Annotated in this window: 207 protein-coding genes, 2 tRNA genes, 1 other RNA gene and 1 pseudogene (2 of these 211 only partly in view); 72 read left to right on the top strand and 139 right to left on the bottom strand. The window is 71.5% G+C overall.

The genetic code is table 11. The features are described from left to right. From AB0C03_RS19880 to AB0C03_RS19855, 6 genes are all read right to left on the bottom strand, one after another. A protein-coding gene (locus tag AB0C03_RS19880) for a putative bifunctional diguanylate cyclase/phosphodiesterase (protein WP_357638263.1) crosses the window boundary here: on the bottom strand, positions 1-1,755 show its 5' portion. It extends 501 nt beyond the left edge of the window; 1,755 of the gene's 2,256 nt are visible here — the first part of the coding sequence; it begins with the start codon at positions 1,753-1,755; its stop codon lies off the left edge, out of view. Between the two features lie 318 nt (positions 1,756-2,073). Then, complete coding sequence (locus AB0C03_RS19875; RefSeq protein WP_030331435.1) at positions 2,074-2,307, bottom strand: zinc-ribbon domain-containing protein; 234 nt, start codon at positions 2,305-2,307, stop codon at positions 2,074-2,076. Between the two features lie 174 nt (positions 2,308-2,481). Continuing rightward, positions 2,482-3,351, bottom strand: coding sequence for an SRPBCC family protein (locus tag AB0C03_RS19870; protein WP_357638262.1), 870 nt, complete (start codon positions 3,349-3,351; stop codon positions 2,482-2,484). After that, the gene (locus tag AB0C03_RS19865) at positions 3,344-3,901 is read right to left on the bottom strand and encodes an ArsR/SmtB family transcription factor (RefSeq protein WP_030331438.1); all 558 of its coding nucleotides are present in this window, start codon (positions 3,899-3,901) and stop codon (positions 3,344-3,346) included. The genes AB0C03_RS19870 and AB0C03_RS19865 overlap by 8 nt, the downstream gene beginning before the upstream one ends. A 101-nt stretch (positions 3,902-4,002) precedes the next feature. Next, positions 4,003-5,346: a class I SAM-dependent methyltransferase gene (locus AB0C03_RS19860; RefSeq protein ID WP_030331439.1), complete on the bottom strand. Its 1,344-nt coding sequence runs from the start codon at positions 5,344-5,346 to the stop codon at positions 4,003-4,005. Continuing rightward, on the bottom strand, positions 5,343-6,740 hold the full coding sequence (locus tag AB0C03_RS19855) for an FAD-binding oxidoreductase (RefSeq protein ID WP_357638260.1): 1,398 nt from the start codon (positions 6,738-6,740) through the stop codon (positions 5,343-5,345). The genes AB0C03_RS19860 and AB0C03_RS19855 overlap by 4 nt, the downstream gene beginning before the upstream one ends. Before the next feature lie 93 nt (positions 6,741-6,833). Here AB0C03_RS19855 and AB0C03_RS19850 point away from each other — a divergent pair, with 93 nt between their 5' ends. The 3 genes from AB0C03_RS19850 to AB0C03_RS19840 are packed head-to-tail and all read left to right on the top strand — an operon-like array spanning position 6,834 to position 8,379. Beyond that, complete coding sequence (locus AB0C03_RS19850; protein WP_030331443.1) at positions 6,834-7,304, top strand: aminoacyl-tRNA deacylase; 471 nt, start codon at positions 6,834-6,836, stop codon at positions 7,302-7,304. A gap of 38 nt (positions 7,305-7,342) precedes the next feature. Further along, on the top strand, positions 7,343-7,627 hold the full coding sequence (locus AB0C03_RS19845; protein WP_030331445.1) for a DUF427 domain-containing protein: 285 nt from the start codon (positions 7,343-7,345) through the stop codon (positions 7,625-7,627). 47 nt (positions 7,628-7,674) lie between these two features. Beyond that, on the top strand, positions 7,675-8,379 hold the full coding sequence (locus AB0C03_RS19840; protein WP_357638257.1) for an RICIN domain-containing protein: 705 nt from the start codon (positions 7,675-7,677) through the stop codon (positions 8,377-8,379). A 13-nt stretch (positions 8,380-8,392) separates the two neighbouring features. Here AB0C03_RS19840 and AB0C03_RS19835 read toward each other — a convergent pair whose 3' ends face one another. Next, positions 8,393-9,748 (bottom strand): MFS transporter, encoded by a 1,356-nt coding sequence (locus tag AB0C03_RS19835; protein ID WP_247680385.1) that lies wholly within the window; start codon positions 9,746-9,748, stop codon positions 8,393-8,395. A gap of 1 nt (position 9,749) precedes the next feature. Between AB0C03_RS19835 and AB0C03_RS19830 the strand changes: the two genes are divergently transcribed. Beyond that, positions 9,750-10,757, top strand: a complete 1,008-nt coding sequence (locus AB0C03_RS19830) for a GlxA family transcriptional regulator (RefSeq protein ID WP_357638255.1) — start codon at positions 9,750-9,752, stop codon at positions 10,755-10,757. Between the two features lie 304 nt (positions 10,758-11,061). Here the strand turns inward: AB0C03_RS19830 and AB0C03_RS19825 are convergent, their stop codons facing one another. The 7 genes from AB0C03_RS19825 to AB0C03_RS19795 are packed head-to-tail and all read right to left on the bottom strand — an operon-like array spanning position 11,062 to position 18,438. Then, positions 11,062-11,526 carry a hypothetical protein gene (locus tag AB0C03_RS19825; RefSeq protein ID WP_357638253.1) on the bottom strand — a complete coding sequence of 155 codons (465 nt, stop codon included), beginning with the start codon at positions 11,524-11,526 and terminating at the stop codon, positions 11,062-11,064. Positions 11,527-11,554: 28 nt separating this feature from the next. Continuing rightward, positions 11,555-13,507: a vWA domain-containing protein gene (locus tag AB0C03_RS19820; protein WP_357638251.1), complete on the bottom strand. Its 1,953-nt coding sequence runs from the start codon at positions 13,505-13,507 to the stop codon at positions 11,555-11,557. Between the two features lie 2 nt (positions 13,508-13,509). Further along, entirely contained in the window at positions 13,510-14,970 is a 1,461-nt protein-coding gene (locus AB0C03_RS19815) for a sigma 54-interacting transcriptional regulator (protein ID WP_357638249.1), read from the bottom strand. A 31-nt stretch (positions 14,971-15,001) separates the two neighbouring features. Next, positions 15,002-15,658: a response regulator transcription factor gene (locus AB0C03_RS19810; protein WP_357638247.1), complete on the bottom strand. Its 657-nt coding sequence runs from the start codon at positions 15,656-15,658 to the stop codon at positions 15,002-15,004. Beyond that, positions 15,655-16,899, bottom strand: coding sequence for a sensor histidine kinase (locus AB0C03_RS19805; protein ID WP_030331461.1), 1,245 nt, complete (start codon positions 16,897-16,899; stop codon positions 15,655-15,657). The genes AB0C03_RS19810 and AB0C03_RS19805 overlap by 4 nt, the downstream gene beginning before the upstream one ends. 55 nt (positions 16,900-16,954) lie before the next feature. Continuing rightward, on the bottom strand, positions 16,955-17,461 hold the full coding sequence (locus tag AB0C03_RS19800) for a hemerythrin domain-containing protein (protein WP_091393913.1): 507 nt from the start codon (positions 17,459-17,461) through the stop codon (positions 16,955-16,957). Next, on the bottom strand, positions 17,458-18,438 hold the full coding sequence (locus tag AB0C03_RS19795; protein WP_210865088.1) for an aldo/keto reductase: 981 nt from the start codon (positions 18,436-18,438) through the stop codon (positions 17,458-17,460). Before AB0C03_RS19795 ends, AB0C03_RS19800 begins: the two co-directional genes overlap by 4 nt. Before the next feature lie 70 nt (positions 18,439-18,508). On the opposite strand from AB0C03_RS19795, the gene mgrA reads away from it, so the two are divergent. Further along, positions 18,509-19,504, top strand: a complete 996-nt coding sequence (gene mgrA, locus AB0C03_RS19790; protein ID WP_357638245.1) for an L-glyceraldehyde 3-phosphate reductase — start codon at positions 18,509-18,511, stop codon at positions 19,502-19,504. Between the two features lie 27 nt (positions 19,505-19,531). Here mgrA and AB0C03_RS19785 read toward each other — a convergent pair whose 3' ends face one another. Both AB0C03_RS19785 and AB0C03_RS19780 read right to left on the bottom strand, forming a co-directional pair. Next, a complete protein-coding gene (locus AB0C03_RS19785) occupies positions 19,532-20,452 on the bottom strand; it encodes a lytic polysaccharide monooxygenase auxiliary activity family 9 protein (RefSeq protein WP_357638243.1) in 921 nt (306 codons plus the stop codon). 58 nt (positions 20,453-20,510) lie between these two features. Next, positions 20,511-20,855 (bottom strand): SdpI family protein, encoded by a 345-nt coding sequence (locus tag AB0C03_RS19780; protein ID WP_051708405.1) that lies wholly within the window; start codon positions 20,853-20,855, stop codon positions 20,511-20,513. Between the two features lie 124 nt (positions 20,856-20,979). On the opposite strand from AB0C03_RS19780, the gene AB0C03_RS19775 reads away from it, so the two are divergent. The 4 genes from AB0C03_RS19775 to AB0C03_RS19760 all read left to right on the top strand — a co-directional run bounded on the left by AB0C03_RS19775 (position 20,980) and on the right by AB0C03_RS19760 (position 23,773). Then, positions 20,980-21,102: a 50S ribosomal protein L36 gene (locus tag AB0C03_RS19775; RefSeq protein ID WP_030331473.1), complete on the top strand. Its 123-nt coding sequence runs from the start codon at positions 20,980-20,982 to the stop codon at positions 21,100-21,102. Positions 21,103-21,714: 612 nt separating this feature from the next. After that, positions 21,715-22,059, top strand: a complete 345-nt coding sequence (locus tag AB0C03_RS19770) for a hypothetical protein (protein WP_156057512.1) — start codon at positions 21,715-21,717, stop codon at positions 22,057-22,059. Positions 22,060-22,771: 712 nt separating this feature from the next. Continuing rightward, positions 22,772-23,044: a hypothetical protein gene (locus tag AB0C03_RS19765; protein ID WP_210859898.1), complete on the top strand. Its 273-nt coding sequence runs from the start codon at positions 22,772-22,774 to the stop codon at positions 23,042-23,044. 468 nt (positions 23,045-23,512) lie between these two features. Further along, positions 23,513-23,773 (top strand): YciI family protein, encoded by a 261-nt coding sequence (locus AB0C03_RS19760; RefSeq protein ID WP_210859900.1) that lies wholly within the window; start codon positions 23,513-23,515, stop codon positions 23,771-23,773. A gap of 529 nt (positions 23,774-24,302) precedes the next feature. Here the strand turns inward: AB0C03_RS19760 and AB0C03_RS19755 are convergent. Further along, positions 24,303-24,375 (bottom strand) — tRNA-Ala (locus AB0C03_RS19755). An 89-nt stretch (positions 24,376-24,464) separates the two neighbouring features. After that, positions 24,465-25,055: a YqgE/AlgH family protein gene (locus AB0C03_RS19750; RefSeq protein ID WP_030331478.1), complete on the bottom strand. Its 591-nt coding sequence runs from the start codon at positions 25,053-25,055 to the stop codon at positions 24,465-24,467. A 322-nt stretch (positions 25,056-25,377) separates the two neighbouring features. Here AB0C03_RS19750 and mdlC point away from each other — a divergent pair, with 322 nt between their 5' ends. Further along, positions 25,378-26,973: a benzoylformate decarboxylase gene (gene mdlC / locus AB0C03_RS19745; protein ID WP_030331480.1), complete on the top strand. Its 1,596-nt coding sequence runs from the start codon at positions 25,378-25,380 to the stop codon at positions 26,971-26,973. Between the two features lie 10 nt (positions 26,974-26,983). On the opposite strand, the gene AB0C03_RS19740 is transcribed toward mdlC, so the two are convergent. From AB0C03_RS19740 to pruA, 10 genes are all read right to left on the bottom strand, one after another. Further along, positions 26,984-27,937 carry a hypothetical protein gene (locus AB0C03_RS19740; RefSeq protein ID WP_357638239.1) on the bottom strand — a complete coding sequence of 318 codons (954 nt, stop codon included), beginning with the start codon at positions 27,935-27,937 and terminating at the stop codon, positions 26,984-26,986. A 36-nt stretch (positions 27,938-27,973) separates the two neighbouring features. Then, entirely contained in the window at positions 27,974-28,483 is a 510-nt protein-coding gene (locus AB0C03_RS19735; RefSeq protein ID WP_081883810.1) for a hypothetical protein, read from the bottom strand. Between the two features lie 167 nt (positions 28,484-28,650). Beyond that, positions 28,651-29,328 (bottom strand): hypothetical protein, encoded by a 678-nt coding sequence (locus tag AB0C03_RS19730; RefSeq protein ID WP_030331485.1) that lies wholly within the window; start codon positions 29,326-29,328, stop codon positions 28,651-28,653. Positions 29,329-29,398: 70 nt separating this feature from the next. Further along, positions 29,399-29,774, bottom strand: a transfer-messenger RNA (tmRNA) gene (gene ssrA / locus AB0C03_RS19725). Positions 29,775-29,878: 104 nt separating this feature from the next. Beyond that, entirely contained in the window at positions 29,879-30,358 is a 480-nt protein-coding gene (gene smpB / locus AB0C03_RS19720; protein WP_357638237.1) for an SsrA-binding protein SmpB, read from the bottom strand. Between the two features lie 145 nt (positions 30,359-30,503). Next, on the bottom strand, positions 30,504-31,379 hold the full coding sequence (gene ftsX / locus AB0C03_RS19715; RefSeq protein WP_210861586.1) for a permease-like cell division protein FtsX: 876 nt from the start codon (positions 31,377-31,379) through the stop codon (positions 30,504-30,506). A 67-nt stretch (positions 31,380-31,446) separates the two neighbouring features. Further along, the gene (gene ftsE, locus AB0C03_RS19710) at positions 31,447-32,127 is read right to left on the bottom strand and encodes a cell division ATP-binding protein FtsE (RefSeq protein WP_030331491.1); all 681 of its coding nucleotides are present in this window, start codon (positions 32,125-32,127) and stop codon (positions 31,447-31,449) included. Positions 32,128-32,245: 118 nt separating this feature from the next. After that, positions 32,246-33,367, bottom strand: a complete 1,122-nt coding sequence (prfB, locus tag AB0C03_RS19705) for a peptide chain release factor 2 (RefSeq protein WP_030331493.1) — start codon at positions 33,365-33,367, stop codon at positions 32,246-32,248. A 121-nt stretch (positions 33,368-33,488) separates the two neighbouring features. Continuing rightward, complete coding sequence (locus AB0C03_RS19700; protein ID WP_030331495.1) at positions 33,489-34,004, bottom strand: PadR family transcriptional regulator; 516 nt, start codon at positions 34,002-34,004, stop codon at positions 33,489-33,491. A 176-nt stretch (positions 34,005-34,180) separates the two neighbouring features. After that, positions 34,181-35,809, bottom strand: coding sequence for an L-glutamate gamma-semialdehyde dehydrogenase (gene pruA, locus AB0C03_RS19695; protein WP_357638234.1), 1,629 nt, complete (start codon positions 35,807-35,809; stop codon positions 34,181-34,183). 291 nt (positions 35,810-36,100) lie between these two features. Between pruA and AB0C03_RS19690 the strand changes: the two genes are divergently transcribed. Next, on the top strand, positions 36,101-37,219 hold the full coding sequence (locus tag AB0C03_RS19690) for a hypothetical protein (RefSeq protein WP_357638232.1): 1,119 nt from the start codon (positions 36,101-36,103) through the stop codon (positions 37,217-37,219). A gap of 166 nt (positions 37,220-37,385) precedes the next feature. Here the strand turns inward: AB0C03_RS19690 and AB0C03_RS19685 are convergent, their stop codons facing one another. Next, positions 37,386-37,895: a DUF6912 family protein gene (locus tag AB0C03_RS19685; protein WP_357638230.1), complete on the bottom strand. Its 510-nt coding sequence runs from the start codon at positions 37,893-37,895 to the stop codon at positions 37,386-37,388. A 215-nt stretch (positions 37,896-38,110) separates the two neighbouring features. Between AB0C03_RS19685 and AB0C03_RS19680 the strand changes: the two genes are divergently transcribed. Together AB0C03_RS19680 and AB0C03_RS19675 are read left to right on the top strand one after the other, a co-directional pair. Then, a complete protein-coding gene (locus AB0C03_RS19680) occupies positions 38,111-38,338 on the top strand; it encodes a helix-turn-helix domain-containing protein (protein ID WP_124775311.1) in 228 nt (75 codons plus the stop codon). A gap of 602 nt (positions 38,339-38,940) precedes the next feature. Then, positions 38,941-39,534, top strand: coding sequence for an Rv3235 family protein (locus AB0C03_RS19675; protein WP_357638228.1), 594 nt, complete (start codon positions 38,941-38,943; stop codon positions 39,532-39,534). Between the two features lie 586 nt (positions 39,535-40,120). On the opposite strand, the gene secA is transcribed toward AB0C03_RS19675, so the two are convergent. Continuing rightward, a complete protein-coding gene (gene secA / locus AB0C03_RS19670; protein WP_030331506.1) occupies positions 40,121-43,048 on the bottom strand; it encodes a preprotein translocase subunit SecA in 2,928 nt (975 codons plus the stop codon). Positions 43,049-43,216: 168 nt separating this feature from the next. Here secA and AB0C03_RS19665 point away from each other — a divergent pair, with 168 nt between their 5' ends. Further along, complete coding sequence (locus tag AB0C03_RS19665) at positions 43,217-44,368, top strand: GNAT family N-acetyltransferase (RefSeq protein WP_357638226.1); 1,152 nt, start codon at positions 43,217-43,219, stop codon at positions 44,366-44,368. Then, the gene (locus AB0C03_RS19660) at positions 44,365-45,477 is read left to right on the top strand and encodes a GNAT family N-acetyltransferase (protein WP_357638224.1); all 1,113 of its coding nucleotides are present in this window, start codon (positions 44,365-44,367) and stop codon (positions 45,475-45,477) included. The genes AB0C03_RS19665 and AB0C03_RS19660 overlap by 4 nt, the downstream gene beginning before the upstream one ends. 66 nt (positions 45,478-45,543) lie before the next feature. On the opposite strand, the gene hpf is transcribed toward AB0C03_RS19660, so the two are convergent. From hpf to efeU, 8 genes are all read right to left on the bottom strand, one after another. Beyond that, positions 45,544-46,173, bottom strand: a complete 630-nt coding sequence (hpf, locus tag AB0C03_RS19655) for a ribosome hibernation-promoting factor, HPF/YfiA family (protein ID WP_030331512.1) — start codon at positions 46,171-46,173, stop codon at positions 45,544-45,546. Between the two features lie 244 nt (positions 46,174-46,417). Beyond that, positions 46,418-47,125 (bottom strand): ComF family protein, encoded by a 708-nt coding sequence (locus tag AB0C03_RS19650; protein ID WP_357638222.1) that lies wholly within the window; start codon positions 47,123-47,125, stop codon positions 46,418-46,420. Positions 47,126-47,129: 4 nt separating this feature from the next. Continuing rightward, on the bottom strand, positions 47,130-48,905 hold the full coding sequence (locus AB0C03_RS19645) for an LpqB family beta-propeller domain-containing protein (protein WP_357638381.1): 1,776 nt from the start codon (positions 48,903-48,905) through the stop codon (positions 47,130-47,132). Between the two features lie 32 nt (positions 48,906-48,937). After that, the gene (gene mtrB / locus AB0C03_RS19640; RefSeq protein ID WP_051708407.1) at positions 48,938-50,725 is read right to left on the bottom strand and encodes an MtrAB system histidine kinase MtrB; all 1,788 of its coding nucleotides are present in this window, start codon (positions 50,723-50,725) and stop codon (positions 48,938-48,940) included. Positions 50,726-50,737: 12 nt separating this feature from the next. Continuing rightward, positions 50,738-51,427, bottom strand: coding sequence for an MtrAB system response regulator MtrA (gene mtrA / locus AB0C03_RS19635; RefSeq protein WP_030331519.1), 690 nt, complete (start codon positions 51,425-51,427; stop codon positions 50,738-50,740). 224 nt (positions 51,428-51,651) lie between these two features. Continuing rightward, complete coding sequence (efeB, locus tag AB0C03_RS19630) at positions 51,652-52,929, bottom strand: iron uptake transporter deferrochelatase/peroxidase subunit (protein WP_357638219.1); 1,278 nt, start codon at positions 52,927-52,929, stop codon at positions 51,652-51,654. Between the two features lie 25 nt (positions 52,930-52,954). Beyond that, positions 52,955-54,088, bottom strand: coding sequence for an iron uptake system protein EfeO (efeO, locus tag AB0C03_RS19625; protein ID WP_030331523.1), 1,134 nt, complete (start codon positions 54,086-54,088; stop codon positions 52,955-52,957). 22 nt (positions 54,089-54,110) lie between these two features. Next, the gene (gene efeU / locus AB0C03_RS19620) at positions 54,111-55,010 is read right to left on the bottom strand and encodes an iron uptake transporter permease EfeU (protein ID WP_357638217.1); all 900 of its coding nucleotides are present in this window, start codon (positions 55,008-55,010) and stop codon (positions 54,111-54,113) included. A 166-nt stretch (positions 55,011-55,176) separates the two neighbouring features. Here efeU and AB0C03_RS19615 point away from each other — a divergent pair, with 166 nt between their 5' ends. Continuing rightward, positions 55,177-55,335 carry a hypothetical protein gene (locus AB0C03_RS19615; protein WP_167337298.1) on the top strand — a complete coding sequence of 53 codons (159 nt, stop codon included), beginning with the start codon at positions 55,177-55,179 and terminating at the stop codon, positions 55,333-55,335. A 130-nt stretch (positions 55,336-55,465) separates the two neighbouring features. Here AB0C03_RS19615 and ahcY read toward each other — a convergent pair whose 3' ends face one another. The 13 genes from ahcY to AB0C03_RS19550 all read right to left on the bottom strand — a co-directional run bounded on the left by ahcY (position 55,466) and on the right by AB0C03_RS19550 (position 70,107). Next, entirely contained in the window at positions 55,466-56,965 is a 1,500-nt protein-coding gene (gene ahcY / locus AB0C03_RS19610) for an adenosylhomocysteinase (protein ID WP_210860776.1), read from the bottom strand. Positions 56,966-57,243: 278 nt separating this feature from the next. Then, positions 57,244-58,407 carry a mannose-6-phosphate isomerase, class I gene (gene manA, locus AB0C03_RS19605; protein WP_030331528.1) on the bottom strand — a complete coding sequence of 388 codons (1,164 nt, stop codon included), beginning with the start codon at positions 58,405-58,407 and terminating at the stop codon, positions 57,244-57,246. A gap of 3 nt (positions 58,408-58,410) precedes the next feature. Continuing rightward, the gene (locus tag AB0C03_RS19600; RefSeq protein ID WP_030331530.1) at positions 58,411-59,418 is read right to left on the bottom strand and encodes a cation diffusion facilitator family transporter; all 1,008 of its coding nucleotides are present in this window, start codon (positions 59,416-59,418) and stop codon (positions 58,411-58,413) included. A 67-nt stretch (positions 59,419-59,485) separates the two neighbouring features. Next, positions 59,486-60,682 (bottom strand): SIS domain-containing protein, encoded by a 1,197-nt coding sequence (locus AB0C03_RS19595; protein WP_030331537.1) that lies wholly within the window; start codon positions 60,680-60,682, stop codon positions 59,486-59,488. Next, positions 60,679-60,864 (bottom strand): Trm112 family protein, encoded by a 186-nt coding sequence (locus tag AB0C03_RS19590; RefSeq protein WP_030331539.1) that lies wholly within the window; start codon positions 60,862-60,864, stop codon positions 60,679-60,681. Before AB0C03_RS19590 ends, AB0C03_RS19595 begins: the two co-directional genes overlap by 4 nt. A 61-nt stretch (positions 60,865-60,925) precedes the next feature. Then, entirely contained in the window at positions 60,926-62,311 is a 1,386-nt protein-coding gene (locus tag AB0C03_RS19585; RefSeq protein WP_357638213.1) for a phosphomannomutase/phosphoglucomutase, read from the bottom strand. A gap of 70 nt (positions 62,312-62,381) precedes the next feature. Next, on the bottom strand, positions 62,382-63,437 hold the full coding sequence (locus tag AB0C03_RS19580; protein WP_245233618.1) for a hypothetical protein: 1,056 nt from the start codon (positions 63,435-63,437) through the stop codon (positions 62,382-62,384). A 241-nt stretch (positions 63,438-63,678) separates the two neighbouring features. Continuing rightward, positions 63,679-64,383 carry a deoxyribonuclease V gene (gene nfi, locus AB0C03_RS19575; RefSeq protein WP_357638210.1) on the bottom strand — a complete coding sequence of 235 codons (705 nt, stop codon included), beginning with the start codon at positions 64,381-64,383 and terminating at the stop codon, positions 63,679-63,681. Positions 64,384-64,499: 116 nt separating this feature from the next. Continuing rightward, the gene (locus tag AB0C03_RS19570; RefSeq protein ID WP_156057518.1) at positions 64,500-64,748 is read right to left on the bottom strand and encodes a hypothetical protein; all 249 of its coding nucleotides are present in this window, start codon (positions 64,746-64,748) and stop codon (positions 64,500-64,502) included. 288 nt (positions 64,749-65,036) lie between these two features. After that, complete coding sequence (locus tag AB0C03_RS19565) at positions 65,037-65,327, bottom strand: hypothetical protein (RefSeq protein ID WP_210865075.1); 291 nt, start codon at positions 65,325-65,327, stop codon at positions 65,037-65,039. After that, a complete protein-coding gene (locus AB0C03_RS19560; protein ID WP_357638208.1) occupies positions 65,296-69,339 on the bottom strand; it encodes a toxin glutamine deamidase domain-containing protein in 4,044 nt (1,347 codons plus the stop codon). Before AB0C03_RS19560 ends, AB0C03_RS19565 begins: the two co-directional genes overlap by 32 nt. Before the next feature lie 16 nt (positions 69,340-69,355). Next, positions 69,356-69,688, bottom strand: coding sequence for a hypothetical protein (locus tag AB0C03_RS19555; protein ID WP_210863234.1), 333 nt, complete (start codon positions 69,686-69,688; stop codon positions 69,356-69,358). After that, positions 69,685-70,107 (bottom strand): YbaB/EbfC family nucleoid-associated protein, encoded by a 423-nt coding sequence (locus AB0C03_RS19550; RefSeq protein ID WP_210863236.1) that lies wholly within the window; start codon positions 70,105-70,107, stop codon positions 69,685-69,687. Before AB0C03_RS19550 ends, AB0C03_RS19555 begins: the two co-directional genes overlap by 4 nt. Positions 70,108-70,186: 79 nt before the next feature. Between AB0C03_RS19550 and AB0C03_RS19545 the strand changes: the two genes are divergently transcribed. Next, a complete protein-coding gene (locus AB0C03_RS19545) occupies positions 70,187-71,428 on the top strand; it encodes an SUKH-3 domain-containing protein (RefSeq protein ID WP_357638205.1) in 1,242 nt (413 codons plus the stop codon). A 19-nt stretch (positions 71,429-71,447) separates the two neighbouring features. Here the strand turns inward: AB0C03_RS19545 and AB0C03_RS19540 are convergent, their stop codons facing one another. Continuing rightward, positions 71,448-72,887: an aldehyde dehydrogenase family protein gene (locus tag AB0C03_RS19540; RefSeq protein ID WP_357638203.1), complete on the bottom strand. Its 1,440-nt coding sequence runs from the start codon at positions 72,885-72,887 to the stop codon at positions 71,448-71,450. Between the two features lie 142 nt (positions 72,888-73,029). On the opposite strand from AB0C03_RS19540, the gene AB0C03_RS19535 reads away from it, so the two are divergent. Then, positions 73,030-74,466, top strand: coding sequence for a gamma-aminobutyraldehyde dehydrogenase (locus AB0C03_RS19535; protein ID WP_357638201.1), 1,437 nt, complete (start codon positions 73,030-73,032; stop codon positions 74,464-74,466). 4 nt (positions 74,467-74,470) lie between these two features. Beyond that, a complete protein-coding gene (gene gabT, locus AB0C03_RS19530) occupies positions 74,471-75,742 on the top strand; it encodes a 4-aminobutyrate--2-oxoglutarate transaminase (protein ID WP_357638199.1) in 1,272 nt (423 codons plus the stop codon). Positions 75,743-75,797: 55 nt separating this feature from the next. On the opposite strand, the gene AB0C03_RS19525 is transcribed toward gabT, so the two are convergent. The 6 genes from AB0C03_RS19525 to AB0C03_RS19500 form a co-directional block, all read right to left on the bottom strand. Continuing rightward, positions 75,798-76,472 (bottom strand): RlpA-like double-psi beta-barrel domain-containing protein, encoded by a 675-nt coding sequence (locus AB0C03_RS19525; protein ID WP_030331563.1) that lies wholly within the window; start codon positions 76,470-76,472, stop codon positions 75,798-75,800. 57 nt (positions 76,473-76,529) lie between these two features. Then, positions 76,530-77,207 carry a M15 family metallopeptidase gene (locus tag AB0C03_RS19520; protein WP_210865067.1) on the bottom strand — a complete coding sequence of 226 codons (678 nt, stop codon included), beginning with the start codon at positions 77,205-77,207 and terminating at the stop codon, positions 76,530-76,532. Continuing rightward, positions 77,204-78,334: a D-alanine--D-alanine ligase family protein gene (locus tag AB0C03_RS19515; RefSeq protein WP_030331568.1), complete on the bottom strand. Its 1,131-nt coding sequence runs from the start codon at positions 78,332-78,334 to the stop codon at positions 77,204-77,206. The genes AB0C03_RS19520 and AB0C03_RS19515 overlap by 4 nt, the downstream gene beginning before the upstream one ends. Then, a complete protein-coding gene (locus tag AB0C03_RS19510; protein WP_357638196.1) occupies positions 78,331-79,341 on the bottom strand; it encodes a threonine ammonia-lyase in 1,011 nt (336 codons plus the stop codon). Before AB0C03_RS19510 ends, AB0C03_RS19515 begins: the two co-directional genes overlap by 4 nt. A gap of 73 nt (positions 79,342-79,414) precedes the next feature. Continuing rightward, the gene (locus tag AB0C03_RS19505; protein ID WP_357638194.1) at positions 79,415-80,479 is read right to left on the bottom strand and encodes a sensor histidine kinase; all 1,065 of its coding nucleotides are present in this window, start codon (positions 80,477-80,479) and stop codon (positions 79,415-79,417) included. Beyond that, a complete protein-coding gene (locus AB0C03_RS19500) occupies positions 80,476-81,141 on the bottom strand; it encodes a response regulator transcription factor (RefSeq protein ID WP_030331573.1) in 666 nt (221 codons plus the stop codon). The genes AB0C03_RS19505 and AB0C03_RS19500 overlap by 4 nt, the downstream gene beginning before the upstream one ends. Positions 81,142-81,378: 237 nt before the next feature. Between AB0C03_RS19500 and AB0C03_RS19495 the strand changes: the two genes are divergently transcribed. The 3 genes from AB0C03_RS19495 to AB0C03_RS19485 are packed head-to-tail and all read left to right on the top strand — an operon-like array spanning position 81,379 to position 84,554. Next, positions 81,379-82,656, top strand: coding sequence for a GAF domain-containing protein (locus AB0C03_RS19495; protein WP_030331574.1), 1,278 nt, complete (start codon positions 81,379-81,381; stop codon positions 82,654-82,656). 48 nt (positions 82,657-82,704) lie between these two features. Further along, a complete protein-coding gene (gene adh / locus AB0C03_RS19490; RefSeq protein ID WP_357638191.1) occupies positions 82,705-84,210 on the top strand; it encodes an aldehyde dehydrogenase in 1,506 nt (501 codons plus the stop codon). After that, a complete protein-coding gene (locus tag AB0C03_RS19485; protein ID WP_030331578.1) occupies positions 84,210-84,554 on the top strand; it encodes a DUF779 domain-containing protein in 345 nt (114 codons plus the stop codon). Before adh ends, AB0C03_RS19485 begins: the two co-directional genes overlap by 1 nt. A gap of 127 nt (positions 84,555-84,681) precedes the next feature. Here AB0C03_RS19485 and AB0C03_RS19480 read toward each other — a convergent pair whose 3' ends face one another. The 8 genes from AB0C03_RS19480 to AB0C03_RS19440 form a co-directional block, all read right to left on the bottom strand. Then, a complete protein-coding gene (locus tag AB0C03_RS19480; protein ID WP_357638378.1) occupies positions 84,682-85,449 on the bottom strand; it encodes a G5 domain-containing protein in 768 nt (255 codons plus the stop codon). A 466-nt stretch (positions 85,450-85,915) separates the two neighbouring features. After that, positions 85,916-86,647: a LamG-like jellyroll fold domain-containing protein gene (locus AB0C03_RS19470; RefSeq protein ID WP_357638189.1), complete on the bottom strand. Its 732-nt coding sequence runs from the start codon at positions 86,645-86,647 to the stop codon at positions 85,916-85,918. Between the two features lie 114 nt (positions 86,648-86,761). After that, positions 86,762-87,943, bottom strand: a complete 1,182-nt coding sequence (locus AB0C03_RS19465) for a saccharopine dehydrogenase family protein (RefSeq protein WP_357638187.1) — start codon at positions 87,941-87,943, stop codon at positions 86,762-86,764. Continuing rightward, the gene (locus AB0C03_RS19460; protein ID WP_357638185.1) at positions 87,943-89,394 is read right to left on the bottom strand and encodes an NAD(P)/FAD-dependent oxidoreductase; all 1,452 of its coding nucleotides are present in this window, start codon (positions 89,392-89,394) and stop codon (positions 87,943-87,945) included. The genes AB0C03_RS19465 and AB0C03_RS19460 overlap by 1 nt, the downstream gene beginning before the upstream one ends. 37 nt (positions 89,395-89,431) lie before the next feature. Then, complete coding sequence (locus AB0C03_RS19455) at positions 89,432-90,268, bottom strand: ABC transporter permease (RefSeq protein ID WP_036412865.1); 837 nt, start codon at positions 90,266-90,268, stop codon at positions 89,432-89,434. Beyond that, positions 90,268-91,170, bottom strand: coding sequence for an ABC transporter permease (locus tag AB0C03_RS19450; protein ID WP_030338300.1), 903 nt, complete (start codon positions 91,168-91,170; stop codon positions 90,268-90,270). The genes AB0C03_RS19455 and AB0C03_RS19450 overlap by 1 nt, the downstream gene beginning before the upstream one ends. Further along, complete coding sequence (locus AB0C03_RS19445; protein WP_210867103.1) at positions 91,167-92,318, bottom strand: ABC transporter ATP-binding protein; 1,152 nt, start codon at positions 92,316-92,318, stop codon at positions 91,167-91,169. The genes AB0C03_RS19450 and AB0C03_RS19445 overlap by 4 nt, the downstream gene beginning before the upstream one ends. Positions 92,319-92,323: 5 nt before the next feature. After that, entirely contained in the window at positions 92,324-93,508 is a 1,185-nt protein-coding gene (locus tag AB0C03_RS19440; protein ID WP_357638182.1) for a polyamine ABC transporter substrate-binding protein, read from the bottom strand. Between the two features lie 214 nt (positions 93,509-93,722). Here AB0C03_RS19440 and AB0C03_RS19435 point away from each other — a divergent pair, with 214 nt between their 5' ends. After that, on the top strand, positions 93,723-94,235 hold the full coding sequence (locus tag AB0C03_RS19435) for an Lrp/AsnC family transcriptional regulator (protein WP_030338307.1): 513 nt from the start codon (positions 93,723-93,725) through the stop codon (positions 94,233-94,235). A 530-nt stretch (positions 94,236-94,765) separates the two neighbouring features. Continuing rightward, positions 94,766-96,112: an aspartate aminotransferase family protein gene (locus AB0C03_RS19430; RefSeq protein WP_030338309.1), complete on the top strand. Its 1,347-nt coding sequence runs from the start codon at positions 94,766-94,768 to the stop codon at positions 96,110-96,112. A 152-nt stretch (positions 96,113-96,264) separates the two neighbouring features. Here the strand turns inward: AB0C03_RS19430 and AB0C03_RS19425 are convergent, their stop codons facing one another. After that, on the bottom strand, positions 96,265-96,633 hold the full coding sequence (locus AB0C03_RS19425) for a DUF3499 domain-containing protein (RefSeq protein ID WP_030338263.1): 369 nt from the start codon (positions 96,631-96,633) through the stop codon (positions 96,265-96,267). A gap of 153 nt (positions 96,634-96,786) precedes the next feature. On the opposite strand from AB0C03_RS19425, the gene AB0C03_RS19420 reads away from it, so the two are divergent. Beyond that, entirely contained in the window at positions 96,787-97,236 is a 450-nt protein-coding gene (locus tag AB0C03_RS19420; protein ID WP_030338265.1) for a metallopeptidase family protein, read from the top strand. Between the two features lie 70 nt (positions 97,237-97,306). Here the strand turns inward: AB0C03_RS19420 and AB0C03_RS19415 are convergent, their stop codons facing one another. From AB0C03_RS19415 to AB0C03_RS19400, 4 genes are all read right to left on the bottom strand, one after another. Then, positions 97,307-97,564 carry a WhiB family transcriptional regulator gene (locus tag AB0C03_RS19415; RefSeq protein WP_007455784.1) on the bottom strand — a complete coding sequence of 86 codons (258 nt, stop codon included), beginning with the start codon at positions 97,562-97,564 and terminating at the stop codon, positions 97,307-97,309. A gap of 552 nt (positions 97,565-98,116) precedes the next feature. Beyond that, a complete protein-coding gene (locus AB0C03_RS19410; RefSeq protein ID WP_247675714.1) occupies positions 98,117-98,353 on the bottom strand; it encodes a phospholipase in 237 nt (78 codons plus the stop codon). Between the two features lie 270 nt (positions 98,354-98,623). Beyond that, positions 98,624-101,167: a bifunctional FO biosynthesis protein CofGH gene (locus AB0C03_RS19405; protein WP_030338270.1), complete on the bottom strand. Its 2,544-nt coding sequence runs from the start codon at positions 101,165-101,167 to the stop codon at positions 98,624-98,626. A 443-nt stretch (positions 101,168-101,610) separates the two neighbouring features. Beyond that, a complete protein-coding gene (locus AB0C03_RS19400; RefSeq protein WP_357638179.1) occupies positions 101,611-102,603 on the bottom strand; it encodes a hypothetical protein in 993 nt (330 codons plus the stop codon). Positions 102,604-102,701: 98 nt separating this feature from the next. Between AB0C03_RS19400 and cofD the strand changes: the two genes are divergently transcribed. Beyond that, positions 102,702-103,649 (top strand): 2-phospho-L-lactate transferase, encoded by a 948-nt coding sequence (gene cofD / locus AB0C03_RS19395; RefSeq protein WP_030338274.1) that lies wholly within the window; start codon positions 102,702-102,704, stop codon positions 103,647-103,649. Continuing rightward, on the top strand, positions 103,646-104,731 hold the full coding sequence (locus AB0C03_RS19390) for a coenzyme F420-0:L-glutamate ligase (protein ID WP_357638177.1): 1,086 nt from the start codon (positions 103,646-103,648) through the stop codon (positions 104,729-104,731). The genes cofD and AB0C03_RS19390 overlap by 4 nt, the downstream gene beginning before the upstream one ends. A gap of 180 nt (positions 104,732-104,911) precedes the next feature. On the opposite strand, the gene AB0C03_RS19385 is transcribed toward AB0C03_RS19390, so the two are convergent. Then, positions 104,912-105,910, bottom strand: a complete 999-nt coding sequence (locus tag AB0C03_RS19385) for an ArsR/SmtB family transcription factor (protein WP_357638175.1) — start codon at positions 105,908-105,910, stop codon at positions 104,912-104,914. A gap of 403 nt (positions 105,911-106,313) precedes the next feature. Here AB0C03_RS19385 and AB0C03_RS19380 point away from each other — a divergent pair, with 403 nt between their 5' ends. Continuing rightward, positions 106,314-106,931 (top strand): NUDIX hydrolase, encoded by a 618-nt coding sequence (locus AB0C03_RS19380; RefSeq protein WP_357638172.1) that lies wholly within the window; start codon positions 106,314-106,316, stop codon positions 106,929-106,931. On the opposite strand, the gene AB0C03_RS19375 is transcribed toward AB0C03_RS19380, so the two are convergent. Next, positions 106,900-107,991, bottom strand: coding sequence for a mannose-1-phosphate guanylyltransferase (locus AB0C03_RS19375; RefSeq protein WP_030338283.1), 1,092 nt, complete (start codon positions 107,989-107,991; stop codon positions 106,900-106,902). The two genes, AB0C03_RS19380 and AB0C03_RS19375, sit on opposite strands and share 32 nt — an antisense overlap. Positions 107,992-108,054: 63 nt before the next feature. Further along, entirely contained in the window at positions 108,055-109,200 is a 1,146-nt protein-coding gene (locus AB0C03_RS19370) for a glycosyltransferase family 4 protein (RefSeq protein WP_030338285.1), read from the bottom strand. Positions 109,201-109,354: 154 nt separating this feature from the next. On the opposite strand from AB0C03_RS19370, the gene AB0C03_RS19365 reads away from it, so the two are divergent. Further along, complete coding sequence (locus AB0C03_RS19365) at positions 109,355-110,047, top strand: TIGR03089 family protein (protein ID WP_210867090.1); 693 nt, start codon at positions 109,355-109,357, stop codon at positions 110,045-110,047. A 148-nt stretch (positions 110,048-110,195) separates the two neighbouring features. Here the strand turns inward: AB0C03_RS19365 and AB0C03_RS19360 are convergent, their stop codons facing one another. Further along, positions 110,196-112,193 carry an acetoacetate--CoA ligase gene (locus AB0C03_RS19360; protein ID WP_357638169.1) on the bottom strand — a complete coding sequence of 666 codons (1,998 nt, stop codon included), beginning with the start codon at positions 112,191-112,193 and terminating at the stop codon, positions 110,196-110,198. Positions 112,194-112,336: 143 nt separating this feature from the next. Next, complete coding sequence (locus AB0C03_RS19355) at positions 112,337-112,855, bottom strand: acyl-CoA thioesterase (protein WP_030337966.1); 519 nt, start codon at positions 112,853-112,855, stop codon at positions 112,337-112,339. 23 nt (positions 112,856-112,878) lie between these two features. Here AB0C03_RS19355 and AB0C03_RS19350 point away from each other — a divergent pair, with 23 nt between their 5' ends. Beyond that, entirely contained in the window at positions 112,879-113,550 is a 672-nt protein-coding gene (locus tag AB0C03_RS19350) for a hypothetical protein (protein WP_357638167.1), read from the top strand. A gap of 87 nt (positions 113,551-113,637) precedes the next feature. On the opposite strand, the gene AB0C03_RS19345 is transcribed toward AB0C03_RS19350, so the two are convergent. Further along, positions 113,638-114,930, bottom strand: a complete 1,293-nt coding sequence (locus tag AB0C03_RS19345) for a multidrug effflux MFS transporter (protein WP_245233792.1) — start codon at positions 114,928-114,930, stop codon at positions 113,638-113,640. 313 nt (positions 114,931-115,243) lie between these two features. On the opposite strand from AB0C03_RS19345, the gene AB0C03_RS19340 reads away from it, so the two are divergent. The 5 genes from AB0C03_RS19340 to AB0C03_RS19320 are packed head-to-tail and all read left to right on the top strand — an operon-like array spanning position 115,244 to position 119,417. Next, a complete protein-coding gene (locus AB0C03_RS19340; protein WP_051708902.1) occupies positions 115,244-115,792 on the top strand; it encodes an RNA polymerase sigma factor in 549 nt (182 codons plus the stop codon). Next, a complete protein-coding gene (locus AB0C03_RS19335) occupies positions 115,789-116,586 on the top strand; it encodes a hypothetical protein (protein ID WP_357638165.1) in 798 nt (265 codons plus the stop codon). Before AB0C03_RS19340 ends, AB0C03_RS19335 begins: the two co-directional genes overlap by 4 nt. A 34-nt stretch (positions 116,587-116,620) precedes the next feature. Beyond that, positions 116,621-117,421, top strand: coding sequence for an ABC transporter ATP-binding protein (locus tag AB0C03_RS19330; RefSeq protein WP_156058026.1), 801 nt, complete (start codon positions 116,621-116,623; stop codon positions 117,419-117,421). Continuing rightward, the gene (locus AB0C03_RS19325; protein WP_051708901.1) at positions 117,418-118,806 is read left to right on the top strand and encodes a hypothetical protein; all 1,389 of its coding nucleotides are present in this window, start codon (positions 117,418-117,420) and stop codon (positions 118,804-118,806) included. The genes AB0C03_RS19330 and AB0C03_RS19325 overlap by 4 nt, the downstream gene beginning before the upstream one ends. Beyond that, positions 118,803-119,417, top strand: coding sequence for a hypothetical protein (locus AB0C03_RS19320; protein ID WP_357638162.1), 615 nt, complete (start codon positions 118,803-118,805; stop codon positions 119,415-119,417). Before AB0C03_RS19325 ends, AB0C03_RS19320 begins: the two co-directional genes overlap by 4 nt. Positions 119,418-119,462: 45 nt before the next feature. Here AB0C03_RS19320 and AB0C03_RS19315 read toward each other — a convergent pair whose 3' ends face one another. Further along, positions 119,463-120,632, bottom strand: coding sequence for an acyl-CoA dehydrogenase family protein (locus tag AB0C03_RS19315; RefSeq protein ID WP_030337958.1), 1,170 nt, complete (start codon positions 120,630-120,632; stop codon positions 119,463-119,465). 197 nt (positions 120,633-120,829) lie between these two features. Between AB0C03_RS19315 and AB0C03_RS19310 the strand changes: the two genes are divergently transcribed. Both AB0C03_RS19310 and AB0C03_RS19305 read left to right on the top strand, forming a co-directional pair. Beyond that, positions 120,830-122,257 (top strand): UDP-glucose dehydrogenase family protein, encoded by a 1,428-nt coding sequence (locus AB0C03_RS19310; RefSeq protein ID WP_030337957.1) that lies wholly within the window; start codon positions 120,830-120,832, stop codon positions 122,255-122,257. A gap of 150 nt (positions 122,258-122,407) precedes the next feature. Continuing rightward, on the top strand, positions 122,408-127,300 hold the full coding sequence (locus AB0C03_RS19305; RefSeq protein ID WP_030337956.1) for an SCO7613 C-terminal domain-containing membrane protein: 4,893 nt from the start codon (positions 122,408-122,410) through the stop codon (positions 127,298-127,300). Between the two features lie 194 nt (positions 127,301-127,494). On the opposite strand, the gene purE is transcribed toward AB0C03_RS19305, so the two are convergent. The 6 genes from purE to mca all read right to left on the bottom strand — a co-directional run bounded on the left by purE (position 127,495) and on the right by mca (position 135,397). Further along, positions 127,495-127,986 (bottom strand): 5-(carboxyamino)imidazole ribonucleotide mutase, encoded by a 492-nt coding sequence (purE, locus tag AB0C03_RS19300; protein WP_357638159.1) that lies wholly within the window; start codon positions 127,984-127,986, stop codon positions 127,495-127,497. Between the two features lie 32 nt (positions 127,987-128,018). Beyond that, positions 128,019-129,194, bottom strand: a complete 1,176-nt coding sequence (locus tag AB0C03_RS19295) for a 5-(carboxyamino)imidazole ribonucleotide synthase (RefSeq protein WP_210863297.1) — start codon at positions 129,192-129,194, stop codon at positions 128,019-128,021. A gap of 101 nt (positions 129,195-129,295) precedes the next feature. Beyond that, positions 129,296-131,353, bottom strand: a complete 2,058-nt coding sequence (locus AB0C03_RS19290) for a thioredoxin domain-containing protein (protein ID WP_357638157.1) — start codon at positions 131,351-131,353, stop codon at positions 129,296-129,298. Between the two features lie 109 nt (positions 131,354-131,462). Beyond that, positions 131,463-133,994, bottom strand: coding sequence for a putative bifunctional diguanylate cyclase/phosphodiesterase (locus AB0C03_RS19285; protein WP_210867053.1), 2,532 nt, complete (start codon positions 133,992-133,994; stop codon positions 131,463-131,465). 179 nt (positions 133,995-134,173) lie between these two features. Beyond that, positions 134,174-134,467, bottom strand: a complete 294-nt coding sequence (locus AB0C03_RS19280) for a hypothetical protein (RefSeq protein WP_030337951.1) — start codon at positions 134,465-134,467, stop codon at positions 134,174-134,176. Between the two features lie 48 nt (positions 134,468-134,515). Then, positions 134,516-135,397, bottom strand: a complete 882-nt coding sequence (gene mca / locus AB0C03_RS19275) for a mycothiol conjugate amidase Mca (protein ID WP_357638155.1) — start codon at positions 135,395-135,397, stop codon at positions 134,516-134,518. Positions 135,398-135,598: 201 nt separating this feature from the next. On the opposite strand from mca, the gene AB0C03_RS19270 reads away from it, so the two are divergent. Both AB0C03_RS19270 and greA read left to right on the top strand, forming a co-directional pair. Then, on the top strand, positions 135,599-136,039 hold the full coding sequence (locus AB0C03_RS19270) for a DUF4307 domain-containing protein (protein WP_357638154.1): 441 nt from the start codon (positions 135,599-135,601) through the stop codon (positions 136,037-136,039). 156 nt (positions 136,040-136,195) lie between these two features. Continuing rightward, positions 136,196-136,693, top strand: a complete 498-nt coding sequence (gene greA, locus AB0C03_RS19265; protein ID WP_030337948.1) for a transcription elongation factor GreA — start codon at positions 136,196-136,198, stop codon at positions 136,691-136,693. Positions 136,694-136,774: 81 nt separating this feature from the next. Here the strand turns inward: greA and ilvA are convergent, their stop codons facing one another. The 4 genes from ilvA to AB0C03_RS19245 all read right to left on the bottom strand — a co-directional run bounded on the left by ilvA (position 136,775) and on the right by AB0C03_RS19245 (position 141,756). Next, positions 136,775-137,995 carry a threonine ammonia-lyase gene (ilvA, locus tag AB0C03_RS19260; protein WP_030337947.1) on the bottom strand — a complete coding sequence of 407 codons (1,221 nt, stop codon included), beginning with the start codon at positions 137,993-137,995 and terminating at the stop codon, positions 136,775-136,777. Positions 137,996-138,173: 178 nt separating this feature from the next. Further along, entirely contained in the window at positions 138,174-139,046 is an 873-nt protein-coding gene (locus AB0C03_RS19255; RefSeq protein WP_357638151.1) for a DUF4328 domain-containing protein, read from the bottom strand. 144 nt (positions 139,047-139,190) lie between these two features. Next, entirely contained in the window at positions 139,191-140,600 is a 1,410-nt protein-coding gene (locus tag AB0C03_RS19250) for an amidase (protein WP_030337945.1), read from the bottom strand. A 13-nt stretch (positions 140,601-140,613) separates the two neighbouring features. After that, positions 140,614-141,756 (bottom strand): cystathionine gamma-synthase, encoded by a 1,143-nt coding sequence (locus tag AB0C03_RS19245; protein ID WP_210862618.1) that lies wholly within the window; start codon positions 141,754-141,756, stop codon positions 140,614-140,616. A gap of 96 nt (positions 141,757-141,852) precedes the next feature. On the opposite strand from AB0C03_RS19245, the gene AB0C03_RS19240 reads away from it, so the two are divergent. From AB0C03_RS19240 to AB0C03_RS19225, 4 genes are all read left to right on the top strand, one after another. After that, on the top strand, positions 141,853-142,275 hold the full coding sequence (locus AB0C03_RS19240; protein WP_030337943.1) for an HIT family protein: 423 nt from the start codon (positions 141,853-141,855) through the stop codon (positions 142,273-142,275). 76 nt (positions 142,276-142,351) lie between these two features. Beyond that, positions 142,352-143,014 carry a peptide-methionine (S)-S-oxide reductase MsrA gene (gene msrA / locus AB0C03_RS19235; RefSeq protein ID WP_030337942.1) on the top strand — a complete coding sequence of 221 codons (663 nt, stop codon included), beginning with the start codon at positions 142,352-142,354 and terminating at the stop codon, positions 143,012-143,014. Positions 143,015-143,339: 325 nt separating this feature from the next. After that, positions 143,340-144,269, top strand: coding sequence for a ribonuclease Z (locus AB0C03_RS19230; protein WP_357638148.1), 930 nt, complete (start codon positions 143,340-143,342; stop codon positions 144,267-144,269). After that, on the top strand, positions 144,266-144,775 hold the full coding sequence (locus AB0C03_RS19225; RefSeq protein WP_357638146.1) for a GNAT family N-acetyltransferase: 510 nt from the start codon (positions 144,266-144,268) through the stop codon (positions 144,773-144,775). Before AB0C03_RS19230 ends, AB0C03_RS19225 begins: the two co-directional genes overlap by 4 nt. 184 nt (positions 144,776-144,959) lie before the next feature. On the opposite strand, the gene AB0C03_RS19220 is transcribed toward AB0C03_RS19225, so the two are convergent. After that, positions 144,960-146,330 (bottom strand): cystathionine beta-synthase, encoded by a 1,371-nt coding sequence (locus AB0C03_RS19220; protein ID WP_030328739.1) that lies wholly within the window; start codon positions 146,328-146,330, stop codon positions 144,960-144,962. 72 nt (positions 146,331-146,402) lie between these two features. Next, entirely contained in the window at positions 146,403-146,759 is a 357-nt protein-coding gene (locus AB0C03_RS19215) for a YkvA family protein (protein WP_030328742.1), read from the bottom strand. 150 nt (positions 146,760-146,909) lie between these two features. Here AB0C03_RS19215 and AB0C03_RS19210 point away from each other — a divergent pair. From AB0C03_RS19210 to AB0C03_RS19200, 3 genes and pseudogenes are all read left to right on the top strand, one after another. After that, positions 146,910-147,973 (top strand): annotated as a pseudogene (locus AB0C03_RS19210) (SGNH/GDSL hydrolase family protein); the annotation flags it as partial. Further along, positions 147,959-148,771 carry an SGNH/GDSL hydrolase family protein gene (locus AB0C03_RS19205; RefSeq protein WP_030328747.1) on the top strand — a complete coding sequence of 271 codons (813 nt, stop codon included), beginning with the start codon at positions 147,959-147,961 and terminating at the stop codon, positions 148,769-148,771. The pseudogene AB0C03_RS19210 and the gene AB0C03_RS19205, both read left to right, overlap by 15 nt. 78 nt (positions 148,772-148,849) lie before the next feature. Then, complete coding sequence (locus AB0C03_RS19200) at positions 148,850-150,112, top strand: acetyl-CoA C-acetyltransferase (protein WP_357638141.1); 1,263 nt, start codon at positions 148,850-148,852, stop codon at positions 150,110-150,112. 7 nt (positions 150,113-150,119) lie between these two features. Here the strand turns inward: AB0C03_RS19200 and AB0C03_RS19195 are convergent, their stop codons facing one another. The 4 genes from AB0C03_RS19195 to AB0C03_RS19180 form a co-directional block, all read right to left on the bottom strand. Beyond that, positions 150,120-150,440, bottom strand: coding sequence for a hypothetical protein (locus tag AB0C03_RS19195; RefSeq protein ID WP_279515229.1), 321 nt, complete (start codon positions 150,438-150,440; stop codon positions 150,120-150,122). A 46-nt stretch (positions 150,441-150,486) separates the two neighbouring features. Beyond that, a complete protein-coding gene (locus AB0C03_RS19190) occupies positions 150,487-151,245 on the bottom strand; it encodes a Bax inhibitor-1/YccA family protein (RefSeq protein WP_030328753.1) in 759 nt (252 codons plus the stop codon). A gap of 154 nt (positions 151,246-151,399) precedes the next feature. Then, positions 151,400-152,215: a Bax inhibitor-1/YccA family protein gene (locus tag AB0C03_RS19185; protein ID WP_030328756.1), complete on the bottom strand. Its 816-nt coding sequence runs from the start codon at positions 152,213-152,215 to the stop codon at positions 151,400-151,402. Between the two features lie 107 nt (positions 152,216-152,322). Continuing rightward, positions 152,323-152,403 (bottom strand) — tRNA-Leu (locus tag AB0C03_RS19180). Between the two features lie 101 nt (positions 152,404-152,504). Here AB0C03_RS19180 and AB0C03_RS19175 point away from each other — a divergent pair. Continuing rightward, positions 152,505-154,355, top strand: a complete 1,851-nt coding sequence (locus AB0C03_RS19175) for a hypothetical protein (protein WP_357638138.1) — start codon at positions 152,505-152,507, stop codon at positions 154,353-154,355. A 133-nt stretch (positions 154,356-154,488) separates the two neighbouring features. Here AB0C03_RS19175 and AB0C03_RS19170 read toward each other — a convergent pair whose 3' ends face one another. The 13 genes from AB0C03_RS19170 to AB0C03_RS19110 all read right to left on the bottom strand — a co-directional run bounded on the left by AB0C03_RS19170 (position 154,489) and on the right by AB0C03_RS19110 (position 166,119). Then, positions 154,489-155,820: an NAD(P)/FAD-dependent oxidoreductase gene (locus AB0C03_RS19170; protein WP_030328762.1), complete on the bottom strand. Its 1,332-nt coding sequence runs from the start codon at positions 155,818-155,820 to the stop codon at positions 154,489-154,491. Between the two features lie 102 nt (positions 155,821-155,922). Then, on the bottom strand, positions 155,923-156,483 hold the full coding sequence (locus AB0C03_RS19165) for a hypothetical protein (protein WP_357638136.1): 561 nt from the start codon (positions 156,481-156,483) through the stop codon (positions 155,923-155,925). Positions 156,484-156,499: 16 nt separating this feature from the next. Further along, positions 156,500-157,942 (bottom strand): DUF58 domain-containing protein, encoded by a 1,443-nt coding sequence (locus AB0C03_RS19160; protein ID WP_030328766.1) that lies wholly within the window; start codon positions 157,940-157,942, stop codon positions 156,500-156,502. Next, positions 157,942-158,949, bottom strand: coding sequence for an AAA family ATPase (locus AB0C03_RS19155; protein WP_030328768.1), 1,008 nt, complete (start codon positions 158,947-158,949; stop codon positions 157,942-157,944). The genes AB0C03_RS19160 and AB0C03_RS19155 overlap by 1 nt, the downstream gene beginning before the upstream one ends. Continuing rightward, positions 158,949-159,533: a hypothetical protein gene (locus AB0C03_RS19150; RefSeq protein ID WP_030328770.1), complete on the bottom strand. Its 585-nt coding sequence runs from the start codon at positions 159,531-159,533 to the stop codon at positions 158,949-158,951. The genes AB0C03_RS19155 and AB0C03_RS19150 overlap by 1 nt, the downstream gene beginning before the upstream one ends. After that, entirely contained in the window at positions 159,530-160,306 is a 777-nt protein-coding gene (locus tag AB0C03_RS19145) for a DUF4129 domain-containing protein (protein ID WP_210866244.1), read from the bottom strand. The genes AB0C03_RS19150 and AB0C03_RS19145 overlap by 4 nt, the downstream gene beginning before the upstream one ends. Before the next feature lie 22 nt (positions 160,307-160,328). After that, a complete protein-coding gene (locus tag AB0C03_RS19140) occupies positions 160,329-161,069 on the bottom strand; it encodes a uracil-DNA glycosylase (protein ID WP_030328775.1) in 741 nt (246 codons plus the stop codon). Then, complete coding sequence (locus AB0C03_RS19135; RefSeq protein ID WP_030328776.1) at positions 161,062-161,748, bottom strand: dienelactone hydrolase family protein; 687 nt, start codon at positions 161,746-161,748, stop codon at positions 161,062-161,064. The genes AB0C03_RS19140 and AB0C03_RS19135 overlap by 8 nt, the downstream gene beginning before the upstream one ends. Positions 161,749-161,946: 198 nt before the next feature. Next, complete coding sequence (locus tag AB0C03_RS19130; protein ID WP_357638134.1) at positions 161,947-162,483, bottom strand: LppU/SCO3897 family protein; 537 nt, start codon at positions 162,481-162,483, stop codon at positions 161,947-161,949. Between the two features lie 130 nt (positions 162,484-162,613). Beyond that, entirely contained in the window at positions 162,614-163,621 is a 1,008-nt protein-coding gene (locus AB0C03_RS19125; protein WP_210866245.1) for an HAAS signaling domain-containing protein, read from the bottom strand. After that, positions 163,618-163,950: a PadR family transcriptional regulator gene (locus AB0C03_RS19120; protein ID WP_030328782.1), complete on the bottom strand. Its 333-nt coding sequence runs from the start codon at positions 163,948-163,950 to the stop codon at positions 163,618-163,620. Before AB0C03_RS19120 ends, AB0C03_RS19125 begins: the two co-directional genes overlap by 4 nt. 164 nt (positions 163,951-164,114) lie before the next feature. Next, complete coding sequence (locus AB0C03_RS19115) at positions 164,115-165,056, bottom strand: Ppx/GppA phosphatase family protein (protein ID WP_036410843.1); 942 nt, start codon at positions 165,054-165,056, stop codon at positions 164,115-164,117. Between the two features lie 22 nt (positions 165,057-165,078). Then, positions 165,079-166,119, bottom strand: coding sequence for an ArsR/SmtB family transcription factor (locus tag AB0C03_RS19110; RefSeq protein WP_357638131.1), 1,041 nt, complete (start codon positions 166,117-166,119; stop codon positions 165,079-165,081). Positions 166,120-166,261: 142 nt separating this feature from the next. Between AB0C03_RS19110 and AB0C03_RS19105 the strand changes: the two genes are divergently transcribed. Next, positions 166,262-167,107 carry a CE1 family esterase gene (locus AB0C03_RS19105; RefSeq protein ID WP_245233527.1) on the top strand — a complete coding sequence of 282 codons (846 nt, stop codon included), beginning with the start codon at positions 166,262-166,264 and terminating at the stop codon, positions 167,105-167,107. Here the strand turns inward: AB0C03_RS19105 and AB0C03_RS19100 are convergent, their stop codons facing one another. From AB0C03_RS19100 to eno, 4 genes are read right to left on the bottom strand one after another with little or no spacing between them, the layout of a single operon-like run. Next, positions 167,108-167,629 (bottom strand): amino-acid N-acetyltransferase, encoded by a 522-nt coding sequence (locus AB0C03_RS19100; RefSeq protein ID WP_030328789.1) that lies wholly within the window; start codon positions 167,627-167,629, stop codon positions 167,108-167,110. Continuing rightward, positions 167,626-168,183, bottom strand: a complete 558-nt coding sequence (locus tag AB0C03_RS19095) for a DUF501 domain-containing protein (protein ID WP_030328791.1) — start codon at positions 168,181-168,183, stop codon at positions 167,626-167,628. The genes AB0C03_RS19100 and AB0C03_RS19095 overlap by 4 nt, the downstream gene beginning before the upstream one ends. A 44-nt stretch (positions 168,184-168,227) precedes the next feature. Further along, positions 168,228-168,866 (bottom strand): FtsB family cell division protein, encoded by a 639-nt coding sequence (locus tag AB0C03_RS19090; RefSeq protein WP_030328793.1) that lies wholly within the window; start codon positions 168,864-168,866, stop codon positions 168,228-168,230. A gap of 32 nt (positions 168,867-168,898) precedes the next feature. After that, positions 168,899-170,182, bottom strand: coding sequence for a phosphopyruvate hydratase (gene eno, locus AB0C03_RS19085; protein WP_030328795.1), 1,284 nt, complete (start codon positions 170,180-170,182; stop codon positions 168,899-168,901). 213 nt (positions 170,183-170,395) lie between these two features. On the opposite strand from eno, the gene AB0C03_RS19080 reads away from it, so the two are divergent. Then, on the top strand, positions 170,396-171,088 hold the full coding sequence (locus AB0C03_RS19080) for a hypothetical protein (RefSeq protein WP_030328797.1): 693 nt from the start codon (positions 170,396-170,398) through the stop codon (positions 171,086-171,088). 143 nt (positions 171,089-171,231) lie between these two features. Here AB0C03_RS19080 and AB0C03_RS19075 read toward each other — a convergent pair whose 3' ends face one another. The 4 genes from AB0C03_RS19075 to mfd form a co-directional block, all read right to left on the bottom strand. After that, positions 171,232-172,851, bottom strand: a complete 1,620-nt coding sequence (locus tag AB0C03_RS19075) for a DUF885 domain-containing protein (RefSeq protein ID WP_030328800.1) — start codon at positions 172,849-172,851, stop codon at positions 171,232-171,234. Between the two features lie 108 nt (positions 172,852-172,959). Beyond that, positions 172,960-173,946, bottom strand: coding sequence for a nucleoside triphosphate pyrophosphohydrolase (locus AB0C03_RS19070; protein ID WP_030328802.1), 987 nt, complete (start codon positions 173,944-173,946; stop codon positions 172,960-172,962). A 2-nt stretch (positions 173,947-173,948) separates the two neighbouring features. Next, positions 173,949-174,755, bottom strand: a complete 807-nt coding sequence (locus AB0C03_RS19065; RefSeq protein ID WP_030328805.1) for a hypothetical protein — start codon at positions 174,753-174,755, stop codon at positions 173,949-173,951. 63 nt (positions 174,756-174,818) lie between these two features. Continuing rightward, positions 174,819-178,448 (bottom strand): transcription-repair coupling factor, encoded by a 3,630-nt coding sequence (gene mfd, locus AB0C03_RS19060; protein ID WP_030328807.1) that lies wholly within the window; start codon positions 178,446-178,448, stop codon positions 174,819-174,821. Positions 178,449-178,745: 297 nt separating this feature from the next. On the opposite strand from mfd, the gene AB0C03_RS19055 reads away from it, so the two are divergent. The 3 genes from AB0C03_RS19055 to ppc all read left to right on the top strand — a co-directional run bounded on the left by AB0C03_RS19055 (position 178,746) and on the right by ppc (position 183,803). Continuing rightward, a complete protein-coding gene (locus tag AB0C03_RS19055; protein ID WP_030328810.1) occupies positions 178,746-179,666 on the top strand; it encodes a cyclase family protein in 921 nt (306 codons plus the stop codon). A gap of 53 nt (positions 179,667-179,719) precedes the next feature. Further along, positions 179,720-180,631 (top strand): helix-turn-helix domain-containing protein, encoded by a 912-nt coding sequence (locus tag AB0C03_RS19050; RefSeq protein ID WP_357638123.1) that lies wholly within the window; start codon positions 179,720-179,722, stop codon positions 180,629-180,631. A gap of 385 nt (positions 180,632-181,016) precedes the next feature. Further along, on the top strand, positions 181,017-183,803 hold the full coding sequence (gene ppc, locus AB0C03_RS19045) for a phosphoenolpyruvate carboxylase (RefSeq protein WP_357638122.1): 2,787 nt from the start codon (positions 181,017-181,019) through the stop codon (positions 183,801-183,803). A gap of 68 nt (positions 183,804-183,871) precedes the next feature. Here the strand turns inward: ppc and AB0C03_RS19040 are convergent, their stop codons facing one another. Continuing rightward, positions 183,872-184,669 carry a hypothetical protein gene (locus tag AB0C03_RS19040; protein ID WP_357638120.1) on the bottom strand — a complete coding sequence of 266 codons (798 nt, stop codon included), beginning with the start codon at positions 184,667-184,669 and terminating at the stop codon, positions 183,872-183,874. A gap of 54 nt (positions 184,670-184,723) precedes the next feature. On the opposite strand from AB0C03_RS19040, the gene AB0C03_RS19035 reads away from it, so the two are divergent. Beyond that, positions 184,724-185,899 (top strand): DNA recombination protein RmuC, encoded by a 1,176-nt coding sequence (locus AB0C03_RS19035; protein ID WP_357638118.1) that lies wholly within the window; start codon positions 184,724-184,726, stop codon positions 185,897-185,899. Positions 185,900-186,036: 137 nt separating this feature from the next. Further along, positions 186,037-189,333 carry a S8 family serine peptidase gene (locus AB0C03_RS19030; RefSeq protein ID WP_357638116.1) on the top strand — a complete coding sequence of 1,099 codons (3,297 nt, stop codon included), beginning with the start codon at positions 186,037-186,039 and terminating at the stop codon, positions 189,331-189,333. 69 nt (positions 189,334-189,402) lie between these two features. Here AB0C03_RS19030 and AB0C03_RS19025 read toward each other — a convergent pair whose 3' ends face one another. Together AB0C03_RS19025 and AB0C03_RS19020 are read right to left on the bottom strand one after the other, a co-directional pair. Beyond that, the gene (locus tag AB0C03_RS19025; RefSeq protein WP_357638114.1) at positions 189,403-189,843 is read right to left on the bottom strand and encodes a hypothetical protein; all 441 of its coding nucleotides are present in this window, start codon (positions 189,841-189,843) and stop codon (positions 189,403-189,405) included. Between the two features lie 40 nt (positions 189,844-189,883). Next, positions 189,884-190,870 carry a 4-hydroxy-3-methylbut-2-enyl diphosphate reductase gene (locus AB0C03_RS19020; protein WP_124770510.1) on the bottom strand — a complete coding sequence of 329 codons (987 nt, stop codon included), beginning with the start codon at positions 190,868-190,870 and terminating at the stop codon, positions 189,884-189,886. A 143-nt stretch (positions 190,871-191,013) separates the two neighbouring features. On the opposite strand from AB0C03_RS19020, the gene xseA reads away from it, so the two are divergent. Continuing rightward, the gene (gene xseA, locus AB0C03_RS19015; RefSeq protein WP_245233528.1) at positions 191,014-192,246 is read left to right on the top strand and encodes an exodeoxyribonuclease VII large subunit; all 1,233 of its coding nucleotides are present in this window, start codon (positions 191,014-191,016) and stop codon (positions 192,244-192,246) included. Between the two features lie 45 nt (positions 192,247-192,291). Then, positions 192,292-192,513 carry an exodeoxyribonuclease VII small subunit gene (locus AB0C03_RS19010; protein WP_030328827.1) on the top strand — a complete coding sequence of 74 codons (222 nt, stop codon included), beginning with the start codon at positions 192,292-192,294 and terminating at the stop codon, positions 192,511-192,513. A 39-nt stretch (positions 192,514-192,552) separates the two neighbouring features. On the opposite strand, the gene AB0C03_RS19005 is transcribed toward AB0C03_RS19010, so the two are convergent. Then, on the bottom strand, positions 192,553-193,398 hold the full coding sequence (locus AB0C03_RS19005; protein ID WP_030328829.1) for a hypothetical protein: 846 nt from the start codon (positions 193,396-193,398) through the stop codon (positions 192,553-192,555). Positions 193,399-193,606: 208 nt separating this feature from the next. Continuing rightward, positions 193,607-194,254, bottom strand: coding sequence for a DUF4245 domain-containing protein (locus AB0C03_RS19000; RefSeq protein WP_030328831.1), 648 nt, complete (start codon positions 194,252-194,254; stop codon positions 193,607-193,609). 159 nt (positions 194,255-194,413) lie between these two features. Here AB0C03_RS19000 and glpX point away from each other — a divergent pair, with 159 nt between their 5' ends. After that, the gene (gene glpX, locus AB0C03_RS18995; protein WP_030328833.1) at positions 194,414-195,445 is read left to right on the top strand and encodes a class II fructose-bisphosphatase; all 1,032 of its coding nucleotides are present in this window, start codon (positions 194,414-194,416) and stop codon (positions 195,443-195,445) included. After that, on the top strand, positions 195,442-196,413 hold the full coding sequence (locus tag AB0C03_RS18990; protein WP_307857874.1) for a DMT family transporter: 972 nt from the start codon (positions 195,442-195,444) through the stop codon (positions 196,411-196,413). The genes glpX and AB0C03_RS18990 overlap by 4 nt, the downstream gene beginning before the upstream one ends. A 163-nt stretch (positions 196,414-196,576) precedes the next feature. Here AB0C03_RS18990 and AB0C03_RS18985 read toward each other — a convergent pair whose 3' ends face one another. From AB0C03_RS18985 to AB0C03_RS18955, 7 genes are all read right to left on the bottom strand, one after another. Beyond that, positions 196,577-198,400, bottom strand: a complete 1,824-nt coding sequence (locus AB0C03_RS18985; RefSeq protein ID WP_357638110.1) for a hypothetical protein — start codon at positions 198,398-198,400, stop codon at positions 196,577-196,579. Between the two features lie 65 nt (positions 198,401-198,465). Continuing rightward, complete coding sequence (locus AB0C03_RS18980; RefSeq protein WP_030328840.1) at positions 198,466-199,434, bottom strand: NAD(P)/FAD-dependent oxidoreductase; 969 nt, start codon at positions 199,432-199,434, stop codon at positions 198,466-198,468. 106 nt (positions 199,435-199,540) lie between these two features. Further along, a complete protein-coding gene (locus AB0C03_RS18975) occupies positions 199,541-200,194 on the bottom strand; it encodes a rhomboid family intramembrane serine protease (RefSeq protein ID WP_030328841.1) in 654 nt (217 codons plus the stop codon). A gap of 105 nt (positions 200,195-200,299) precedes the next feature. Continuing rightward, on the bottom strand, positions 200,300-200,977 hold the full coding sequence (locus AB0C03_RS18970; protein WP_030328842.1) for an aggregation-promoting factor C-terminal-like domain-containing protein: 678 nt from the start codon (positions 200,975-200,977) through the stop codon (positions 200,300-200,302). A 277-nt stretch (positions 200,978-201,254) separates the two neighbouring features. Beyond that, complete coding sequence (phoH2, locus tag AB0C03_RS18965) at positions 201,255-202,670, bottom strand: RNA 5'-3' helicase PhoH2 (RefSeq protein WP_030328848.1); 1,416 nt, start codon at positions 202,668-202,670, stop codon at positions 201,255-201,257. A gap of 415 nt (positions 202,671-203,085) precedes the next feature. Continuing rightward, the gene (locus tag AB0C03_RS18960) at positions 203,086-203,421 is read right to left on the bottom strand and encodes a hypothetical protein (RefSeq protein ID WP_030328854.1); all 336 of its coding nucleotides are present in this window, start codon (positions 203,419-203,421) and stop codon (positions 203,086-203,088) included. A gap of 31 nt (positions 203,422-203,452) precedes the next feature. Continuing rightward, complete coding sequence (locus AB0C03_RS18955) at positions 203,453-203,797, bottom strand: hypothetical protein (protein ID WP_030328857.1); 345 nt, start codon at positions 203,795-203,797, stop codon at positions 203,453-203,455. Between the two features lie 264 nt (positions 203,798-204,061). Between AB0C03_RS18955 and AB0C03_RS18950 the strand changes: the two genes are divergently transcribed. The 3 genes from AB0C03_RS18950 (at position 204,062) to otsB (ending at position 205,913) form a co-directional block, all read left to right on the top strand. After that, entirely contained in the window at positions 204,062-204,505 is a 444-nt protein-coding gene (locus AB0C03_RS18950; protein ID WP_030328859.1) for an XRE family transcriptional regulator, read from the top strand. 162 nt (positions 204,506-204,667) lie between these two features. Then, a complete protein-coding gene (locus AB0C03_RS18945) occupies positions 204,668-205,021 on the top strand; it encodes a hypothetical protein (RefSeq protein ID WP_030328864.1) in 354 nt (117 codons plus the stop codon). Between the two features lie 67 nt (positions 205,022-205,088). Continuing rightward, positions 205,089-205,913 carry a trehalose-phosphatase gene (otsB, locus tag AB0C03_RS18940; RefSeq protein ID WP_357638106.1) on the top strand — a complete coding sequence of 275 codons (825 nt, stop codon included), beginning with the start codon at positions 205,089-205,091 and terminating at the stop codon, positions 205,911-205,913. Between the two features lie 60 nt (positions 205,914-205,973). Here the strand turns inward: otsB and AB0C03_RS18935 are convergent, their stop codons facing one another. The 4 genes from AB0C03_RS18935 to AB0C03_RS18920 all read right to left on the bottom strand — a co-directional run bounded on the left by AB0C03_RS18935 (position 205,974) and on the right by AB0C03_RS18920 (position 211,090). Then, a complete protein-coding gene (locus AB0C03_RS18935; RefSeq protein ID WP_030328867.1) occupies positions 205,974-206,744 on the bottom strand; it encodes an isoprenyl transferase in 771 nt (256 codons plus the stop codon). Positions 206,745-206,775: 31 nt separating this feature from the next. Beyond that, complete coding sequence (locus AB0C03_RS18930; protein WP_030328869.1) at positions 206,776-207,918, bottom strand: geranylgeranyl reductase family protein; 1,143 nt, start codon at positions 207,916-207,918, stop codon at positions 206,776-206,778. A gap of 420 nt (positions 207,919-208,338) precedes the next feature. Then, a complete protein-coding gene (locus AB0C03_RS18925; protein ID WP_357638103.1) occupies positions 208,339-209,208 on the bottom strand; it encodes a hypothetical protein in 870 nt (289 codons plus the stop codon). Positions 209,209-209,245: 37 nt separating this feature from the next. Continuing rightward, complete coding sequence (locus AB0C03_RS18920; protein ID WP_030328874.1) at positions 209,246-211,090, bottom strand: phosphoenolpyruvate carboxykinase (GTP); 1,845 nt, start codon at positions 211,088-211,090, stop codon at positions 209,246-209,248. A 440-nt stretch (positions 211,091-211,530) separates the two neighbouring features. On the opposite strand from AB0C03_RS18920, the gene AB0C03_RS32350 reads away from it, so the two are divergent. The 3 genes from AB0C03_RS32350 (at position 211,531) to AB0C03_RS18905 (ending at position 213,596) form a co-directional block, all read left to right on the top strand. Beyond that, positions 211,531-212,067 carry a GtrA family protein gene (locus AB0C03_RS32350; RefSeq protein WP_030328876.1) on the top strand — a complete coding sequence of 179 codons (537 nt, stop codon included), beginning with the start codon at positions 211,531-211,533 and terminating at the stop codon, positions 212,065-212,067. A gap of 63 nt (positions 212,068-212,130) precedes the next feature. Then, entirely contained in the window at positions 212,131-212,838 is a 708-nt protein-coding gene (locus AB0C03_RS18910) for a GtrA family protein (RefSeq protein WP_030328879.1), read from the top strand. After that, entirely contained in the window at positions 212,835-213,596 is a 762-nt protein-coding gene (locus tag AB0C03_RS18905; RefSeq protein ID WP_357638101.1) for a MaoC/PaaZ C-terminal domain-containing protein, read from the top strand. Before AB0C03_RS18910 ends, AB0C03_RS18905 begins: the two co-directional genes overlap by 4 nt. A 45-nt stretch (positions 213,597-213,641) precedes the next feature. Here AB0C03_RS18905 and AB0C03_RS18900 read toward each other — a convergent pair whose 3' ends face one another. Both AB0C03_RS18900 and AB0C03_RS18895 read right to left on the bottom strand, forming a co-directional pair. After that, positions 213,642-214,214: a PH domain-containing protein gene (locus tag AB0C03_RS18900; RefSeq protein WP_030328888.1), complete on the bottom strand. Its 573-nt coding sequence runs from the start codon at positions 214,212-214,214 to the stop codon at positions 213,642-213,644. A 189-nt stretch (positions 214,215-214,403) separates the two neighbouring features. Then, a complete protein-coding gene (locus tag AB0C03_RS18895; protein ID WP_030328890.1) occupies positions 214,404-215,279 on the bottom strand; it encodes a biotin--[acetyl-CoA-carboxylase] ligase in 876 nt (291 codons plus the stop codon). Between the two features lie 84 nt (positions 215,280-215,363). On the opposite strand from AB0C03_RS18895, the gene AB0C03_RS18890 reads away from it, so the two are divergent. Then, positions 215,364-216,947 (top strand): acyl-CoA carboxylase subunit beta, encoded by a 1,584-nt coding sequence (locus AB0C03_RS18890; protein WP_030328892.1) that lies wholly within the window; start codon positions 215,364-215,366, stop codon positions 216,945-216,947. A gap of 30 nt (positions 216,948-216,977) precedes the next feature. Here the strand turns inward: AB0C03_RS18890 and AB0C03_RS18885 are convergent, their stop codons facing one another. From AB0C03_RS18885 to AB0C03_RS18870, 4 genes are all read right to left on the bottom strand, one after another. Continuing rightward, on the bottom strand, positions 216,978-217,859 hold the full coding sequence (locus AB0C03_RS18885; RefSeq protein ID WP_210866258.1) for a hypothetical protein: 882 nt from the start codon (positions 217,857-217,859) through the stop codon (positions 216,978-216,980). Continuing rightward, a complete protein-coding gene (locus AB0C03_RS18880) occupies positions 217,852-218,352 on the bottom strand; it encodes a SigE family RNA polymerase sigma factor (protein ID WP_357638098.1) in 501 nt (166 codons plus the stop codon). Before AB0C03_RS18880 ends, AB0C03_RS18885 begins: the two co-directional genes overlap by 8 nt. Before the next feature lie 62 nt (positions 218,353-218,414). Beyond that, a complete protein-coding gene (locus AB0C03_RS18875; RefSeq protein WP_210860073.1) occupies positions 218,415-219,398 on the bottom strand; it encodes a ketopantoate reductase family protein in 984 nt (327 codons plus the stop codon). A 61-nt stretch (positions 219,399-219,459) separates the two neighbouring features. After that, on the bottom strand, positions 219,460-220,203 hold the full coding sequence (locus AB0C03_RS18870) for a M50 family metallopeptidase (protein WP_357638096.1): 744 nt from the start codon (positions 220,201-220,203) through the stop codon (positions 219,460-219,462). Between the two features lie 222 nt (positions 220,204-220,425). Between AB0C03_RS18870 and AB0C03_RS18865 the strand changes: the two genes are divergently transcribed. Both AB0C03_RS18865 and AB0C03_RS18860 read left to right on the top strand, forming a co-directional pair. Then, positions 220,426-220,614: a PDDEXK family nuclease gene (locus AB0C03_RS18865; RefSeq protein ID WP_247675686.1), complete on the top strand. Its 189-nt coding sequence runs from the start codon at positions 220,426-220,428 to the stop codon at positions 220,612-220,614. 124 nt (positions 220,615-220,738) lie between these two features. Next, a complete protein-coding gene (locus AB0C03_RS18860; protein WP_030328902.1) occupies positions 220,739-221,491 on the top strand; it encodes a GH25 family lysozyme in 753 nt (250 codons plus the stop codon). A gap of 83 nt (positions 221,492-221,574) precedes the next feature. Here AB0C03_RS18860 and AB0C03_RS18855 read toward each other — a convergent pair whose 3' ends face one another. Beyond that, positions 221,575-221,802 carry a hypothetical protein gene (locus AB0C03_RS18855; protein ID WP_030328904.1) on the bottom strand — a complete coding sequence of 76 codons (228 nt, stop codon included), beginning with the start codon at positions 221,800-221,802 and terminating at the stop codon, positions 221,575-221,577. 65 nt (positions 221,803-221,867) lie between these two features. Further along, positions 221,868-223,910 carry a serine/threonine-protein kinase gene (locus AB0C03_RS18850; protein WP_357638094.1) on the bottom strand — a complete coding sequence of 681 codons (2,043 nt, stop codon included), beginning with the start codon at positions 223,908-223,910 and terminating at the stop codon, positions 221,868-221,870. 90 nt (positions 223,911-224,000) lie between these two features. Here AB0C03_RS18850 and AB0C03_RS18845 point away from each other — a divergent pair, with 90 nt between their 5' ends. The 5 genes from AB0C03_RS18845 to AB0C03_RS18825 form a co-directional block, all read left to right on the top strand. Beyond that, entirely contained in the window at positions 224,001-224,195 is a 195-nt protein-coding gene (locus AB0C03_RS18845; protein ID WP_030328908.1) for an acyl-CoA carboxylase subunit epsilon, read from the top strand. 91 nt (positions 224,196-224,286) lie between these two features. Continuing rightward, on the top strand, positions 224,287-224,745 hold the full coding sequence (locus tag AB0C03_RS18840) for a hypothetical protein (protein ID WP_279515179.1): 459 nt from the start codon (positions 224,287-224,289) through the stop codon (positions 224,743-224,745). Between the two features lie 1,372 nt (positions 224,746-226,117). Then, complete coding sequence (mycP, locus tag AB0C03_RS18835) at positions 226,118-227,275, top strand: type VII secretion-associated serine protease mycosin (RefSeq protein WP_435823375.1); 1,158 nt, start codon at positions 226,118-226,120, stop codon at positions 227,273-227,275. 218 nt (positions 227,276-227,493) lie between these two features. Further along, the gene (locus tag AB0C03_RS18830) at positions 227,494-228,267 is read left to right on the top strand and encodes a Maf family protein (protein ID WP_357638091.1); all 774 of its coding nucleotides are present in this window, start codon (positions 227,494-227,496) and stop codon (positions 228,265-228,267) included. Beyond that, positions 228,264-228,502: the 5' end (the start) of an O-methyltransferase gene (locus AB0C03_RS18825; protein ID WP_210866264.1), read on the top strand. Its footprint extends 415 nt past the window's final position; 239 of the gene's 654 nt are visible here — the first part of the coding sequence; its start codon is at positions 228,264-228,266; its stop codon lies off the right edge, out of view. Before AB0C03_RS18830 ends, AB0C03_RS18825 begins: the two co-directional genes overlap by 4 nt.

Here is a 228,502-nt window from a genome sequence, read left to right as displayed (position 1 = left end):
CCGCCCCCGCCAGGTGGCGGCGGCCCGGCACGCCTCGTGGATCACCCAGCGGTCGATCGGCAGGATCAGCCCGGTCTCCTCGGCCAGCGGCAGGAACTTCGCCGGCGCCAACATCCCCAGCCGGGGGTGCCGCCAGCGCACCAGCGCCTCGGCGCTGCGTACCGCACCGGTGCTCAGGTCGACGATGGGTTGGAACTCCAGGCGCAGTTGATCCTCGTCGACAGCGCGGCGCAGGTCGGCGATCAGCTCGGCGCGGGAGACGGCCGACTCGCGCAGCGCCGGTGTGCACGTCCGGTACGCGGACTTCCCGGCCGCCTTGGCCGCGTACATGGCGATGTCGGCGTCGCGCAGCAGGTCGGTGTGGGAGGCGTGCTGCGGGCCGAACTCGGCGATACCGATGCTCGCCGACGGGTGCACCCCGACGTCCTCCTCGTCGTCGGACGGCCGCAGCGCGTCGAGCAGCCGCTCGGCGAGCCGTTCGGGTGACACCGGCCGGTCGCCGTCGACCAGCACGGCGAACTCGTCACCGCCGAGCCGGGCGATGGTGCCGTCGCCGTTGACGGCAGTGCGCATCCGGGCCGCGAGCCCGGTCAGCAGGGTGTCACCGGTGGCATGCCCGAACCGGTCGTTGACCTGCTTGAACCCGTCCAGGTCGAGCAGCAGCACGGCCACCGGCCGCCCGTCGCGCAGGGCCAGCCGCAGTCGCCGGTTGAACAACAGCCGGTTGGGCAGCCCGGTGAGCTGGTCGCCGTACGCGAGCCGACGCAACCGGACCACCAGCCGGAGGTTCTCGTTGGCGGCCAACCCCTGCCGGACGGCGAGAGTCGCCAGCAACACCATCATGGTCACGAACACCAGCTGCGGGGTCTGCCCGGTGGGCCGACGAGCCAGCACCACCGCGACGATCGCCCCACCCACCGGCAGGTACGGCAGCGCCACCCGCCACCAGGGCGGCAGTGGCGACTCGGCGGTGTCGTCGGTGCCGTCGCAGTCCGGTGGTGGCGGATTCCGGGTGGCCAGGCCGATCAACAGGTAACTCAACGGCCAGCACAGGTCGATCGGGTGACCGGCGGCGTAGTCGGCGCGGGCGACCAGCGACACGTAGACGACGTCGGCGACGACCCGCAGGCTGAGGCTCGCCGCGAGGATGCTCATCGGCCGCCACATCGGCCGGGCCGGCCCGGAGACCGCGACCAGGATGGTGAGCTGCATCAGGTCGAACATCGGGAAGAGCAGCCCGAGCGTGCGCGCCGGGTCGGCCAGCTCGGCCGCGGCGACCCCGCGGAAGACCAGCACCCAACCGATCGGCACCAGGGCCAGGGCGACGATCACCCCGTCCAGCAGCGTACGGGCCCGACCGACCGCGGTCCGTGGTGCGGACGGCGAGCTGAGCAACGCGGCCGTGCCGGTGAGGATGCCGGCGGTGAAGACCACCCCGACCACCGGCGTGTGCGGCAGGTCGCCGCCGACGAGCCGCTGCACCGTCCAGATCGCCCGGCCGATCGCGGCGAGCGCCATGGTGACGGCGAGCAGGGTCCAGAAGCGACGCAGCGGCGTCGGATGCCGACGGGCCACCCCGACGCACGCGAGTGTCGCCCAGCCGGCGACCAGCATCGCGCCGACATCACTGACCAGTGCGGCGCCGGGCAACGCGGCGACCAGCCAGCCCGCCTCCAGCAGGATGACCGCAGCCGCGACGAACGCACCGGCGGGGTTGAGCGCCCCCGCAGCCTGCGTTCCGTCCTGTCGGGACACGGTCGCTCCGGCCCTTTCGTCGTGCGTGCACCCTCGGCAGGACCGGTCCACGGCAAACCCCGAAAGCCTAACCAGCGCTCAGAAACCCCGCCAGAGCCGAACGTGCACGCCGTCGCGGACGCCCGGACCTGCGGTCAGCGGCCGCCGGAGCGGTTCCAGGGTGAGCGGGGCAGCGTCGTGCCGGCCGACGGACGGCGTGCGCGGCGGCGTCTGCGCCGACCGGGAGTGCAGGGCGGGCGGGCAACGGTGTGCACCGCCACGTCGACCGGGGGCGTTGGTCGACCGATCAGCCAGCAGAGGAAGCGTTCCATCGTCGGGTCAGCCGACCGGGAGGCGTTCGGCGTCGGACCTGGAGATCTCGTACTCCGCCCCGCAGAACGTGCACTGCTGCGCGTACCGGGTACGGATCGGAATGAGGGGGATGAAGAAGAGGGTGAATTTCGTCGAGCGGCGGGTGATCACCTGTGCGGCCTGGTTGCCGCAGTGGCGGCAGACCTGCTGCACGACACCGGACCGGTCGACCTTGGTACGCAGACCAAAGATGAAGAACATCGCCCGCCAGTACCCACTCGACAGCGAAAAGTCACCACATCCCGCCACCTGATCAGAACAACCACCGCCCCGGTACGCACAAGATCGTGCTCGATCCAGGATGTGGGGGCCTCCGGGGGTGAACGAGGCCACTACATCCCTGATCGAGCACGATCAAGGCGAGACGATCACACGTCAGCTGGTCGGGGCGGGCTCCAGGCCGGGGATCTCCTCGGAGATCCAGATCGGCTGCCAGTTCGGCACCTCGTGGAAGCGGCGCAGCTCGTACAGCCCGGCAACCGACCCGCTCCAGGCCCCGTACGGCGGGTTGGCCTCGTCGAAGCCGCTCTGCACGAAGGTCAGCGTGGTCTTGCCACCGGATTCGGCCAGCTCCCAGTTCGTCACGCCGGTCGGTCCCCAGTCCACGGACATCCGCCGGCCGGGCTCCAGGTCGACGACCTTGGCCGCGTAGCCGGTCTCGAAGCCGCCCATGGCGTACCGGCCGCCGACCCAGGGCTCGATGCCGATCGGGTAGCCGAACCAGGCGCTGGCCTGCTCGGAGTCGGTCAGCGACTCCCACACCTTGTCGGCGGGGGCGGCGATGACCAGCTCACCCCGCAGGTCGGCGGAGGTGAAGTCGGTGCGGGGCAGCAGTGGCTTGCCCTCCAGGTGGGCGGCCAGGTTGGCGATGGCAAGCGCCCAGAACGTCTGGAGCACGCCCCGGATGCTGGAGCCGCTCATCGCCTCGGCGAAGTCGAAGTGGCTCTGGATCAGCGTCAGCACGGTGCTGTCGGTGCCCTCGGCGGCCAGCTGGAACTCGGTGGTGGTCTCCACCCCGTCGAGCAGCCAGCCGAAGCGCAACGTGTCGTCGTCGACGTGCAGCAACCGCTGGTGCGGGGCGTCGCCCTCGGGCGTGAAGCGGCCCCAGAACTCGTACCGCTGGGGCAGCTCGACCTCGGCGTGTTCGGCCAGCCAGAGACGCAGCTCGGCCGGGTCGGTGAGGGCCTGGCGGACCCGCCCGACGGGCGCGGAGAGGCGGGCCTGAACCTTCATCGGTTCACTCATTGTCATTTCCTTTCGGGTAGCAGGCGACGGCCAGCTTGAAGGCGTCGCCTTCGCTGCCGCCGTAGCGGGTGAACAGGTCCTGAAGTGCGGTTTGCAGGTCGTGCAGGAACTGCTGGCGCTGCTCGGGGGGCACCCGGATCTCGCCGGAGACCCCGATCGAGGGCAGCTCGGGCGCCGCCCGGTCCAGGCCGGCGATGTCGGCCTGGACCTCCTCCATCAGGTCGAGCAGGTAGCCGAGGCTCAGCTCGTCGCGGGCCCGGCGCAGGCCGATCCGGCCGACGAGCCGTGGGGAGAGCCAGTAGGACCGGGCGGCGGCCTGGTAGATGCCTTCGGTGATGCCACGGACCTTGCGTTCGTTGACCAGCTCGACGAGGCCGGCCGCGACGAGCTGCTTGACGTGGTAGTAGACGCGCTGTGGCGTCTGGTCGAGTCGGGCCGCGACCTCCGTGCAGGTGCGCGGCTCGGCCAGTTGCCGCAGCACCTCGACGCGATGCGGCTTGAGCAGGACTTCGGCCTGCTCGATCTGCTCCAGGTACAGGACGTCTCTCATGGCAAAACCAGTTTGTACGTACAAAACTTCTTTGTCAATCGCTTCGCGAGAAGCCGCGCCGACTTTTTCCGGCGCGGCTTCAGGCGACACTCAGCAGATGGTCAGGGCAACCAGTCCGGTCGCAACGGATAGCCACTCACACCGTTCGGGCCGTTGTGGGTGGCCAGCACCTGGTGCAGCTGGATGCCGTTGCGCTCGAACGCCATCCGCGACCCGGCCATGTACAACCCCCACACCCGGGCGGTGCCCGCGCCCACCTCCGAGACGCAGAAGTCCCAGTGCTCGACCAGGTTGCGGCACCAGGCAGCCAGCGTCAGCGCGTAGTGCTGGCGCAGGTTCTCCTCGTGGTGCACCTCGAACCCGGCGTCGTGCACCTCGCTGATCAACCGACCCGGACCGGCCAGCTCACCGTCCGGGAAGACGTACCGGTCGATGAACGCGCCCGACCGGTGCGGAGCCCGGTTGTCCGCGCGGGTGATGCAGTGGTTGAGCAGCCGCCCGCCCTGCCGCAGCCGGCTGCGCAGCGCCCCGAAGTAGGCCGGATAGTTGCGCACCCCGATGTGCTCGGTCAGCCCGATCGAGGAGATGGCGTCGAACTGCTCGGCCGGTGCGTCCCGGTAGTCCAGGTGCCGCACCTCCGCCAACTCGGTCAACCCCTCCCGCTCGATCGCCGCCTGCGCCCACTGCGCCTGCGCCTTCGACAGGGTCACCCCGAGGGCCTTGACGCCGTACTCGCGCGCGGCGTGGCGCACCATGCCACCCCAGCCGCACCCGACATCCAGCAGCCGCATCCCCTTCTTCAGCGCCAGCTTGCCGGCGACCAGGTCGTACTTCGCCGCCTGGGCCTGCTCCAGCGTGTCGTCCGGAGACCGGAAAACCGCGCAGGTGTACGTCATCGACGGGCCGAGCACCTTCTCGTAGAAGGCGTTGGAGACGTCGTAGTGGTGCGAGATGGCGGTGCTGTCCCGCACCCGCGAGTGCCGCAGCCCGTTCACCACCCGCTTCCAGCGGGGCTGCGCCTCCTGCGGCGGCGCCGGCGGCGGCATCAGCCGCTCCCAGCCCAGCCCACGGACCAACGCCAGCCCCTCGGCCAGCGCCGGTGGGCGCAACCGCAGCTCGTCCTTGAGCACCCGCAACGCCTCGTACGGGTCACCCGGGTGCACCCCCTGCAACGCCAGGTCACCACTGACGTACGCCCGGGCCATGCCCAGGTCGCCGGGTGCGGTGAGCAGGTACGACAGCCCACGCTCGGAACGGATCGCCAGGGTGATGCCGGCGTCGGACGGGCCGACGGCGCTGCCGTCGTACCCGGTGATCCGCACCGGAAGCGGCCCGGCGGTGACCGCGCGGACGACGTCAGCGACGGTCGGACCCGTGCGCCGGCCTCCCGCCGGCGGGGTGGCGGGGACGCTCGCCGCCCCCTGATCTCGGTCGGTCAGGCTCATGCTCGTGCTACCGCCTTTTCGTACAGTCCCGTCAGCCGGTGGTCCGGGTCGTAGCGGTCTTTCACCGCCCGCCACGTGTCGCCGCCGTACAGGCGATCGAAGGCGTCCCGGTCGTAGTACGCGTCGGAGTAGAGCGACTTGTGCCCGCCCGACTCCGACACCCTGCGTTCGATCGTGCGGTTGACGTCGCCGTCGGCGGCGCCCGGCGCGATCGGCACGCTCCCCCAGAACCCAATGTTGACGTAGTCCTGGCCCGGCTGGAGTGGATACAGCGGCCAGGACCGCGCCGAACCGGGACCCGCCGGCTCCCGCAGCCGCAACGGGCACAGCCACACCGGGTTCATCCCCACCGCGCTGGCGAACCAGCGCAGGAAGTCAGCAGTACGGTCCAGCGGGATCTCCACGTCCTGCACGACCCGCTCCCGGGCCGGTTGCCCGCGCAGCCGGTCGATCCGGGCCGCCACCTGGTGACGGTGCTCCAACCGGACCAGTCGGTGGTAGAAGTCGCTGCGCCGGTAACGCGCCGGCCAGAGCCTGCGCACGACCGGGTGCTGCGCACCGAACGCCGCGGAACACCAGAACCAGTCGGTGTCCCAGCGCCACAGATAGTCGTACGCGGTGAGCACGTCGCGGGTGCGCTGGCGCAGCGACCGGTAGTAGATCGCCTGACCGGTGTAGTCACTGGGCGGGTCGGCCGCGTCGGTGAAGGTGCCCAGGATCAGGTACGCCTCACCGGGGCTGAACATCACGCCGTCCATCACATCGACCGGCTCGCCGGCCCAGGAGCGGGTGGCGGTCACCTCGGCGATCGCGTCGGTGAGCGCCTCCAGCTGGGTGAACCGGATGTTGCGCAACGCCACGTACCGGCCGACTGGTTGCAGCTCGATGCGCAGCCGGGTGGCGTACCCGAGGCTGCCCAGCGAGTTGGGGAACGCGGTGAACAGGTCGGCGTACTCCCCGTCCGGCCGGGCGGTGACGATCTCGCCGGAGCCGGTGAGGATGTCCATCTCGCGTACCGACTCGTGCGGCAGGCCGTTGCGGAACGAGGTCGACTCGATCCCGAGGCCGGTCACCGCTCCGCCCAGCGTGATGGTGCGCAACTGTGGCACCACCAACGGCATCAGCCCGTGCGGGAGGGTCGCGTCGACCAGGTCCTCGTAGGTGCACATGCCCTGCACATCGGCGGTGCGGGCGGCCCTGTCGACCGACAGCACACCGTTCAGGCCACTCACGTCGAGCCCCGGAGTCCGGGGAGCGGACCGGGGGCGGAACAGGTTGGAGGTGCGTTTGGCCAGCCGGACAGGCTCGCCCGTGGGCACCGCGGCGTACGACCGCCGCAGCGTGTCCACCGCTTGATCATGGTCAATCGGATGATCCACACGCTCAGCGCGCATGTGATCACCTTACGCTCGCCGTTCGGAAACCGTGGGATGTCGGCAGGGGCAGTTTCCCGTCCGGTAGCAGGCGCGACGGCTACCGTGGCGGGCATGCCATCGCCAGCGATCGCCGCCCTGGACGCCGCCCAACTGCCGTATCGGCTGGTCAGGCATGGTGCGGTCGGCAGTCTCGCGGAGGCCGCCGCCGTCCGGGGCGTGGCCGTCCCGGACGTGGTCAAAACGATCGTGGTGCGTCGTGGTGAAGCTGATCACCTGTTCGTGCTCACCCCCGGCGACCGGGTCATCTCCTGGCCCAAGCTGCGCGCCCTGCTCGGGGTGCACCGGCTCTCCATGCCGGACGCGGCCGGCGCCCTCGCCGCCACCGGCTACGAACGCGGCACCATCACCCCGTTCGGCGCGAGCACGGCCTGGCCGGTGGTCGCCGACGAGCGACTGCGCGGCCGGGAGATCACCCTGGGCGCCGGCGAGCGTGGCCTGGCCGTCGCGATCGCCGCCGACGTCGCGATCGCCGCCCTCGACGCCACAGTGGCCGACGTCACCGACCCCCAGCCCACCCGCTGAGCACAGCCCCGGTGGGCGGCGCGGAATAGTGTTGGGGCATGCCAAAAGCCATGTGGAAAGACCTGGTCGTCGCCGAGAGCGACGACACCGTGCTGGTGGAGGGCAACCACTACTTCCCTCGCTCCGCCCTGCGTGACGACCTGATCCGCGAGTCCACGACGCACACCGTCTGCCCCTGGAAGGGCACCGCCTCCTACTACTCCCTTGAGCACGAGGGCAGCACCAGCAAGGACGCGGTCTGGTATTACCCGGAGCCCAAACCGGACGCCGAGATGGTGCGTGACCGGGTGGCGTTCTGGAAGGACGTCCGGGTCGTCGACTGACGGCACCGACTGGCCGTGGCCGACGGCGGTGGGTGAGGATGGCCCGTATGCCCGCGCCCGAGGAACGCCCCGACCCCGCCGGCACCGTCTACGGCGGCCGCCGACGGGCCGCGCGTTCCGGCCCGCTCACCGACCCGCTGCTGCGGGTGGCGCTCGGCGTCGGCCTGGTGGGCGTACTCCTCGGGGTGGTCTTCGCGACCGGGCTGCTCGGCGGCGACGACGAACCGGCGGTGCCGGCCCCGGTGGGTGCGACGTCCAGCGCGGCGGAGGCCACCACCGGGGCGGCCGGGCCGAGCCCGACCCCGTCGGTCGAGCCGTCGCCGACGCCCTCGACGGCACCGACCACCGGCCCCCGGGTGCTGCGGGTCGCGTCCGGGCTCTGCCTGGGGCTCGACGGCGACGACAAGGAAGCGGGGGCCGAGCTGGCCGTCTGCACCGGCGGTCCGGAACAGAAGTGGGTCGTCAACCCGGCCGGCGCGGGCCTGGTGACGCTGACCAACGCCGCCCACGGGCAGTGCCTGGACGTCGAGGGCGGCAGTACCGACGACGGCGCGCGGTTGCTCCAGTTCCCCTGCCACGGTGGGGCCAACCAGCAGTGGCGGCTGTCCGCCACCGGAACCGGCCCGGTGCTGCTGGTGGCCGCGCACAGCGGCAGGTGCGCGCAGGCCGACGACGACGGCGACGAGCCCGACGACGAGATCCGCCAGCGCGCCTGCGACGGCCGATCCGCCCAGCAGTGGACGATCGGCTGACCAGCCAACCCGCTCAGCCCCGGTAGCTCCAGGCCCGGGGCGCGGTCGCGGCGAGCAGCACGGCCTCCGGCACCGCTCGGCCCGGTCGTCGACGCAGCAGCAACGACAGTCCGGCGGCACCGATCGACAAAGCGCCCGCCACGTACCAGGCCATCGCGTAGTCGCCCAGCCGGTCCCGGACCAGCCCCGCGCCGGTGGCGGCGACCGCCGCGCCGAGTTGGTGCGCGGCGAACACCCAGCCGAACACCACCGCCCCGGCCCCGCCGAAGTACTCCCGGCACAGCGCCACGGTCGGCGGCACGGTGGCCACCCAGTCCAGGCCGTAGAAGACGATGAACACCAGCATGCTCGGCTCAGCGCTGCCGGAGAACAGGCTCGGCAGCACCAGCAGGGACAACCCCCGCAGCGCGTAGTACATGCCGAGCAGCAGCCGGCTGTCCACCCGGTCGGTGAGCCAGCCGGAGGCGACAGTGCCGACGATGTCGAAGAGCCCCACCAGGGCGAGCAACCCGGCCGCTGTGGTCTGGGCCATGCCGTGGTCGTGCGCGGCCGGCACGAAGTGCGTACCGACCAGGCCGTTGGTGGTCGCGCCGCAGATCGCGAACCCTCCGGCCAGCAGCCAGAACGGTCGGGTCCGGGCCGCCGTCGCCAGCGCGCCGAGCGCCCGGGTCGCGGCACCACCGGTCGCCGGTGGTGCCGCGACGACCTCGGTCGCCCCGTAGGCGGGCAGGCCGAGATCCGCCGGGTGCTCGCGCAGAAGCCACACCACCAGGGGTACGACCGCCAGCGCCGCTGCGGCGACGACGAGCGCCGCCGTCCGCCAGCCGTGGTCGCGTACCAGGATGGCGATCAGTGGCAAAAACACGAGTTGCCCGGCCGCCCCGCCGGCGGTCAGCACTCCGGTCACCAGACCCCGCCTGCGGACGAACCAGCGGCCGGTGACGGTGGCCACGAACGCCAGCGCCATCGAGCCGGTGCCCAGCCCGACCAGCACACCCCAGCAGAGCAGGAGCTGCCAGCTGGCGGTCATGAAGACCGTCAACCCGCTGCCCGCAGCGACCAGCAGCAGCGCCACCGAGACCACCCGGCGGATGCCGAACCGGTCCATCAGGGCTGCCGCGAACGGCGCGGTGAGCCCGTAGAGCAACAGGTTGACGGAGACGGCCGCGGAGATGGTGGCCAGCGGCCAGCCGAACTCCTCGTGCAGCGGGTGCAGCAGCACCGACGGGGTGGCGCGGAAGCCCGCCGCGCCGACCAGCGCCACGAAGGCGACGGCGGCGACCAGCCAGGCGGGATGCAGACGACGGTTCTTGGTCACGGAGCAAGTCTGGGCCGGGCCGGGCACCGCGACGAGTGGCCGGAAAGCCATCATGCGCAATAATCGGGCCATGACCGCTGGCCCGCATCGAATCGCCGTCCTCGCTCTGCACCAGGTGGTTGGCCTGGACCTCGGCACCCCGTCCCAGGTGTTCAGCACCGCCCGGGCCGCCGACGGGACACCCTTCTACGACGTGCGGGTGTGCACCCCGGGCGGGCAGCCGGTGCGCAGCACCGCCGGCTTCCAGGTGGTCCCCGACCACGGCCTGGAACTGCTCGACACCGCCGACACGGTGATCGTCCCCGGCATCCACGACGGCACCGTGCTGACGTCGGGCACCATCGCGTCGGAGGTGACCGGGGCGCTGCGCGCGGCGTACGAGCGGGGGGCCCGGATCATGTCGATCTGCACCGGGGCGTTCGTGCTCGCCGCCGCCGGGCTCCTCGACGGGCGGCGGGCGACCACCCACTGGGCGTACGCCGAGCGCTTCCGCCACCTGCACGGCCGGGTGGACCTCGACCCGGGCGTGCTCTTCATCGCCGACGACCGGGTGCTCACCTCGGCCGGGGTCGCCGCCGGCATCGACCTCTGCCTGCACGTCATCCGCCTCGACCACGGCAGCGAGGTGGCCAACCGGGCGGCCCGCCGCTGCGTGATGCCACCGTGGCGCGACGGCGGCCAGGCGCAGTACATCGAACAGCCGGTGCCGAAGGCGACCGACTCCAGCACGGCGGGCGCCCGGGAGTGGGCGCGGCAGCGGCTGCACGAGCCGATCGCGCTGCGCGACCTGGCCGAGCAGGCCCGGATGAGCGTGCGCACCTTCACCCGGCGCTTCCGGTCAGAAACCGGTCTGAGCCCGGCCCAGTGGCTGCTGCAACAGCGCACCGACCACGCGCGGCTGCTGCTGGAGACAACCGACCTCACCGTCGACCAGATCGCCCACCGCTCGGGTTTCGGCACCACCGCCGCCCTACGCCAGCAACTGCACCAGCGCATCGGGGTGGCCCCCTCCACCTACCGCCGCACCTTCCACCCCCGCCCCGAGTTGGTCGACACCTGAGTTGGTCGACACCTGAGTCGGTCGGCAGCACCTCCCGGCCCAGCGCGGAACCGATCGTCGCGCTGCCCCAACGCCAGCAGGCACCTTCAGCCGGCCACGCCTCCCGGCGCCGGCACGAGCGCCGGTGAAACGCGCCCGCCCGGGCCGGTAACTCGGGAGAGCGTGATGTCTGTGAGACATCACGATGTCTCACAGACATCACGCTAAGCAGAACGGCCTGCCCCTGCCCGCGCCACACCCGGACGCTGCCGCCCCTGCCCACGCCTCGCCCGGGCAACCGGCGCCCCGGCGCCGGTGACGCGTCTCAGGCGCGGAGGAGTCGGAGTTGGGCCTGGTGTTTGGGGAGATGGACCCGGGTGTGCAGGTCCAGGGTCCGGGACCAGGGCAGCGACTCGTCGACGATGAGGTCGAAGCCCTCGCGAAGGTGCGTCTCGACCGGAGTCTCCGCAGCCAGCCCGAGCTGGTCGACCAGCCCGCACAGCCGATCACTGGTGCCGTGCAGCAGCGCCGTCAGTCCACGCAGACCACCCTGTTCGGCGGCGAGCGCGTCGAGCTGCGGACGGTGCATGTCCTCTTCCAACTCGTAGTACGCGAACGGCGACCCGGCCAGCAGCGCCTCGGTGGCCTGGATCATCAGCTCGTCGTTGGCGACCAGATGCGCGACGATCTGCTCGGCGCTGAGCTGTCCCTGCGGAGCCGGACCGAACCCGCCGGCGTCGACCTCCGCGAACACCGCACCGTAGGCCTGTCGCAACCCCCCGCTCTCCATCCCCCCAGTCAACCCGCCCCGGCGGGACTTAGCGGCGGGATTGGCGGGAGCGGAGGTAGTCGCTGACCACGTACTCGCCCAGGTCGTCGGTGTCCGGGGTGAACATGCGGCCCCGGCTACGGCGGGCCACCGCGTCGACGAAACGCCGCAGACCCGGGTCGTCGCCGAGCATGAACAGGTTGAGCGTGGCGCCGTAGCGGCTCAGCCGGTCCACCTCGCGGACCGTCGCCTCGATCGTCTCCGGCAGCGGCGGCCAGTGGAACAGCGCCTCCCCGTCGTCCGGGTCCAGGTGGGCGGTCGGCTCGCCGTCGGTGACCACCAGCACCACCGGCTCGGCGTCCGGGTGCCGGCGCAGGTGCCGGCCCGCCAACCGCAGCGCGTGCTGCAGGTTGGTGCCCTGCTCCATGTCCGGCTCCACGGCCGCCAACTCCTGCTGGGTGAGCGTCATCGCCTCCCGCCCGAAGCCGACGATCTGCAGGGCGTCCTGCGGAAAGCGCGTCTCCATCAGGTGAGCCAGCGCCAGCGCCGTCTGCTTCATCGGCCCCCAACGACCCTGCGAGATCATCGAGTACGACAGGTCGACGCAGAGCACCACAGCGGCCGAGGCCCGCTTCTCGGTCTCCACCACCTCGAAGTCGTCCACCGCGAGCTGCACCGGGACCGTCGGCCCGGCCCGGCTGACCGCCCGGGTCAACGTCCGGACCACGTCCAACGGCTGCTCATCGCCGTACTCCCAGGGCCTGGACGCGCCGCTGACCTCGCCCGCCGCACCGGCCGAGCGCAGGTCGTGCTGGCCGCGCGGCCCGGCGGTCAGGTCGGCGAAGACCCGCCGCAGCGCGGTCCCACCGAGCCGGCGCAGCGCCTTCGGGCTCAGCGTGAGCCCTTCCGCGTCCCGGCTCACCCACCCCTGGCGGCGCAGCTCCCGCTCCAGATCGCGCAGCCGCCGAACGTCGTCGGCCGCGTCCCGGCCCAGCGTGCGGGCCACCGCGTCGACGTCCACGTCATCGAGCGTCGCCCCCGGGTGTTCCTGGTCGAGCTGGTCCAGCAGGTCGTCCAGCTCGCCGATCTCACCCAGCGCGCCGGCCGCGTCGGCGTAGTCCAACGGCTGGTCGCCGCGGACCCGCTCGCCCCGCCCCCAGCGCAGATCGGGTCGCAGCGCCCGCAGGTTCGCGTCGAGAGCTGACATCTCCCCCGCGAGGCGATCGCCGAGCGACTGCTGCATCAGCCCGGCCAGCTCGGCGCGCTGCCGCTCCGACAGCGAGTTCATCAGCCGCTCACCCGCCGCCGAGCGGCGGGCCAGCACGTCGATCAGCTCGTCGACGGTCTCCGGCTGCTCCGGGAAGAAGTCGCCGTGCCGGCGCATGAACTCGGCGAACGCGTCGGTGGTGTCCTCCGCGCGACCGTGCCGGGCGAGCAGGTCGTTCAGGTCGCCCATCATCTCGGCGAGCCGCTGCTGGGCGGCCGGGTCGGCGGAGGCGCGCACGGCGTCGCGCAGCCCGGCGAACCGCTGACCGAGCACGTCGTCGCGAAGCTGGTCGAGGATCTGCTGGTACGAGCGGCGGGCGTCGTCGCTGGCCCACTGGTAGCCGGACAGCTCCTGCACCGCCCGCGCGGTCGAGCGGGGAAGATTGTCCAGCACCGCCTCGGCAAACCGCGCCGCGTCGTCGTCACGACCTCGCAGCTCGTCCCGTTCGGCGGCGAGGGCCTGGTCGAGCAGGGCCTGCGCCCTGGTCACCGCGCCGTCCAGGTCACCCCGGCGCATCGCCTCGCGGCGCAGTCGTCGCGCCCGGGCGGCCAGGTCGTCCAGGCCACCCCGCCCCTGCGGGCCACGGCGCAGCAGGTCGCGCAGCGCCTCCCGCAGGCTGCCACCGGCCAGCACCTCCGTACCGACCGCGTCCACCGCCTCGCGCACGTCGTACGGGGGTGCGAGCGGGTCGGGCCCGCCGTTCCACTGCCCGTAACGGAACCGGTTACCGGCCACCGTCAGCCCCGACCGCCGTAGACGGTGCGCCCCGAGTCGGTGACGTCCTTGCCGAGCCGGCGGGTCAGGTGCAGCCCTTCCAGTACGAACTCGACGCCGGCGGCGGCCTCCTCCGAGGTGGGCGCGTCACCCAGGCCGAGCCGGTCCAGGACCTTCGCCAACCCGGGCACGGTGCCGACCTGGCGCAACAGCTCAGCGGCGCTGACCAGCTCGCCGGTCTCGATCGCGGCGCCGTCCTCGACCAGGGCGGTGAACCCGGACAGGTCCAACCCGGCGAGGTGGGCCCGGAACGTCTCGGCGGTCGCGGTACGCAGCAGGTGCGCGAGGACCTCGATCTCCCGGCCCTCCTCACCGCTCTCGAACTCGACCTTGCCGCGCAGCGTGCTGGTCACCGACACCGCGTCACCGACGCGGGCGACGGCGGCCTCGGGACGCCCGTCCGGGGTGCTGGAGGCGGCGAGCAGACCGGCGCGCCGCAGCGCGGCGCCGGCCACCGTCTCGGCGGCGGCGATGGCGAACCGGGCGGAGACACCGGAGCGCGGGTCCACCGACGGCGACTCCCGCACGGCGCGGGCGAAGCGGGCCAGCACCTCCAGCACGTGCTCCGGCACCTCGGCGACCAGGTCCGCCTCCTGACGGATCAGCGCCAGCTCCAACTCCAGGTCGACCGGGTAGTGGGTGCGGATCTCCGCGCCGAACCGGTCCTTGAGGGGGGTGATGATCCGGCCCCGGTTGGTGTAGTCCTCCGGGTTGGCGCTGGCCACCAGGAGCAGGTCCAGTGGCAGCCGCAGCTGGTAGCCGCGAACCTGGATGTCCCGCTCCTCCAGCACGTTGAGCAGCGCCACCTGGATGCGCTCGGCCAGGTCGGGCAGCTCGTTGACGGCGAAGATGCCCCGGTTGGTGCGCGGCACCAACCCGAAGTGGATGGTTTCCGGGTCGCCGAGGGTACGACCCTGGGCGATGCGGATCGGGTCGACGTCACCGATCAGGTCGCCGACGCTGGTGTCCGGGGTGGCCAGCTTCTCGCCGTACCGCATCGAACGGTGCAGCCAGCCGATCGGCAGCTCGTCGCCGGCCTCGGCGACCTGGGCGCGGGACGCCGGGGTGAGCGGGTGCATCGGGTGCTCGTTGAGCACCGAGCCGGGCAGCACCGGGGTCCACTCGTCGAGCAAAGCGCCCAGCGAGCGGATCAGCCGGGTCTTGCCCTGGCCGCGCTCGCCGAGCAGCACCATGTCGTGCCCGGCGAGCAACGCCCGCTCGACCTCGGGCAGCACTGTGTCGTCATAGCCGACGATGCCGGGGAAACGGGTCTCGCCGGAGCGCATCCGGGCGAGGAGGTTGTCACGGAGTTCCTGCTTGACGGTGCGGTAGTGGTGACCGGCCGCCCGCAGCGCGCCGAGCGTGCCGGGCAGGTCGGCCGGTGGAACCGGGATTACCGGGGTAGGCGCAGTCACCCGACCCACGCTAGCTCACATTTTCCGCGGCAACGCTCGGCTAGGCAGGGCCGGACGGGGTGACGAAGCCGGACTCGTAGGCGGCGATGACCGCCTGCGTGCGGTCGCGGACGCCCAGCTTGGCCAGCACGTTGCCGACGTGCGTCTTGATCGTCTCCACCCCGACCACCAGGTGCGCGGCGATCTCCGGGTTGGACCGGCCGGTGCTCATCAACCGCAGCACCTCGGCCTCCCGGTCGGTGAGCCGGGCCCCGCGCAACCGGTCGCCGCCCGCCGGCCCGTACGCCCCGACCAGCTGACGGATCGCGGCCGGGAAGAGCAGCGACTCGCCCGCGGCGACCACCCGGACCGCCTCCACCACCTCGGCGGGCCGGGCCCGTTTGAGCAGGAACCCCGAGGCCCCGGCGCGCAGCGCCTCGTAGACGTACTCGTCGTTGGCGAACGTGGTGACCACCAGCACCCGTGGCGGGTCGGCGGAGGTGGCCAGCAGGTGCCGGGTGGCCTGGATGCCGTCGATGCCGGGCATCCGCACGTCCATCAGCACCACGTCGGGCCGGTGCCGGGCGACCAGCGGCGGCACCTCGGCCCCGTCGGCGGCTTCGGCGACCACCCGCAGGTCGGGTTGGGCGTCGATGATGGCCCGCAGCCCGATCCGGATCAGCTCGTCGTCGTCGACGACGAGGACGCCAGTGCTCATCGCGTCTCCTCGTAGGGCAGCCGGGCCCGGATCAGCCACCGGTCGCCGTCCGGGCCCACGGTGAGCCGGCCGCCGAGCAGCAGCACCCGCTCCCGCATGCCGTCCAGACCTCGACCGCCCCGCCCCAGCTGCGCCCGGACGGTGTGGCGCAGCGCGTTGACCAGCTCCAGCTCCAGCGCGTCCGAGTGCAGGTCCAGGCGGACAGTCACCGGCCCGTGGCCGTGCCGCGCGGCGTTCGTCAGTCCCTCCTGGACGATCCGGTAACCCTCCCGGGAGACCACCGCGGGCACCCGGGTCGGGTCGCCGGCGCGATGCGCGTGCACGGCCAGGCCGGCTGCGCGGGCGTCGGTGACCAACCGGTCCAGGTCGGCGAGGGTACGCTGCGGCGCCACCACGGGCCGGTCGCGTCCGCCCTCCCGGAGCAGGCCGAGCACGTGGTCGAGGTCGTCCATCGCGTTGCGCCCGACGTCCTCGATGGCGGTGAGCGCCCGCCGGACGAACTCCGGGTCGGTGTCGAGGACCTCGCGGGCGGCCCCGGCCTGGAGGGTGGCCACCGTCAGCGCGTGACCGACCGAGTCGTGCAGCTCCCGGGCCAGCCGGTTGCGTTCGGCGAGCCGGCTGGCCTGCGCTTCGAGGGCGGCGATCCGCTCGGCCTGGGCCGGGCCGAGCAGCACCGGCGCCATGGATCCGGCGAGCGCGCCGAGCCCGGCGACGGCGTAGCCGAGGCCGACCAGCAGCAGCACCCCGGTCACTGTCAGCCAGCCGCTGTCCTGCCCGTCCAGCGGCCCGAACCGTTCCCGGCTGGTCAACTCTTCGCCGATGCCGAACTGCTGGGCGATGAACGCCAGCGCCATCGGCAGGGCGCTGAACAGCGCGATCCCCACCAGCGCGCCGACGATGAGATGGGTGGCGATCCAGAGTGCGCTCCGCAGCCGGGTCTCCCGGTCACCGTGGTGCCCGGGCGCGGGTTCGGGCAGGTCGACGCCGAGCAGCGCCCGGACGGCGGCGATCTCCAACGCCCGGCTGCCGTCCAGCAACAACGGCACCACGGCGATCAACACCGCGATGACCAGCAGGACGTACACCAGCGGGCGCGGGATCGTCGTATCGGCGAGCAGTTGGGCGAAGGTCACCGCGAGCAGCCCGTACGGCAGTGCCAGCACCCCGCCGAGCAGCAGGAACACGCCGCGTCGCCAGGTGGTGCCGGCGACCAGCGGGGCCAGCGCGGCTCGGATCGTCACCTCGCCATTCTGCGACCGGGGCCGGTCCCGGCGACTCCCCCGCGTCGGGGAGATGTCAGCGGTGGTCGGCGACGTACTGCTGCGGGTCCTTGTCGCGGAACGGGAGGTTGCGACCGTTCTTGTGCTCGCCGTAGAAGGTCAGCCAGCGTTGGCCCAGCTCGGCGCGGAGTTCGGTGCTGGCGTGCCGGCGGAAGTCGGGCAGCGCCTCGTCCTCCTCCTCGGCCAGGTGCTCGCTGTTCTCCCGGCGGGCCGTGCCGACCGCCTCCCACCACTGATCCGAGCCGACCGGGTGCAGCTTCGCGTCGGCGATGGCGTCGCGGATCTTGTTGTGGTCGCCGATCGCGTCGGCCGTCTCGTCCTCGCCGTCGTCGCCGTGCTTGACCAGGTGCGGGTAGAGGATCGCCTCCTCCGCTTCGGCGTGGATGTCCAGGTGCAGGGCGAGGGCGTCCCAGATGGCGAGCATCTCCTGCTCGTCGCGGGCGTCGTCGAGGCGGGCGAAGCCGCGCCGGAACGCGGCGTGGTCGTCCAGGATCAGTGCGGTGATGTCGTCCACTGTGCTCACTTCTCGGTTGGTTTGGCGAACCGGGCGCGCAGCATCGCCGGCATCGCGGCGAGGCCGGTGATCGGCCGGAAGCGTTTCGCCGCCTCGGCCAGCGCCGTGTACTCGTCGTCGGCAAGGTCGATGTCGGCCGCGGCGGCGTTGCGTTCCATCTGCTCGACGCCGGACGCGCCGGGGATGGCGAGCACGTTCGGGTGGCGCAGCAGGTAGGCCAGCGCGATCTGGCTGGGAGTGGCGTCATGGGCGTCGGCGACCTGACGCACCGTGTCGATCAGCGCCGCGCCGCGTTCCAGGTTTTCCGGGAGGAAGTACGGGTTCGCCCGCCGGACCGCCCCGGTCGGTGGGTTCTTCGCGTCGTACCGGCCGGAGAGGAAGCCCTGTGCCAGCGGGCTGTACGCGATGACCACCCGGCCGGCCTGCCGCGCGTACGGCAGCAGGTCCTGTTCGGGCGCGCGGTCCAGCATGCTGTAGCGGACCTGGTTGGTGAGCACCCGACGGCCGAGCGCCGCCTCGGCGACCTGCCAGCGGCGCAGCCCGTAGTTGCTGACGCCGACCTCGCCGACCAGTCCGACGTCCTGCAGGACGCGCATGCCACGCATGGTGGTGTGGTCGCCGACGACCGGGTTGGGCTGGTGCACCTGGTAGAGGTCGATGCTGGTGACGCCGAGGCGGGCCGCCGAGGCGACCGCCCGCTGCTGCACCACCGCGGCCACCGGCAGCACGGGCAGGATCTTGCTGGCCACCACCACCCTCGGCCGGTCGTCGCCGAGGGCCGCGCCGAGGATGCGCTCGCTGCGCCCGAACCCGTAGATCTCGGCGCTGTCGAAGACCGTCACGCCCAACTCGACGGCCCGCCGGACGATCTGCGCCGCCTGCCGCTCGAAGTCCGGGCCGTACCCCCACTCCCGGGAGCCGAACTGCCAGGTGCCCAACCCGATCTTGGACAACGGTTTGGGGGTGTCGAGCGCAATGAAACGCATGGCGTCGAAACTACCCCGATGTCCCGGTTCACACGCCCGATCCCCGGCACCGTGCTCCGGAGTTAGGCTCATGATCGTGACCTATCTCGCCGCGGAAGACCGCTACGACACCATGACCTACCGACGCAGCGGACGCAGTGGGCTGCGGCTGCCCGCCGTCTCGCTCGGCCTGTGGCACAACTTCGGCCCGGACCGCCCGTTCGAACGGCAGCGCGACATCGTGCGCCGCGCCTTCGACCTGGGCGTCACCCACTTCGACCTGGCCAACAACTACGGCCCGCCGCCCGGCTCGGCGGAGGAGAACTTCGGCCGGATGCTCGCCACCGACCTGAAGTCGTACCGGGACGAGCTGGTCATCTCCAGCAAGGCCGGGTACCTGATGTGGCCCGGCCCGTACGGCGAGTGGGGCTCGCGCAAGAACCTCATCTCGTCGCTGGACCAGTCGCTGGGCCGGATGGGGCTGGACTACGTCGACATCTTCTACTCGCACCGGTTCGACCCGGACACCCCGCTCGAGGAGACGATGGGGGCGCTCGACGCGATCGTCCGCTCCGGCAAGGCGCTCTACGTCGGCATCTCGAACTACAACTCGGAGCAGACCGCGCGGGCCGCCGCGATCCTGGGCGAACTGGGTACGCCGCTGCTGATCAACCAGCCGTCGTACTCGATGCTCAACCGCTGGACCGAGTCCGACGGCCTGCTCGACACGCTGGAGCGGGTCGGCGCTGGCTGCATCGCGTACAGCCCGTTGGCGCAGGGCCTGCTGACCGACCGTTACCTGGGTGGCATCCCGGCCGACTCGCGGGTGCGCACCAGCGTCTTCCTCAACGAGAGCGACCTCAGCGAGGAGAAGATGGCCACCATCCGTGCCCTCGGCGCGATCGCCGAGCGGCGCGGCCAGTCCCTCGCGCAGCTCGCGTTGGCCTGGGCGCTGCGTGACCCGCGGATGACCAGCCTGATCATCGGGGCGAGCAGCGTCGAGCAGTTGGAGACGAACATCGCCGCGCTGGACAACCTCGATTTCACCGCCGACGAGTTGGCCGAGATCGAACAGCACCTGGGCTGAGCACCGCCGAGCTTCGGGCGGGTCGGGTCACCAGATCCGACGCCGCCCGGCCCGGTGGTTGCGTACCTCGCACTGCCGGCCCACAGGTGCTGCGGCGCTGCGGCGACGCCGTCCGGCGCCGATCAGCAACGCCAGGACCAGCACGGCGGCGGCACCGGCCAGCATCGGCCACCGGCGGCCGAGGTTGGTCACCGACGCCACCGGCACGCCCGGGTCGGCCGCCGCCGCCACCGCGGACTCGGCGGCGGCCGGTCCACTGGCAGCGGTACGCGGCGCCGCCGGCGCGCTCTTCTTCGCGGCGGCCTTCGACGGGGCGGCGGCGGCCTTGGCACCCCGGAACACCACGTCCGAGCAGGAGTAGTAGGTGTCCGGGGTGTTGGAGTTCTGCCAGATCGTGTAGATCAGGTGTCGGCCGCTGCGGCCTGCCGGCAGCCGACCCGCCAACTGGTACGCCCCGGCCCGCACCGGCGGGTCGGTCCGGGTCAGAAACGGGCGCGACTCCAGATCCGCCCAGGTGAGCTTCTTGCGCGGGTCGTAGTCGGGTGTGGTGACGTAGAGCCGGAAGGTGCCCCGGTGCTCGATGGTGGTCCGGTACCGGAAGGTGAACTTCGCTCCGGCGGTCAGTTCGGTGCTCGGCCAGTCGGTGCGGGGCAGGTCCAACCCTCGGTACGCGGACAGTCCGCCGCTGCACAACTCACCGTCCGGGATCCGTTCCCGGTCTCGCCCGTTGATCGCGGCGACGCGTACGTTGTCCCATTCGCGCACCGCCGCGCCGGCCTCGATCGCCGCCCGGCAGGCGCTGGTGGCCGCGTACCGGCCCTCGGGGCCGCAGGCCGCCGCGCGACTGATCGGGTCGGTCGGGGCACCGTGGGCGGCGGCGGGCGTGGCGGCCAGGGGCACTGTCGCGGCAGCGACCAGCACCGTGGCGAGGAGCCGGCGTACGGGCATGAGGATGACCTCCGCCCACTGGTACGGCCGGCGCGGGGCAAAGGTTCGACGGCTCCGGTCACCGTTTCCCGTCGACGGACCCTGCGGCGCGATCGGCGAGGTAGGCCAGGTAGAGCAGGTAGGGCACGACGAGCAGGGCGAGCACCAGCACTGCCGCGATCACCGGCGGATCACCGAAGACCGCCCCGAGCACAATCGGCAGCGGTGAGACGGCCGCCAGCAGGATGCCGGTGCGGCGCAGAGGGCGGGCGACCCGTTGGTGCGCCGCGTGCCAGTGCTCCGCCGAACGCATCGTCGCCGGCGTCCGTACACCGGGGCTGCGGTTTCTGTTCACCGTCGGTTGCAGCGCGGCCCGGGCGGTGAACGCCACGAGCCAACCGAGGAACGCGTAGACCACGGTCACAAAGGCCCCGGGCCACACTCTGGCACCTCCCCACGCATCGCCAGCCATCAGCGTAGAGGGCGGGAATCCCCGGGGTGGGCGTGGCGTTTCGATACTCGGAACCGCTTGCACCGAGGAGGCAGAGATGAAGGTACGTAGCTCGTTGCGTGCGCTGAAGCAGAAGCCAGGTTCGGTGGTGGTCCGCCGTCGCGGCCGGACGGTCGTGGTGAACCGCGCCAACCCGCAGTGGAAGAGCCGCCAGGGCTAATCCAGCCCTTAACGGACGTAGCAATCAAAGAGCGCCCTGACCGGATCATCGGTCAGGGCGTTTGGTCATGCTCGGTGAGTTCACCTGCGCTTGACTGGAACTGATTCGAAGTGACGACATCGGCATCGGCGGGGTCTGCCGGGCGGGTCGCAGGCGGCCGGCGATCGCTGCACTCCTGAAATCACCCAGCCTTGCGACACCGCCAAGGGCGTGCGATGGTCACCGTCGCGCCGGCGCCGACAGTGAGGTTGCCGACCATAATGACCCAGGTCGCCTTCGCGGCCGGGATACGGCCAGCGTGCCCGCCCAGCCCCGTCGGCCGCACCCTCGGTGCGCGGAACCCACTCCTCCCATCGTGCTGTCGGGGCAGCCTCAAACGCGTGGAGCCGCTAATGTGATGCCCTGTAGTAGCACGTGAGTTAGATGTTCAAACTCTCGGCGCTATAGGAAACCTGACGCTCATCAGGCGGTCGCTGGTACCCCGCGACCGCCTGATGAGCGTCGCGTCGACTACGTTGGACATCGATCTCGAAAGCAACAATAGATATTGACGGAAGAGAGCTTGCAAGGTAGCCTTCACCTTTAACGATCTTCGATCGAAAGAAGGAGCATATGAACATCCCTAAGAATCTCCGGCTCGCCTTGGCCTCCGCTATTGGCGCCACCTTGATGCTGGGTGCATGGGGATCACCAGCCCATGCCCACTTCACTGCGGCCTACCACGGCTCTGACGTGGCAACAGTATCGTCGGGTCACACCTTCGTGGAAGTTTATGATAAAGAGGCGGACGGCAACGGCGTGTACGGCTACTTCTGGCTGAACGATGGCACCTCTCGCACGGTCGGCGACCCGAACGGGAGTAGTGCTGGCGGCGGGAGCGCCGGCTTTAGCGTCGGGGTCGATTGGTACTACGTGTGCGAGAGGAACGTAGGATGCAGTGGGGTGCAACAAGCCTAGATATTCGAAGCAATGATGGTTCGTCATCGCTGCTTTGAAGAGGGGCCGAGGCAATTGGATTATTCTAATATTCAAAGTGCCGACTCCGCTGAAAGCTTATAGTCGGCTCTGGATCACGGTCAGCGACCTTCACTGCTCTGGCATCTCGCCTCAATAAGCATTTCAGTTTCCCTAATCGATTACTTGGGGCGCCAACCGCCACGCTGTTATCATTAGTGATGATGGGGCATTGTTCCGCGCCTCGCGAATCTCTTAACTTCGCGCAATTGAGAGGTACAGAGCGTCGCACTTGCAATTGGGCGGCAGCAACAACCAAGGCCGATCTGGATTCTCACCGTTCGCGATCGACTGCCGCTCCATCTAGGCGTCAAGAGAAGTTGCGACAGTTGCGGGTTAGCAGATTGGTTTAGTCTTCGACTGACCTGCTAACCCGCAACTGAAGGCCCCCGCGCGCTCGAGTCACGCAGCATCCTCGCGCGGGCGGTCACCCCCCCCCCCCCCCCCCGAGATCATGGACGAACTCGACCGGGTAAAGCGTCGGGGGACCTTCCGGTCGGTTGCAGCGATCTGCTGACCGACCACGTTCCGACGGTCTTCGACCCCGGCACCCGACCGCAGCACCGCGCCCGTCGGTGCGGGAACCGTCCTGCCGTGCCCTTCGGTGGGGCGACATGCCCAGTCAGCGCACCAGATCACCGCGTTCGCCCTCCCCGTGCTAGTCGCGACACTGCTCGTCCTCAGTGGCACGCAGGTAAGGTTTGGACTGGCCCAGTTCGCGCCGGTGCTGGCGTTCTGCCTGCTCATCCGCACCTGGGCGGCCCGCACCTCGTTGTGCTGGATCATGGCCACCGGCAACGCGGCACACGGCGTCGTCCTGTTCGGCATCGGGGCGCTGGCCGCCACCGACTGGCTGGTCTTCCCGACGCTGCGGGTGGGCGCATTCCTCATCGGCTCGGCCGCGGTGCCGCAGGACGTCGGCTCGTAGGTCACAGCGCCCCGGTTGCTGGGCGGCGACCTGCTGGTAGCCGCCCAGCAACCGGCCGGTTGTAAGCAACCACCTCGGTGACCCAGATGGCCGGGCCGGCGGTGGCGAGTTCATCGTGCAGATAGCCGGTGCCTCCCGGACGGCGGGGATCACCGGGGCACTTCCGCGGTCGCCAGAGCTTGTAGCCGTACCCGACGGTGTGATCCCGGAAGCGGTTCCACGCCCGCTGCGCGGCGGCGCTGGCGGCCGTTGGGCCGGCTCCGTCTCGTCGCTAGCATCGTGCACACCGAACTCGGCCTCGACCGGACGCCCCGACTCTTACGACCTCGACGAATTGGAGCATCAGGCGTGCGCGGCAATCGGGATCGTCGATCCCTGACCACCGCTAGGGGCGCCCGCGACCAGACGGTGGTGACGATGCGGATTGACTAAGATGCTTCGAGAGATCGCCCCGACGAGGAGGACCCGGTGTTCATCTTGGAGCTGTCCTTCGGCGACGAACCCGACCGGCTCGCCGCTCGACCGGCGCACCGGGAGCGTCTCCAGGCCCTGCATCAGGAGGGCCAGCTGGTCATGGCCGGGCCGCTCGCCGACGACTCCGGAGCACTCCTGGTCTTTGACGTCCCAGACGCCGAGGCGTTTGCCGCGATCGTCGCCGCGGACCCCTATTACCGCACCCCCGGGGTGACGATCGCCAGCCAGCGGGAGTGGTCACCGATCGTCCGGTAGCCAAAGGCGACGAAGCCCGCCTACCGCTGTCTCTGGTGACCGGCCCGATTCACGACTGGTCGTCCACGGCGCGCGCAGCACGGTTGCCAACCCCAGTTACAGCAGGTAGGACACGACCAGCACGGCGAGCACCAGGAGCGCCGAGGATGACCGGCAGCGGGCACACGACCGTCAACAGGATCCCGGTCCGATGGAACGGGCGTTCAACCCGGCGGTGCGCCGCGTACCAATGCACGGTAGATCTCAGGGTCGCGGTGGCCGCACTCCGGGACTGCGGTAGATGTCCCGACGGCCGCAGATGCTCTGGTGGTGGATGCAACAAGCCATTCGAGTGATGCGTAGATCATCGAATGAACGCTCCGGCCAGCAAACGCCACCTCCTGACGCATCAGGTGGTGTCATCGCAAATCCCCAGCCCTCTGGGTATTACCGACCACTGGCGAAGGGGTGAGCACGGCGCTTACGACGGCAGGGCTCAAAACAGTGAACGCCCTGACCGGATCATCCCGGCCAGGGCGTTTCTCAAGGGTGGAGCCGAGGGGACTCGAACCCCTGACCCCCACACTGCCAGTGTGGTGCGCTACCAGCTGCGCCACGGCCCCTTGCTGTTGTCCCGGTCGCCCGGGCACTGGGAAACTATACACAGACCCGCTCGCATGGTCATCTCGCGGGGTCCCCCGCCACAGCCGGGTCAGTTGAGCGCCACGTCCGGCGGGAAGTGCGCGACGGCGGCCATCATCCCGCCCTGCCGGCGCAGCACCATCGGCCACAGGTCGTCGGGCCGGTCGACGAAGGCGTCCCCGGGCAGCCCGTCCAGCACGAACCAGGACCCGTCGGCGATCTCCTGCTCCAACTGGCCGCTGCCCCAGCCGGAGTAGCCGGCGAAGACCCGGATGCCACCGATGCTCTCCCGCAACCGCTCCGGGTCGACCGAGAGGTCGATCGTGCCGACCGCCCCGGACACCTGGTGGAAGCCCTTCAGCCGACGCATCGGGTGGCGCATCCGGGCGAGGCAGATCGCCGAGTCGGGCTGCACCGGGCCACCCTCGAAGAGCACCGCCGGGTGGCGGGCCAGGTCACTCCAGTCACCGAGCACGTCGGCTACCGGCACCTCGGTGGCCCGGTTCAGCACCACGCCGAGCGCGCCGCCCGGCTCGTGGGCGACGAGCAGCACCACCGTACGGTCGAAGTTGGGGTCCTTGAGCGCCGGAGTCGCGACCAGCAGCCGCCCGGTCATCGACTCCATCGCTCGTCCGCCGATCGCCTGGCCCTCTCCCTGCATGCCACACACCCGTCAACCGTGAGCCCGGCCCGGGGGCCGGTCCTCGACCGGATCCGCCCGGCGCATCGGGTTCCGCCGCGCTGTCAACGCCATGCCTGGCACCATAGCTTGCGTGCTGGGCGCTGGCTAAGGTCTGACCGGCGGGTGATCAGACAGTTGAGACGAAGGGCCGATGCACCGGTTGGCAGACCTCCCGGTGATCGACCGTTCCGGAGCACCGACCGCTGAGAAAAGCCCGAAAGGTCCGTCACATCCCGATAGATTCGGCTGATCGGGAGGGCGATCACGGTTGTCCCTGCCCGCGACACGGAGGCGGGTGGCGATGGCAACTGTCCGGGACGCGACGTACGACGTGCTCCGCACCCTCGGCCTGACCACCGTCTTCGGCAACCCGGGCTCCACCGAGGAGCCATTCCTCCAGGACTTCCCGGCCGACTTCCACTACGTCCACGCGCTGCACGAGGCGACGGCCGTGGCGATGGCCGACGGCTACGCCCAGGCCGCCGGAGTGCCCGCCCACGTCAACCTGCACACCGCCCCCGGCACCGGCAACGGCATGGGCAACCTGGTCACCGCCTGGCACAACAAGACCCCACTCATCGTCACCGCCGGCCAACAGACCCGGGAGATGCTGCTCCTCGAACCCCGGCTGGCCAACCGCCGGCCCACCGAACTCCCGCAGCCGTACGTGAAGTGGGCCTACGAGCCGGCGCGGGCGCAGGACATCCCGGCGGCCATGCTGCGGGCGTACGCGACCGCGGTGCAGCCACCGGCCGGGCCGGTCTTCCTCTCCCTACCGATGGACGACTGGGCCCAGCCAGCCGACCCGCCGCCCGCGCCGCGAACGGTGGCCACCCGGTTCGCACCGGACCCGCAGCGGTTGGCGGAGTTCGTCACGGTGCTGGCCGGCAGCCGCAACCCGGCGCTCGTGTACGGGCCGGGGGTGGACCGCTCGGCGAGTTGGTCGGCCGCGGTGGCGCTGGCGGAACGGCTCGCCGCGCCGGTCTGGTCGGCCCCCGCCACCGAGCGAGCCGTCTTCCCCGAGGACCACCCGCACTTCCGTGGCGTGCTGCCGTACGCGATCGGTCCCCTCGCCGAGGCGCTGCGCGGACACGACACGGTGCTGGTCGTCGGCGCCCCGGTCTTCCGCTACTACCCGTACGTGCCGGGCGGGCACCTGCCCGACGGCGCCCGCCTGCTGCACGTCACTGACGACCCGGACGAGGCCGCCCGAGCCCCGGTCGGTGACAGTCTGCTCAGTGACCCGGGGCTGGCCCTGGACGCGCTGGTCGAACGGGTGCCGCCGAGTGACCGGCCGGCGCCCGCACGACGGGACACACCACCACCGCCCGAGGTCGGCACCCCACTGAGCGCCGACGCCCTGTTCGCCGCGCTGGCCGCGCACTGGCCGACCGACGCCGTGCTGGTGCAGGAGTCACCGTCCAACCTGTCCGCACTGCGCCGTCAGCTGCGGATCACCCGCCCGGCGTCGTACTTCACCATGGCCAGCGGCGGCCTCGGCTACGGGCTGCCGGCGGCAATCGGCGTCGCCCTGGCCGAGCGGGACACCGGGCGCGGTCGCCCGGTGGTGGCGGTGGTCGGCGACGGCTCGTTCCACTACTCGGTGCAGGCGCTGTGGACGGCCGCGCGCCTGGCACTGCCCGTGGTGGTCGTCGTCCCGGTCAACCAGCAGTACGCCATCCTCAAGGCGTTCGCCGAGCTGAAGCACACTCCCGGGGTGCCCGGCCTGGACCTGCCGGGTCTGGACATCGTCGCGATCGCGGCCGGCTACGGCTGCGCCACGGAGGTGGTGGAGACCCCCGATCAGCTCGGCGCGGCGCTCACCGCCGGGCTGGGCGCCGACCGTCCCACGGTTGTGCCGGTGCCGATCAGCACGGACGTGCCCAGCATCCTCTGAACCGGGTCGTTCAGCGCGATGCGATCGACAGTGGGGCGCCGGTGTGGACATCCAGCACCGGCCGGGCGCCCAGCGGCGTCGCGAGGGTGACGGTGACCGGCTCCAGTTTCAGCAGTGCGATGCATTCGCCGGTGGCCCGGGTGACGCGGCCACCGACCACCACGACGTCCGGCCGTTCCCACACCAGCGGGGTGATCCCGGTGTCGCACGCGCCGACGCCGAGCCGCACTGTCAGCCGGGTGTCGTCGACGGCCGCCAGGTCCTGGGCCGCCACCAACCCGTCCGGCAGGGGGCGGGCCGGCGCGGTGGGCTCGGGAACCCTGGTGACCGCGGTGGGCGCCACGGCGAGCCGGGCCACCCGGGCGGTCAGCTCCTCGATGGTGAACAGCCAGGCCGGGACCTGCGCCACACCGCGGCTCGTGCGGACCGGCACGGTGTCGAACGTGACAGCGGTGACGGTGAGCGGGAGACAGGCGGTCCGCGTGCTGCTCGTCACCCACCCGTCCGGCCCTGGTTCGACGGTGGGGCCGCCGGGGGTGGGCCGACCGGGCTGCTTCGGCCGTCCCGGGCAGGGCAGCGGGTCACCCGTGTCGAGCTGCCGGTACGCCTCGGCGGCGCTGATCAACGGCAGCGTCAGCCGTCCGTCCGGGAACCGGATCTCGCCACCGACCCGGGTAGGCGGTATCGCCACCTGCGCGCGGTACCACCCGGCCCGGAAGGCCGCCTCGGTGTCGGGGGTGAAGCCCGGGTCGCCGGTGAGCAGTGTCGGCCCCTCCAATGGCACGTAGGCGGTGCGCCAGTCGGGGCCCGGCCGCCACGCCTCGGCGACCTGAGCGGCCCGCTGGTCGAACGCCTCGGCGTCGCGCGCCGGGCTGGGTGGGGCGTCGGCCGGACCGGTGTCGGTCGCGGCGCAGCCCGCCGTGAGCACCAATGGGAGTACGAGCAGCACTGCGAGTCGACGCATGTGCGGTTCGACGCGCCCGCCGACCGGCCGGTTCCCTCAGGTCTCGCCGCCCAGGTCCGTCTGGTACGCCTCCCAGAGCAGGTCGGCGCCGCGCCGCCGATGCCGGGCCAATTTCCGCAGCAGGTGCCCGACCCGGTGCCGCAGCTCGTCGGGGTGCGCCTCGGGCCGCTCGGCGATCTGCTGCGCCGCCAGGATCGCGGCGACGATCGCCGCGTGCTCCCGGGTCAGCAGCCGCACGCCGTGGTCCAGTCGCGGCGACTGGGTGAGCAACTCCCGGTAGAGGCCGCTGGGGCCCTCGGTGGCCCGGACGTGCTCGGCGAAACCCTGGCGCACCGGACGCAGTCGAAGAAGAACAGCTTCGCGCCAGCGCGGCGCGGTGCTGGCGACCGCGACGGCCCGGCCGAGGGCGTGCACGTCACCGGCGAGGCCGGCGGGGCGCGGCTCGCCGGGTAGACCGAGGGGAGGTGGATCGGCGGGACGCCCCACCTGATGCGCGACGCGCGGTCGGGCGACGAGTGACGGCTGCTGGATCGGACCGGTGACCATGGCACCTCCCGCGCGGCGCTGCTACCCCATACCGCGATGGTGAGCCTGCCCGACCCGCCCTGTCCAGGGCCCCGGATCGCCTCATCTGCCGCGTCAAACCCACTGACCCCACCAGCCGCAGCAGTACCGCGTCCGCAGCCCTCACGAGCCGCCTGGACGTATCAGCCTCAGTCGGTCCAGCGGCGCTCCGCCAGGCGGCGCAGGTGGTCGGCCACCGCACGGGTGTCGTCGTCCCGCCCGTCGCCCCCTCGGCCCGCCGTCATCGCCTCGGCCAGCGCCCGCAGCTCTGTCGGCGGCAGGCTGGGCAGCCCCATGCCGCGCAGTGGGATGGTGACCCCTCGCGTACCGGCCGGGTCGGTGGCGAGAATGGCCCGCATCTGCGGCCCGCCGGCCGGGTCGACGTCGCCCGCCTTGCGGTACGACGTCCCGCCCGCCTCGATCCTGGCGGTGGCGAGGTCGACGGTGCGGGTGCGCAGCGCCCCGCGTACCCGCGCCCGGCTGCCGTCCAACCAGACGGCCGTTCGGAGCACCCGTAACACGAGGTAGAGGCCGAGCAGCACGAAGGGCAGACCACACAGGCCGATGAGCGGGCTGGGACCGGACTGGTTCGGGTCAGCGGAGTCCCGTAGCCCCGGTGGCAGCAGCCCCGGCGGCAGGTCGCGAGCCTCCTCATAGGAGGCGAACGCGTCACCCGGTCCGGTCAGCCGGCGCAGCAGCCCGTCGGCGACGAGGGGCAGCACCACGAACGCCGCGCCGATGGCGGCGACGAGGACGCCGGCGACCACCGCCACGACCCGCTGGCCGGGTGACGCGCCGACCGACAGGCGCAGCTCTCGGTTGGTCACAGGGGGCAGCGTAAGACCCCGTCGACACAACGAAGCGCCCCGGCCGGTGGCCGGGGCGCTTCGTTCGAGGTGGTGGAGGTGCCGGGAATCGAACCCGGGTCCTTCGCCGGTTTGTCAGGGCTTCTCCGAGCGCAGCTCGCTGTGCCTCTACTCGGCCCCACCGCTCACGCGAGCAAGTTGGTGTGACGGGCCCAGTCGCTGATTAATCTCGCCGCACGGACCCCGCGACCGGGTCCGATTGGCCAGCCTCCTAGCTGATGCCGGCTACTGGGACGAAGGCGTTCCCAGGCCGACAGACTTAGCTACTCGCCTCAGGCGGCGAGAGCGAAGTCAGCGCGATTTTGCTTGGCGCTTATAAGTTTCCGACGACCGATTCTCGAGACGACGTCGGCTTCCTCGGCTCGCTTCCCCTGTCGCTGCGTACGAAGTCGAAACCAGTCACCCCCTCGACAGGCCGCCGATGTGGCGGCACTGACAAGACTAACGCCTGGCGCAACAGCTTTCATCCCGAGCCCCGGGCCGACGTACCGACCCGGACAAACAGGATGAACTAGTCGTCCATTCCCTTGCCTCGTCGACCCGACACCCGGGCGATCTCCCGGTCCGCGTCGCGCTTGGCGAGGTCCTGACGCTTGTCGTACGACTTCTTACCCTTGGCCAGCGCGATCTCGACCTTGGCCCAGCCGTCCGAGAAGTAGACCTGCAACGGGACGATGGTGAAACCACCCTCGCGGGTCTTGCCGACGAGCTTGTCGATCTCGCCCCGGTTGAGCAGCAGTTTGCGGGTACGCCGGGGCTCATGGTTGGTCCAGGTGCCCTGGGTGTACTCCGGAATGTGCATCGCGTGCAGGTACAACTCGCCGTCACGTTCCTGCGCGAACGCGTCGACGAGCGACGCCCGCCCGGCCCGCAGCGACTTGACCTCGGTGCCGGTCAGCGCCATGCCCGCCTCGTACGTGTCGAGGATCCCGTAGTCGTGGCGCGCCTTCTTGTTGGAGGCGACCACCTTGCGCCCCTTTTCCCGTGGCATCGGTGCCACCTCCTCTCCCTCGTCCGCGGCCGGTTCACCCCGGCCGGACAACCGATCATGCTACCCGAGTGGAAGGACCCTCCCGCGCCGTTTATTTCCGGCTGCGGGAGGGTCCTCGGAAGACCACGGGACGACCGTACGGTGCCTAGACCCGCAGGTAGAAGCGCAGGGTGATCCAGGCGGTGGCGGCGCTGACCAGACCACCGACGCCGGCCATCACCGGGAAGATGAACAGGATGTCACCCCAGGTGATCGGCGAGAGCAGACCCTGCAACGCGCTCAACGACCCGTCGAAGAGCAGATACTTCGCCGCGACCAGGGCCACCAGACCGAGCAGTGAACCGATCAGGCCGGCCACCACGGCCTCCAGCACGAACGGCGCCTGGATGAACCAGTTGGACGCGCCGACCAGCTTCATGACCGCCACCTCACGCCGCTTGCTGTACGCGGCCACCTGAATGGTGTTCGCGACGAGCAGCAGGGCGGCGATCGCCATCACGATGGCGGCGGCCAGGGCGATGTTCTGGATCGAGGTGAGGATATTGAAGATCTTGTCGAGCAGTCGACTCTGGTCGACGATCTCCTCGACACCCTCAGTGTCCTTGTACTGGTCGTAGACGCTCTTGTACTGCTCCGGGTTGTTCAGTGTGAGCCGGAACGACTCGGGCAGCTGGTCCGGCTTGACCGCGTTCACCAGGTCCGGCGCGTCCTGGTACATCGACTTGAAGCGCTCGTACGCCTGGGCCTTGTCGACGTAGATGACCTCCTTGACCAGGGGGTCGCCGTCGAGCTTAATCTGCAGGTCGGTGCGCTGCTGCTCGGTGACCTCCTGCTCCATGAAGATCGAGACCTGGATGTTCTTGTAGTAGAGGTCCTTCATGTCGTCGACCTGGCGGTACATGAGACCGCTGGCGCCGAGCATGGTCAGCGAGACCGCCATCGTGATGATCATCGCGATGGACATGGTCACGTTGCGCCACAGTCCGACCAGTACCTCGGACAGGACGTATTTCACGCGCATCGGGATTTCCTCCGGGTCTCCGGCATGAGGTGTTCGTCGTCAGGCTGCGCAGGGGTGGAGCGCCGGCTCACCCGTAGACGCCGCGGGCCTGGTCACGCACGATGCGACCGCTCTCAATCTCAACGACGCGGCGGCGCATCTGGTTCACGATGTTGGAGTCGTGGGTGACCATCACGACGGTCGTGCCGGTGCGATTGATCCGGTCCAGCAGACGCATGATCTCGATCGAGGTGTCCGGGTCCAGGTTTCCGGTGGGCTCGTCCGCGAGAAGGATCAGCGGACGGTTCACGAACGCCCGGGCGACGGCGACCCGCTGCTGCTCACCACCGGAGAGCTCGTGCGGGTAGCGGTGCTCCTTGCCACCGAGCCCGACCAGCTCCAGCACCTCCGGCACGACGCGGCGGGCAACCGCCTTCGTCTTGCCGATCACCTCGAGAGCGAACGCCACGTTCTCGTAGGCGGTGCGGTTCGGCAGCAGCCGGAAGTCCTGGAAGACACAGCCGATCGAGCGCCGGAAGTGGGGTCGCTTCCAGGACCGCATCGACGTGACGTCCTTGCCGTTCACGACGACGCGCCCCTTGTTGGGGGCCACCTCGTGCAGCAGCATCTTGATGATCGTGGACTTGCCGGAGCCGGATGGACCGATGAAGAAGACGAACTCGCCCTTCTCGATCGAGACGGACACGTTGTCGAGCGAAGGCCGGGACGCCTTCGGGTACGTCTTCGTCACTTGCTCAAGCTGAATCACGGGTGGTGAGTCTACGCGGTGTAACAACTGAGCCAAGCCCCACGCCCCGCCGATCCGGCACGAGTCGTCGAATCAGGCTCCTACCTGGAGATCGACGACGCGCTCCGCCCGCGCGCCGTTACGCACCGTCGTTAGCGAGCTGTCGCTGCTTACGCCAACGGATGCCCGCCTCGATGAAACCGTCCAACTCGCCGTCGAAGACCGCGCTCGGATTGCCGGTCTCCTGCTCAGTTCGGAGATCCTTCACCATCTGATAGGGGTGCAGGACGTACGAGCGCATCTGGTCACCCCACGAGCCCGCCGCGTTCTCCTTGAGCCCTTCGAGCTTGGCCTGCTCCTCCTGGCGCTTGCGCTCCAGCAGCCGAGCCTGGAGCACCCGCAGCGCGGAGGCCTTGTTCTGCAGCTGGGACTTCTCGTTCTGGCAGGTCACCACGATGCCGGTCGGGATGTGCGTCAGCCGCACCGCCGAGTCGGTGGTGTTGACGCTCTGCCCACCCGGGCCGGAGGAGCGGTAGACGTCGACGCGTACCTCGTTCTCCGGGATGTCGATGTGGTCGGTCTGCTCGGTGACCGGCAGGACCTCGACCCCCGCGAAGCTGGTCTGCCGACGCCCCTGGTTGTCGAACGGGCTGATCCGGACCAGCCGGTGCGTGCCCGACTCGACACTGAGCGTGCCGTACGCGTACGGCACCTTGACCGCGAAGGTGGCCGACTTCAGACCCGCCTCCTCGGCGTACGAGGTCTCGTAGACCTCGGTCGGGTAGCCGTGCCGCTCCGCCCAGCGCAGGTACATCCGCAGCAGCATCTCGGCGAAGTCCGCGGCGTCCACACCACCGGCGCCGGCCCGGATGGCGACGAGTGCCTCCCGGGAGTCGTACTCGCCGGAGAGCAGGGTGCGGACCTCCATCTCCTGGATGGCCTTGGTCAACCCGGTGATCTCCGACTCGACCTCGGTCAACACGCCCGGGTCGGACTCGGCCTCGGCCAGCTCCAGCAGCACCTGGGCGTCGTCGAGCTGGGAGCGCAGGCTGCCCAGCTTGCTGATCTCGCCGTTGACGTACGACAGCTGCGAGGTCACCTGCTGGGCCTTGGCCTGGTCGTCCCACAGGTCGGGGGCGGACGCCTCCTGCTCAAGGCGGGCCTTGTCCTCGTGGAGCCGGTCGAGGTTGAGGACGGCCTCGATGTTTCGCAGGGTCGCGTCGAGTTCCTTGAGCTGTTCGGCGTAATCGGCAGCGGTCACGACAGACAAGCGTACTGCGCGGGCGAGGGGTGAGCTTGCGAGCCCCGCGGAGCAGCGTCAAATCGGGGGTGCGCCCCCGGGCTCACGGCAGCCCGTTGCCGGTGCGCGAACCAGCCGATCGTCACCCGACGGGGGCGGACTTCAGCCACGAGAGGGCAGCCCGGTGGTAGGCGACCGCGAACTCCAGCGCGCTGGCGTCGTACGTCTCGCCGTCCCGTTTGGCGTTCTTCACCTGCTCCCGCACCTGGGCGAGGGCCTCGGTGTGGTATTCGTTGGCCGAGGCGTACAGGCTCTTCAGCTGGCTGGCGGAGTGCAGGTTGCCGAAGGCCATCCGCAGCGCTATCGGGTTGCGGATGGTGTCCCGCCCCGGGTTCTCCGCGAGCCAGCGGGAAAACGTCCGTTTTCCGCTGGCGGTCAGCGCGTACGGCTGGCTCATCCGCGGCCCCGGCTTGCCGAGCCGCACAAAACCCCGCTCAGCCAGCACCGGCAACTCGCGGTACACCTGACTGCGGGTCATCGACCAGTACGGCGCCAGACGGCGCTCAGCGGCGGCCATCAACTGACCGCCTGTCATCGGGCCCTCGTGGAGGAGGCCGAGCAGGGCCGCCGCCGTAGGGTTGACTCCGGAATCCGCCATGCCCACTACGCTGCCACTTTGCGCACGCGGCGTCCAGGATTTGCCGGTTTGCCACCCAACAGGACTTCCTAAGTGCACTGTCGGCGGCAGACTGTCCGTTGAGGACTATCGATGGATTGGCCGTTCCGGGCGTCCGCCGGCGGCGCTCACGCACGCCGCCGGCGGGTCGTCGCCGGTCAGCCCATGTGGGGGTACGTGTGGTCGGTCGGCGGCACGAAGGTCTCCTTGATCGTTCGCGGGGAGACCCAGCGGACCAGGTTCAGCCAGGAGCCGGCCTTGTCGTTGGTGCCGCTGGCGCGGGCGCCACCGAAGGGCTGCTGCCCGACCACCGCGCCGGTCGGCTTGTCGTTGATGTAGAAGTTGCCGGCCGCGTAGCGCATGCGCTCGCCGACCGACTCGACGACCCGCCGGTCGGTGGCGAACACCGAGCCGGTCAGCGCGTACGGGGCGATCGACTCGGCCTGCGCCACCACCTCGTCGAACCGGGCGTCGTCGAACACGTGCACGCCCAGGATCGGCCCGAAGTACTCGGTCGTGAAGGTCTCGTGGGCGGCGTCGCCGCACTCGAAGAGCGTCGGGCGCACGAAGTAGCCGACCGAGTCGTCGGCGGTGCCACCGGCCAGCACCCGGCAGCTGTCGTCACCGGCGATCAGTTCCAGCGCGGCGGTGTGCCGGGCGAACGCCTTGTCGTCGATCACGGCGCCGCCGAAGTTGCTGAAGTCGACCACGTCACCGTAGGTCAGCGAGTCGGCGGTGGCGGCCAGGCGGTCCCGCAGCCCACCCTCCCAGATCGAGCGCGGCACGTACGCCCGCGACGCCGCCGAGCACTTCTGGCCCTGGTACTCGTACGCGCCGCGGATCAGCGCGGTGTGCAGAGCGTCCACGTCGGCGCTGGTGTGCGCGACGACGAAGTCCTTACCGCCGGTCTCACCGACCAGGCGCGGGTAGCCCCGGTAACGGGCGATGTTGTCGCCCACGGTCCGCCACAACTGCTGGAAGACCTTCGTCGAGCCGGTGAAGTGGATGCCGGCCAGATCCGGGTCGGCGAGCACCACATCGGAGACCTCCTCGCCCCGGCCGGTGACCATGTTGATCACACCGGGCGGCAGGCCGGCCGCCTCGAACAGCCGCATGGTGAAGTGCGCGGCGAACTGCTGGGTCGGGCCCGGCTTCCAGACCACCGTGTTGCCCAGCAGGGCTGGCGCCGACGGCAGATTGCCGGCGATGGCGGTGAAGTTGAACGGGGTGACCGCGTAGACGAAGCCCTCCAGCGGGCGGTGGTCGAAGCGGTTCCAGACGCCGGGCGAGGACGCCGGCTGCTCCTCCATCAGGCGACGCGCGAAGTGCACGTTGAACCGCAGGAAGTCGATGAACTCGCAGGCCGCGTCGATCTCCGCCTGGATCGCGGTCTTCGACTGGCCGAGCATGGTGGCGGCGTTGAGGGTGTCACGCCAGGGACCGGCGAGCAGCTCGGCGGCGCGCAGGAAGATCGCGGCGCGCTCCTCGAAGGGCAGCGCCCGCCACATCGGCGCGGCATCCTTTGCCGCCTGCACGGCGGCGCGGGCGTCATCGTGGTTGGCGTGCGCTGTCACACCCAACACGTGGGCGTGCTTGTGCGGCTGCACCACGTTGATCGGGTCGCCGCCGGCCATCCGCTGCTCACCGCCGATGGTCATCGGCAGGTCGATGCGCTCGGCGGCGAGCTCGGTCAGCCGCCGCTGGAGCCGGTCCCGGTCGGGGCTGCCCGGCTCGTAGTTGCGAACCGGCTCGTTGCGCGGCTCGGGTACGGAGAACACGGCATCCATCAGGGCTCCTGGCGATCTCGACAGCAGTGGCGAAACCGGACCCGCGGGCACCGACCGGACGGCCGGACACCGGACGCCACACGAGAGGCCGGGCAGCGGCGGGACCTCCCGTGATTCTCCCACGACGGGCCGCGCGACCCACCTCGGCCACCGCCCTGCGCCAAGGACCGCAGCACCCCTCCTCCCCTTACCGACTGGTCTCGATCCATCCTGCTGTCCCGGGGCGACAGGCAGCCCAGCGGGCCCGCGTACCCTGAATGGTCGGTGACCTGCCGCCTCGAAGGGGAGACGATGACCAAGCAGCCCGGCCGCCCCCCGGCCGCCGAGTCGGACGAGCCGGCGGTCAACGCGGGCACTCGGCCGCTGCCCGCCCCCGGCGCCACTGTGCTCGCGCTGCTGGCGCTCGGCTGGCTGGCCGCCATGCTCTGGTCCACCCGGGAGGCCATCACCTCGGCGGCGGCCGGCGTCACCGCGATCAGCCTCTCCGCGTTCGCCCTACCCGGCGTGATCTCGGCCGCGCTGGTGGCCGGGGCCGCCGTCGCGCTGGCCGGTGGCAACCTGCTGGCCCGCCGGTACGGCGACTGGGCCACCCTGCGCTTCGCCGGCGCGATCGGCGGCGGAATGCTGGTCGGGCTCGCCGCCGCGGTGGCCATCAACCTCACCTACTTCGACACGTCCACCACCAACGTGATCGCCGGCACGACCGCGGCAGCGGCGATCATCGGGGGCGCGCTGGCCGCCGCGCGAACCGCCCCGGCGATCGGTGCCGTGGTCACCGCCGCGCTGGGCACCCTGATCTTCGTGGTCGCGTTCAGCCGCGCCCGCGACCCGCTGTTCGACCTCTTCGGCGCCGGCGACAGCCAGGAATCGTTGATCAGCGCGGCCAAGTGGGTGTCCCGCACCGAATCGCTCGTCGCCGGGCTCCTGGCCGGCCTCCTGGCCTTCGGCTACCTGACCTGGGCACGACGTCGAGCCGTCCGCCGCGATCCCGACGCCCCGGCGCTGCGCTGGCCCGCGTACCTGCTCGCCGGCGCCGGGCCGGGGCTCCTCCTGCTGCTCGCCGAGGTGATCATCCGGGTCGGCGGCCGGTCGCTGCTCGACCTCGCCAGCGCGCTCAGTGAGGCGGACGCGGTGGCGCAGACCTCACTCGGCACCTCCCGGGTGGACAACGGCATCTGGGTGCTGTTCGTGGGGGCGCTGACCGCGCTCATCGCGTTCGGCCGCACGCTCAGCCCCGCCCACACCGACGACGACGAACCAGCCGACAGCCCAAGCCCGGTCCCGGACCAGGCCGACCCCGAGGACGACAAGCCGGGCTACGCCAAGGCGTACGACGCGGACCCGACCGAGACCTCCGACGACGCTCAGGCGGTCGACGCGGACCCGGCAAAGGCGGACCCGGCTCGTTGACCCGGCGTCGGGCCGGTGTCCGGCGCCAGACGGTCCCGGCCGGTGTCCGGCGGTTCCCGGCCGGTGTCCGACGGGTCCCGGCCGGTGTCCGGCGGTCCCGGCCGGCGTTCGACGTCAGGCGGTCCCGGCCGGTGTGCGGTGTTCGACGGTCCCGGCCGGTGTCGGCTCAGGTGGCGGCGCGGAGCAGTTGGTCCAGCTCCGTCACGTCGTACCACTCCAGCTCGTGATCCTCGGCGCCGTCGACGGTGAACTGGGCGTCGGGGTCACCAGCCGCCGCCTCGGCCACCACGTCGGCCGCCGCGCCGATCTCCTCGACCGCGTCCGCGCCGTCCACGTGGATGGCCGCCACCGCGCCCACCGGCACGGCACCGGTCAACGCCACAGTGCTGGAGCCCAACTCACCGTCGCCACGCCCGATCGCCCCCGACGGCAGGTCGACCGAGACGACGACGCGACGGCGGGGCGCGCTCGGGTCGGCCCGCAGCAGGTGCAGGGCGTCCTGCGCAGCCCGGGTGAACGCGACGTACTCCAACTCCTCCTCGTCGCCCTCCGCGTACCACTCGCGAAGCGCCGGGGTCACGGCGTGCGCCTGGTCGGCGGCGAGCCCCGCCTCACGCAGCCGAGCCAGCATCGGTACGGTCGCCGGCACGTACACCCGGACAAGCTCGTCGGTCACCGGTCGTCTCCCCGCGTCGTCCTCCACCGGCGGCCGCCGGCACGGGCGCAGATCATGCCGCACGCCGTGACCGTCATACACCTCGCCTCCGGCCGGAGGAAGCTCCCGCCCGGTGTGTCTCGCGCTGCCGGTCGGCCGCCGAACCGGGCCGGTGCTGGGCGGTCAGCGCTGTCGGTGGCAAACTGAGCCAAACGACATCAACACCGGGAGTTCCTGTGGAGCCGAGGTTCCTGCTGCTCTCCGACGTGGCTGCCGAGCTCAACGTGTCGGATTCGCAGGTCTACCACATGGTGCGCAGCGGCGAACTGCCGGCGATCAAGATCGGCGGGCGCGGCCAGTGGCGCGTCGAGCGGACCCGCCTGGAAGAGTACATAGCGCGCAAATACGACGAAACCGCAGACTGGGTGCAGAGCAACCCGCTCATCGACAGGGACCCCGAGTAGCGGCCCAGCCCATCCGGTCGGCCCGCCGGCCCGCCTGGCTGCCCGCCCACGTCCCGACCAGCCCGCCTGCCGCTCGCGCCGCGCTGGCCGAGCCGCCTGCCTGCCGCTCACGCCACGGCCGTGCCTGCGCGCCGCCCACGTCACGACCAGCCCGCCAGCCGCTGGCGCCCCGCTGACCGAGTCACCTGCCTGCCGCTCACGCCACGGCCGTGCCTGCCTGCCGCCCACGTCACGACCAGCCCGCCAGCCGCTCGCACCACGCTGGCCGAGTCACCTGCCTGCTGCTCGCGTCACGACCAGCCCGCCAGCCGCTCGCGCCGCGCCGGCCGAGTCACCTGCAGCCCACGTCACGATCGACCCCTCAGCCAGCCCTTCGCCTGACGGCCGTGGGCGGTCCGGGCGTCCGACCTGGCTTGATCCACTCGGGTTTACGGAAGTCGGGGCATCGAGGCCGCCGCGGTACCGCGGTATCAAGAAACGCGAGTGGATCAAGGGCCTTTGTTGGTCGTGGGTACCGGGAAGCCATTGACCGAGACAGTTGTCTCACTCAGAATCGAGCTTGTCGGAGGCAAACGAAGGCAAACGCAAGATCAAAGGGGGCCATGATGAGCAGAGCACGACCCGGTCCTTCCCGACCACCCGTGCGACTGCGCCCCGTCCCGCCCTTCGACCCGCCGTACGTCGACGAGACCGACGGGGCGTACTGGCCAGCACCGACCGACGGTCAGCTCGCCCTCGACCTGTTCGCCTCCACCAGACCCCTCCCCCTCCGGCCGCCGGAACGCCGAACACCGCTGCGCCCGGTGCCCAACCGACCCGCCACCCATCCCGTCGCGTCGTTACCGCCGACGGCCGCTCCGGAGACCACCCGAGCGGCGCACCGCTTCGTCGGCACGTGCGTGGAGGTGGTCAACGGCTACCGCTCGCCGAACCAGGTGCGAGCGCTGCTCGACCCGACCCGAGCAGCCGACCTGCTGACCGAACTCGCCCGCGCGTCCGGCCGGGCCGGGACAACCCGCCGTCGCACCGGCCGACCACTGGTTCGGCTGCTACGCCTGCGAGTTTGCGAGCCCAGGGAGACCGCTGTGGAGGCGGCAGCCGTCCTCACCGGCGCCAGCGGCCGAAGTTGGGCGTTGGCAGTGCGCCTGGAGCACCGTCGTGGCCGCTGGCTCTGCACCGCCCTACACGTGCTCTGACCACACTCCCGGCCCCAATCGGTCACCTGGCCGCGCCCAGGACGGCTCCAACCCGTGCCCCGCCGGGCTAGGACGAGCCGGCCAAGCCAGGCAGGGCCGGGGCCAAGCCAGGCAGGGCCGGGGCCAAGCCAGGCAGGGCCGGGGCCAAGCCAGGCAGGGCCGGCCCGGCAGGACTAGGCCGGGCCGGGCCGAACAGGGCCGGGCCGAACAGGGCCGGGCCGAACAGGGCCGGGCCGAACAGGGCCGGGCCGAACAGGGCCGGGCCGAACAGGGCCGGGCCGAACAGGGCTGGACCAGGGCCAGGGCGGACGGGGCCAGGGCAGGGTTAAGCCAGGCCAGGACCGAGCCAGGCCAGGGCCAGACCGGGTGATCCACTCCGGTTTCAGGAAATCGGGTTGTCCGGCTGTGGGTGATGGCCCGGTTTTCATGAAGGCGAGGTGATCACGGTGTGCGGGTGCGTGTCACCCGAGGAGGGCCGCCCAGGCAGGTGGTTGTAGGGCCGGCGGGGCTGGCAGACACCGACGGGCCCCGGCCTGGTCGGCCGGGACCCGTCGGTCAGGGACTGTCGCTGCGCGGACGCTGTCGGTCAGTTGCCGCCGTTGGGGGCGCCGTGGCAGCGCTTGTACTTGCGGCCCGAGCCACACGGGCACGGCGCGTTGCGGGACGGGCCGTTGCTCGCCTCGGCCTGGTTGGGTGCCGTCCGACGGGCGGCAGCCGACGGAACAGCCGGGCCACGCAGCCCGGATGCCGGCCGCTGCGGAGCGGACGGCGCGCTCTGCCCCGGTGCCGCAGGGGCACCCGGAGCCGGTCGGCCAACGCCGAGCGCCGGAGCCTGCTGCTCGGCCTGCTCCACCGCGACCGCACCGGGGCTGGCCTCGCCGTCGATGGTGGGCGCGGAGTATTGCAGGCCCTGCCGCCGCGGTGCCTGGTTGAGGCCCTTGGCCCGGATCTCGACCGGCTTGTCGAGCAGCGTGACCTCGTCGGCCCCCGCCTCCGGCTCGGGTTCGGTGACCTGGACCTCGATGTTGTAGAGGAAACCGACGGTCTCCTCCTTGATGCCCTCCATCATCGTGGCGAACATGTCGAAGCCCTCGCGCTGGTATTCCACCACCGGGTCGCGCTGGGCGTACGCGCGCAGGTTGATGCCCTCCTGGAGGTAGTCCATCTCGTAGAGGTGCTCGCGCCACTTGCGGTCGATGACCTGGAGCAGCACCATCCGCTCGAGTTGGCGAACGCCCTCGGTGCCGAGCTGCTCCTCACGGCGGTCGTACGCGGCGTTGGCGTCCTCCTTGAGGCGGGCGACCAGGAAGTCGGCGTCCATGCCGGCCCGAGAGCCGCCGGTTTCCTCCTCCAACTCCTCGATCGTCACGCTGACCGGGTAGAGCTGCTTGAGGCTGGACCAGAGCTGCTCAAGATCCCAGTCTTCGCCGTAGCCCTCGGAGGTGGCACCCCGCACGTACGCCTCGACGGTGTCGTCGATCATGTTGCGGACCTGGTCGGAGAGGTCTTCACCGTTGAGCACCCGGAGCCGCTCGGCGTAGACGACCTGGCGCTGCTTGTTGAGCACCTCGTCGTACTTGAGCACGTTCTTGCGGATCTCGGCGTTCTGGCCCTCGATCTGGGCCTGGGCGCTCTTGATCTGCCGGGTGACCATCTTCGACTCGATGGGCACGTCCTCCGGGATGTTGAAGCGCTCCATCACCGCCTCGACGGCCCCGGCCCGGAAGCGCCGCATCAGCTCGTCCTGCAGCGACAGGTAGAAACGGGACTCGCCCGGGTCGCCCTGCCGGCCGGCGCGACCGCGCAGCTGGTTGTCGATCCGCCGGGACTCGTGCCGTTCGGTGCCCAGCACGTAGAGGCCACCGGCGGCGGCGACCTCCTCCGCCTCGGCGTCGCAGGCCTGCTTCCACTTGGGAAGGACCTCCTCCATCGCCTTGGCGTACTCTTCCTCGTTCTCCAGCGGGTCGAGGCCGCGCTGGCGCAGCTCGTTCGCGGCGAGGAACTCGGCGTTGCCGCCGAGCAGGATGTCGGTGCCGCGACCGGCCATGTTGGTCGCCACGGTGACAGCGCCCTTACGCCCTGCCTGGGCGACGATCTCGGCCTCCCGCGCGTGGAACTTGGCGTTCAGCACGTTGTGCGGGATGCCCCGGCGACGCAGGAGCTGGGAGAGGATCTCGGAGTTTTCCACCGAGACGGTGCCGACGAGCACCGGCTGGCCCATCTGGTGCCGCTCGGCGATGTCCTCGATAACGGCGTTGAACTTGGCCTTTTCCGTCTTGTAGATGACGTCCGGCCGGTCTTCGCGAACCATCGGGCGGTGGGTCGGGATCGTCACGACGCCGACCTTGTAGACCTTGTTGAACTCGCTCGCCTCGGTCTGGGCCGTACCGGTCATTCCGGACAGCTTCTCGTAGAGGCGGAAGTAGTTCTGAAGGGTGATGGTGGCCAGGGTCTGGTTCTCCTGCTTGATCTCCACCCCCTCCTTGGCCTCGATCGCCTGGTGCATGCCCTCGTTGTAGCGACGGCCGTGCAGGATGCGACCGGTGAACTCGTCGACGATCAGGACCTCACCGTCGCTGACGATGTAGTCCTTGTCGCGCTTGTAGAGCTCCTTGGCCTTGATGGCGTTGTTGAGGTAGCCGACCAGCGGGGTGTTCACCGACTCGTACAGGTTGTCGATGCCGAGCCGGTCCTCGACCTTGGCGACGCCCCGCTCGGTCACCGCGATGGTGCGCTTGGAGTGGTCGACCTCGTAGTCGCCCTCGCCGTCGGTGCCGGGCTGGAGCCGGGCCACCACGCCGGCGAACTCGCCGTACCAGCGGGCGGAGTGCTCGGCCGGGCCGGAGATGATCAGCGGGGTGCGGGCCTCGTCGATCAGGATCGAGTCGACCTCGTCGACCACCGCGAAGTTGTGCCCGCGCTGCACCAGCTCGTCCTTCGACCACGCCATGTTGTCGCGCAGGTAGTCGAAGCCGAACTCGTTGTTGGTGCCGTAGGTGATGTCGCACTCGTAGGCGGCCTTGTGCTCGCTGGCCGGCCGGTTGGGCAGCACCACGCCGACGGTCAGCCCGAGGAACTCGTGCACCCGGCCCATCCACGCCGCGTCACGCTGGGCGAGGTAGTCGTTGACCGTGATGACGTGGACGCCCTTGCCGGAGAGCGCGTTGAGGTAGACGGCCATGACCGAGGTCAGCGTCTTACCCTCACCGGTCTTCATCTCGGCGATGTTGCCGAAGTGCAGCGCCGCGCCGCCCATCACCTGGACGTCGTACGGGCGCTGGCCCAGCACCCTGGCGGCCGCCTCGCGGGCCACCGCGAACGCCTCCGGCAGCAGATCATCGAGGGTCTCACCCTCCTCGAGCCGCTCTCGGAACTGCTCGGTCATGCCGGCCAGTTCCTCATCGGTGAGGTTGATGTAGTCGTCCTCGATCGAGCTGACGGCATTGGCGATCGCCTTGAGGCGGCGCACCATGCGGCCCTCGCCCGCGTTAAGGACCTTTTCCAGAATCGACACGGATCAACGCTCCCCTAGACAGTCTCGAACCATCGTAGGCGCTCCATCGGCGCGATGGTCACTGGTGGCGGTGCTCGACCCCGCGGAACCCGACATAACTCGCGTCCTGCGCTCGCCCCAAACGTTATCCGGTTACGCCGTCGGCGAACGCTGCGGCAGGATGCACGAGTGGAGCCCGTGGAGATCATCGAGGACGGCGTGCTGCTGCGACCCTGGCGGGAGGCGGATGCCGAGGCCGTCCACCGAGCCTGCCAGGACCCCGACATTCAGCGCTGGACCACCGTACCGCGCCCATACCGGCCGGAACACGCGCACGGATTTGTCACCGAGATGAGCCGGAAGTCCTGGGCCGAGGGCACCGGGGCACCGTTCGCGGTCTGCGACCCGGGCACCGGTGAGCTGCTGGGCGCCAACGGCCTGATCTCCATCGACAAGGACGGTACCGGTGAGGTCGGCTACTGGACGGCACCGTGGGCGCGTGGTCGGGGCGTGATGGTCCGGGCCACCCGGGCGGTGGCCCGCTGGTCCTTCGACACCGTCGGCCTGCGTCGGCTCATCTGGCAGGCCGAGGTGGGCAACCACGCCTCCCGGCTGGTGGCCCTCCGAGCCGGTTTCCGGGTCGACGGCCGGTTGCGGATGGCCAACCCGGCGCTGGAGGGCGTGGCGGACGGCTGGATCGGTTCGCTGCTGCCTGGCGAGGTGCCCGCCGCCGGGTCGCCCGGGCCGGCCCAGCCGGGCACCCTCGCCGCCCGCCGGGCCGCCGTCTTCGGCCGCCCGCAGCCCGTTCTGTTCGCCACCACCGGGGCGGGCGAGCTGCGGCTGCGGCCCATGGAGGAGCGGGACCTGGGCGCCGTGGTGCGGACCTGCCGGGACCCGGAGTCGATCCGCTGGACCACGGTGCCGGACCCGTACGACCACGCCGACGCGCTGTGGTACCAGGAGCACTGCCAGGCGCTGTGGGCCCGGGGCGACGCCGCCTGCTTCGTGATCTCCGACCCGGACGACAGCTACGCGGGCACCATCGACCTGCGGCTCTCCCCGACCGACCCGCTGCTGGCCGACGTGGGGTTCATGACCGCGCCCGACGCCCGTGGTCGCGGCTACATGACGGCCGCGCTGCTCGCGCTGAGTGCCTGGGGTTTCACCGCGCTGGGTCTGGCCCGGATCGAGTGGAAGGCGAACGTCGGCAACGACGCCTCCCGTCGGGTGGCGGAGAAGGCCGGCTTCTCGTTCGAGGGGACCGCCCGGGGTGCCGTACCGCACCGGGGCGAACGGGCCGACGTCTGGGTCGCCGCGCTGCTCGCCGAGGATCTGGCGTGACCGAGCAGGAGGTCATCGAGGCGTACGGGGTGCGGCTGCGGCCGTTTCACACCGGGGACACCGCCGACGTGGTCGACGGCTGCGCCGACCCGGTCAGCCAGCGGTTCGTGTCGAACCTGCCAGCCCCGTACACCGATGTCGACGCCCGCTGGTGGATCGAGGTGGGCGCTCCGGCGGCCTGGACCGGCGGCGGCGCCGCGTACGCCATCGCCGACCCGGCCACCGACCGGCTGCTCGGCGCGGTGGGGTTGAACAACCCGGTGTCCGCCCGGGGTCAGGTCGAGATCGGCTACTGGGTGCGGCCGGCGGCGCGCGGACGCGGGGTCGCCACCGCCGCGACCCGCGCGCTGAGCGACCACGCGTTCGCCGCCGGCACCGCCCGCCTGGAGCTGCTCACCGAGCCGGAGAACGCATCGAGCCAGCGGGTCGCGCTGGCCGCCGGCTACCGCTACGAGGGCTCGCGCCGGTCGGCCGGATCCGGCCGGGACGGGGACCGCCACGACCTGCTGGCCTGGGTACGCCTCGTCGGCGACCCGCCCGGGCCGACCGCCCGCCTGCTGCCCGACCTGCCCGGCGGGCTGCTCAGCGACGGTGTCGTGACAGTGCGCCGGCTCGCGCCGGACGACGCGGAGCTGATGCACCGGCTGCACAGCCGACCGGAGGTCGTCGCCAACCAGGCACCGCCGGTGCCGCCGACGCCCGAGGCGACGCAACGGCGCTGCCTGCTGGCGGAGAGCGCCTGGCTCACCGGTGTCATCGCCCGACTGCTGATCGTCGACGTGTCCAGCGGCGCGCCGGCGGGCAGTTGCGGGATGTCGATCACGGACGCGGCCAGCGGTGAGGGCTCGGTCGGCTACGCGCTGCTACCCGAGTGGCGGGGCCGGGGGTACGCGACCCGTGCGGTCCGGCTGCTCGCCGCGTGGGCGTTCGGTTCGGCGGGTGTCACCCGGCTGGTCGCCGGCACAGTGCCGGGAAACGTCGCCTCGCACCGGGTGCTGGAGCGGGTCGGCTTCCAGCGGGAGGGGCTCCAGCGTGGCCGGCTGCCCGGCCTGGACGGCACCCGCCTGGACGATCTGACGTTCGCGCTGCTCCCCACCGACCTGCGCTGAGAACGGCGGCAGGGAGTTGTGGCGGGACGTCCCGCCACAACTCCCCGGTCGAACGAGAGGGGTGGGTCAGGTGGCGAGGGAGATGATCCCGTAGTCGTAGGCGTGCCGCCGGTAGACGACGCTGGGACGGCCGGACTCCTTGTCCTGGAAAAGGTAGAAGTCGTGGCCGACCAGTTCCATCTCGAACAGCGCGTCGTCGATGGTCATCGGCTCCGCCGGGTGCACCTTCTCCCGGGCGATGTGCCACGGCTGCTGGTCGTCGTACTCCTCCTCGACCCGCTCCGCGACGGCCGTGCCGGCGCGGGCGCCGTCGCTCGGCGCGGTGGAGACCAGGTCGGCGACCGGCAGGCCCGCGGTGGCCTCGGCGACGGAGATCGGCGCGTGCCGGCCCCGGTGTACGCGGCGGCGGTCGGCTGCGCGGCGTAGCCGGGTGTCGAGCTTCGCGATGGCGGCGTCGAGCGCGCTGTAGAAGTCGTTCGTGCAGGCCTCGGCCCGAATCACCGGACCCCGGGAAACGCAGGTGATCTCCACCCGCTGGCAGTGGTCGGCTTGGCGCGGATTGCGCTCGTGAAACAGCTCGACATCGACGCGAATAAGTTTGTGGTCGTAGCGTTCGATCTTCGCGAGTTTCTCGGCTACGTGTACCCGGTAATGATCGGGAACTTCGACGTTACGGCCCTTGACCACGATGTCCACGTGACCTCCCTTGTTCGGACGGTCTTCGATCCGGTTACCCGGCCGCGCGCCGTGGGGAGACCCGCTGGCGTCGACCGGTTGTACGGCTACGCCTCCTCTCACCGCCGAGGGCGGTTGGAACGACCTCCTACCCCCGACAGCGAAACGCTAACTCCTGTTTGCCCGGCAGTCACCCCATGTTGCCGAGACGGCCCAGAATTTTTCGCAGCTCATACACCAACGGGTGAAACGGAAACACGATGGGTTACGACTGGTGTCTTTTCTCGGTCGCCGCGAGCACGGCGGCGACTGTTGGCGCCCATCCCGTCGCGCTCAGCACTCCGCTCGCGGCGGCGAGGGTCACCCCGGTGGTGACGATGTCGTCGAGCAGCACCACGACCGGCGCCGGGCCCGCGGCACCACCCCGCAACGGTCCGGCCGAGCGAGGCTGGAAGGCCGCCTCGGCCGCCGCCGCCCGCCCGGCGCTGTCCAGGGTGACCGAGTCGGGCCGGGGCAGCGCCCGCAGCGGACGGTGCACCCGCGCCGCCCAACCGCCCCGGTTGAGCCGGACCGCGCAGTGCCGGGCCAACCGGTCGAGGTGGTCTCCGTAACGGGACCGGGCCGCCGCCGCGGTGTCCGGGACCGGAACCAACGCCAACGGACGAGGCTCGCCGACGGCCGCCGCGACGACCTCGGCGAGCAGCGCGCCGAGTGGGCGGGCCAGGCCGTGTCGGCCGTGTTCCTTGTACGCCAGCAGAGCCTCGCGCAGCGGACCCGCGTACGAGCCGAGTGCGACGCAGGACGGCAGACCCGGCGGGGCGGGGGTGGGGCGCACCGCCCGTGGCCGCAACTGGCTCAGCGCGGTGACGCAGGCGGGGCAGACCCCGTGCCGCAGGCCGGGGCGGCGCTCGCGACAACCGGCGCAGTCGGCGGGTAGCACCAGGTCGGCGAGGTCCGCCCAGAGCCCGCCCACCGGGTCAGTAGAGGAAGAACGGGGCCGACGGGTTGCTCTGCCGCACGCCGGCCGGCACCTGGGCGATGCCGCGTACCCGGCTGGGCTCGATGCGTTCGAACGGGCTACTGCGGTAGGCCACCCCGTTCACCTCGTACATGTAGGCACCGCTGGGCGCCCGCACGCCGCGGTTGCTCGGGTACGCGGTCAGGTGGTTGACCTTGGCACCGAGGTCGGTCCGCAACGGCGTCTCCAGGGCGCCGTCGACGCTGATCTCGTAGAGCGCCGGCTGGCCGACGGACCCGGCCACCACCAGTTGGTCCTCCCTGCCCCAGTCGACCGCCGTCGGGTTGGTCAGCGAGGTGACCAGCTCTCGGGGCGGGCCGATGGAGACCCCGCCGCCGTCGAGGTTGACAGCGGCGACGTAGAGGCGGCCGCCGGCGATCAGCGCCACCCGCTGGCCGTCCAACGCGGCGGCCACCGCAGTGACCTCGCCGGAGGGCAGGTTGAGCGGCATCTGATACATCCGCGCCGTCTCGTCGAACCGGTAGAGCTGCCCGTCGGCCACGACCAGGCCGCGGCCGGGTCGGGAGTCGACCATCCGCAGCCAGACCGGCCGGCTGATCGAGGAGTACTCGGTGCTGCTGCGGCTGAGCACGGAGACCGGCTCGACGCCCGTGCCCACGGCGAGCCGGTAGCGGTTCTTGCTGCCGGTGACCACCATCGCGGCGAGGATCCGCCGGTCCTTGGCGAACCCGAGGCTGGCCGAGACGACGTTGCGGTTGACCTCGGGCGCCAGCGGCACGGTGCCGCTGGGCTCGCCTTCGAAGTCGAGCGGGTGGATCGCACCGTCGTACACCCCGAAGCGCAGCGGGCTGGCGGCGTGCGGGTAGAGCGCATGGGAGTTTCGGCGCTCGCCCAGGATCACCACCGGTTGCGCGTTGTTGCGGATCTTCAGCTCCAGTTGGCCCGGCAGGTCACCCAACGACCAGGCGATCTGGGTGATCAACTGGTCGATGCCGTTCTGGTCGTCGCTGGGCATGTCCAGGTTGACCTCCCACCGACCGTTCCCACCGGTGGCGTTGTTGATCAGCTCGGTGCGGTCCGGCAGCCCGACGACTCCCGGGCGCAGCCAGTCGGAGGGACCGCCGACCAGCCACTTCACCACCTCGTTGACCCGCCGCTCGACCGGCACCGCCTGCGGTCGGTAGCGCTGGTCAGGCACCAGACGGGTGCGGTCGGAGCTCCAGAAGTAGATCGTCTCGTCCTGGTAATACTGTCGGAGCGCGGTGTCGCTGAGCAGCAGCACGTTGGGCGGGTTGATGATGTACAGGCCGGCGCGGTCATCGTCGACGCCGCCGTCGAACGACGCGCTGCGCAGGCCGAACTCGTACTCCGTCTCGGTCGCCACCGGCGGAGCCAGGGTGCCGTTGGCCCGCAGCACACCGATCTGCTGCACCGTGATCTTCACGGTCGTGGTCAAGTCCCTGTTGGGGGTGTAGACCGCCTCGCGCAGCCGCACCACGTTCAGCGCGACCTCGCTGCCCTTCTTGTCCTGTAGGCGGATCTTGTCCTCCGGGGCGACGAACGCCTTGACCCGCTCGTACGCCCGATCCGGCTCGCCTGCGGCGGCGGACAGGAAGTTGCGGACGAACACCTCTTGGAGGGTGCCGCTGGCGGTCCGCGTCGGTGGCTCACTGCCCCGGCTGATCACACCGGCCTCGGTCGCGGCACCGCCCTTGCCGTCCACCCGCACGTCGGACGCCGCCGGGATGCCGCAGCCGGCGCCCAGCAGCACCATCACGCCGAAGGCCCCGAGCAGGGTCGGCCGTCTCACGAGTGCACCTCCGTCCGCTGGCCGTCGCCGGCCGGAGCCGGACCGATCGCCAGTGCCCCGCCGGTGCCGGGACCGATGGCAAGTTGGCCGCCGTCACGGGAGCCACCATCGCGAGGGTTGCCGTCGCGGGGGCCGCCGAACGGCAGCGTCGCGTCGGCCGGCACCAGCCGCAGCGGCGAGGTGGTCAGCCGGTCGCCGGCACGGGCCGGCAGGGTGAGCCGGAACTGCGCGCCCTGCCCGGGAGCGCCCCACGCCTCCAGCCAGCCGCCGTGCAGCCGGGCGTCCTCCAGGCTGATCGACAGGCCGAGGCCGGTGCCCCCGGTCTGCCGGGCCCGGGACGGGTCCGCCCGCCAGAACCGGTTGAACACCAACTTCTCCTCGCCCACCTTCAGCCCCACACCGTGGTCCCGGACGGTGATCGCCACGGCGGTCTCGTCGATGCCGAGGGTGATCAGCACCGGCCGGGCCTCACCGTGCTCGACAGCGTTACCGACCAGGTTGCGCAGCACCCGCTCGACCCGGCGCGGGTCAACCTCGGCGATCACCGGCGTGCCCGGCAGGTCGAGTTCGATCGGTACGCCCACCCGCTCGGCCAGCCCGGCCAGCCGGTCGACCACCCGGTGCACCACCGGCACCAGGTCGGTCGGCTCGGAATCCAGCATGGCGAAGCCCGCGTCGAACCGACTGATCTCCAAGAGGTCGGTGAGCAGTTCCTCGAATCGGTCCAGCTCGGCCTGGAGCAGTTCGGCGCTGCGGGCGACCGCCGGGTCGAACTCGTCGCGCTCGGCGAAGATCAGGTCAGCGGCCATCCGGACCGTGGTCAGCGGGGTCCGCAGCTCGTGGGAGACGTCGGAGGTGAAGCGGCGCTGCAACCGGGACATCTCTTCCAGGCGCAGGATCTGCCGTTGCAGGTTGGTGGCCATCTGGTTGAACGACGCGGCGAGCAGGGCGAGGTCGTCCTCGCCGTTGACCACCATCCGCTGGTCGAGCAGGCCCGCGGAGAGTCGCTGGGCGGTGCGGGCGGCGACCCGGACCGGGTTGACCACCAGCCGGGTGACCAGCGCCGCGAGCAGGCCGAGCAGGATCACCAGGGCGACGCCGGTGGCCACCACTGTGGCTCGGGCGTCGGCGGCGGTGACGTCCTGCCGGCCCAGCGGGACCAGATAGTAGAGCTCGATCTGGCCGAAGCGGGTCGGCACGGGTGAGCCGTAGACCAGGTATTTGGTGGTCTCGTCGGTGAGTCGCCCGGTGCGGATCTGGCTGGCCACCTTGCCGTCGGCGATCGCGGCGCGCAGCTCGGGGCTGATCAGCGGCTGGACGTTCGCCGACGGGGAGGTGCGGGTCTGGATGTCGTTGGGGTAGTCGTCGGCGGTGATCGCCACCACCACCCCGCTGGTCTGCTGGGGGTCGCCGCCGGCCAGGTAGTTGACGGTGCCGTCGATGGTCTCCTGAAGCTGCGCCTCCTGCGGCTGCCCGTAGAAGGAGACCTGCTTGGCCGCGTAGCTGGCACCACTGGTCACCCGCTGCCGCACGTCGCTGCGCGCGCTGTCGAGCAGGATGGTGGTGATCTTGTCAGCGATGAGGAACGCGAAGCCGCCGACCAGCAGGCTGGACGCGACGAGCGTGATGGTCACCACCCGGACCTGGAGCGAGCGGCGCCAGGTCTGGTGCGCCCGACCCAGCACGCCCGCGACCCGGACACTCACCGCACGCCAGAGCTCCCCGGCGGCGCTGGGCCGGCGGGGCGCCGTACTCGGGGAGGGTGGCGGCGGCGAGGTTGACACAGTGCGACCAGGCTATCCGGTCCCCGCCTTGTAGCCCACGCCCCGCACGGTGAGGATGATTTCCGGCCGCTCCGGGTCCGGCTCGATCTTGGCCCGCAGCCGCTGGACGTGCACGTTGACCAGACGGGTGTCGGCCGCGTGCCGGTAGCCCCAGACCTGCTCGAGCAGCACCTCACGGGTGAAGACCTGACGAGGCTTGCGGGCGAGTGCGACAAGCAGGTCGAACTCCAGCGGAGTCAGCTTCACCTCCTCGTCGTTGCGGCTCACGGTGTGCGCCGGCACGTCGATGGTGATCTGGTTGTCGGGCGGCCCGATGGTGAGCATCTCGGGGGCCACGTCCTCGCCTCGGCGCAGACGGGCCCGCATCCGGGCCACCAACTCCTTGGGCTTGAACGGCTTGACCACGTAGTCGTCGGCACCGGACTCCAGGCCGAGCACGACGTCCACGGTGTCGCTCTTGGCGGTCAGCATGACGATGGGCACGCCGGACTCCGCGCGGATCGACCGGGCGACGTCTATACCGCTCATGCCGGGAAGCATCAGGTCAAGCAGCACGATATCGGGACGACTGTCGCGAAAAGCGGCCAACGCCCGCTCGCCGTCGGCCACGAACGAGGGTAGGAAACCCTCACTACGCAGCACAATTCCGAGCATCTCGGCGAGCGCGGGGTCATCGTCGACCACCAGTACGCGGGCTCTCATGGGATTAATATTGCATCCTCATTCAGTTCGGTGGGACCGGCGTCTGCCGGTACGCGCTTCGCGCCGCCGGCAAACGGGTGACCGCGGTCCGCGGCGGCGGCGCCACGTGCTGCGGTGCCCAGCGCACGGATGGCCGTGGTCAGGCTGCCACCATGATCCCCCGTCGGCGCCGCCCGGCGCCACCGCAGGCTCGGTCGACCCGACTGTCGCCATCCGGACGACGGTCAGCCGAACAGCCCACGCCCCCAGTAATCCCCGCCGTCGCGCACCCCGGGCGGACAGGCGAACACACCGCTGGAGACGTGTCGCAGGTATTCGTTCATCACGTCGTGCCGCGCCAACTGAGTCTGGATCGGCACGAACTGGCGGCGTGGATCGCGCTGGTAGGCGATGAAGAAGAGGCCCGCGTCGAGCCGGCCGAGGCCGTCCGAGCCGTCGACGAAGTTGTAACCCCGGCGGAGCAGCTGGGCACCGCTGTTCCGGCTCGGGTGGGCCAACGCGACATGGGCGTGCTCGGCGATGACCGTCTTCCCGTCCGCGCCGCGCGCGGCGAAGTCGGGCTCATCGAACTCGTCGCTCCGACCGAGTGGCGCGCCGCTGCCCTTGGCCCGGCCGACGATCTCCTCCTGCTCAGCGAGGGAGGTCCGGTCCCAGGTCTCCACCAGCATCCGAATCTTGCGGGTGACCAGGTACGAGCCGCCGGCCATCCAGTCCGGCCCGTCGCCCGGCTGCACCCACAACTGATCACGCAGCAGGTCGGTGTCCTCGGCCTTGAGGTTGGCCGTGCCGTCCTTGAACCCGAAGAGGTTGCGCGCGGTGGCCTGGCCCCGGGAGGTCGACGAGGTACGGCCGAAGCCGAGCTGCGACCAGCGGACGCTCACCACGCCCATGCCGAGCCGGGCCAGGTTGCGGATCGCGTGCACCGCCACCTGCGGGTCGTTGGCACAGGCCTGGACGCACAGGTCGCCGCCGGAGAGCTGCGGCTGCAACGCGTCGCCGGGGAACTTCGGCAGCTCGGCAAGGGCGGCGGGCCGACGGTCGGCGAGGCCGAAGCGGTCCCGCCCGTCAGCGTCGCGGAACAACGTCGGCCCGAAGCCGATGGTGAGGGTGAGCTGCGAGGGAGGCAGGCCAAGCGCTTCACCGGTGTCGTCCGGTGGGGCCTGCGGCATTCCGCCGACAGCACCCAGCACTCCGGCGTCGCGCCCCGCAGTCATCCGCGCGGCGGCGGCCGACCACTCCTCAAGCAGTTCGACCAGCCGGGCCCGATCCTTGGTGATCACGTCGAAGGCCACGAAGTGCAGTCGGTCCTGCGCCGGGGTGACGATGCCGGCCTGGTGCTCACCGTGGAACGGCACCGCCCCGGCCGGGTGGTCGGTCGCCGAGGCCGGGCCACCGGAGCCGTTCAGCAGTGCCCCCGCGCCGGCCGCCACCCCGGCGACCCCGGCCACCCCGGCGCCGGCCAGGGTGATCGCCCGGCGCCGGGTCAACCCGCTTCCGCTCATCGACTCGACTCTTTCTGCGTTGTGGTCACTTCGCGACGGCCGCGGCGACCTTGCTGATCGGCTCGGCGAGCGCGTTGATCCCGTCGGAGAGCTCCTTGAGCTCGGCCTTGCTCAACGCGGTGTGCAGCTTCCACCCGTCGCCGTCGCGGTGCTTGCCGAGCAGCGCTTCGACATTGGCGAACTCGGTGTCCAGCTGCGTGACCAGCTCGGGCGAGCGCTGCTGCAGCGCGGGGCGCAGGGCGGACACGGCCGCCTTGGAACCTTCGAGGTTGGCGGCGAAGTCCCAGAGGTCGGTGTGCGAGTAGCGGTCCTCCTCGCCAGTGATCTTGCCACTGGCGACCTCGTCGAGCAGTTCCTTGGCACCGTTGGCGAGCTGGAGCGGGGAGAGCTTCTCGGCGTTCGCCTTGGCCACGATCTCCTTGACGTCGACCAGCAGGCGGTCGGCGATCGGGCCGTCCTTGCTGATGTCACCGGACTGCCAGAGGTCCTTCTCGATCCGGTGGAAGCCGGTGAACTCCATTCCCTCCTCGATGACTTCCTCGCGGCCGTCGATCTTGGGGTCGAGGTCACCGAAGATCTCGGCAACCGGCTCGATCCGCTCCCAGTAGGTGCGGGCGACCGGGTAGAGCGCCTTGGACTTCGCGACGTCGCCGGCCTTGACCGCGCCAACGAACTCCTCGGTCTTGGCCAACAGCGCAGTGGTCTGGCTCTTGACGTAGCGCTGGTAGTTGGCGGTGGCATCACCCAGCGCGGCGTCGGCGGTGAGCGGCTGCGCCGACCCGCTGACCTTGAGCGCGCCCCGGATGCCCTTGCCGCTCATCCCCGGCTTGCAGGCGGTCTGGTACGTGCCGGCCGGCAACTCCACGTGCAGCTCGCGGCTCAGCCCGGGGGCGATGTTCTCCACCTCGCCCATCACGCGGTCGCCGTCGGCGTACACGTAGAACTCGGTCACCTTCGCGCCCGAGTTGGTGATCTTGAAGGTGGCCGTGCCGGCACCCAGGTCGGTGGTGCCGACCTCACAGGCGGTGTCGCTGGCCTTGACCACGATCGGGCCGGCGGCCCCGGCCTGGTCACCCTTGCCCGAGTCGGAGCAGGCGGTCAGACCGGCCGTTGCCAGCACACCGGCGGCGGCCAGCGCGAAGAACTGGGTGGTACGCATCTGGGCTGTCTCTCCTCGTGGGTCAGGCGCGCTGCGGCGTGGACGCCGCCTCGGCCTCGGCGCCGGTGTCCGCCCCGCGCTCGGTGACGGTGGTGGTGGTCACGGTGGGTGCCGGCTTACGCCGGGCCGGTCGCAGGAAGAGCAGGAGCACCGGTACGGCGTACCCGACCCAGGCGATCATCTCCAGCACGGTGGGCGCGGGAGTCACGTTGAACATGCCGGCGAGCAGTGCCGCGTACCAGGTGCTCGGGTCGAGCACGCCGGTGATGTCGAAGGCCAGGTTGCTCAGGCCGGGAAGGACGCCGGCCTCCTGGAAGTCGTGCACGCCGTACTTGAGGATGCCGGCGGCGACCAGGATCAGCAGCGCGCCGGTCCAGGTGAAGAACTTGCTGAGGTTGATTCGCAGGGCGCTGGCGTAGAGCAGCACGCCGATGACCACGGCGGTGACGATGCCGCCGATCAACGCGAGCAGCGGCCCGCTGTCGCCGGCCGCACCCTGGGCCGCCGAGTAGAAGATCAGCGCGGTCTCCAGGCCTTCGCGGATCACGGCAAGGAAAGCCATTCCGGCGACGGCGAGGGACCCGACGGCCAACGCCTCGGTGAGTTTGCCCCGCAGCTCGCCGGCGATGGTCCGGGCGGCCCGGCGCATCCAGAAGATCATCCAGGTCACGAAGACCACGGCGGCGACGGAGGTGACCGCTTCGAACAACTCACGATCGTCGGAGCGGGACAACAGCGAGGTCGACGTGTATTCGATCAACCAGCCGAAGAGCACCGAGAGCGCCACGGCCAGGCCGACACCCGCCCAGACCTGCGGCAGTCGGTCCCGGCGCTGCGACTTCACCAGGAAGGCGACCAGGATGCTGACCACCAGGGTGGCTTCCAGCCCTTCCCGCAGGCCGATCAGATAGGTGGCGAACATCCAGGCTCCGAGTAGTTAGGCACGCCTTTGCTTACTTAGGGCAGGCATACCTTCCTCCTGCTCAGGGCCCCCGTCAAGTCGTTCATGACAAGCTCACTGAGCCGCGCCGAGGACGACGCGCCCGGCAGCCTGCCGGTGGCCGGTCGGCTGTGGAAGGATCCCCGCCGTGAGGGGATTCCTGCCGTGGTTGGCGGTGCTGGCCGTGGTGCTGGTGCTCAGCGCGCTACGCCTGCGCGCGCTCGCCACCATCGTGTCGGTCGGCTGGCTGGTCTGGTGCGTCTGGACGTGGTTCCGGCCCACCCGGCGCGGCCCCCGTTCAGGCTGACCGCCGAAGCCGGCGGCGGAAAGGCCGACCCGCCGAGAGCCGACGGCAGAGACGCTGACCCGCCGAGACCGGCGGCGGAGACGCCGAACCGGGCCGGCTGCGAACAGCCGACCCGGTCCGAACGTGTCGATCAGTAGCGGTAGTGGTCCGGCTTGAACGGACCCTCCTGGGAGACGCCGAGGTAGTCGGCCTGCTCCTTGGTCAGCGTGCTCAGCTTGGCGCCGAGCGCGCCGAGGTGCAGCCGGGCCACCTTCTCGTCCAGGTGCTTGGGCAGCACGTAGACGCCGATCGGGTACTCCTCGGTCTTGGTGAAGAGCTCGATCTGGGCGATCGTCTGGTTGGCGAACGAGTTCGACATGACGAAGCTCGGGTGCCCGGTCGCGTTGCCCAGGTTCAGCAGGCGACCCTCGGAGAGCACGATGATGGCGTGCCCGTCGGCGAAGCGCCACAGGTCGACCTGCGGCTTGATGTTGATCCGCTCGACGTCGGAACGCTTGGCCAGCCCGGCCATGTCGATCTCGTTGTCGAAGTGGCCGATGTTGCCGACGATGGCCTGGTGCTTCATACGGGCCATGTGCTCGTTGGTGATGACGTCGAAGCAGCCGGTGGCGGTGATGAAGATGTCGGCCTGCTCGACCACGTCGTCCAGCGTGGCGACCTGGTAGCCGTCCATCGCCGCCTGCAACGCGCAGATCGGGTCCACCTCGGTCACCACGACCCGGGCGCCCTGGCCGCGCAGTGACTCGGCGCAGCCCTTGCCCACGTCGCCGTAGCCCATGACGACCGCCATCTTGCCGCCGATCAGCACGTCGGTGGCCCGGTTGATGCCGTCGATGAGCGAGTGCCGGCAGCCGTACTTGTTGTCGAACTTGCTCTTGGTCACCGAGTCGTTGACGTTGATGGCCGGGAAGAGCAGGGTGCCCGCCCGGTGCATCTCGTAGAGCCGGTGCACGCCGGTGGTGGTCTCCTCGGTCACGCCCTTGATGCCGGTGGAGATCCGGGTCCAGCGCTGGTTGTCCTCGCCGAGCGAGCGGTGCAGCAGCTCGAGGATGACCGCGTACTCCTCGGAGTCGGCGGACTCGACCGGCGGGACCGCCCCGGCCCGCTCGAACTCGGCGCCCTTGTGCACCAGCAGGGTGGCGTCGCCGCCGTCGTCGAGGATCATGTTGGGGCCCTGCCCGTCCGGCCAGTCGAGCACCTGCTCGGTGCACCACCAGTATTCCGGCAGGGTCTCGCCCTTCCAGGCGTACACCGGGACCCCGGCGGGCGCCTCGGGGGTGCCGTTCGGGCCGACGACGATCGCCGCGGCGGCGTGGTCCTGGGTGGAGAAGATGTTGCAGGACGCCCAGCGCACCTGCGCGCCGAGCGCGACCAGCGTCTCGATCAGCACGGCGGTCTGGATGGTCATGTGCAGCGAGCCGGTGATCCGCGCGCCGGCGAGCGGCTGCGCGTCGGCGAATTCCCGACGGATCGCCATCAGGCCGGGCATCTCGTGCTCGGCGAGTTGGATCTCTTTACGCCCGAACTCGGCGAGCGACAGATCCGCCACCTTGAAGTCGCCGTCCGCGAGCGTGCTCGGCCGGGCCTCGGACGGCGTGCCGCTGGCGGACGCCGGGAGGGTGCTGGTCATGAAAGCTCCTGTCGAACGATGTCTGCGCCGACCCTCCACCTTACGCGCGTTGGCGACGGGCCTCAGGCACGGTCCGCGGACAGCGCACGGGGCGGTCGGTGATGGACGGACCTTCCCGCCATCTCCCGCCCGCCCCGTGCATCCCCCCGGTTTGGTTTCCCCCGCACGTTCTCGGACCGTCGTCGCGATAACGCTGCGTACTCATAGAGTCACACTCGGCCAGGATGACGTCAAGCTATTCCGGGAAAGTCGGACTTGTGTCGTCGCCGGCGAGCACGTCAGCGCAGCCCGGACGTCGCCACGTACGCCATACCGGCACCGTCGATCCGCAACGGCGCACCGGACGCCGTACCGATCGCGGCCTCACCGGAGACCAGCGTCAACGCGCCGGCCCCGTCGTCCACGGTGATCGAGCCGCCAGCACAGAGCACCACCCGGGGGCCGGGCAGCGGCAGCGACACCGAGGGCACCGCCGCGTCGACCCGCACCCGGTGCAGCGCGAAATCGTCCACCGGGACCGGCCACCAGTCCACGCCCGGACCGACCGTCTCCGGGGCCCGCACCGGATCGTCGAGCACCTCGAAACGCAACACCCGCAACAGCTCGTCGACGTCCACCCGCTTCGGCGTCAGGCCGCCGCGCAACACGTTGTCGCTGGCCGCCATGATCTCCACTCCGCAGCCGCTCAGGTAGGCGTGCAGGTTGCCGGCGGGCATCCAGATCCCCTCCCCCGCCACCAGCCGCACGTGGTGCAGCAGCAACGCGACCAGCGCGCCCGGATCCCCCGGGTACGCCGTGGCCAGCCGGCGGACCAACTCCGCGTCCGGGCCGTCGGCCGGAGCCGCCACCACGGCGGCCAGCAGCTCGTGACGCTGGGCGACCGGCCAGCCGAGCAGCGTCCGCACCGCCGTCCGCAGCCCCGCCGGCCCGGCCCGCAACGCGGCGACCACCGGCGCCAACGCCGGTACGCCGAACGCGGCGAGCGCCTCGGCCGACTCCGCCGGATCCCGGAACCCGCACAGCGCCTCGAACGGGGTGAGCGCGACCAGCAACTCCGGCTTGTGGTGCGGGTCGACGTAGTTGCGCTGCCCCTCGGGACGCCCCGCCTCCGCCGCGAAGCCGGCCCGCGCCTGCTCGGCGTCCGGGTGGGCCTGCAGGCTCAGCGGGGCGTCGGCCGCGAGCACCTTGAGCAGAAACGGCAGCCGACTGCCGAACCGCTCGGACACCCGCTGACCGAGCCACTGACCTGGCTCGTCCCGCACCAGATCACAGAGGCTCACCCGCAGACCGGCGCGATCCACGCGGGCCGGGGCGCCCGGGTGCGCCCCCAACCACAGCTCCGCCTCCGGGCCCGCACTCGGCACCGAGCGCCCCTGGAGGAGAGCGATGGCCGAGCGCGAACCCCAGGCGTAGTCCCGGATCGGCCCGTACAGTGGCTCCACCCGTCAGCCCCCGGGCCGCCCGGCCGCCTCGCCCGACGCGTCCTGTGGCTGCGGCACGGCGGTGTCGGCGGCGGCACCGGTCCCGGCCTTGGCGGCAGCGACGCTGTAGACGTCCGGCTCCAGATAGATCACCCGGGCGATCGGCACCGCGGCCCGGATCCGCGCCTCGACGGCGTTGATGCCGCGTGCCAGGTCGTGGGCGCTCTCCCACTCCGGCACGGCGATCTTCGCGGCCACCATCAGCTCTTCCGGGCCCAGGTAGAGCGTCTTCATGTGGATGATCCGCTCCACCTCGGGGCCGTCGGTGACGGCCCGCTCGATGGCGGCCACGTCGGACGCCTCGGCGCCCTCACCGAGCAGCAGGCTCTTCGTCTCGATGGCGAGCACGACCGCGATCACGACCAGCAGGATGCCGATCATCGCGGTGCCGGCGGCATCCCACTCGCCGTTACCGGTGATCAGTGTCATGGTGACGCCGAACAGGGCGAACACCAGGCCGATCAGCGCGCCGAAGTCCTCCAGCAGCACCACCGGAAGCTCCGGCGCCTTGGCGCGACGGATGAAACGCACCCAGGACTGGTTGCCCCGGATCTGGTTGGACTCCTTGATGGCGGTCCGGAACGAGAACGACTCCATGATGATCGCGGCCACCAGCACGGCCACCGGCAACCACTGCCAGGACTCGATGCCGCCCTTGTGATGCCACTTGTGGTACGCCTCGTAGAGCGCGAACAGGCCACCGATGCTGAACAGCACGATGGACACGATGAACGCGTAGATGTAGCGCTCCCGGCCGTACCCGAACGGGTGTTCCGGGGTGGCCGCCCGCTTCGCCCGCTTGCCGCCGAGCAGCAGGAGGCCCTGGTTGCCAGAGTCGGCGACCGAGTGGACCGCCTCGGCCAGCATCGACGACGAGCCGGAGAGCAGGAACGCAATGAACTTGGTGACGGCGATGCCGACGTTGGCCAGCAGGGCGGCGACGATCGCCTTCGTCCCACCGTTGGCGCTCATGCCACCGCTCCGCTTCGCGACACGAAGCCGACCGGTCCGCGCATGGCGTGCCGCCCCCTACGTTCGTTCACTGGTTCGACAGCTCCTTCATCTCGGTGATGGCCGGAACGGCCATCGGGTCCAGCCCGTGGGCCAGCGCAAGGTAGATCGAGGCGAAATCCGGGACGGCGATCAGTGACGCCAGCCGCTCCAGGGCGGAACCGCCCTCGGCGGTCACCACGTCGCAGCGCACGCCACGACGCTCCGCGAGGGTCTGCACCGCGTCCGCGCGGCGCTCCTCCACGGCGAGCGGCTCGTCGGTGTCGTCCTCGGCGTTGAGCCCGCCGTCACGCAGCAGCACCAGCCGCAGCCGGGTGCCCTCTCCGTCGTCCTCGGCCGGGTCGGCGAAGATGTCCCGCTCCCCCTCGGCCAGGCCGCCGAAGACGCCGTCGAGGAGCCCGACGCGACCCCGCCCGGCCTCACCCAGCGCCCCGGTGACCACCGGGTAGCGGGCGTTGGCCGACAGGGTGTCGCCGAACCGGCGGGCCGCCACCGTGGCCAGCGGGGACGAACCCCACACGATCGGGATCGAGCCGGCCAGACCCAGCGCCAGTGACTTCGCCGGGTTGACGAAGGACTCGGCGGCGGACCGGCAGCGGTCCGCGTCCGCGTCGAGCCGGGCCGCGGTCTCCGCCAGGTCCGCCTCGTTGACCTTCACGAGCCCGAGGGAACGGGCGGCGAGCAGGACCGGCACGGTGAGCGCCCAGAGGCTGGCCCGGGCCGGGGCACGCCGGGGCACCGGGATGAACGGCGCCCGGGCCTGCTCGGCGATCGACTGCAACCGCGAGTCCGGGGCACCCACGGCGACGAGTCGGGCGCCACGGCGGTGGGCCGCCTCGGCGGCGCCGAGCGCCTCCGGGCTCCGTCCGGATGCGCTCACCGCGATCACCACGTCGGCAGCGCCCACCCAGCCGGGTACGCCAGCGGAGCGGTGCCCGATGATCGGGACCGGGCAGCGGGGCCCGGCGACAGTGGCCAGCACGTCCCCGGTCCGCCCCGCCGTGCCGATGCCGGCGATCACGACGGCTCGGGGCCGCCCGTCGTCGGCGAGCACGGCAAGGTTCGCCTCGGCCGCCAGCGCGGCGCTCTCCCGAACCTGCGCGCCGGCCGACGCCGTGTGCCGGAGCATGCCGCCCGGGTCGGCCTCGGCCAACGCCTGCGCGTTGTCGAGCAGGGCCTCGTCGGCGTCGCGGCGTCCGCTGACCCCGGCCGTACCGTCGATCATGAGGGCTGCCCGGGGCCGCCGCGCGCCTCGTCGAGCAGCAGCACCGGCACGTCGTCGCGGACCTCGAAGATCCGACCGCACTCCGTGCAGGTCAACGTCTGCGCCTCGGCGTCATAGCTGAGCGGGGCGTGGTGCGTGTCCGGACAGGCAAGGATCTCGAGCAACTGCGGATCCAGGGCCATGGCACGGCTCCTTCCACGTGTGCGGCTTCACCGACGGCGGTGCCGACCGGCGCAGGCGATCTTATCGGCGAACGCGGTCGAGCACGTCGTCCCGGAGCGAGACCATCCGATCCCGGGTCGGTGCCTCGACGTTGAGCCGCAGCAGCGGCTCCGTGTTGGAGGCGCGCAGGTTGAACCAGGCGCCGTCGGGGAAACGCAGGGTGAGCCCGTCCATCTCGTCGGCAACCGCGTCGGGGTACGCGGCGCGCACCTCGGCCACGGCGGCCGCCTGGTCGGACACCGTCGAGTTGATCTCACCGGAGGCGACGTAGCGCTCGTACTCACCGGCCAACACGGACAGCGGCAACGACTGCTCGCCCAGCGCCGCCAACGTGTGCATCGCCGCCAGCATCCCGGTGTCGGCGAACCAGAAGTCCCGGAAGTAGTAGTGCGCGGAGTGCTCGCCGCCGAACACGGCGTTGGTGCGGGCCATCTCCGCCTTGATGAAGGAGTGCCCGACCCGGGCGACGACCGGCTTCCCGCCGTGCTCGCGAATGATCTCCGCGACCGCGCTGGACGTGATCAGACCGTGGATCACCGTGGATCCGGGGTGCTTGGCCAGCTCCCGGGCGGCGACGAGTGCGGTGATCGCCGACGGTGAGACCGGCTCGCCGCGCTCGTCGATCACGAAACACCGGTCGGCGTCGCCGTCGAAGGCCAGGCCGATGTCGGCCCCGTGCTCGACCACCGCACGCTGCAGGTCGACCAGGTTCGCCGGGTCCAGTGGGTTGGCCTCGTGATTGGGGAAGGTGCCGTCCAGCTCGAAGTAGAGCGGCACGATCTCCAGCGGCAGCGGCGACAGGGCCGCGTCACCCAGCACTGTCGGAACGGTGAAGCCACCCATGCCGTTGCCGGCGTCGACGACCACCTTCAACGGGCGGATGCCCGAGAGGTCGACCAGCTTGCGCAGGTAACCGGCGTAGTCGGGAAGCAGGTCGCGCCGCTCGGCGGGCCGGGTGGGCGCACCGGCGGGACGGGCGTCACCCGAGTCCAGCATGGCCTGGGCCCGGTTCCGGATCTCGGCCAGACCGCTCTCCTGGCCGATCGGGCGGGCACCGGAGCGGCACATCTTGATGCCGTTGTACTGCGCGGGGTTGTGGCTGGCCGTGAACATCGCGCCGGGCAGGTCGAGCGAGCCGGACGCGTAGTAGAGCAGGTCGGTGGAGGCGAGACCGATCTCGATCACCGAACGCCCCTCGGCGCGTACGCCGGTGGCGAAGGCGGCTGCCAGGCCGGGTGAGGTGCCCCGCATGTCGTACCCGACGACTACTGCGTCGCCCGGCTCGTCGGTGGAGTTGAGTAGTTGGGTGAACGCGGCTCCCAGTGCCTCGGCGACCCGCTCGTCCCACTGGTCCGGCACCGTCCCGCGGACGTCGTACGCCTTCACGATCTGGGACAGATCAGACACGTGTTCCACTCCTTGGCCGCAGGTTAGACACCGATCCTGAGCCTAACGGAGGGGGCGGGTCGTACTCCGCTCAGCCGGGGAGCCGGGGTATGAACACGGTGTGGCCCCCGCCGTCGGTGGGCGGGTCACCGGGCAACGGCCGACCGTCGGGCCGGCCCGGCATCGGCTGCGTCGCCTCCGGGGGCGCGGCAGGGGTCTCCGGCCGGGCACCGTAGACGCCGCCGGTAGCGGGACGCGGTGCGGGCACCGCACCCCAACCGGCGGCCGGCGGCTGCTGGCCGTACACCTGACCGGGGCGACCGGGCGCGGCCGGCAACCCACCCCCGGCGCGGTAGGTGGTGCCGCCGGGGTTGCCCGGCAGGATGCCCGGCCCGTCGTCGGACGGCTTGCGGTCCTGCCGCGAGCGACGGATCAGCAGCACGATGAGCAGTAGTCCGACTGCCACCAACACAATGCCGATGAACATCACTGGTGAACCTCCTCCGGACGATTCGGCGGCGGTCGCCCTGGTGTTCGGCGCGCTGGACAACACCGCCGGGTTCACCGCCTCGTCGACGGTCGCGACCTCGGACGGGCTCGGGGTGGGCGTCGGCTTCGTCGACCGCGACGGAGTCGGCGACGGGGTGACCCGCGCGCCGGTCAGCCGCGCCGCGTCGGTGGCGTGACCCAACGTCTGGCCGGCCGCGCTGATGCCCGCACCAGTGACCACGAGCCGGCCGCCCGGCGTACCCGCAGCGAACGCCACCCGGTAGCGCACCGTGATGCCCTTGCCCTTGCACAGCGTCGGCTTCGCTGGTGACGTCTGCGCGGTCGACACGTTGCCGCCGCCTCCGCTGACGGCCACCGGGAACCAGCGCCCGCCCGCGTTGACCTGGACCTTCACCTGGTTCGGCTGAAGACCCTCCATGGTGAAGCCCAGCGCGGTACGCAGCAGGACGCACCCGTCGGTGCGCTTGCGCACCGCGACGTTCACCCCCTGTGCGGAACCACCAGCGGCGAAACTGCTGGCCGCGCCCACCCGGACCGAGTCCTCGTCGGCCAGCGCCGGCGACGCACCGAGCAGCACCAGGCCGCCTGCCAGACCGCAGACCGTCGCCAGCCGTGCCGCGCGTCGACGCACTGTCATGATCACCTCGCCGTCCTCCCCGGGTGGGGTCCGCAGGTCAGGCTACTACCGGCCGGCCCACCCCATCGGTCATAGAGCGGCCCGGATGTGTGCGGCGTTACGGTTTAGCACCCGCCCGCCAACCCCGCTGACCAGCCGATCAGCCCGACGGTCTGGGCGTCAGCCGGCCTGCTCCGGCCCGGTGGTCTGCCTCCGCGTCAGCCGGCCCGCTCCGCCCCGACGGGCCGGGCTGCTCCCGGCGTCAGCGGGCTCGCTCCGCCTCGGCGAGGGCGTCGCGGCACAGTCGGTCGGCGGTGCGGGTGGTCTCCGGCAGGCGGTAGCGCGGGGTCAACGCCAGCACCTGCGCTGTCGCGTTCTCCAGGCTCATCCGATGCCCGACGCTGACGAAGACCGGCTTCACCCCGTCCCGGGTCCGCAGCACCCGACCGACGACGTCACCACCGTCCCGCAACGACGACCAGGAACCCCGCTCGGCGGACGGCGGATCCCACGTCCCGACCAGCGGTGTCTTGCCCACCCCGATCGCGGGCAACCCGGTGACCACCCCGAGGTGGCACGCGAGCCCGAACCGGCGCGGATGGGCCAGCCCGTGCCCGTCGCAGACCAGTAGGTCCGGAATGGTGGTCAGGCGGTCGAGCGCACCGAGCAACGCGGGCACCTCACGGAACGCGAACAACCCCGGAACGTAGTCGAACGCGGGTCGCCCCACGCCGACAGCGGAGTCCACCACCGCCAGGGTCCGGGCGTCCAGGACCGTCACGGCCGCCGCCAGCAGGTCACCACCCTCGGCGTACGCGACGTCCAGGCCGGCCACCGTCGCGGGCGCGCTCGGCCCCGGCCCGACCAGGTCCACCAGCGGCCGCAACTCCTCCTGTACGGCCACCGCCTCGGCAACACTGCCCGGCGCCACTGCCCCCACGCGCGCCGTGCGAGCTGGCTGCGGCATACCCGCTGCCTGCGGCATGCCCGCTGCGCGCGCGGCCCGCCATGATCCACTCGACATCACGAAAGTCGGGCTATCCCCCGGACCCGGATGCCCCGATTTCAAGAAAACGGAGTCGATCACCCTCGACCCGACGCATCGCCGCCACCTCCGGCAGCCCTGCCGTGCGGGCCGCCCCGGGCACTGTCACCGTCGGCCCGACCCCTGATCAAACCCAGGCCGAGCGCGACAACGATGCCGGTGGCGACACCGAAGGCGACGCCACCCTTCGCCCCGAACACCGGAATGCCGATAGCCAGGCCGACCAGGATGCCGACCGGCCAGGCCCAGACAGTCGACCTGATGCCCTTCGTGCCAGATTTCGCCATGCGTCGATCTTATTCGGCGCCGCCAGGGCCCTACCGATAGCCGTTCACGACAGGGCGACCCTCGTCGGCACTCCTCGAACACGACGAACGTCCGCGGCCGGATTCCGCGAGTGAGCGCCTGCTCCTGCGGCGTCTCGTGACGCGCTTTCTCGTGCCAACCCCAGAGTCGATAGACAGCCGCCATATCCTGGCACCGCCGTCGTGATTCTCTACGATCTTCAGCGTCGATTGATAGCAGAGGGAGTCGGAGGCGGGCACCAGACCTCGGCCCAGCGTGGATTCACCACCTCAGCGATCACCGTGGCCGCCCTGGAACATGGCGCGGATCGAGCCTTCGTCAGGCAACTTCTCGCCCCCGGTAACTGCTTCGACCACCGCCTCAGCGTCAGCGCGGCTCACGTTGTTGTAACGGTCCGCATTCCGATAGTCATCGAGGAAACGGACCACAAGGCCAGGATCGTAGGCCCACGCTCGGGCCCGATGATCCCAGAGGACCGCCTGCCCTACACCCACATCCATGACGAAGAGGCCCGCCGGCTCGCTCTGCTCATCGGTACGGTAGATCACGTAGTAGCTCAACAATCTCCTGCTCCAACTCTTCAGCGACCTGCGGCGCTATGGGGAAGTCACGCGACCCTAAACCCAGCCCTTGCACTACCTGCTCGAGACTTGCCCCCTGGCGAGCCAACCAGGCGCGGTATTCGCGCCAGACGTCGATGTTCTGGCTGACCCACTTGGCGAAGGTGGCATCCTTGGCCGGAAAACGGAGATCGAGTCCGTCCGGCAACTCATCCGGCAGGCCGCGTGCCCGGTTCGCACCGAGCATCCGCAGAAGCGCGTCGACTCGTCGTTCGGGGCTGTTCGACGGACGCCGCAGAATTTCGTACTCATCATGGGTAGCCAGCCACGCTTCCCGCGACACCGGAGTGTGCAGTTGCAACTCGATCAGCATCCCGTCCGGCGATCGGAGCGTGCAGTTCAATCCGTAGAAACGGTTTCCCTGCCGCCAGAAGTTCTTGCAGGCTGAAGTTGGCACCGAGAAGCCGGCCTCGGTCAGGCCGGCAAGGACCAGTTCGACGGCGTTGCTGTAGTCCATGCCAGACGGCAGTTCGAGGCAGAACCTCAGGACGTCATTGACGCTTGCCGCGAAGTCCGTTACGTCGATCGTGGCAACGCGAGCCTCGTCGAGGTACTTCCGAGCCAGCGATTCCAGCCCTTTGACGCGAAACTGGCGCTCTCGTAGGCGGACTGGGTCGCTCAGGTCGAGCGCGCCGGTCACGTACTGCCCGATCTGAGCCAAAGCATTCTCGACCCGGTCCGCAGCGCTCAAAGCCCGCTCCCGGAGTTCCGTCAGCACAGCCAGTTCAGGGCTAGTGAGCTGGGCAAGGTTTGGCGTTGGTCGATCAGCGCCACGTGGCTCTGCCCTGTCGAAATCTGCACCAGACGAGCCAGGACCGTCGAGGAGCAGGTACATCCGGTTGATGTACGGGTCACCGTGCCCGCCGTCGTCGTACGTCGATGGGTGATCCGGCAGGTCGGGCCGTTCGCTGAACCGGCCCCGGGGCAGGCCGCCGAGCGGCATCGGTCGGCCGTCCCCGCTCAGCACCAGCGCGTCGATGCCGACCACGTCCGGGTAGAGCGGCCGGTCCCGGACCGCGCCGTTCTGCGGGTCCACGTAGAGAATCGTGCCGTTCTGGTTGAGCGCCACCCAGGCGTGCGAACCACCGTGTGCCCACTCGGTGACCAGGAACGAGTAGCTGCCGTGGCCGCCCAGCAGCAGTTGGTCGTGCAGGTTGCGGTAGCCCCGGTCGACGGCCTGCCGCGCCTGCGCTGCGTCCGTTGGTTGGCCGGACGTCGGGGCGACGAGTTGTTGGAAGCGCCCGCCGGTCACGTCTTCGACCCGGCCGGGGCCGCCTGCCTCGCCACGGATGGGACGCCTGATGTCGCCGTCGAGGTAGCCGTCGAAGGTGCGCGGTGCCGAGACGCGGGGTCGCCCGTGCACCCAGGTCTCGAAGAGCGACAGGGTGCAGTCCAGGCAGTTGATGCCCCGGGTGGCGTCGGCGGCGGGACCGCCGTCGTTGAGGAGCCGGAACCAGCCGCCCTGCCGGGGGTCGGCGGTGCGGATGACGGTGCCGTCCGGTTCGCGGGGCATCTGCCGTTCCACGTCGACCTGGTGCAGGGCGAGCGGTGGACGCAGCCCTCCGGGCTGCCCGTACGGGCGGGAGTCGTCGATCGGCGGCGGATCGTCGTCGCCGGTGAGCCTGGACGGGCCGGCGGTCTCCACCGCGCCGAGCGCCAGCGCGCCCACGTCCCGGTTGGCGTACTCGAAGGTGGCGCTGATGTCCACCACCGACGGGGCGGCGCTGCCGGCCAGCACCGCGTCGGCCAGGTCACGCCATTCGGAGTACGCGCGGGCCTCCTCGTTCGCGGCGCGCTGCCAGCCGTCGGCCCAGAGCCGGTTGCCGGCCTGGTGCAGTTGTCGGGCGTAGGTGGCGTACTCGACGGTGCGACGATCGTGCTCCACGGCGCGCGTACGCAGGCGGGCGGCTTCGGTCTGCCGGCGGTTGGTCTCGAACTCGATGCGCAGTGACTCGTAATGCTCCTGGTAGCGCCGCCGCTCGGCGGCTTCCGCAGCGGCGGCCCACTGCGCCGCGTACGAGTCGTCGGGGTCGGGATCCTGCACCGACGGGGCACCGAACGCGGCCACGTCGACGGGGACCGACGCCCTTCCCCGGGCCGGGTGCTCGGGTGCGCGCACCGGTGCCGGTGTCTCCCGCGTCGGTGCACGCGGCGGCACGACGGATCGACCCACCACCGCCGGGGTGGGGGCGACCGGCGGCGACGGGTTGGCGGTGCTCGGGACGCCGTAGGTGACCGGCGTCGCGAGGCCGGGAGTGAGCGTCGGCGCGGAAGGGCCGGTCGTCGGAGACCAGGCGGTCGGCCCTGAGGGAGTGACGTGCGGCGAGTTGCCGGGGTGCGGCGGGGATCCACCGGTGGCAGCCGGGCCACTGTTCGATTCGACAGGGACGGCAACCGGCGCGGCCGAGAGCGTGGGGTCGGCCGTGGCCGGGTGCGGTAGGCCCACTCTCTCCTCGACCGGCGCGGCAGTGGACGGCGCCGCCTCGGTCGACAGTGCCGACGAGTCCATCTCGGACACCACACCGACCGGGACCGGTGCCGACGTCTGGCCGTCGGGCGTGACGGGTGACGCCGACGACTGCTCGGCGCCAGGGGACGTCGGCGCAGCCGGCTGGTCCGGCGACGACACGTCGACGGTCTCCGTGGCCTGCACGGGTACGACCCCGGCCGTAACCAGACCATCCGAAGCCACACCATCGGCAGCCACCGAGGACGCGGCCCCCACCGCAGACGGCACCGCCGTCGCCTCAGCAGCCCCCACCGCAGACGGGACCGCCGCGGCCTCAGCAGCCCCCACCGCCGACGGCATCACCGCCGACGGGACCTCCGCCGCCGCAGACGCAGCCCCCACTGAGGACGCCCCCGCAGAGGCCACATCCTCCGCATCGGGCAGCGCCGACGGGAGGGATGGACCAGCGAGCGAGGCTCCCGCCAGGGCATTCGCCTGGGCGTCGAGCCGGGCGCGTAGCGCGTGGTCGGTCTGGCCGGTCGCCGAACCGGTGGCCCCGGACGCGGCGGCGCGCGCCACGTCCTCCATCGAGGTCAGGCCCTGACCGGTGGCCAGGCTCGCCGTCCCCTCGGCGAGCACCTCGCCGGTCATCTCCCGCCCCAGGTGCTCCCCGACTCGCGCCGCCCGCCCGGTCGCGTGCCGGCCCAGGCCGGCCAGCGGGGCCACCGCCCCGCCGGCGAGCCCACCGACCGCCGAGGCACCGAGATCGGTCAGGTCCAGGCCGTGGGCCCGGCCGGTGGAGTTCTGGTACGCCTGGGTGGCCAGGGTGACCCCGGCCTCCTCGGTGGCCTCCTCCAGCCCTTCGCGGGCGGCCCGCTTGGCGAACCCGCGTGCGCCCCCTCGGGCGACCTCCTTGGCGGCCCGTTCGCCGGCCTCCTTGAGCCCGTGTTTGAGGGATTTGCTGGCCAGTTGGCCCATCAGCCGCTTGAAGATCTGGTGAACCAGCAGCCGGGTGGCGGTGATCGCCGCGCCGGCGGCCGGGGTTGCGGCGCCGGCGGTCAGCACCGCCGCCACCGCCACGGTGAGCAGCTCGATGACCAGGATGCCCAGCTCGATCCAGACTTCCAGCTTGGCGCCCTCGATGTCGCACCCGCACTCCTCGACCAGTCGGCCCAGGTCGGCCGTGACGGCGAGCAGTACGGGCAGCGGCGCGTCGGTGTCCTCGGCGAGCCTGCGCCAGGCCGCCTCGAACGCCGCGCCGACGGCTCCGACACCGCCGTATCCGCTGTGCACCTCGGCGGCGGCCGTGGCGGCGTCGGCGTGCGGCCCGGCGAGCACGGAGGCGATTGCGTACCACTGGTCGGCGACGTCCCACACGGCCCGCTCGTTGCCCTCCGGCCACTGCACGCCGACCACCCAGTCGAGGGCCTCGTAGATCCAGCCGGGCACGTCCCACGGAGCGTGGTCCAGTGGGTGCGGGATGGGGCTCGGCAGCACGCTCATCTCAGATCGCCGGTTGTCAGCGCCGGTCGGCGGCCCGACCGAGGCGGGTGGCGTTGGCGGCGTCGGTCTGCACGCTCGCGTCGACGGACTGGACCACATCGCCGCCCAGCTCGGTGAGCCGGTGCCCGACGCCCGCCCAGGCGCGCAGCACGGTCTGTTCGAACCCGCGGTAGTTGCGCTCGAAGGCGGCGCCGATGTCGTCGCGCCCCCACGGCCGGGCACCGCTGGCAGCCTCGATGGCGCCCCCTTCCGCCGCACGACGGGCCGTCACCGCCTCGCCGGCGAGCGCCAGGTCGGCACCGCCCCGGCGGGCCCGGGACGGATCGAGCCAGAGCTGCCCGTCGGTCATGCCGTCGCCTCACCCTTGCGGAGCACGGCGTCGGCCCGACCGAGCAGCGCGGCGTAGTCGCCGGTCCTGAGGAAGTCGATGGCCCCGGAGCCGGCCGGCATGCTCTCGGCGACGAGGTCGCTGGTGGCGTCGGCGGCGGCGGTCGCGGCGGCCCGGATCGTTTCGGTGATTTTTCGGCCGAGCGCCAGGGCGTCCCGGTCCCGGTAGATGGCGGTGGTCAGCTCGACCTCGATCAACTGGCCCTGCGCGCCGACGGTCGCCGTCACCTGCCCGTCGGCCGACCGCCGCGTCACCCGCAGCGCTTCGAGCCGCGCCTGAAGGGTGTCCAAACCGGACCTGAGCTGCTGGTACTGCCCATAGATGTCGTCGAATCGGGCCCGTAGCTCGCGATTGACGTCCCGGTCCGCCTGTGCGTCCACCGCCGCCCCTCCCGTCACCGTCGGTAGAGCGAAACGATACCGGCTGCCATCGATCCGTGTAGTCCGGTAGTTTCAATGCGTGATCGACCGTCAACAGGCCGAGCAGCTCGCGGCCACCTGGGCCCGCCGCGACTCGCAGCGGCTCGGCCACGAGTGCAGCGCGATGGTCGACGAGTTCGACCTGGGTTACGTCATCACGTCCGTCGTGCCCGGCGAGGTGCGCACGGTGCCGGGCGACCTGCCGACGACGGTCATCGACAAGCAGACCGGCACTGTAACCACCTGGCCCCGGGTGCCGAGCACCGTGGTGGCGGAGATGTACCGGCGTAGCCAGCCCGACGGGCCGACAGCGCCCCGCACCGTCGACCCGTCGACGGTGCTGCTGCGGGAGATAAGCCGGGGCGTCACCCCGAACACCGCCGCGCACCTGACCATCGACGGACGGATCTGGACGGCCCAGGGCACGAGGGCCGAGGTGCCACTCAACCACCACCCGCTGGTCCGCGACTATCTGGCCCAGCTGCCCCCCGGCGAGCTGGTGCGCGGCGGGGAGGCTCACGCCGAGCTGATCGTGGTCTCCGACGTCCTGCACGAGTACGACCACCGCCGCGCCGCCGAGGGCATCGCTCCGATGGGGAGGGCCGAGGCGGCGGCGCTCCTGGGGAACGCCCGCTTCGAGGTCTTCCGGATCCGTGAGCCGGGTGATCCCGCTGGTGGGCCGGCCGAGCGGCCCTGCGACTCGTGCGTCGCCTTCCTGGTCCGGGCGAACGTCCTGCCGGAGGCGGCGCGCGCCTTCACCGAGACCTGGACCGCGCCGGAGGCGCCGGATCCCGACCCTGGGCGCTTTCCCCCGGTGGTCGCCAACGCGCTGGTCGCGGCCGGGTGGCGACCACACATCGGTGACCAGATCATGGCCGCTGCCGCCGTACGGGACGTCACGTCGGTGCCGGGGCGAGACCATCGGCACGAGGTCTTTCCCGCCGCCGTGGAGGCGCTCACCGCGTTCCCCAGCCTGGTCGGGGCGCGGCGCGGCCGGGGCGAGCAGGTGTGGATCTCGCGTTTCGACATCCGTCCGCACGCCATCGCGCACACCGCCGACACCCTCGCGGACTTCGGCGCGGTGCTCGGCGTGCGCCTCTTCCCGATCGGCACCGAGCAGCAGGACAGCATCCTGGCGGTGGACGAGCGCGGCCGGGTGTTCGCGCTCGACCAGGCCGGCGAGTGGTTCCTCGGCGACACCGTCGACGCCGCGCTGACCACCCTGCTGCTCGGCCGCGCCCCCGCCCGAGTGAGCGACGACGGCACCTGGCAGGCCGACTAGCTCGGCGCGGGGCCGCCTCCTAGAGCGCGAGGCCGGTCAGCACCATCACCCGGGGCTCGGTGTAGTCGTCCATCGCGCTGCGCAGCCCTTCCCGGCCGACGCCGCTGCCCTTCACCCCGCCGTACGGCATCTGGTCGGCGCGGTACGACGGCACGTCGCCGACGATCACCCCGCCCACCTCCAGCGCGCGGGCGGCGGCGAAGGCCACGTCCAGCCGCCGCGTGAAGACGCCGGCCTGCAAGCCGTACGCCGAATCGTTGACCGCGGCGAACGCGGCCTGGTCGTCGGTGACCGGGGCGACCACCAGCACCGGCCCGAACACCTCCTCGGCCACGACCTTGGTGTCCGCCGGGACGCCGGTGAGGACGGTCGGGGGGTAGGTGGCACCTGCGCGCAGGCCGCCCACCTCGACGGTGCCGCCGGCGGCGACGGCCTCGGCGACCCACGTCTCGACCCGGCGGGCCGCGTCCTCGGACACCATCGGCCCGACGTCGGTCAGCTCGGAGGCGGGGTCGCCGGTGCGCAGCCCGCGCACGGCGGCCACCAGCCGGGGCAGGAAGTCGGCGTAGCGGGCGTGGTGCACGTACACCCGCTGCACGGCGATGCACGACTGGCCGGCCTGGTAGTTGGCGAACGTCGCGATGCGCTGCGCGGCGTAGTCCAGGTCCTCGTCGGAGGTCCAGTCCGCACACAGCACCGCTGCGGCGTTGCCGCCCAACTCCAGCGTCACGTGTTTCTGCGGCGCGGCGCGGCGGATGGCCGCGCCGACCGGACCGGAACCGGTGAACGACACGACCGGCAGCCGGGGTTCGGTGACCAGTTCGGCGGCCCGGTCGTTGGGCAGCGGCAGCACCGAGAACATCCCGGCCGGCAGGTCGGTCTCGGCCAGCAGCTCGCCGAGCAGCAGCGCGGTCAGGGGCGTCGCGGGCGCGGGCTTGACGATGATCGGCGCGCCGACGGCGATGGCCGGCGCCACCTTGTGGGCGACGAGGTTGAGCGGGAAGTTGAACGGCGTGATGCCCAGCACGGGGCCTCTCGGCACCCGCCGGACCAGCGCGATCCGCCCGCCGGCAGCCGGGTCGGTGTCGAGTCGTTGCAGCTCCCCGGAGAAGCGTCGGGCCTCCTCGGCTGCCCACCGGAAGGTCGACACGGCCCGACCGACCTCGGCGCGGGCCCACTTGAGCGGCTTGCCGTTCTCCGCGGTGATCAGTGCGGCGATCTCGGCGGCGCGTTCGGTGAGCCGCCGGGACACGTGGTCGAGGGCCGCCGCGCGGGCGTGCGCGGGCAGGGCCGCGGCGTGCGCGGCCACCCCGGCCGCGGCGGCGACGGCGGCGGCGACCTGGTCGGGCGTGGCGAATGTGGTACGCCCCACCGGGCGGCCGTCGTACGGGTGGTGGACGGTCAGCTCACCCTCGCCGGTGGCGGGTCGGGAGGCGACGAAGAAGGGTGCGGGCTCCACGCCGAGCAGCGTAGCCGAGCGATCAGCCGACGGAAACAGTCGCGATAACCCTTGTCTGCCGCGAATTCGGTAGCGAAGATGGCAGAGAGATTGCGATAACCGCCGCAGAACCGCGCCCCCGGCCCCCTCGGAGTGAACCCTCATGAGTGACCAGCAGCAGCTGCGCAACTTCGTCAACGGCTCCTACGTCGACCCGGCCGACGGCGGCTACGCCGATCTGGTCGACCCCTGCACGGGTGAGGTGTTCGCCCAGGCCCCGGTCTCCGGGGCTGCCGACGTGGACGCGGCGATGAACGCCGCCGCCACCGCCTTCGAGAGCTGGCGGGAGGTCACCCCCGCCGAACGGCAGCGGGCGCTGCTCAAGCTCGCCGACGCCGTGGAGGCGCGCGCCGCCGAACTTGTCGACGCCGAGGTGCGCAACACCGGCAAGCCCCGGCAGCTCACCGCCGAGGAGGAGCTTCCCCCGGCGGTGGACCAGTTCCGGTTCTTCGCCGGTGCCGCCCGGATGCTGGAGGGTCGCTCGGCCGGGGAGTACCTGGCCGGGCACACCTCGTACGTGCGACGGGAGCCGATCGGCGTCTGCGCGCAGGTCACGCCGTGGAACTACCCGCTGATGATGGCGGTCTGGAAGATCGCCCCGGCGCTCGCCGCCGGCAACACCGTGGTGCTCAAGCCGTCGGACACCACCCCGGTGTCGACGCTGCTGCTCGCCGAGATCGCCGCCGAGTTCTTCCCGCCGGGGGTGTTCAACGTGGTCTGCGGCGACCGGGACACCGGTCGTACCCTCGTGTCGCACCCGACCCCGCAGCTGGTGTCGATCACCGGCTCGACCCGCGCGGGCATGGAGGTCGCCGCCGCGGCGGCCCCCGACCTGAAGCGGACCCACCTGGAGCTGGGCGGCAAGGCCCCGGTGGTCGTCTTCGACGATGCGGACGTGGCGGCGGCGGCCGAGGCCATCGCGTTGGGTGGCTACTTCAACGCCGGGCAGGACTGCACGGCGGCCACCCGCGTGCTGGCCGGGCCGGGCGTCCACGACGACTTCGTGGCGGCGCTCGCCGAGCAGGCCCGCGCCACGAAGACCGGCGGGCCGGACGACGCCGACGTGCTCTACGGCCCGCTGAACAACGCCAACCAGCTCGCCCGGGTCAGCGGTTTCGTGGACCGGCTGCCGGACCACGCGGCGATCCAGACCGGTGGGTCCCGCCACGGCGAGCGCGGCTACTTCTACGCGCCGACCGTGGTCTCCGGGCTGCGGCAGGCCGACGAGATCATCCAGGACGAGGTGTTCGGTCCGGTCATCACCGTGCAGCGCTTCACCGACGAGGACGAGGCGGTGCGCTGGGCCAACGGCGTCGACTACGGCCTGTCCGCCTCGGTCTGGACCAAGGACCACGGCCGGGCCATGCGGATGACCCGACGGCTCGACTTCGGCTGCGTCTGGGTGAACACGCACATCCCGTTCGTCTCGGAGATGCCGCACGGTGGCTTCAAGCACTCCGGGCACGGCAAGGACCTGTCGGTCTACAGCCTGGAGGACTACACCCGGATCAAGCACGTCATGCACAACATCGAGGGCTGAACCCATGCCGAGTTCGGAGGAGTTGCACAAGCGGCGCGGCGGCGCCGTCGCCCGGGGCGTCGGCAGCGTCACCACGTCCTACGTGGACAGTGCTGCCGGCGGGACGATCACCGACGTCGACGGCCGGGAGTGGATCGACTTCGCCGCCGGCATCGCCGTCACCAGCGTCGGCAACTCCGCCCCGAAGGTGGTCGAGGCGGTCCGCGCGCAGGTCGAGCGGTTCACCCACACCTGCTTCATGGTCGCGCCGTACGAGTCGTACGTGGCGGTGTGCGAGCACCTCAACGCGCTGACGCCGGGCGGGTTCGAGAAGCGTTCGGCGTTGTTCAACTCCGGCGCGGAGGCGGTGGAGAACGCGGTGAAGGTCGCCCGGCACGCCACCGGTCGACCGGCGGTGGTGGTGTTCGACCACGCGTACCACGGCCGGACCAACCTGACGATGGCGTTGACCGCGAAGAACATGCCGTACAAGCACCGGTTCGGGCCGTTCGCCGGGGAGATCTACCGGGTGCCGATGTCGTACCCGCTGCGCGACGGTGGGCTCTCCGGAGCGGAGGCCGCAGCTCGGTCGATCGAGATGATCGAGAAGCAGGTCGGCGCGGAGAACGTCGCCGCGCTACTCATCGAGCCGATCCAGGGTGAGGGTGGTTTCGTCGTACCCGCGCCGGGTTTCCTGCCCGCGCTGCGTGCCTGGGCGACGGCGGCCGGGGTGGTCTTCGTCGCCGACGAGATCCAGACCGGCTTCTGCCGGACCGGCGACTGGTTCGCCTGCCAGCACGAGGGCGTCGAACCCGACCTGGTGACACTCGCCAAGGGCATCGCCGGTGGCCTGCCGCTGGCCGCGGTGACCGGTCGGGCCGAGCTGATGGACGCGGTGCACGTGGGCGGGCTCGGCGGCACGTACGGCGGCAACCCGCTCGCCTGCGCCGCCGCGCTCGCCACCATCGAGACCATGCACGAGCTGGACCTGGTCGGGGCGGCCAGACGGATCGAATCGCTGCTGGTCCCCCGGCTACGGGCCATCGCCGAACGGGACCCACGGGTCGCCGAGGTACGCGGCCGGGGCGCGATGCTCGCCGTGGAGCTGGTGCTGCCGGGCACGCTCACCCCCGACCCGGTCGCCACCGCGGCGATCTCGGCGGCCTGTCACGCCGCGGGCCTGCTCACCCTGACCTGCGGCACGTACGGAAACGTGCTGCGCCTCCTACCCCCGCTGGTGATCTCCGACGCCCAGCTCAACCGGGGCGCGGACCTGCTCGACGCCGCCTTCCGCTGAGCGGCTGAGCGGCTGGGCGGCGGAGGGGCCCGGTGCACGGGCCCCTCCGCCGACGTCAGCGCAGCACCTCGACGGTGTTGCGGCGCACCAGGTTCTTGCCCGGCTCGCGGATCTGATCCATCGCCGCCGCGTTGAGCAGCACGCAACTGCCCGACGGGCCGGTCACCGTCACCGTGGTGGAGCGGTTGTTGTCCAGATTGGTCACCCGCAGCCGGGTACCCACCGGGAACTGCCCGCTGGTCGCCGCCGGCCCGGCCGCCTCCTCGAAGAAGGTGATCGCCCCGGTGCACGCCGACCGGGGCGCCGGTCCGGGCGCGCCGGGCGACGCCGCGCCGGGGCGGACCGTGCCGGGGGCCGGAGCGCCGGCGGGCGGCGCGGCGCCGTCGACGCGTTCCACCACGTTGCGGCGGATCACGTTCTTCCCCGGTTCCCGCACCAGCTCCATGGCCGCCGCGTTGAGCAGCACGCAACTGCCCGACGGGCCGGTCACCGTCACCGTGGCCGCCCGGTTGTTGTCCAGGTTCGTCACCCGCAGCCGGGTACCCACCGGGAACCGGTCGCTGGTCGCCGCCGGCGCCCCGCCCTCCGCCGAGAAGGTGACCGAGCCGGAGCAGACCGACGACCGGGCCGGGGCCGTGTCGGCGAACCCGAAGCTGGTCCCCACCGCCACACCCGCCGCGGCGAGCACCGCCACGCTCGCCGCCAGCACGTGCCTGCGCTGCACCCTCATCGCCGTCACTCCCGTCCTCGGTGGTGTCTTCACCCACCTGGTACGGGCCGCAGCGCCCTACCGTTCAGCCGGCACCGGTATCGATCGCGCGGCGGCCAGGTCAACCGGCCCGTACCGGGTACACGGCGCGCCGGTGATCAGCGCCCAGTAACGGTCGCCGTACGACCAGTGCCACCACTCCGTCGGGTAGTTCACCATCCCCGCGCCGCCCAGCGCGTCCACCATGATCTGCCGGTGCCGACGGGCGGCGCCGACGATCGCCGGGGCGTCGGTGAAGCAGGCGTCGGCGCTGTCCTCCGGGGTGGCGTCGATGGCAGTGCCCAGATCCACCTCCACCCCGTCGTCGGTGCAGAGCGTCAGGTCCACCGCGCCGCCGGTGCTGTGCGGGGCCACCTCGACCGGTGAGACGAACTTCGTCGTCTCCCGGTGCAGCCGCTCGGGTGACCAGTCCGGGTGTCGTCGGCGCAGCTCGTCCCGGTAGCCGGTGAAGATGGCCAGCTGCGCCCGGTACGGCCGGTAGCCCTCGACCACCAGCAGGCGCAGCCCACCGGGCAGGGCACGCTGCGCGGCGAGCAGGCGGTCCACCACACCGGCGCGCAGCCGGGCGTACGCCCCGGCGGGGTCGGCCGCCCGGCCGTCGAGCCGCAGCTCCGGCACCTCCCGCAGGTCCACGAACTCGTCGCCGTCGTCGGCGCTGGGCACTGCCGCCACCCGGGGATCGGAGAGCAGGATCATCCGAGGCTCCCCACCGTGCTCGCGGACCGTTCCGCGTGCCGGACCCGGGCCAACTCGACGAGACGGTCCACCACCTCCCGGTAGCTGACCCCGACGGCGGCCCACACCTTCGGGTACATCGAGTGCGCGGTGAAGCCGGGCATCGTGTTCAGCTCGTTGACGTACAGCTCGCCGGTCGTCTCGACGTAGAAGAAGTCGACCCGGGCCAGGCCCCACCCGCCGATCGCGGCGAACGCGCGCAGCGACAGCTCACGGACCCGCGCGGTCACCTCGTCCGGCAGCACGGCGGGGACGATCATCGGGTCGTCGTCGCCGAAGTACTTCTGCTGGTAGTCGAACCAGCCGCCGCTGACCCGCACCTCGCCGACCGCCGACGCCTCGGGGCGCCAGCCACCGAGCACCGCGCACTCCAACTCCCGGCCGGCGACACCCTGCTCGACCATGACGAGCTGGTCGTGGCGGAGCGCCTCCCGCACGGCGGCGGCCAGGTCGTCGCCCTCGCCGACCCGGGAGATGCCGATGGACGAGCCCATGCTGGCCGGCTTGACGAAGAGCGGCCGGCTCAGCCCGGTCACCAGCTTCTCCGGGTCGTCGACCGTCCGGTAGGTGTGCGCGTCGAACGCCACGTACGGGGTGACGGGGATGCCCTCGGCGCGCAGCGCCCGCTTCATCGCCACCTTGTTCATGCCCACCGCCGAGGCGAGGATGCCGCAGCCCACGTACGGCACGTTCAGCGACTCCAGCAGCCCCTGCACCACACCGTCCTCCCCGTACGGGCCGTGCAGCACCGGGAAGAGCACGTCCAGCTCGGCGTGCACAGCGCCGGGGGCGTTACCGGCGGTCACCTGCACGACGCCCGGACGCGGACCGGCCCGCAACTCGACGGCCGGCCCGCTCACCACCAACTGGTCGTCGATGGCCCGCTCACCGGCCGGCCGGTCGCGCAACTCGGCCAGCAGCGCGTCGGGCATCAGCCGAAAACCGCCGCCGCGGGTGACACCGATGGCGACAGTGCGGTAGCCGCCACCGGCAAGCGCCCGGGCCACCCCGAGCGCGGACGCACACGACACCTCGTGCTCCGCCGACGGCCCACCGAACAGGATGCCGATCCGAACTGGCGCGCTCACGCCGCCGCCCCTTCCCGGGTCGGGTCGGCGGACCGGGGTGCCATCAACCGGGCCACCAACGCCGCCTCCACGTTCCCGCCGGTCAGCACCACACCGACCGTCCGCTGCCGGTCCGTCACCGGCGCAAGGCGGAGGGCGCCGGCCAGGGCCGCCGCGCCGGACGGCTCGGCGAGCACCTTGAGGTCGGTCAGGATCAGCCGGAACGCCGCCGCGATCTCGTCGTCGTCGACCCGGACGACGCCGCGCAGCCTGTCCCGCGCGATGGCGAACGGCAGCTCACCCACGCAGGACGGCCGCAGCCCGTCCGCGATGGTGGGCGCCGGTGCGACCGGCACGCGAACACCGGCTACCAGGCTGCGGGCGAGCGAGTCGCAGCCCACAGGCTCCACGCCGTACACCTCGATGCCGGTGCCGGCGGCGGCCAGGCACCCGCCGGCCACACCGCCACCACCGCCGACCGGTACGACGAGCGCGTCCAACGGTGTCCCCGCGCGCTCGGCGTCCTCGATCAGTTCCAGGCTCGCCGTGCCCTGCCCGGCGATCACGTCCGGGTGGTCGTACGCGTCGACGACGGGGTGACCGCTGTCGTCACTGAGCCCGTTGGCCACCGCCACCCGCTCCTCGACGGCGGTGCCGGCGAACACCACCCGCGCCCCCGCCGCGCGGGCCCGCTCGACCTTCGTCGGTGCCGCGTCGACCGGCAGCACCACTGTCGCCGCGAGGCCGTGCTGTCGGGCCGCCAACGCCACCGCCACCGCGTGGTTGCCGGTGCTCTGCGCGATCACCCCGGTGTGCCCGGCCGCGGCGAGGCGACCGACAGCGCGCAGTGCGCCGCGCATCTTGTACGAGCCGCCGTGCTGAAGGTTCTCCGCCTTGAGCAGGACCCGGGCGCCGGCGAGTTCGTCGATCACCGGGGACCGCAGCACTGGTGTGCGGACCACGCGGCCGGCAAGCCAACTGCTGGCCTCCTCGACATCGGCCCGGGTCTGGCCAACGGTGCGTGACATCGTCTCTCCTTTTTCGGGCACACCACGGGCGGGATCCAGCAGTACGTGGACCCCGGGACGGTGGGTGGAAGTGTCAGGTCACTGTGGGTAGCTGAACGTCGACCCGCAGGCCGCCGTGTTCGGCGGGCCGGGCCGCGATGATGCCGTCGTGCGCCTGGGTGATCGAGCGGGCGATGGCCAGGCCCAGACCGGCCCCGCCGCCCTGCGAGGTCCGGTCCCGGGCGAGCCGGCGGAACGGTTCGAACAGACCCGCCACCGCCTCGGCCGGCACGGGTTGACCGGTGTTGACCACCGACAGTGCGGGCACGCCGCTCACCACGACGGTCAGCGAGCCGCCCGGCCGGTTGTACTTGATGCCGTTCTCCACCAGGTTGGTGACCAGGCGCTCCAGCAGCACCCGCTCGCCGACGACGACCCGGGGCACGAGGTGGGTGCCGATGGTGACCCCGGCCTCCCGGGCGCGGTCGAGGTATCCGGCGAGCACCGCCTCGACGATCGTGTCGAGCCGCTGCGGGATCCGCGAGCGCAGGCCCTGGTCACTCTCGCTGAGCGCGAGCAGACCCTCGATGAGGCGTTCGTTGCGCTCGTTGGTCTCCAGCAGCTGGCTGGTCAACAACTCCAACTGCTCGCCGGTGAGCGTCCTGGCCATGCCGACCTCGATGAGCGTCCGCTGCACCGCGAGGGGCGTCCGCAGCTCGTGCGAGGCGTTCGCCGCGAACCGCCGCTGCCCCTCGTACCCGGCGGAGACACGTTCCATCATCTCGTCGATCGCCCGGGCCAGCCGGGCCAGCTCGTCGCGGCCCCGGGGCCGGATCCGGTGACCGAGGTTCTGCGGGCCGAGGTGACCGATCGGCCCGGCCAGGTCAGCGACCGGGCGCAGGCACCACGCCGCGCCGAACCAGAGCCCCACCAGGGCGGCCACTGTCACCAGCAGCACGGCCCCCAGGGGCAGCATGTACGCCCCCGGTCGCACGTCGGCGCAGACGGTGCTCAGTCCCGGCACCGGCAGGTCACAGAACTGCCGCCCCCAGATCCAGGTCACCCCCGCCAGCCACTTGCCCATCGCCGGCAGCACCGGCCCGGCCAGCAGCGCCAGCAGACCCACCAGCAGCACCCGACGTCGGGGCGTCCAGCTCACGCCGGTCCGCCGATGCGGTAGCCGGCCTTCGGAACGGTGTGGATGATCGCCGGGTCGCCGAGCTTCTTGCGCAGGGTCATCACGGTGACCCGTACGGCGTTGGTGAACGGGTCGGCGAACTCGTCCCAGGCCTGCTCCAGCAACTCCTCGGCGCTGACCACCTGACCGTCCGCGCGCAGCAGCACGTGCAGCACCGCGAACTCCTTCGGGCTCAGCGCGAGCGGGCGACCGTCACGGGTGGCCACGTGCCGGCCCACGTCCAGCGCCAGACCGTCCTGGGAGAGCACCGGTGGCAACGCCGGAGTGGACCGCCGCCCGAGGGCCTGCACCCGGGCCACCAGCTCGGCGAAAGCGAACGGCTTGGTCAGGTAGTCGTCCGCGCCGAGGCCGAGCCCTTCCACCCGGTCGCGGATGCCGGCCGCCGCGGTGAGCAGCAGGACCCGGGTGCCGACCTGGGAGTCGGCGATGCTGCGGCACACCTCGTCACCGGTGTGCCCCGGCATGTCCCGGTCGAGCACCGCGACGTCGTACCGGTTCACCCCGACCCGCTCCAACGCACCGTCACCGTCGTAGCAGACGTCGACGGCCATCGAGAGGCGACGCAGCCCTTCGGCCACCGTGTCCGCCAACAACCGTTCGTCGTCCGCCACCAGCACCCGCACGTTTGTCCGCTCCCCATTCGGCTTGCCCGGCATACCGTCGCAGGCCCGGGTTAAGGGTTCTGTAAGCACCCGCCGCAGCCATCCTCCACGCGCGTGTCCAGCGGGCAAACCATCGCCAGCCAGCGGATGTCGGCTTCGTTCCCGGCTCACGTCGTCTGCGTGGTCCGTCCCCGACAACCACGGCGGTTGGCGCTAGCGGGTGAGCTGCGTCACGATGGGGGCCGAGGAGGTCGCCCGATGGCTGACCCGTGGCTCGCCCTGGAGTTCGGCGTCGATCCGGCGGAGCGGATCGCGCAGGTCGGCGCCGCCCACGAGGCGTTCCTGACCGCCGGGTCGGCCCCGCACCGGGTACGGGACGTGGTCCGTCGTTCCTGGGAACGCTCGGCCCGGCTCGACCCCGAGGCCACCCCGCCGATCGACCTGGCCGACGACGTTCTGGCCGCGTACCGGGCGGCGCACCCGCTGGCCCGGGTCCTGCCGCTGTTCCGCGACCTGCTCGGCGGCATCGCCCAGGACGGCGCGCACCTGATGGCGGTCTGCGACGCGCACGGGCGGCTGCTCTGGGTCGAGGGGCACCCGGGTGTGCTGCGGCACGCCGAGCGGATGAACTTCGTGCCCGGTGCCCGTTGGGACGAGACGCACGCCGGCACCAACGCGCCGGGCACCGCGCTGGCCGTCGACCACAGCGTGCAGATCTTCGCCACCGAGCACTTCAGTCGCCCGGTCCAGCGGTGGACCTGCGCCGCCGCACCGATCCACGATCCCGCCACCGGGCGGCTGCTCGGCGCGATCGACATCACCGGCGGGGACCACCTGGCCAATCCGCAGAGCCTGGCGCTGGTTCGGGCCACCGCCCGGGCCGCCGAGGCGCAGCTCGCCGCCGACCGACCGCCGGAACCCGGCGTGGCCACCGTTACCGCGCTCGGCCGCGACGAGGCGGAGCTGCGGCTCGACAGTCGACGCGTCCGGCTCGGCCGACGGCACAGCGAACTGCTGGTGCTGCTGCTCCAGCACCCCGAGGGACGCACCGGTGAACAACTCGGCCTCGACCTGTACGGCGACGACCGGCTGCACCCGGTAACCCTTCGTGCCGAGCTGTCCCGGTTGCGGCGAGTGCTCGGCCCCGAGTTGCTCGACTCCCGCCCGTACCGGCTACGCGGCACCGTCCGCGCCGACTTCACCACCGTCGCCGACCGGTTGGACCAGGGCGATCCGGCGGGGGCGCTCGACGCGTACCCCGGGCCGTTGCTGCCCGGCTCGGACGCACCGGGAGTGACGCGACTGCGCCGGCTGATCGACGGTCACCTCCGCGCCGCCGTGCTGGCCACCGCGGACCCGGCGCTGCTCGCCGCCTGGACCGCGACGCCGGCCGGCGCCGACGACCTCGCCGCCTGGCAGGCTCTGGCGCGGGCGCTGCCGGTGGGCGCGCCGCGTCGGCCCCTCGCCCTCGCGCGCATCGACCAGCTCGCCGGGGAGTACGACCTCCAGCGCGCAACGTGGCTGCAACGTTCCTGAAACTAGCGTCGCCGTCGGCACACCCGCACAACGACGGCGGAGGTAACCATGACGCGCTACGACGCGCCCACCCACTGGCAGTCCCGTTACGACCACTTCATCGGCGGCGAGTACGTCAAGCCGCACGGCGGCGCCTACTTCGAGAACCCGACCCCGGTCACCGGGCAGACCTTCACCGAGGTCGCCCGCGGCACCGCAGCCGACGTGGAGAAGGCCCTCGACGCGGCACACGGCGCCGCCGACGCCTGGGGCCGCACCCCGGTGGCCGAACGGGCGCTGATCCTCAACCGGATCGCCGACCGGATGCAGGACAACCTGGAGTCCCTGGCCATCGCCGAGAGCTGGGAGAACGGCAAGCCGGTCCGCGAAACCCTCGCCGCCGACATTCCGCTCGCCATCGACCACTTCCGCTACTTCGCCGGGGCGATCCGAGCCCAGGAGGGCTCACTCGGCGAACTCGACGACGACACCGTGGCGTACCACTTCCACGAACCGCTCGGCGTGGTCGGGCAGATCATCCCGTGGAACTTCCCGATCCTCATGGCGACCTGGAAGCTCGCGCCCGCGCTGGCCGCCGGCAACGCCGTGGTGCTCAAGCCGGCCGAGCAGACACCAGCGTCCATCCACTACTGGCTGTCCCTGGTGGCGGACCTGCTGCCACCGGGAGTGCTGAACATCGTCAACGGTTTCGGCGTGGAGGCCGGCAAACCGCTCGCGTCCTCCGCCCGGGTCGCGAAGGTGGCCTTCACCGGCGAGACCACCACCGGGCGGCTGATCATGCAGTACGCCAGTGAGAACATCAAACCGGTCACGCTGGAGTTGGGCGGCAAGAGCCCCAACATCTTCTTCGACGACGTCAGCGCCCACTCCGACGACTTCCTCGACAAGGCGCTGGAAGGCTTCACCATGTTCGCCCTCAACCAGGGCGAGGTCTGCACCTGCCCGTCGCGGGCGCTGATCCAGCAGGGCCACTACAGCGACTTCCTCGCCGCGGCGGTCTCCCGCACCGAGCAGATCGTGCAGGGGCACCCCCTGGACACCGACACGATGATCGGCGCGCAGGCTTCCAACGACCAGCTCGAAAAGATCCTGTCCTACCTGGACATCGGCCGGCAGGAAGGCGCCCGTGTACTGACCGGAGGATCGCGTGCCGACTTGGGCGGCGACTTGTCGGGCGGGTACTACGTCCAGCCGACCATCTTCGAGGGCGACAACTCGATGCGGATCTTCCAGGAGGAGATCTTCGGGCCGGTGGTCTCGGTGACCTCCTTCGCCGACCTCGACGACGCCGTGAAGATCGCCAACGACACCCTGTACGGGCTGGGCGCGGGCGTCTGGAGCCGGGACATGAACACCGCCTACCGGGCCGGGCGGGCCATCCAGGCCGGACGGGTGTGGACCAACTGCTACCACGCGTACCCGGCACACGCCGCGTTCGGCGGGTACAAGCAGTCCGGCATCGGCCGGGAGAACCACAAGATGATGCTGGAGCACTACCAGCAGACGAAGAACCTGCTGGTCAGCTACTCCACCAAAAAGCTCGGCTTCTTCTGATGCCGGTCGTCTCCGTCACCCCCGCCGCGGCCGAGTTGATCCGGTCGCTGCGGGGGCGGCACGGCCCGCTGATGTTCCACCAGTCCGGCGGCTGCTGCGACGGCAGCGCCCCGATGTGCTTCCCGGCGGGCGAGTTCCGCACCGGCGCGTCCGACGTGCTGCTCGCCTCGCTCTCGGTCGACGGGGTGGCTGAGCCGGTCGAGTTCTGGATGTCGACGTCACAGTGGGAGTTGTGGAAACACACCACGCTGACCGTCGACGTGGTGCCGGGCAGAGGCAGCGGCTTCTCCCTGGAAGCCCCCGACGGCGTCCGCTTCCTCATCCGCTCCCACCTGGCCCCGTAAGGCCGAGGCCACCGGTGCCGAGAGCGGTATACCTCTGAGTCATATTTATGCCTCAGAGGTATACCGCTTCAACCGCAATCAGTCTTCAGCTGAGTGACGTTGCGTTACCAAGGAGCGCGACCCTTGATTAGTCGCAGCCGTAACCGTCCTTGTCGTTGTCCAGGCGGTAGATGTCGTCGCCGATGACCTTGATGGGCCCTGTGACATACCCGGGGCCGTCACCAGAGCCAGGCAGACAGTCGACGTCGCTGGCGATCGGGACGCAGCCGCTGTAGTTCGGGTCGCACTTCGACGCCTGCGGCTTCTTGGTGCCGACGGCGACGACCTGGGTCACCGGCTGCTTCGTCACGGCGGACTTGACGAGCTTCCTGCCCGTCGTCACCCCGTCGGTGGTGGTCACCTCGTAGGTCAGGGTCCGTACCCCGTTCACGCCCTTGGTGCGGACGACCCGCTTGCCCTGGGCCAGCGACGAGTCCTTGACGGTCCGCTCGCCGTACCGGATGGTGGCCCGCTCCGTCACCGTCGTCACCTGCACCACGGGCGCGGCCGCCGCGCTGGACGCGCTGGGTTCCACCGACGGGGGTGCCGACGAAGGCACAGTGGAGGGTGCGGCAGCCGCCGACGACGCCTCCTCGGTCGGCTCGCCGGGTGTGGCCAGGATGGGCTGCTGCGGCTGCTCGGCAGCGGTGCCGCCAGTCTGGGTCGGCTTCGGCTCGCCGGTCAGCGCGCTGACGATGGCGGTGCCGGTGCAGCAGAGCAGCAGGATCGACAGGGTCACCGAGCCGAGGATCACGGCGGCCCGACCGGCGGGAGTGGTCCGACGGAACCAGTTGGGCCGGGGCTGCTGGCCGGGCGGCGGCGGGTACGACGGACCCGGGTTCTGTGGTGGTTGCATCGTCACGGCGATGAGTGTCGTCGCAAATACCGTGTGCAATATCCACCGTCGTGTTCGTCACCTGCGCCTTTCGCTTCCCGGGACGGGTCGGTGGGCGCGCCTGTGGGGGACGAGTCGATAGGCGCGGCAACCCACCAGGCCGGCGGGGCAGGGCCGATCGTGCGGGTGTCAGCACCACCAAAAACCGCAAATCACCATGCACCGGTTCGATGAGCGATCGGACGCCCGTCGCGGCGACGAAACTGTCGCGATGCCGTCACCCGGACGCGTTCATCGCTCCTGCAACCCCCAGCGAGGCGTCGGGGGCAGCGCCCTCGGCCGCGCACCCCGACACCGGCCCACGCGCCGGTGGCGAGCAACTCCACGGCGATGATCGGGTTGACGGCGGTCTGCCAGACCACCGCCTGGTGCCCGTACTCCCGCGTCGACAACGAGTGGACGACGCGAGAGTACGGGACGGGCGGGATCAGCCGATGCTGACGAGGGCGTTGTCCATTGCGCCGCGGAACTGGTCGTTGTTGGACAGACCCGGTCCCTTGGCGCCGATGTTGACCTTCGCCGTGTTGGTGATGGTCATCGTGGCACCGGTCGAGGACGCCACCGTCTCGCTGCCGACGATCAGGCTGAGGACGTCACCGCGCCGCTTGCACTGGACGAACTTCCAGCCCTGGTCGGCGATGGAGGCGTCGGCGGTGATGAGCAGCGACGCCGCCCCGCTGGGGCCGGTGCCGGCGATCCGGCAGCCCGGCTTGCCGTCGTCGAGCTGGAGCTTCCACTGCGCCGGGTCGGCGAAGACGCCTTTCTGCATGAGGTTGGCGCCGCTGGTCACCTGACCGGCTGAAACCTTCACCAGTGTGCTGATGGTGAAGTCCTGGCTGCCCGGGTTGAGGTTGGCGGCATCCGGGACCTGGACGACGGCGCTACCGGAGGCCGGGAAGGCGATCGCCGGGCTGGCGCCCCCACCACTGGGGCGGGTCGTACGCGAGATGGCGCCCGGGGCACCGACCGCGATGCAACCGGAGTCGCCGGGGGTGGCGACGTCGGCAAAGCACCCAGTCGTCCACGGACCGGGCTCGATCTGCCCGGTGGGAGTGGCGTCGAAGTCGAGGCGCAATTCCTCGGTGGCGGCGTACGCGGGTGCGGTGTCAACCAGGACTGCGGCGGCGAGAGCGGTGACGCCCAGAGCGAGTGCGGACATGGCACGACCCATGGTGGCCCCCCAGAGATTGGTCTGCAGGCCCCCGTGTGGCCGCAGCGCATCAATATGATCACTATGAGTACGGCCGCAGTCAATGCCGTCCGGGGTGGCCGGTCACCGTTCCTGCAGGCCCCAGGGGGAGCCGTATCCGTTCAGCAGGTCGAGGAAGGGCATCGGGGGCAGCGCCTCCGGCCCGAGCACCCCGACACCGGCCCACGCGCCGCTGGCGAGCAACTCCAACGCGACGACCGGGTTGACGGCGGTCTGCCAGACCACCGCCTGGTGCCCGTACTCCCGCATCGACCACTCGTTGTCGACCACGTGGTACAGGTAGACCTCGCGGGGTCGCCCGTCCGGGCCGAGGCCGCGTACCCAGGTGCCGGCGCAGGTCTTGCCGCGCATCCGGGCGCCGAGCGTGGCCGGGTCGGGCAGACTCGCGGCCACCACGTCACGCGGGGAGACCTCGACCCCGCGGACCCGCACCGGGGAGACCGCGTCCAGGCCGAGCTTGTGCAGTGTCTTGAGCACCTCGATGAACTCGTCGCCGAGGCCGTACTTGAAGGTGACCCGCCGGGCGTTGACCCAGCGCGGGATGAGCAGCACCTCCTCGTGTTCGACGTTGACGCACTCGACCGGCCCGATGCCCTCCGGGAAGTGGAAGACCTCCGGCTCGGAGAACGGTTCGGTGGTGAACCAGCCCCGGTCCCGCTCCCAGACGACTGGCGGGTTGAGGCACTCCTCGATGGTGGTCCAGATGGAGAACGAGGGCGCGAAGTCGTACCCGTCGACGGTGAGGTTCGCCCCGTCCCGCACACCGATCTCGTCGATCTCACTGAACAGCTCGTCGGCGGCGTACCGGGCGAACACGTCGGACAGGCCGGGCTCGACCCCGATGCCGCAGAGCGCGAGCCGACCGGCAGTCGACCAGGTGTCGGCCAGTGCGAACTGTTCGTCGCCGAGCTTCACGCCGGTCTCGGCGTGCGACAGCGACATCGCCATGTCCAGGTAGTCCGCGCCGGCCGCGAACGCGCCGTTGAAGATCGGCATGACGAAGCGCGGGTCGACGGCGTTGAGCACGTGCGTGATCCGGTGCTCCCGGCACAGCGCGGTGACCGCGTTGGCCGAGGCGGCGTCCACCTGGGCGGCGACGAAGCGGTCACCATGCCCGGCGACCGCCCGCTGGGCGCGAGCGGGGTCGTGGTCGGCAACCACCATGGTCTCGAAGAAGGTCCGTCGGGCGGCGATGGCTACGGCGGCGGAGCCGACGCCACCGGCGCCGACGAGGAGGACACGCATCAGGAATCAAACCCCAAACCGAAACGATCGAGAGTACGGAGCCAGAGGTCGCGCCGGCCCTCGCGCGCGTCGGCGCGGGCCAGTGACCAGCGGGTGAGATTGATGCCAACCGCGCGGACGGGTTCCGGCGGGAACGGCAGTGGCTTGCGGCGAACCAGGTCGAGCCCTGTCAGCGGGGTGTTCCCGCCGTCGAGCAGGTCGAGCAGTACCCGGGCGCCGAAGCGGGTGGCCCCGACGCCGAGGCCGGTGTAGCCGGCCGCGTACGCCAACCGACCGCCGTAGGCGGTGCCGAAGAACGGGCAGAACCGGGTGCAGGTGTCGATGACCCCGCCCCAGCGGTGGCTGAACCGCACGTCGGCGAGCTGCGGGAACGTGGTGAAGAAGTGGCGGGCGAGGGTGGTGAAGGTGGCCGGTCGTTGCTCCAGCTTGGGCGCGACCCGGTTGCCGTAGTGGTAGACGGCGTCGTAGCCGCCGAAGAGGATCCGCCCGTCGGCGGTGATGCGGTAGTAGTGGAACTGGTTGGCGGTGTCGGCGAGCCCCTGCCGGTTGCGCCAACCGATGGCGTTGCGCTGGGCCGGGGTGAGTGGCTCGGTCATCAGCACGTGGTCGTAGACCGGCACCAGGTACGCCCGCAGCCGGCGCAGCAGCGGCGGGAACGCGTTGGTGGCCAGCACCACCCGACGCGCCCGCACCGAGCCGGGTCGGCCGTCGGCCGGGGTGTCGGCCGGGTGGGCGGTGGGCTCGGCGCCCAGGGTGCTGGCGTGCAGCGCGGCACCGTCGGCGCGCAGCCCGGTGACCCTTGTGTGTTCGTGCACGCGTACGCCGAGGTCGAGGCAGGCGCGGCGAAGCCCCCAGGCCAGCTTCGCCGGGTCCACCATGGCCACCCGGTCGGCGTCGAACATCCCGCCCAGGTACGTCGGTGAGTGCACCTCTGCGCGTACCTCGTCCCGGTCGAGCAACCGCACCCGATGGCCGTACCGGCGGGCCAGGTCCGCGTCGGCCGCCAGCCCGTCGAGCTGGTACGGCTCGACGGCGACGGCCAGCTCACCGGTGCGCTCGAAGTCGCAGTCGATGTCGAACGCGGCGACGGTGGCGGCAATGGCGTCCAGGTTGTCCCGGCCGAGACGTTCCAACTCGCCGACCTCGTCGGGGAACCGGTCGACGCCGTTGGCGAGGCCGTGGGTCAGCGAGGCGGCGCAGAACCCGCCGTTGCGCCCGGACGCGGCCCAACCGCAGGTCCCGGCGTCGACGAGCAGCACGTCCCGGTCCGGGTCGGCCTGCTTCGCCAACAACGCGGCCCACAGCCCGCTGTACCCGCCGCCGATCACCAGCAGGTCGGCGGAGTGCGGGCCGACCAGTGCCGGCAGCGGGTCGGGGCGGTCCGGACGGTCGAGCCAGTACGGCACGGGTGCCGCGTCGGCCAACGCCCGGCCGGTGTGCGGAATCGTCATGACGGAGCACCGGTCGGAAGACCCGCATCCGGGAGGGTCATGACGACCGACGCAGGTGACCCGGCGGCCCGGCCAGCAGGTTGGCGCGGCGGGCCCGTCGACCGCGCAGCGAGCTGAGCCCCACCAGCAGCAGCGCGACCGCGAACATCGCGGTGCCGATCACGTTGACCTGCGGTGGGATGCCGCGCTGGGCAGCGCCCCAGACGTACATCGGGAACGTGACTGTGGTGCCGGCGTTGAAGTTCGTGATGATGAAGTCGTCGAAGCTCAGCGAGAAGGCCAGCAACGCGGCGGCCACGATGCCGGGCAGCACCAGCGGCAGGGTGATCCGCCGGAAGGTCTGCCACTCGTTGGCGTAGAGGTCCATGGCGGCCTCCTCCAGCCGCCGGTCCATCCCGGCGAGCCGCGCCTTCACGGTGACCACCACGAACGACACGCAGAACATCACGTGCGCGATCAGGATGGTCCAGAAGCCCTGCGGCACGCCCGCCGACACGAACAGGGCCAGCAACGACGTGCCCATCACCAACTCCGGGGTGGCCATCGGCAGGAAGATCAGCACGTTGATCCCGGACCGACCCCGGAAGCGGTGCCGGACCAGCGCGAACGCCATCAGGGTGCCGAGCACCGTGGCGACCACCGTGGCGAGGAAGCCGATCTGCACGCTGCGGACCACGGCGTCACACATGTCCGAGGTGGCACACGGCTGCCGCCAGTTGTCCAGTGTGAACTCGTTGAAGTCGTACGACAGTCGGCTCGACGGCCTGTTGAACGACAGTGCGGCCACCACCAGGATCGGCAGCGCCAGGTAACCGAGCACCAGCAACGCCACGATCATCACCCAGCGGTCCGCCAACCAGCGCGAGAGTCGCATTAGAGGACCTCCTCCGTGCCGGCCCTGCGCAGATAGCCGAAGACCACCGCGAGGATCGCCGCCATCAGCAGGAACGACAGTGCGGCGCCCTGCGGATAGTCCAGCCGGACCAGGAACGCCGAGTCGATGACGTTCCCGATCATGTATTCGTTCGGGGTGCCGAGCAGTTCGGCGTTGATGTAGTCGCCGCTGGCGGGGATGAAGAACAGCAGCGTGCCGGCGACCAGACCGGGCATGGACAGCGGCAGCGTCACCCGCCGGAACGCCTGCGCCGGGCTCGCGTACAGGTCGGTGGCCGCCTCGAGCAGCCGGGGGTCCAGCCGCTCCAGGCTCGCGTACAGCGGCAGCACCAGGAACGGCAGGAAGTTGTACGTCAGGCCGAGCACCACAGCGAACGGGGTGGCCAGCAGCCTGCCGTCCGGTGCGAGCAGGTGCACGTCCCGCAGCAGGCCGACCAGCGCGCCGTTGTCCGACAGGATCGTCTTCCAGGCCAGCGTGCGGACCAGGAAGCTGGTGAACATCGGCGCGACCACGCACACCAGCAGCAGGTTCTTCCACCGGCCGGCCTTCTGCGCGATCGCGTACGCCAGCGGGTAGCCGAGCAGCAGCGCCAGCACCAGGGCCAGCCCGGCGTAGCCGAACGAACGCAGGAACTGCGGCCAGTACGCCTGCACCACATCCGGGTAGTTGCCGAACGCCCAGGTCATCGCGTACCCGGTGGAGAGCGAGCCGCTGGGGTCGTACAGGCTGGCCGCCGCCAACTGCGCCAGCGGCACGCCGAAGAAGATGAGCAGCCAGGCCGCGCCGGGCAGCAGCAACAGGTACGGCAGGAGCCGGTGCCGCCCGGGTCGAGGTGCCGAGGGCGGTGGCTCCCCCGATCCGGTGCGGGCCAGGAGGGTCATGACGGCGCGCCGACCGGCTCGTCGAGCACCGGCGACGTCCGGTCGGTGTCGGCGGCGTCGCGGGGCAGCAGAAACGCGTGCCGGGGATCCCAGTACGCCACGGCTTCGCTGCCGACCGGCATCCGCTCCGACACGCCGCTGTTCGCGGCGAAGACCGACACCTCGGTGCCCCAGCCGGTGCGCAGCAGGTACTGCGTGCTGACTCCCACGTAGGAGGCGTCGGTGACCACCCCGGTGACGTGCTGATGTCCTTGGGGCACCTGGTCGGCGGAGCCGACCAGAATCAGCTTCTCGGGGCGTACCCCCAGGTGAACCGGACCGTGGTCGGCCCGCGACCGGCCGGCGGGCACCGAGAACCGCGTGCCGTGCGCCGTCACCGCGACGTCGCCGCCGCCGGCGCCGGTGGCCTCCCCGGCGAGCAGATTGGACTGGCCGAGGAAGTTCGCCACGAACGCGGTGGCGGGGAACTCGTAGATGTCGGCCGGGGCACCCAACTGCTCGATCCGGCCGGCGTTCATCACCGCGACGGTGTCGGCCATGGTCATGGCCTCCTCCTGGTCGTGGGTGACGTGCACGAAGGTGATGCCGACCTCGATCTGGATGCGCTTCAGCTCGATCTGCATCTGTCGGCGCAGTTTCAGGTCGAGTGCGCCCAACGGTTCGTCGAGCAGCAGCACCTGCGGCCGGTTGATCAGGGCGCGGGCCAGCGCGACCCGCTGCTGCTGACCACCGGAGAGCTGGGCGGGGCGGCGGTTGCCGTAACCGTCGAGCTGCACCAGGGACAGCATCCGGGTGACCTCGTCGTCGACCGAGCGGATGCCGCGTCGGCGCAGCCCGAAGGCGACGTTCTCGAAGATGCTGAGGTGGGGGAAGAGCGCGTAGCTCTGGAAGACGGTGTTGACCGGCCGCTTGTACGGCCGCAGCCGGGCAATGTCCCGGTCACCGAGGAGCACCTGGCCGGTTGTCGGTTCCTCCAGGCCGGCGATCATCCGCAACGTGGTGGTCTTGCCGCAGCCGGACGCGCCGAGCAGCGCGAAGAACGAGCCCTGTTCGATGGTCAGGCTGAGGTCGTCGACAGCGGTGAAGACGCCGAAGCGTTTGGTGAGGTTGGCCAGGCGCAGGTCGCCGGCGGGTGTCTCGCGCGCCATCCCCGTCACGCCCCGATGACCTGCTGGAACTTACCCTCGTACTCCCGTTCCTGCTTCTCGTCCAGGGCCATGAACACCTTGGACTTCGACAGCAGCGCCTCGTCGGGGAAGATCAGCGGGTTCGCTGCCAACTCGGGGTCGATCTTCTCCATCTCGGCCTGCGCGCCCTTGACCGGGCAGATGTAGTTGACGTAGGCGGCGAGCTTCGCCGCGACCGCCGGCTCGTAGTAGTAGTTGATCAGCGCTTCGGCGTTGCTCTTGTGGGTGGCCTTGTTGGGGACCATCATGTTGTCGCTGTAGAGCATCACGCCGGAGTCCGGCGCGACGAACCGCACCTTCTCGTCCTCACCGGAGAGTTGGATCACGTCCCCGGACCAGCCGATGCACGCGGCGATGTCACCCTTGGCCAGGTCGGGCGCGTAGTCGTTGCCGGTGAACTTGCGGATCTGGCCGGAGTCGACGGCCTTCTTGAGCTTGTTGAGGGCGTCGTCGAACTGGGCGGCGGTGAAGTTCGCCGGGTCGTGCCCGTTCGACCCGAGCAGCAGACCCATCGTGTCGCGCATCTCGCTGAGCGCTGTCACCTTGCCCTTGAGGTCGGGGCGGGTGAGCAACTCGTCCACTGTGCGCAGTTCCTTCGTGACGTTGCCGTTGTACGCCAGACCGGCGAGGCCGGACTGCCACGGGATGGAGATCCGGTTCTCGGTGTCGAAGGGGCGGTTGAGCAGCGACGGAAGCAGGTTGGCCTGCACGTTCGGGATGTTCGCCGGGTCCAGCTTCTGGATCCAGCCGAGCCGGATCATCCGGGCCGCCATCCAGTCGGTCAGCACGATGATGTCCCGGTCGGTGCTCTGGCAGGCGGCGAGCTGGTTCTGGACCTTGCCGAAGAACTCGTTGTTGTCGTTGATGTCCTCGGTGTAGGTCACCTGGATGCCGGTCTTCGTGATGAACTCGTCGAGGCTCGGCCGCTTGGACTCGTCCTTCTCGTCCACGTCCATGTACTGCGGCCAGTTGGCGAAGGCGAGCTTCTTCTCGGTGCCGGAGAGGTCCTCGCTGACGCAGCCGGCTTCGGTCTGCTGCGCACCCTTGGTGCCGCAGCCCGCGAGGCTGCCGCCCATGGTGAGCAGGGCGGCCGAACCGAGAGTGCCGGTGAGCAGTCCACGCCGGGAGAGGGGCCGGAGGGGAGTACGCATGACGACTCCTAGGGGGTCATCGTCGGCGGGCGGGACGGGGAGGCGCGCCGGCGGGAATGTCGGGAGGATGAAGTGCCATGGACGACTGATCCTGACATGAGGTGACCTCCCTTACAAGGGATTCCGTTGTGGGAATAGCGATGTACGACGAAATACGCCAGACTACGCGGGGATACACGCGCGACATCACGATTCGGGATATGGGGAGCGGGCAATGACAAACCGGCAGCACGAGAACAGCAACGGCGGTCGACGCGTCGCTGTCCGTGACGGTGCCAATCACGCTCTGCTGGATGACGTGGCCAAGCAGATCATCGAGCAGCTCCAGGAGGACGGCCGCCGCCCCTACGCGACGATCGGCAAGGCGGTGGGGCTGTCCGAGGCGGCGGTCCGCCAGCGGGTGCAGCGGCTGCTCGACTCCGGCGTGATGCAGATCGTGGCGGTGACCGATCCGCTCCAGCTCGGCTTCCCCCGGCAGGCGATGATCGGCCTGCGTACCGACGGTGACCTGGAGGCGGTCGCGGACCGGCTGGCCGAGCTGGAGGAGGTCGACTACGTGGTGATCACCGCGGGGTCGTTCGACCTGCTCACCGAGGTGGTCTGCCGCAACGACGACCACCTGCTGGAGATCCTGCAACGGCTGCGCGCCGTGCCCGGGGTGCTCTCCACCGAGGCGTTCGTCTATCTCAAGCTGCGCAAGCAGACCTACACCTGGGGCACGGCCTGAGCTTCCCTTTGATCAACTCGGCTTTCCGGAAGTCGGGGCGTCCGGGCCGCCCTGATGCCCCGGTTTCCGGCAACCCGAGTGGATCGAGCCGGCGGCCGCGGGGGGAGCTACCACCGGTCAGGCCCTTTGGAGCTGATGTCGCAAACGATTCAGCGGCCGGCGGACGCGACCTGGACAGCCGAGCGGCACCCGACGACAGCCGTGATGCCGCAACCGATTCGGCGGCCGGCGGGCGACCTGGACGGCCGAGCGGCACCCGACCGACTCGTCCTGATGTCGCAAACGATTCAGCTCCAAAGGCAGCCACCAGCACACCTCCGGCCCCCGCCCAGACTCCCGCCGACCGCCGACGAACCGGCCAGCAGCAGTACGAATTCCGTTGCATCCATGACGTCAGCGCGCTGAATCCGTCGCCAACGGACGGTGATACCGCCGATAACACTTGCTTCGTAGCGTGAGACTGTGCGATAACCGTTGGCAGAGCGGCCGGCCTCACCCCGTTGACCGGCCCGATGACCGATGGGGCTGACATGGCCAACGCCACCGACCACCTCTGGATGCACTTCACCCGGATGGCGAGCTACTCCGCCGGTGAGGTGCCGACCATCGTGCGCGGCGAGGGTGCGTACGTGTGGGACGCGCAGGGCCGCCGCTACCTCGACGGGCTCGCCGGGCTCTTCGTGGTCAACGCCGGCCACGGCCGCACCGAGTTGGCGGAGGCTGCCGCCAAGCAGGCCGGCGAGCTGGCCTACTTCCCGCTCTGGTCGTACGCCCACCCGAAGGCCGTCGAGCTGGCCGAGCGGATCGCCGCGCTCACCCCCGGCGACCTCAACCGGATCTTCTTCACCACCGGGGGCTCCGAGGCCGTCGAGGCGGCGTGGAAGCTGGCCCGCGCCTACTTCAAGCGCACCGGCAAGCCCAACAAGTACAAGGTGATCAGCCGCTACATCGCCTACCACGGCACCTCCATGGGCGCCCTGTCGATCACCGGCCTGCCCGGCATCAAGAGCGACTTCGAGCCACTGGTGCCGGGCGCGATCAAGGTGCCGAACACGAACTACTACCGGGCGCCCGAGCACGGCGACGACCCCGAGGCGTTCGGCCGTTGGGCCGCCGACGAGATCGGTCGGGCCATCGAGCGAGAGGGGCCGGACACTGTCGCCGCGGTCTTCCTCGAGCCCGTGCAGAACTCCGGCGGGTGCTTCCCACCCCCTCCCGGCTACTTCGACCGGGTACGGGAGATCTGCGACGCGTACGACGTGCTGCTCGTCTCGGACGAGGTGATCTGCTCGTGGGGCCGGTTGGGTGAATACTTCGGCGCGGTGCGCTACGGCTACCAGCCGGACATCATCACCACCGCCAAGGGCATCACCTCCGGCTACGCCCCGCTCGGCGCGATGATCGCCAGCGACCGGCTGATGGAGCCGTTCCTCACCGAGACCGGCATGTTCGCCCACGGGGTGACCTTCGGTGGACACCCGGTCTCCTGCGCGGTGGCCCTGGCCAACCTGGAGGTCTTCGCCCGCGAAGACCTGGTCGGGCACGTACGCGCCAACGAGGCCGCCTTCCGGGCCACCCTGGAGAAGCTGTACGACCTGCCGATCGTCGGCGACGTCCGCGGCGACGGCTACTTCTACGGCATCGAACTGGTCAAGGACAAGACCACCCGGGAGACCTTCAACGAGGCCGAGTCGGAGCGCCTGCTGCGCGGCTTCCTCTCCACCGCCCTGTTCCAGGCGGGCCTCTACTGCCGGGCCGACGACCGGGGCGACCCCGTCATCCAGTTGGCCCCGCCTCTGATCGCCGAGCAGCAGCACTTCGACGAGATCGAACAGATCCTCCGCACAGTCCTAACCCAAGCCTGGACCAAGCTCTAACCCCACCCACCCACCCCACCCACCCCAGACCGTGTTGATCAAGAGGTTTGCGTCAAGAACGCGCCAGACCATGACCGAAACCTCTTGATCAACGCCGGGAACGGCGGGGGCCGGGCGGCGCGGGGGGGCCGGGAAGGGTCGGGGGCCGGGGGTTAGTGGTTGGGGGGGATTACTCGGAGGTGGCCTCGGCGGCCGGTCTGGTGGGGGTTCTCCGAGTGGTGCTGGTCCGGCTCCGGAGGGCGGGGGGCCGGGCGGGCGGCTTCGCGGACCGCTTCGGCCAACGCGACCAGGTCGTCAGTGGTGGGCGGCGGCGGCTCGAACTCGCCCTCGTGCCGGACGACGTCCCAGCCCCGCGGGGCGGTGAGGCTGCGGGCGTGCGGCTCACACAGGTCGTACGTGTGTGGCTCGGCGAACGCCGCCAGTGGCCCCACCACCGCTGTCGACTCGTTGTAGACATAGGTCAATGTGGCGACCGCTTGCCGGGGGCAGCCGTTACGGGAGCAGCGCCGTGGTGACCTCACGTGCGGCAGGGTATCTCCATTACCGGGTCCGGCGCATCGGTTCGCGTTGCGACACGCCCGTCATGGTGATCACAGTCGACCGTCCTGGGCGCGCCGCGCCACAGGATCGGCGCTGCCGCTGGCCAGCCCGACACGGGCGCTACCCTTTGCCTCATGACGAGCCCGGAACACCGCCGCCCCGGCTCGGGCCGGCGTGCGCATCGGGACCGGCACGGGCGCGGCCTGCGCGGGCGGCTGGTCCCGGCCACCGTGCCGCTGGCACGGACCAAGGCCGAGGTCTTCGACGACCTGGTTCTGGACACCGTCGAGACGTTGGAGCGTCGGTTCGCCAAGGAGCTGGCGGGTGTTGAGTTCGCGGTCGAGGACGTCCCGCCGGACCTGAACGTCTACGACTCGGATGTGCTGGAGGACGGCGAGGTCCCGCTGGCCCGGCTGCTGCCCGGTCGCCCGGGCCGGCAGGAGATGCCGCCGCGGATCGTGCTGTACCGACGGCCCCTGGAGTTCCGGGCGATGGACCGCGAGGACCTCGCCGATCTCGTCCATGACGTGATCATCGAACAGGTGGCGAACCTGCTCGGGGTGGACCCGGACGAGCTCGCCTGAGCCGACCTCCGAGCGGAGAGTCGGGCGGCCCCCACCGCCTCGACCTCACACCGCCCCGACCTGAGACCGGTCAGGCGGCCCGCCGCTTCAACTTGCGCCGCTCCCGCTCGGAGAGCCCACCCCAGATTCCGAACCGCTCGTCGTGACCCAGAGCGTATTCAAGGCACTCGGTCTTGACCTCGCAACGCGAACAGATCCGCTTCGCCTCGCGGGTCGAGCCGCCCTTCTCGGGAAAGAACGCCTCGGGGTCGGTCTGCGAGCACAACGCCCGCTCCTGCCACTCCGGCGCGTTTCCGAGCAGGTCGGCCACCTCAAGCTGGCCGTCCATCAAATGCCTCCTTGTCGCGCACCGGCGTCATCGCCGCTGCAACCCCCCACGCGAAAGGCGTGCTTGTCCGTCCGGTCCCGTTTTGTTGCGTTCCGTGCGAACAACCCCATTCAAATTACACGCGTGTAATGCGTGCGCCGTCAAGCCAAACTTGATAATGGAGTCGCCCTCCCGACACCCTCGGCCGACCCACTCGGGCCGTCCAGCCTCGCAACCTGCCCTATCGATTCAGACCCCGGCCGAGTAACGCCCTCTCCGGCGAGTTGCCCGACTTTTCTCCCGTGGCGCTTTCCCGACGAGTCGCCGGCCGGACGGCACCGGAGACCTCCAACGCTAAGCTGATCTTGGTGGGAGACAGGTTAACGCGACGCGGCACAGACTGCCTGTCGAGCCGCAGACAGCACTCGCGCCCCGTCCATGATGTGGACGGGGCGCGGCGGTAGAACCGATTCGTCGAGATCAGTCAGTTGCACCAAAACCGCTGCTCGGCCAGGCGAATTCAGCTATCTCTCCACCATGGACAGAAATCGTGCCGGCGGACGTACGGTTGTCTCACCAGACGGTATAGATCCCGCTCGGCAGACCGGGATAGACCGCACTGTGGAACGAGCCGTCCCGCACCTTGCGCTCGCGCACCGCCGAGTGGACCCGCCGGTCGTCGTCGCGACTGATCTCGATCTCCCGCCCCCGCAGATCCCGACCCGTGTAGATGATCAGGGCACCGGTGTCGCCGCCCATATCCAGGACGACACTCCCGGTCTCCGACGGCCCGTACGCGTGCTCGTGCATCCGCCCGCCCCCTGCGCGGTCAGGACGCCGCCGACGGGTTGTTGAACCAGTCGGCGGTCAACGTCTGCCGGCGGGTCAGTCGCTGCCGCTTCCGCTGATCACTGGTCATGGGCAGCCTTTCCGGCGTGGCGCGAACGCGCCCGCGGAGAGGGACGGGTCCGACGCCGCCTCGCGACACCGCCGGGCCCCTGAGGGGACACCGGTGGCGGTCCTCGCCGTGACCGCCACCGGCACCGCGTGGTACGGCCGGCGGCGGGGAAAGGTTCGACGTCAGGGCCGGGCGTGACCGTACGCGGTCGACCGCTTGCGCGCCGGGCGACCGGCGGCCTTCGCGATGGCCCGCAACTGCTCCTCGGTACGCGCCGACCCGTTGTCGGAGCCGGCCATCCGGGAGATCGTCTCCTCCATCAGCGTGCCGCCGAGGTCGTTGCAGCCACCCTGGAGCATCGCGACAGTGCCCTCGTCACCCAGCTTCACCCAGGAGCACTGGATGTTGTCGATCCGGCCGTGCAGCAGCAACCGGGACATGGCGTGCACCACCCGGTTCTCCCGCCAGGTCGGCCCCGGTCGGGCGATACCCGCCAGATAGATCGGAGCATTGGTGTGCACGAACGGCAGCGCCACGAACTCGGTGAACCCGCCGGTACGGTCCTGCACCCCGGCCAGCACCCGGAAGTGCGCCAGCCACTGCCCGGGGTGGTCGACGTGGCCGTACATCATCGTGGAGCTGGACCGGATGCCCAGCTCGTGTGCGGTGCTCACCACCTCGACCCAGGCGGCGGCCGGGAGTTTGCCCTTGGTGAGCACCCAGCGCACGTCGTCGTCGAGGATCTCGGCGGCGGTGCCGGGGATGGTGTCCAGCCCGGCCTCGCGGAGCTGGAGCAGCCACTCGCGAACCGGCACGCCGGCCTTCGCGGCGGCGGTGACGATCTCCATCGGGGAGAACGCGTGCACGTGCATCTCCGGCACCCGGGCCTTGATGGCGCGCACGATGTCGGCGTACCCGGTCACCGGCATCTTCGGGTCGATGCCGCCCTGCAGGCACACCTCGCTGGCACCGGCCGCCCACGCCTGCTCGGCCCGGTCCGCGACCTGCTCGACGGAGAGCCGGTACGCGTCGGCGTCCCGCTCGCGCTGGGCGAAGGCGCAGAAGCGGCAGCCCACGTAGCAGACGTTGCTGAAGTTGATGTTGCGGTTGACCACGTAGGTCACGTCGTCGCCGACCGCGTCGCGGCGCACGTCGTCGGCGAGGCGGCACAACTCGTCGAGCGCTGGCCCGTCCGCCGCGAACAACGCCAGCGCCGCGTCGGTGTTGGCGGGTTCGAGCAGCGCCGCCGGGTCGTCAACCGCGAGCCGGAGCCCCGCCGCCAGGTCACGGTCCGCACCACCGCCGGCCGCCACCGGGGGTACGCCCGCCCGACGCGCCGCCGCCTCCGGGGTGACCTTGTCGGCCACCTCGGCCCAGTCGCCGTAGACGCTGTCGAAGTCACCCCGCCGGTCATCGGTGCGGCCCGTGGTGTCGATGGTGGCGTGCAGGTCGGTCCGGCCGCCGAACGTCTCCTCCGGCTCCTGCCAGGGCCGGCCCTGCGGCATCGCCGACTCGACGGCCATGCCGGTGGCCGGGTCGGCCAGCGCGCTCACGTGCGGCAGCAGGCGCGGGTCGAGCCACGGGTCGCCCGCGCGCACGTACTCGGGGTAGATGGTCAACCGCTCCCGCAACGTGAACCCGGCCAGCTCGCTGTGCCGGGCCAACTCCTCGATCTGCGGCCACGGACGCTCCGGGTTGACGTGGTCCGGGGTGAGCGGCGAGACGCCGCCCCAGTCGTCGATGCCGGCACGCAGCAGCAGGTCGTACTCGCCGGCGATGAGGTTCGGCGGGGCCTGGATGCGGGCCTTCGGGCCGAGCAGCAACCGCGCCACCGCCACCGTGGCGGCCAGATCGTGCAGCTCCGCGTCGGGCATGCCACGCATCGCCGTGTCCGGCTTGGCGCGGAAGTTCTGCACGATCACCTCCTGGAGGTGGCCGTACTCCCGGTGGGCGCGACGGATCGCGAAGAGCGCGTCCACCCGCTCCGCCGGGGTCTCCCCGATGCCGATCAGGATGCCGGTGGTGAACGGCACCCCCACCCGGCCGGCGTCCTCGAGCACCCGCAACCGGACCGCCGGTTCCTTGTCCGGTGAGCCGAAGTGCGGACCGCCCGGCTCGGACCAGAGCCGGGTCGCCGTCGTCTCCAACATCATGCCCATGCTCGGCGCGACCGGCTTGAGCCGCTGCAACTCCGACCAGGACAGCACCCCCGGGTTGAGGTGCGGCAGCAGGCCGGTTTCCTCCAGCACCGCCACCGCGCAGGCGCGCAGGTAGTCCAGGGTCGAGTCGTAACCGCGTTCGTCCAACCAGGTCCGGGCCGCCGGCCACCGTTCCTCCGGCCGGTCACCCAGGGTGAACAGCGCCTCCTTGCAGCCCTGCTCGGCACCGGCCCGGGCGATGGCCAGCACCTCGTCCCGGTCCAGGAACGGCGCCGGCAAGCGGTGCGGCACCGTCGCGAACGTGCAGTAGTGGCAGCGGTCCCGGCACAGCCGGGTCAGCGGAATGAAGACCTTTTTGGAGTACGTGACCACACCCGGCCGCCCGGCGTCGCGCAGCCCGGCGTCGCGGATCCCACCGGCCAACCGGAGCAGCTCGTCGAGCGCGGCACCACGGGCGGACAGCAGCGCGGTCGCCTCGTCGACGTCCAGCGCCCGCCCGTTCGCGGCCCGGCCCAGGGCCCGCCGAACGCTCGCATCGCTGGGAACGGACTGGGTGCGATCAACCATCCACTCACCCTATGCGCAGCGCTGCGCCACCCCACCAGTCCCGGCCCGCACCGTGGGAAACGGCACTGGACGATCATGGCACGCCTGCCGCGACCGGAGGTCGCTGAACGCGCTGGCGGCCGTCCGTCAACCACCCGACCTCGTCGATCAGGGCGATCACCGCACCCGGCGGTCACCGCACCCCAGGCCGCTTCGCTTCCCACAGCTGGCAATCTTGGACAGTTTCCGTCAGCTCGGAACGGAAAGTGTCCAAGATCTACGTTGCCTGCCCGCTCCCCCGCCCCGCGCGGCCCCGGTCGGCCGGGGCCGCGGGGCCGCGCGGTCGGGCGGGCGGACGGACGGACGCGATACCGAGGTCGACGGGGCGGAGATGACTGACCGCGACCCTCGAATGTGAGCCGGGCCCCGTTACCAACCGTCCGAAGGCTGCTGGTCGGGTGAAGTCAGCGGGGTTGATCCGGGTGGTCGTTGGGCTTGATGTGCTGCGTGCGGTCGGTGTCCGGGTCGGTGGGGTGGGAAATGACCTCGGTAGGGTCGGCCGACTTGCGCGGGATGGCCTGCGTGGGGTCGGCGAACTGGCGCGGGATGGCCTGCGTGGGGTCGGCCGACGGCGGCTGCCCGAACGGGGGCGCGGCCGGGGACGGCGACTGCGGGGCCGGGCTGGCCGGCGGCGCTGACTGCGGCGCGGCCGGAAACGGCGGTGCCGACTGCGGGTGCTGCGGGGCCGGGAACGGCGGGGCGGACTGCGGGTGCGGCGGGGCCGACTGCGGAGCCTGGAACGGCGGCGACGGCTGGCCGAACGGGCCGGCCTGCGGGTAACCGGCCGACTGACCGGGAGCGGGCCAACCGCCCTGCGGCTGGCCACCGGGCTGACCGGGAGCCGGCCACCCGCCCTGCTGCTGCGGCCAGCCCGGCTGCGGCTGGCCGTAGACGCCCGGCTGCGGCTTGGGTCGCGGCACGTAGTAGTGGGCGCGCCAGATCGTGTAGACCACCCAGGCGGCGATCGCGAAGATCACCATCCAGGCGAACCGGGTGAGCACACCGAGCAGCGCGTCGAGCACCTCGGCCTCGGCCAGCCGACCCACCGTCCAGATCAGCATGGTCAGCGTGCCGAACAGGGCGCTGACCGCGTACTCGATCAGGGCTGCCTGGGTGATCAGCTTCGCCTTCGCCAGCACCGGCGAGATGTGCGTGGCCAGCAGCACCGCCAGCACTGGCAGAGCCACCCCCTCCACCCCGAGGAACGCGTAGAAGGCGCTGCCCGCCCGGTCGGTGAAGGAGCTGTAGTCGTTCGGGGCGACCAACCGGAGCAGGCCCACGAAGAGGAACACGGCGTTGGCGCCGAGCAGCGCGAGCGCGGCGAGCTCACGCAGTGGCTTGGTCAGCTGACGGGCCTGTGTCGCGTCAGCGGACGCGGGCTCGGTGGGGCTGGTCACGAGCTCCCCCTCGGGGCAGGAACGGACAGGGCGCACGTGAGCCTAGTCTCGCGGGCCACCGACGGATCGCAGGCGTCACGTGCGCGAGGATGGTCGACATGCGCATCGTGGTTCTGGCCGGCGGCATCGGCGGCGCCCGGTTCCTGCTCGGGGTCCGGGCGTACGCCCGTGACGTCGGCGCGGAGGTGACCGCCGTGGTCAACGTCGGCGACGACCTGTGGTTACACGGGTTGAAGATCTGCCCTGACCTGGACAGCGTCATGTACACGCTCGGCGGGGGTGCCGACCCGGAGCGGGGTTGGGGTCGGGTCGGCGAGAGTTGGACGGTCAAGCAGGAGCTGGCCGCGTACGGGGCACAGCCGACCTGGTTCGGCCTCGGCGACAAGGACATCGCCACCCACCTGGTCCGCAGCACGATGCTCAACGGCGGTTACCCGTTGAGCGCGGTCACCGAGGCGCTGGCCAGCCGCTGGGAGCCGGGCGTGCGCCTGGTGCCGGCGACGGACGACCGGCTGGAGACCCACGCCGTGGTGGAGGACGACCAGGGGCAGCGGGCGATCCACTTCCAGGAGTGGTGGGTGCGGTACCGGGCCGACATCCCCACCCACCGTTTCGTGTTCGTCGGCGCGGAGACGGCGAAGCCGGCACCCGGGGTGCTGGACGCGATCGCCTCGGCCGATGTGGTGTTGATCGCACCCAGCAACCCGGTGGTGAGTGTCGCGCCGGTGCTGGCCGTACCGGGGCTGCGGGAGGCCGTGGCGGGCGGCCCGGCGCCGGTGGTGGGCGTCTCCCCGATCATCGGCGGCGCGCCGGTGCGGGGGATGGCCGACCGTTGTCTGGCAGTGCTCGGTGTCGAGTGCAGCGCGGCGGGGGTGGGTCGCCTCTACGGCGGCCGGGCCAGCGGCGGTCTGCTCGACGGTTGGCTGGTGGCCGAGGAGGACGCGGGCACTGTGGTGCCCGAGGTGACGGTCCGCGCGGTGCCGCTGCGGATGACCGACGAGGCGGCGACGGCGGCCATGGTCCGCGCCGCGGTGGAGTTGACGTGAGGTTGGAGATTCTGCCGGTGCTCGGCATCGGCCACGTGACCGAGGGCGACGACCTGGCCGCGGTGATCGCGACCGCCGCGCCGTGGCTGCGCAACGGCGACGTGCTGGTGGTGACCAGCAAGATCGTTTCCAAGGCGGAGGGGCGACTGGTCGACGTGCCGGCGGACGGACCGGAACGGCTGGCCGCCCGGGACGAGGTGCTGGCCGGTGAGACCGCCCGGGTGGTGGCCAGTCGGGGGGCGACCCGGATCGTGCAGACCCATCACGGCTTCGTGATGGCCTCGGCGGGGATCGACGCGTCGAACGTGGACAAGACCCGGCTGGTGCTGTTGCCGGTCGACCCGGACGCCTCGGCGCGGGCCTTGCGGGACGCGCTGCGGGAGCGCTACGACCTGGACCTGGCGGTGATCATCAGCGACACGATGGGTCGGCCCTGGCGCAACGGGCTCACCGACGTGGCGCTCGGGGTGGCCGGGATGCCGGCCATCCGTGATCACCGGGGCGAGGTCGACCCGTACGGCAACGAGTTGCAGTTGACCCAGATGGCCGTGGTGGACGAGTTGGCGGGTGCCGGCGAGCTGATCAAGGGTAAGTGTGATCAGGTCCCGGTCGCGGTGGTGCGGGGCTACCTGCCCGCCACCGAGCCGGACGACGCCGGTGGCGCGCGGGCGCTGATCCGCGACGCGGCACAGGACCTGTTCTCGCTCGGCACCGCCGAGGCCCGCGCCGCCGGGCTGTCCGACGCCGCCACGCTCGCCGATGGTCCCGGTCCGATGCCAGCCGACCTGACCGCGGTGCGACGGGCCATCGACGCGGTCGCCGGGGTGGTCTCCCCCGGCACGGTCTTCACAGTGGTCGACGAGGCCGAGGTACGCGCTGGTCTGGTCGCCGAGATGCCCGGGTGGCCGGAGGGCGCGGCCCTGCTGCTCGGCTCGGCCCCGACCCCCGTCGAGCCGATGGGTCTGGTCCGCTTCGGCGCCGACCTGCACCGACTGCGCGTCGCCCTGGCCGCCGAGGGCGTCGGGTCGACGATGTTGCCGCCACCTCCCGGCAGCTCGGCGAGCGCCGCCCTCGCCCTGTAGCAGGGCGGGCGCGGCCCTCGTCCGGCAGCCCGGCCAGCGCCGCCTGCGCCCGGTAGCCCGGCCAGCGCCGTCTGCGCCCGGTAGCCCTGGCGAGCGCCGCCCCCCCGCCCGGTAGCTCAGCGAGCGCCGCCTGCGCGCTGCGATGCCGGCGAATGCCTCAGCCGGCTGGAGACGGCCGGGTCACGCGTCCAGCATGGCCCGGCCCAGCGGGGTCAGCGTGTGCAGCACACTGTTGCGTTCCCGGTGGCTGACCAGCAGGCCAGCGTTGCGCAGCACAGTGGCGTGCTGGCTCGCCGCGGCCGGTGAGATGTTGAGCTGGCGGGCGACCTCGCCGGTGGTGCAGCCTTCGTCGCTGGCCTGCAACACCGCCGCCCTGGTGCGACCCAGCAGCGCGGCGAGCGATTCGCGGCCGGCACCAGGCGCGAACGCACCGTTGGCGTCGGTCGTCACCAGCCCGCCCAGCCGGTCCACCTGGTAGACCAGCACCGGTGGCAGTGCCGGGTCGAGCAGTGCTACCGGGATGGCCGCGCAGAAGAACGAGGGCACGAGCAGCAGCCCGCGGCCGTCCAGGTGCAGTTCCCGGCTGTGCGGGTAGCTGCGGATCTCCAGCACGCCACTGTCCCAGCGCATCGCCGGGCGGAAACTGGTGAGCAGGCCCTCGACTCCGCCGTCGAGCAATGCCCGGGCCCGTCGCGCGCGGTCCGCCGCCACAGCGGCCTGGATCCGACCCCAGTACGGGCTGATCGCCAGTGACCGGTACTGCTGCATCGAATCGGCCAGGTGGTGCAGCGCCGACACCTCACCCCGGGCCAGCGCGGTCGCCGAGGAGGGCAGCTGATTCTCGGTGGCCAGCACACTCAGGTCCCGGTGCAGCATCTCGATGGGCGTACGGCGCAGCGCGTCCAGCCCGGCCTCGAAGCCCTCGACGCTGGCGTACGGGGTGAGGAAGTCGGGGAAGTAACCGCGCGGCGGGTTCAGCGCGAAGAGCAGGCTGAGCTGCTCGGAGGCGGCGTCCTGGCGCAGCGCCCACGACACGCTGCGCCGCCAGTTGGCCGTCAGCGGATCGCGGGTGCGGCCGCGCAGCACGTGCAGGCTGAGGACCAGTTCCCAGACTGGGTCCGCCGCCGGCGCCACCCGGGTCCGGAGGATGTCCTCCCCAGAAAAGTGGATCTTCAGCATGGAGCGCTCCCGTGTCGCCGGCAGGGGGATGCCGGGTGACCGTTCGACTCTACCTGCACGGCAGTAATCTCCATCTTTAAGCCTGGAATGAAAAACCTCGACGCCCCCGGGGCCGGTTCGGCATGCTTCCACTGCCCGAACATGGCGCCGCGCGTCCTGGACGCCCGCGCCGCCGAGGCACCGGGACCGGGGAGGCCCCGGTGATCGGACGGCACCACGAGGGTCTGCGGCCCTTGCTCCGCAGAGGTGCCGTCCGGTCATCCCGCCCCCACGCCGTCTCAGCCGCCACAGCGCGCGACCGATGGTCCTCGTCCGCGCCGTGAGATCGGCCGGCCACCAGGAATTCGACGCGTCGCGGGGTCACCGAAGCGGCCCATCGGGTGGACGCTCGTACAGTGGCGTGGTGCCCGACACCGTGATCACCGGCCCGACCGCTCAACCGACCAACCCCGAGGCGTACGCGGCGCTGCACGCCGACGCCACCGCGTTGCTGGAGGGCTGGCAGCCGACCAGCCCGGACGCGGCCGGCGCGCGGGACCGGACCCTCGCCCTGCTCGCCGCCGGTCCGGTCGCCATGAGCCGGCAGCACCGTCCGGGGCACATCACCGCCAGTACGCTGGTGCTGGACTCCACTGGCTCCCGGGTGCTGCTCTGCCTGCACGGCAAGTTCGGGCGGTGGGTGCAGCTCGGCGGGCACTGCGAGCCGACCGACGAGACCCTCGTCGCCGCGGCCCTGCGCGAGGCCACCGAGGAGTCCGGAATCGCCGGCCTGCGCATCGACCCGGTGCCGATCGACGTGGACGTGCACCAGGTGCAGTGTCAGGGCGGCTCGGCGCACCACGACGTCCGGTTCGCCGTGCTGGCCCCGCCCGACGCGGTGGAGCAGGTCAGCGACGAGGCCGAGGAGCTGGGCTGGTTCCCGGCGGACCAGCTGCCCGAGCCGCTGGCCGGCGGGACCGTGCAAATGGTCGCGCCGGCCCTCGCAGCCCTCAGACGTAGCCCTCTTCGCCTCGCTCCTTGAGCTCGTCGACCAGGGCCTTGACGTCCTGCGCCCGGTCGCGCGGGCAGACGAGCACCGCGTCGGGGGTGTCCACCACGATCAGGTCGTGCAGTCCGAGGACGGCCACCAGCCGGCCCGACTGCGGCACCACCACGAGGTTGGTGCTGTCCCGCAGGAGCACGCCCGGCTTGGCTTCCGTGCCGAGCACCACGTTGTTCGCCTCGTCGGCCGGCAACACCTCGCCCAGGGTGTGGAAGTCACCGACGTCGTTCCAGCCGAAGTCACCCGGCACCGTCGCGACCCGACCGGCAGTGGCCGCGCCCTCCATCACCGCGTAGTCGACGGAGATCTTCGGCAACGTCGGCCAGATCGCGCCCAGGACGTCGTCCTGCTCCGGTGTGCCCCAGGCGGCGGCGATCGCGGCGACGCCGGCGTGCAGCGCCGGCTGCTGGCGGGCCAGCTCGGCGAGGAAGACGTCCACCCGCCACACGAACATGCTCGCGTTCCACAGGTGCCGGCCCGAACGGACGTACGCCTCGGCGACCTCGGCGGCCGGCTTCTCCTTGAACTCGGTCACCGGCCGCCACGGCACACCGTCGGTCGGGTCACCGGTCTCCAGGTAGCCGTAGCCGGTCTCCGCGCGGGTCGGGGTGATCCCGACGGTCATCAGCATGCCCTGCTCGGCCCCGTGGACCGCCTCCTGGACCGTGCAGACCCAGCTGTCCGGGTCGCGGATCAGGTGGTCGGCGGCGAAGCTGCCCATCACCGCGTTCGGGTCGCGCGTCGCGATCACCGCGGCGGCCAACGCGATCGCCGCGCAGGAATCCCGGGGCGAGGGCTCGACCAGGATGTTCTCCTCCGGCAGAACGGTCAGCTGCCGTGCCACCGCCGTGACGTGCGCGGCGCCGGTGACCACAAGGGTCCGATCCGGTGTGGTCAGCGGCGCGAGCCGTTCCACTGTCGCCTGGAGCAGCGAGGCGCTGGTGCCAGTGAGCGGGTGGAGGAACTTGGGATGGCCAGCACGGGACAACGGCCACAACCTTGTGCCGCTGCCACCTGCCGGAATGACCGCATAGAGCATCCGCACATCATGCCCGACGTACCTACCCAAAGTGGCCCGGGTCACCAGCAGTGGCGCGGCGGGTCAGGAGCGGGCGCGGCTCCACGCGGCGATGTGCACCTCGGCGCTGGACTCCCAGGTGAATTCCTTGGCCCGGTCGACCCCCGCCTTCGCCAGCGACAACCGCCGCTGCTCGTCGTCGAGCAGAGCGGCCAGGTCGATGCCGATCTGCTCCGGATCCTCCGAGGTGTACGCGACCGCGTCGCCACCCACCTCGGGCAGTGAGAGCCGGGGCGTGGTCAGCACCGGGGCTGCGCACGCCATCGCCTCCAGGATCGGCAGCCCGAACCCCTCGCCGTAGGACGGGTACGCCGCGACCAGCGCGCCACCGAGGAAACCCGGCAGGTCGGCGTAGCGCAGATAGCCGGGACGCAGCAGACGCAGGTGCGACGGCACCTCGGCCACCGCCCGGTCGATGTCGTCGTCGTGCCCCTGCCCACCGGCGATCACCAGGGCCGGCGGGTCGACCCGGTCAGCCACCGCCCGCGCCCACCCACGGATCAGGTTGGGCACGTTCTTCCGTGGCTCCTTGGCACCGAGGAACGCGACGTAGCTGCTGTTGCCCAACCCCAGACGGGCGCGTACGCGGGCCTTCTCCTCCTCGGTGGGAGCGTGGAAGGCCGCCTGGTCGACGCCGTGGTAGGCCACGTCGATCCGCGTCGGGTCGGCGTCGAGCAGCCGGATCAGCTCGTCGCGGGTGGCCTTGCTGGGCACGATCACCCGGTCGGCGCGGCGCAGCGAGGTCTTGATGGCGCTGCGGAAGAACGTGCGGCGCGACTTGTCGTAATGCTCCGGCTCGGTGAAGAACGTCGCGTCGTGCACGGTGACCGTGACCGGACACCCGGCCCGCAGCGGGCAGGTGTAGAAGGGCGAGTGCAGCACGTGTGCGCCCACCTGCTGGGCGAGCAGCGGCAGGCCGGTCTGCTCCCAGGCCAGCCGGGCCGGGCGGTGCGCCACGGCGGCCGGAGCGGGGATGATCTCCGCGCCGGGCAGCATGCGGGTGTAACGCTCCAGGTCGGTGCGGAGACTGACCACCGCCAGTTCCACCCCCGACCCACACACCTTGCCGAGGGCACCGAGCAGACCGTCAACGTATCGACCGACACCACCACGGTCGGCGGGGACACTCGTGGCGTCGATGAGCACGCGGGGCGGGCGACCGGCGGTCACGGGGCGACTCCTTGCACTGGCGGGTCTGTGGGGAACAACACTCCGGGGGTCAAGCCTACGCCGGGGCGCGGGTCCGACGCTGACTGCGACCCGACGGTACGCCGACTTGTCATCGTCATTGAGTACGGCCCGCACTGGCGTATCGTTCGCGCCGATGGCCGACAACATTGCCCGGGTGTTCGCCGACGCGATCGCGACCGACCCGACCCGACCGCTGCTCACCTGGTACGACGACGCCACCGGCGACCGCACCGAACTCTCCGGCGTCACCCTGGCGAACTGGGTGGCGAAGACCGCCAACCTCCTCGTCGACGAGGTGGGCCTCGCGCCGGGCACCCCGGCCGGTGTGCTGTTGCCGCCACACTGGCAGACCGCTGCGGTGCTGCTGGGGTGCTGGTCGGCCAAGCTGAGCGTGGTCGACACACCGGGTGACGTGGGCGTGCTCTTCGCCGCCGTGGACCAGTTCGACGAGGCGCAGTCGTGGTCGGCCGACGAGCGGTACGCCCTCGGGCTGGCCCCGCTCGCCGCCCCGCTGCGGCAGGTGCCGCCCGGGTTCGCCGACTACGTCGTCGAGGTGCGCGGACACGGCGACCACTTCACGCCGCAGTCCGGTCCGGGCCCCACCGACGCGCACCTGCTGAGCCGGGCCGAGGTCCGTGCCACCGAGTTGGGCATCGAGCCCGGCGCACGGGTCCTCGTGGACGCCACCCGCCACCCCGATCCGGTCGACTGGCTGCTGGCTCCCCTGACCCGGGCCGCCACCGTTGTCCTCTGCGCCAACCCGGACCCGGCCCGCCTGGCGCCCAGGCTCACGGCGGAAAAAGTCACCCACTCCCTCCCCAGCTAACCTCCCCACCCAACCCCACCCCACCCCACCCCACCGCGATCCTGCAGTTTCTGTTGTCGATATGCATTGAATGCCCCTTATGTCGGAGCAGAAAGTGCAAGATCGACGGGGTGGGTGGGCAGGGTGGGTGGGGGCGGGGCGGGGCGGGTCAGGCTTTGGGGCGGCGTTGGGCCAGGGCGGCGAAGGCGGTCAGCGACTCGGGGTTGACCAGGGCGCCCTTGGCCGCCGCCTGGTCGACCGGGGTGCCGGTGAGGATCTTCTTGACCGGCACCTCCAGCTTCTTCGCCGAGAGCGTCCGGGGCACCGACCGCACCTGGTGGATCTCGTCGGGCACGTGTCGGGGTGAGAGCGCCGTCCGCAGTTCACGGCAGATCTTCGTGCGCATCGGGTCGTCCAACTCCAGACCGTCGGCCAGCACCACGAAGAGCAGCAGCTCACCGGCGCCGCCCTCATCGTCCTCCAGGTGCACGACGACCGAGTCGAGCACCTCGTCGAGCCCCTCGACCACGGAGTAGAACTCGGCGGTGCCGAGCCGGACCCCACCGCGGTTGAGGGTGGCGTCGGAACGCCCGGTGATCACACACCCACCCCGCTCGTTGATGGTGATCCAGTCGCCGTGTCGCCAGACGCCCGGGTAGACGTCGAAGTACGCCTCCGCGTAGCGGGTGCCGTCAGTGTCGTTCCAGAAGCCCACCGGCATGCTCGGCATCGGTTCGGTGATCACCAGCTCGCCGAGTTCGCCGATCACCGGCGTGCCGTCGGCGGAACGGGCCTCCACCTTGGCGCCCAACGCCCGGCAGGCGATCTCACCGGCGTACACCGGCAGCAGCGGCACCCCGCCGACGAAACCCGTGCACACGTCGGTGCCGCCGGAGAGCGACTGGAGCTGGAGGTGGTCGCCGACGGTCTCGTACACCCAGCGGAAGCCCTCGGCGGGCAGCGGCGCACCAGTGGAACCCACGCCGCGTACCGCCGACAGGTCGGCGACGTCTCGGGGGACCAACCCGGCCTTGCGGCAGGCCAGCAGGTACGGCGCGGACGTGCCGAAGTACGTGGTGCCGGTCTCCGCCGCCATCCGCCACAACCCGCCGAGGTCGGGCTCAGCCGGCCGGCCGGGCTCCGCGCGGACCGCCGGGTTGCCGTCGAAGAGCACGATGCTCGCGCCCACCGCCGGCCCGGAGACCAGGAAGTTCCACATCATCCACCCGGTGGTGGTGAACCAGAAGAACCGGTCGGCCGGGCCCAGGTCGTGGTGCAGGGCCAGCATCTTCAGGTGCTCCAGCAGGATGCCGCCGTGGCCGTGCACGATCGGCTTCGGCAACCCGGTGGTGCCCGAGGAGTAGAGCACGTAGAGCGGGTGGTCGAACGGCACCGGCGTGAACGTCAACGGCTCGTCCACGGGCGCGGCCAGCTCGGCCCAGCTCAGCGCACCGTCGGGCGCGGGGCCCGCCGGGTCGAGGTAGCCGATGCTGACGGTGTGCCGCAGTGACGGCAGGGCGGCCCGGATCGCGGCCACCTCGGCGCGGCGGTCCACCGGCTTGTCGCCGTACCGGTACCCGTCCACGGCGACCAGCACCGTCGGTTCGATCTGCTGCCAGCGGTCGGTGACGCTGCGGGTGCCGAACTCGGGGGCGCAGGACGAGAAGATGGCGCCCAGGCTGGCGGTGGCCAGCAGCAGGACGTACGTCTCGCCGATGTTCGGGGCGTACGCCGCCACCCGGTCACCGGCGGTGACGCCGAGCCGGCGCAGCCCGGCCGACACCCGGCGGACCTGCTCGCGCAGCTCCCCGGCGGTCAGCGTGACCGGCGGGCGCGTCTGCCCGTGGGAGATCACCATCGGGTCGTCGTCGCCCCGACCCGGCATCCGCAGCACGTTCTCGGCGTAGTTGAGCGTGGCGCCGGGGAACCAACGGGCGCCCGGCATCACCCGCTGCCCCAGGGTCGCGGTCGGCGGGGTGTGTGCGATCACCTCGAAGTGGTCCCAGATCGAGCGCCAGAACCCGTCCAGATCGGTGGTGGACCAGCGCCACAACGCGTCGTAGTCGGCGAAGTCCAACCCGCGGTGCTCCCGCAGCCAGCGCAGGTAGGCGCCGATCCGGGACCGCTCGCGTACGTCCGCCGGCGGCGCCCACAGCATGTCACCCACTGGTCCACCCTCCCCCTGGCCCGACACGACACTGTGACTGGGCCGTGGCGCCATCTTGCCCTACCTCGAAGCGCCATTCTGCGCACCGGGTAGGCCGACCGACGCGTGCCCGTCCCACACTCCAACCCACCACCTCATGTGGGTCAGCCCGCGCGGTGGGCCTGGATGGCTCGACGGCGGGCGAGGCGGTGCGCCCGGCGGATCTCCGCCTCCTTGTACCGCCGCTCGTCCTCCGCGGTCTCCGGCAGCACCGGGCGGACCGCGCGCGGCGCCCCACCGACGTCCACGCCGACGAACACCAGGTACGCGGTGGCCACCCGGACCGGCGCGTCCTCGGCCGAGTCCCACCGCTCGGCGACCACCCGTACGCCCACCTCCATCGAGGTCTGGCCGGTCCAGTTCACCTGGGCGTGGGCGTGCACGAGGTCGCCGACCCGGACCGCCTCCGAGAAGACGATCTCGTCGATCGCCGCGGTCACCGCCGTTCCGCCGCTGTGCCGGGCGGCAGCGGCCCCGGCCACGTCGTCGACGAACTTCATCAGAACCCCACCGTGCACGGTGCCGTAGAGGTTGACGTCCACCGCCGTCATGATCTTGCTGAGAGTGACGCGCGAGTACGACGTCGGCTTGCCGTTCGGAGCGGCGGAGAGGTGCTCAGTCATGTCGAAAACGGTACGGTGCGCGGATGCGACATCTCTGGAGCTTCCTCGCCGGGCTGGTGGTGGCACCCATCACCTGGGTGCTGGTCACACTCGGGCAGGACGGGTCGAGCCGGACGGTCGACCGCTGGGTGGAGATCGGCACGTTCAACACCGCCAACCTGATCGAGCCGGCCGTGTACCTCGGTGTCGGCGGTGTCCTGCTGGGCCTGCTCGGCACGCTGCGCTTCTCACCGCTGGGCCCGTTGGTGGCGGGGGCGCTGCTGGTCACCCCGTACATCGGGATGTTCGTGGCGCCCTTCTCGGTGCGGGACGCGATCCCGCACGAGTGGAAGGTGTTCGGCGACCCGCTGCCGCTGCGCCTGCCCGTGGAGAACGGCACGCTCTTCCTGATCGGCATGCTGCTGCTGATGGCGACCTTCAGCCAACAGCGGTGGCGGCAGTGGCCGACCCCGGCGGCCGTTCCGGCCACGGCACCCGCCCCCGCGTCGGACGGAGGCCCCCGCAACGACGACTTCACGTTGACCGACTGGCCGCCCCCCGCGGCGGCGGAGCGGGACACCGCGCCGGTCACTCTGGGTTACCCGGCCGACTCGACACCGACCGAACCGCTGCCCCGCCGGGTGGGTGGCGAATCACCCTGGTCCGCCCCACCGCGCGGTCAGCCGCGCCCCGAGGACACCACCGAGATCCGCTGATCGTCGGGGCGGGCCGGTTTCACCGGCCCGCCCTCCGTCTCTCCCGCGCGACGACGGGGCCCGCTGCGGCGCGACCGCTGGGCGTTGTCAGTGCAGCGCGACAGCCAGGTCCGGGTCGACAGTGCCGAGGCTGGCGCGCGGAACGACAACGAGCATGACGATCAGCGCGGCGGCCATGCCGCCCGCGATGACGATCGCCATCGGTACGCTCCCCGTGCCGAACAGACCGGCCAGTGGCGCCGTCACCGCCCCGATGCCGAACTGCACCGCGCCGAGCAGCGCCGCGGCGGTGCCAGCGGCTTCGCTGTGCCGGCTCATGGCCAGCGCCGGCGCGTTCGGCAGGGCCAGCCCGGCGGCGGCCAGGACCAGCCACAACGACGCGAGCAGGGTACCCAGGCCACCGAATCCGGTCGCCGCGAACATGACCAGCAGCAGGCCGGCAGCCGTTCCGGCGATCAGGGCGCTGACCAGGATCTGCTGCGGGGTGTAGCGGCGCAGCAGCCGCACGTTGAACTGGGTGGCTCCGATCAGCCCCACCGCGCCGGCCCCGAAGGCGATGCCGAACTGCTGCTCGTCGAGGCCGTACTCCTGCTGCAGCACGAACGACGAACCCGAGACGTACGCGAACAGGGCCGCCATCGCCAGCCCGGCGACCAGCACCAGGCCGACGAACGCCCGGTCGTTGAGCAACCCCCGGTAGTCGCGCAGGGTGGCGCTCACCCCGCCGTGGCGCCGACGCGCCACCGGAAGGGTCTCCGGGAGCCGGAACGCGGCCACGACGATCAGCAGCGCGCCCAGCACCGCCAACGCCGCGAAGACACCCCGCCAGTCGGTCCAGCTCAGCAGGCCACTGCCCAGCGTCGGAGCGAGGATGGGTGCCAGGCCCATGACGAGCATCAGCCGGGAGAAGATCCGGGCGAACGAGGCCCCGCTGAACAGGTCGCGGACCACTGCCGTCGCGACCACCGTGGCGGCCGCGACACCGAGCCCCTGGAGTACGCGCAGCCCGCCGAGCACCGTGATGTTGGGTGCGAAGACGCACAGCACGGATGCCACGATGTGCGCGGCCAGACCGACCAGCAGCGGCACCCGCCGCCCGACCACGTCGGAGAGCGGCCCGATCAGCAACTGGCCCAGCGCGAGGCCGACGAGCGTGCCGGTCAGCGTCAACTGCACGGCGGTCTCGGTGGTCTGCAGGCCCGCCGTGATGGCGGGCAGGGCCGGCAGGTACATGTCGATGGTCAGGGGCCCGATCGCGATCAACGCGCCCAGCACGAGGACGAGTTGTGCCCGCTGACGATTGGTCATCAGGTCGCCGGGCAGTACCTCGGGCGCGACGGCGGCATCGCGTCCGGTCTTCTCCACCAACTGCTTCATCATCTCGATCTCTCTGCGGAAGCTGGTGCGTCGTCACGAGCGGCGGCGCGGGGCGTCGACCGGGCCGCGTGGACGCGGCGGCACGGTGTGGGGCGCTCGACGGTGGGCTGCGTGGACGTGACGAGGCAGGGGTCGTGGCGGGGGTGGCCGGGTGGGGCGATCATCCGAGGGTGATTCTGTCGGTCGGCAACACCTCGGCGGTGTGTGACGTTCCCGGTGTGTGGGGAGTCACCCCACCCCGTTCGGCCGAGCAAGCTGTGACCACTGTCACAGCACGATCAGAACCGGGGATGGGGTACGCGTCGTCTTGCCTGGTGTGAAGCGAAGTCTGGACGGTCTCGACGAGGGTGAACTCCTCCGCCGCGTCGCCCGGGGCGACCGGCGCGCGTTCGACGCGCTGTACCGGCGTACCGCCCCGTGGTTGACCGTGCGGCTGCGTCGACGCTGCGCCGACGAGGACATCGTGGCCGAGGTGCTCCAGGAGACGTACCTGGCGGTCTGGCGGTCGGCCGGCAGCCAGGCGCAGTCCACCTCCGGCAGCGCGGTGGGCTGGCTGTGGACGATCGCCGCGCACCGGCTGATCGACGCGTTCCGCCACCGGGCCCGACGCGAGCGGATCCCGACGGTACGCACCTTCGAACCCGTCGCCCCGGCGGCCGAGGACGAGGCGTTGGCCGGCGGGATGGACGCCAACCTGGAGAACGCCCTGCACGCGCTCCCCCCGGAACTGCGGCAGGTGCTGCGTTCGATGGTCCTCGACGGGCTGACCGCCCGGGAGACGTCGCTGCTGCTCGGCATGCCGGAGGGGACCGTGAAGACCCGCGCGAGACGCGCCCGAATCGCACTGCGGGAGGCGCTGTCATGACCGCTCACCCCACGCCCGCTCTCCTCTCCCACTACGCCTCGGGCGGGGTGGGTGTCGACGACGCGACCATCTGGGCGGTGGAGGCGCACCTGGAGACCTGCGCCGACTGCCGGGCACTGCTGACCCATACCGTCGACCCGGGCACGCGTGACCTGCTGGACCGGGTGGCCGGCGCCGTGGCCGCCGGGATCGCCACCGGCCCCGCACCGGTGCGTCGTCGGCGGCTACCGCGTACCGGGGTCGCCGCCCGGATCCTGCCCTGGCTCGCCACCGCCGCCGGGCTGATGCTGGCCGCGGTCCTGTTCGAGAAGACCTTCGCCAGCCTGCCGTCGCTGGTGCTGCTGGTCGCTCCGGTCGCGCCGCTGCTGCCGGTGGCCGCCGTCTGGAGTCGGCGGGGCGACCCGGTGTGGGAGTTGGCGGCCACCACACCCCGTACCGGCCTGCCGCTGTTGATGCGCCGTTCGTTGGGGGCGCTGGTAGCGGTCCTGCCGGTGCTCGCGGTGGCCGGCTGGGGCACCGGGCACTCCCCCGGCCTCTGGTTGCTGCCGGCGCTGGGCTTCACCGCCGGGGCGTTGGCGCTCGGCACCGTGGTGGGGATCGACCGGGCCGCACTGGGGTTGGCGCTCGCCTGGTCCCTGGGTGTCGTGGCGCCGAGCCTGGTCGGCGGGCGACTCCCGGCCGTCCTCGCCGGCAGCAGCCTGACCGGTTGGGCGCTCGCCACAACGCTGCTGCTGGCCGTGGTCTTCGTCCAGGCCCGATGGCGGTCGCAGCTGCCCACCAGCACGTTCCGATGACGAGATCCAGCCAGCACCGAATGGAGACACGATGATGCGTACGGTCAGCGTGGCGGAGACCGCGCCGTCCACCTACGCGTGGGCGGTGCACGCCGAGACGTTGCGGGTCCGGGCCGGCCGACACCTGGCGGTCAACGGTCTGGACCTGAGGTTGGGCACCGGCGTGCACGGGCTGCTCGGCCCCAACGGCGCCGGGAAGACCACGTTGATGCGAGCCCTGGCCACCGTGGTGAAGCCGGCCGGTGGGCGGCTGACACTGCTCGGTGAGGAGGTCACCGCCGGTGCCGACCTGCGCCAGGTCCGCCGCGGCCTGGGGTACCTGCCGCAGCACTTCGGCTTCTACCCGCGCTTCACCGTCCGCGAGTTCGTCGAGTACATCGCCTGGCTCAAGGAGATGCCGAAGGCGGTCATCCCTGGCGCTGTGCAACGGGCCGTCGAACGGGTCGGCCTGGCGGACCGTGCCGACTCCCGCATGAAGACGCTGTCCGGCGGGATGCTGCGCCGCGCCGGCATCGCCCAGGCGATCGTCAACGATCCGACGGTGCTGCTGCTCGACGAGCCGACGGTCGGCCTGGACCCGGAGCAACGCCTCGACTTCCGTGAGCTGCTGCGGGAGATCGGCCTGGACAGTTGCGTACTCGTCTCCACCCACCTGGTGGAGGACGTCGCGGTGGCCTGCACCGACGTGGTGCTGGTCAGCGAGGGTCGGTTGGTGTGGCAGGGCAGCACGGGAGAGCTGGCCGCGCAGGGCGGCGACGCCGACGCCGGCGACAGCGCCACCGAACGCGGCTACTCGTCGTTGCTGCGCGCCCACCGGGAGCGGGTGTCGGCGTGACCGGACGAATCCTCCGCATCGAGCTACGCCGGTCGGCGGCTCTGGGCGTCGGCCTGTTGTTGCTGGTGACCGGCGCGGCGTTGCTCCTGTCGTCCACCCAGTTCTTCGCGGGGCGGTGGATGCAACTGGCGGTGCTCGCCCGGTCGACGCTGATCATGCTGCTGCCACTCGCGCTGGCCGGTGGGGCGTGGCTGGGGCGGCGCGACGCGCGCTGCCGCGTCAACGAGTTGTTCGCCAGCACCGTCCGGCCACGGTGGCAGCGGGTCGTGCCGACCGCCAGCGCTCTCGCGGTCACTGTGGTCGCCGCGTACGTCGTGGTCTTCCTGGTGGCCGCCGGGTGGGTGGTGCCGACGGCGGGATATTTCCCGAGCGCGACGATCGTCGTCGCCGCGGTCGGCGTTCCGGCGCTGATCGCCGCCGGTTGGCTGGGCATGGCCGCCGGCCGGGCCGTGCCCCGGGTGATCACCGCGCCGGTCCTCGCGGTGCTCGGGTTCGTCCTGGTGGCGTTGGTGCCGGAGTGGATCACGGCACCCGCGACGGGCGCGGAGATCGGGCAGTTCCGGCAGGAACCGGCGGGGGTGCTGCTCCTACCGACGTTCACCGGCCTGGACGACTTCCAGACGATCGCGACCCGGGTCAGCCTGCTGCAGGCGCTGTGGCTGGTGTCTCTCGCCGTGACCGGCCTGCTGCTGCTCGGCGCCGTCCGTCGCCGCGCCGTCGCGTTCGCCGTGCTCCCGGCGCTGCTCGGCGTCGCGGTCGCCCTACCGCTCCTGCCCGTCGGCGGAGCCCGCGGGGCGGCGGTCGTCGACCCGGTCGCCGTCGAGCTGGTGTGCGACAACGACGGCCCGCAGGTCTGCGTGACGCGGACGCACGCCGCGCTGCTGCCGGACGTGGTGGGCCCGGCCCGGCAGGCGCTCGCCATGATGGCGGCGAAGCTGCCCAACGCACCGGTCCGGGCGGTCCAGACGCAACAGGTCACCTACTGGGCGCGGCCGGACCCGGACACTGCCCCGGCCCGGCACTCCGCCGACACGATCGTCTTCGACACCCCCACCATCAACCGGGTGGGGCGCGCCGACCTGTCCGGTGACTACTTCCTGCCGGCCCTGCTGGAGGCCGCCTGGCGGCAGGAGTGCGGCGACCAGTCGGTGCGGGGCGACGTGTACGAGGCCCGGATGGTCGCCGCCGCCTGGCTGACCGGTCGGCCACCGGCCCCGCAGCCCGGGTGGCCCCCGTCGGAGATGGCCCAGCTGGTGGGCGCGTACCAGGCGCTGGTCAACCTCCCGGAGGTCGAACAACGACGTCGGATGGCGGCGGCCCGCGAGGGTGCCCTGGCCTGCCGGGACGACGAGCTGGTGGCGAACGTGCCGACGGGCCGGCCGTGAGGTTCCTCCAGCTGCACCTGCGCGCCCGCCGGGTACCCCTCGCCCTGGCCACCGTGACCGCGTTGATCGCACTGGCCTGGGCGCTGTCGCTGGCCTACACCGACTCGGCGACCATCAGCGCCCGGACGGCCAGCCTCGCCATCATGCTGGCGGTGGTCGCGGTCGGCAGCACGCTCGACGGCGCCGACGGGGCCCTCGACCACACCATGGCGGTCAACTGGCCGGTACGGCGCGCCGGTCATCTGCTGCTCGCCGCCGCCGCGATCACCGCGCTGCTGTCCCTCAGCATGGTCACCGACGCGCGTTACGAGCCGTTCGCGGTGACGGTGCGCAACACCGCGGGGCTGCTCGGGCTCACCGCGCTCGGCGCCACGGTGCTGGGTGCCGCCCTGTCCTGGATCGCCCCGCTGACCTGGACCCTGATCGCGGTACTGCCGATCATGGTGCCCAGCCGGGACCTGAAGATGCAGGTCGCCGGCTGGCTGATCCAACCTGCCGGGACCACCGCCGCCACCGCCTGCGCCGTCGTGCTGGCGGTGACCGGACTGCTCGCGTACGCGGTGCGGGGTTGCCCCGTGCGGCCGGTGAGTGAGACGTCCCCCGACCAGTGACGGACGTTCCGATGCTCCGGAGACCCCGGAGCATCGGAGCGAGCCCTAGACGACGTCGGCCAGCAGCTGCCGGGCCATGACGATCCGCTGCACCTGGTTGGTGCCCTCGTAGATCTGAGTGATCTTGGCGTCGCGCATCATCCGCTCGACCGGGTAGTCCCGGGTGTAGCCGTAGCCACCGAGCAGCTGCACCGCGTCGGTGGTGATCTCCATGGCGGCGTCGGAGGCGAAGCACTTCGCCGCCGCGCCGAAGTAGGTGAGATCCGCGTCGCCGCGCTCCGACTTGCCGGCCGCCGCGTACGTGAGCTGGCGGGCCGCCTCGAGCTTCATGCCCATGTCGGCGAGCATGAACTGGATGCCCTGGAACTCGGCGACCGCCTTGCCGAACTGTCGACGCTCGGCCACGTACCCCTTGGCGTAGTCGAGCGCGCCCTGCGCGATGCCGACGGCCTGCGCGGCGATGGTGACCCGGGTGTGGTCCAGGGTCTTCATCGCGGTCGCGAAGCCGGTGCCCTCCGCGCCGATCATCCGGTCGGCCGGGATCCGCACGTTGTCGAGGTAGACCTCGCGGGTGGGCGAGCCCTTGATGCCGAGCTTCTTCTCCGGCGCGCCGAAGCTCACCCCGGAATCGGACTTCTCCACCACGAAGGCGGAGATGCCACGGGAACGGGCGGACGGGTCGGTGACGGCGAAAACCGTGTAGAACTCGGACACGCCGGCGTTGGTGATCCAGCGCTTCACGCCGTTGAGCACCCAGTGATCCCCGTCACGTACCGCCCGGGTGGTCATGGACGCCGCGTCGCTGCCCGCCTCCGGCTCGGAGAGGCAGTACGAGAACATGGCGTCACCGGCCGCGACCGGCGTCAGGTAGCGACTCTTGATCTCGGCGGAACCGGCCAGCAGCAGTGGCATCGTGCCGAGTTTGTTCACCGCCGGGATCAGCGAGGAGGACGCGCAGGCACGGGCCACCTCCTCGATCACAATGGCGGTGGCCAGCGCGTCCGCCCCCGCGCCGCCGAATTCCTCCGGGATGTGCGGTGCGTGGAAGTCAGCCGCCCGCAACGCGTCGTAGGACGCCTTGGGAAACTCCCCGGTCTCGTCGGCCTCGGCGGCGTGCGGAGCCACCTTCGCGGCGCAGACCTCACGCACCGCTTCCCGGATCGCCTGGTGCTCATCGGGCAACCGGTAGACGTCGAACGACTCCCCTGCGGCCATCTCGGCCCTCCCCTTCACCGCTATCATGCGCAGTCTGTGACGACTCCTGACCGCCGACCGCGCAGACTGAAGACTAGCGACTGCAGTTCAGGTGATGTTACCGGCGCGTAGGCATGGGCAAGATGGTGCACCCGACGCGCTCAGCCATGATGAAGACCGAGACAGTGAGCTAGCCAGCGCGAGCGGAGAAGACAGGCGTGACGATCCCCTACCCCACCATCCAGCCGACCCCCGCCATCGCCGCGGTGACTCCGCCCTCGGGCGCTCCCCGGCCGCGGGTGACCTTCCTGGGAACTGGTTACCTCGGTGCGACGTACGCCATCTGCTACGCGGAACTGGGGTACGAGGTCCTCGGCTTCGACGTCGACGCCGACAAGATCGCAAAGCTGAACGCCGGCCAGGTGCCGATCCACGAGCCCGGCCTGGACGAGCTGCTGCGGCGCAATCTCGCCGCCGGCCGGCTCCGGTTCAGCACCGACATCGCCGAGACCGCCGACTTCGGTGACGTGCACTTCATCTGTGTCGGCACCCCGCAGCGGGCCGACGGCATGGGCGCCGACCTGTCGTACGTCGAGGCGTCGGTCACCAGCCTCGCGCAGCACCTGACCCGCAAGGCCCTGATCGTCGGCAAGTCCACCGTGCCGGTCGGCACCGCCGAGTGGGTCGAGCAGCTCGTCGACAAGCACACCCCCGACGGCCTGAACGTCGAGGTGGCGTGGAGCCCCGAGTTCCTCCAGGAGGGCTTCGCCGTCGACGACGTCCTGCGGCCCAACCGGATCGTGGTCGGCGTCAAGAGCGAGTGGGCCAACGGCATGCTCTACGCCGCCCACAAGGGCGTGTTCGACCTGGCCGCCACGGAGGACCGCGAGGTACCCCTGGTGGTCACCGACTTCTCCACCGCCGAGCTGGTCAAGGTCGCCGCGAACGCCTTCCTGGCCACCAAGATCTCCTTCATCAACGCGATGGCCGAGGTCTGCGAGGCCTCCGGCGGCGACGTCACCCAACTGGCCCGCGCGATCGGCTACGACCCGCGGATCGGCAACCGGTTCCTCCAGGCCGGTCTCGGCTTCGGCGGCGCCTGCCTGCCCAAGGACATCCGGGCCTTCCAGGCCCGCGCCCAGGAGCTGGGCGCCGGTGAGGCGCTGCGCTTCCTGCACGAGGTCGACCTGATCAACCTGCGCCGACGTACCCGGGTGCTTCAGCTCGCCGCGGACCTGCTCGGCCGCCGCTCGGGCCCGGCCGGCCCGGACTTCGCCGGCACCCGGATCGCCGTGCTCGGCGCCACCTTCAAGCCCAACACCGACGACGTCCGCGACGCCCCGGCGCTCGCCGTCGCCGCGCTGCTGCAGAAGGCCGGCGCCGACGTGCACGTGTACGACCCGCAGGGCACCGAGAACGCCCGCCGCGCCGTTCCCGAGCTGACCTACGAGGCCAGCATGAACGAGGCCGTCACCGACGCCGACCTGGTCTGCGTGCTCACCGAGTGGGCCGACTTCCGCAACGCCGACCCGGTCGCCCTGGGCGAGTTCGTCAAGGGCCGCAAGGTCGTCGACGGCCGCAACTGCCTCGACCCGGCACTGTGGACCCAGGCCGGCTGGGAGTACCGGGGCATGGGCCGCCCCTGACGGAACAGACGCCCACCGGCCGGTCATCGAGCATCTCGATGGCCGGCCGGTGTCGTTGTTTGCCCGGGACCCGCCGACAAGAGTCGAAATCCGCGCCAGCTTTGGGCATGCTGCGACAGTGGGAGTCCACAGTGCGGGTGGAGGGGTGTCGTGGCGACCTTTCAATGCTCCTCGTGCGGCCGGGAGATCAAGCCGGCCGTTCGATGCCCGCACTGTGGGGCAGATCAACCACAGTGGGTCGAGCACCTGGCCGACATTGAGCGTTCGATAGCGGAGATGAAGGCGCGCGACGCCGCCATCGCGCGCGAGCAGCGCCAGATCGCCGCCAAGATGCAGGCCGCGCTCTTCCAGCGGGACATCCTCGCCCACGCCGGCGAGGAGCGCATCAAGCAGGCCACCCGGCCACGCCGGGTGCTGCGCCGCCGTCCCGGCCGGCGGCCACCGACCGCCACCATGGGCGCGCCGCCGCGGGTGCCCCGCCAGGGCGCTCCGACCGCCCCGGAGGATCCGCCGCCCCCGCCCCGGGCCACCTGGCTGGACGTGGACGACCCGGAAAACCCGCCGGAGGCCTCCTCCCGCGAGGTGCAGAACATCCCTCTCGGGTTGGGTGCGCTGCTGCTCGGCGTGGCCGCGGTGGTCTTCGCCGCCGTGGCCACCAGTTCGATGGACGCGCTGGCCCGGCTGGGCATCCTGCTGCTGGCCACAGTGCTGATGCTGCTGACCCCACCGGCGCTGGCCCGGCGCGGGCTCACCTCGACCGCCGAGACCATCGCCGCGGTCGGCCTGCTGCTGGTGCCGCTCGCCGGCAACGCCCTCTGGGCGGTGGACCGGATCGGCGCCGACAGCGGCTCCGGCACCGTCTTCGCCGGGGTGATCTTCGCGGTCACCGCCGTCGTCGCGTTCGGGTACGCCCGTTGGACCGGTCTGCGCGCGCCCCGCTTCGCGACGGTGCTCGCCGCGCAGCCGGTGCTGCCTCTGCTCGCGTACGACCAGATCACCGGCCCGGGCGGCTGGGCACTGGTGCTGGCCGTGGTCGCTCTCGTCAACCTCGGCCTGACCCGCTCCAGCGTGACAGTCGAACGCCCCGTCCGGCAGGACCTGCCATCGCCGGGAACGCCGTCGGCGCCCCGCCGACGCGATGCCGAGAGCCGGCCGGAGGGCGACCCGGAGGAGGCCGCCGAGCTGATCGACGCCGGCGCGGGCTCCGCCGACCCGGAGCCGGCCCGCCCGGTGCCCGGCCTGCCGGAGCTGACCTGGTTGCTGCACGCTCTGGCGGTCGCCGTCGCGCTGGCGTACGCGGTCACCGCCCTGCTGCGGGCACAGGCCGTGCCGACCGCGACCGGCGCCGGGGTGGTGCTGCTGCTGGCCGCCCTGATCGGGCTGGCCGGCGCGCTGGTGCTGCGTCGCCCGCCGCTGCCCGACGTGGCGGCCGGCGTCGTCACCCTGGCCGTGATCGGCGCGCTCAGCCGCATCGCCTCGGTGGCCCTCCCCGGTCGGGCGCTGCTGCTGATCGCGGCGGTCATCACGGTGACCGGGCTGGCGGTACGCGCCGTCCCGGAGGCGGCCCGACGTGGCCCGCAGATCGCGTCCGCGGTGGCCCTGACAGTCAGCGGTCTGGTGGTCGCCGGTGGCGCGCTGCGCGCCGGGGTGGCACCGGTACGGGCGGCGCTGCCCGCCTGGGACCCGGACCTCAGCCGGTACCCGGGCGAGTTGGCCGCCGCCGTCGGGCCGACCGGCTGGCAGCTCGCGGGGGCCGCGTTCCTGCTCACCATCGCGGCGGTGCTGGCCCTGCCCACCGAGATCCGCCGGGAGTTCGCGGTGGCCGGAGCGGCGCTGACCGCGCTCGCCGTACCGGCCTCGTTCGGTCTCGGCTGGGCGACGGCACCGTGGCCGATGGTGATCACCGCGATCGGCATCGGGGTCATCGGGCTCTCCGCCCGCACCGACCGGGCCGCTCTGGCGCACGCCGTCGGGGCGGCAGTGGTCGGCCTGTTCGGTGCGGGCGCCAGCCTGACCAGCCCCACCCTCACGGCCGCGGTCCTGATCACCCTGTTCGCGGCCGGCACGCTGGTCGCGCTGGCGCCCCGGATCCGGATCGCCTCGGCCGCCGCCGACACGGTAACCGCCTGGGCCGCCGGTGGCGCCGCGTTCGCGCTGCCCGGTGCGGTGGCCGCGTTCGTGGCCGCGACCATGCCGAAGGACCCGACCCCCACTCCGGCGAGCCTGCGAGAGGTGACAGTCCCGATCCTGGCGGCCAGCTTCCTGGCGGTCTGTGTGACCCTCGGCTACGCCGCCGTCGTGCAGGTCTCCCAGCGCCACATCCCCGCGCCGCTGTCGGTCGGCACCGGGCTGGGCGCGCTGGTGGTCACCGCCGCCGCGTTCGGAGCGCCCGGCGCGACCGTCGCCGACGCCTGGGTCGGCGCGCTCCTGCTGGTCGCCGCGGTCCTGCTCTTCCTGGCCCCCTCCATCGACGCCGGCCGTCGCGCCGACCTCACCCTCGACGGCTCGGACCTGGCCGCCGCGGCGGTCACCACCGCCCTGATCGCCACCCTGGTACGGATCGGGGCGGTCCTCGCCCCGGGCGCGCAGCTGGCGGTGGCCGCCGCCCTGCTCCTGGTGGTCGCCGTGGGCGCCCGCAGCATGCCCGAGGAGTGGCGACGCGGACCGATCCTCGGCCTCACCGTCGGCGGCGCCCTGATCGGGGTGCTCGCCGGCTGGTCGGCGGTGCGCGGTGGGGTCGGCGTGCTGGCCACCCCCGGCCCCATCTGGAGGGGCGACCTGAGCGACTGGCCGGCCGCCCCCGTCGGCGGTGCCACCTGGCAGGCGCCGGTCGCGCTGGCGCTGCTGGCCCTCGCCGCGGGCATTCTGCTCCCACCGCCGTGGCGCTGGGACGTGTCCGGGGTGGCGGTGGTGCTCGCCACCATCGGCGCGCCGGCCGCGTTCGATCTGGCCTGGTGGTCGCCGGTCCTGGTCGGCGGAATGGTCGCCACCGTGTTCGGCATGGCCGCGGTGGCCACCGAGGAGGCGCGCGCCGGGCTGTCCCGGGCCACGGTGGCCGGGGTCGTCGCGCTGCACGCCGCCGGAGCCGGGCTGGTCCGCCCGTGGACCACAGCCCTGGCGCTGGGCAGCATCGCTCTGATCGGCGTGGTGGTGGCCACGCTGGCCCGCGTTCTCGCCGACCCACAGGTCACCGACATCGACACCGAGGGGATGCCGCCCCACCTGGCGCAGATCGGTGGCGCGGCGATCGGTGCCGCCCTGCTGGCCCTGCCCGGTGCGGTGGCGGCACTGTCCGCCGAGTTCGAACACTCGGCGGAGGTGGTGCTGACCGCCGCGCTGGCGGCCACCAGCCTCGGCCTGGCCGCCGTGGCAGCGGTGCGGCGACAGGTGCCGCAATATCTGCCCTGGGTCAGCGTGGCGGTGGTCGGCGGGGCCACCATCAGCGCCCTCGCGGCCATCCCCACCGGCCTCGCCGCGGGCGTCTACGCGGCCGCTGCCGCCCTGCTCGGTGTGCTGGCCGAGCTGATCCGCGCGGCCACCGTGCCGCCCACCGGCGCCGCCCAGCCGGTCCGGCGCTGGGCGGTACGACTCGACGGCGCCCTACGGCGGCTGCCGGACGACCCGGAGCGACGACGGTGGCGGGTCAACCCGGCCGCCGGCGCGTTGGCCGCCGCAGCGCTACCGACCGCCCTGGCGCTCGCCTCGATCGGGCCGGCGCTGATCACCGCCCTCGTCGAGCCGCACCGCACGCTGACCCGGATCTGGCAGGGCCCGCCGCCGGGGCTGCTCACCCCGCCGCCGGACGTGGTCGATCCGACCCACGTGCTGACGGCGCTGCTGCTCACCGCGACGGCCGCGCTGGCCGCCACCGGCTTCAGCGGCGGGCGACGGTCCCGGGCCGTGCCGGTGGTGTTGCCCGGGGCAGCCGTCACGCTGCTGATCGCACCCATCGCGCTGGGCCAGGGCTGGCCCGCCAGCACCATCGCCGCGCTCTCCGTCTTCACCATCGCGATGCTCGGTCTCGCGCTGACCCCACCACCGCCGCTGGTCGAGCGGGCCCGCTCGCTGCGGCTGGCCCGGGTGCTGGTGTTCGCCATCGGTCTGGCCGGTGGGAGCGCCGGGCTCGCCGGCAGCCTGGCCGACCGGCAGATGACCCTGTTCACCCTCGGCAGCGCGGTCGGGGTCGGCGCGGTGGCGGCGCTGTACGGCACCACCCAGCGGGCGCGCATCCTCGGCTGGCTCTTCGCCTCACTGATGGCGCAGCTCTTCGTGCTCACCGCCGGCCTGGTCGCCGGGCTGGCGGCGGTCTGGTCCGCGTTCGGGGTGCTGGCCGTCGGCGCCGTCCTCCAGGTGCTCGCCGCCACCCTGCCCCGGCTGCGCCGCCCCGAGTCGCAGCGGGAAGCCTCCACCGTGGAGTGGTCCGGCTACGCCGCCGCGCTGATCGCGTTGGCGCTCGCCTTCGACTCGCCCCGACACATCGCCGCCCTGCTGGCCGCCTGGGGCGCTGTCCTCGGCGTGGCGGCCACCCGACCCGGCCGTCGGCCGGTGGAACGCCGGATCCTGTTCTGGGCGGTGGTGCTCTGCGAGATCACCGCGTGGTGGATCCTGATGCGGGTCGCCGACGTGGCGCTACCCGAGGCGTACACGCTGCCGTTCGCCGCGCTTGCCCTCCTCGTCGGCGTCCTGGAACTGCGCCACCGACCGGACATGAGCAGTTGGGTGGCGTACGGTCCGGCGCTGGTCGCGGCGTTCGTGCCGACGCTCGCCATCGTGCTGGCCACCGAGTCCAGCACGATGCGGCAGATGCTGCTGTTGCTGGGCGCGGTCGCGGTGCTGATCTTCGGCTCGTCCAGTCGGCAGCAGGCCCCGGTGATCGTCGGTGCGTCGGTCACCGCGATCGCGGCGATCCACGCCCTGTTCAGCCTGGGCCCGTGGCTGGCGCTGATCCCGGTGGGCATCCTGCTGCTGGTGCTCGGCGCGAGCAACGAGCGCCGCCGCCGCGCCCAGGAACGCCTACAGACCGCCCTGCGCGGCATGAGATGAATCGGAGGGTCACGGCGGTGTGGGTGAGTGGGCGCGCGGTGAGTGTGCCGGGCTCGCGCGTCACCCGCGCCCATCTCGCGCGATCTTGCACTTTCTGTTGTGGCATAAGGGATGAGAGCCGCGAAACAGCGACCGAAAGTGCAAGATCGCGGGTGCGGTGCGGTGCGGTGCGGCAGGGCGGGGGTGCGGGAGGGCTAGCGCAGGGTGGCCTGGAGGGCGGTTTCCTTGTCTGCCACCAGCTTCTCCAGGTCCTGCTGGTAGGTCGTCATCTTGGCGCGCAGGTCCTCGTCGGTGGCACCGAGGATCCGTACGGCCAGGAGGCCGGCGTTGCGGGCGTTGCCGATCGACACGGTGGCCACCGGAACCCCGGCCGGCATCTGCACGATGGACAGCAGCGAGTCCATGCCGTCGAGGTGCTTCAGCGGCACCGGCACCCCGATCACCGGCAGCGGCGTCACCGAGGCGACCATGCCGGGCAGCGCGGCGGCACCCCCGGCCCCCGCGATGATCACCTTGAGACCCCGGTCGGCGGCGTCGCGCCCGTACTCGATCATCGCGACCGGAGTCCGGTGCGCCGAGATGATCCGCACCTCGTACGCCACGCCGAAGTCGTCCATCACCTCGGCGGCGGCCCGCATGGTCGGCCAGTCCGAGTCGCTGCCCATGATCAGCCCAACCGTGCTCACTGCGGCCCTCTCGTCGTCGGCGAAATCGTGGCTCACTCGTGGCCCTCGCGCAGCCAGCGCGCGGCCCGTGCCGCCCGCGCCCGCAGGTCGTCCAGGTCGTCGCCGAGCACCGTGACGTGCCCGATCTTGCGGCCGGGTCGCACCTGCTTGCCGTACAGGTGCACCTTGGCACCCGGCTCGGCCGCGAAGAGGTGGTGCAACCGCTCGTCGATCGACATCCCGCCCGGCTCACCGCCGAGCACGTTCGCCGAGACCACCACCGGGGCGGTCAACGCGGTGTCACCCATCGGGTAGTCCAGCACGGCCCGCAGGTGCTGCTCGAACTGTGAGGTGCGGGCACCCTCGATGGTCCAGTGCCCGGAGTTGTGCGGACGCATCGCCAGCTCGTTGACCACGATCGCCGGGCGACCGGCGTCGTCACGCACCTCGAACAGCTCCACCGCCAGCAGACCGATCACCCCGAGCGCGGTGGCCAGGTCGATGGCGAGCTGCTGGGCGGAGACCGCCAGCTCCTCGTCCAGGCCGGGTGCCGGGGCCAGCACCTCCACGTTGATGCCGTCGCGCTGCACCGTCTCCACCACCGGGTACGCGGCCACCTGGCCGAACGGCGAGCGAGCCACCTGCACGGCCAGCTCCCGTCGCAGCGGCACCCGCTCCTCCACGATCAGCCGGGTGCCGCCAGCGAGCAGGGTGGTTGCCAGCTCGGTGGCCTGAGCGGCGTCGTCGACCATCCAGACGCCCCGACCGTCGTACCCGCCCCGGGCCGCCTTCAGCACCACCGGCCAGCCGACCTGCTCGCCGAAGCCGACGAGGTCGGCGGGCTCCCCGACCGGCCGCCAGGCCGGGTTGGGCGCGCCCAGCTCGGTCAGGCGTTCCCGCATGACCTGCTTGTCCTGGGCGTGCAGCAGCGCGTCCGCCGGCGGGTAGAGGGGCACCCCTTCCGCGGCCAGCGTGCGGATGTGCTCGGAGGGCACATGCTCGTGGTCGAAGGTGACGACGTCGCAGCCCTTGGCGAAGGTACGCAGGGCGGCCAGGTCGGTGTGATCGCCGTACTGGACGTCGGCGGCGACCAGCGCCGCACCGTCGTCAGGGGCGGTCGCGAGCACACGCAGTGACTGGCCGAGGGCGATCGCGGCCTGGTGGGTCATCCGGGCCAACTGGCCGCCACCCACCATGCCGACAACTGGCAGACCGGTACGGGAATCCATAGCGCGGCCAGCCTATCCGGGCCGCCGACGCGCCCACCCGGAGGGCCGGCGATCCACCTGCGCGGGCGCGGGGAGGACCACCCGGCGGGCGGCGCGGACGACTACCGGGCGTGGCCGTGCTGTCCGCCCAGCTCGGCGATCAGCTCCTCGACGGAGGTGACCGGCCGTTGGCAGACGAAACCCCGGCAGACGTACGCGGCGGACCGCCCCTCGACCAGCGGACGGTCGGCGAGCAGCGGCACACCCGGCTGGTCCGGCCGCCCGGCGACGACCACCGCCCCGGGTGGGGCGTGCCGGCGGGCGGCGGTCACCAGCGGGTCGCCGGCCGGGTCGTCGGTGACCACGGCGATCTCGTACGGCCCGGAGAGCAACGCCTCGCCGACCATGGCCGCGTACCCGGTGAACCGGGGGTGCTGCCCGACGATCGGCGCGACAGTGCCGAGGGCCGCTTCGGCTGCCTCCCGGTAACGCGTCTCCCCGGTCAGCGCCGAGTACGCCACCAGCCCGGCGATCAACGCCGACCGGCCCGACGGGGTGGCGTTGTCGGTCGGGTCGGCCGGGCGGGCGACGAGCCGTTCCGCGTCGTCGGCGGTGTCGTAGAAGGCCCCACCGGGGGCGGCGAAACGCGCCAGGGCGGTGTCCAGCAGCTCGCCGGCCACGGTGAGCCAGCGGCCCTCGCCGGTGAGCTGGTGCAGGGCGCAGAAGGCCTCGGCCACACAGCCGTAGTCCTCCAGGACACCGGCCGGCTCGCCGACCTTGCCGTCCCGGGAGACCCGGCGCAGCCGGCCGTCCACCAGGTGCACGGTGGCCAGGTGCTCGGCGGCCTGGCGCATCGCCCCGTCGGCGACGATGGTGATGCCGTCCATCAGGTTGGCGTCCTCGTCCTGCGGGGACACGTTCCCGGCGGCGACCTGCTGGAACTCGGCGAGAGCGGTGATCGCCAGGCCGTTCCAGGCGGCCACCACCTTGTCGTCGAGGGCCGGCTGCGGGCGGGTGTCCCGGGCGGCGAGCAGCCGTCCGACCACCTGCTGCCAGCGGGCGCGCACCTCGGGTGCCGCGTCGTCCACGTCCCGGGCCAGCCGCAGCACACTCATGCCGTGTTCAAAGGTCCCCTCGTCGGTGACGGTGAACAGGTCGGCGGCGAACCGGCCGTCCTCCTCGCCCAACGCCTCGACGAGTTGGGTGGGCGTCCAGGCGTAGGTGAGCCCTTCGACGCCCTCGGTGTCGGCGTCCAGCGCGGACGCGAACCCCTGCCCCGGCCGGTGCAGCTCGTCGGCGAGGAACCGGGCGGTGTCCCGGGCCACCCGGCGGGCCAGCGGGTCTCCGGTGAGTCGCCACAGCTGGGTGTAGACCCGCAGCAGCAGCGCGTTGTCGTAGAGCATCTTCTCGAAGTGCGGCACCGTCCAGTGCGCGTCCACCGAGTACCGGGCGAAGCCGCCCGCGAGCTGGTCGTAGATGCCGCCCCGGGCCATCGCCTCGGCGGTGTGCCGGGAGATCTCCAGGCTGGTCGGGTCGCCGGTGCGCTGGTGGTGGCGCAGCAGGAAGAGCAGGTTCATGTGCGGCGGGAACTTCGGGGCCCCGCCGAACCCGCCGTTCGTGGCGTCGTACTCGCTGGCCAGCTTGGCGGCCGCGGCGTCGAGCAGCGGGGCGTCCAGCGGGGCGGTGGGGCCGCCCACGGCCTGCGCGCCGCCGATCGCCTCGACCACGGCGGCGCCCTGGCCGAGCACCGCCTCGCGCTGCTCGCGCCAGGCGGTGGCGACCGACTCGAGCAGTTGGATGAAGTTGGGTCGCGGGAAGTAGGTGCCGCAGAAGAACGGGGTGCCGTCCGGGGTGGCGAAGACGGTCATCGGCCAACCGCCCTGGCCGGTCATCGCCTGGGTCGCGGTCATGTAGACCGCGTCCACGTCCGGGCGCTCCTCCCGGTCCACCTTGATCGACACGAAGTTGTCGTTCATCAGGGCGCCGACCTGCGCGTTCTCGAACGACTCGTGCGCCATCACGTGGCACCAGTGGCAAGCCGCGTAACCCACGGAGATGAGCACCGGGACGTCCCGGCGCTTCGCCTCGGCGAACGCCTCGTCCGACCACTGCCACCAGTCGACCGGGTTGTCAGCGTGCTGGAGCAGGTACGGGCTGGTGGCGTCGACGAGTCGGTTCACCTGACGACCATAGCCAGCCCCGGCGCGGACCGCGCGGCCTCCACCCGGACGTCCCACCCGAGACCGGTCGGCCCCAGGCCACGCCGGACGGTCAGACCACTCCGGTCGGTCAGGATGCGCCGTCGGCGCGGAGCCGGAACACGTTCGACTCCGCCGAGTCGCGCAGTGACCCGAGCACCGCGCCGATCTTGTCGGCCGGCATCGGCTTGAAGAAGTGGTAGCCCTGCGCGGAGGTGCAACCCAGCTCGGCCAGGGCCATCCGCTGCTCGGCGGTCTCGACCCCTTCGGCGACCACCCGTAGCCCCAGCTCGTGGGCAAGGCCCACCGTCGTCCGGACGATCGCGGCGGCCTCCGGCGAGTCGGCCATCCGGATGACGAAGGAGCGGTCCACCTTCAGCTCGTCCACGGCGATCCGGGTGAGGAACGTCAACGACGAGAAGCCGGTGCCGAAGTCGTCGACAGCGAGTTGCACGCCCATCGACCTCAGCGTCGCCAACACCTCGTCGATGACCTCCAGCTCGCTCATCACCACCGTCTCGGTGATCTCCAGGACGAGCCGGTGCGGCGGCACCTGGTGGCGGCGCAACGCGTCGGCGATCTCCACCGGCAACCGGGGGTCCAGCAGGCTGCGCGCCGAGAGGTTGACCGAGATCGGGACGTCCAACCCCTCCCGGGCCCAACCGGCGGCCACGCTGAGCGCCTTGTTCAGCACGTAGCGGGTGAAGGTGCCGAGCTGCTCGCTGTTCTCCACCGGCCGGATGAAGTCAGCCGGGTTCAGCCACCCCCGCCGGGGATGCTGCCACCGGATCAGCGCCTCCACCCCGGTCGGCGCACCAGTGGCCAGGTCGACCGCCGGTTGCAGTGCCAGCACCAGCTGATCGTCGACAGTCAACGCCTCACGTAGCTCGGCCAGCAGGGCGAGCTGGTCGGTGCTGGCCGCGTCGCGCGCGCCGTCGTACGCGGCGACGTTGCCGCCGCCCTCCTTGGCCTGGTACATCGCGATGTCGGCCCGACGCAGCAGCTCGGTCAGGTCAGCGGTGCCGGCGGCGGCCACCACCACACCGACGGAGACCTCGATGGACATCCGTACGCCGGCCACCTCGGTCGGCGCGGCCAGCCGCTCGGCGATCTCGCGAGCCTGGCGCAGCGCGTGGGCCATCGGGGCGGCCCGGTCGCCGAGCACCGGCACCGCCGTGAGCAGGAGGGCGAACTCGTCACCGCCGAGTCGGCCGAGCAGGTCCCCGGTGCGGACCAGCGCGTTGAGTCGGTTCGCGGTCAGCCGCAGCAGTTGGTCGCCCGCCGCGTGACCGAGGGTGTCGTTGACTTCCTTGAACTGGTTGATGTCCAGCAGCAGCAGCGCCACCGGGTGGTCGTGGCTGAGCTGTCGCAGCGACTGGTCGCCCCTGCTCAGCATCGCCGCCCGGTTGGCGAGCCCGGTGAGCGGGTCGTGCACCGCGTCGTACGACGAACGGGCGGTCACCAGGCGCAGCTCGTGGTGGGTAGCGGCGTCGTGCAGCGCGGCGGCGAGCGCGTCGCCGAACGCGGCCACCGCGTCGCGTTCCCGGGCGGTGGGCGGGGCCGAGCGGGGGAACCGCACCCGCAGCCGACCGACCGGCGCGGCACCGACCGACAGCGCCCGGCTCAGCTCGTGCTCGTCCGGTTCGGACTGTTCCGGTGGTCCGGTCTCGCGGTCGACCAGTTGACCGCCGGCGTCGCCCCGGTAGCGGTGCCACCGGCCGTTGGGCCGGGCCACGTCGACGTCCACCAGTTCGGCGTTGAACAGCGTCAGCGCTCCGGTGACCGCCGCGCTGGCCACCCCCCGCTCGTCGAGCTGGTTGAGGGCCGCGGTGGCCTCGGCGAAGGCCCGCCAGGTGCGGCGCTCCTGATCCGAGCGCAACCGGTAACGGTAGGTCTGTTGCAGCAGCCACAGCAGCGGCGGCAGCAACAGCAACCAGCGCGGGTCGAGCTCCAGCAGCGCGACCACCACGAGGCCGACCGCCACGTTGCCGACGAACATCAGCAGCTTGCCGCGCAGCGCGGCGAGCAGCGGCGGCCCGATGGGCAGGCCGTGCCGCAGACCCACCGTCACGCCGCCGAGCCAGGCGGTCACCAGGAGGTACGTCACCGAACCGGCGATCACGGCCAGCGCCAGCATCGGGGTGGGCGCAGAGAGCAGCGGCCGCCCGAGCGCGGTGGTCACTGACACCGCCAGTGCCGACGCGGCGGCGAGCGACGCGGCGATCCGGACGATCTCCAGGGCCGGACGGCGGTCGTTGTGCAGTGACAGGATCGTCCAGGCCAGCCCGGTGCCGAGCAGCGTGGCGGACGGGAGCCAGCCGGCGGGGGTCAGGTAGAGGCAGACGATCAGGGCCGCCTCGCCCCAGGTGATGCTGACCATGCCCGCTGGCGAGCGGAACCGCAGCCGGGCGAACTGGGCGAGGGCGAGGACAGCGACGGCGATGCCGAAGCGGGCCGGACCGCCAAGGGGGTCGTCGGCCGGCAGCCGGACCGGGAGGGTCAACCCGACCACCGCGGCGGCCACTGCGGTCACCGTGACGGCGGCGGTGAGCACGAGCAGCCGGCCCGGTGTGCCACGCACCCCGAGCCGATCGAACGGGTCGTCGGCCGGACCGGAGGTCATCGACCTCCCCCGTCAGCCGACCGACCGACGTCGCGGCGGGCGGCCGGTGCTGTGCTGGTCATCGGCGCCCCCTCCCGCACACGGCTCGGAGACTTTTGGTCCCCCCGGCGGAAGGCTAAGCCAAACCGGGTGGCCGCAACAGGGGGCGACCACCCGGTTCGGCGTGATTCATGCGCCGGCTACCCGTTCAGGTGCTGCTGGTGCCCGTTGGGAGCGGGTGTGGATGAATCCCGCCCCCCGGTCCCGTCTGTCGGATCGACGACTGACGCATCGGCCCTGGTCGGGTCGGCCGCCCCGGACTGCTGGGGGAAACGGTCCGGCAGACGGCGCAGCCGAGAGTTCATGTTGCGGATCAGCAGGATGGTCGCGGTGGCCAGCAGCAGGATGAGGAACAGGCCCATCGGCCCGGCCAGACCACCCGTGCGGGTGTCCCCGAAGTTGTTCTCCGCGAGCACCTGGGCAGCGGTCAGCATGGCGTTCCTCCGAAGTGCGGTTGGTAACCAGGGTAGCCCTGCCCGGAATCAGCGCGCGTGCGCCGTCTCCCGCACCCCCGCGAAGAGATCGGACTCGGGCAGCGGGCTGTCGACCATCGAGCGGGCCAGCTCGTAATCCTCGGTGGGCCAGGCGCGTTGCTGCAACTCCATCGGCACGTGGAACCAGAAGCCGTCCGGGTCGACCTGGGTCGCGTGGGCGCGCAGCGCGTCATCGCGGACCGGGAAGTAGTCGGCGCACTCCACCCGGGTGGTGATCCGGGGGCCCTTGTCGGGCCGATCCTCCCACCGCTTGAGCCACTCCTCGTAGGGCGATTCCAGCCCGGCGGCCAGCATGCCCTCGTGCAGCGCCAGGATCTTGCCCTTGGAGAAGCCGATGTCGTAGTAGAGCTTCAGCGGCTGCCAGGGCGCGCCCAGCTCCGGGTAGCGCTCCGGGTCACCGGCGGCCTCGAAGGCGGCCACGCTCACCTTGTGACACATGATGTGGTCCGGGTGCGGGTAGCCACCCTCCTCGTCGTACGTGGTCACGACGTGCGGACGGAACTCACGCATCAGCCGCACCAGCGGACCCGCGGCGACCTCGACGTCCTGAAGGGCGAAACAGCCCTCGGGCAGCGGCGGCAACGGGTCGCCCTCGGGCAGGCCCGAGTCGACGAAGCCCAGCCAGGCCTGGTCGACACCGAGGATCGCCCGCGCGGCGTCCATCTCGGCCCGCCGGATCTCACCGATGTTGGCCCACACGTCGGGCCGGTCGAGCTTGGGGTTGAGCACGCTCCCGCGCTCGCCGCCCGTGCACGTCACGACCAGGACGTCCACCCCCTGAGCGACATACTTCGCCGTCGTCGCCGCGCCCTTGCTCGACTCGTCGTCCGGGTGCGCGTGCACGGCCATGAGACGCAGTTGCTCTGCCAACTTCGGCGCTCCTCGTCTGTGCCGGACGGTGGACCCGACCGGGCTCAACCGGCTGACCTGCCGGGATCTTCTCGCCGCACCCTGTCGCCGGCCAGCAGCGCCAGGCATGACCTGCCATTCCTGCCGCTGGACCGGGTGGGAGGATGGGGCTCTGTCATTCTTGCCGATGCCGCCGACAACAACGCCAGGAGATACCCGCCGGTGACCGAGACGCACGCCACAATTTCACCAGCTGCGCCGGAATTCCCGGCCGGGCGCTACGGCCGGCGTCGGGAACCGGGCGGCAAGCGCCGCCGTACGCTGCTGGCCGCGCTGGCGCTGCTGGCGCTGGTGGCGACGCTGACCGTGATCTCGTTCCGGCTCTACCGGCAGTACGGCGACCCGGTCTACGACGCACAGGTGATCACGTACACCGACATCACGGACAAGCAGGTACTCGTCCACTTCCGGGTGACAGTCCCGCCGGGTGGCTCGGCGGTCTGCGTGCTGCGGGCCCGGGACCGTGCCGGCGCCGAGGTGGCCCGCGAACAGGTCACCGTGACCGCCGCCCCCGGGGATCGGCACGTCACGACCCGGCACCGCCTGGCCACCACCGCGCGGCCGTTCATCGGCGAGGTGCTGCGCTGCCAATCACCGTCCTGAGCTGCCCGAACAGCACTGGAAACGCTGTCGATCGAGCGCCTACCGCGGGTGTCGGATCCGGACACCGGCGGTGATGGCCGACACCCTGTGTCGTACCGCACTGGTAACTTGGTAGTTCACCTGTCAGCCAGCCACGCACAACTGAGGAGAACGCCTGTGTCCACTGGCAACGAGGCGCCCGCCACCTGGCTGTCCCAGGACGCGTACGACCGCCTCCAGGCCGAGCTCGACGAGCACATCGCCAACCGTCCGGCGATCGCAGCCGAGATCAACGCTCGGCGCGAGGAGGGCGACCTGCGGGAGAACGGCGGCTACCACGCCGCCCGCGAGGAGCAGGGCAAGGCCGAGGGTCGCATCCGCTACCTGCAGGAGCTGCTGCGCACCGCGAAGGTCGGCGAGGCCCCGTCCGCCGACGCGGTGTCGCCGGGCATGGTGGTGACGATCTACTTCGACGACGACACCAACGACACCGAGACGTTCCTGCTCGGTTCGCGGGAGATCGCGGCCACTACCGACCTGACCGTCTACAGCCCCGAGTCCGCGCTGGGCAAGGCGATCCTGGGCGGGCGAGCCGGGCAGACCTGCACCTACACGGCACCCAGCGGCGCCGACATCAAGGTGACGGTGGTCAGCTTCGAGCCGTTCTCCGGCTGACCCGTCGCCGACAGCGGCCGGCCGGGTTGACCGAGGCCGGCACCGAGACACCGCGTATCCGAGGCGTGGCACCTACCGGTGTCACGCCTCGGCTGCGAAGACCACCTGGTAGCCGCTGGCCCGCAGGGCGCTGATCAGCGTGTCCGAGTGTTCGACGCCCCGGGTCTCCACCGACAGCGCGACCTCCACCTCGCCGAGGCTGAGGTGCGGGTTGGCCCGCTGATGCTCCACGTCGACCACGTTGGCCCGGTGCTCGGCGATCTGGCTGAGCAACGACGCGAGCTGCCCCGGCCGGTCCGAACAGCGGACTGTCACCCGCAGGTAGCGACCCGCGGCGGCCAACCCGTGCTCGATCACCCGCAGCATCAGCAACGGGTCGATGTTGCCGCCGGAGAGCACGGCGACCACCGGCGTCTCCACCTCGACCACGCCGGCCAGCAGCGCGGCGACCCCGACCGCCCCGGCCGGCTCGACCACCTGCTTGCCGCGCTCCAGCAACATCAGCAGGGCCCGGGAGATGTCCTCCTCGGAGACCGTGACGATCTCGTCGACCAGCTTGCGCACGTGGTTGAAGGTGATCTCGCCGGGCCGGCCGACCGCGATGCCGTCGGCGATGGTGGCGAACACGGGCAGCCGGACCGGTTCTCCAGCGACCAGTGAGGGCGGGAACGCCGCCGCGCCGGCCGCCTGCACACCGATGATCCGGACGTCCGGTCGCAATGCCTTGACGGCCACCGCCATGCCCGAGATCAGACCGCCGCCACCCACCCCGGTGATGATCGTCTTCACGTCCGGGCACTGTTCGAGGATCTCCAGCGCCACTGTGCCCTGCCCGGCGATCACGTCGGGGTGGTCGAACGGGTGGATCAGCACCGCGCCGGTGCGCTCGGCGTACGTGTGCGCGGCGACAAGCGACTCGTCGACGGTGTTCCCGGCCAGCTCGACCTGCGCGCCGTACCCCTTGGTGGCGGCCACCTTCGGCAGCGGCGCGTTGACCGGCATGAAGACGGTGGCGTGCGTGCCGACCAGGCCGGCGGCGAGGGCCACGCCCTGCGCGTGGTTGCCCGCGCTCGCCGCCACCACGCCGCGCTCCCGCTCCGCCGCCGACAACCGCGAGATCCGCACGTACGCGCCCCGGACCTTGTACGAGCCGGCGCGCTGCACGTTCTCGCACTTGAGCCAGGTCGGCCCGCCCAGGGCCGCGCTGAGCGGGCGGGAGGGCTCCAGCGGGGTGGTGCGGGTGACCCCGGCGAGCAACTCCCGTGCGGCCCGCACGTCGTCGAGACCGACCAGTTCCGTCATGCCCCGATCGTGCCACCCGCCGCCGCGGCCCTCGGCGGCGACACCGGTGTCGACAGGACGGACCGGCCGGCTCGATCGCCACGTCAGTCCGCCGCGCACCCGGTTGATCCACTCGACGGTCCTGATGTCGCGGTGTCAGCCTCGCTGCGACACCGCGACATCAGCGAACCCGAGTGGATCATGCCCGAGGTGACCCCTCCAGCCCAGGAACGGCCGGAGCGCCCGGAGCGGTCGACGGGGCCGGAGCGGCCGGCGGGACCGCGTCACCCGCCGGGACCGGGACGGCCGGGGGGACCGGGACGGCCGGCGGGACCGGCGGGACCAACGGCGCGGGCGGCATCTCCGGCAGCACCGCGCCCGGCCAGACCCCGGCGGTCTGCCACACCGGCAGCGCGCGGGCGATGCGGGCCTCCTGCGCGGCGGAGATCCGCTGGATCAGCAGGTACAGCGTCACCGCGGCGACCACGCACGCCACCGAGGGCACGATGTTGCGCAGCAGTGAGTCCCGGTAGTAGTCGACGTACTGCTGGTAGCCGCCGTCGGTGGTGGGGGTCTCCGGCAGCTTGTTGTAGGCACCGTCGTCGAGGCGGCTGACCAGCCGCTCGCCGAGGCTGAACACCAGCCAGGAACTCCACCAGACGGCCACCAGGGTCGGGGTGAACCGCCGCCAGAGGCTGTCGCGCGCCACGGCCGCCATCACCCGGGCCGGCACCACCAGGTTCGCGAACGGCACCAGCCAACCGGCGATCGCCCACCCGGCCCCGAGCGTCGGCAGCGCGCCCGGGAAGGCGTCGGTGTTCTTGCGCACCCGCCACATCCAGATGATCACCAGCACGGCGGCGGTGAGGTACGCGACCACCATGGGCAGCGACGACACCACCTGCATGATCAACGCGGCGACCAGCAGCTCAGGGTCGTTGTCGACCTTGGCCTGCCGAGCGAGGGCCATCCCGACCAGCGGGGAGAGCGCCACCACGAGGTAGAGCACGGCGGTCGCGCCGACCGCGATGCGGGCCGCCAGACCGATGCCACGCACGCGGTACGTCGGCAAGCCGGGAGTGATCGCGGCCTGGCCGACCGGCGTGTAGCACCGTTGGCATTCGTCGTGCTCGGGGGAGATGGCGTCCCCGCAGGTCTGGCAGCGCATGAGTTCCCCCGGTGTGCACGCGTGATGATGCGCGCACACCGTAGACGATCATGCGGAGGTCGGCGACCCCGTTCCGACCCGGGGGTAGCCGGGTGCGTGGCGTGTCCACGGGGCGGCCATCTCGAACTGGCCGGCCACACCGAGCAGCAGCAGCTCCGAGCCGGGCGGACCGACCAGCTGCACGGCGACCGGCAGGCCGTCCGGGCGGCGGCCGACCGGCACGACGACCGCCGGCAGGCCGGCGATGTTCCACGGCGCGGCGTACGGGGCGTACCGGATGTTGGCCGACATGTTCGCCCGCCAGGACCGCTCCGACCAGCGGGCCGCCTCCGGTGGCGCGCTGGCCAACGCCGGGGTGAGCAGCAGGTCGACCGAGTGGTCGGTGAAGAAGTCGACCGACCGTTGCCGCCACGCGGCCCGGTCCGCCTCCCGCACGTAGCCGCGGCGCTGCGCCCACTCGCCCAGCGCGACGTGCCGCCGGGTACGCCGTTGCAGACCGCGCCGGTCCAGGCCGGACGCCCGGACGTCGGTGGCGGCAGCGGCGAGCCAGGTGGCGATGCCCTGAAGGCCGAGCGCGGTGGGGTAGACCGGATCCGCCGGCACCGTGTCGTGCCCGGCGGCGGCGAGGAGCCGACCGGCGGCGGCGACCGCGTCCCGGTTCGGCGCGTCCGCCGCGACACCGCGCACCGGGGAACGCAACGAGACCCCCACCCGCAGCCGCTGCGGCGGGACGAGCTTCTCGGGGCGTCGGCCGGCGAGCACCGAGAAGCCGACCGCCGCGTCGGCGACCGTGCTGGTCAGCATGCCGTGCTCGGTGAGACCGAACCAGTCGTCGGCACCGAGCTGGCAGGGGACCACGCCCCGACCGGGCTTGAGCCCGACAAGCCCGCAGCAGGCCGCGGGAATCCGGATCGAGCCGAGACCGTCGTTGGCGTGCGCGATCGGCACCAGCCCGGCGGCGACCGCGGCGGCCGAGCCACCCGAGGATCCACCGGGGGTACGCGTGCTGTCCCACGGGTTACGGGTCACCGCGCTGTCGTCGTCGGTGAGCGCCCACAGCCCCAGTTCGGGCATCCGGGTCACGCCGAGGATCACCGCGCCGGCGCCGCGCAGTCGACGCACCACCTCGTGGTCGGCCTCCGCGACGTCGGTGCGGGCGGCGGCCGACCCGTTCCAGGTGGGCAGGCCGGCGACCGGGGTGTTCTCCTTGACCGCCACCGGAACCCCGGCCAGCGGCAGGTTCGCCAGGTCCTCCTGCTCGTCGACCTTCTCCGCCTCGGTGATCGCCTCACCGCCGCGAACGGCGCGGAACGCGGCCAGCTCACGGTCGGCTCGGGAGATGTACTCGAGGTGGTCGGCGACGACCTGGGTCGCCGAGACGTCACCTCGGCGTACGCCCCGGGCGATCTGCTTGGCGGTCGCTCCGACCCAGGTCGCCATGATGTCCTGCACGGCCATCCTTCCCCAGCGGTCAGCCCAGCGCCTGCTCCAGATCGGCGAGTAGGTCGTCGACCGTCTCGATGCCGACAGACAGTCGCACGAGATCGCCGGGAACTTCAAGCGGCGAGCCGGCAGCACTTGCGTGTGTCATCCGGCCCGGGTGCTCGATCAGGGATTCCACGCCGCCCAGCGATTCGGCGAGCACGAAGAGCTTGGCCCGGTTGCAGATGTCCACGGCGTGCTCCTCACCACCGGCGGCGCGGAACGAGATCATGCCGCCAAACCGGCGCATCTGCTTGACGGCCACCTCGTGACCGGGGTGCGAGGGCAGCCCCGGATAGATCACCTGGGCCACCTTGGCGTGCCCGTCGAGGTACCCGGCGAGCCGCTCGGCGTTGTCGCAGTGCCGGTCCATGCGTACCCCGAGGGTCTTGATGCCCCGCAGGGTGAGCCAGGCGTCGAACGGGCCGTTGATCGCGCCCATCGCGTTCTGGTGGTAGCGCAGCTCCTCACCGAGACCGGCGTCGGCGACGACCAGCGCGCCACCGACCACGTCGGAGTGCCCGCCGATGTACTTGGTGGTGGAGTGCACCACCACGTCCGCGCCGAAGGCGATCGGCTGCTGGAGGTACGGCGAGGCGAAGGTGTTGTCCACCACCAGCAGGGCGCCCGCGTCGTGTGCCACGGCGGCCAGTGCGGCGATGTCGGCGATGCCGAGCAGCGGGTTGGTCGGCGTCTCCACCCAGACGATCTTCGTGCGACCGGGCTGCACGGCCGCCCGGATCGCGGCCGGGTCGGAGACCTTGGCCGGGCTGAACTCCAGGCCCCAGCGCTGGGCGACCCGGGCGAAGAGCCGGTACGTGCCGCCGTACGCGTCGTCCGGGATCACCACGTGGTCACCGGGCTGGCACACCGCCCGCAGCAGGGTGTCCTCCGCCGCCAGGCCGCTGGCGAAGGCGAGCCCCACCGGCCCGCCCTCCAGCGCCGCCAGGCACTCCTGGAGCGCGTCCCGGGTCGGGTTGCCGGACCGGCTGTACTCGTAGCCGAGGCGGGGTGCGCCGACGGCGTCCTGGGCGTACGTGCTGGTCTGGTAGATCGGTGGGATCACCGCGCCGGTGCGGGCCTCAGGGTCCTGGCCGGCGTGAATGGCGAGCGTCTCGAAGCCGTGACTCATTCTGGTGAGGCTAGTGCCCCGTCGGAGAGGGCTGGAACGGAACCCGCGCTCCGAGGCGGGGCCGGGCCGCCAACGGCGTCGGCATAACCTGGCCCGATGAGCGGCTGCGTGTTCTGCGGGATCGTGGCGGGCGAGGTGCCGGCGTTCCGGGTGGCCGACACCCCGGACGGGGTGGCGTTCCTGGACACCCGGCCGGTGTTCAAGGGGCACGTGCTGGTGGTGCCCCGGGCGCACCTGGTGACGCTGGCGGAGTTGCCGGCCGACCTGCTGCCCGGCTACTTCGCCCTGGTCCAGCGGCTGGCGGTGGCGGTGGAGACCGCCCTGGGCGCCGGTGGGACGTTCGTGGCGATGAACAACAAGGTGTCCCAATCGGTGCCCCACCTGCACACCCACGTGGTGCCGCGAACCAAGGGCGACGGTTTGCGGGGCTTCTTCTGGCCGCGCACCCGGTACGGCGACGACACCGAGGCCCAGAGCTACGCGGACCGGGTGGCGGCGGCGTTCCCGGCCGGGGCCTGAGTCACCGTCACGCGGGTAAGGAAGCAGGACCCTCTGGTGTTGCACGCTGCGAGTGGTACGAGAGGAGATCCCCACCGTGTTTCTGCGCCGCATGAAGGCCGAAATGGTGACGCCCGACCAGGCCCTGCCGGGCCGCCCGATCGCCATGCCGGTCGCTGACCGCCACGAGGTGCTGGGCACCCCGTTGAAGGGCCCGTTCCCGGAGGGCCTTCAGGTAGCGGTCTTCGGCATGGGTTGCTTCTGGGGCGCCGAGCGGCTGTTCTGGACGCTGCCCGGTGTCTACACCACCTCTGCCGGCTACGCGGGTGGCATCACCAAGAACCCGACGTACGAGGAGACCTGCTCCGGCCGGACCGGGCACGCCGAGGTCGTCCAGGTCGTGTACGACCCCAGCAAGATCAACTATGAGGACCTGCTGAAGGTCTTCTGGGAGAACCACGACCCGACCCAGGGCATGCGCCAGGGCAACGACGTCGGCACCCAGTACCGCTCGGCGATCTACACGACCACCGACCAGCAGCGGGCCATCGCCGAGTCGTCCCGGGACGCGTTCCAGCCGATCGTGACGCGCGCCGGCAAGGGTGAGATCACCACCGAGATCGCCCCGCTCGGCAGCTACTACTTCGCCGAGGACTACCACCAGCAGTACCTGGCGCCGACCAAGAACCCGAACGGGTACTGCAACCACGGCCCGAACGGCCTGAGCTGCCCGGTCGGCGTGGCCCGTGTCGACGGCTGACCGGCGCGGGCATTCCCGTTCGGCCCTGTGATCGAAATCCGTTGCCGAGCCCGACGAGAACTCGATAACGTGGCCGTACACGTGAAAGGAGGTGGTCCAGACTTGTATAGCAATCGGACTCGTGAGGTGGCTGTCAGCTAGCCGCTGTCCTCGACAGTGATCGGCCCGCCGCGAGGCGGGCACCAGCACCATCGTCGAGACCGTGTGGCAGCGGTGCGGCGAATTCCAGGCAGCCACCCGACCCCCGGGGCGCCGGCCCAGTCCAGCCGGCCCGTGCGACAGCGCGGAGCGCCCCGGGGGTCGCTCCATATCCGCAGGAGTGGTCATGTCCATGCGCGAGTTGGTGGTCCTGGGGACGGCCAGCCAGGCACCGACCCGTCAGCGCAACCACAACGGGTACGTGCTGCGCTGGGACGACGAGGTGATCCTCTTCGACCCGGGCGAGGGCAGCCAGCGCCAACTCCTGCACACCACTGTCACCGCCACCGACCTGACCCGGATCTGTGTCACCCACTTCCACGGCGACCACTGCCTGGGCCTGCCCGGCACCATCCAACGGCTCTCCCTGGACCGGGTGTCGCACCCGGTAGCAGTGCACTTTCCGGCTGGCGGCGCCGAATACTTCGCCCGGCTGCGGCACGCCACCTCCTTCTACGAGACCGCCGAGCTGCGGGTCGAGCCCATCGAGGCGGACGGGCAGCGCATCGCCCTGCGCTGCGGCACGCTGGAGGCCCGCCGGCTCCGGCACCCCATCGAGACGTACGGCTATCGGCTGGTCGAGCCTGACGGGCACCGGATGCTGCCGGAGAAGCTGGCCGCGTACGGCATCGTCGGCCCGGCCGTCGGCGAGCTGATCCGCGTCGGGCACCTCGACCTCGACGGACGCCGCGTCACCCGGGCCGAGGTGAGCGTGCCCCGACCGGGGCAGCGGTTCGCGTTCGTGATGGACACCGGCCTCTGCGACGGGGTCTACGCCCTCGCCGAGCACGCAGACCTGCTGGTCATCGAGTCGACGTTCCTGGAGTCGGAGGCCGCGTTGGCCGCCGAGGTCGGCCACCTGACCGCGGCGCAGGCCGCCCGGGTGGCGACCGAGTGCGGGGTACGCCGACTCGTGCTCACCCACTTCTCCCAGCGCTACAGCGACCCGCGCCGGTTCCACGACGAGGCACGCGCGCACTTCGACGGTGAGCTGATCGTCGCCGAGGATCTGACCACGGTGCAGCTTCCGCCGCGCCGGGTAGCCTCGGCCGGGTGACCATCACGCTCCGCTCCGCGACCGAAGGCGATCTGATGGCGGTGGGGGCCCTGCACCAACGCTCCCGGGTCGCCGCGTACTCCGCGTTCCTGCCGGCCGAGGCGCTGGCCGACCCGACACCGGAGGCGATGGGCCGCTACTGGGTCGAGCGGTGGCTGTGGGAGCGGGACACCCACCGGATGACAGTGGCCGAGCGGGCCGGGGCCTTGGTCGGGTTCAGCCACCTGGGCCCGGACGACGAGGACGACCCGAGCACCGGGCTGCTCAACGCGATCCACCTCGACCCGCGCGAGCAGGGCCGGGGCGTCGGTCGCACCCTGATGGTGGACGCCCTGGACGCCATGCGCGCCCGGGGTTGGCGGCGCGGGGTGCTCTGGGTGCTCCGGGAGAACGCCCATGCCCGAGCCTTCTACGAGCGCGGCGGCTGGACCCCGACCGGCGCGGAGCGCGTCGAGCACATCGGCACGGCCCTCACCCCGCAACTCCGCTACACCCGCCCCCTCTGAACTCCCCCTCCCAACCCCGCCCCAGCGCCCCCGCGCCCCCGCCCCCGCCCCCGCCCCCGCCCCCGCCGATCTTGCACTTTCTGTCGCCGCAATTCGGGGCACAAGCCGCTTATGGTCGACCGAAAACGCAAGATCGGCGGGACAGGAGGGCGGGGGCGCGGGGGCGCGGGGCTGGGGTTGGGGGTTAGTGGGCTCCGAGGTGGGACAGCAGGTCCTGGCGGGTCAGGACACCCTTGGGCTTGCCGTCGACCAGGACCAGCGCCGCGTCGGACTTCTCCAGCATGCCGACCGCCTCGCTCACCGGCTGACCCCCACCGATCATCGGCAGCGGGTCGCCCATGTGCCGCTCGATGGTGTCGTGCAGGTGAGCCTGACCGGTGAACAGCGCGTCGAGCAGGTCCCGCTCGGCGATCGAGCCGGCGACCTCACCGGTCACCACGGGCGGCTCGGCCTTGAGCACCGGCAGCTGCGAGACGCCGTACTCGCGCATGTAGTCGATCGCGTCACGGACCGTCTCGGTCGGGTGCACGTGCACCAGCTCAGGCAGCCCGCCCGGCTTGCTGGCCAGCGCGTCGGCCACCGTCGGCTCGGCGCCGGAGTTGTCGAGGAAGCCGTACCGGGCCATCCACGAGTCGTTGAAGATCTTGGAGAGGTAGCCTCGGCCGCCGTCGGGCAGCAGCACCACCACCACGTCGTCCGGGCCGGCCCGGCGGGCGACGTCCAGCGCGGCGACCACCGCCATCCCGCAGGAACCACCGACCAGCAGCCCCTCCTCGCGGGCCAGTCGCCGGGTCATCTCGAACGACGCCTTGTCGGAGACCTCCACGATCTCGTCGGCGACGCCCCGGTCGTACGTCTCCGGCCAGAAGTCCTCGCCGACGCCCTCCACCAGGTACGGACGGCCGGTGCCGCCCGAGTAGACCGAGCCCTCCGGGTCGGCCCCGACGACGCGCACCCGACCCTCGGAGGCCTCCTTCAGGTAGCGGCCGATGCCGGAGATGGTGCCTCCGGTGCCGACGCCGGCCACGAAGTGGGTGAGCTCGCCGTCGGTCTGCTTCCACAGTTCCGGGCCGGTCGTCTCGTAGTGCGACCGAGGGTTGGCCGGGTTGCTGTACTGGTTGGGCTTCCAGGCGCCGGGGATCTCCCGGGTCAGCCGGTCCGAGACGTTGTAGTACGAGCGCGGGTCCTCCGGCGCGACGGCGGTCGGGCAGACCACCACCTCGGCGCCGTACGCCCGGAGCACGTCCTGCTTGTCCTGGCTGACCTTGTCGGGGCAGACGAACACGCACCGGTAGCCCTTGAGCTGGGCCACCAGGGCCAACCCGACACCGGTGTTGCCGCTGGTCGGCTCGACGATGGTGCCGCCGGGCTTGAGCAGACCGGCAGCCTCGGCGTCCTCCACCATCCGCAGCGCGATCCGGTCCTTCACCGAACCACCCGGGTTGACGTACTCCACCTTGGCCAGCACGGTGGCCTGGATGCCCTCGGTGACGTTACGCAGACGCACCAGCGGGGTGTTTCCGATCATGTCGACGACGTTGTCGTAGTACTGCACGGTGTGCCCTTCGTTGCGGCGCCGACGGTGGCGACCGGGAAGACGGTTCCTCGCCGCCCAGCGTACGTGTCGTCAGGGCACCAACCCCCCGGGGATGACCGAGCTGCGACGGGCCTCCCACTCCAGGAAGCGATCGGTTTCGGCGAGCACGCTGCCGGCCAGCCAGGTGACCATGACCGCGTCGTCGGCCAGCCCGAAGATCGCCAACGGGATCTCCGGGAGCAGGTCGATCGGCGAGACGATGTACGCCGTCGCCGCGGTCATCAGGGCCAGCCGAAGGCCGCCGTCGTACTCCCCCTTGGCGGTGGCCCGGATCATCCGGGGCAACGCGGCCAACCGGGTGCCGATCGACGGCCCGTTGCGCGCCCCCGCCGCCAGGGCCCGCGCCAGGGCCGTGAACGCCGCGCTGCGCTTCAGTGTCTTACCCATCGTCGCGCTCCTCTCCGCCGGATCAGCGTGGCGGGTCGGCGCAAGTCGGCCGGCCTCTCCCATTCAGATACCCCGTCGCGTCGGGTTCCAGGCACCCGGGTGCCGTCACGACGACAGCGGGGTGTCGGACCAGCGCGATAATGTCGCGGTATGGGGGTGGCAGATTCCGTCGTACCCGGTAGTGATCGCTGGCGGCAGGCCCGGCGGTTCGTCCGGCTGGCAGCCATCGGGACAGGCGCCACCGCGGCGGCCGCGGTGGCGACCGGCGGGGTGCTGGTCGGCCAGGCCCGGCAGGCTCGACGGACCATCCCGATGGCCGAGGCGCCGCCACCCCGCTGCGATGGGATGTACGGCGCGAAGTTCCCCGGCCCGGCGCTCACCATGGTGGTGCTCGGTGACTCGTCGGCCGCCGGCTACGGCGTGCACCGCCGCCGGGAGACGCCCGGGGCGCTGCTCGCCACGGGCCTGTCCCGTCGACTGCACCGGCCGGTTCAGCTGCACCGCTTCGCGGTGGTCGGCGCCATCTCGGCGGCGCTACGCCACCAGGTGGAGGCGGCGCTGGAGTGCCGGCCCGACATCGCGGTGATCCTCATCGGCGGCAACGACATCACCAACCGCACCCCGCGCGGCCTCGCGGTGCGCTACCTGGTCGAGGCGGTGCGCACCCTGCGTGACGCCGGGTGCGAGGTGGTCGTCGGCACCTGCCCCGACCTGGGCGCGATCCGCCCGATCCAGCCACCGCTGCGCTGGCTTGCGCACCGCTGGAGCCGTCAGCTCGCCGCCGCCCAGACGGTGGCAGTGGTCGAGGCGGGCGGCTGGACGGTCTCCCTCGGTGACCTGCTCGGCCCCCGGTTCGCGGCCGAGCCGACCCGGATGTTCGCCTGGGACCGGTTCCATCCCTCCGCCGAGGGGTACGCGATGGCTGCCGCCGCGCTCCTGCCGACGATGCTCTCCGCCCTCGGCGCGACCCCGGAACGACGGGCCACACCGATGCGCGGCGACGGCGTACGGTCGCTGCCGGAGGCCGCGCAGGAGGCGGCTCGACACGCCGGCACGGAGGTCAGCGGCGTCCAGGTGCGGGGCCGCGACCGAGGGCCGGCCGGCCGGTGGGCGCAGCTGCGCCGACGGGCGTTCTTCGGTGTCGGTGCGGTGCCGCAGCACGGGTCCGCCTCGGACACCTCGACAGTGGAGGGACTGGCATGAACGAGCGCAGCGCGCGGAGCGTGACCTCCGGCCTCGCCGGCCGGCTGGGTCGGGCGGCGGCGTTCTCGCTGCTCGCCGGCACTGTCGGAGGCGCCGCCGTCCTCGCCGGTGAGGCGTTCGTCGCCCGGCACCGACGCTACGCCCAACCGGAGCTGGGCCTGGCCCTGCGCGCCACGATCGGCCGGGCGGGCGCTGCACCGCTGCGACTGGTGCTGCTGGGTGACTCGTCGGCACTCGGTGTCGGTGTGGACCGGCTGGAGGACACCATCGGCGGGCAGTTGGCCAACCTGCTCGCCGAGGGCCCGACCGGCCGCCGGGTGCACCTGTCCAGCGTCGGCGTGTCCGGGTCCCGCTCGACCGACCTCGCCACCCAGGTGGCCCGGGCCCTGCTCGGTGAGCGGCCCGACGTGGCGTTGATCCTGATCGGCGCGAACGACGCCACCGGGCTGCGCCGGCCCGCCGACGCGGCGGCCTACCTCGGTGCGGCGGTGCACCGGCTGCGTGAGGCGCGCGTCGAGGTGGTCGTGGGCACCTGCCCCGACCTCGGCGCGGTGCGTGCGATCGCTCCCCCGCTGCGCCAGGTGGTCGGCTGGTCCGGGCGTCGGGTGGCCCGCGCGCAGACCAGCGCCGTGTTGCAGGCGGGCGGCTCGGTGGTCGACCTGGGCACCGAGACCGGGCCGGTGTTCCGGGCCGATGCGGGGACGCTCTGCCCGGACCGTTTCCACCCCTCCGCCGATGGTTACCGGGTGTGGGCGCACGCGCTGCTGCCCGCCATCGTCGCCGCGGCGGCGGCCACCACCCGGCGCTAGATCGTCGCCGGCCGCTGGTGACATTTCCCGCTGTGCCGGCTTCTTCCGCGCATGTTACCGGCGGGTTAACGTTGGTCCATGCCGATTGAGTCGTCCCGCGACGCCGTCATCGTCGCCACCGCCCGCTCCCCCATCGGCCGGGCGCACAAGGGTTCCCTGCGCGATGTCCGCTCCGACGACCTCGCCGCGACCATCGTCCGAGCCGCGCTGGACAAGATCCCCGCGCTCGATCCGACCACGATCGACGACCTCTACCTCGGGTGCGGCCTGCCCGGCGGCGAACAGGGCTTCAACATGGCCCGGGTGGTGTCCACCCTCCTCGGCCTGGACACTGTCCCCGGCGCCACGCTGACCCGCTACTGCGCCTCCTCGTTGCAGACCACCCGGATGGCGATGCACGCGATCCGGGCCGGCGAGGGCGACGTGTTCGTCTCCGCCGGCGTGGAGATGGTCTCCCGCTACGCCCGGGGCAGTTCCGACGGGCTGCCGCCCGAGGCGCAGGCGCTGGTCGGCGGCGGCTGGGAAAACCCCCGCTTCGCGGCGGCCGGCGAGCGCTCGAAGCGCCGCGCGCAGGGCGGCGCCGAGGTGTGGACCGACCCGCGCGAGGCCGGTGAGCTGCCCGACATCTACCTCACCATGGGGCAGACCGCGGAGAACCTGGCCCAGGTGTACGACGTCACCCGCGCCGACATGGACGAGTTCGGCGTACGCAGCCAGAACCTCGCCGAGAAGGCCATCGCCGACGGCTTCTGGGCCCGGGAGATCACCCCGGTCACCACGCCGGACGGCACAGTGGTGAGCACCGACGACGGGCCCCGGGCCGGCGTCACCCTCGACGCGGTCGCCGGTCTGAAGCCGGTGTTCCGCCCGGACGGACGGATCACCGCCGGCAACTGCTGCCCGCTCAACGACGGTGCGGCGGCAGTGGTGGTGATGAGCGCCCAGCGGGCCGAGGAGCTCGGGATCACCCCGCTGGCCCGGATCGTCTCGACCGGTGTGACCGCCCTGTCGCCGGAGATCATGGGCCTCGGGCCGGTCGAGGCGTCCCGGCAGGCGCTGCGCCGGGCCGGTATGACGATCGACGACGTCGACCTCGTCGAGATCAACGAGGCGTTCGCCGCGCAGGTCATCCCCTCCTACCGCCAGCTGGGCATCCCCGAGGAGAAGCTGAACGTGATGGGTGGGGCCATCGCTGTCGGCCACCCGTTCGGCATGACCGGCGCGCGGATCACTGGCACCCTGCTCAACGCGCTGGAGTGGCACGACAAGACCATCGGTCTGGAGACCATGTGCGTGGGCGGCGGCCAGGGGATGGCCATGGTGCTCGAACGGCTCAGCTGAGTCGCCCTCAGAGCGCGCCGCGGGTCGCCGTCACCTCGGCGGCGGCCCGGGTCAGCGCCTCGGCCCCCGGGTCGGCGGCCAACAGGTCCGCCGTGACCACCCGCAGCTGGTCGGGCAGGGCCAGGTCGTTGTCGAGCCGGGGCACCACCCGCCGGGGCTGCCCCTCGGCGTCGGCCGCCAGGTTGGCGACCTCCTGCACCAGGCGGTGCACGAGGTCGGCGCGGGACACGTTGCCGGCGGTCGCGGCCGCCGCCCACCGCGGCTGCTGCCAGTGCGCGATCTGACCGACCAGCAACCGCACGGCCTTGTCCAACTCCGCTGCGCTCATCGTCGCCGAGTCTACGGCCGGCACCGACCGCGCCGGGTCGGGCCGGTCAGCGACGCAGGTAACTGAGCAGCCGCAGCAGCTGCCAGTAGAGGAAGACCAACCCGGTGAGCAGGCCGAACGCGCTCAGCCACGCGTACCGGCGGGCTCGACCGTCGCGCACCGAACGCTCGACGAGATCGAAGTCGAGGATGAAACTGAACGCCCCGGCGATGATGGCCACCACCGAGATCGCGTACGGCACCCAGCCGACCTCCCCGCTGACGCTGTAACCCGCCAGGCCCGGTCGCCCGCTGATCAGGTACGACACCAGGTTGACCACGCTGAGCACGGCGATGCCGAGCAGGGTGCCGATCACCAGGCGGGCCAGCCGGGGCGTCGCCCGGATCACCCGGGCCCGGTACAGCGCCGCCATGCCGAGGAAGACGCCGAAGGTGCCGGCCACCGCCTGCACCACGATGCCCGGATAGACCTGCTCGAAGGTGCGGCTCGCCACCCCCAGCAGCAGGCCCTGCAGGATGGCGTAGCCGACGATCGGCACCGGGTTGGTGATTCCCCGCAACGAGATGACCAGGACCAGCGCGATCGAGGCGAGCGCGCTGCCGGCCAACGCGGCACCCAGCCACACGGCGTCGGGAATCACCGCCCAGGACACCGCCGCGGCGACGCCGGTCACCAGCAGCAACCCGACGGTACGGACCACCACGTCGTCGACGGTCATCGGCTCGACGTCACGGGAACCGAGCACCCGGGCCTCCACCCGGCCGGCCTCGTCCAGCCGGTTGAGCACCGGGTTGTTGCTGCGCACCGTCGCCTCCTCCACCCGCGTACCCCAGGGCTTGTGTCAAAGCCTCGCAGTCACTCTGCCCCGGGCGGGCCGGCGGCGGCGGGGAAACGGCGCGGACGACGGCGCCCGCCCCCAACGACGTTGGAGGCGGGCGCCGGTCGCAGTGCGGACGAGGTCAGTCGTCGCCCTGGAAGTAGCTCAGCAGGCGCAGGATCTCGATGTAGAGCCAGACCAGGCTGACCAGGATGCCGAACGCGGCCGTCCAGGAGTAGCGCTGGGGCAGGCCCATCCGGACGCCGTCCTCGATCTCCTTGAAGCTGAGCACGAAGCTCAGCGAGGCGACCACGATGCAGACCAGGCTGAAGCCGATGGCCAGCGGGCTGCCGTCACGCAGGCCCGTGTTGACGCCGAACAGCGCCAGCACCAGGTTGATCATCATGACGGCGAAGAGACCGACCATCACGGCGATCATGCCCTTGACGAAGGCCGGGGTGGCCCGGATGACCTTCGCCCGGTAGAGCATCGCCATCAGGAAGAAGATGCCGAAGCTGGCCGCGGCGGCCTGGAGCACGATGCCGTCGTAGGCCGTCTCGAACGCCTTGCTGACCATGCCGACGAAGACACCCTCGACGACCGCGTACGCGATCACGAGCGCCGGGTTGGCCATCCGGGAGAACGAGATGATCAAGCCGAGGACCAGGCCGACCACCGCCGCGCCGATCCAGGCGGTACCGACCAACGCGTCGGGCACGAGCACCCAGGCGGCCGCGGCGGTGATGCCGAGGATGCCGAGCAGAGCGACCGTCTTGACGACCACGTCGTCGACGGTCATCGGCGCCACGGTCGGCGGCGCGGCCGGGTAACCGGCCTGGGACGGGTACTGCTGGGGAATGCCGGGCTGTCCGTACGGCCCGGCCGGGGCGTACCCGGCGGAGCGCTCCCGCTCGGCCGCCTGGCCGAGCCGGGCGAGCACCGGGTTCGAGGTCTTCACTGTCTGGCCTCCCTCAGGGGGTCGTGTGCACGTGAACGTGCCCTCCAAGAGTAAACGGCGCAGTCACGTCTTGGAGATCACGGATGAGAATGGGTGAGGTCGACCGGTGCCCGGGGCGGGGGTCGAACCCGCACGCCTTTCGGCAGCCGCTTTTAAGGCGGCCGTGTCTGCCGTTCCACCACCCGGGCGAGTGACACCGGCGCGCCGACACGCCTGGTGCAATGTCACCGTAGCCGGTCTGCGGCGACCCGGCGTACCCCGCCGGCCTGGCCACATTAGGGTCGATGCCGTGAGCAGCGCAGCCCCCACGGCCCCCGACGCCGCGCCTGAGCAGGCATTCCGCCTCGCCGATCAGGTCAACCGCCGGCCCCGGGCCACCCGGCTGCTGGCCGCCGTCCGGCGTCACCGGGCGGATCTGCTGGCCGCTCTGATCTTCGCGGTGCTGGCCGGTTGGCTCACCCACGGGCTGTGGCCCGACCCGGGAGCCCGCACCCTGGCGCTCAACCCGGAGGACCAGACCCTCTACGAGTGGTTCCTGGCGGTGGACGCCCGCGCGCTGCTCGGCGACTTCGATCTGCTCACCGACCGGCTCAACGCCCCCGACGGGGTCAACCTGATGGCCAACACCACGGTGATCGCGCTGGGCGTCGTCTTCGCGCCGGTCACCCTGCTGCTGGGCGCACCGGTCACCTTCGCGCTGATCGCCGCCGCCAACCTCGCCGGCACCGCCCTCGCCTGGTACCTGCTGTTCCATCGGACGCTGCGCGCCCGTCGGTTGGCCGCCGCACTCGGCGGCGGGCTGTGCGGCTTCGGACCCGGCATGGTCTCGCAGACCAACAGTCACCTGCACATGACCGCCCAGTGGCTGGTGCCGGTGATCGTCTGGCTGGTGGTCCGGCTGCTGAGGGCGGCCGACCCGGGGCCCGGGACACCCGACGGGACCGGCGCCACCGGGCCGGACCGTCGACGGTTGTTCACCTCGGCGGCGGGGCTGGCCGGCGCGGTCACCGCGCAGGTCTTCATCGGCGAGGAGGTGCTCTTCCTCGCCGCGATCACGCTGCTGGTGATGTCGATCAGCTACGCCGTGGTGGACCGGGACCTGGCCCGCCGGGCGCTCCCCGGGTTCGCCGCAGGGTTGACGATCACCGCCGGGCTCGCCCTGCTGGTGCTGGGCTATCCGCTGTGGTTCCAGTTCGCCGGGCCGCAGGGAGTCGCCGACGGGATGTTCACCCCGGCCTACTTCTCCGCCGACCTGAGCAGCTGGTGGACCCTCTCCCCACTGTCGGTGGCCGGCAGCGCCGAGTCCGCCCGGCTGACCACCGGCCCCGCCGAGTACAACACGTTCCTCGGCTGGCCACTGCTGCTGGTCGCCGCGGCCTGCGCGATCTGGGCCGGGCGACGCCGGCTGGTCTTCGCCTGCGTCGTGGCGGGCCTGGTGATGGGGTCGCTCTCGCTCGGCCCCGAGGTGGTGTTCGGCGGCACCAGGACGGCGGTCCCCGGTCCGTACGCAGTGATCGCCGGGCTGCCGGTGGTGGACGGGGCGTTGCCGATGCGGTTCGCGCTGGCGTTGCTGCCGATCGTCGCGACGCTGCTGGTGCTCGCTGTCGACCGGGCCCTGGGCAGCTCCGGTCGGGCACGACGGCTGGTACCACTGGCCGTCGGGGTGGCGCTGCTGCCGCTCTTCCCGACCCCGCTGCCCACCGCCGGACGACCAGCCGTGCCGACATTCATCAGCGGCGGCCACTGGCGGCAGTGCGTACCACCGGGCGGGGTGTTGGTCCCGGTGCCGTTGCCGACGCCGAAGGAGCCCTGGCCGATGCGCTGGGCGACCGCCGCCGACGCCGGTTTCGGGCTACCGGAAGGCTTCTTCATCGGCCCGTACGGAAGGCGCGGCACCGCGGCGATGGGCACCTTCAAACAGCCCACCTCCGCACTGCTCGCCGATGTCGCCCGGCGCGGCGACCAACCGGCCATCGGCGATGAGCAGCGCCGCCAGGCCGCCCGCGACGCGGACTTCTGGGGTGCCTCCTGCGTGGCGCTGACCGACGACGCTCCGCACGCGGAGAGCCTGCGGGCAACCCTGGAACAGCTCTACGGCCCGCCCACCCGCATCGCCGACGCCTGGACCTGGCGGGTCTGAGCACGCCTCGCCGGACCCAAAAACCCCGCCGATCTTGCACTTTCTGCTCGGACAAGACGTGCCAAAAGACGCATCACGGCATCCGAAAGTGCAAGATCGACGGGGTTGGTGGGTCTGGGTTTTTGGGTTCTGGTCAGACGCGGGGCGCACCGACGGGCTGGGACGCCTCGACGAACTCCTCGCGCGGGTCGTGCAACTGACCCAGGGCGACCACCTCACGCTTGAGGAAGAACGCCAACGACCAGTCCACCACCACGCGGATCTTGCGGTTGAACGACGGGATCCGGCTCATGTGGTACGTCCGGTGCATCACCCAGGCCGGCCAACCGGTCATCTTGATCCCGTACACCTGGGCCACGCCCTTGTGCAGGCCGAGGCTCGCCACGCTGCCGACGTGCTTGTGCTTGTAGTTCACCGGCTCACGGCCCCGGACCACGGCCACGATGTTGTCGGCCATCCGGGCGGCCTGACGCACCGCGTGCTGGGCGCTCGGCGAGCAGAAGTTGCCCGGCTCCTTGGTGAGGTCCGGAACGGCGGCGCAGTCACCGGCGCTCCAGGCACCCTCGACCACCTGGTCACCGTCGACCACCTGAAGGGTGGGCAGGCAGGTGATCCGCCGACGGTCGTCGCGCGGGAAGTCGGTCGCGTCCAGCATCGGCGACGGCTTCACACCGGCCGTCCAGACGATCGTGTCGGAGCGGAAGCTGTCACCGTCGGAGAGCTTGACCACCCCGTCGACGCAGGACTCGAGCCGGGTGTCCAGCCGGATGTCCATGTTCCGCTTCAGCAGCTGCTGCACGGTGTAGGCACCCATGTCCCGGTCGACCTCGGGCAGCACCCGCTGGGTCGCCTCGACCAGCACCCATCGAACCTCGTCCTGCTTGAGCTCCGGGTAGTAGCGCAGGGCGTCGCGAGCCATGTCCTCCATCTCGGCGAGCGCCTCGATGCCGGCGTACCCACCACCGACGAAGGTGAAGGTCAGCGCCGAGCGGCGGACGTCCGGATCCGGCGTGGCAGCCGCCACGTCGAGCCGATCCAGCACGTGGTTGCGCAGGTAGATCGCCTCGCCGATGGTCTTGAACCCGATGCCCTGCTCGTGCAGGCCGGGAATCGGCAGGGTGCGGGAGACCGAACCCGGGGCCACGATCACGTGGTCGTAGGTGATCTCCCGGGCCGGGCCGCTGATCGGCTGCACGGTGGCCACCTTGCGGTCGTGCTCGATCCGCGTGACCGTACCGGCCACCATCTTGCACCGGCGCAACTCCCGCCGCAGCGGCACCACGGAGTGCCGCGGGGAGATGTTGCCCGCCGCCGCCTCGGGCAGGAACGGCTGATAGGTCATGTGGGGTTGGGGGTCCACCACCATGACCTCAGCCTCACGGGAGCTGAGCTTCTTCGACAGGCGCAGGGCGGCGTACAGACCGACGTGCCCGGCACCAACCACAAGGATCCGCTTCGGATTCACGTTGTCTATCTTTCCCCGGCCGGCTCAGGTAATCCCGCTCGCGCCCCCCATCTGTGACGGAGCACAACCCATGTGACCTGCGTAACCCTCAGGTCACAGCGGTCACCGACGCCGCAGGAGCCAACCGAGCAACGCCGCCGTCCCCACCGCCACCAGCAACCCCAGCACGGTGACCCACTGGTATCCGGCTCCCCCACCCGTCCCCGCCGCCTGCAACAGCAGCACGCCCAACACGGCGGCACCCAACAGCACGGCGGCCGAGCGCACCAACCATCGGCTGATCAACTCCGGGTCCACCACCGCGTCGTAGGGCAGCAGCGCGGCCAGCGCGCAGAGGGTGTGGCCCAGATACAGCAGGGCCGCGACGGCCAGCAGCCGCCAGAGCGCGACCGGACGGCCGTACCCGTCGGTGGCGAGCAGCCAACCCCCGACAGTGACCAACGCCGTGAAGGTCATCCAGACCCGACGCGGGCCGAACGCGGGCAACAGGGCGGCGAACGCCAGGAAGAGGATCGGCCGGCCGGAAAGCGCCTCCGCCGGAAACGCCAGGGCGAACCCGGCAAGCATGATGACGAAGATCGCCGCCCGCACCAGCAGCGGGGCGACGCTGATCCGGGCGACGGCGTTCCGCGTCGCCCGAGCCCGCTCCACGACCGGGTTCACCGCACTGACCTTTCGTTCACCGGCCACCCACCCTGGGGGCCGTCGCCAACCGCGCCACGTCCCGCAGCACCTGGTCCAGGCTGCCGGCGCCCGCCCAGCGCACCACCGGCACGCCGTGCTCGCGGAGCTGCCCGATCATGATCTCCCGGTCCAGCCTCCACAGCCGGTACGCCACCTCGGCCCAGCCCCGGTCCTTCGGTGACGCCAGGTCCGTCGGCAACGTGTCGACGGCCACCACGAACCGCCCGCCGCGAGCCAACCGGGCGAGCATCTGCGCCGACCGTTCGTCCAGCAGCGGGGTGAGCACCACCACCAACGCGTCCGAGGAGAGCAACTGCGGGCCGAAGACCTGGTCGTACGGTTCGTGCGCGGACGCGTGCACCCGGACGTCGAGCAGCCACTCCAGGACGGTGAGGTACTGCCGCCGCCCGGCGGCCGGCCGGAGCCGACGGGCGGCCGGCCCGTACTCCAGCAGGGAGACCCGGTCGCCACGGTGCAGGTAGTGCTCGGCGATCGCGGCGGTGGCCCGGACGGTGGTGTCCAGCACCGAGGCGGCACCGTCCACCCCACCGGAGCGGCCCGCCTCGGCGAGCACGTCGAGCAGCACCACCACCTCCGCGTCCCGGTCGGAGAGGGTGGCGGCCACGTGCAGTTGCCGGGCCCGCAACGAGACCCGCCAGTCGATGCGGCGCAGCCGGTCACCGGGGGCGAAGACGCGTACGCCGGCCAGCTCGCCGCCCTCTCCGGGTCGGCGGGAGTGATGCGCCCCGACCAGGCCGGCTGCGCGGGGCATCGCCTCCACCGCCTCGAACGGCTCGGTACGCGGGTACACCCGCACCCGGACCGGCTCGGTGATCACCGCCCGGGAGACCAGCAGACCGCCCGCCGTGGCGACTCGGGCACCGGCGGGGCCAATCGGGTGCCGGCCCCAGCGCAGGGCCCTGCCGGCCAACTCAAGGTCGACAGCGGCACCGATCGGCACCGAGGTCACGAACGGTCGGTCGGCGACGGAACGGCCCCCGTTGTTACCCGGAGCGGTCACCCCGGTCGCCGCGACGGCACTCTGTGCCCCGTCGCCGGCGGCCTCGTCGCTGGCGAAGCCGGCCCTGTCGATCCGCAGCCACGGCGACACCCGGGACCGCATCACCACCAGGTCGTAGTCGACAGTGTCCGGGTTGCCGACGCTCACCGCCGCCGCCACGTCACCGCCCTCGACAAGCGGCCCGCCGTCACCCTGGGTGATCCAGACCTGGGGCAGCGCCGTGGGCCGTCGACGCAACGCGTACGCGGTGCCCAGCGCGAACGGAGCGGCCAGCACGATCAGGTCCACCCTGCCCAGCAGCACGCCGGCCACCAGCAGCAGGCCGGCGAGCAGCACCGCGCGGCCGAGCGCCGGGGTGGGCGCCCAACCGGCGGCCGGTTCCGCTTCGGTGGCCCTCGGCACTGTCGGTCCGGTCATCAGTGCCGGGGCCCGCCGGCGGCGTAGCTGGGCAGCGCGCCACTGGCCGGGGCGGGAGTCGCCTCCAGCACCTCGCCCACCACGAACGCCGGGTCGACCCGGCGCAACCACATCTCCGGGCGCAGGGTGATCCGGTGTGCCAGGGCGGGCGCGGCCACCGACTTGACGTCCTCCGGCACCACGTAGTCCCGGCCGCCGAACACCGCGCGGACCCGGGCCAGCAACAGCAACGCCAGCGAACCACGAGGTGAGGCGCCGACCAGCACCGACGGGTGCTCCCGGGTGGCCGCGGTGAGCGACACGATGTAGCGGCCGATGGAGTCCTCCACCACCACGTCCTCCAGGGCGGCCTGCATGGCCCGCAGCGTCGCCGCGTCGACCACCGGCTTGATGTCCGCCTCCTCCCGGCGACGGCCCATCCGGCGGCGCAGCACCTCCCACTCCTCTTCGTGCTGCGGGTACCCGAACGAGACCCGCAGCAGGAACCGGTCCAGCTGCGCCTCGGGTAGCGGGTAGGTGCCCTCGTACTCGATGGGGTTGGCGGTGGCCAGCACGTGGAACGGCTCGTCGAGCTTGTAGGTCACCCCCTCCACCGACACCTGCTTCTCCTGCATCGCCTCCAGCAGCGCGGACTGGGTCTTCGGCGGCGTCCGGTTGATCTCGTCGGCGAGGAGCAGGTTGGTGAAGACCGGGCCGGCCCGGAAGCTGAAGTCGCCGTTGCGCTGGTCGTAGAGGAAGGAGCCGGTGACGTCGGCGGGGAGCAGGTCGGGGGTGAACTGCAACCGACGGAAGTCCAACCCGAGCGCCTGGGCGAACGATCGGGCGGTGAGCGTCTTACCGAGCCCCGGCAGGTCCTCCAGGAGCACGTGCCCGCCGGCGAGGATGCCGGCGAGGACCAACTCCAACGCGTCCCGTTTGCCGACCACGACGGTGCCGACCGCATCCAGGACCGCCCGGGCCAGGTGCCCGACCTCGGCGGGGGCAATGCTCCGGTCCACGTCGTTCATCAAATACTCTCCAGTTCGGCGACGATCACCGCGAGGTCGCGCGGCGACGGGGTGCGGCGAGGCGGGGTCTCCAGGAACGTCCACAGGCGCTCACCCAGCAGGGCGCGAGCGCGGGCGGGATCCGACTCACGGGTCACGCCGTGTTTCAGCCGCATCCGCTCGTCGGCCAGTTCACCGATCCGGGGCAGGACCGTCCCGGTGAACCGTTCGGGTCGGGTCGAGGACCAGTCCAGCGGCCACTCCCACCTGTTGATCGCGCTGCGCAGCGCGTCCCGGGCACCCCAGTTGTAGCTGCCGTCCTCCTCGCCGGTGCCGACCCGAGCACCGCCCGGCGGCGGGGGCGGCGGCGCGAGCAGTGCGGTGACCCGGCGCACCGCCAACACGGCGAGCACCCCGGCGATCAGTACCGGCAGCGAGACCTGAAGGCCCACCGCGCGGAGGCCGACGAGCAGGACCGCGACCAGCGCGGCGGCCCAGGCGAGGGAACGCAGCATCGGACGCCAGCGGGAGTCGCGCGCCCCCGGACCGGTCGGCGCCGCCTCCTCCTCGAAGGCGAGCAGATCGTCGATGCTGGTGCTGCTCATGGGGTCACCACCGCGGTGAGTTCTCCGCGCAGCCGGCGAAGTGCGGCGCGGGCCTGGTCCCGGGTGCGTTCGTCGACCGGGTGGGTGGCGTACCGGGCCTCCCGGTAGACGTGCGCGAACTCCGCCAGCACGTCGGTGCTGGCGATGGCCGGCACGCCCGCCTCCGGGTCGCCCTGCAACAGCCGGCTGACCAGGTCGGTGGGGGTGTCCCCGGCGAGCCTCGGCACACCGGCCGCGGCGGCGGTCTCCTCCAGCCGCACCCAGCAGGCGATCACCGCCACCCGGGGGTCGGTGTCCCGGTCGTCGAGTTCCACCAGGCCGGCGTCGAGGGCGGCGACGACCTCGCGGGCGGTGCCCTCGGCGGTCCGACGGCCCCGCTGCGCCGGTAGCGCCCGGGTGGTGCGGCGCAGCGCGCCCCGGACCAGGACCCAGCAGAGGTAGCCGAGCGCGGCCAGGATGGCCAGCCCGAGCAGGGCCACGGCCACCTTGCCGACCCACTCCGGAATGTGCGCCTGGGTGGCCTCGCCCGCGTCGCGTGGCTCGATCGGGATGGACGGTGACGGCTCGACGGTCGGGTACTCCGGAACCCAGGGAACGTTGTCCGCGGCCGGCGGGATCCGACTGGCCCCGATCGACGAGTGGGCGGACGCCAGCGCGGCACCGGCGAGCAGGACGGCGACCGCGCCGACCGGCCACCACCGGCGGAGCAGGCCGAGCACCGGACGCAGCGCCGGCTCGGCCGACGGCGCGGGCGGGCGGGTTCCGTCTGTCATCGCCACCACCCCACGCGTCGTCTCAGTCCACTCCGGCCAGCTGTTTAGCCTGGCCGAAGACGTCGTCCAACATCCCTGGTGTCAACCGCCCGGTGAAGGTGTTCTGCTGACTGACGTGGTAACAGCCCAGCAAGTCCGGGGCGTCCGTGCCGGACCAGTGTGCCCCATGACCGAACGCCGGTCGCGGGCTGGGCGGGCGCTGCCCGTACACCGCGCGGAGCACCGGCCACCACGCGGCCCAGGCGAACGCGCCCAGCGCGACCACGACCCGCAGCGTGGGCTGGACCAACGCGACCTCACGGTGCAGCCAGGGCGCGCAGGTGTCCCGTTCCGCCGGGGTCGGCTTGTTGTCCGGTGGCGCACACCGGACGGCCGAGAAGACCCGCAGGTCCCGCAGGGCGAGCCCGTCGTCGGCGGCCACACTCGTCGGCTGGTTGGCCAGCCCGGCCCGGTGCAGCGCGGCGAACAGCACGTCACCCGACCGGTCACCGGTGAAGATCCGGCCGGTGCGGTTGCCACCGTGCGCGGCGGGCGCCAACCCGAGGATCGCGATCCGCGCGTCCGAGGTGCCGAAGCCCGGCACCGGCCGACCCCAGTACTCCTGGTCGCGGAAGGCGGCCCGGCGGGTGCGGGCGACCTCCTCCCGCCACCGGACCAGCCGTGGACACGCGAAACAGTCGCTCACCGCCGCGTCGAGGTCGGCCAGGTCGGCCGCCCGCGGTGCGCGGGCGACCACCTGTTCGGGGGTACGCGTCTCAGCCAAGCTTGGCCCGGAAGAGTTCCAGGGTGCGGGCCCAGGCGCTGGCGGCGGCGCGCTGGTCGAACGCCTCCGGCCGGTCGTCGTTGAAGAAGGCGTGCGAGGTGCCCGGGTAGTCGTAGAGGTGGCAGTCACCGCCGGCCTCCTCGATGGCCCGACGGGCGGTCTGTACGCCCTCGGCGGTCGAGGTGCCGTCCTCTTCGGAGCAGTGGATGACCGCTGCCTTGCCGGCGTAGTCGGCCCAGTCGGGGCGCATCGACTCCCAGGGCAGCACGGGATAGAACCCGGCGGTGGCGACGATCCGCTCGGAGATGGTGGCCGACCAGAGGGCCAGGCTGCCACCGGCGCAGAAGCCCACGGCACCGACCTTACCGGTGACCTCGGGCCGCCCGGCGAGATAGTCGGCCGCTCCGGCGATGTCCTTCGCCGCCTCGTCCATCCGCATCGCCAGCAGCAGCCGCTGCGCCTCGTCCGGCTCGCTGGTCGTCTCACCGTGGTAGAAATCCGGGGCGAGGGCCACGAAACCGGCCTCGGCGAACCGGTCGGCCACCGACCGGATGTGCGGGACCAGACCCCACCATTCCTGAATGACGATGACGGCGGGGCTGGCCGTGCCGCTGGCGGGTATCGCGAGATACCCCTCGCTCGTGCCCCCGTTGCTGCGGTAGCTCACCATTTCGCCCATGGGCCGTCCTCCTAGCGGTCAGTCATCGTTGGCTGGTCGCCCAGTGGTCCTACGTGCCGGTAGCCTGCCACGCCACGCGGCCATCGGGAAGACGCCGGAACAGTGGCATTCACCTCCTGTTCGCCCCCTGGTGACTCCGGGTACGCCGACGGCGGCGGGATGTCTCCCGCCGCCGTCGACACCGGTCCGCCGCTCCGGTCAGACCTTCTTGGTCAGGCAGAGCACGTAGCCCGTCTTGCCCGGCTCGATGCTGGAGAAGATGTACCCCTCCTCGCCCTCCTTGAAGAACTGGGTGCAGGTGGTGTCGGCCTTGGCCTGAGCCTCGCTCTGGCCGTCCACCCGACCGACCACGTTGTACGCCGCGTCGGTGGAGGTGCACTCGACGACCTTGGCGCCGTCGACCTCCTCCTGCTCGGTGCCGGTGATCTCGGGCAGCTCGGCGATGCAGTCGCCGGTCTTGGCGTCCGCGGTCTCGTCCTTGTTGAAGTAGTTGCCGATCGCCGCGGCGACGCCGAACTTCAGGCCGGCGATGACGACGACGGCGAGGACCGCACCGACGATGCCGAGGACCTTCCTACCACCGGACTTCTCCGCCTTCGGCTCGGCTGGCTGCGGCTCGGTCGCCTGCGGCGACTCGCCAGCGGGTTGCTGCGGCGCGGCCGCTTGCGGCGTCTCGACGGCCGGCTCAGGGGTTGCGGCGTCGGACGCGGGGGGCGGTGCGACCTGCTCTGACACGGGGGTTCCTTCCGAGGGGTTGATGAGCAGACGACACCGTAACGATCATTGATTTCCGGTGCCGTCCCGCTCGCCTCGTCCGTTCAGCTATTTCCCAGCTTCACCCGCATGATCCAGTTCACACCTCGGTTCACCGGGTCGGGGTGGGGGTTGGTGTCCCGCTCGGCGGCACTGCGGTGGGCGTACCGGCCGGCAGCGGCGTCCCGGTCGGCCCGGGTGTGCCGCTCGGGTCCGGGGTGCTGGTCGGGTCCGGGGTGCTGGTCGCTGAACCGCGCGGGAGGGGTGCGCCGGGCGCGCGGGGCACGAAGGGCGCCTGCTCCGGGCAGTACGGGTACGCCCGCAGGTTCGGCTTGTCATAGACCTCTTCCGAGCAGTCCGGGTAGCCGAGCCGGATCGGATTGCCGTTCTGGTCGAAGAGTCGGGCGTTCTCCACCAGTCGGCCCTCGCTGTCGTAGACGAAGACGTCCCGGACCCGGTCGTACTGGCTGTCGACCGAGGTCTGGTCGTAGCCGTAGTCGCCGTAGCGCATCCGGTCCTCGGCCTGCATCAGCGCGGCGAACGCGAAGATCACCAGCACCACACTGCCGACCTGCACTGCCGAGCGCGGCCAGCGGGTCAGCTGAGCCGAGCGGCGGCCGATCCAGATGGAGGCGACCACGAAACCGATCAGCATGATCATGCCGGCGAGCAACTCACCGCCGAACCTCGGCAGCAACCCGAAGCTGCCGCCGGTGCTGATCACGGTGACCAGCATCGCCGCCAGGTAACCCCGAAGCACCCACCAGCCGGGGCGCAGCAGGTGGAGGAAGTCGCTGGCCGTCGCGTACCCCAGGGGTGGGCCGAGACGGGTGTCCAGGGTGCGCAGCCGGCCGCGGACCCGGGCCATCGCGGTGGCCACCCGCTGGTCGAGGTTGCGCCCGCCGCCCGGTGCGGCGCCGGCCGCGGCGCGCAGCTCGGCGGCGTACGTCTCGGGCTCGCCCAGTCGCTCGAGAAGGGTGCCCTCGGCCTCGGCGGCGACCTCGGTGAGGTGGTCGGCGAGGTCCTCGGTCAGCTCGTCGCGTTGCGCGGTCGGCAGGTCGGCCAGAGCGGCCCGGACCCGCGCCACGTAGTCGGTGATCTCCTGCTCCGTGACGGTCATGCCGCCATCCCCCGATCGTCGAGCAGACTGTCCATGGTGGTGGCGAACGAGCGCCAGAGCTTGCCGGAGCGGGTCAGTTGGTCGCGCCCCGCGGCGTTGAGTGAGTAGTACTTGCGGTGCGGCCCGGATTCGCTCGGCACCACATAGGTGGTGAGCAGGCCGGCGGCGAAGAGGCGACGCAGCGTCCCGTAGACCGAGGCGTCGCCGACCTCCTCCAGGCCGGCCTCGCGCAACCGGCGCAGGATGTCGTAACCGTAGCCGTCCTCCTCCCGGAGAACAGCCAGGACGGCCATGTCGAGCACGCCCTTCAGCAGCTGTGTGGTGTCCACGCATTGCACACTACTGTGCAATGCGAAATAGCGTCAACGAATCCGCCTCAACACGCCGAGCCGGTCAGGCGCGCGGAAGGTTGATCGACTCGGTTTTCAGGAAGTCGGGGCATCCGAGGCGCCCGGACACCGCGACTTCAAGGAAGGCGAGTTGATCGAGCCGGCTAGCGCGTGGCCGGCTGGAGGCTCCAGGCGATGCCGTCGAGGATGTCGTGCTCGGATGCCACCACGGACGGCATCCCGGCCCTTTCCATGATCACCCGAAGCACCAGCGCGCCCGCACCGATCACGTCGGCCCGGCCCGGGTGCATCACCGGGTTCGCCAACCGCTGCTCGCGGGTCTGACCCAGCAGCTCAGCGGTCACCCGGGCGACCTCCTCGTACGACACCCGGGCGTGGTGGATGCGCTCCGGGTCGTACTCCCGCAGGCCCTGCGCGAGCGCGACCACAGTGGTGACCGACCCGGCTAGGCCGACCAGGGTGGCCGCCTCGCGACCGGGCACCACGGCGAGCGCCCGGTCCACCACTGCCGCGATATCGGCCTGCGCCGCCGCTACCTGCTCGGGCGTCGGCGGGTCACCGGGCAGGTGCCGCTCGGTCATCCGGACGCAGCCGATGTCGACCGAGATCGCCGCACGCACCCCGTCGGCCCGGCCGCCGACCACGAACTCGGTGGAACCACCACCGATGTCGACGACCAGGAACGGCTCCTTCGCGTCGGCGGGCAACCCACGCACCGCGCCGGTGAATGACAATCGGGCCTCCTCGTCGCCGCTGACCACCTCGGGCTCGACACCGAGGGTGGCCCGCACCATCTCGGTGAAGTCAGCGGCGTTGGCGGCATCGCGGGAGGCCGAGGTGGCACACATCCGCACCCGCTGGGCGCCCAGCTTCTCGATGTCGGCGGCGTACGACGCCAACGCCACCCGGGTCCGCTCGATCGCCTCCGGCGCCAGTCGACCGGTGCGGTCCACGCCCTGCCCCAGCCGGACGATCTCCATCCGCCGGGTCAGGTCGACAAGCGGCGCCTGCGGCCCGGCCGACGCGTCGGGCAGGTCGGCGACCAGCAGTCGGATCGAGTTGGTCCCGCAGTCGATGGCCGCCACACGCGTCGTCACGGCAGCAACCTTACGGCAGGACGGGCGGCCACCTGGCGGCTTGGCCGGCCGTGGGCACCGACTCGTCCGCGTCGCCCGACGGGCCCCGTAACAAGCTCGCCCCCAGCGCGGTCAGGTGATGTCGGACGGCCCCGCCCTCGCGCACGCTGGCCACCAGACCGGCGGTCCGCAGGGCGTGGGCGTGCTCCGAGGCCGAGGAGAGACTGATCCCGACCGACCGGGACAACACGGTGGTGGTCAACCCGCCGTCGGCCGCCAGCCGGCGCAGCACCAGCGCCCGGGTGACGCCGAGCAGCCGACCGAGGGAATCGGCGGCGGCGGAGGCCCCGAGCGTGGGCATGACCACCGGATAGACGAGCAGGATCGGATGACCCTGCTGGAGCAGCACCCGGGGCCGTGGCCCGGCCAGCGGGGAGGGCAGCAGGATCAGCCCGTGGCCGGTGCCGGGGAGATCACCGTCCCACCACGTGTGTACCTCCAGCACCGGCTCCCGCCACCGGATCCCCGGGTGCAGACCCGAGAAGAGGCGGGCCAGGCCATGCTGCGCCAGCCGCTGACTGGCAGCCGCCACCTGCTGGCGGTACGCGGACGTCAGCTCGGCCCAGTGCGGTTCGAGGACCGCGTCGAACCAGGCCCGCACGGCCCCGCCGAACAGGTCCAGCACCTCCGGGTCGGCCGCCGCGAACCGCCGCCGCAGCGGGCTGACCGGCGTGTCCGCGTACGCCATGGTGACCTCGGCGCGGACCCGCCGTGCCGGGGTGGCCCGAATCGCCTCCAGGCCGGCCTCCACCGACTCCAGACCGGCGAAGGGCGTGACGAAGTCCGGCAGACGCCCCTGGCCGGGCAGCAGGTGCCGCAGGATCGCGGTGGCAGCCTGGGCGGCAGGCGTGCCCTCGGCCGCCACCGCCCGCTCGGCCAGCGCCGGCGCCAGCGCCGCGACAGTGGGATCGCGCAGCCACTGACCGGCCAGCAGCGCGTTCGCGACCGGGTGGAGCCGGTCGGCGAACCGCACCCGGCACAGGTCGGCCGACCCGAGCTGGAGGCGAAGCATGACACCAGCCTGCCCGCCTTCGGCCAGGACCGAAAGGGTTGTTTACCGGCCGAAGGATCTCCAGTGTGGACGGCGGGGTCGACGGGGGGTGACCGGCGTGCGGCGATCGGTGGCGGTGTTGACGGGGCTTTGCCTCCTGATCGTGGCCGCAGCCTGTAGTGAGCGGGGGCAACCCTCGTCGGCCCCGCCAGCCGCGCCGTCCGCGTCGAGCGAACGACCGGCGGCCGGCGACCACCAGCTCACCCTGAAACACAACGGGCTCGACCGCACCTACCTGCTGCACGCGCCGGCAGGGTACGACCCGACCCGGTCACCCGCACTGGTCATCGCGCTGCACTTCTATCCCGGCACCGGCTCCGCGATGCGGGAGCTGGCGGGCCTGGACGCCAGGGCCGACAAGGACAACGTGCTGGTCGCCTACCCCGACGGGCAGGGCGGCGGTTTCAACGCTCTCATCTGCTGCGGCAGCGCCGACGACGTCGGCTTCCTCGACGCCCTCACCGACCATCTGGTGCAGACCTGGCACGCGGACCCGAACCGGGTGTTCCTCACCGGCATCTCGAACGGCGGCGACATGAGCTTCCGGGCGGCGGTGGAGAGCACCGGCACCTTCGCCGCGATCGGGGTGGTCAGCGGTGGCTACAGCGGGGAGTTGACCACGGCCGGTAGCTACGTGCCGAAGAGCCCGGTCTCCGTGATCACCTTCATCGGCGGTCAGGACCGGTACGCCACGATCTTCCAGACCGGGATACGGACCTGGCAGCAGCGGCTCAACTGCCGGCCGAGCCCGAAGGCAGCCGGGGTGCCGGGCGTGACGCACACGGTGGCGGGCTGCGCGGACGGCAGCGAGGTCAGCGTCTACACCCTCGCCGACATGGGTCACAGTTGGCCGGGCGCGACAGCGGGCCAACTCGCCGCGTCCTCCGCGGGGCTGTCCGCCACCGACCTGATGTGGGACTTCTTCGCCGCCCACCCCCGCAAGGGCTGATCACAGGCGCAGCAGCATCCGGGTGTTGCCCAGCGTGTTCGGCTTGACCCGCTCCAGGTCGAGGAACTCCGCGACACCCTCGTCGTACGACCGCAGCAGCTGCTCGTAGACCGGCTGCGGCACCGGCGCGCCGTCGATCTCGCGGAAGCCGAACGAGGCGAAGAACCGGGTCTCGAAGGTGAGCACGAAGATGCGGGCCACGCCCAACTCCCGGGCCGCGTCGATCAGCTCACCGACCAGCCGGTGACCGATCCGCCGGCCCCGGCAGGACGGGTCCACCGCCACCGTGCGGATCTCCGCCAGGTCCTCCCACATGACGTGCAGCGCCCCGCAGCCCACCACGACGTCGTCCTCGGCCCGGACCGCGACCCGGAACTCCTGCACGTCCTCGAAGAGGGTGACGGTGGCCTTGCTCAGCAGCCGCCGGTCGTCGGTGTAGGTGTCGACGAGTCGCCGGATGCCCCGCACATCCCCGGTGCGCGCCCGCCGTACCGTGATCTGATCCGCAGTCGGCGTGCTCATTCGCCCGCCGGCACGTCCACGCACGGCCCCGTCGACCACCAGGGCTCGACCAGCTCCAACGTCTCGTCGCCGAACGGGTTCACCCCGGGGCCGGCGCCCAACGCGTGGCCCAGGTGCACGTGCAGGCACTTCACCCGGCCCGGCATCCCGCCGGCCGAGATGCCGGCGATCTCCGGCACCTCGCCGATCGCCTCCCGGCGGGTGAGGTAGTCCTCGTGCGCCGCACGGTAGTGGGCCGCCAACTCCGGGTCCGTCGTCAGCCGGTCCGCCATCTCCTTCATCAGCCCCGCCGACTCCAGTCGGCTGCACGCCGCGGTGGCCCGGGGGCAGGTCAGGTAGTAGAGGGTCGGGAACGGGGTGCCGTCGGAGAGGCGGGGGGTCGTCTCCACCACGTCCGGCAGGCCGCACGGGCACCGGTGGGCGACCGCCCGGGTGCCGCGGGGCGTCCGGCCCAGCTGTGCGGCCACCGCGGCCAGGTCGGCCTCGGTGGCCGGCTCACGCTGCGGCAGGGGTACGGAATCCGCCGCCGGCTCCGACGGTGGTACGACAGTCACGGTGCCATCTCTCCTGGTGCGGTGCGGTGCGGTGGGTCGGTGGCTCACTTGCCCGGCTGCTGGCTGTCCGCCGCCTGCACGCTCGACCAGAGCGTGTCGTACCAGGTCACCGGCCCGGCCGGGGCGGCCGAGCCGGCCGGCTTCCCGGCGTCCCGGGCGGCGCCCTCCGGGTCGTGCAGCACCACCATCATCTTCTCGCCCGGCCGGCCCATGAAGAACCGTTCCCGAGCCTGCGTCTTGATGTACTCGGGGTCCTTCCAGTTGGCGGCCTCGGCGGCGAGCTTGGCGATCTCCGCCTCCTGTGCCGCCTGGGCGGCCTCCATCCGCTCGATGTCGGCCTGCTGGTCCAGGTAGACCCGGACCGGGTAGGTGTAGGCCAGCGCGAGCGCGATCAGGACCGCGAACAGCACCGTGGCCCGACCGGTGAAGCCACGGGGGTGGGGTGCGGCGAGCCGCTTCACGGCACCGCCGGCGGCGGTACGCCGAGCGGCGGCCGGACGGTTCGCGGAGCGCACGCCCTCGGCGCCCCGGGCAGCACCCGGCGCGCGACCGGCGGCGCGCGGCTCGGCGCGTACGCCGGCCTCCCGGACCGATCCCCGCGTGGCGCGCCCGCCGCCCGGCCGGCCGGACTGACCCGGCCGGCGAGCGGGACGCTGACCACCCGGTGTGCGGCGCTGCTGCATCGTCACACCCCTCCCCCGAGGCTTCGTGCGTCTCAGGCCGAACGGTAGCGCGGGAACGCGCCAGCGCCGGCGTAGCGCGCCGCGTCGGCCAGCTCCTCCTCGATCCGGAGCAGCTGGTTGTACTTGGCGACCCGGTCCGAACGGGCCGGCGCGCCGGTCTTGATCTGGCCGCAGCCGGTGGCCACCGCCAGGTCGGCGATGGTGGTGTCCTCGGTCTCGCCGGAACGGTGGCTCATCATGCACTTGAAGCCGGCCCGGTGGGCCAGGTCCACCGCGTCCAGGGTCTCGGTCAGCGAACCGATCTGGTTGACCTTGACGAGAACCGCGTTCGCCGCCTTCTCCGCGATGCCGCGGGCGATGCGCTGCGGGTTGGTCACGAACAGGTCGTCGCCCACGATCTGCACCCGGTCACCGATCGAGGCGGTCAGCGTCTGCCAACCGCTCCAGTCGTCCTCGGCCAGCGGGTCCTCGATCGACACGATCGGGTACTCGTCGGCCAGCTTGGTGTAGTAGGTGCTCATCTCCTCGGCGGACTTCGCGGCGCCCTCGAAGGTGTAGGTGCCGTTGTCGAAGAACTCCGTGGCCGCCACGTCGAGCGCGAACACGATGTCGGTGCCGAGCCGGTAACCGGCCTTCTCGACCGCCTCGGCGATCAGGTCCAGGGCCGCCGCGTTCGTCGGCAGGTTCGGCGCGAAGCCACCCTCGTCGCCGAGCCCGGTGGAGAGGCCCTTCTTCTTCAGCACCGACTTCAGCGCGTGGTAGACCTCCGCGCCCGAGCGCAGCGCCTCCCGGAACGTGGGCGCGCCGATCGGCGCGATCATGAACTCCTGGATGTCGACGTTCGAGTCGGCGTGCGCGCCACCGTTGAGGATGTTCATCATCGGCACGGGCAGGAGGTGCGCGTTCGGGCCGCCCAGGTAGCGGAAGAGGCTCAGCTCGGCGCTGCCGGCAGCGGCCTTCGCCACCGCCAGGGAGACCCCCAGGATGGCGTTCGCGCCCAGCTCCGACTTGCTGTCGGTGCCGTCGATGTCGAGCATCTTCTGGTCGATCAGCCGCTGCTCGCTGGCCTCGTACCCGATGATCTGGTCGACGATCTTGTCTTCGACGTTGGAGACCGCCTTCTCCACGCCCTTGCCCTGGTAGCGGTCGGCGTCACCGTCGCGCAGCTCGATCGCCTCGAAGGCGCCGGTGGAGGCGCCGGAGGGCACGGCGGCGCGGGCTACCGTGCCGTCGTCCAGACCGACCTCGACCTCGACCGTCGGGTTGCCCCGCGAGTCGAGAATCTCCCGGGCGACGATTCCCTCGATGGTTGCCACTAAGTCGCTCCTCGTTGTTGTTATCCGGTCCGTGGGTGGGCCGCGACGGTGCGGCTGAGGCAGGTGTTGAACGCAGCGTATCGGGCGGCGCGAACGGGCACGGCGTCGCCCGCGCACCCGGGTCACCCCGCGTTGACGGACATTCCCGGATTTCCGGGCGTCAACCGGCAACGGGTTTGCGCTGCACGGACCAAATCCACCAGGCTGGTCGCCATGCCCGCCGCCTCGACCACCCTCCGCATGCTCGCCGTGTCGGTCATCGCGTCGCTCACGGTCACCGGCTGTCAGACATTCGAGGACGCCGGAGTCGCCATGGGCCGCTCGGAACTCGTCAACGATCTCGCCGCCCGGCTCGACCGGGCACTGGAGTTGACCTACTCGGCCACCTACCAGTTGCCCGGCGGCCAGCGCGCCGCGATCGTGCAGGCACAGGACCCGGCGCGATCCACGTACACCTACCCGGGCGGGCAACTCACCGTCACCCCGGACGCCATCACCCGGTGCACGACAACCGGCACCCGCCCGGAGTGCACGCTGGTCGCCCCGCCGACCCCGGGCAGCAAGCCCACCGTGACGCTGTTCGGCGAGGCCAACCGGCAGGGCCTCGTCACGCCGCCGGTGGTGGTCGGCCTGCTCACCGCCGCCGCGCTCGACCCGCAGGCGGTCATCAAGCAGAGCGACACCACGGTCGCCGGGCACCACGCCGCCTGCGTGGCGGTGGAGAGCTCGTCCGGCGACTTCACCGCCTGCGTGACCACCGAGGGCGTGCTCGGCAGCTTCACCGGGCCGGTCGACGGCAAGCCGGTGGAGCTGGCGTTGAGCGACTACTCCGCGACCGTCGACGAGGACGCGTTCGAGCCGCCCGCCGGTGCCGGCGTCGTCGACCGCCGCCCCGGCGGCTCCTGACCGAACCGGCCGAGCCCAGGCCGGGCGACCGCCCGGCGGCGGGCCCGCGTCCGGCGCAACCGCTGCCCGCGTACGCCATCTCGCGCCGGCACATCGACGCGACGGTGACCGACGGCGGCGCCGAGCCCGCGCGGCGGCCCTGCTCAGAGACCGAGCAGGGTGCGCAGGTGGCGCGGGGGCGGGCAGTCGTGGGCGAGCATCGCGTCGTGCCAGTCGCGGACCGACACCCCGTCCGGGCGGGCGGCGGCGATGTCGGCCACCTCGCTGTAGCCGACGAAGTAGGTGGACAGCTGGGTCGAGGTGAGTTGGGCACGCCGCCACTTGCCGGCCGCCTCGCCCTCCTCCTGGAAGCCGCGCCCGGTCATCAACGCCATCGCCTCGGCCTCGGGCAGGTCCTCGGCGTGCACCAACTGGTCGAGCAACGCGTTGATGGTCATCCGTAGCTGCATCTTGAGCTGCTGCAACCGCACCGGCAGACCACCGAAGCCGAGACCCGTCATCACCTCCTCCGCGTAGACCGCCCAGCCCTCGATGAACGGGCCGGACTCGGCCAGCGCGCGGACCCGGGTGCCACCGACGTAGCGGCGGGCGTGGGCGAGTTGGAGGAAGTGCCCCGGCATCGCCTCGTGCACCGTCAGGTTGCGGATCATGTGGTCGTTGTATTCGCGGTAGAACGACTCGACCCGGTGCGCCGACCAGTCCGACGGCGTGGGCGCGATGCAGTAGAAGGTCGGCACGGCGGCGGTCTCCAGCGGGCCGGGCGCGTCGCAGTACGCCACCGCGACGCCCCTGGCGAACTCCGGCATCTCCTGGATCACGCACCGGTCGTCGACCAGGGTGACCAGGTCGTGTGCGCGGACGAAGTCGGTGGCCTCGTCCAGTGTCACAGCGGCCAGCTCGACGATCGTCGCGTCGTTCGGGTGCTCGGCGGCGAGCAGGTCCAGCGCCCGCCGTACGGACGCGTCGTCGGCCGGCCCGCCGACCAGCTCGACGGCCGCCGCACGGATCTCGGCGGTGACCCGGTCCAGGTTGGCCCACGCGCGCCGCTGGATCTCGGCGGCGCCCAGCTCGGTGTCGAGGGTGTGCCAGAGCCGGGCCTCCCAGCGACGTCGGCCCAGTCGCGGGTCACGGCCGGGACCGGCATCGGCGGCCAGGCCGGCCCGGAGCCAGGCGACGAACTCGTCCAGCGCGGCGATCGCGGCGGTGGCCGCCGGCTCGACCCGGTCGAGCTGGCTCGGCGCCTGGGCGAGCAGCGCCGGCAGCTCGTCGCGGATCAGCGCGGCCGTGCCGGTGAACTGCCCGACGGCCGTCTCCGCGTGGATCCGCGGCATGTCCCGCAGCGTCGCGCGGGCGGTGGCGAGGGCGTCCGGTACGGCGGCGAGCCGCCCGGCCAGTTGGGTCAGTCGCACCTCGGCGGGGGCGTACGGGCGGGCCAGCAGCGGGTGCAGCAGCGGGCCGGGGTTGTGCCGCAACGGATCCCACTCGTGCGACCGGATCTCGGTCAGCTCGAACAGCTCCCGGTCCACGAATGAGGTGAGCAGCGCGTGGTCGACCTGTTCGTCGACGTCGAGGGAGTCCGGGTCCAGTTCGGACAGCGCGTTGGCCGCGTCGGAGAGCATCGCCCGGTCGGCGGTCAACCCGTCGGCGGACAGGTCCGGCAGCCGGTCGTCGAACCGGTGGTCCCCGGCGGCGGTGGCGACCCCCGGCCGCGACTCCAGCAACGCCTCGACGACCCGCTCAGCCAGCACCCCAAACGCTTCCACCCGCCCACCCTACCGACCGCCCCACCGTGGTCGGCCGGTTCCGCCCCGTTCCGTCGATCATGAAGTTGTTGCCGTTCGCCTCGGCGTGTCGGGGCAACAACTTCATGGTCAACGCGGGTCTGCCGGTGGCGGTTCGGCGGTGCGGATGAGATCGGCGTGGGCCAGGGTGGCGCGGCGGAGGGCGGCTTCGGGGTCGAGGCCTGCCTCGCGGGCCGCCGCGACCGTGGCCAGCAGGCTGGCTCCCAGCCTCGCTTCGGCGTCCGGTTGGGCGTCGGGCAGCGGCGGCGCAACCTCGATGCCCCGGCGGGCGGCACGGTCCAGGATCTGCGCCGCCAGAGCCAGCGCGGGCTGACTCAGGGCCACGCCGTCCAGCACCGAACTTCGCGCCTTCTCCGCGCGCTTGATCCGCTCCCAGTTCTCGGTGATCTCCTCCAGGGTGCCCACCTCGGCACCGGCGAAGACGTGCGGATTACGCCGGATCATCTTGTCGACCAGGCCACCGGCCACGTCGTCGATGGACCACCGCTCATCCTCGGGCAACTCCTCGGCGAGCCGCGCGTGCAGCACCACCTGCAACAACACGTCGCCCAACTCCTCGCGCAGCGCGTCGGTGTCGTCGGCGCTGATCGCGTCGTACGCCTCGTAGCTCTCCTCCAGCAGGTAGCCGGCGAGGCTGCGGTGCGTCTGCGCCCGCTTCCACGGGTCGCCACCCGGCGAGGCCAGCCGGTCCAGCACGGCCACCGCGTCGAGCAGCCGGGCGCCCGGCGGATCCCACGAGCCGTACATCAGCTCCATCTCGGCCAACCCCGGTTGCCGGGCCAGCCGCAGGCCCAACTCCCGGGCCAGCGCCTCGTCACCCGTCGGACCGGCCAACCACACCACGGTGCCGTGCGCCGCCACCGCGTCCAGCAACGGCTGCGTGGCCGGGCCGTCCACCACAGTGACCTCGGCGCCCGCCTGACGCACGGCCGTGACCATCTCACTGTCCGAGCCGGTCAACACCGGGTGCTGGCGTACGACGTCCCAGGCCGCGGAGGTCAACAGGCCGGCCGGCAGCCGGGGTGAGGTGACCAGCAGGACGATCCGCGCCGACATGCTCAGCTGGCCGTGCCCTGCTCCGGTGCGGGAGCCTCGTCGCTCGGCGCGCCGCTCGACGGCAGCGGCTCCGGGGTGGAGATGTCAGTGACCGGGCCGGCCTCGTTGATGTACGGCAGCGAGTAGAAGACCAGCGACTGGCCGGTGCTCACCACCGACGGCACGCCCACCGCCCGGTAGCGCGGGTTGATCGTGACGTCGACCCGGCGCGCCTCTTCCTCGAGCGCGGTGCTGAGGGCGGTGGCGCTACGCACGAAGCCGCCGTCGCCGAACGCCTGACGGACGTTGGCCACCGACATCCCGGCGTCGATCGCCCCGGTCTTGGTCAGGGCGTCGTAGACGGCCATCAGCGAATCGTCGCTCAGCTCGGCCGGCGGGAGCTGCTGGTTGAGCACCTGGAGCAGGTCGATCCAGTCACCCCAGAGCTTGGCGTACTCGGTGCTCGCCGGCACCCGCAGGTTCTGCTCAAGCTGCTGCGGGCTGACCTCGTCGGGCACCTGGATGTTCTTCGCCGCCGCCACCCGCTTGCCGAGGTCCAGGCTGACCAGCAGGTTGACCACGTCCTGACGGGTCACCGCGGCGCGCAACTGCTCCGGAGACGGCGTCGCCCCCGCCTGACCGGCCTCCCGCCGGACGGCGTCACCGTACTTCGTCTGCGCGTCGTCGTAGATCGCGTCGACCCGGTCCACGGAATAGGCGGTGTCACCGACATAAGCGGCGATGTTCGGTGCGGACTTGCCGCAGGCAGCGAGGGAGAGGACACCCAGGGCCGCGACGCTGGCGGCGGCGATCACACGGCGAGCACGCATACCCGTCACTCTCTCATGCCCTCCCCCAGCCTGTGACGGCCCCCACCACACCACGGACCCGCCTCAACCCGCCGCGACGGCGAGCGGGGCGGGAGCACCGAGCACATCGGAGAGCAGTTGTGCACACCACTGCAGCAGCGCCTGGTCCCGCAGCGGCTCGCCGCCGATGCGCCGGGTGGTCGGTCGGGGCACGCTGACCTGGTCGGTGGCCTGCTTGTAGACGGCATCCGGGTGGTAGCGCTTGAGCCGCATCTGCTTCGAATCCGGCAACGGCAACGGCCCGAAGCGGACGTGCTTGCCCTGCATGGACACGTCGGTCAGGCCGTAGCGGCGGGCCAACAGGCGGAACCGGGCCACCTCCACCAGGTTCTGCACCGGGGCCGGCGGCTCGCCGTACCGGTCGGTCATCTCGGCGATGACCTCGCCCAGTCGCTCCTCGTCGCGCGCCTCGGCGAGCTTGCGGTACATCTCCAGACGCAGTCGCTCCACGCTCACGTAGTCGTGCGGCAGGTGCGCGTCGACCGGCAGGTCGATCTTGACGTCGGTCTCCTCCTCCGACCGCTCACCCTTGAACGCGGAGACCGCCTCGCCGACCATCCGCACGTACAGGTCGAAGCCGACACCCTCGATGTGCCCGGACTGCTCGCCACCGAGCAGGTTGCCGGCGCCCCGGATCTCCAGGTCCTTCATCGCCACGTACATGCCGGCACCCAACTCGGTGTGCTGGGCGATGGTCGCCAACCGCTCGTGGGCATGCTCGGTCAGCGGCTTCTCCGGCGGGTAGAGGAAGTAGGCGTACGCCCGCTCCCGGCCCCGGCCGACCCGGCCGCGGATCTGGTGCAGCTGGGCCAGGCCGAGCAGGTCGGCCCGCTCCACGATCAGGGTGTTGGCGTTCGGGATGTCGATGCCCGACTCGACGATCGTGGTGCAGACCAGGACGTCGAACTCCTTCTCCCAGAAGCCGACCATGACCTTCTCCAGGGCGTCCTCGCCCATCTGGCCGTGCGCCACCGCTACCCGCGCCTCGGGCACCAGCTCCCGCAGCCGCCGTGCCGCCCGGTCGATCGACTCGACCCGGTTGTGCAGGTAGAAGACCTGCCCGTCGCGGAGCAGCTCACGGTGGATGGACGCGGCCACCTGCCGGTCGTCCTGCGCGCCGACGAAGGTGAGCACCGGGTGCCGCTCCTCCGGTGGCGTGGCGATGGTGGACATCTCCCGGATGCCGGTGATCGCCATCTCCAGCGTGCGCGGGATCGGGGTGGCCGACATGCTCAGCACGTCGACCGACGCGCGCAGCGTCTTCAGGTGCTCCTTGTGCTCCACACCGAAGCGCTGCTCCTCGTCGACGATCACCAGGCCCAGCTGCTTGAAGCGGGTGGCGGTCTGGAGCAGCCGGTGGGTGCCGATGACGATGTCGACGGTGCCGTCGGCGACCATCTCCAACGTCCGCTCGGTCTCCTTCGCCGTCTGGAACCGCGACAGCTGCCGGATCTGGACCGGGAACTGGCTCATCCGCTCGGCGAACGTGTTGTAGTGCTGCTGCACCAGCAGGGTGGTCGGCACCAGCACCGCCACCTGCTTACCGTCCTGCACCGCCTTGAACGCCGCCCGGACCGCGATCTCGGTCTTGCCGTAGCCGACGTCGCCGCAGATCAGCCGGTCCATCGGGACGGTCTGCTCCATGTCCCGCTTGACTTCCTCGATGGCGGCGAGCTGGTCCGGAGTCTCCTGCCACGGGAAGGCGTCCTCCAGCTCCCGCTGCCACGGCGTGTCCGGGCCGAACGAGTGACCCTTGGACGCCTTGCGGGCGGCGTAGAGCTGGATGAGCTGCGCGGCGATCTCCCGGACCGCCTTGCGGGCCCGGGCCTTGGACTTCTGCCAGTCCGAGCCGCCCATCTTGTGCAGGGTCGGCTGCTCACCGCCCACGTAGCGGGAGAGCTGGTCGAGCTGGTCGGTGGGGACGAACAACCGGTCGCCGGGCTGGCCCCGCTTGCTGGCCGCGTACTCGATGACCAGGTATTCCCGGCTGGCCCCGTTGACGGTCCGCTGCACCAACTCGACGTAGCGGCCGATGCCGTGCTGCTCGTGCACCACGAAGTCGCCGGCCTTGAGCTCCAGCGGGTCGATGGTGTTGCGCCGCCGGCTCGGCATCTTGCGCATGTCCCGCGTCGAGGTGCCCCGACCGCCTGTCACATCGTTGCCGGTGAGCAGCACGAAGCGCGACGCCTCGTCGACGAACCCGCTGCCCAGCGCGCCGCAGGTGACCACCAGCTCGCCGGGGGCGGGCGCGGTCGGCACCTCCTGCACCAACCGGGCGCCGAGGCCGGCGTCGCGCAGCACCTCCACCGCCCGTTGGGCGGGGCCGTGCCCCTCGAAGACCAGCGCGATCGACCAGCCGTCGCCGGACCAACGCTTGAGGTCCTCGACGACCCGCGAGGTCTCACCGTGATAGAGCGGTGCCGGCTGGGCGGAGAGGGTCACCGCGATGGCGTCGTCAGGGGTGACGGCGGCCTGCTCCGGCGCGTCCTCCCAGGGCTGCCGCGTCTCGGCCGTCTCGCCCTCCACCAGACCGAACGGGGACAGCGTCCACCACGGCTGGCCGAGCTTGCCGGCGGCGGCGCGTACCTCGCCGAGGGTGCGGAAGGCGGCGGCGCCGACGTCCACCGGGGCCTGGCCGCCGACCGCGGCGGCGGCCCAACTGGCCTGCAAAAACTCCTCCGAGGTACGCACCAGGTCGTGCGCCCTCGTGCGGATCCGCTCCGGGTCGCAGAGCAGGACGTGGGTGCCGACCGGCATGGCGTCCAGCAGCAGCTCCAGCGAGTCGGGACCGACCAGCACCGGGGCCAACGACTCCATCCCCTCCACCGGAATTCCCTCGGCCAGCCTGTCGAGGATCTCGGCCAACTCCGGGTGCTGCTCGGCGAGCGCGGCGGCCCGGTCGCGCACCGCCGGGGTGAGCAGCAGCTCGCGACACGGCGGCGCCCACAGCAGCGGGACCTGTTCGATGGTCCGCTGGTCGGCGACGGCGAAGGTGCGGATCTCCTCCACCTCGTCGCCCCAGAACTCGACCCGGGACGGGTGCTCGTCGGTGGGCGGGAAGACGTCCAGGATGCCGCCGCGTACCGCGAACTCGCCGCGCTTGGTGACCAGGTCGACCCGGGCGTACGCCATGTCGATCAACCGGCGGGCGACCTCTTCCAGGTCCGCCTCCTCGCCTGCGGCGAGCTGCACCGGCTCCAGGTCACCGAGCCCTTTGAGCTGGGGCTGGAGCAGCGAACGCACCGGGGCCACGACCACCCGCAGCGGCCCGGTCCGGCCGTGCGCGTCGGCAGACTCGGGGTGCGCGAGGCGGCGCAGCACGGCCAGCCGTCGACCCACGGTGTCCGAGCGTGGGGAGAGCCGCTCGTGCGGCAGCGTCTCCCAGGAGGGGAAGACCACTACCTGTTCGGCCGGCAGCAGCCCGCCGAGCGCGGCGGCCAGGTCGTCGGCCTCCCGGGTGGTGGCGGTCACCGCGAGCACCGGGCGCCCGGCCCCGTCGTTGTCGGCGGCGACCGCCGCGACGGCGAACGGGCGCAGCGCCGCCGGGGCGGTGATGTCGAGGCCGTCTACCTGGGCGGCACCGGAGCGCGCCAGGTCACGCGCCCGGGCCAGCCCGGGGTCGGCCAGGGCGGCGGAAAACAGACCGGTGAGCAAGGGAAATCCTTCCCGGGGAGTCGACGCACACGACGGCGGCCCCTCGTCCAGTCGGACGGGGGGTGCACGACGACAAGCCTAGCCCCGTCGACCGACAGTCACCCCCTTCCGCCCAGGTCCACGCCGCCCCGCGCCCCGCGCCGAAGATCGCGCTCGAACCAGGATGTAGTGGCCTCAGCGACGCGCCGATGCCACTACATCCTGGATATTGCGAGATCTTGGGACCGCGCCGCCCGGCGCCACCAGCCCTCGCAGCGGATCTTGACCGAATGGCGGCTGGCGTGGTCGGGTTTCGGGATGGGTGAGCAGTGGCGGGCACAGTTCGACGCGGAGGTGAGCTTCGCCAACGGCGGCGGGCTGCGTACCGAGGGGTTCCGACTGGACATTCCCGGTCGGCAGATCAGCGACGACGACCTGGCGGCGTTGTTCGTCCGGCACCTCGGGCTGCTGATGGTGGCCGAGGTTCGGATCAGCGCCAAGACGATCATCGAGGAACCGCACAAGGGCGGCCGGGGCGTCGCCGTCGATCAGCCGACGTCCGGCCGCAGGCTGGTCGAGCTGAGCCACGTGATCAGCGAAGGGATGACCACCCTGCCCGGTTGGCCGGGCCCCCGGATCACCGACTGGTTGACCTTCGCCGCCTCCCGGGAGCGGTACGCCCCGGGCACCGAGTTCCACGTGGCCCGAATCGACATGATCGCCAACACCGGCACGTACCTGGACACGCCCGCTCACCGATGGGCCGGCCGGGACGACCTGACCGCTGTGTCGCTGGACCGTCTCGCCGACCTACCGGGGGTGGTGGTCCGGGTGCCGGCCGGCATCCGCGCGGTTGACCGGCTCATGCTGGCCCCGTACGAGGTGGCCGGTCGGGCGGTGTTGCTGCACACCGGGTGGGATGCGCACTTCGGCACCGAGCGGTACGGCGCGCCGGAAGCGCCGTACCTGACCGGGGACGCCGCCCAGGCGCTTGTCGAGGCTGGGGCGGCGCTGGTCGGCATCGACTCGATCAACATCGACGACATGGGCCCGGCTGCCGCCGGCGTACGCCCCGCGCACAGCGCGCTGCTCGCCGCCGGCATCCCGATCGTGGAGCACCTGACCGGCCTGGGCGCGTTGCCGCCGAGCGGGTTCCGGTTCACGGCGGCCCCCCCGATGGTGGCCGGCATGGGCACGTTCCCCGTTCGCGCCTTCGCCGTCGTCTCCGCCGGCACGTGAGGCCCGACAGCAGCGACACCTGACCCACCACCGTCACGTCTGGGGAGGGAACGATGCCCGCCGAGGGAGTCGGCAGTGATCCGCGTCGCCGCACCACACCCGCCCGGTGGCGGGTGCTGGGGCACCCGGAGGGGATGCTCGCCTACCAGGCGCGGTGCATCGTGGAGGACCACGGCTGGACGGAGTCCACCGTCGTGGACCGGCACAAGGTCATCCTGGGCCGTTCCGGGGCGTACCGGCGTCGGCTCAACGGTCGGGTCGAGCTCTCCGACGCCACCTCGGTGCTGCTCACCCGCCCCGGCGACGAACTCGCCGTGGCCCACCCGTTCGGCTGCGGTGACTCGTACACCTGCCTGGAGATCGACCCGGTGGTGCTGGCGGCCCGCCCGGACGCGGAGGGTTGGCTGGACCGGGGTGGGTGGTCCGGATCCTCCGACGCGGCGCTGGACCTGGCGCACCGGCTTCTGGTGGCGGAGTTCCGGCGCGGGCTGGACGGGTTCGAGATGGCCGAGCGGCTGCACCGGTTCCTGACCCACCTGCTGCGGCACAGCCCGCTCGGCGCGGACGAGGGGCTCGACCCGGCGGTCCGCCGTCGACCGGCGACGCTGGTCGCCCACCGGCGGTTGGCCGACCGGGCTCGGGAGGTGCTGGCCAACTCCGGTTTCACGCTCAGCCTGGACGAGGTCGCCCGGGAGGTGGGCAGCTCGCCGTACCACCTCAGCCGGGTCTTCCACCGGATGACCGGCAGCAGCCTGACCAGTTACCGGAACCGGCTGCGGGTACGGGCGGTGCTGGACACGCTCGCCGAGCCCGACGGTCGTCCGCTCGGTGCGTTGGCCACCGAGTACGGGTTCGCCGACCAGGCACACCTGACCCGGGTGGTCCGGGAGCAGGTGGGCCATCCACCGGCCCGCCTGCGCCGGTTGCTCACCCCCGCGGTCGAGACCCGGACCGGGTCGGGCTGACCCGTCGGCGGGTGCGGACACCGTCGGGGAGGCCCCGTCAGGGGACCTGCGACGCCCTCTCGGGCACGCGACCGGGGCGTCGGGCCTCCCCGAACAGGCCCGCGTGCCCCCGCCGCCAGGACGGCCTCCGGTCCGGCAGGAACCATCCTCGGGCCGTCGGGCCGCCGCGTCTTGAAGAAAATTGCTCAGTAGCGCCCTGTGTTCCGGTCCCGGCGCACACCACCGTCTGCCCGCGCGGACCGATCATGGTGGTTGAGATCACGCCGCAAAACACACGTCCGGAGGCAGTGGATCACCCGGGGGCCCTCCAGACATCCGGTCCGCGCGGATACCATCCAGTAAGTCGGACAGCGCTGTCCTTCGTACCCACGCAAGGGAGCGCATCGTGACCGACCAGCACGACCACGACGGCCCGGACGCCGCACTGCGCGCCGACATCCGCCGACTCGGCACCCTGCTCGGCCAGACCCTGGCCCGCCAGGAGGGTCGCCCGCTGCTCGACCTCGTCGAGGAGATCCGCGCCCAGGTCCGCAGCGACGCCCCGGCGGCCGCGCAGCGCCTCGGCGGGCTCGACGTGACCACCGGCACCAAGTTGGCCCGCGCCTTCTCCACCTACTTCCACCTGGCCAACATCACCGAGCAGGTGCACCGCGCCCGGGATCTGCGCCGCCGTCGCGCGGTGCAGGGCGGCTGGCTGGACCAGGCCGCCAAGATGATCGCCGAGCGGGGGGTACCGGCCGAGGAGATCGCCAACGCCGCTCGCCGGCTCGCGGTGCGACCGGTCTTCACCGCGCACCCGACCGAGGCGGCCCGTCGGTCGATCCTGTCCAAGCTGCGGGCGATCGCCGACGAGTTGGACACCGAGACCGCCAACGCGATCCTCTACGGCGCCAGCGACGAGGGCCCGGCCAACCGCCGGTTGGCCGAGCTGCTCGACCTGATGTGGCAGACCGACGAGCTGCGGCTCGACCGGCCGGACCCGACCGACGAGGCCCGCAACGCGATCTACTACCTACGCGACCTGTATGCGGAGGCCGCCCCGCAGGTGCTCGACGATCTGGCCGACACGCTGCGCACGCTCGGCGTGGAGACCTCACCGACGGCCCGGCCGTTGAGCTTCGGCACCTGGATCGGCGGCGACCGCGACGGCAACCCGTTCGTCACCCCGGCGGTCACCCGCGAGGTGCTGACCATCCAGCACGAGCACGGCATCGCCGCCACCGAGAAGGCGATGGACCACCTGATCAACGAGGTCTCGGTGTCCCGCCGACTGCGCGGGGTGTCCCTGGACCTCTCCGCCAGCCTCGCCGCCGACCTGGACGCGCTGCCCGAGGTGGCGCAGCGTTTCCGCCGGGTCAACGCGGAGGAGCCGTACCGGCTCAAGGCGCGCTGTGTGAAGGCGAAGCTCGCCAACACCCGGCTGCGGTTGCGTCAGGGCACCGCGCACGTGCCCGGTCGGGACTACCGGGGCTCCGCCGAGCTGGTCGCCGACCTGGACCTGCTGCGCGCCTCGCTGGCCCGCAACTCCGGGCAGCTCACCGCGGTCGGCCGGCTGGCCTCCACCATCCGTACGGTCTCCGCGTTCGGCCTGCACCTGGCCACCATGGATGTCCGGGAGCACGCCGAGGCGCACCACGCGGTGCTCGCGCAGCTCTACGAGGCGGTCGGCGAGGTCTCCGACTACCCGGCGCTGACCCGGCTGGAACGCACCAAGCTGCTCGCCGACGAGCTGACCGGCCGCCGGCCGCTGTCCACGCTGGACACGTCGCTCACCGAGCCGGCCCGCAAGACGTTCGACGTGTTCAGCACCATCCGGGAGGCACAGGACCGGTTCGGCGCCGAGGTGATCGAGTCGTACATCATCTCGATGACCCTGGGCGTCGACGACGTGCTGGCCGCCGTGGTGCTGGCCCGCGAGGCCGGCCTGGTGGACGTGCACAGCGGGCGGGCCCGGATCGGGTTCGTGCCGCTGCTGGAGACCCCGGCCGAGCTGAACGCCGGCGGTGAGCTCCTCGACGAGTTGCTGTCACTGCCCGCGTACCGGGCGCTGGTCACCGCCCGCGGCGACGTGCAGGAGGTCATGCTCGGCTACTCCGACTCGAACAAGGAGGCCGGGATCACCACCAGCCAGTGGTCGATCCACCGGGCGCAGCGCGCGCTGCGCGACGTGGCCGCCCGGCACGGCGTGCACCTGCGGCTCTTCCACGGCCGGGGTGGCACGGTCGGGCGTGGTGGCGGTCCGACGCACGAGGCGATCCTGGCGCAGCCCTACGGCACGATGGACGGCGCGATCAAGGTGACCGAGCAGGGCGAGGTGATCTCCGACAAGTACACCCTGCCCTCGCTGGCCCGGGAGAACCTGGAGTTGACCCTCGCCGCGGTGCTCCAGGCGACCCTGCTGCACACCGCGCCCCGGCAGCCGGCCGAGATGTTGGAGCGCTGGGACGCGACGATGGACGTGGTCTCCGAGTCGGCGTTCCGGTCCTACCGGTCGCTCGTCGAGGACCCGGACCTGCCGGCGTACTTCTGGGCGTCCACCCCCACCGAACTGCTCGGCGCGCTCAACATCGGCTCCCGGCCGGCGAAGCGCCCGAACACCGGCGCGGGACTGTCCGGGCTGCGGGCCATCCCGTGGGTGTTCGGCTGGACGCAGACCCGGCAGATCGTGCCGGGCTGGTTCGGCGTCGGTTCCGGGCTGGCCGCCGCCCGCGAGGCGGGGCTGGCGGACGTGTTGGCCGAGATGCACCGTAACTGGCACTTCTTCCGCACGTTCCTGTCGAACGTCGAGATGATGCTGACCAAGACCGACCTGAGCATCGCCCGCCGGTACGTCGAGACGCTGGTGCCGAAGAAGCTGCACCCGATCTTCGAGCAGATCGAGCGGGAGTACGAGCTGACCAAGCGGGAGGTGCTGGCGGTCACCGCCTCACCGGCCCTGCTGGAAAACTCGCCGGTGCTCCAGCGCACCCTGGCCGTCCGCGACACCTACCTGGAGCCGCTGCACCACCTGCAGGTGGCGCTGCTGCGGCAGTACCGGGAGTCGGGTGCCGCCGGGCGGGCCATCGCCACCGCCCCGGGTGGTCGACGCGCACCGAGCGACGGCACCGCCCTGGAACGCGCGCTGCTCACCACCGTGAACGGCATCGCCGCCGGAATGCGCAACACCGGCTGATCATCAGGTACGACGACGGGCCCCGGTCACTGCGACCGGGGCCCGTTTCGTGGGTCTGCGGACGACGCTCAGAAGTCGCCGCCCCCGAAGTCACCGCCGCCGAAGCCGCCGCCGAAGTCCCCACCGCCGAAGTCCCCGCCGGCGTAGTCCCCGCCGAAGTCCCCACCCTGGTCGCCGCCACCGAAGTCCTGGTCGCCGCCCTGGTCGACGCCGTCACCGAAGCCCTCCTGGTAGCCGGCGTCGTAGCCGTACCCGGGGTCGGCGAAGGCGGGCGAGAAGAGCGCGTCGGCGATCAGGATGCCGCCGAGCACGCCGGCGCCGGCGCCCAGCGCCGTCTTCCACCACGGCGTCGAATACCAGCCGGCGGGCACCGGACGGCCCTGATAACGCCCACCGGGGTAGTAGTAGGGCGTTTCCCGGCCGGGTTGCGGCCCGGCCCGGAAGGTCTGCCCCTGCACGTCGACCTCGCGCTCCTTGGTGAGCTGCCCCACGCCCCGGGCGGCGGCCAGGGTCGGCAGTTCGGGGCCCGGGTCGATGCCCAACGCCGTACGCGCCGCCCGGATGTACGCCAACCCCTCCAGCGCGGTCTCCCGGACCAGCGCGAACTGGTGCGGCGTGGACGCCTGCTCCAGTTGGGAGCCCGCCGCGTTGTACCGCTCACCGGCGTCGGCCAGCGCCTGGCGCACCGCCGGGTCGTCGCCGTGCAGGTTCATCAACTGGCCGCCGAGGCGCTCGTACCACCGCTGCGCCTCCGCGCGGGCGTCGCCGAGCTCGGTGCGCCGGCGGGCACCGGCCTGGGCGCGGATGAGCGCGGCTGCGCCCAGCGCGCCGACCAGCACAACGGCGAGGCAGAGCACAAGTTCCATGTCATCGAACGTACCCCCGGGTGTCACGTCATATCCGTCTGGCAAGCTCCGGTGATGGACGTCTCGACGCTGCTCCTGGTGATCGTGTGCCTCGGTGTCGGCGGGGCGGTGGGCTGGCTCGCGGCCCGGTCCCGCTCGGCGGCCGACATCGCCCGCCTCGACGCCACCCTGGCCGCCACCCGGGAGGGCGAGGGCCGGCTGGAGCAGTCCATGCGGGCGTTGAGCTACGAAGCCACCGCGCAGTCCCAGGAGGCGGTGGCCCGGGCGGTCGCGCCGCTGCACGACACCCTGCGCCGCTACGAGCAGCGGGTGGCCGAGCTGGAGCACGACCGGGTCGACGCGTACGCCGAGCTGCGTGAGCAGGTCCGCTCGATGAACGCGGTCTCCGGTGAGCTGCGCACCGAGACGAAGCAGCTGGTGGCGGCGCTGCGCGCACCGCAGGTGCGGGGCCGCTGGGGCGAGCACCAGCTGCGCCGGATCGTCGAGGCTGCCGGCATGCTGGAGCACTGCGACTTCTCCGAGCAGGTCACCGCCGCCACCGACCAGCAGGTCGTCCGCCCGGATCTGGTGGTCCGACTGCACGGTGGCCGCTCGGTGGTGGTGGACGCCAAGGCGCCGTTCGACGCGTACCTGACCGCCATGGAGGCCCGCGACGAGCGTGGCCGGGACACCCACCTCGACGCGCACGCGCGGCACCTGCGGGGGCACGTGGACGCGTTGGCGGCCAAGTCCTACTGGTCGGCGTTCGACAGCGCACCCGAGTTCGTGGTGCTGTTCGTCCCCGCCGACCCGTTCCTCGACGTCGCGCTCCAGCGTGACCCGACGCTGCTGGAGCACGCGTTCACCCGCAACGTGGTGCTGGCCACGCCGGCCACGCTCGTCGCACTGCTCCGCACTGTCGCCTACTCCTGGCGGCAGGAGGCACTGGCCCGCAACGCGCTCGCGGTGCACACCCTCGCCCGGGAGCTGTACGGCCGGTTGTCCACCCTGGGCGATCACGTGGGCAAGCTCGGGTCCTCGTTGGCGGGCGCGGTGACCGCCTACAACCGGGCGGTCGGCTCGCTGGAGGCCCGGGTGCTGGTCAGCGCCCGCAAGCTCGCCGAGTTGGGCGTCTCGGACGACGAGTTGGCCACGCCGGCCCAGGTCGAGCTGACGCCCCGGCAGCCGCAGGCACCCGAGTTGGTCGATCCGACCGACGGCGAGGTCGAGGCCCGCTCACCGGCTATGTGACAGTGCGTGTGCCCTCATGTCACGAAGTGGTCACAAGGGACTGACCGGTAGTGACAGTGTTCATCGATACCACGAAAGATTCTGCTCACCCGAGCGCCCTTCTCTGAGGGGCCCTGTTCTCTGGAGGTAAAGAGAACGTGAGCAGACTCCGAAACCTGAGCCGGCGCACCTCAGCCGCGCTCTTCGCGTCGGTCCTGGCGGCGAGCGCCGCGACCGCCGTCGGCGGTGCCGCCACCGCGGCCGCCGCTCCCGCCACCACACCTGACGCTTCCCCGGCCACCGCCGCCGAGACGCTGGGCGCGCACGACGCCAAACTGCTCGGCGAGGCCCGCGCCAAGAAGGCCCCGACGGTCACCCTGATCGTCGCCACCGAGAAGGGTGAGGCAGGGGACGTCGCCGACAGCCTGACCAAGCTCGGCGGGACGGTCAGCCAGCGGCAGGACCGGGTCGGCTTCGTGCTGGCCAAGGTCCCGACCGACAGCGTTCTCAAGGCGGCGCGGCTGCCCGGCGTCTCGGCCGTCGACCTGGACGAGGTCATCCAACTGCCGGACCCGACCCCGGAGCGCACCACCACCGGCACCGCTGGCGCTCGGCAGGCCACCGTCGGGGCGCCGGGAGCGACCACCCCGGCCGACAACCCGTACATGCCGACGAACGAGACCGGCGCGGTGGCGTTCACCGCGGCCCACCCGGAGTGGGACGGCCGGGGCGTCACGATCGGCATCATGGACTCCGGCGTGGACCTGGCCCACCCGGCCCTGCAGCAGACCACCACCGGCGAGCGCAAGATCGTCGACTGGGTCACCGCCACCGACCCGCTGGAGGACGGCACCTGGCGGCGGATGCAGGCCGAGGTCGCCGGCCCGTCGTTCACCATCGCCGGTGGCACCTGGACGGCGCCGGCCGGCGCGTACCGGTTCAACCTGTTCAGCGAGTCGGTGACCACCAACAGCGACGCCCGGGGTGACGTCAACCGTGACGGCGACACGACCGACACCTGGGGTGTGCTCTACGACCCGGCCACCAACAACATCTGGGTGGACGCCAACCAGAACCTCAACTTCACCGACGACCCGATCATGCGGCCGTACAAGGAGAAGTACGACATCGGCTACTTCGGCACCGACAACCCGGCGACGCCGGTCGCCGAGCGGCAGCCCTTCGTCGTCGAGTTCCGCAAGAACGTGAACACCACGCCGATCGGGCTGCCGGGCACCTACGACTACGTCAACATCGGCATCGTCGAGAGCACCCACGGCACCCACGTCGCCGGCATCACCGCCGCCAACGACATGCTCGGCAACGGGGCCTTCGACGGCGCCGCGCCCGGCGCCAAGCTGGTCTCCGCCCGGGCCTGCTCCTGGGGCGGCGGCTGCACCGCGGCGGCCCTCACCACCGGCATGATCGACCTGGTGGCCAACCGTGGCGTCGACATCGTCAACATGTCGATCGGTGGCCTGCCGGGCCTGAACGACGGCAACAACGCGCGGACGAACCTCTACAACGAACTGATCGAGACGTACGGCGTGCAGTTGGTCATCTCGGCCGGCAACTCCGGCCCGGGTCTCAACACCGTCGGCGACCCGTCGGTGGCCAGCAACGTGATCAGCGTTGCCGCCTCCATCAGCAAGGACACCTGGCTGGCCAACTACGGCTCGGTCGTCAAGAAGAAGAACGCCCTGTTCAACTTCTCCTCCCGTGGCCCGCGCGAGGACGGCGGCTTCAAGCCGAACATCGCCGCCCCCGGTTCGGCCATCTCCACCGCACCGACCTGGCAGCTCGGCGCTCCGGTCCCCGAGGCCGGATACGCGCTGCCTCCGGGCTACGCGATGCTGAACGGCACGTCGATGGCGTCCCCGCAGACCGCCGGCGCCGGCGCGTTGCTGCTGTCGGCCGCCAAGGCCACCGACCGGGGCGTCAGCCCGGCGGCGCTGCGGCGGGCACTGTTCAGCTCCGCCAAGCCGATCGCCGACGTGCCGACGTACGCGCAGGGCTACGGCATGGTCAACGTGCCGGGTGCCTGGCAGCTGCTGCGTCAGGGCGTCGAAACCCGGTCGTACGTCTCCGACGCGCCGGTCTGCAGCCCCCTGGCCAACCAGCTGACCATCTGGAACGGTGTGAAGTTCGTGCCGAACCCGGGTCGGGGCACCGGCGTCTACAACCGCTGCGCCGCAGCCGAGGGCGGCCACAGGGTCGGCCAGAGCAAGACCTACCAGGTCAAGCTGACCCGCACCAGCGGCCCGGCCGGCACCATCAGGCACGACGTCACGCTCCAGGGCAACGACGGCACCTTCAAGGCACCGAAGACCGTCGCGTTGCCGCTCAACAAGACCGTCACCATCAGCGTCACCGCCAAGCCGGCCACCGAGGGTGCGCACGGGGCGATCATGCGGATCGACGACCCGGCCACCAACGTGGTCGACTTCGAGGTGTCCACAGTGGTGGTGGCCTCGAACGACGTGAAGAAGCCCAGCTTCTCGTACGCCAACGAGGGCTCGGTCGACCGGAACGGCTTCACGTCGTACTTCGTGACGGTGCCGGAGGGCGCCAAGGCCCTCCAGGTGAACCTCTCGGGGATCGCCACCGGCTCACAGACCCGGTTCATCGCGATCAACCCGCTGGGTGTGCCGGTGGAGGCCACCACGAGCACCGTCTGCTACACCAACTTCTCCGACGTCAACGTCTGCAAGCCGCAGGAACGTGACTACCAGAACCCGCTTCCCGGGGTCTGGGAGATCGAGGTGGAGTCGCGGCGCACGTCCCCGGCGCTGAACAACCCGTTCAAGCTCCAGGTGCGGGTGCAGGGCCTGACGGTCGAGCCGGCGCTGGTCGAGCTGCCCAGCGTCGAGGCCGGCGAGCCGACCCCGGTGAGCTGGAAGGTCACCAACGCCTTCGGTCCGGTCTCGGTCAGCGGCCGCAGTGGCGCGCTGACCGGTGTCCGCACCGAGCGTCCGACCATCACCGAGGGCGGCCCCAACCAGGAGTGGACCGTCGAGATCCCGGCGGGCACCTCGACGTTCACCGCCCGGATCGGCAACCCCGCGAACGCGGGCGCAGACCTGGACCTGTTCGTCTACCGGGGTGCCACCGAGGTCGGTCGGGCCGCCGACGGCGACTCGGAGGAGGCGGTGACGTTGAACAACCCGCCGGCCGGCACCTACCGCGTCGTGGTGGAGCCGTACGGGGTCGACGGGCCGGGCACGAGTACCGCCTACGACTACTACGACGCGTTCGCGTCCGCGTCGCTGGGCACGATCACCGCCCCGGCCGTCGCGGTGCCGCTGATGCACGGCGAGTCGGCCACCATCACCGGCACGGTGACCGCGGTGGCCGTACCGGCCGACGGGCGTCAGCTCTCCGGTGAGCTGGCGATCGTCACGTCCGAGGGCGCGATCGTGGGTCGCGGCAACGTGTCCATCGGGACCGTGAACTGATCCGCTGGTAACACGGCAGGAGCCCGTCCCCACGTCCGGGGGCGGGCTCCCGCGTGTCAGGGTGGGTGGTCAGGACCGGTGGGCGCTCTCCACCACGAACGGGGTGCCCTGCTGGCAGGTGGTCATCATGCCGGGCTCCACCCGACCGGTGACCTCGACCCGCGCGCCCGGGGTCAGCACGTCACGCGGGCCACCGAGCAGCAGGTATTCGCCGAGCAGTACGCACCCGGGCTCCACACCGCCCTGCACGGTGCCGCTCACCGTGGTTGCCCCGACGCCCGGCGGCGTGCTCGGGCCGCCCGGTTTCGGAGTCTTCACCCCGGGTCGCGCGGTGGGGGTGACGGTCTCCGGCGAGGCGGTCGGGTCGGGCGTAGGGGTGGGCTGGCTGGTCACCGGCTGCGCTCCCGTCGGGGTGGGGGTTGGTGTGCCGCCCACCCCGCCCTGGTTGCCGCAGGCGCTCAGCGCCACGCAGACAGCAAGCGCGGGGACGGCGAACCGAAGAGTCCTCATGCCGAATCTGACGTACGCCGACCCGAGTTCGTTCCCGTGTTCAGCCGCGCGCCGCAGCGGCCTTCATGTCCCGCTTCAGCTCCTGCGGCAGCGAGAACGTGAGCCGTTCGTTGGCGGTGGTGATCTCCTCCACGTCGGCGAAACCGCGCGCGGCGAGGTGGACCAGCACCTCCTGGACCAGGTCGTCCGGGACGCTCGCGCCCGAGGTCAGGCCGACGGTGGTGGCGCCCTCCAGCCAGGCGTCGTCGATCTCGTGCGCGAAGTCGACCAGGTGACCGGCGCGGGCGCCGGCGTCCAGGGCAACCTCGACCAGGCGCACCGAGTTGGAGGAGTTCGTCGAGCCGACGACGATCACCACGTCACAGTCGGCGGCGATCTCCTTGACCACGTGCTGCCGGTTGGAGGTGGCGTAGCAGATGTCGTCACTGGGCGGGGACTGCAACAGCGGCAGCCGCTTCTTGAGCCGGGCCACCGTCTCCAGCGTCTCGTCGACCGAGAGCGTGGTCTGGGAGAGCCAGACCACCTTCTCCGGATCACGTACGGTGATCTTGTCGGCGTCGTCCGGGCCGTCCACCAGCTGGATGTGCGCGGGGGCCTCACCGGCGGTGCCGATGACCTCCTCGTGCCCCTCGTGGCCGATGAGCAGGATGTCGTAGTCCTCGGCCGCGAAGCGCCGCGCCTCGTGGTGCACCTTGGTGACCAGCGGGCAGGTCGCGTCGATCGCCTTCAGCGAACGCGCCTTGGCCTGCTCGTACACCTCCGGCGCCACGCCGTGCGCGGAGAAGATGACGGTGGCGCCCTCGGGCACCTCCTCGTTCTCCTCCACGAAGATCGCGCCCTGGGCCTCCAGGGTCTGCACCACGTGCTTGTTGTGCACGATCTGCTTGCGCACGTAGATGGGGGCACCGTAGAGCTTCAGCGCCTCCTCCACGGTCTGCACCGCGCGGTCGACACCCGCGCAGTAGCCGCGGGGCTTGGCCAGGAGCACGCGCTTGCCGGTCCGGTGAGTCGCCTGAGCCTCAGTCACCACCCCATCGTACGTGCCGGCTTTCCCACCGGCAGTGGGCCGCGACCCGCCCAGAGCCCCGGTGATCAAGAGGTTTGCGTCAAAAACGCGCCCAGCACTGACGCAAACCTCTTGATCACCGGGAGGGTCCGTAGGGTGGGCGGGTGAGCGGAGACGGGCGGGTGGGGGGCGGCGGGGCCAGCAGCGCTGAGGAGCCCTGGCCGGTACGGGTGGTCAGCCAGAAGGTGGGGGCCTGGATCGCCAAACTGGGCTGGGTGTGGGTGGACGGGCAGGTGGCGCAGATCAGCCGTCGCCCCGGAGCCAGCACCGTCTTCCTCACCCTGCGCGACCCGTCGGCCGACCTGAGCCTCACCGTCACCACCAACCGGGACGTCCTGGACGCCGGCGCACCCGAGCTGCGCGAAGGCGCCCGCGTGGTGCTGCACGCCAAGCCGGAGTTCTACGCCGCCCGGGGCACGCTGAGCCTGCGCGCCGACGAGATCCGCCAGGTGGGCCTCGGCGAGCTGCTGGCCCGGCTGGAGAAGCTCAAGAAGCTGCTCGCCGCCGAAGGACTCTTCGACCGCGCCCGCAAGCGTCGGCTGCCCTTCCTGCCCGGCCGGATCGGGCTCATCACCGGTCGCGCCTCGGCGGCCGAACGGGACGTGCTGACCAACGCCCGACGGCGCTGGCCGGCGGTCGAGTTCCGGACGGTCAACGTGGCAGTGCAGGGCCCGTCGGCGGTCCCGCAGATCGTCGACGCGCTCAAGGTGCTGGACGCCGACCCGAGCATCGATGTGATCATCATCGCCCGGGGTGGCGGCGGCATCGAGGACCTGCTGCCCTTCTCCGACGAGGCGCTCTGCCGCGCGGTGTTCGGCTGTCGTACGCCGGTGGTCAGCGCGATCGGCCACGAGACGGACGCGCCACTGATCGACTACGTGGCCGACGTCCGCGCCTCCACCCCGACCGACGCGGCCAAGCGGGTCGTCCCCGACCTCACCGAGGAGGTACGCCTCATCGGTCAGGCCCGACACCGCCTCGAACGGGCGGTGCGCAACCTGGTCGACCGGGAGACACACCGGCTCGACGGGCTGCGGTCCCGGCCGGTGCTGGCCCGGCCGCAGGTGATGGTGGAGCACCGGGCGACCGAGCTGACCGCGTTGCGGCAGCGGGCCGGCCGATGCCTGGAGCACCGGCTCACCGCCGCCGAGGATGACCTGCGGCACACCCTCGCGCGGCTGCGCGCCCTGTCCCCCGCCGCCACCCTCGACCGGGGGTACGCGATCGTGCAACGCGCGGACGGCCAGGTGGTCCGCGCGGCGGCGGAGGTCGGCAAGGGCGACCCGCTGCGGGTACGCCTGGCCGACGGCGAGCTGGCCGCCACAGTCGATGGCTGAGTGGCGACGCGCCGCAGCGGGGAGGGGTGTGCTGAGATGAACGCGATGACTGACGACACGAAGGCCGGGCCGGACGAGCGGCTCAGTTACGAGCAGGCCCGCGCCGAGCTGGCCTCGGTGGTGGAGCGGCTGGAGGCCGGCGGCACGTCCCTGGAGGAGTCGCTGGCGCTCTGGGAGCGCGGCGAGGCGCTGGCGGTGATCTGTCAACGCTGGCTGGATGGTGCGCGGGCGCGGATCGACGCCGCCCGGCAGGAACCAGCTTCCTGACCGCCGGTGGGGCGGCCGGAGCCGCCCCACCGGGGCAGGTCAGTTGAACAGGCTGTACAGCTCGGCCGGCGCCTCGACGACCTGGTCCGCCGGCGGCTTCTGCGCGGCGGTGGCGGCACCGTAGTCGGAGTACGTCATCTTGATCTCCTGGGCGGCGGTCTGCCCGGCGGCCGGCAGTTGCAGCACCAGCTCACTGAGCCGGCCCTGCGGGTCCACCTTCGCGGTGAACGGGACGGTCTTCGCCTGGGTGCCGAGCGCGGCGATCGTGGCGGCGTTCAACGAGCCCGCCTCGGCGGCCTTGGTGACGTCGATGGTGCCGGCGTACGTGCCGGTGCCGGTGCTGCGGACCTCGGTGATGCCCTGGGTGAGCACCGCGCTGCCGGCCGGGTCGACCTTGTCGAAGTCGAAGCCGAGGTTGCGGTTGCCCTTGATCCGGTTCTGGTCCAGGTGCTGGTACTTGCCGAGGTTGAGCTGCTTGATGGCGGGCAGGCTGTTGGCGGTGGGGCCGGTCAGCTCCAGCTTGACCCAGCTGTCCGGCTTGTAGTGGATCACGTCGAGTTTCATCGCCAGGTCGGACGAGGGACCACCGATGGCGATCTTCAACGCCGCGCTCTGGCTCGGCTGGTGCACCAGCCCCTCCGCCGTCGAGCCGGCGCCGGCCAGCGTGAACCGGAAGTTCCCGTTGCTGATCTCCTTGGTGGAGTCGAGCAGGGCCTGCTTGGCGTCGCCCGCCACCGGGGCACCGGACGGGCTCGCCGTGCCGGACGCCGTCACCGTCGGGGACGGCGTCGAGCCGGTGGTGCCGGTTCCGCTGGCGCAGGCGGCCAGTGCGGGCGTGATCAGAGCGGCGGCTACCAGGCCGGCGCCAAGTCGTCGAACAGTCATACGTGTCTCCCAAGGGGGTCACCCGACGACCTGGACGGCGCCGGAAACCGGGCGACGCAGCAGCACCGTCGGCTGCGTCGCGCGATCCGGGCCGAGCAGCGCGCCCGGATCACCCCCTCCTTGTTCCCTGTCGAGGCGTCGGACAATCACCCTTCGGGCTGGTTGCCCAGATTCGACGCCGGCGGGTCCATCGACCGCCGAGGTCCCCTCAGCGCAGTGAGCCGGCCAGTTCGCGTAGTTCGTTGTCCCGGGCGTCGCCGACGACGATCACCGTGCGGGTCGGCTCCAGCAGGACCAGCGCCTGTTGGTTGCCCCGCGCGGTGTAGAGCTGCCAGGTGCGCCCGGCCAGCTCGGTGGGGCCCTGCGGCTGGCCCTGGCTGGTCAGCTCAGCGGGGAGCAGACGATCCGCCGGGACGCTGCTCTGCAGCAGTTGGACGCCGCGCCCCTCCGGGGTGAGGTAGCCGAGTCGCAGGTTCGCGCCGTTCTCGACGGTCTGGTAGCGGGCGCTGACCGTCTTCCAGTCGGAACCGAGCCCCTGCGGCTGGCTCACCGGGAAGACGTTCGCCGACCGGGCCTGCTCGATCGCGGGCGCCGGATCGACGGTGGTGGCCTGGTCGCCGCCGAGGAATCCCCGGTAGAACGCCAGCAGGAGCGCGATCGGGACGAGCAGCACCAGCAACGAGATCGCCATGTCCTTCGGCGACCGCTCGGACTTGCCGGCCGCCGCCGCTGGCGGCGGGGTCGGGGTCGGATCGGTCGCGGCGGGCTCACCACCGGCGGGGACGTCGGCCGGCGGCTGACCGTCGGGCGGCGTGCGGTCGGCGGGTACGCGGTCGGCTGGCTGTGCGGGTTCCACCCCGCTATCTTCGCAGCCGCCCGACCGGCGGTATCCGGGCCATCACCGCCCCGCGCCGACGCCCCGTCGGCCATCGTGTGAGGATCAGCGACAAAGCTGGCGGTGGGGGCCTCCCCGCGGCCGGTCGTCCCCGCACCGTCGCGAGGAGGAGTAGCCGTCATGACGAACACCAGGACGCGGATCCCACAGGATCTCGACCGTAACCTTGCCCTCGACCTGGTCCGGGTCACCGAGGCCGCGGCGATGGCCGCCGGCCGGTGGGTCGGTCGGGGCGACAAGGAGGGCGGCGACGGAGCAGCTGTCGACGCGATGCGCAAGCTGATCAACTCGATCCAGATGCGCGGTGTGGTGGTGATCGGCGAGGGCGAGAAGGACAACGCCCCGATGCTCTTCAACGGCGAACATGTCGGCGACGGCACGGGCCCGGAGGTGGACGTCGCCGTCGACCCGGTGGACGGCACCACCCTGATGAGCAAGGGCATGCCGAACGCCGTGGCGGTGCTCGCCGTCTCCGAGCGGGGTGCGATGTTCGACCCCAGCGCCGTGTTCTACATGGAGAAGCTCGCCGTCGGGCCCGCGTACGCCGACGTGATCGACATCAACGCCGGGGTGGCGGAGAACCTGCGCCGGATCGCCAAGGTCAAGGGCACCGACGTCTCCGAGGTGACGGTCTGCGTGCTGGACCGCAGCCGCCACGACGACCTGGTCACGCAGATCCGCCGGGCCGGGGCGGGTATCCGGTTCATCTCCGACGGCGACATCGCCGGCTCCATCGCCGCCGCCCGGGGCGAGTCGGACGTGGACGTGCTGATGGGCATCGGCGGCACCCCGGAGGGCATCATCTCCGCGTGCGCGCTCAAGTGCATGGGCGGTGCGATGCAGGCCAAGCTCTGGCCGCGCGACGAGCAGGAGCGGGAGAAGGCGATCGCCGCCGGGCACGACCTGGACCGGGTGCTGGGCACCGATGATCTCGTCACCGGCGACAACTGCTTCTTCGTGGCGACCGGGGTCACCTCCGGCGACCTGCTGCGCGGCGTGCGGTACCGGGCGGGCGGGGCGTACACCCAGTCGATCGTGATGCGCTCGAAGAGCGGCACCATCCGGGTGATCGACTCGTACCACCGGCTGGAGAAGCTGGCGCTCTACTCCGCTGTCGACTTCGATGGTCGACCGCTGGCTGAACAGGAGTGACAGCCACCGACACGGCGACCCCGCAGACCCTGTCGGCCGCCCGTCGGATCACCGGCGTCGCGCTCGCGTCGGCCTCCGGGGTCGCGGTGGCGGTGCAGTCGCGGATCAACGGCGAGCTGGGGGTACGCCTCGAGGACGGTTTCGCCGCCGCGGTGGTGTCGTTCGGCCTCGGCCTGCTGGTGCTGCTGGTGCTGGTGCCCGCGACCCCTGGTGGCCGGCGCGGGCTGGCCGCGACCCGGCGGGCCCTGCGGACGGGCGCGTTGCGGCCGTGGCAGTGCCTCGGTGGCATGTGCGGGGCGTTCCTGGTGGCCACTCAAGGGCTCACCATCGGCACGTTGGGCGTGGCGGTCTTCACCGTGGCGGTGGTGGCCGGCCAGACCGGCAGCAGCCTTGCCGTGGATCGGGCCGGGATCGGGCCCACCGGCCGGCAGCCGGTCACCCGGCAGCGGCTGGCCGGCGCGGTGCTCACCGTGTTGGCGGTCTGCCTGGCGGTCGGTGACCGACTGGGCGACCCGGGCGCACTGGCGCTGGCTCTGCTGCCGCTGCTCGCCGGGGTGGGCATCGCCTGGCAGCAGGCCGTCAACGGTCGGGTCCGGGCGGCGGCCGACAGCGCGTTGACCGCCACGCTCGTCAACTTCGCCGTCGGCACTGTCACCCTGCTGGTCGCGTTCGCGATCGACATCGTCGTACGCGGCTGGCCCGGTGGCCATCTGCCGTCCGAGCCGTGGCTCTACCTGGGCGGCCCGATCGGCATCGTGTTCATCGCGATCGCCGCCGCGATCGTGCGTTTCACCGGTGTGCTGCTGCTCGGCCTGGCCACCATCGCCGGGCAGATCGTCGGCGCCGTGCTGCTGGACCTGGTCCTCCCCACGGCGGCCTCGCACCCCGGGGTGAACACCCTGCTGGGGGCGGCGCTGACCATGGTGGCAGTGCTGATCGCCGCGCTCGCCCCGCCGGCCCGCCGCTGAGCCGTCAGCGGGCCGGCGACGCAACTGGCGCGGATCGGCCGCCCAGGGCCCCCACGGTCGCCGTGAGCGCACCGGGGTCGACTTCGTCATCGTGCGGCCGGGCCGAACGGCGCCAGCCCGCACCACGGCACCCGGACCTCGACCACGCGCCGACCTGAGCGGCCTACCCCGACTCGGCTGACGGATCCGGCACGGAAGGCCGGAGCACCGGATGGGACGACTCCGGCGGCGCTGGGGATGTCGGGGGCGCTGGCGGCGTCCTAGACGACAGCCGATCCGGCGGTTCGAACGGGTAGGGCGGGTCGAGCGGGTAGGACGGATCGGGCACCGCGGGCGGGTGCGATGGGTAGGGCGGGTAGGGCCGATCGGGAACCGCGGGCGGGTGCGGCGGGTACTGCGGGTAGGGCGGATCGGACGGGTGCGGTGGGTATCGGTGCCCAAACGCCCGGGCCGGGTCGTACAGCCGGGCGATCCGGACGGCGAGCAGCACGCCCGGCACCAGGGCCAGCAGGGCGAGCGCCACGGCGACCCTGCTCTGCGCAGGGTTCCCGCCCAGCCAACCCACGAGCGGCACCAGGGAGAGGAGCGCGGTGAGCAGCAGCCCGGTGAGTGCCCATCCGCTCCATCGGGTCAGTGCGTCCTGGTAGGAGACCCGAACGAGCATGGCCGTCGCTGTCACGACGTTCAGGGGCAGAACGACGAACAGCAGGGCCATGCCCGTCGAGGAGTCATCGTTGCGCCCCCAGGCGCCCGCCAGCACGATCCCCGCGACCACTATCGCCCCGCTGCCGGCGACCCCCCACCAGCGCGGACCGCCCCCGCGACGGATCGCCAGATGACCAGCGAGCACGGTGACCGTAACGCCGAGGGTCAGCGCGAGCGCGAGGGCGAGCTGCAGGTCCGTGTCGCGGCTGCCGAGCCCGCCGTCCAGCGCGGGCGGCTCGGTCCAGCCTCCGTCGTCCGGTCCCGCGTGATGTCGGAAGCCGTCGCGTTGCCATCCGCCGTCCGCTCTCCGGTGCAGGATGCCGTCGCGCCCGTTGGCGACCAGCACCTCGTGGCCGCCACCGGCGGCCGGATAGACGATCAGATCGCGGGAGGCGAAGTGCCGGCGGATGTCACCTGGGTTGGCGAACCGGCGGGCCATCCCCTCGCGGCGCGCGTCCGACACCTCCCAGGCCACCTGCCAGGTCACGCCCGCGTCGTCACTCTGCTCCACCCGCAGGTGCTCGGCGACCGCCCGGTAGCACCGCTGCGGCTCGGTGGGCACACACGCCTGCCGCTGCCCGGGGCCCTGGCGGGACAACCGCTGTTCCTCGCCGTCGGCGGCGGGCCGCCAGGTGTTCCCCCCGTCCTGGCTGATCGACCATCGGCCGTCAGCCGGCCCCTCCGGCCAGGTCCGATCGTTGTATCCCACGCCGATCGAGATCGCCGGGTGACCGTCGAGCAGGGCGGTGCCCACGGCGTACGGGTACTGGTACTGGCTGGTGGCGGCCACCGCGAAGACCGCCGGTGGCAGCACCACCAGCATCCGGACCAGCCGGGCGGTCCGTCGGCGCACCGGGCGGCGACGTGACCGCCGCCAGCTCCACCAGGCCAGGCCGAGCGCCGGCAGGGTGAACAGGTCGGTCCAGTCGGCCCGGACCAGCGACGGCCCGGCCAGCACGGTCCAGGCCGAGGAGGCGAGTTCGGCGGCGTACCCACTGGATTTGACCACCGCGAACCCGGCACCCACAGTGGCCAGGGCGACCGACGCGGCCCTCCGGGCCGGCAGTCGTGGCAGCAGGAGGGTCAGCAGCACCGCGACCAGCGGTGGGGCGAGCACCAGCCCGGCGACGTCGCTCAGCTTGCCGGTCACCGGGCCGGGGAAGGCCGCCTTCAGCACATGATCGTTGACCAGCAGCAGGGCCAGCGCGAACAGGGTGGCAGGGTGGCAGAGCCAGGACAGCGTGGTGGGTGCGCCGTCCTGGGGAGTGGCGGAACCCGTCATCCCCTCAGGATCGGGTCGACCCGTCTCGATCCGGACTCAGGTCGGTCTGGGTCCGGTACCGACGCTCAGCCGGCATCGGAGGAGTGCCCCGGGAAGAGGTGGGCGCTCGGGTCGATGGCCACCGCCGCGTTGTTGACCGCCGTCGCCGCCTCACCGAAGCCGGTGGCGATCAGTCGGACCTTGCCCGGGTACTCGGTGATGTCGCCCGCCGCGAAGACCCGGGGCAGGTTGGTGGCCATCGCGCTGTCCACCAGGATGTGGCGGCGGTCCAGCCGTAGCCCCCACTCGGCGAGCGGGCCCAGGTCGGCGGTGAAACCGAGGGCGGCCACCACGACGTCCACCGGCAACGTCTCGGTGGCGCCGCCGCGCACTGTCACCTCGGCACCGGTCACCGTGCCGTCCCCGAGCAGCCTGGTGACCTCGGCGTTGACCACGACCCGCACCGGCAGCGCGAGCACCCGGGCGACGGTCGAGGCGTGCGCCCGGAACTTCTCCCGTCGGTGTACGAGGGTCACCGACCGGGCCAGCGGTTGCAGGGCCAACGCCCAGTCGAAGGCGGAGTCGCCACCACCGACGATCAGCACGTCCCGATCGGCCAGCTCGGTCGGCTCGGTCACGAAGTAGACGATCCCTGACCCGGGGGCGCCGTCGGCGCACGGCAACGGCCGAGGGCTGAAGCTGCCGAGCCCGCCGGTGACCACTATCGCGCCGCAGGCGAGTTGCTCACCGCCGGCCAGGCCCAGCACCGGTCGGCCGTCAGCGTACGAGAGCTTCTCCGCCCGGGTGCCGAGCAGGTACCGCGGATTGAACGGCGCTGCCTGGGCCACCAGGTTGGCCACCAGATCACGGCCCTTGACGGCGGGAAAGCCGGCGACGTCGAGGATCAGCTTCTCCGGGTACATGGCAGTGACCTGGCCGCCCGGTTCGGGCAACGCGTCGATCACCGCCACCGACAGCCCTCGGAACCCGGCGTAGTACGCGGCGAAGAGGCCGGCCGGACCGGCCCCGATCACGGCGACATCGACCTCGCGCATGGCGTACCGTCGCTTTCCGCTTACGGATCAACGCGTGCTGATCTCGACCGTAGGCGGGCGGCGACAGTCGGGCAAGGACGTCCCAGAGGCGCGCCGGAGAATCGGCTCAGGGCAGGCTGAGCGTGGAACCTGAATAGTCCGGGCCGTCCACCGCCGGTCGCCGCCGCCGGAACAGGATCGCCGCCACCACCCCGCCGAGCAGGCCGAACAGGTGACCCTGCCAGGAGATCCGCTCGTCGGTGGGGAGAATGCCGACCAGTTGCCAGCCGTAGAGCAGACCGACCAGGAGGAAGACCGCGAAGTTCCACCAGCTGCGCTCGACGATGCCCCGGGTGAGCAGGATGCCCAGGTAGCCGAAGATGACACCACTGGCGCCGACCACCACCGAGTTGGGCGAGCCGGTGAACCACACGCCGAGCCCACTGACCAGGATGATGATCAGGGTCGACCAGAGGAACCGGCGGGCACCGGCGGCGAGGACGAAGGTGCCCAGCAGGATCAGCGGGATGCTGTTGCTGTAGAGGTGGTCGAAGCCGTGGTGCAGGAACGGGGAGAAGAAGACCCCGTCCAGCCCGTCGATGCGTTGCGGGATGATGCCGGCGGTGGCGTCCAGGCCGAACGCCAGTCCCTGGTCGACGGCCTCGATGAGAAACAGGAACGGGACCACCGCGCACATGGCGACGAAGGCCCGGCCGAGCGAGGCGTAGAACGCCTCGGTGCCGAACCGGAACGGGTCGCCGCTTGACGGGTGCAGGGTCACCGTACAACTGCTATCAGCAAAAGCGGCCGACCGCCACTCACGTCCCGACCGGGGTACGCACGACAGCGGGGCGGGTGGTCGTCCACCCGCCCCGCGTCGAGAGCGTCAGTAGTGCCCGTTGTTCTGGAAGTAGGTCCAGGCACCGCAGGGCGTCTTGTACCTGCCCTTGATGTAGCCCAACCCCCACTTGATCTGGGTGGCCGGGTTGGTTCGCCAGTCGGATGCGACGGAGCCCATCTTGCTGCCCGGCAGCGACTGCGGGATGCCGTACGCACCGGACGAGGAGTTGCTGGCCTTGTGGTTCCAGCCGCTCTCCTTGGTCCAGAGCTTCTCCAGGCAGGGGAACTCGGAGATGCCGAAGCCGGCGTCGATCATCAGAGCGCAGCCGGTCTTGCGGTTGCCGCTGTACTCGGCGCAGGACGCCGGGATCGGCCCGTCGTACGGCTTGGCGGCCGCGTTCGCGGCCGCGCGCTCACGTTTGCGCGACGCCGCGGCGGCCTCGGCCTGGCGTGCCCGCTCGGCGGCCTCCTTCGCGGCCTGCTTCGCCCGCAGCTTCGCCTGGTACTCGGCGGCGCGTTGCTTGGAGAACTGCACCTGGTGGGCGGCCTGCCGCTCACGCTGGTACGCGAGGTCGGCCCGGTCGACCTCGACGCTGACCTTGTCGGTCAGGCCCTGTTGCTGGGTTTCCCGGTCTTCGCCCAGGTAGAAGCCACCGGCAACGCCCACGGAGAGCAGCGCTACAGCAGCCGTACGGGCGCCCAACCGGCTCCACAGCCGACTCACGAAGTGGTCCCTTCGTCGGGAGCAAGGACGTGGCGCGGCGCGGGCCGCAGGTGGGCCGTCAGCCGTGCCACGAGCGCCCCGACCGGTTGCCGGTCGCGCTGACGCACCGATCTTCGCTGATGTCGTCCGTCTCGCGACGTTCGATCACCAACGATTCCTCTGGTGCGTGGACGCTCGTGGGACACGATTGCGCACAGTGAGGCTGATGGGAAACGGACCGGGCCGTTTGTGATCTGGACCACACCAAAATCAGGGACAGACCCCCGCAAAGCGCCCGTCAGATCGGGATGTCCTCCAGGAGGTCGGTGACCATCGCGGCGATCGGCGACCGCTCCGAACGGCTGAGGGTGACGTGTGCGAAGAGCTGATGGCCCTTGAGCGCCTCGATGACAGCCGTCACCCCATCGTGTCGACCGACCCGCAGATTGTCCCGCTGGGCCACGTCGTGGGTGAGCACCACCCGCGAGCCCTGCCCGATCCGGGACAGCACCGTCAACAACACCCCACGCTCCAGCGACTGGGCCTCGTCCACGATCACATAGGCGTCGTGCAGGCTGCGCCCCCGGATGTGGGTCAGCGGCAGCACCTCCAGGATGCCCCGCGAGGTGACCTCCTCCAGCACGTTCTCGTGCACCACCGCGCCGAGCGTGTCAAAGACCGCCTGCGCCCACGGCGACATCTTCTCCGACTCCGAACCCGGCAGGTAGCCCAACTCCTGGCCACCTACCGCGTACAGCGGGCGGAACACGATCACCTTCTTGTGCCGACGACGCTCCATCACCGCCTCCAGCCCGGCGCAGAGCGCCAGCGCCGACTTTCCGGTGCCGGCCCGGCCGCCCAGCGAGACGATCCCGATCGACTCGTCCAGCAGCAGGTCGAGAGCGATCCGCTGCTCGGCCGAGCGACCGTGCAGCCCGAACGCCTCCCGGTCGCCCCGGACCAGCCGCACCGACTTGTCCGGCAGCACCCGGCCGAGCGCCGAGCCACGCGCCGAGTGCAGCACCAGACCGGTGTGACAGGGCAGCCCGGCCGCCTCGTCGAGGTCGAGCGTCTCGCCGGCGTAGAGCTGGCCGATCTGCTCCTCGCTCAACTCCAGCTCCGACATGCCGGTCCAGGTCGGGTCACTGGCCTGGCCGTGGCGGTACTCGTCGGCGCGCAGGCCCACCGAGGCGGCCTTGACCCGCAGCGGCATGTCCTTGCTGACCAGGGTCACCTCCCGCCCCTCGGCGGCGAGGTTCAGCGCGACGGAGAGGATCCGGGCGTCGTTGCTCTCGGTGCGGAAGCCGGGCGGCAGGACACCGTCGTCGGTGTGGTTCAGCTCCACCCGCAGGGTGCCGCCGACGTCGTTGGCGGGCACCGGATGGTCGAGTCGACCATGCCGGACCCGCAGGTCGTCGAGCATCCGCAGCGATTGCCGGGCGAACCAGCCCAGCTCCGGATGGTGCCGCTTGCCCTCCAGCTCGGTGATGACCACCAGAGGCAGCACCACCTCGTGCTCCGCGAACCGGTGGAATGCCGCCGGATCGGAGAGCAGCACCGACGTGTCCAGGACGAAGGCCTGGCCGGCTGGTCGTGGCTCCTTGGGGTCGGCCGGCGCGGCGGCCGCCGAACGGCGGCTCCTGGTGGCGCGGCGGGTCGTGGCAGTCGCGGCCGGGGTCTGGTCGGCACCGGCGATGGTACGGCGAGTCGTCACAGGCCTGCTCCGACGGATGGGCACCCGCCACCCGTGTTCCGCCTCCTCCGGTGCCCGGGGACACGGGGTCGGATGCGGAACCCCGTGCGCGAGGTCGCAGATCCGGGCGGACCGGCTGGCTCGGGAGAACCCCGTGCCATGCCTAGACGCTAGCCCCGCCGGACCTTCCCGGCTAGAGGCCGAACGTGGATCTCCCACGGCGCGCTCGTGAACAGCGCCGCGCCGACGCCGGCACCAGCCGAAAGGCACCGTCGCGGGCACGGCGGAACCGGCCGGGATGCATGCCCCCTGCGCGCATCCCGGCCGGTTGGGGCCACCGTCACCGGTCTGACGTGACCCCGACGGTGCGTGTCCGCCGCGGACGACGCACCGCGTTCGTGGCACCGGTCGGCGGGGCGGACCCCGCCGACCGACCTCAACCGGTCCGTCGGACGAGCGTGCCGGTCGGGTGCCGCCCGGTGATCGGGGCGGCCGGCGCGCTGAACGACGAGCCGGTGTACGTGGTGCCGGGGCGGGCGACGGCACCAGCCGAGCGGACCACTCCCGCGGGCGAGACCGACAGGGCCGAGGCGATGGCCGCCTGGGCGTCCCGCCGACGCCGGTTCCAGGCGCCCCGGTCACCGTCGAAGTAGCCCTGCCGGTAACCGAAGCGGTAACCGATGCGATAGCTGAGCTGCCCGTGCAGCCGCCCGGCCGCGTAGCTGGTGGCGCCGAGCACCAGGACGAGGAACACCGCGAGAAAAGGGCTCATCGGGCAGCTCCGGCCCAGCCGGGACGCCAGGTCATCGCTCCTCCGGCTCGATCGTGGTGGGGTCGGCGACGAGCAACCGGTCCAGGTCGTCGGTGCTGACCTCTTCGACCAGCTCGACGCTGATCCGGCAGCCGTCCAGCACGACTTCGGCCACCGAGGACCGGCGGATCTCGCCGCCGGCGTCGTAGACCCGGACACTCAGCTCGGGGCAGCCGAGATGGGTACGCCAGGCGTTCCACTCGGCACGATCGCCGACGCTCAGCGACAGGTAACGGCAGCCTCGGGCGAGGTAGAGGCGCCAGGGGGCGGTCAGCCCCGCAGCGACGCCCTCGGCGATCAGCCCGAAGGCCTGGGCGCGGGTGGCGAGCTCGGTCACCACGGCCCCCTGGCACCGGGGGCGTGACGCATGTGAGCACCAGTCGTCTCATGCACGTGACACACCGTAGATTGTCCCATGGACGTGACAGTATCAGCTTTTCGTCCGGTTACGTTTGCCACTACGTTCATCTATTCTGCCCGCGTGACACCCCTCAACAGTGGCACTGACTCGTTTACCGGAAATCCGAACGCCTCGTCACGTCCGCGTGACAGTGGCGAGCCGGCGTACCCACCCTCCGTCGGCTGGCCGTACCGTCACGGAGTGACCGAGACGGCCAATGCGCGGAAGATCGCCTTCGCCACCTTCGTCCGACGGGCCCTGGACGAGGCACGGGCGACCCGAGCCTGGAGCGGCACCGAGGTGTCCCGGCGCACCGGCGTCTCCCGGCAGACCATCAACCGCTGGGTCCGGGGCGACTGGGCCAGCGACCCGGAGGCCGAACGGGTGGTCGCCTTCTGCGAGGGGCTGGGGCTGAACCCGGCCGCCGCCTTCGCCGCCCTCGGCTGGGACCGCACCGCGACCGGCCCCCGCACCGGCCAGGCCGCCCCTCCGATGGACCCCGACGTCGAGGCCCTGCTGCGCCGGCTGGTCGACCCGCAGGTGTCGGACGCGGAGAAGTTCCACATCCGCGAAACCATCAGATACCTCGCATACCGCCCAACGCTGCCGGTCGATGTCCGAAAAAGGGGCAATCAGGCGGGCTAGTTCCTCAGATAGCGAAAGAACGCCTGGTCAGGTTCATTCGTTTACCTCCGGGGTTGGAACGGGCACGCTAGCGTCCCTATTCGTACTGCTTGGGCTCGTCATCGGCGGGGGGACGGGACAAGGCCGAACCCAGCCCTGCGGGACAGAAGGAGGGGTCTGTCCATGACCCTGAAGTGGTTGGCAGTCGTGGTCGCAACGGTGTCGGTGACACTGTGGGTGACCGGCAACACAGTGACCCTCGTGGTCGACGGCGGGCAGCTTCCGCTGCTCGTCAACCTCTTTGCGCTCATCACCGCCGGCACCGCGGTCGTCCTGGCCGTCGTCGCCGAGCTGCACGAGCGCCTGAACAACCGGATCAGCGCGCTCACCGAGTTCCTGGTGGCCCGGCTCAACGAGATCGAACACCACACCGGCGATCGGAACACCGGGTTCGTGGAGGGCTACCTGTTGAGCCACGGCCAGGAGGCGGCGGTGGTGCCGTTCGGCCGGCGCGGACGAGGAGCTGCCGAACGCTGATCGCCTACCGCACAACGGGTCCGCTCGGCCAGGAATGAGCCTGGATCGCCGGGGTACGCTGACGCGCGTGCCGCCGTTGAATCTGGGCAATCAGCAGCCGAAAACCCCGTTGGACGCCGACCAGGCCTGGCGGGCAACCGCCAGTCGGGCGGCCGGGACCGTGCTCTTCTTCGACTTCGACGGCACGCTCGCGCCCGTCGACGACGATCCGACCGCGGTACGCCCGGCTCCCAACGCGTTGGCCGCGATCGAGGCGCTCGCCCCGGTCGTGCAGCGGGTCGCGATCGTCTCCGCCCGACCCGTCGAGTTCCTTCGGGATCAGCTCGGCGGGCTCGCCGGCGTGGACCTCTACGGTCTCTACGGGCTGGAGCACAGCCACTCCGGCGGGGAGACCGTCACCGAACCGGCGGCGCTGCCCTGGGTTCCGACAATGTCCGAGCTGGCCGACCTGGCCCGGGCGGAGCTGCCTCCCGGCACGCTGGTGGAGTACAAGCGGCTCTCGGTCGCGCTGCACTGGCGTACCGCCCCGCAACTCGGCCCGACGGTGCAGCAGTGGGGTCAGGCGCAGGCCGACCGCCTGGGGTTGCGTTCGCAGGCCGGGCGGATGGTGCTGGAGCTCAAGCCGCCGGTCGACCGGGACAAGGGCATGGTCATCGGCGAGGCGATCAAGGGCGCCACCGGCGCCTGGTACTTCGGCGACGACGTCTCCGACATCAAGGCCTTCGCCGCGCTGCGCGCTCGCGCCGCCGCCGATCCGGACTTCCTCGGCGTGTGCGTGGCGGTGGCCAACTCGGAGACCGGACATGAGGTGGCCAACGCCGCCGACCTGACGATCGAGTCGCCGGCCGCCCTGGGCGACTTCCTCACCCGGGCGCTGACCCACCTGCCCTGACCGGCCTGCCCTGTACCGGCCTGCTCTGACCGAGCGGCGACCGACGGCGTCGCCGCCCGGTCAGGTGCCGTAGCGGCGTTGCCTGTTGGCGTACGAGCGCAGGGCCCGCAGGAAGTCGATATGCCGGAAATCCGGCCAGTTGAGCTCGCAGAAGTAGAACTCCGAGTGCGCGGACTGCCACAGCATGAAGTCGGAGAGCCGCTGCTCGCCGCTGGTGCGGATGACCAGGTCAGGGTCGGGCTGGCCGCGCGTGTAGAGGTGCTCGCTGATGTGCTCGACGTCCAGCACCTCGGCCAGTTCCTCAAGGGTCCCGCCGGCGGCTGCGTGTTCCAGCAGCAGGGAGCGGACCGCGTCGGTGATCTCCCGCCGACCGCCGTAGCCCACCGCGATGTTCACCTCCGCCCCTCCGCTGCGGTCGAGGGTGCGTTCCTCGGCGCCCTTGAGCGCCGCCGCGGTCTGCGCCGGCAGCAGGTCGAGCGCACCGACCATGCGCAGCCGCCAGGGGTTGCCCTCCTCGGCCAGCTCCACCACCAGATCCTCGATGATCTTCACCAGTGGATCCAGCTCGCTCGCCGGGCGACGCAGGTTGTCGGTGGCCAGCAGGTAGAGGGTCACGTGCCCGACGCCAGCCTGGTCACACCAGGCGAGGACATGCTTGATCTTCGCGGCGCCGACCCGGTGCCCGTCGTTCGGGTCGACGAAGCCCATCTCCCGCGCCCAGCGGCGGTTGCCGTCGCACATCACCCCGACATGGCGGGGCACGGGCTTACCGGCGAGCTTTGCCGTGAGCCGGCGCTCGTACACGGAGTAGATAAGGTTCCGCAGCGTCATCACCTAGCAGCGTAGCGACCCTTGCGCCAGTTCACCGCCTCGGAGCCCCATCCCCACCGCCCAGACCGATGCCGATCATCGCGAGCGTACGAGCGGTGAGGCGTCCGTCACCCAGACCCAGCTCGACCACGTCGTAGAAGACCCGGTCGTCCCGACGGGCCGCCCGGACCGCCGCGTCCACCACCCGGCGTCGCCGGGCCAACCAGGCCGCGACCGAACTGTGCCGCAGGTGGGTGCCGAGACGGCGACGCAACCCGTGGGCGTAGCGGCCGGCGGCGTCCTCGGGCGACCGGGCCGCCGCCGACCCGGCCAGCGCGCCGGAGAGCAACGCGTAGAAGATCCCCTCCCCGGTGAACGGGTTGATCAGCGACAGGGCGTCCCCGGCCAGCAGGGTGCGCCCCCGCCCCGGCGACGGTCGGTGCGTGGAGAGCGGCAGGTGATGGGCCCGCAACGCGGTCACTGTCGCCAGGTCGGTGCCGGGTAGCAGCGCGGCCAGCCGGTCCAGCAGGTACGCCCGGCTCAGCGGCTCACCGCGCAGGACCTCCCCGTACCCGACGTTCGCCCGTCCGTCACCGATCGGAAAGGACCATGCGTACGCCGGCCAACGCGCCTTCGAGGTGACGATGAGCTGCTCGGACGGGCCGGGCAGCGCCGGGGCGTACCCCCGGATGGCCAGCGCGAGGTGCCGGTCGGGGTTCTGCGGGTGGCCGAGCGCCCGACGCACCACCGAGCCGGCGCCGTCCGCACCGATCACCACCCGCCCGGACACCTGCCCGTCGAGCACCACCCGGTCGGCTCGTGGCTCGACCTGGCGCACGGTGTGCCGGCGCAGCTGCGCGCCGGCGGCCACCGCGGCCGCCACCAAGCGCGCGTCGAAGACCTCCCGGGGCACGGTGTACGCGGGTCGGGGCAGCGCCCGGGCCACCGCACCGCCCCCCGGCGAGATCATGCGGAGCGCCGGCAACGGCGCGTAACCCGCCACCGCCTCGGTCACCCCCAGCTCGGCGAGCACGTCCACCGAGTGCGCGGCGATCCCGTCACCACACGCCTTGTCCCGGGGGAAGTCGGCCCGGTCCAGCAGCAGCACGCTGGCACCGGCCCGGCACGCCGTCAGCGCCGCTGCCGCGCCGGCCGGCCCCGCCCCCACCACCACCACGTCGAACTCGTCGTCCACCGCGCGCCTCCCTCCAGTCCGACGCGGCGCGGCCGCTCCCGCCGGGCGACCTGGTCGGCCCTCCGGCCGGCCACACCGACGATCTCCGCAGCTGCCCCGACGCCGATCGCTGTGACCGACGCCACCCGCCATCCTGCCCCCTGCCCGCCCGAGAAGACCGTTCCCGCACTGGACCGACAGGTCTCACCGCCCTCCTTTGCTCTGCACCCGCGGACGCGACGGTTACCGTCCGCCACTGTCGCCTATAGAGGTGCAGAGCAAAGGGGGAATGGGCCGTGGTCGGGCCTGCGCCATGGCCGGGCCAGCGCCATGGCCGGGCCAGCGCCATGGCCGGGCCAGCGCCATGGCCGGCCGCCGGCCGCCGGCCGCCGGCCGCCAGCCGCCAGCCGGCCAGCGGGAGGGGTGCGGGGCTGGCCGCGGTCAGGGTTGGGGTTCAGGTTGGGCGGCGTCGGGGGCGCGGGCGGCGCGGCGCAGGCCGTACAGGGTCAACCCCGCCGCCGCGACCAGGGGGCCGCCGTCGCGGACCAGGCCGTCGACCCCCAGCAGCCACCAGCACAGCGGCAGATCCACAGCGAGTACGGCCACCGTGACGACGATCAGCAGGCCACGGGCCCAGTCCTTGCCCCGCATCAGGAACGCGGTGCAGAACAGCACGGCGTAGCTGGCCGTGATGCCAGCGCCGAACCAGAACAGCACGGCCGGCACCGCGGTCAGCCGACCGTCCAGGATGGAGCCCCCGGCCACCAGCGCCGGCACCAGCATCAACGGGCTGTAGGTGAAGGCCGCCACCCGACTGGTCAACAACCAGGCGCTGGCCTGTGGTCGGCGGGGCGGGGTCTCCCGCCAGGAGATGCCGTCCCGGTCGATGACGAGACGCGGACGGTGCCGGACAAGGTGCCCGGCCAACGCCGACGAGCGGTAGAGCAGCCAGACCACAGCGACACAGAGCGCCGTGAGGATCGCGAAACCGAGCAGGCCGGGCAACGGCGGCACCCCCTGCCGGGGCACGATGAGCCGGCCGACCGCGAAGATCGTGGTGACCGCGAGGATCAGCCCGAACGGGCGGGCCACCGTACGACCCCGTTGCACGTGCCCGATCAGCAGCAGGAAACCGAACGAGCGCAGCAGTGCCCAGCCGGTCCGGACGGCCAACCCGAAACCCTGCTCCGGGGCGTACCACCAATTGAGCAGCTCGACCACGACGGTGGCCGCCGCCGTCGTGGCCAGCAGGATGACGAGCACCCGGACGGCGGACGGCCGCCGGACCTGGGTCTCGGCGGCCGTCCTCATGAAATCCGATGTTGCCCGCGAAGGGCCTCGTTCACACCTACCGCTGCGGCTGTGCGGCGTCCAGGCGCGCGCGCAGTGCGTCCAGCTCGGCCCAGAGCACGCCGGGCAGCTTGTCACCGAACTTCTCGAACCAATCGGTGATCATCGGAAGCTCGTTGCGCCACTCGTCCGGGTCGACCTTCAGCGCGATCCGGACATCCTCCGGGGTCATGTCCAGGCCCTCGACATCCAGGGCGTCCGGCGCGGGGACCATGCCGACCGGCGTCTCGACCGCGTCGGCGGTGCCCTCGATCCGCTCCACGATCCACTTGAGCACCCGCGAGTTCTCGCCGAAGCCGGGCCAGAGGAACGAACCGTCCGGGTCCTTGCGGAACCAGTTGACGTAGTAGATCTTCGGCAGCTTCGCCTCGTCGCCGTCGGTGCCCTTGCCCATCTCGATCCAGTGCCGGAAGTAGTCACCGGCGTGGTAGCCGATGAACGGCAGCATCGCCATCGGGTCCCGGCGGACCACGCCGACCGCGCCGGACGCGGCGGCGGTCGTCTCCGAGGAGAGCGTGGCACCCATGTAGACGCCGTGCACCCAGTCGCGGGCCTCGGTCACCAGCGGGACGGTGTCCTTACGGCGTCCGCCGAAGAGGATCGCGTCGATCGGAACGCCGTTCGGGTCGAAGTACTCGTCGGCGAGGATCGGGCACTGCGTGATCGGGGTGCAGAACCGGCTGTTCGCGTGGGACGAGAGGCTGTCGCTCTCCGGCGTCCAGTCGTTGCCCTTCCAGTCGATCAGGTGCGCCGGCGGCTCACCCATGCCCTCCCACCAGATGTCACCGTCGTCGGTGAGGCCGACGTTGGTGAAGATCGAGTTGCCCCGGTCCAGGGTGCGCATGGCGTTGGCGTTGGTCTTCCAGTCGGTGCCGGGCGCGACGCCGAAGAGACCGTACTCGGGGTTGACCGCGTAGAGGCGGCCGTCCGGGCCGAACCGCATCCAGGCGATGTCGTCGCCGATGGTCTCGACCTTCCAGCCGGGGATCGTCGGCTCCACCATGGCGAGGTTGGTCTTGCCGCAGGCCGACGGGAACGCGCCGGCGATGTGGTAGACCCGGCCCTCCGGCGAGGTGATCTTCAGGATCAGCATGTGCTCGGCGAGCCAGCCCTCGTCCCGGCCCATCACGCTGGCGATCCGCAACGAGTAGCACTTCTTGCCCAGCAGCGAGTTGCCGCCGTAACCCGAGCCGAACGACCAGATCTCCCGGGTCTCCGGGAAGTGCGAGATGTACTTGGTGTCGTTGCACGGCCAGGCGACATCCTCCTGGCCGGGGGCGAGCGGGGCGCCGATGGAGTGCAGCGCGTGCACGAAGTCCGCGTCGTCGCCCATGGCCTCAAGGACCCGGGCGCCCATCCGCGTCATGATCCGCATGGAGGCGACCACGTACGGGCTGTCGGTGATCTCCACACCGAACATCGGGGACTCGGCCTCCACCGGGCCCATGACGAACGGGATGACGTACATGGTGCGACCGCGCATGGAGCCCCGGTACAACTCCGTCATCGTCCGCTTCATCTCGGCCGGCGCCATCCAGTTGTTGGTGGGGCCGGCATCCGCCTCGTCGACGGAACAGATGTAGGTGCGCTCCTCGACCCGGGCGACGTCCGTCGGGTCGGTGCGCGCGTAGAACGAGTTGGGCTTCTTCTCGGGGTTGAGCCGGATCAGAGTGCCGGCCTCGACCAGTTCATCGGTGAGGCGGCGCCACTCCTCGTCGGACCCGTCCACCCAGACGACACGGTCGGGGGTGGTCAGTTCTGCGACCTCACGGACCCAGGCGAGCAGTTTCGGGTGGGACGTCGGGGCCTGATCGATTCCCCGCACAACAGCCGGAGCAACCATGACACATCTCCTTGTGGTCGACGCTGACCGATCTATGGGATGCACGAGACTCGGCGGCGCGAAGCGTCGCCTTCGTGGAAACCTGGGATTGGCCTCAGCGTAAACCGGGCAGCCTTCCGAGTCAGTGGGACAGGTTGTGAAGAACTGCACAAGCTACGGCCTCGCTGCGGCATCACGAGCTGATACCCGCTTTCCCGCGCAGTTTCACGCAAATCTTGTTGTGCACCCCGGCGGCGGCTTGTTGCGGTCGGGCCGTGGACCTGCCCCGCCGACCGGTGCGAGGATTCCCGTTCCGCAGCGGCTCAGTCCTCCCAATTGGCTACGCTCTGTGCAGTGGTCACGTACGCAGACGCTGGGCCCCTCCGGGACACCGCGCCCGCTCGCCGTTGCTACCCCTCTGACTGGCCGGCAGCCGGTAGGCTCCCTGCGTGGCCGCCACGATGACCGGGGAACAACCGGGTTCCCCGCAGACCCGACGGGGTCTCGTCGGCACACTGCTCGACCGCTTCGGTCATCTCCTCCGCGAGCTGAGCAAGTTCGCCACCGTGGGTGGTTTCGCCTTCCTCATCGACTTCGCGCTCTTCAACTACCTGACGAGCAGGCACGGCGTCGAGGAGCTGACCGCGAAGACGATCTCCACAGTGATCGCGGCCACCGTCGCCTTCGTCGGCAACCGGTTCTGGACGTGGCGGCACCGTCAGCGCAACAACGCGGCCCGCGAGTACGCGCTCTTCTTCTTCTTCAACGCGGTCGGCCTCGGCATCACCGTCGCCTGCCTGGCGCTGAGCCGCTACGGGCTCGGGGCCATCTGGCCGGCAGTGTTCCAGACCCGCCTCGCCGACAACCTCGCCAGCTACATCGTCGGCACGGGGCTCGCCACGCTGTTCCGATTCTGGTCCTACCGGCGGTTCGTCTTCGTCGAAGCGGGAACCCCGACCGTTCCGCAGGTGAATCCCGACCGTGACCACGGGGCGTGACCTGCCGCCCACCTCGTTCGGCCGGTGATCGCCGGCCGCACCGACTGCCCTAAGGTGTTTCGCATGCGTCTTGTCCGTCTGCTGCCTGAGCGCTGGCAGAAGTTCATCCACGAGGCGCTCAAGTTCGGCATCGTCGGCGGCATCAACACCGTCATCAATTACGCGGTGTTCAATGCCCTCGCACTGACCGTTTTCGTCAATGGTCAGTTGAAGGCGACCGTGATCGCGACCATCGTCGCGACCATCACGTCGTACCTCATGAATCGGCACTGGACGTACCGCGATCGCCCGAAATCGGCGCTTCGTCGGGAATATCTGCTCTTCTTCCTTTTCAACGGCGCCGGCCTGCTCATTGAGCTGGGTGCCGTGGCGGCCGCCAAGTACGGTCTCGGCGTACACGGCCTGCTGGCGCTGAACGTGGCCAAGACCGTCGGCGTCATGCTGGCCACGCTGTTCCGGTTCTGGTCCTACCGGACCTTCGTCTTCCAACCTGTCGCACCAGCAGCGGACGAGGCTGCGAAGCCCCAGTCCACCTGGCACAGCATTCCGCGCGACGAGTGGGACACCATGGCGGAGATGGACCCGGTCGCCGAGCTCGCGGAATCCGTGTCCGAGCTGGAGGAGTCGGAGCCCGCACAGCGCGCCGACTACCCGCCCGGCACACCCGCCCAGGGCCGGCCCCCGCACCTGAGCGTCAGCCCCGCCGCCGACCTGGACGCGGAACTCGCCGCGGAACTGCACGTCGGCACCCGTCGCGCGCCCCGCCGGTGACCACACCCGACGCCCGCTCTGGCACGGGCCGACCAGCCGAGCTGTTCTTCGAGGACCTCGTCCCGGGGCTGACCGTCGATCTCGGCGTGGTCACCGTGGACGCCGACGAGATGGTCGCCTTCGCCCGCCGCTTCGACCCGCAGTGGTACCACGTCGACAGCGACCTGGCCGCGGCGAGCCGGCACGGCGGTGTGATCGCCAGTGGCTTCTACACGGTCAGCCTGTTCATGCGCGCGTACGTCGACCACCTGCTGTCCCGGGCCGCCGCGGACGCGTCCCCCGGCCTGGAGGAGCTGCGGTGGCTCGCCCCCGTGCGGGCCGGCGACCGGCTCGCCGTCCGGGTCGACGTGATGGGCGCCCGACCGTCGACCGCCCGTCCCGGGCTCGGCACCGTCAGCCTCACCGGCACCATGCTGCGCCTCGGCCCGGACGACCGGCCGGAGCAGGAGGTGCTGCGGACCCGCTTCCGTGGCTGGTTCGCCGTCCGGCCGGTCGAGGCCGACCCCGCCGAAGCCGAAGCTGTCGGAGCCGCCCCTGTCGGAGCCGCCGCGGCCGACGCTGACCGGCCCGGAGCTGACCGGCCCGGAGCTGACCGGCCCGAAGCTGATCGGCCCGCCGACGGCCCGATCGCGGCGGACCCGTCCGCCGCCGTGCCGTCCGCCGTCGCGCCGTCCGCCGCCGTGCCGTCCGCCGCCGCGCCGTCCGACGGCGACCCGACGGAGATCAGCGGCTCCGCCGAGGCGCAACGACACGACTGACCCGCCCCCGACACCGTGGCAGGGGGCGGGTGTCAACCGCACCGGTCAGGTGGTGGTGTCGCGCAGCGACTTGCCGTCCTGCATGTCGGCGAGCATGTCGCGCATCTCGCCATCGCCCAGTGAGTGCTTGTCGTGCTGTGCCTCGACCAACTCGTACAGGGTGGTCTGCACCTTTCCGACGTCCGGCACGTCGGAGAGCACCGACTGGCCGCGCTCACCGGCCGACTCGATGGTGAGCGTGCCGCAGCCGAGCAGACGCTCGACGAAACGCTGGTTCATCGAGTGGTCGTTGACGCGGGCGAGCGGGAGGTCCCGCCGGTCCCGGGAGAAGACACCCTGCTGGAGCAGGACCCGCTCGTTCGTGAACAGGTAGTGGGTGGTGCGCCAGACCAGGAACGGCCACAGCGCGAGCCAGAGCACCGCGACCAGGGCGATCGCCCCGATCACGGCCAGCACGATCGAACCTCCGCTGCCCTCGGGCAACAGGACCACGCCGACCACCACCGCGGCGATGGCCAGCACCAGCACCGCGATCGGCCGGATCAACGCCTTCCAGTGCGGGTGCAGGTGCAGCACGACATGCTCGTCCTCGGTGAGCACGTCCTCAGGAAACGCCACGGGAACCTCCAACGCGATTTTCTAGACGCGCAGACGGTAAACCCCCCAAGCCCCACCACAACATCCGCCACGCGGCCCCCACCCGTGCTTCCGCGATCTTGCACTTCCGGTCGCCGTTACGCGGCTTTCACCCCTTGTGCCGCGACAGGAAGTGCAAGATCGCGCGGTTGGGGGGTGGGGCGGGGTGGGTTAGCGGAGGTGTAGGACGTCGCCGGCTGCCAGGGTTCGGGTTTCGGTGGGGGTGGTGACGATGAGTTGGCCGTCCGGGTCCACTCCGGTGGCGGTGCCGGTCAGGGAGTCGCCGTTGGGGAGCAGGACGCGTACCTCCCGACCGACCGTCGCGCAGGCCGCCAGGTAGGCGTCGCGCAGGCCGCTGGCCACCGCGTCGCCGCCCGCCGAACGCCAACGGTCGTACCAGTCGGCGACCGCCCGCAGCAGCGCCCGCAGCAGCGGATCCCGATCGGTGGCCGCCGCGCCGGCCAGCTGGAGCGAGGTGGCCGGCAGCCCGGTCGGATTCACCGGCAACTCGTCGGCGCGCAGCGTCACGTTGAGCCCGATGCCCAGTACGATCGCCGGCGGTTGGTCCGGCGTACGTCCGGGCACCGCCTCGGCCAGCACGCCGGCGCACTTCGCGTCGTCGATCAACAGGTCGTTGGGCCACTTCAGGGTGGCCTCCAGTTCGGCCAGCCGGGCCACCGCCTCGACCAGCGCCACGCCGGCCAGCAACGGCAGCCACCCGTACCCCGTGGGTGCCGCCGGCGACCAACCGCGGTCCGGCACGGCCTCGCCGGGCCGCAGCAGCACGCTCGTCGCGATGCCGGCCCGGGCCGGCGACTGCCACACCCGACCGCGGCGACCACGACCAGCGGTCTGCCGTTCGGCGACCACGACCAGGCCCTCGGGCTCGTCGGTCCGGGCCGCCTCGGCCACGTCGGCGTTGGTGGAGCCGGTCTCGGCACGCAACTCCAGCCGGGCCCACGGCCCGTTCGGCGCGACCAACGCGCGGCGCAGCCGGGCCGCCGACAGCGGCGGCCGGTCCAGATCGGTGTACGGGGAACCCGGCATTCCGCCAGCCTACGGCGGTGCCCTGATCGACACTGAGGCGTACTGCACAGGGGCACCCACCTGAACCATCGTTATATTCCCAGGGTGACTACCGAGACCGGGACCAACATGCACAGCACCGCGGGCAAGCTGGCGGACCTGGAGCGCCGGGTCGACGAGGCGGTGCACGCCGGGTCGGCCCGCGCCGTGGAGAAGCAGCACGCGCGCGGCAAGAAGACCGCCCGCGAGCGGATCGAGATGCTGCTCGACGAGGGCTCCTTCGTCGAACTCGACGAACTGGCCCGGCACCGGTCCACGGCCTTCGGGCTGGAGAAGAACCGGCCGTACGGCGACGGTGTGGTCACCGGCTACGGCACGGTGGACGGCCGGCAGGTGTGCGTCTTCGCCCAGGACTTCACGGTCTTCGGTGGTTCGCTCGGCGAGGTCTTCGGCGAGAAGATCGTCAAGGTGATGGACCTGGCCATGAAGATCGGCTGCCCGGTGGTTGGCATCAACGACTCCGGTGGCGCGCGCATCCAGGAGGGCGTCGTCTCGCTCGGCCTCTACGGTGAGATCTTCTTCCGCAACGTCCGGGCCTCCGGTGTCATCCCACAGATCTCGCTGGTGATGGGCCCCTGCGCCGGCGGCGCGGTCTACTCCCCCGCGGTCACCGACTTCACAGTGATGGTCGACCAGACCTCGCACATGTTCATCACCGGCCCCGACGTGATCAAGACGGTGACCGGCGAGGACGTCGGCATGGAGGAGCTGGGCGGCGCGCGTACGCACAACTCCCGCAGCGGCAACGCGCACTACCTCGCCACCGACGAGGAGGACGCTGTCGACTACGTCAAGGCGCTGCTGTCGTACCTGCCGTCGAACAACCTCGACGAGCCGGTCGTCGTCGAGGCCCCCGCCGACCTGACGATCACTGACGAGGACCGCGAGCTGGACACCCTCGTCCCGGACTCCGCCAACCAGCCGTACGACATCCACACCGTCATCGAGCACGTCCTCGACGACGGGGAGTTCCTTGAGGTCCAGCCCCTCTACGCGCAGAACATCGTGGTCGGCTACGGCCGGGTCGAGGGGCGGCCGGTCGGTGTGGTCGCCAACCAGCCCATGCACTTCGCCGGCACCCTGGATATCGCCGCCTCGGAGAAGGCCGCCCGGTTCGTGCGCACCTGCGACGCGTTCAACATCCCGGTGCTGACCTTCGTGGACGTACCCGGCTTCCTGCCCGGCACCGGCCAGGAGTGGGACGGCATCATCCGCCGGGGCGCCAAGCTCATCTACGCGTACGCCGAGGCCACCGTCCCCAAGGTCACGGTGATCACCCGCAAGGCGTACGGCGGGGCGTACGACGTGATGGGCTCCAAGCACCTCGGCGCGGACCTGAACTTCGCCTGGCCGACCGCGCAGATCGCGGTGATGGGTGCGCAGGGCGCGGTGAACATCCTCTACCGCTCCGAGCTGGCAGGTGCCGAGGACCCGGCGGCGGTCCGGGCCGAGAAGATCGCCGAGTACGAGGACACCCTGGCCAACCCGTACGTGGCCGCCGAGCGCGGGTACGTCGACGCGGTGATCCCGCCGCACGAGACGCGCACCCAGATCGTGCGGGCGCTGCGCATCCTGCGCACCAAGCGGGAGACCCTGCCGCCGAAGAAGCACGGCAACATCCCGCTGTAACGCGGGGTCCAGTTCCCTCGATCCGCGCCCTCAGCAGTTCGGGGGTGGGGCGTTGGCGTTCGGGCACAGGCGCGCCACGGCCGCGACGGCGAACTGTTGGAGTTCCGCCTCGGTGCCGTCGCGACCGAGGCTGAGCACCGAGACGAGATCGCCGACCTGCACCACCGCAGTGTTGGTCGGGCGCGTCTCGTCGTCGAGCGTCGCGCCGGTGTTCACGTCCCGGGCCTGGGAAATCGTGTGGGTCAGCAGGACGCCGCCTTGCCCCCCAGAGTCCAGCGGCCGGACCTGCCACCGGTGCACCGCCTCCGCCGTACCGGTCTGCCCCTTCCGCTCGTACGGCCCGCGGCTGCGCCACTCGTCGCACGGGTCCACCAGACCCTGGAGGGTCACGAGGGCCAACGTCGCCTCGTCCTGTGTGGCCATCCGGTAGACGTCCTGCATCACGAGGACGTCGGCGTTGCCGGGCTCGGTTCCGGCGGGACGCGCCCGAAGCAGGGTCTGTGAGCGGGACAGGCGGGAGAACCGCCACCCCTCCGGCAGCCCCAGGTTCGCCCGGCACTGATCGAGCATCGCGTCGACCCGGACCGGCTCCCCCATGCCCGCCTGGCTGAGCTGCACCTCGATCGGGCGCGTCAGGTCGGCCGGCTGGAGCAGGGCGTCGGTGGTGATCTCGTGCTGGGTCGGCGTGGCGTCGGGCGAGGCGGAGGCGGCCGGAAGGGCCGACGGCGGAGATGTCCTCGGCGCGGCGACCGCGGCGGCGGACACCCCGGCGAGGGCCAGCACGACGGTGGCCGCCACGATCCTGCGCTGGCTGCGGCGACGGGCCCGGGCACGGATCTCCTCCGGGCCGAGCCAGCGCACGTCCCGCAGGTCGCGCTGAATCTGTTCGACCAGGGTCGGGTCGTCACGCATCGGTGGCCTCCTCCAGGTCAGAGACGGCGAGCAGACCGGCGAGCGCAGCGCGCCCCCGGGAGAGTCGGGCCTTCACCGTGCCCACCGGGGCCGCGGTCTCCCGGGCGACCTCGGCGACAGGCATGCCCACCAGGTAGTAGAGGGCGATGGCGACGCGTTGCTCCTCGGGCAGCCGGCGCAGGGCGGCGACCACCGCGACGGTGTCGGTGCCCGGCCCGGGAACGCTCTCGGTGGCCCCGTGTCGCAGGTAGGCACGGGCCCTGCTCCGCAGACTGCGCCAGCGGCTGACCGCGATCCGACTGGCCACCACCCGAACCCACGCCTCCGGGTCGTCGTACGCGCTGACCGTCGACCAGCGCTGCCACGCCCGGACGTACGCCTCCTGCACGGCGTCCTGCGCCTCGCCCCGATCGCCGGTGAGGGCGTAGACGAACCCGAGGAGTCGTTGTCGACTCCCCCGGTAGAACTCGTCGAACCCGTCGACGTCCGGCACCAGCTACCTCCCCGTGTCGGTCGCTGGGAACACGCACCGCGCGGGGTGGTCGGTTGCCCCGGTCAGGCGATCATCTTCTCCAACTCGGCGAGCGGGAACGCGCCGGCCGCGATCCGCTCCCGGGCCGCCCGGCGTACGGCCCGCTGCACCGCCACGTTGGCCGGTGTCGGTACGCCGTGCAGCCGGCCGAGCAGGGCGATCTCCCCGTTGAGGTGGTCGACCTCGGTCGAGCCGGTGCCCCGGGCCAGGCTCTGCCAGGTGGAGCCGCCGGAACGGGCCTCTCCGGCGACCGGGCGTTGCCCGACCAGGTCGCCCCGTTCGGCCTTCTCCTCCTCCGGCGAGGTGTGCGCGATGCCGGCGGCGGCGAGCGCGGCGACGCCCTCGGCGCGTACCCGCTCGGCCAGCGCGTCCGGGATGTCCCGGCCGAGCAGCGCCTGCAGGCCGTTACCGAGGTTGCTGAGCAGCTTGCCGTACTTCCAGCGCAGCACGTCGGCGCGGACCGGGGCGACGAAGCCGGCGGCGGTCAGGTCGGCGGCGATCGCCGCGTCGGTGTCGTCGGCACCTGCGGGGTACCGGCCGATGTGGAGCATCCCGGGGTGCGGGTAGCCGTTGGCGACCACCACGCCCGGGTCCAGGTGGGTGGCCGGCAGCCAGACACAGACCGGGTGCACGTCGGCGAAGAGCCGCAGCGCGGCCCGCTCGTTGGCCACCCCGTTCTGCGCGGTCACCAGCGGCAGACGTTCGCCGGCCGTGCCGCCGCCGACCACCGGCGCGTCCACCCAGGTGGCCAACGCGCCGGCGGTGTCCTGCGACTTCACGGTGAGGATCAGCACGGTGTCCGCTGGCAGCGGCTGGTCACCGGGCCGGTCCACCGCCGCGAGCCGGGCGGTGACCTCACCGTCGGGCTGCCGCAGGGTCAGACCCCGCCTCCGGATCGCGTCCAGGTGGGCGCCGCGGGCCACCACTGTCACGTCCCGGTCGGCCTGGGCCAGCCGTACGCCGATGGTGCCGCCGACCGCACCGGCCCCGATGATCACGTATCGCATGGCCTCATTCTGCCCGCCCGTGCGCCAGCCGCCCGGTGCGCCGCCCGCCGGTTGCCTTCCGTCAGCTGGTCAGGCCGGCGTCGGTGAGGAACGGGCCGGCGAGCAGGAGCGCGCCGGCGATCAGCGCCGCCAGGTTGACCACTGCGAAGACGCTCACCCAGAAGAACCCCGGAAACGGGGTGAGCCCGGCGAGTTGGTCGGCGTCGGAGGCGGGCATCCGGCCCCGGGAGCGCAGCCGTTGCAGCTCGACCACCGGCCGCACCCCACCGAGCAGCAGGAACCACACCCCGGTGTACGCGAAGGCGGCCTGGACCTGCGGCGTCGCGTACCACGAGACGGCGAACACCAGCGCGCCGGTGACCAGCAACGACACCACGCCGAAGGCGTTGCGGATCATGACGAGCATGGCCAGCAGCAGCGCCACCGCCACCCAGAGCAGCAGGGTGATCCGGTTGCCGCCGAGCAGCCAGGCGCCGGCCAGCCCGACCAACGGCGGTGCGACATATCCGGCGAGCAGGGTGAGGATCATGCCCGGCCCGGTGGGACGGCCGGCGGAGAGCGTCAAACCCGACGTGTCCGAGTGCAGCCGGATGCCGCGCAGCTTGCGGCCGGTGAGCAGGGCGACGAGGGCGTGCCCGCCCTCGTGCGCGATGGTGATGGCGTTACGGGCGATCCGCCACGGCAGCCGGGTGGAGACCACCACCAGCGCCACCGCCCCGGTGATCAGCACCAGCAGCGCGGGCGGGTCCGGCTGCGCGCCGAACAACGTGTCCCACTTCTCGCCCAGCCCGTCGATCGACATCATGGGGCGCGAGCCTACCGGCGGCGTTCCGTGTCGCTCCCGAGGCACCGGCTCGCATCCTGTGAGACTGATCGGGTGGCGAGTGAAACGGGAGGTGAGCGCTGATGAGCGCGGAACCCCGGGGGCACCACGTCGGGCTCTGGACCGAGGCCGACTACTTCGCCCTGGGTGAAACCCCGGACCGGATCGAGCTGCTCGACGGGAGCCGCCGATCGCCTGGTCAAAATGCAGCTCTACGCCATCGCGCGAATCCTCTGGTACCTGCTGGTCGAGCAGGACGGGGACGGTCACTCGTTGCGGCTGTTCCGGCTCGACGGCGAGCACTACGTCGAGGACCAGGTTGCCAAGCCCGGCGAGACGCTGACAGTCGTCGAGCCGTTCCGCTGGCAGCTCGACCCGGCCACACTGCGCTGACCCGTTCCTCTCGTCACCAGGGCGACAGACGGCCGCCGATGAAGCTTTTTTCAGCCTCCCTTGCGATCTAGGGCACTTACCTCCAAAGATGGACGTCGATAGAGCGACGTCCTTGGAGGCACTCATGGCCCGTACCTCATCAACGCTGCGCCGCGCACTCGCGGCCGGCCTCACCGTCCTCGCCACCGCGGCGGCGGCCCTGGTAGCGACCGCCGGACCGGCGGCCGCAGCCACCACACCCGGCATCGACGTGTCCCGCTACCAGGGCAGCATCAACTGGACCAGCGTCCGCAACGCGGGCATCCAGTTCGCCTTCATCAAGGCGACCGAGGGCACCAGCTACAAGGACCCGAACTTCAACGCCAACTACGTCAACGCGTACAACGCCGGGGTGATCCGCGGGGCGTACCACTTCGCCCGCCCGAACATTTCCGCCGGCTCCACCCAGGCCAACTACCTGGCGTCCAACGGCGGTGCCTGGTCCGCGGACAGCCGCACCCTGCCGGCCGCGCTGGACATCGAGGGCAACCCGTACAGCGGTGGCTACTGCTACGGGCTCAGCACGACCGGGATGCGCAACTGGATCCAGGACTTCCTGAACACCTACCGTTCCCGCACCGGCCGGTACGCGGTCATCTACACCACCACGAGCTGGTGGAACCAGTGCACCGGCAGCTGGACCGGCCCGTGGGCGAACCACCCGCTCTGGCTGGCCCGCTGGGCGAGCGCGCCGGGCACGCTGCCGGCCGGCGCGTCGGTGTGGAGCTTCTGGCAGTACACCAGCACCGGCGCGGTCTCCGGGATCAGCGGCAACGTGGACCGCAACTACTGGAACGGCGACCGGAGCCGCCTGATCGCGTTGGCCAACAACACCTGACCGGGCCGTTGGCGGCAGCGGGATCGACGGTCACCAGCACGGTCGACAATCGGTCCGGCTGCCGCCACACCACCGGGTACGGGTCAGGCCCGCCGCCGGCTCAGGGCCGGCACCACAGCATCCTCACGAGCCAGCGCGCCCCGGCGGGTCATCCGCCAGGCAGCAACGCCAAGGCCGGCAACGATCACGACGCCGAGCAGTGCGACGAGCACCGAAACCCCCGCGCTGACCAGCAGCAGAATCGCGTCGCCGAGCGCCACGAGCATCCACAGTGCCAGCCGGGGCCGAGTGTCCCTCCGTCGGTAACCCATGTCGTGCCTCCTTCCGTCGTCAAAGGTCAATTACCCCGGACGACGGAAGGTCATGCGAATGAGTTTCAGTCCTGCCGGTCGGGCACGAAACCCTTGGCGATCCGGTCGAAGTTCGGCAGGTTGGCCTGCCAGTCCTTCTCCGCGATCTCCCACCGCAGGGCGTAGCCCCGGTTGCTGGCCGTCACGAACCCCCGGTTGCGGACGTGGATCCGCTGCCCGTCCCGAGTCTCCAGCCACTCCCAGTCCGCACAGGTCTTCCAGAAGTTACAGCGCTTGATGCCGAGGTTCTGGTAATTCTTGACGATCTCTCTGCGGTCCGGCTCGATGCGCTGCCAGTCCTTGTAGGCGTCGTCCTTTGGGGTCGGCGTCCACTGCACGAGCAGCTCCCCCGGCCCGTTGGACTCGTCGAAGACGACAGTGTTCTGACCAGCGTCGCGGCGCACCCAACCGTCGGGGATCGGCAGGGCGAAGCCTTCCGGGTCCCGGTGCAGCTTCCAGCCGGCCGGCAGCGCGTTCGGGTCGACCGAGGGAGTGGCCGAGGCCGACGGGGTCGGCGCACCGGTGGTGGGCGGCGGTGGCGCGGCAGCGGAGGTCGGCGCGGGCGCCGAGGTGGCGGCAGCACCGGTCGGGTCGGCCTGCGGGGTCTTGTCGCCGTCGCCGCTGGTCAGCATCGGCACGACCACCGCGAGGCCGATCAGCAGCAGCGCGACCAGCGCCCCGATCAGCACGTTACGTCGGGTGTTGTTCGGCTTCGTGCCGTCCGAGGGCGGCACCGACGCGCGGCCGGCCGGACCCACCGGCGGCATCAGCGACGTCGGCGTGGTCGGCTTGCGCTGCTCCGGAGCCACCGGCGGCCCGTCGACCACCGTCGGCTCGTCGTCGACGTTCGTCGTACCGTCGCCGCTCGTGTCGGGCGCGGCCGCGACCGTCGCGGTCGGCTCGGCCCCGGACGCGGCAGCATCGGACGCGGCGGCCCCGGACGCGGCGGCCTCGGACGGGCGGTCGATAGGGGCGGTCGGCTCGGCCGGTGCCGCTACCGTCGGGTCGGCCGGCACCACAGCGGTCGGGTCGGCGGCTGCACCTGAGGAAACCACTGCCGTCGGCGTGGCATCAGCCGCAGCGGTCGCGGCAGCAGCAGCGGGGGCCGCAGCGGCAGCCGGCGGCGGCGACACCGGCTGGTCGACGCTCTCGGCAGGTCGCGGCGCCGGCACGTGCGGCGGGCGCGGCTCGCGCGGACCGTTCGGCCCCGGCCGGCGTACGCCATCAAGCAGGGAGATCCCGCGCGACCGCTTGCCCCCGGCGCGGCGCAGCAACCGCTCCGCCACCTCGGCGGTGATCCGCTCGTTCGGGTCCTTGCGCAGCAGCCCGTTCAGGACGGCCTTCAGCGGACCGGCGTTCTTCGGCGGCGGAATCGGCTCGGTGGCCAACGCGGCCAGGGTGCCGATCGCCGACGGTCGGGCGTACGGCGACTTGCCCTCGACCGCCGCGTAGAGCGTCGCGCCCAACGACCACAGGTCGGCCTCCGGACCGGCGGTGCCGTCCCGGGCCCTCTCCGGCGAGATGTACGCGGGCGAGCCGAGCACCATGCCGGTGCGGGTCACGTTGGGGTCGCCGGGGATCGTGGCCAGACCGAAATCGGTCAGCACCACCCGGCCGTCCTCGCCGAGCAGCACGTTGCCGGGCTTCACGTCGCGGTGCATGACGCCCGCCTTGTGCGCGGCGCTGAGCGCGCCCAGCACACCCAGGCCGATCTCCACCGTGCGGGCCACCGAAACCGGGCCGTCCTCGGCGAGAGTGTCCTGCAACGACTTCGACGCCACGTACTCCATGACGATCCACGGATCGCCGTCGGTGCGCAGCACGTCGAAGATGCGGACGACATTGGCGTGGTTGAGCCGGGCGATGGCCCGCGCCTCCCGCAGCGAGCGCTCGCGCATCTCGCGGCGCTCCTCATCGGTGAGACCGGGCGGCGGCACCAACTCCTTGATGGCGACGTCCCGGTGCAGCACCTCGTCGCGCGCCTTCCACACCCGGCCCATGCCGCCCTGGCCGAGCGGCGACAGGAGCCGGTATCGGTCAGCGACGAGTTGGGGAAGCGCGTTCGACATCGGTGAGACGGTACCCGGACCCGCTGACGCTCACACCGCCGGCACGCCACTGTGCGCTTCGGGTAACTTCGCGCCGCGTACCCTGACGGCATGTCTGCCGAAGAGCCGCTGTTCCGGGTCGTCCGCGGCGTGCCCACCGCCGAGGAGTTGGCCGCTCTGGTGGGGGCGATCATCATCCGGTCCCGCCCGGCCGCCGCCCCCACGCCGACGGCCCCGTCCGCCTGGGCGCGCAGCGGCCGACCGGGCAGCTCCCGCGGCTGGCGCGCCGCCGGCCTGCCTCGCTGACCCGCCAGACCGCCGTACGGGGGCTGCCAGGGTGGCGTTGAGCCGTTAACCTCACTCAGGGAAACGGTGCCGCTACGGGTAGGGAGGATCCATGATCCCCGAAGAGGACCGGCCAGCACCCTGGCTACGCGGTTACGGCGGCATCGAAGCCGACATCAGCCAGCTCAGAGAGTTCGCCGACCGGCTCGCCGCCGACGTCGAGAGCAACTACGCGCCGCACCTGTCGTACATCGCCGAAGACATGTCCGCGAAGCTGCCCAACCCCTGCGACGCCTTCATCGAGCTGGTCACCTTCCTGCACGCGCACCACGAGACGCAGCAGGCCACCGCCGACATGGTGTACGCCGTCCGAGGCGCCACCGGCCACCTCGCCGCCGCCGCCGACCAGGTCGCCACCCACTACGCCGACAGCGACGCCTTCACCGCCGCGCGAGTCGTGGACGTGCAACGAGCCCTCGCCAACCCTTTGAACATGCTGCCCGGCGGCCCCACGTCGGTGCTGACTGACCCGACCAGCCCCGACGCCCAGCCGCCGGTGGTGCTGCCGTGATCGAACGGGGCAGCGGCCGGACCACCGGCCTCACCGACTGGCAACTCATGGACGTCAACAGCATGTGGGCCTGCCTGCAGGACCACGACACCGCCAACCATTGGAAGCAGGTCGCCGGCTGGCGCAAGGTCTGCGACCTCGCGCAAACCCACCTCGGCCGCCTCCAGCAATACCGACGCGGCCTCGCCGCAGCCTGGCCCCCCGAAACCAGCGCCGCCTCCCGCACCTACCTCGCCGAACTCGACGAACTCATCGACAAGGTGCAACGCACCCACGATGCCGCCGCCGCGAACTACACCGCCCTCTCCGCCGCAACCCAGGCCATCGGCACCACCCGCGCCGCGCTCCGCAAGATCTATGAGGAGTACGCGACCAAGTACCAGCAGAAACAGGCGTACGAGGCGATGGTCGCCGACCCGAAGGCGGTGATGGGCAACCGGGCCACCCAACCGCCTGTCGCCGATGGGGAACTGGAACAGCTGAACGCGCAGGCCCGGTCGATGATGTTCAGCTTGAGCGGCGAACTCCAACAAGCCCAAGCAACCCTCCAAAAACCACCTGCAGCACCCAAGGGAAACCCAGGCATCGATCAGAGCGAGCGGGATGTTTACGGTGGAGCGTCCGATGCCCCTCTAATTCCTCCGGTAATCGCGGTACCACTCCCAATATCTCCGGAACCTCGTTCGAGCAGTTCGGCGAGCCAAGGATGGCCGACGACCCACCCTGGCATGGGACCAGTTCTTGGAGGGACAGGTAACGCAATCAGCCCTGGTTCCACAACCCCAATTCAGCCGATTAGCTCCACGCCTTCATCAGTTTCCGGTCCAACGCCTGGCGTCGGTGCACCACCCTTGCCGCCCGTCATCGCCGCACGTGGTGATACTTCCGGTGGATCACGTATGCGGCCCCACTCGACCAATCCCCCAGCTGGCGCTACAGGTTCCGCGGGAAACCCTACGGCGCAACCGCGTCCGATGCCGCCGGGCGGCCTAATCGGCGGAGTGCCTGGGATGACATTCGGCTCACCCACAGCAGGCGCCAGCACACCCCGCCGCATCAACCCAGTGGGCGGCGTAATAGGTGGCGGCGGTGCCGGAACGGGACCCACTGGCGGTGCAGGCTCTCGCCCTGGAGGCGGCCGCGGCTTAAGCACCTCCCAGGGAGTTCCTCCCTTCGGCTTCGGCCCCAGCACCGGCCAAAACCCGAGTGGCGGAATATCCCCACGGCCTGGCCTCCGCATCGATACGGATGCGGAGAAGCGTCGCTGGGATCCCGACAATCCGTGGGTGACGGAGGAAGGCGTCGCCCCAGTTGTTCGACCGGCGAGTGAAGAGGGGCCCATCGACCCCGGACCGGCTATTGGTATAGACCGTTGATCCTCCAGGCATCTGGAGGCTTGCTAACCAGCCTTAGCCTAGTATTTACACTACTTTCCACCTCTGCGCCAGTTCAGGATTTTTATGGCTCGACTGATGTCGAGCGAATACGCAAGGATCAATGGCATCTAGCGTATCTTAACGTCAGCGAAGCTCAAAGGTTCAGCAGAGGGGGAGGTGTAGTTGTGGCCGTCCCAGACACCGGTGTCACATCACACCCCGACCTTCGCGAGAATCTTCTAGCCGGAACCGACCTGACCTCCCCCCAGCGCGGCGATGGCTGGCAGGACGAAACGAGCCACGGCACCGGAATGGCCGGGCTGATCGCTGCCCACGGACAGCCAGGAAATCTCGGCGCTCTTGGCGTCGCACCCGAGGCCAGCATCCTTCCAATTCGAACCAGCCGAACAGATCAAGATGGCGACAGCGACATCCTTGCGACCGCGATCGATTTTGCTGTCGCCAAAGGCGCTTCGGTTATCAACATCTCTTCCGTGGCAGGACCAAACAGTCGCCTAAAACGAGCCATTGAGTTGGCAATACAAGCGAATGTCGTCGTGGTTGCAGGAGTAGGCAACAAACCTCGCGACAAACATGTCAGCTTTCCGGCGGCCTACCCAGGCGTAATATCTGTAGGCGGAATTGATAAGAACGGACGCCACACCAGCTTTTCGGTGTCTGGACCGGAGATTGACGTGGTTGCGCCGGCGGTCGACATCTACAGCACGAGCATCGACGGCAAGTACCGCAAAGGGACTGGAACTTCTGACGCGACGGCGATCGTGGCGGGCGCGGCAGCACTGATCAGGTCGAAGTACCCATACCTGCCGGCGAGAGAGGTGGCGCACCGGCTCACGGCTACCGCCGTCGACAAGGGCCCTCCTGGGCGCGACGACGAGTACGGCTATGGAGTGATCGATCTTGTGGCGGCGCTGACGGCAGACGTACCGCCGCTGGGTTTTGAATCGGTGAGCGCTCCGGCCGGTGCTGGCCCGACCACGACGGCTGCCGCTCAGCCGGGTGGTCAGGATGATGGCTCGACCGTGCGCGGCCTGGCCACTCTTGGGGTGATCGTGGCCGCCGGGGTGGGATGGGTCGTGATAGCGCGACGTCGCCGTCGTGGTGATGATCCGCCGCCCAGAATCAGCCGGTGATCGCGGTGATCCACTCGGCTTTCAGGAAACCGCCGTGTCCGGGGCGATGGGATAGCGCGTTTTCCTGAAAGGCGAGTGGATCAAGGGTGCCGGCGGTCGAACCGCCGGGCTACGACGGCTGCCAAGGCCCCGGACCACCCAGGCCGCCGGGCCGGCATCGGTGAGGGCGCTGGGCGGGGTGTCGGGCCTGGTGGGGGTTGGGCGGTAACGTCGGGCTCGTGTCTGAGACTTTGCCGCTCCGCCTCGTGCTCGCTTCGGCGAGCCCTGCCCGTCGTAAGTTGCTCCAGGCTGCCGGTATTGAGCCGGAAGTGCTGGTCAGCGGGGTGGACGAGTCCCTGGTGGTGACCGAGCGGGCCGAGGATCTGTGTCTGGAGTTGGCGAGGCTGAAGGCGCAGGCGGTGGTGAGCCGACTGAACCCGACCGCTGATCAGCGGACGTTGGTGATTGCCTGCGACTCGGTGCTGGCCTTCGACGGGGAGATCCTCGGCAAGCCTGACGATGCGGCCGACGCGACCCGGCGGTGGCGGCGGATGCGCGGACGCAGCGGTGTGCTGCACAGCGGGCACTGCCTGATCGACCTTGATGCGGGGCGGCAGGCGGAGGCGGTCGCCTCGACCACGGTCCACTTCGCTGACATCAGCGACGACGAGATCGCCGCGTACGTGGCCACGGGTGAGCCGTTGGCGGTGGCCGGCGCGTTCACTATCGACGGGCTGGGCGGGCCGTTCGTGGAGCGGATCGAGGGTGACCCGGGGACTGTGGTCGGGTTGTCGATGCCGCTGCTGCGCCAGCTCCTCGCCGAGTTGGATCTGCGGATCACCGACCTGTGGACGAAGGTCGCACCGGGCGGCCAATCCGTCGAGCCCGGCGGCCAACCTGCCGAGCCCGGCGGCCAACCTGCCGAGCCCGGCGGCCAACCTGCCGAGGCGGGCGGCCAACCTGCCGTGGCGGGCGGTCAATCCGTCGAGCCGCTCGGTAACGTCCGGTCATGACCACCAAGTCGATCCCGCTCACCGAAGAGCTGCACGCCTATCTGGTCGCACACGGCTCCCCGCCGGACGAGATCATCCGGGACCTGGCCGAGGAGACCCGGTCGGTGCTGCCGGAGCACGCCTCGATGCAGGTGGCGCCGGAGCAGGCCGCGTTCCTGACGTTCCTCACCCGGTTGCTCGACGTACGGCAGGCCGTCGAGGTCGGCACGTTCACCGGGCTGTCGTCGCTGGCGAT

The organism is Micromonospora parva, assembly GCF_040649675.1.
Lineage (GTDB): Bacteria > Actinomycetota > Actinomycetes > Mycobacteriales > Micromonosporaceae > Micromonospora > Micromonospora parva.
Note: the sequence above shows the minus strand (reverse complement) of the source record. Positions and strands in the feature narration are given on the sequence as shown.

What these genes read in the sequence shown, in the direction of transcription:
- AB0C03_RS19875 (WP_030331435.1), bottom strand. Translation starts at nt 2,307, where the DNA reads ATGTTCTTCATCTTTGGTCTGCGTACCAAGGTCGACCGGTCCGGTGTC.
- AB0C03_RS19870 (WP_357638262.1), bottom strand. Translation starts at nt 3,351, where the DNA reads ATGAGTGAACCGATGAAGGTTCAGGCCCGCCTCTCCGCGCCCGTCGGG.
- AB0C03_RS19865 (WP_030331438.1), bottom strand. Translation starts at nt 3,901, where the DNA reads ATGAGAGACGTCCTGTACCTGGAGCAGATCGAGCAGGCCGAAGTCCTG.
- AB0C03_RS19860 (WP_030331439.1), bottom strand. Translation starts at nt 5,346, where the DNA reads ATGAGCCTGACCGACCGAGATCAGGGGGCGGCGAGCGTCCCCGCCACC.
- AB0C03_RS19855 (WP_357638260.1), bottom strand. Translation starts at nt 6,740, where the DNA reads ATGCGCGCTGAGCGTGTGGATCATCCGATTGACCATGATCAAGCGGTG.
- AB0C03_RS19850 (WP_030331443.1), top strand. Translation starts at nt 6,834, where the DNA reads ATGCCATCGCCAGCGATCGCCGCCCTGGACGCCGCCCAACTGCCGTAT.
- AB0C03_RS19845 (WP_030331445.1), top strand. Translation starts at nt 7,343, where the DNA reads ATGCCAAAAGCCATGTGGAAAGACCTGGTCGTCGCCGAGAGCGACGAC.
- AB0C03_RS19840 (WP_357638257.1), top strand. Translation starts at nt 7,675, where the DNA reads ATGCCCGCGCCCGAGGAACGCCCCGACCCCGCCGGCACCGTCTACGGC.
- AB0C03_RS19835 (WP_247680385.1), bottom strand. Translation starts at nt 9,748, where the DNA reads ATGGCTTTCCGGCCACTCGTCGCGGTGCCCGGCCCGGCCCAGACTTGC.
- AB0C03_RS19830 (WP_357638255.1), top strand. Translation starts at nt 9,750, where the DNA reads ATGCGCAATAATCGGGCCATGACCGCTGGCCCGCATCGAATCGCCGTC.
- AB0C03_RS19825 (WP_357638253.1), bottom strand. Translation starts at nt 11,526, where the DNA reads ATGGAGAGCGGGGGGTTGCGACAGGCCTACGGTGCGGTGTTCGCGGAG.
- AB0C03_RS19810 (WP_357638247.1), bottom strand. Translation starts at nt 15,658, where the DNA reads ATGAGCACTGGCGTCCTCGTCGTCGACGACGACGAGCTGATCCGGATC.
- AB0C03_RS19795 (WP_210865088.1), bottom strand. Translation starts at nt 18,438, where the DNA reads ATGCGTTTCATTGCGCTCGACACCCCCAAACCGTTGTCCAAGATCGGG.
- mgrA (WP_357638245.1), top strand. Translation starts at nt 18,509, where the DNA reads ATGATCGTGACCTATCTCGCCGCGGAAGACCGCTACGACACCATGACC.
- AB0C03_RS19785 (WP_357638243.1), bottom strand. Translation starts at nt 20,452, where the DNA reads ATGCCCGTACGCCGGCTCCTCGCCACGGTGCTGGTCGCTGCCGCGACA.
- AB0C03_RS19775 (WP_030331473.1), top strand. Translation starts at nt 20,980, where the DNA reads ATGAAGGTACGTAGCTCGTTGCGTGCGCTGAAGCAGAAGCCAGGTTCG.
- AB0C03_RS19770 (WP_156057512.1), top strand. Translation starts at nt 21,715, where the DNA reads ATGAACATCCCTAAGAATCTCCGGCTCGCCTTGGCCTCCGCTATTGGC.
- AB0C03_RS19750 (WP_030331478.1), bottom strand. Translation starts at nt 25,055, where the DNA reads ATGCAGGGAGAGGGCCAGGCGATCGGCGGACGAGCGATGGAGTCGATG.
- mdlC (WP_030331480.1), top strand. Translation starts at nt 25,378, where the DNA reads ATGGCAACTGTCCGGGACGCGACGTACGACGTGCTCCGCACCCTCGGC.
- AB0C03_RS19740 (WP_357638239.1), bottom strand. Translation starts at nt 27,937, where the DNA reads ATGCGTCGACTCGCAGTGCTGCTCGTACTCCCATTGGTGCTCACGGCG.
- AB0C03_RS19735 (WP_081883810.1), bottom strand. Translation starts at nt 28,483, where the DNA reads ATGGTCACCGGTCCGATCCAGCAGCCGTCACTCGTCGCCCGACCGCGC.
- smpB (WP_357638237.1), bottom strand. Translation starts at nt 30,358, where the DNA reads ATGCCACGGGAAAAGGGGCGCAAGGTGGTCGCCTCCAACAAGAAGGCG.
- ftsX (WP_210861586.1), bottom strand. Translation starts at nt 31,379, where the DNA reads ATGCGCGTGAAATACGTCCTGTCCGAGGTACTGGTCGGACTGTGGCGC.
- AB0C03_RS19700 (WP_030331495.1), bottom strand. Translation starts at nt 34,004, where the DNA reads ATGGCGGATTCCGGAGTCAACCCTACGGCGGCGGCCCTGCTCGGCCTC.
- pruA (WP_357638234.1), bottom strand. Translation starts at nt 35,809, where the DNA reads ATGGATGCCGTGTTCTCCGTACCCGAGCCGCGCAACGAGCCGGTTCGC.
- AB0C03_RS19690 (WP_357638232.1), top strand. Translation starts at nt 36,101, where the DNA reads ATGACCAAGCAGCCCGGCCGCCCCCCGGCCGCCGAGTCGGACGAGCCG.
- AB0C03_RS19675 (WP_357638228.1), top strand. Translation starts at nt 38,941, where the DNA reads ATGATGAGCAGAGCACGACCCGGTCCTTCCCGACCACCCGTGCGACTG.
- AB0C03_RS19645 (WP_357638381.1), bottom strand. Translation starts at nt 48,905, where the DNA reads ATGGTGCTGCTGGGCGCCGGCTGCGGCATCCCGGCGGCGTCCGACGTG.
- mtrA (WP_030331519.1), bottom strand. Translation starts at nt 51,427, where the DNA reads ATGAGAGCCCGCGTACTGGTGGTCGACGATGACCCCGCGCTCGCCGAG.
- efeB (WP_357638219.1), bottom strand. Translation starts at nt 52,929, where the DNA reads ATGAGCGGAAGCGGGTTGACCCGGCGCCGGGCGATCACCCTGGCCGGC.
- efeO (WP_030331523.1), bottom strand. Translation starts at nt 54,088, where the DNA reads ATGCGTACCACCCAGTTCTTCGCGCTGGCCGCCGCCGGTGTGCTGGCA.
- efeU (WP_357638217.1), bottom strand. Translation starts at nt 55,010, where the DNA reads ATGTTCGCCACCTATCTGATCGGCCTGCGGGAAGGGCTGGAAGCCACC.
- ahcY (WP_210860776.1), bottom strand. Translation starts at nt 56,965, where the DNA reads ATGACCAGCACCCTCCCGGCGTCCGCCAGCGGCACGCCGTCCGAGGCC.
- AB0C03_RS19600 (WP_030331530.1), bottom strand. Translation starts at nt 59,418, where the DNA reads ATGAGCGCCAACGGTGGGACGAAGGCGATCGTCGCCGCCCTGCTGGCC.
- AB0C03_RS19595 (WP_030331537.1), bottom strand. Translation starts at nt 60,682, where the DNA reads ATGATCGACGGTACGGCCGGGGTCAGCGGACGCCGCGACGCCGACGAG.
- AB0C03_RS19590 (WP_030331539.1), bottom strand. Translation starts at nt 60,864, where the DNA reads ATGGCCCTGGATCCGCAGTTGCTCGAGATCCTTGCCTGTCCGGACACG.
- AB0C03_RS19580 (WP_245233618.1), bottom strand. Translation starts at nt 63,437, where the DNA reads ATGACAGTGCGTCGACGCGCGGCACGGCTGGCGACGGTCTGCGGTCTG.
- nfi (WP_357638210.1), bottom strand. Translation starts at nt 64,383, where the DNA reads ATGCCGCAGCCAGCTCGCACGGCGCGCGTGGGGGCAGTGGCGCCGGGC.
- AB0C03_RS19570 (WP_156057518.1), bottom strand. Translation starts at nt 64,748, where the DNA reads ATGGCGAAATCTGGCACGAAGGGCATCAGGTCGACTGTCTGGGCCTGG.
- AB0C03_RS19560 (WP_357638208.1), bottom strand. Translation starts at nt 69,339, where the DNA reads ATGAGCGTGCTGCCGAGCCCCATCCCGCACCCACTGGACCACGCTCCG.
- AB0C03_RS19555 (WP_210863234.1), bottom strand. Translation starts at nt 69,688, where the DNA reads ATGACCGACGGGCAGCTCTGGCTCGATCCGTCCCGGGCCCGCCGGGGC.
- AB0C03_RS19535 (WP_357638201.1), top strand. Translation starts at nt 73,030, where the DNA reads ATGAGTGACCAGCAGCAGCTGCGCAACTTCGTCAACGGCTCCTACGTC.
- gabT (WP_357638199.1), top strand. Translation starts at nt 74,471, where the DNA reads ATGCCGAGTTCGGAGGAGTTGCACAAGCGGCGCGGCGGCGCCGTCGCC.
- AB0C03_RS19525 (WP_030331563.1), bottom strand. Translation starts at nt 76,472, where the DNA reads ATGAGGGTGCAGCGCAGGCACGTGCTGGCGGCGAGCGTGGCGGTGCTC.
- AB0C03_RS19520 (WP_210865067.1), bottom strand. Translation starts at nt 77,207, where the DNA reads ATGATCCTGCTCTCCGATCCCCGGGTGGCGGCAGTGCCCAGCGCCGAC.
- AB0C03_RS19510 (WP_357638196.1), bottom strand. Translation starts at nt 79,341, where the DNA reads ATGTCACGCACCGTTGGCCAGACCCGGGCCGATGTCGAGGAGGCCAGC.
- AB0C03_RS19495 (WP_030331574.1), top strand. Translation starts at nt 81,379, where the DNA reads ATGGCTGACCCGTGGCTCGCCCTGGAGTTCGGCGTCGATCCGGCGGAG.
- adh (WP_357638191.1), top strand. Translation starts at nt 82,705, where the DNA reads ATGACGCGCTACGACGCGCCCACCCACTGGCAGTCCCGTTACGACCAC.
- AB0C03_RS19485 (WP_030331578.1), top strand. Translation starts at nt 84,210, where the DNA reads ATGCCGGTCGTCTCCGTCACCCCCGCCGCGGCCGAGTTGATCCGGTCG.
- AB0C03_RS19480 (WP_357638378.1), bottom strand. Translation starts at nt 85,449, where the DNA reads ATGCAACCACCACAGAACCCGGGTCCGTCGTACCCGCCGCCGCCCGGC.
- AB0C03_RS19470 (WP_357638189.1), bottom strand. Translation starts at nt 86,647, where the DNA reads ATGTCCGCACTCGCTCTGGGCGTCACCGCTCTCGCCGCCGCAGTCCTG.
- AB0C03_RS19465 (WP_357638187.1), bottom strand. Translation starts at nt 87,943, where the DNA reads ATGCGTGTCCTCCTCGTCGGCGCCGGTGGCGTCGGCTCCGCCGCCGTA.
- AB0C03_RS19460 (WP_357638185.1), bottom strand. Translation starts at nt 89,394, where the DNA reads ATGACGATTCCGCACACCGGCCGGGCGTTGGCCGACGCGGCACCCGTG.
- AB0C03_RS19455 (WP_036412865.1), bottom strand. Translation starts at nt 90,268, where the DNA reads ATGCGACTCTCGCGCTGGTTGGCGGACCGCTGGGTGATGATCGTGGCG.
- AB0C03_RS19450 (WP_030338300.1), bottom strand. Translation starts at nt 91,170, where the DNA reads ATGACCCTCCTGGCCCGCACCGGATCGGGGGAGCCACCGCCCTCGGCA.
- AB0C03_RS19445 (WP_210867103.1), bottom strand. Translation starts at nt 92,318, where the DNA reads ATGGCGCGCGAGACACCCGCCGGCGACCTGCGCCTGGCCAACCTCACC.
- AB0C03_RS19440 (WP_357638182.1), bottom strand. Translation starts at nt 93,508, where the DNA reads ATGCGTACTCCCCTCCGGCCCCTCTCCCGGCGTGGACTGCTCACCGGC.
- AB0C03_RS19435 (WP_030338307.1), top strand. Translation starts at nt 93,723, where the DNA reads ATGACAAACCGGCAGCACGAGAACAGCAACGGCGGTCGACGCGTCGCT.
- AB0C03_RS19430 (WP_030338309.1), top strand. Translation starts at nt 94,766, where the DNA reads ATGGCCAACGCCACCGACCACCTCTGGATGCACTTCACCCGGATGGCG.
- AB0C03_RS19420 (WP_030338265.1), top strand. Translation starts at nt 96,787, where the DNA reads ATGACGAGCCCGGAACACCGCCGCCCCGGCTCGGGCCGGCGTGCGCAT.
- AB0C03_RS19415 (WP_007455784.1), bottom strand. Translation starts at nt 97,564, where the DNA reads ATGGACGGCCAGCTTGAGGTGGCCGACCTGCTCGGAAACGCGCCGGAG.
- AB0C03_RS19410 (WP_247675714.1), bottom strand. Translation starts at nt 98,353, where the DNA reads ATGCACGAGCACGCGTACGGGCCGTCGGAGACCGGGAGTGTCGTCCTG.
- AB0C03_RS19405 (WP_030338270.1), bottom strand. Translation starts at nt 101,167, where the DNA reads ATGGTTGATCGCACCCAGTCCGTTCCCAGCGATGCGAGCGTTCGGCGG.
- cofD (WP_030338274.1), top strand. Translation starts at nt 102,702, where the DNA reads ATGCGCATCGTGGTTCTGGCCGGCGGCATCGGCGGCGCCCGGTTCCTG.
- AB0C03_RS19385 (WP_357638175.1), bottom strand. Translation starts at nt 105,910, where the DNA reads ATGCTGAAGATCCACTTTTCTGGGGAGGACATCCTCCGGACCCGGGTG.
- AB0C03_RS19375 (WP_030338283.1), bottom strand. Translation starts at nt 107,991, where the DNA reads ATGCTCTATGCGGTCATTCCGGCAGGTGGCAGCGGCACAAGGTTGTGG.
- AB0C03_RS19365 (WP_210867090.1), top strand. Translation starts at nt 109,355, where the DNA reads ATGGCCGACAACATTGCCCGGGTGTTCGCCGACGCGATCGCGACCGAC.
- AB0C03_RS19355 (WP_030337966.1), bottom strand. Translation starts at nt 112,855, where the DNA reads ATGACTGAGCACCTCTCCGCCGCTCCGAACGGCAAGCCGACGTCGTAC.
- AB0C03_RS19350 (WP_357638167.1), top strand. Translation starts at nt 112,879, where the DNA reads ATGCGACATCTCTGGAGCTTCCTCGCCGGGCTGGTGGTGGCACCCATC.
- AB0C03_RS19345 (WP_245233792.1), bottom strand. Translation starts at nt 114,930, where the DNA reads ATGATGAAGCAGTTGGTGGAGAAGACCGGACGCGATGCCGCCGTCGCG.
- AB0C03_RS19335 (WP_357638165.1), top strand. Translation starts at nt 115,789, where the DNA reads ATGACCGCTCACCCCACGCCCGCTCTCCTCTCCCACTACGCCTCGGGC.
- AB0C03_RS19330 (WP_156058026.1), top strand. Translation starts at nt 116,621, where the DNA reads ATGCGTACGGTCAGCGTGGCGGAGACCGCGCCGTCCACCTACGCGTGG.
- AB0C03_RS19315 (WP_030337958.1), bottom strand. Translation starts at nt 120,632, where the DNA reads ATGGCCGCAGGGGAGTCGTTCGACGTCTACCGGTTGCCCGATGAGCAC.
- AB0C03_RS19295 (WP_210863297.1), bottom strand. Translation starts at nt 129,194, where the DNA reads ATGGATTCCCGTACCGGTCTGCCAGTTGTCGGCATGGTGGGTGGCGGC.
- AB0C03_RS19285 (WP_210867053.1), bottom strand. Translation starts at nt 133,994, where the DNA reads ATGACCTCCGGTCCGGCCGACGACCCGTTCGATCGGCTCGGGGTGCGT.
- AB0C03_RS19280 (WP_030337951.1), bottom strand. Translation starts at nt 134,467, where the DNA reads ATGCTGACCGCTGCCCAGGTGCTCGCGGAGAACAACTTCGGGGACACC.
- ilvA (WP_030337947.1), bottom strand. Translation starts at nt 137,995, where the DNA reads ATGACGGAACTGGTCGGTCTCGACGACGTGCGGGCCGCACGGGAGTTG.
- AB0C03_RS19250 (WP_030337945.1), bottom strand. Translation starts at nt 140,600, where the DNA reads ATGGCCGTGCAGGACATCATGGCGACCTGGGTCGGAGCGACCGCCAAG.
- AB0C03_RS19245 (WP_210862618.1), bottom strand. Translation starts at nt 141,756, where the DNA reads ATGAGTCACGGCTTCGAGACGCTCGCCATTCACGCCGGCCAGGACCCT.
- AB0C03_RS19240 (WP_030337943.1), top strand. Translation starts at nt 141,853, where the DNA reads ATGAGCGGCTGCGTGTTCTGCGGGATCGTGGCGGGCGAGGTGCCGGCG.
- AB0C03_RS19230 (WP_357638148.1), top strand. Translation starts at nt 143,340, where the DNA reads ATGTCCATGCGCGAGTTGGTGGTCCTGGGGACGGCCAGCCAGGCACCG.
- AB0C03_RS19215 (WP_030328742.1), bottom strand. Translation starts at nt 146,759, where the DNA reads ATGGGTAAGACACTGAAGCGCAGCGCGGCGTTCACGGCCCTGGCGCGG.
- AB0C03_RS19205 (WP_030328747.1), top strand. Translation starts at nt 147,959, where the DNA reads ATGAACGAGCGCAGCGCGCGGAGCGTGACCTCCGGCCTCGCCGGCCGG.
- AB0C03_RS19200 (WP_357638141.1), top strand. Translation starts at nt 148,850, where the DNA reads ATGCCGATTGAGTCGTCCCGCGACGCCGTCATCGTCGCCACCGCCCGC.
- AB0C03_RS19195 (WP_279515229.1), bottom strand. Translation starts at nt 150,440, where the DNA reads ATGAGCGCAGCGGAGTTGGACAAGGCCGTGCGGTTGCTGGTCGGTCAG.
- AB0C03_RS19160 (WP_030328766.1), bottom strand. Translation starts at nt 157,942, where the DNA reads ATGACCGGACCGACAGTGCCGAGGGCCACCGAAGCGGAACCGGCCGCC.
- AB0C03_RS19155 (WP_030328768.1), bottom strand. Translation starts at nt 158,949, where the DNA reads ATGAACGACGTGGACCGGAGCATTGCCCCCGCCGAGGTCGGGCACCTG.
- AB0C03_RS19150 (WP_030328770.1), bottom strand. Translation starts at nt 159,533, where the DNA reads ATGAGCAGCACCAGCATCGACGATCTGCTCGCCTTCGAGGAGGAGGCG.
- AB0C03_RS19145 (WP_210866244.1), bottom strand. Translation starts at nt 160,306, where the DNA reads ATGACAGACGGAACCCGCCCGCCCGCGCCGTCGGCCGAGCCGGCGCTG.
- AB0C03_RS19135 (WP_030328776.1), bottom strand. Translation starts at nt 161,748, where the DNA reads ATGGGCGAAATGGTGAGCTACCGCAGCAACGGGGGCACGAGCGAGGGG.
- AB0C03_RS19125 (WP_210866245.1), bottom strand. Translation starts at nt 163,621, where the DNA reads ATGACCGTCACGGAGCAGGAGATCACCGACTACGTGGCGCGGGTCCGG.
- AB0C03_RS19110 (WP_357638131.1), bottom strand. Translation starts at nt 166,119, where the DNA reads ATGCTTCGCCTCCAGCTCGGGTCGGCCGACCTGTGCCGGGTGCGGTTC.
- AB0C03_RS19100 (WP_030328789.1), bottom strand. Translation starts at nt 167,629, where the DNA reads ATGAGCACGCCGACTGCGGATCAGATCACGGTACGGCGGGCGCGCACC.
- AB0C03_RS19090 (WP_030328793.1), bottom strand. Translation starts at nt 168,866, where the DNA reads ATGCAGCAGCGCCGCACACCGGGTGGTCAGCGTCCCGCTCGCCGGCCG.
- AB0C03_RS19080 (WP_030328797.1), top strand. Translation starts at nt 170,396, where the DNA reads ATGCCCGCCGCCTCGACCACCCTCCGCATGCTCGCCGTGTCGGTCATC.
- AB0C03_RS19070 (WP_030328802.1), bottom strand. Translation starts at nt 173,946, where the DNA reads ATGTCGGCGCGGATCGTCCTGCTGGTCACCTCACCCCGGCTGCCGGCC.
- AB0C03_RS19065 (WP_030328805.1), bottom strand. Translation starts at nt 174,755, where the DNA reads ATGCGTGCTCGCCGTGTGATCGCCGCCGCCAGCGTCGCGGCCCTGGGT.
- AB0C03_RS19055 (WP_030328810.1), top strand. Translation starts at nt 178,746, where the DNA reads ATGGGTGAGCAGTGGCGGGCACAGTTCGACGCGGAGGTGAGCTTCGCC.
- AB0C03_RS19050 (WP_357638123.1), top strand. Translation starts at nt 179,720, where the DNA reads ATGCCCGCCGAGGGAGTCGGCAGTGATCCGCGTCGCCGCACCACACCC.
- AB0C03_RS19040 (WP_357638120.1), bottom strand. Translation starts at nt 184,669, where the DNA reads ATGGAACTTGTGCTCTGCCTCGCCGTTGTGCTGGTCGGCGCGCTGGGC.
- AB0C03_RS19035 (WP_357638118.1), top strand. Translation starts at nt 184,724, where the DNA reads ATGGACGTCTCGACGCTGCTCCTGGTGATCGTGTGCCTCGGTGTCGGC.
- AB0C03_RS19025 (WP_357638114.1), bottom strand. Translation starts at nt 189,843, where the DNA reads ATGAGGACTCTTCGGTTCGCCGTCCCCGCGCTTGCTGTCTGCGTGGCG.
- AB0C03_RS19010 (WP_030328827.1), top strand. Translation starts at nt 192,292, where the DNA reads ATGACTGACGACACGAAGGCCGGGCCGGACGAGCGGCTCAGTTACGAG.
- AB0C03_RS19005 (WP_030328829.1), bottom strand. Translation starts at nt 193,398, where the DNA reads ATGACTGTTCGACGACTTGGCGCCGGCCTGGTAGCCGCCGCTCTGATC.
- glpX (WP_030328833.1), top strand. Translation starts at nt 194,414, where the DNA reads ATGACGAACACCAGGACGCGGATCCCACAGGATCTCGACCGTAACCTT.
- AB0C03_RS18985 (WP_357638110.1), bottom strand. Translation starts at nt 198,400, where the DNA reads ATGACGGGTTCCGCCACTCCCCAGGACGGCGCACCCACCACGCTGTCC.
- AB0C03_RS18980 (WP_030328840.1), bottom strand. Translation starts at nt 199,434, where the DNA reads ATGCGCGAGGTCGATGTCGCCGTGATCGGGGCCGGTCCGGCCGGCCTC.
- AB0C03_RS18960 (WP_030328854.1), bottom strand. Translation starts at nt 203,421, where the DNA reads ATGAGCCCTTTTCTCGCGGTGTTCCTCGTCCTGGTGCTCGGCGCCACC.
- AB0C03_RS18945 (WP_030328864.1), top strand. Translation starts at nt 204,668, where the DNA reads ATGACCCTGAAGTGGTTGGCAGTCGTGGTCGCAACGGTGTCGGTGACA.
- AB0C03_RS18935 (WP_030328867.1), bottom strand. Translation starts at nt 206,744, where the DNA reads ATGACGCTGCGGAACCTTATCTACTCCGTGTACGAGCGCCGGCTCACG.
- AB0C03_RS18925 (WP_357638103.1), bottom strand. Translation starts at nt 209,208, where the DNA reads ATGAGGACGGCCGCCGAGACCCAGGTCCGGCGGCCGTCCGCCGTCCGG.
- AB0C03_RS18920 (WP_030328874.1), bottom strand. Translation starts at nt 211,090, where the DNA reads ATGGTTGCTCCGGCTGTTGTGCGGGGAATCGATCAGGCCCCGACGTCC.
- AB0C03_RS32350 (WP_030328876.1), top strand. Translation starts at nt 211,531, where the DNA reads ATGACCGGGGAACAACCGGGTTCCCCGCAGACCCGACGGGGTCTCGTC.
- AB0C03_RS18910 (WP_030328879.1), top strand. Translation starts at nt 212,131, where the DNA reads ATGCGTCTTGTCCGTCTGCTGCCTGAGCGCTGGCAGAAGTTCATCCAC.
- AB0C03_RS18895 (WP_030328890.1), bottom strand. Translation starts at nt 215,279, where the DNA reads ATGCCGGGTTCCCCGTACACCGATCTGGACCGGCCGCCGCTGTCGGCG.
- AB0C03_RS18885 (WP_210866258.1), bottom strand. Translation starts at nt 217,859, where the DNA reads ATGCGTGACGACCCGACCCTGGTCGAACAGATTCAGCGCGACCTGCGG.
- AB0C03_RS18875 (WP_210860073.1), bottom strand. Translation starts at nt 219,398, where the DNA reads ATGCGATACGTGATCATCGGGGCCGGTGCGGTCGGCGGCACCATCGGC.
- AB0C03_RS18870 (WP_357638096.1), bottom strand. Translation starts at nt 220,203, where the DNA reads ATGATGTCGATCGACGGGCTGGGCGAGAAGTGGGACACGTTGTTCGGC.
- AB0C03_RS18865 (WP_247675686.1), top strand. Translation starts at nt 220,426, where the DNA reads ATGCAGCTCTACGCCATCGCGCGAATCCTCTGGTACCTGCTGGTCGAG.
- AB0C03_RS18860 (WP_030328902.1), top strand. Translation starts at nt 220,739, where the DNA reads ATGGCCCGTACCTCATCAACGCTGCGCCGCGCACTCGCGGCCGGCCTC.
- AB0C03_RS18855 (WP_030328904.1), bottom strand. Translation starts at nt 221,802, where the DNA reads ATGGGTTACCGACGGAGGGACACTCGGCCCCGGCTGGCACTGTGGATG.
- AB0C03_RS18850 (WP_357638094.1), bottom strand. Translation starts at nt 223,910, where the DNA reads ATGTCGAACGCGCTTCCCCAACTCGTCGCTGACCGATACCGGCTCCTG.
- AB0C03_RS18845 (WP_030328908.1), top strand. Translation starts at nt 224,001, where the DNA reads ATGTCTGCCGAAGAGCCGCTGTTCCGGGTCGTCCGCGGCGTGCCCACC.
- AB0C03_RS18840 (WP_279515179.1), top strand. Translation starts at nt 224,287, where the DNA reads ATGATCCCCGAAGAGGACCGGCCAGCACCCTGGCTACGCGGTTACGGC.